Here is a 170,636-nt window from a genome sequence, read left to right on the forward strand (position 1 = left end):
GGCCACCCGTTGCCCACCTCCTCGATCCCGGGTTGATGCGGGATCGAGGGTGGAGCAGCACCGGTTCAGTCCCGGGACATCGGTCGGCGTGTCGTGAACCGGTGAACGTTCATGGCCACCGCACTAGCCGTACCGCTGGTCGGGCGCCTCAGTCGAACGGGTGCGGGTCGCGCCCGGCCAGCAGCAGGAACCGGTCGCGCCAGGACACGTGCCCGGCGGGCAGCGGCAGCCGGTCGCGGAACACCCCGCACGCGCGCCACCGGCCGGCGTCCGGTTCCATGCGCGTGAACAGGGCCTCGGCCAGGGCCTCCGGCAGCGGGCAGGCCCGCGATCCGAGGGCCATCGCCACGTCGTGGGCGAGGAAGCTCCGCAGGGCCGCGGCCTCGACGAGCTCGCCGTGCGCCGGGGCGCCGGGGCCGCGCTCCGCCAACCGGGCCAGCGGCGCGACCCCGTCCCAGCCCGGGCGCTCGGCGACCGGCCCGACGCGGATCCCGCGGTGCTGCGGTCCGACCCGGCCGAGGACCTCCGCCAGCGTCTCCTCGGCCATGCCGAACACCTCGACGTCGTCCACCGCTGGCCCTCCTCGCCGGTCGTCCCCCGATGAGATCAGGTCGGCTGGTCCGCGGAGCGCGCAATCTGAGACGTGGTGCCGGTGGGAGCCGCGCGACGACCACGTGGCGCGGCTCCGGAACGCTCCCACTACCGTGTGTGCTGTCACCCGGGCGGGTGGCGATGATCCGGAGGTGGTGCCGTGCCCGGCCTGCGCCGCGCACGCGTCGCCGCTCTGGTCGCCGCCATCGGCGCCCTGTTCGTCGCGGTGCTGGGGGTCTCGCTGGCCGCGGTGGGCGAGCGCCCGACGCCGACCGACCCGGTGCCGCCCGACGCCGCTGCACCGGCGGCCACCGCGTCCGCGCCGCCCGCAGCACCCGCACCGCCCCCGACGACCTCGTCGCCGCCCGCGCCGCCGCGCACCGGCACCGCCCAGTCGCTCTGGCTGCACCTGAACTCCACCGCCACCACTGACGACCTGCTCGCCACCGAGGCCCGGCGGCGATCGTTCGTCGTGCTGAACCAGTGGGAGAGCGGGCTGATCCCGCGGTTGAAGGCGGCCAACCCGGCGATCCGGGTCTACGTCTACAAGGACCTGTCCTCCACGCGCAGCTACGCCTGCCGCAACGGCGTCGACGACCGTGACCTCCCGACCGGGGTCGGCTACTGCGACGCCGACGCCAACCACCCCGACTGGTTCCTCACCTCGCCGCGCGGGGGGCGCTACGAGTACAGCGGCTACCCGGGGCACTGGCAGATGGACGTGGGCAACCCCGACTACCAGAACGCCTGGGCGGCGAACGTGATCGCCGCCGCGACGGCGGCCGGGTTCGACGGCGTCGAGATGGACAACGCCCTGTTCGACTGCGACACCTACCACCGCGGCTCGTGCCCGCCGAAGTACCCGGACGACCGGGCCATGCAGGCCGCCTACACCTCGATGCTGCAGAACGTGCGCGACGACTTCCGCGCGGCGGGGCTGGAGACGGTGGCCAACCTGGCCAACGCACGCCTGCACCCCGGCGTGTGGGACGCCTACACCGAGCACCTCGACGGCGGCTTCGACGAGTGGTGGCTGGTCTTCTCCGACACCAACATGCTGGCCGAGTACGGCGAGGGCTGGAGCCGGGTGGTCGGCCAGATCGAGTCGAACGAGGTCCGCGGCAAGATCACCTGGGTGCAGCCGCACTTCTCCCCGGGGGCGGTGCGCCCGTTCCGCTACGCCTTCGCCAGCTACCTGATGGCCGCCGGCCCGCGCAGCGCGTTCGTCGAGATCGCCCGCACCGACGCCTACGGCGACCCGACCCCGTGGCGCCCGGAGTACGAGTGGGACCTCGGCGACCCGGCCGGGCCGCGGACGCCGGTCGGGCCGAACCTGTGGCGGCGCGACTTCGCCTGCGGCGTCGCGGTGGTGAACGCGGGCGCGAGCCGGTCAGGGGCCCGCACGGTCGAGCTGGGCGGGCCCTTCGTCGACCAGGACGGCGCCACGGTGACCTCGGTGTCGCTGGCCGGGACGTCCGGGGCGGTGCTGCGCCGCCCCGGCTGCGCCCCGTAGGTCGGCCGGCGGCGGTCGCGGTGCACGTGAGCACGAACGAGGCTGCTGGGGGTGCGCGGCGGTGGTCACCGGAACGCCGGTGACGTCGGCGCCATCCCCATCAGCACGGCCCCGGCGCTGTCGTAGATGGTCGGGGACAGGAACGCGTGCTGCTGGGGGACCTGGGCGTCGGCCAGCAGGGCCTGCAGGGGGTGGTCGGAGTAGATCGCCGCGGTGCCCGAGATCGACACGATCGCGCTCACCACCGCCGCGGAGGTCCGGGCCAGGTGCGCGGCCGAGAGGCGCAGGTGGGCGTTCTTCCCGTCGTCGAGCTCGCCGTGCAGGACGCTCTGCCAGGCCTCCTCGGCGGCCTCGTAGAAGTAGGCGCGCGCCGAGCGCAGCGTGGCCTCGGCCTCGGCCACCTGGGCCCGGTAGTAGGGCCGGTCGGCCAGCTTGGGCGCGCCGGTGACGCTGGCCCGTCCGCCGCCCGTGCCCGTCGCGAAGTCGAGCGCCGCGCGGGCCACCCCGGCCGAGACGACCGACAGCGCCTGGGCGGCGTAGGTGATGGTCGGGTAGCGGTAGATCGGCTCGTCGATGCTGGGCTCGCCGCCGCGGATGAAGGTCCAGTCGCGGTCGACGTCGACCTCGTGCACGGCCAGGTCGAACGAGCCGGTCGCCCGCATCCCGACGACGTCCCAGTCCTGGATGATCTCGACGTCGCGGGGGCGCAGCACCGCGCCCCGCGGCTTGCCCGCGGTGCTGTCGTCGCCGGGGATGCCGACGCACAGCACGTCGGCGGCCATGCACCCGCTGGCGAACTTCCAGCGCCCGTTCACCCGGAAACCGCGCTCCGTGGGCGGCGCGGGCTGGACGGGGAACAGGGCGCCGGCGAAGACGACGTCGGGCCCGTCGGCGTAGATCTCGGCGAGCGTGTCCACCGGCAGCGGGCCGAGGTAGGACACCTGGGCGCCGAAGCTGGCGACCCAGCCGGTCGAGCCGTCGACCGCCGAGATGCGCTCGACCAGGCGCAGGAAGTCCGCGGGCGGCATCGGTTCGCCGCCGAAGCGCTGCGGGGCCGAGGCCCGGTAGAGGCCCAGCCGCACGAGCCGGTCGACGAAGTCGCGCGGGACGTAGCGCAACCGCTGGAACTCCTCGCGGCGCTCGGCCAGTTCGTCGAGCACCGCGTCGAGCGTCGCGGCTGGTTCGGCGGCTGGGGCCTGCGTCGTCTGGGTCATCCCTGCTCCTCGGCCTCGGCGGCGGGTGCCGGTGGTCGAGAGTTTCGCCACGGCGCCGGCTTGTCAAAGACCCCGGTCCGCACACCGGACCGGGCCCGGCGCCGGTTCACCGGCACGAACGCGGACCGCTGGGCGAACCGCGCCCGGATTCCGGACGCGGTCCGGTCAGCGGACCGCTGACCTTGGAGCCCGCCCGGCGCGGTGCTGGACTCGCCGTGTCGCGTCGGCGCGCTGCCGCCGCGGGGTTCGGGGAGGGTCGGCATGAGTGTGCAGAACCGGGCGGCGGGCGCGACCGCCCCGGTCCCGCGCAGGCGTCCGCGCCGGGCGGGCCGGCTGCCCGGCCGCCAGGACTGGTCGACCTGGCCGCACTACCGCGGCGCGGCCGCCGGGTTCCGCGGCTACTGGTACCCGGTGTGCTACTCCTCCCAGCTCACCGGCAGGCCCAAGCAGGTCACGCTGCTCGGCGAGAAGATCGCGCTGATCCGCGACGCCGGCACCGCCTACGCCATCGAGGACCGCTGTCCGCACCGCGGGGTCCCGCTCAGCCAGGGCGACCAGCAGTTCCCGGGCACGATCTCCTGCCCGTACCACGGGTGGACGTTCGACCTGGAGACCGGCGACCTGCTGGCCGCCATCACCGACGGCCCGCAGTCGCCGATCCGCGGCAAGGTCACCCAGCCGACCTACGAGGTCGCCGAGCGCCTGGGCATGGTGTGGGTGTTCGTCGGCGACGGCGAGGACGCCCCGCCGATCGACGAGCAGCTGCCCGAGGAACTGGTCGACAACCCGGCGGTGATCGGCTCGCGGATGCAGCCCCGGGTCGGCGACTGGCGCTTCGCCTGCGAGAACGGCTACGACGAGGGCCACGCCAAGTACCTGCACCGCACGGCGCTGTGGCGGCTGTTCAAGGCCATGCCGGTGTGGAACGAGACGCGGATCGTGCAGCGCGGGCGCTGGATCTTCCGCGTGCAGGACGCCCAGCACTGGACCGCGGACTTCCCCGGCCTCGGGCGCTGGGACAACCAGGCCTGGTTCAAGCTCAAGCCGCCGCGGCGCACCGCCAACATCGGCAACACCGGCGGGCACCGCGAGGTGCACCCGGTGATCGCCGCGCAGGAGTTCCCCGGTTTCGTGTCGGTGTCGATGCCCGGCGTGCTGCGGGTGGTCTACCCGACCTTCATCCACTACGAGTTCTACGTGCCGGTCGACGCCGGCAACCACCTCTACGTCGGCGTCATGGCCGAGTTCCACGAGGGCGCGCGGGCGCTGCCGTTCTACGCGAAGTACCTCGGGTTCGTCCGCTGGCTGTTCCACGGCCAGTTCTCCGCCCAGGACAAGTGGATGGTCGAGCTCACCGACGCCCCGCCGGAGCGGCTCTACCGGCCCGACGAGTCGCTGCTGCGCTGGCGCAGGCTCGCCGAGGACGTCACCGAGGAGCGCGTCGCGCGGTTGCGCGCCGACGGGCTGGAGCCCGCCGCGCCGACCGACGGCGGCTGAGGGCGGGAGGACGCGGCGATGGCGCGGATCGTGCTCGGGGTGGGGGCCTCCCACTCCACGCTGATGAACACGCACTGGGACCGGGTGGTGCACACCGAGGACGCCGAGCGGTTCCGCGACGCACTCGGCGAGGCGCGCGACGCGATCGCCGCGGCGCGCCCGGACGTGGCCGTGGTGGTCGGCTCCAACCACTTCCGGGGCTTCTGGCTGGACCTGATCCCGGCCTTCACCCTCGGGGTCGGGGAGGTCGTCGGCGCCGGTGAGGCCGGGACGCCCAAGGGGCCTCAGCGCACCCACCCCGCCGTCGCCCGCGCACTGGCCGAGGCGCTCATCGAGCGGGGCACCGAGGTCGCGCTCTCGGCGCGCCTGCAGATCGACCACGGGCAGACCCACGCCATCCAGTACCTGCTGCGCGACCTCGACGTCCCGGTGGTGCCGCTGGTGGTGAACGTCTTCGCCGTGCCCTTGCCGCGGCCGGACCGCTGCGTGGCACTGGGCCACAACCTCGCCGAAGCGGTGCGGGCGCTGCCCGGCGACCTGCGGGTCGTCGTCATCGCCTCCGGCGGGCTGTCGCACCAGCTGCCGTGGCCGGCGGACTGGCGCGACCCACAGAACGCCGACGAGGAGTTCCTGGTCGAGGCCTGGCTCAACGGCCGCGGCGAGTGGGAGCGCTACGACGAGCGCCGCCGCGCGATCATCACCGCGGCCCGGCCGGTGATCTTCAGCGGGTTCGACGAGCGGTTCCTGGCCGACCTGGAGTCCGGCGACCTGCGCCGCTACGCCTCCTGGACCAGCGCCGACATCGAGCGCGCCGCAGGCAACGGGGGCCAGGAGCTGCGCACGTGGCTGACCATGGCCGCGGCGCTCGGGTTCGCCCCCGGCAGGAGGCTGGCCTACGCGGCGATGCCCGAGTGGCTCACCGGCATGGGCGTCGCCATGGTCGAACCGGCCGGGACCGCCCCGTGAGCGCGCCGCCGGAGGCCGGGGCGCAGGCGGAGGCGCTGGTCGCGGACGTCCTGGCGCGGATCACCGAGGACCGGCTGCGGGCCGCGGCCCGCGCGGTGACCGCGATCCCCAGCCCCACCGGCCGCGAGGCGCCGCTGGCCCACTTCCTCGCCGACCGGCTCTCCGCGGCCGGGTTCGCCGCGACGGCCCAGCACCTCGACGCCACCCAGGCCAACGCCGTCGGGCGGCTGCGCGGGCGGGGCGGCGGCGAGGACCTGATGCTCTACGCCCCCATCGACACCCTCACCACCGGCGAGGAGGCGCTCGACGTCCCGTGGGTCGGGCCGCGGCTGCGCCCGGACATGCTGCCGGTCGCCCGGGACGAGGGGCCGTTCGTGTCCGGACTGGGCGCGAGCAATCCCAAGGGGCACACCGCGTGCCTGCTGGTGCTGGCCGAGGCGCTCGCCGAGGCCGGCCCGCGGCCGGCAGGCGACGTCGTGGTCGCGTTCGGTGCGGGCGGGATGCCCACCAACGCCGTCGAGGCGCCGGGCTACCCGCAGCGCGCCGGCACCGGCCACGGCGCGGGCTGCTCGTTCCTGCTCGAACGCGGCTGGTACACCGACCACGCGGTGATCGCCAAGCCGGGCGACTTCGTCGCGCACGAGGAGGTCGGCCTGTCCTGGTTCGAGATCACCGTCCCCGGCGTGCACACCTACGTCGGCAGCCGGCACCGCATGCCCTACCGCAACCCCATCGTCACCGCAGCCGAGGTCGTCACCCGGCTGGAGGGCTGGCTCGCCGAGCACCCGCGCCGCCACCGCACGCCCACCGCGGCGCCGCAGGGCGTGATCGGGGCGATCGCCGGGGGCTGGGAGCGGATGCTCGCGGTGACCCCCGCCCTGTGCCGGATCCGACTCGACCTGCGGATGGCGCCGGGCGCGACGCCCATGGCGACCAAGCGCGACCTCGCCCGCTTCGTCGAGGCGGTCGGCCGCGAGCTCGGGGTGGACCTCGGCGTGGAGATGGTGCTGGCCGTGCCGGCGTCGCACACCCCGCCGGACGCGCCGGTCGTGCGGCGCGCCGTCGCGGCCTGGGAACGGGTCGCCGGCCGCGCCCACGAGCCGGTGCCCGACAACAGCGGCGCCACCGACGCGAACATCCTGCGGGCGCGCGGCATCCCCACCGCGCGCGTCGGGATGCCCAAGGCGTCCTCCGACGTGCTGGACGTCGACCCGGCGCTGGACTTCTCGCGCGGGATGAACACCGTCGACGTCCGGGCCATGCGGCGCCTGTGCGCCGTGCTCGCCCGGACCACCGCCGCGCTGACCGGCACCACGACCGCTTGAGGAGCACCGACCGATGGCCCCTGCCCCACCCAGCCACTACGCCGACGGCGGTGGCGTCCGCTACCACTACCACGACCTGGGCAGCGGTCCGGACACGATCTTCCTGCACGGCGGCGGACCCGGCTGCACCGCGTGGAGCGACTTCGGGCCGGTGGCCCCGCTGTTCGCCGCCGACCGGCGCTGCCTGCTGGTCGACATCCACCAGTACGGCCGGTCCGAGAAGTCCCGGATCGAGGGGCCGATGTGGGACCACCACGCGGTCAAGACCGTCGCGCTGATGGACGCCCTCGACGCCGAGCGGGCCGACTTCGTCTGCAACTCCTGGGGCGGCACCATCGCGCTGAACCTGGCCGCGAACTACCCGGAGCGGGTGCGCTCGCTGGTGGTCACCGGCAGCATGCCGGTCTTCTACGGCCCGCTGGCCCCGCTGCCCGAGGGCGGGCGCCGCGGCCGCAACGCCCGCGACGTCTACTACGGCGGCGAGGGCCCGACCCGGGAGAAGATGCGCGCCCTGATCACCCGGCTGGAGTGGTACGACCCCGACGCGCTGCCCGAGGAGACCCTCGACCTGCGCTACGAGCAGAGCCTCGACCCGGGGGAGCGGGCGCTGGCCGCGATGTCGGACTCGCCGCGGGGGCAGTGGCAGGACCTGACCGCCGAGCTGGGCCGCATCCGGGCCCCGGTGCTGTTCCTCTGGGGCATGCAGGACGCGTTCCTCACCCCGGACTACCCGCTGATGCTGGCCCGGATGGTGCCCAGCGGGAACCTGCACGTGATGGGCCGCGCCTCGCACCACCCGCAGGAGGAGCGGCCGCAGGCCTACCACTCGGTGGTCTCCGGGTTCCTGGACGTGCAGCCCGCGGCCGTGGCGCAGGCGGGCTCGCCGGCCGCGGCGGGGTCGCGGTGAAGGGCGGGAGGGCGGCCCGGGTCGCGCTCGTACCGGCACTGGCCGCTGTCGTCGTCCTGGTGCGCAGGCTCGCCGCGCGCAGCAGCACCCAGGTCCACCGGATCAACTAGAAGTGACCGAGTCCCGGGAGCAGCCGTGAGCATCTGGACCGACCTGAGCCCGATCGCCTTCCGCGTCGAGTTCGTCGACGCCGGCGGCGTCCGCACCCGTGCGCTGCGCGCTGGCGACCCGGGCGCCGAGCCCGTGGTGTTCCTGCACGGCACGAGCGGGCACCTGGAGGCCTTCTCCCGCAACGTCGTCGCGCACGCCGGCTACGACGTGCACGCGATCGACATGCTCGGGCACGGCCGCACCGGCAAGCCCGACCGGCCCTACGAGATCGCCGACTACGTCGAGCACCTCCTCGACTACTTCGACGCGGTCGGCATCGACCGCGCGCACGTCGTCGGGGAGTCGCTGGGCGGCTGGGTCGGCGCCCGCACGGCCACGACGCACCCGGAGCGCGTGCGGAGCCTGCAACTGCTCTGCGCGGGCGGCACCGTGGCGAACCCGGCCGTGATGGAACGGATCAGGACCAGCACCCGGCAGGCGGTGACGAACGACGACGTCGAGCTGACCCGCGAGCGGCTGCGGCTGCTCATGGCCGACCCCGCCGACGCCACCGAGGAGCTGGTCGAGGTCCGGCACGCGATCTACCACGCCCCCGACTTCGTGGCCAACGTCGACAACCTGCTGTCGCTGCAGGACATGGCGCGCCGGCGGCGCAACCTGCTGACCCCCGAGGAACTGGGGCGCATCCCCCACCCCACGCTGATCGTCTGGGGCAGGCAGAACCCGTTCGGGGAGGTGCCCGAGGCCGCGGCGATGCACGAGCGCATCCCGGGCTCGCGCCTGGAGCTGTTCGACGAGTGCGGCCACTGGCCCCAGCACGAGCAGGCCGCCCGCTACAACGCGCTCAGCCTGGAGTTCCTGGGCGAGGCGGCGCGGCGCCCGCTGCCGGTCGCGGACGGGTCCGGGGTCCGCTGAGCGGTCCGGGTCCGTTGGCCGGACGGGGTCCGCTGACCGATCCTGTGACGGTGACCACCCCGCCGCACGGCGAAGCCTCGGCCCCCGGCGCCAACAGCGTGCTGGGCAAGGTGCGGCTGATCCTGGAGGCGTTCGGGCCCGACGACGAGCACCTCAGCCTGACCGAGATCACCCACCGCTCCGGAGTCGCCAAGGCCTCGGTGCACCGGCTGGCCCAGGAGCTGCTGCAGTGGGGGCTGCTGGAGCGCCGTGGTTCGGACTACCGGCTGGGCATGCGGCTGTTCGAGATCGGCCAGCGCGTCCCGCGCCAGCGGATCCTGCACGACGCCGCCCGGCCCTGGATGGAGGACCTCTACCAGGCCACCGGCGAGACGATCCACCTCGCCGTGCGCGACGGCCTGGAGGTGCTCTACCTGGAGAAGGTCTCCGGGCACGGCCAGATCACCCGGCCCTCGCGCGTCGCCGGCCGGATGCCGCTGCACTGCACCGCCACCGGCAAGGTCCTGCTGGCCTTCGGGCCCGCCGACGTGCTGGACGAGGTGCTCGGCATGCCGCTGGAGCGGGTGACGCCCTACACCGTCGTAGCGCCGGGGCTGCTGCGCCAGGAGCTGGCCCGGGCCCGCGATCTGGGGTACGCGCTGGAGCAGGAGCAGACCCGCGAGGGCTTCGTCAGCGTCGCGATCCCGCTCGTGGGCGCCTCGGGCGCGACGATGGGCGCGCTGTCGATCACCGCGCCGGCGTTCCGGGCGGACGTCGGCAAGTTCGCCGGCCTGCTGGCGATGGTCGGGCGGCGCATCGCGAAGTCGGTCTCGGCGCTGGGCCAGGGCTGACCGGCGCGCTCAGGTGAGCGGTCGAGGCCGATTCCCGTCCCACCGCTCCGCGTCACGCCGCGCCCGGTGAATTCTCGGTGTCGGCATGTGCGAAATCGTGCAATCCATTCCCGTGTCGACGCGGACGTGACACGGAGGGTGGGGCCCGGCGGCCGACCGTCGCTGGTCGGGCCGGTGGAGATCGGCGAGTGGTTACGGCGAGTAGTCGACACCCGACGCGCGTCGGTGCGCGGTGGTGCCGCCGTCGACATTTCCACGGCTCCGGGGAAATCGTCGAAGAATCGTTCCGCCGGATCGTCGGCGACCGATCCCTGGAATTGCGGGTGGAATCAGCGACCGGACTGCGAGGGGAAGTACGGGGCCGGCTGGTCGGTGATCGGGTTGGCCAGGTAGAACTGCTGCTCGATCATCTTCAGGTCGCGCCGGGCCAGGGCCAGGTTGGCCTGCGCCCGGTTGAGCACCAGGTAGAAGAACAGCTTCTCGTCCGGCAGGCCGCGGATGGGCCGGATCAGGTGGTACTGGGTGTCCAGGGTGATCAGGATGTCCTCGATCGCCTCGCGCAGGCCGAGCTTCTGCATCACGTCGAGCTTGGTGCGCATCACGTCGCTGTTGCCGGGGGCGGCGACCTCGAGGTCGAACTCGGGGCTGCCGCCGCGCGACCCCAGCATCATGCCGCTGTCGTAGTCCACGAGGGCGATGGCGAATGCGCCCTTGATGCTCGCCGCGGCGTCGAGCGACTGGTCGATGCTGCTCATTCGGGGGAAGCCTCCAGGCGGGGACGTCTCGGCGCTCGGAAGTGTTCAGGGGATTATCCGAGCGGGGAATCGGAGCGTAGCCCAGGAGTGTCCAGTCGCAACAACGTCCTCCGAAGAGCCTATGAAAGAGACGGTGAGTAGTCGGACGTCAAGCCGAACGGGTGATGTGAACGGCACTGCGGTCACGTGCCGTTCGCGGCCGGCAGCCGACTCGCGGCCGATGTGCAGGCGAGGCGCCCGACGGCTCCCGCGTAGGGTGGCCCGCGTGAGCAGGCCGCTGTACATGCTGAAGGCGGAGTTCTTCAAGACGATGGGGCATCCGGTGCGGATCCGCGTCCTGGAGCTGCTCAACCTCCGCGAGCACGCGGTGTCCGAGCTGCTGGCCGTGATCGACGTCGAGCCGGCGAACCTGTCCCAGCAGCTCGCCGTGCTGCGCAGGGCGGGCCTGGTCACGACCCGCCGGGAGGGTGCGGCGGTCTACTACTCCACGACCAGCCCGCAGATCGCGGAGCTGATGGCGGTCGCGCGCTCGATCCTCACCGGTGTGCTCTCGGGCCAGGTGGAACTGCTGGAGGACCTGCGGACCCCCTGAGGTGCACGACGCCCGGATCGAGGCCGGACCGCTCCGGGCGGGCGGAGCGCCGTGGTGGCCGGCCCGCAGCAGCGGCCAGATGGCCGAACGCGGGCCGCAGTAGGTTTGTCGCGTGAAGGTACTGCTGCTGGAGAACATCCACCCGGTCGCGGCGGAGGCGTTCCGGCGCGCGGGCTTCGAGGTCGACGCCCGGGCGGGGTCGCTGAGCGAGGACGAGCTCACCGACGCGCTGGCGGGGGTGTCGCTGCTCGGCATCCGCTCCAACACCACGGTCACCCCCGCGGTGCTGGAGGCGGGCAAGGACCTGCTGGGCGTGGGCTGCTTCTGCATCGGGACGAACCAGGTCGACCTGGCCGACGCGGCCGAGCGGGGCGTCGCGGTGTTCAACGCGCCGTTCTCCAACACCCGAAGCGTCGTCGAGCTGGTGCTGGGCGAGATCATCTCGCTGTCGCGGCGGCTGCCGGAGAAGAACCGGCGGATGCACGAGGGCGTCTGGGACAAGTCGGCGCGCGGTAGCCACGAGGTGCGCGGGCGCACCCTGGGCATCGTCGGCTACGGCAACATCGGCACCCAGCTGTCCAACGTCGCCGAGGCCGTCGGGCTGCGGGTGATCTTCTTCGACACCGCCGACCGGCTGGCCCACGGCAACGCCCGGCGGGTCGGCACGCTGGAGGAGCTGCTGGCCGCGTCGGACTTCGTGAGCCTGCACGTCGACGGCCGCCCCGGCAACGCCGGGCTCTTCGGCGCCGAGCAGTTCGCGCTGATGAAGCCGGGTGCGGTGTTCATCAACGCCTCCCGGGGGATGGTCGTCGACGACGCCGCGCTGCGCGCGAACATCCTGTCCGGGCACGTGTCCGGGGCCGCGATCGACGTCTTCCCGATCGAGCCCAAGGCGCAGGGCGACCCGTTCGAGTCGCCGCTGCGCGACCTGGACAACGTCATCCTCACCCCGCACGTCGGCGGCTCGACGCAGGAGGCGCAGGAGGAGATCGGGCACTTCGTGTCCGGCAAGCTGCTCGGGTTCGTCACCGCGGGCGCCACGGCCCTGTCGGTGAACCTGCCCCAGGTGGCCCCGCCCCGCCCGGCCGGCGCGTTCCGGCTGGGCTACCTGCACGCGAACGCCCCCGGGGTGCTGGCCGAGATCACCGGGCTGCTCGCCGACGCCGGGGTGAACGTGACCGGCCAGTCGTTGTCGACGATGGGCGAGCGCGGCTACGTCATCACCGACACCGACGCCGTGCTGAGCGAGGAGGCGCTCTCGGTGCTGCGGCGCTCGCCGCGGACGGTCTGGCTGCGCGCCTGGCGCCCCTGAGCCCAGGACCATCGGCGGGCTCGCGCAGCCCGCCCGACACCTTCCCGCCGGCTCGGCACCGCCGGTCGGTTCTGTCGCGTCCTCCGTCCGGCCCCGGCCTACGCCCGGACGGGGGACGACGTTGCGCCACGGTCGTTGCGTATCGTGCGACCCGTTGACCTATGCGGCACGTCGCGAGTAGCCTCCGGCGCGCGGTCAGAAGTCGGCGCAGTTCCTGGGAAGCGTATTCGGCACCGTGGCCGGGCCACGGCCGATTTCGATTGTCCGGAAACGTCGGGACCGCAGTCGCCACAATACCGCCCGTGGTCGTGGAACTGATCCGGAAATGGTGGAGCCGTCAATGTCGACGTTGATGTCGAATGGTGCCCGTGCTGTCCAGTCGCACCACAACCAGCCCTCGGTCGACCAGTCCGATCGGATCGTCCCGATCAATCTGCGGCAGACCGGCCCGACCCCGGTGGAACTGCTCATCTCGACCCGCATCCGCAAGTCGCCGTACTGGCACCTCTCCATGGCGGCCGGGTGCTGGCGGGCCGAGGTCTACAACCGCGTCTACCACCCTCGCGGCTACGTCCGGCCCGAGGACGGCGGCGCGATGGCCGAGTACGACTCGCTGGTCAACGACGTCACGCTCTGGAACGTCGCGGTCGAGCGGCAGATCCGGGTCAAGGGCCCGGACGCCGAGGCCTTCGTCAACCTGGTGATCACCCGGGACGCCGCGAAGATCCCCGTGATGCGCGCCCGCTACGTCATCCTGTGCAACGAGAAGGGCGGGATCCTGAACGATCCGGTGCTGCTGCGGATCGCCGAGGACGAGTTCTGGTTCAGCCTCTCCGATTCCGATCTCATGCTGTGGCTGCAAGGGGTCAAGGTCGGTCAGCCCTACGACGTCGAGATCGACGAGATCGACGTGGCGCCGGTGCAGATCCAGGGTCCGCGATCGGTCGACCTGATGACCGACCTGTTCGGCGCCGAGATCGCCGACATCCCCTCCTACGGATTGCTGGAGGGAAAGGTGGCCGGGCTGTCGGTGGTCGTCTCCCAGACCGGCTTCACCGGGGAGAAGGGCTACGAGATCTACCTGCGCGACGCCACGCTGCACGCCGAGGAGATGTGGAACGCGGTGCTGGAGGCCGGGCGCCCGCACAACCTGCGGGTCATCGCCCCGGCCCACCACCGGCGGGTGGCCGCGGGGATCCTGTCCTGGGGCCAGGACATGGACGCCGAGACGCTGCCGTTCCAGGTCAACCTCGGCTACCAGGTGCCGCGGACCAAGCAGGCCGACTACATCGGCAAGGCGGCGCTGGAGCGGGCCCGCGCGCTCATCGAGGCGGGCAGCCCGCCGTTCCGGATGGTCATGGTGGGCATGCGGGTCGCGGGCAGGCCCATCGGCGAGTACGCCCCCGACTTCTGGCTGGTCCGCGGCGACGTCGACGGCGACCCGGTCGGCTACCTGACCTCGCCGTGGTGGTCGCCCGAACTGGGCACCAACATCGCGCTGGGCTACGTGCCGGTCGAGCTCTCGGCGGTGGGCACCGCGCTCGCCGTCGACCTGCCCGACGAGTACGCGGACGAGCCGGGCCGCCCGGTGGCCGCGGAGGTCGTGGAGATCCCGTTCCGGCCCTCGGTCAACCCGAACACGCGCGAGCGGCTCAAGGAGCGCGGGGCCGACAGCGCCGTGTGAGCGCGACCCGGCCCGGGGGCGGCCGCCCCGGGCCGGGACGACGCGTGCCCGCCGTCAGTCGACCGGCATCCGCAGCACCACCTTGCCCTCCGCGTGCCCGCTCTCGACCAGCGCCAGCGCCTCGCCCGCCTCGTCCAGCGGCCGGACCTCGCTGATGTGCGGGTCCAGCTGCCCGGCGGCGACCAGCCGAGCGAGCTCGGCCAGGACGGCGGTGCTGCGGTCGCGCTCGACGACCCGCCCGCCCAGCTCGGCGATCACCGGGCGGTCGGCCACCGAGAACAACCGCGAGCGGTCCGCGACGAGCTCGGCCACCGTGCGCAGGGCGTCGCCGCCGGCGAGGTCGAAGACGGCGTCGACGCCGCCGGGCGCGGCCGCGCGCACCCGGTCGAGCACGCCGGGCCCGTAGGCCACCGGGATGGCCCCGAGACCGGCGACCAGGTCGTGCTTGGCCGGGCTCGCGACCCCGACGACGGTGAGCCCCCTGGCCCGCGCGAGTTGCACCGCCGGGATCCCGACGCCGCCACCGGCCCCGTTGACCACCAGGGTCGCCCCCGGGGGCAGGCCCAGCTGCTCCAGCGCGTCGTAGGCGGTGCCGGCGGCGACGGGCAGGGCCGCGGCGGCCTCCGGCGTCACCGACTCCGGGCGGTGGGCGGCGAAGGACGCGGTGACCAGCGCCTGCTCGGCCCAGCCGCCGACCATCCCCGGGCAGCCGCCGAACACCTCGTCGCCGACGGCGAACCCGTCGACCCCGGGCCCGAGCGCGGTGACCGTCCCGGCGACCTCGCGGCCGAGCACCGCCGGACCGGCCGTCCCGTAGGAGCCGTTGCGGACCCGCCAGTCCCCGGGGTTGACCGCCGCCGCCCTGACCCTGACCAGCACCTCGTCCGGCCCCGGTGCGGGCACCGGGACGTCGAGGAAGGTCTGCTTGTCCGGCCCGCCGATCTCGCTGAACCCGTACGCGCGCATCCCGCTCCCTTCGCCTCCGCCGAACGTAGCGATCTTCCGCGCCCGCGGGCACCTCCAGGGCCACCCGGCCGCGCGCCGGTTACCCGGTTGACGCGCGTGCTCTGCTCGACGGCGGGCGGCGAGCGGGGGTGCGTGCGGTGTCGGGATCGTTGTCCGTGGCGGTGGTCGGCGGCGGGATCGGGGGACTGGCCGCGGCGCTCGCGCTGTCGCGGGCCGGGCACGACGTGCGGGTGTTCGAGCAGGCCCGCGCGGTGTCCGAGGTGGGCGCGGGCATCCAGCTGGCGCCCAACGCCACGCGGGTGCTGCGCGACCTCGGGGTGCTGGCCGAGATCGAGCGGGTGGCGGTGCGGCCCGAGGTGTTCGAGTTCCGCCGCTGGGACGACGGGCGCCTGCTGTCCTCGACACCGCTCGGGGCGGCCATCGAGCAGACCTACGGCGCGCCGTACCTGCACGTGCACCGCGCCGACCTGGTGCGGGTGCTGGCCGGGGCGTTCCCGGCCGAGCGGGTCGCGGTGGGGCGGCGCTGCGTCGGGGCGGTGCGCCGGCCCGACGGGGCCGAGGTCCGGTTCGCCGACGGGTCCGGCACGGCCGCCGACGTCGTGGTGGGGGCCGACGGCATCCACTCGGCGGTGCGGGCGTCGCTGTTCGGCGCGCGGGCCGCCCGGTTCACCGGCTACGTCGCGTACCGGGGCCTGGTGCCCGCCCAGCGGGTGGCCGGGCTGGGGCTCGGCCGCCGGTCGACGGTCGACCTGGGTCCCGGCGCGCACCTGGTGCACTACTTCGTCGCGGCCGGGCGCCTGCTCAACGTGGTGTGCGTGCTCGAGGAGAGCTCCTGGACGCGGGAGGCGTGGACCGACCCCGGCGACCCCGCGGAGCTGCGGGCGGCCTTCACCGGCTGGCACCCCACCGTGCGCGGTGTCGTCGAGGCGCTGGACCACCCGCTCAAGTGGGCCCTGTTCGACCGCGAGCCGCTGCCCGAGTGGGGCGCGGGCGCGGTGACCCTGGTCGGTGACGCCTGCCACCCGATGCTGCCCTACGCCGCGCAGGGCGCCGGGCAGGCCGTCGAGGACGCCGCCGCGCTCGCCGCCTGCCTGACCGGGGCGAGCGCGGCCGACGTGCCGGCGGCGCTGGCCCGCTACGCCGAGCTGCGCCTGCCCCGCACCACCCGCGTGCAGGGCATGTCGCGCGACAACGGCACCCGCTTCCACCTCCCGGACGGGCCGGACCAGCTGGCCCGCGACGAGGTGATGGCCGCGGCGTTCGGGCTCTCCCCGGACATCGACTGGCTCTACGGCCACCCCGTGCCCGCGAGCTCGTCGGGTGGCCGGGAGGGCGCCCGTCGCGGATGATGGCGGGGTGGTCGATCTGCGGGTTCGAGGGGTCGGCTCGCTCACCGACCGCATCACGGCGCTGCGCGCGCGCCTGGGCGCCGACGTCTTCCAGAAGGTCGCGGGCGACGAGGGGCCGGGCCGCCGGGAGCGGATCCACAACGCGCCCGGGCCGCGGTGGTTCGCCGAGGACCGCCCCATCCGGCGCGTCCACGGCGATGCGTCGATGTTCGTGGGGGGCCTGCGGGCGCTGCTGCTGCAGTCGCTGCACCCGCTGGCCATGGCCGGGGTCGCCGGGCACTCGGGCTACCGCGGCGACCCGTGGGGCAGGCTCGCGCGCACCAGCTACTTCCTGGCCGCCACGACGTTCGGGCCCGACGCGGAGGCCCGCGCGGTCATCGAGCGCATCAGGAGCGTGCACAGCCGGGTGCGCGGGCGGGCACCCGACGGGCGGGCCTACTCCGCGGGCGACCCCCACCTGCTGGAGTGGGTGCACATCGCGGAGATCGACAGCTTCCTGCGGGCCCACCAGCGCTACGGCTCGCGCCCCCTGGACCAGGCCGGCCGCGACGGCTACGTCGCCGACACCGCCCGGGTGGCCCGGGAGCTCGGCGTCCCCGACCCGCCGCGGACCGAGGCGGCCCTCGCGGACCGGATCGCGGCCTACCGACCCGAGCTGGCCGGCACCCCGCAGGCCCGCTCGACGGCCCGCTTCCTGCTGCTGAACCCGCCGCTGGCGATCGCGGCCAGGGCGCCCTACGCGCTGCTGGCGGCCGCGGCGGTGGAGCTGCTGCCGTGGTGGGCCCGCACGCCGCTGCGGCTGCCCTACCTGCCGGTCGTGGAGCACACGCTGGTCCGGGCGGGCGGCCAGGTCGTCACGCACGGCATCCGCTGGGTGATGGCCGCGTAGGGCGGCGCCGTTCCGCCGGTGCTCAGGCCGGGTCGTCGGTGGGGTCCTGGGGTTCCTCGGGCGGTCTCGTGAGGTGCAGGTAGATCCATGATCCGACCGGACAGGATCCCGAAGAGCATGAACGGGGCGACCACCGCCACGACCTCGCCCAGGTCGAACTCCTGGACGAACTCGTCGAACAGGACGTGCACGAAGAGCAGGAGCGCGGCGCCCCAGACGCCTGCCCACACCTTCCACCGCCAGTCCCGCAACCGCTTGCCGTCCATGAACTCGACCGGGATCAGCCCGAAGACCGCGCCCTGCACGGCCAGCACGAACGTGGCGGCCGGCGCGGAGTCGAGCACGAGCAGGTCCAGGTCGGGCTCGGGCCGCCGGACCGCCCCGTCGACGGGCCACCACACCAGCCACGACACCACGCCGAGCCCCAGCAGCGCGACCGAGCCCCACAGGACCGACCGCGCGACCCGGGGGGTCCGACGCCGGGCCAGGGCGGTGCTGACGGCGAAGAACCCGAACAGCCCGTAGACGTAGCCGGGCTGGAAGCCGACGAGCCGGGAGACGAGCACGCACACGGCGACGACGACGAGGCCCACCATCATGACGCGGAACCGGCCGGTCTCCTGGTCGGAGCCCCGCTGGTCGAGCTCCGCGGTGCCGGAGTAGGCGACCGTGGTCAGCGGGACGGCGATCAGCAGCGCGATGGCCAGCACCGCGGTGTGCCCGTTGAACCAGGCACCGTTCTCGACCACGTGAAGGCGAAAGCGGTGGGTGGCGCACCGGGGGGCGGCGCCTGGGCCGCCCCGTTCGGTGGTGGCGCCGTCCCACCGGTGGGACCGCCGGTGGAGGTCGGGCCGGGTGGCGGCGTCCAGGTGCCGGCAGGGCCGCCGGTCGCCGATCCGCCGTTCGTGGGCGGGCGGTGGGTGTCGTGGTGGCGGGGCTCGGGATCGCCGGGACGTCGAACTCCGCGGTGGCCACCTGAGGGCCGCACGTGAGGCTGGCGACGTGCGCGCCGGCGGCGAGGTCGGGCACGACGAACGGCAGGGCCGGGTCACCGGTGGACGGGGATGGGGCGCGCGCTGGTGAACGTGGGGAGCGGCCGGTCCCCGACGTGGAGTTGCGGGACGCAGTCGAGGGCGAACCCGGACGCGACCGCCGCCACGGTCTGCCCGGGATCGGCCGCGGGCTCCGGGACAGCGAACACCCACTCGTCGGCTGACTTGCCGGCCGGCGAGAGTGGGAGCAGTTCGAGGGCGTCCCCGTTGCGCCACGTCGCCATCACCGAGTTGCCTCGCGGACACCGGGGTTCCGGTCGCGGGTCGACTGCCGGAAGGAAGCGCGCTGTGGGGACGCGGATACCCTCGGTGAGGACTTCGGTCGACCGGAGCAGTGCGGGGCGGTGCGTCAGGGGCGCAGGGTGGCGACCAGCGGGCGGTGGTCGGAGCTGGGCACCCAGAATGTCTGCGGATCGCCGACCCGCTCCAGCCCCTTCACGAACAAGTAGTCGATCTTGTTCCGGGCGGGTGACCCGGGTTCCTCGACGCGGTTGTCGGACGTGGGGGAGTTGCGCCCCTCGTCGACGTCGCGCAGGCCGGCGCGTTGCAGACCGTCGAGGCGCGGGTCGTCGGGGCCCATGTTGAGGTCGCCGAGGACCACGACGCGGTCGCCGGCGGCGGCCGCGGCCCGCGTCACGGCGTCGACCTGCTCGGCCTGCAGCGCCAGGCGCCGCCGGCCCTTCTCCTCGCTGTCGCCGCGTTCGGGCCCGATGGTGATGTGCGTGGTCAGCAGCCGGATCGGGGCGCCGGGGACGTCGAGGGTGACGGCCAGGAACGCGCGGGGCTCGTCGAGGCCGCCGCCGTCGGGCAGCAAGGTGTTCACCGGGTCCTTGAGCGGCACCCGCGACAGCACGGCCTGGCCGAACACGACCGGGCCGGCCGCGGTGCTGCGGCAGGTCTCGTAGAGCGCCTCCCGGGCCGGCCCCGGGACGAGCTCGTAGTCCAGGCCGTGCTCCGCGCGGAGCAGCCCGACGAGGTCCTCGGCGTCGCCCGCGCAGATCTCCTGGAAGGCGACGACGTCGGGGGCCCGCTCGGCCACGACGGGCGCCCAGTCGGGCGCGTCGAACGTGTTGGTGCGGACGTTCCAGGTCATCACCCGCAGCTCGGGCGGCGCGACCGCGGTGCTCGGTGCCGTGGTCGTTGCCGGCGCCGACGCCGTGGTCGACGCGGCCGCGGGAGACGCGGGGGGTGCCGTGGCCGTGGCGGTGGCGCATCCGGCTGCCATCGTGACCAGGGCCAGCGCGAGGACGACCGGAGAGGCCGCACGGCGGCCGGGCCCAGACACGTTCGAGGCCTCCCACGGGCTCCGGGACTACCGGTCGAGCCTAACCCCGGGTCGCGGGCCGCACGCGGCGGGAACCGGTCACGTCCCTCGCCCGTCGGATCGACCGGGCATCGATCGATCGGTTGACCGGGCGGCGTGGCACGGACGATGGAACGGCCCCGGCGGGCCAGCAGCATGGTCGGTATGGACAGCGGAACCAACGGCACGGCCCCCGCGTCGGGCGGCGGATCGCGCGGCGCGGCGATCATCGAGATCACCGACCTGCGGAAGGCCTACGGGGCGACCGTGGCCGTCGACGGGATCTCACTGCGGGTCGACCGCGGCGAGGTGTTCGGCGTGCTCGGCCCCAACGGGGCGGGCAAGACGACCACCGTGGAATGCGCGGTGGGGCTGCGCCGCCCGGACGGGGGCACCGTGCGGGTGCTGGGGATGGACCCCGCGGCCGACCCGGAGCGGGTGCGCCGCCGCGTCGGGATCCAGTTGCAGCAGGCGGTGCTGCCGCAGCGGATGACCGTGCGGGAGGCGATGGCGGTGTTCGCCTCGGCCTACCGCGGGGTGGTCGACCCCGCGGCGCTGCTGGACGAGTGGGGGCTGCGGGAGCACCGCCGCACGGCCTTCGGGAAGCTGTCGGGCGGTCAGCGCCAGCGGCTGTTCATCGCGCTGGCGCTGCTCGGCGACCCCGAGGTGGTCGTGCTCGACGAGCTGACCACCGGGCTCGACCCGGCGGCGCGCCGCGACACGTGGTCCCTGGTTCGCGGGCTGCGCACCCGCGGGGTGACGGTCGTCCTGGTCACCCACGCCATGGACGAGGCCGAGATGCTGTGCGACCGGCTTGTCGTCATCGACCGGGGCCGGATCGTGGCCGAGGGCGCACCGGACGCCGTGCGCGGCGAGCACCGCAGCCTGGAGACGGCCTACCTCGCGCTGACCGGGACGGAGGTGGCGTGATGCGACCGCTGGCCGTGCTGACCCGGGTGGAGTCCGCGCTGCTGCTGCGCGAACCGGCCGCGGTGCTGTTCACCCTGGCCCTGCCGCTGGTGCTGCTGACGCTCAACGGTGCGCAGGGCAACGCCCCGGACCCCGACCTGGGTGGGGCGGGGGTGATCGACGCCCTCGTGCCCGGCTACCTGGTCTACGTCATGGCCACCTCGGCGATCATGGGCATGGCCGAGACGCTGGCCGACTACCGCGACCGCGGCGTGCTGCGCCGGATGCGGATCAGCCCGCTGCGCCCGTGGCAGATCCTCGGCTCGCACGCCCTGACGCACCTGGCGATGAGCGCGGTCGGGGCGGTCGTGCTGGTCGCGGTCGCGGCGACCGCCTTCGACCTGCGGCTGCCGGCGTCGTGGGCGGCGACGTCGACGGCGCTGCTGCTGGCCGCGGCCTCGACGGTGGCCACCGGTTTCCTGCTCGCCGCGGTGCTGCCCACGGTGCGCACCACCCAGGCGGTGGCGGCGGTGCTGTACTTCCCGGCGATCTTCGTCTCGGGGGCGCTGTTCCCGCGGGAGGCGCTGCCGGAGTTCGCCCAGCGCATCGGCGACGTGCTGCCGATGACCTACGCGGTGCGGGCGCTGCGCGAGGCCTGGACCGACGGGGTGGTCGACTGGCCCGCGCTCGGTATCCTCGCCTCGGTCACGGTCGTCGCGACACCGGTCGCGGTGCGGGTGTTCCGGTGGGAGTCGAACTGAGCGCCAACGCGGACGAGCCGGTCGCGGGCCGGGACGCCTGGGGCCGGCTGGCCGGGCTGTGGCACCTGCTGCTCGCCGGCACCCTGGCGCTGCCGACCGCGATCACGCTGCTCTTCGGCCCGCTGGACGTGGCCGACCGGCTGGTCGTGGCCGGGCTGGTCGTGGTGTTCGGGGTGTGGCACTGGGCGCTGCTGGGCCGCGCGCCGCTCGGCGAGGAGAGCACCGGGACCGCCGTCGTGTACTGGGTCGGCACGGTGGCGCTGGTCGGCGCGCTCGCCGGCTACGGCGACAGCTACACCATCCTGCTCTACGGGCTGTTCCCGCTGGGGTTCATCACCCTGAACTGGTGGGGCATGGTCCCGCTGGTCGTGCTCACCGCTCTGATCGGCTGGCGGAGCGGGGGGTGGGCCGCGGGGCCCGCGGCGGCGATCAGCGTCGCGGCCACGGCGTTGCTGGCCGCCGTCATCGCGGTCGTGGTCGGTGCGGTGGCGCGGCAGAGCGAGGAGCGCCGCGCGGCGCTCGAGCTGCTCGCCGCGACCCGCGCGCAGCTGGCCGCGTCGGCGCGGCGCACCGGCGGGCTCGAGGAGCGCCAGCGGCTGGCCCGCGAGCTGCACGACACCGTCGCGCAGGGACTGGCCAGCATCGTCACCCACCTGGAGGCGGCGGACCAGGCCGTGTCCGACCGGCCCGACCTGGTCCGTTCCCACCTGGACATCGCCCGCCGCGCCGCCCGGGGCGGTCTCGACGAGCTGCGCCGCACGGTGCAGGCGCTGCGGCCGGACCTGCTGCACGGCGCGCCGCTGCCCGAGGCGCTGCGGCGCAGCGCCGAGCAGTGGTCGGGCGAGCACGCGGTGCCGGTCGAGGTGCGGGTGACCGGGGAGCCGACGGCCCTGCACACCGACACCGAGACCGCCCTGCTGCGCGTGGCGCAGGAGGCGCTGACCAACACCGCGCGCCACGCCGGCGCGTCCCGCGTCGTGCTGAGCCTTTCCTACCTGGGAGACACCGTGACCCTGGACGTCGACGACGACGGCATCGGCTTCGCCGGGACGCCCGCCCCGCGCCCGGACGGGGGCTTCGGCCTGATCGGGATGCGGGAGCGGGTCGCCGCGGTCGGCGGCCACCTGGCCGTGGAGAGCGCCCCCGGCGAGGGCACCACCGTCGCGGCGTCGGTGCCCGCGTGAGCGAGCTTGCGGGCTCACCGTTCAGCACGGCAGCGCTTGCGCTCGCGCAGGCGACGAGCGTCAGCGAGGAGTCGGCGTGAGCGGGGTGCGGATCGTCGTGGTCGACGACCACCCGGTGGTGCGCGACGGGGTGCGCGGCATGCTCGACGGCCAGCCCGACCTGCACGTCGTGGCCGAGGCCGCGGACGGCGACGAGGCCGTGGCCCAGGTCGCCCGGCATGCCCCCGACCTCGTGCTGATGGACCTGCGGATGCCGGGCTCGGACGGCGTGGCGGCGATCCGGACGCTGGCCCGCGACCACCCGGGCGTGCGGGTGCTGGTGCTGACCACCTACGACGAGGACCAGGACATCCTGCGCGCCGTGGAGGCGGGGGCCGTCGGCTACCTGCTCAAGGACACCCCGCGCGAGGAGCTGTTCCGGGCCGTCCGGGCGGCCGCCCGGGGCGAGTCCGTGCTCGCCCCCGCGGTCACCGCCCGCCTGCTCGGACGGTTGCGCACGCGGGTGCCCGACGCCCCGAGCGAGCGCGAGCTGGAGGTGCTCGCCCTGGTCGCCAGGGGGCTGACCAACCGGGCGGTCGCCCGCTCCCTGGCGATCTCCGAGGCGACGGTGAAGACCCACCTGGTGCACGTGTTCGGCAAGCTCGGCGTCGACGACCGCACCGCCGCGGTGACCGTGGCGCTGGAGCGCGGGCTGCTCACCCTGGACCGGCCCCGCCCCTGAGCCCGGGCCGTCCGGGTGGCCGTGGTGCGGGGCGCAGGCCGGGGCGTAGCGTCCGCGCCATGATCATCCCTCTGGCCCACGACCTACGCGGGGACGGGCCGCTGCTCGTCCTCGTGCACGGCATCACCGAGAACCGCCGCTCGTGGGACCCGCTCACCGACGACCTCGCCCGCGACCACCGCGTCCTGCGGGTCGACCTGCGCGGGCACGGCGAGTCGCCCGGCGGCGACGACTACGGGATCGCCGCGCTGGTCGACGACGTGGCGGCGGTCGTGGCCGGGGCCGACCCGGGCGGGCGGGCGCCGCTGCTGGTCGGGCACTCGCTGGGCGGGATGGTCGTGACGGCCTACGCCGCGGCGCACGAGGTGCGCGGCGCGGTGAACGTCGACCAGAGCCTCGACCTCGCCCCGCTGCAGGGCGGCATCCAGGCGCAGGCCGACAACCTGCGCGGGGAGGCGTTCCCGGCGGTCATCGCGGCCCTGTTCGACTCGATGCGCGGGCCCCTGCCCGACGCCGAGTGGGCGCGGCTGGATGCGCTGCGCCGCCCCGACCAGGCCGTCGTGCTGGGGATCTGGGGCCTACTGCTCGACACCACGCCGACCGAGCTGGAGCGCGCCGTGGACGGGATGGTCGCCGGGCTCACCGCGCCCTACCTCGCCCTGGACGGCATCGACCCCGGCCCCGGGCACGCCGAGTGGTTGGCGCGGCGGATCCCGCAGGCGCAGCTGGAGGTCTGGGACGGGCTGGGCCACTACCCGCACCTGGTCGAGCCGCGGCGGTTCCTGGAGCGGCTGCGCGCGTTCGAGGCGGACCTGGCCGAGGGCTGAGCGCCCTCCGCCGAGCGCGGCGACGGGGTGTCCGGCCGTCCCCCTCAGCCGTCGAGGAACAGCGCGGGGAGGCGACCGCCGCGGACCGCGCCGACCAGCGCCGCGTGGTCGGCCTCGACCTGGTCGGCGTAGGCGAGCGCGAACGCGGCCATGCCCCGGTCGAACCGCTCGCCGTGCTCGGAGCCCCGCGCGCCGTCGCAGTACCCGGCCAGGATCCGCGGGTCGGCCGACTGGGCGTGCGCGCGGGCCAGCACCGCGCCGACGACGCGGGCGTAGTCGTCGAGCTGGTGGGGCTCGAGCAGCACCGGGTCGATGCTGCCCTTCATGTCGCGGAACTGGCGCACCAGGTAGGGCCGGCCCTCGATGGTGGTCCAGCCCAGGAAGATGTCGCTGACGGTCTGCATCCAGCGCTGGCCGTGCACGATCCGCTCGCCGTCGTGGGCGTAGGGGGTGGCCCCGGCGAAGGGGGCCAGCGCGGACGGCCCGGCCTCCTTGACCTGCAGGACGAGCGAGTCGTCGCCGTTGCCGTGCAGCAGCATCACGTAGCTGCGCCGCCCGACGCTGCCCAACCCGACGACCCGGTGGGCGATGTCGGCGACGGCGTAGCGCGACAGCAGCTGGCGCAGCTCGTCGTCGAGGCAGCGCTGGGCGTAGTCCTCGACGCCGTCGAGCACGGCCCGCGCGGTGGCGTCGTCGATGCGGGTGAGGACGGGCGGGTCGGCGACGAACCGCCAGCCGGTGTGCTCGGTGGGCTCGGCGAACTTCTCCACGACGCGGCGGCTGGTGTTGCGCCGCGCCTTCTTCCCGACCCGCTTGAACACCTCGCCCAGGTCGTCGGTGTCGAAGTGCGAGACCGTCTTCTTGTCGGTGGTCAGGTAGTAGGCGTCCAGGACGGGCAGCGCGGCCAGCTCGCGCAGGGCGGCCCGGTAGGTGCGGGCGCAGTCCGCGGCCGCGGTGACGGCGTCCGCGTCGCGGCCACCGGTCTCCCGCGCGGCCACGACGATGCTCGTGGCCAGCCGCTTGAGGTCCCACTCCCACGGACCGATGAGGGTCTCGTCGAAGTCGTTGACGTCCATGACCAGCCGGCGCTCCGGCGAGGCGTACAGGCCGAAGTTGGAGGCGTGTGCGTCGCCGCAGATCCACGCCGTGACCCCGGAGGTGGGGGAGTCGGCGAGGTCGGCGGCCATCAGCCCGGCGCTGCCGCGCAGGAACGCGAACGGCGACGCGGCCATCCGCCCGACCCGCAGCGCGATCAGGTCGTCGACGCGCCCGGCGTTGGTCCGCTCGACGAACTCGACCGGGTCGGGCCGCCCGGCCCGGGGCGCGTAGGCGCCGAAGGCGGCGGACGGGGTGGCCACCCGCAGCTCGACGCCCTTGGCGCGCAGGGCGGCGGGGTCGGTCAGCGCGCCGAAGACGTGGCTGTCGAAGCGCCCGCGCGGGGTCTGCTCGGCGCGGGTGACCCCGGTGGGCGGGGAGCCGTCCGCGCGGCTGCCCGCGGGGTCGAGGGGCGGCCGGTCCCGGTCGCCGGGCCCGCGCTCGTCGTCGTGCGCGGGAACCGGTGCGGCGGTCACACCGGTGATCGTACGTCCCGCGCTCAGCTGAGCTGCCCGGTGAAGAAGACCGGTTCGTTGAACTCGCCGGTCGCGGCGATCTGGAGGGCGCCGGCCAGGTCCTTCGGGGCCTTGAAGTGGGCCGGGTACTCCAGTGACCGCCCGGGTGCGATGTCCTGGGAGACGAAGAGCGTGTCGTCGACGAGCCGCTGGACGGGCCGGCCGGCCACGGTGGCGTTCACGGTCACGAGTGCCGCCGCGACCGGGCGGTCGGTGCCGTTGAAGACCTTCACCGTCACCGCGAAGGCCCGCTCGGCGTCGGGGTCGACGATGAAGCGGTTGTCGACCTCGTGGGGCACCGGCACGGACACCGACAGCCCGAGCCCGGACCTGTAGCTGAACGTCTCGCCCAGCGCGACGGTCCCGCCCGCGCGCTCCTCCTGGACCCGCTCGGCGCCCGCTCCGATGAGCGCGATGCAGGACCCGACCAGCACGAGCGGCAGCCCGATGACGATCGCGAGGACCAGTGGCCACCGGCTGCGCGGGCGCCGAGCGGGGGCGATGGGGCGCGCCCGGCGCTGGGGCTGGTCCCACTGCTGGTCCCACTGCTGGTCCCAGGGCGGCGGCTGGTGCGGTTGGCGCGGGGGCGGCGGCCAGCCCTGGTGCCCGTGGGGAGCGGGACGGAACTGCTCGGGGTTCACCCCGCACGTCTCGCGCACGGCCACGAGCTCGTTAACAGCGGGTTCACTCGGACTACCCCAGGTTGACCAGACGCGGACCTCCGAGCCGTGCGGCGACCGCATCGCGGCTCGTCATCGCCGCGGTGGGTCGTCGGCCGCAGGTCCGCTGCCGCCCGTCGCCGACCGCAGCACCGGCGTCGCCCCGACGAGGCGGGAGGCCTGCTGCGCCTCCTCCTGGGTGAGGTGCTCGGCCCAGGGGGACGGCGGCGGCGCGGCGAGGTTGCGGCGCGCCTGGAACATCAGGCGCTCGCCGCTCGTCGGCGGGTCGATGCGGTGGTAGGGCCGCGGGTCGGAGTCCGGGTCGGGGCTCCAGCCGCGCAGCAGGATCACCTCGCCGGGACCGGTGGTCCACTCGTCGACGACGTCGTCGCGGTCGCGGCTGCCGTGCACGGCGAACGTGGCGCTGCCGCGCAGGGTGATGATGCCGATGCAGGCGGCGTAGTAGCGCTGGTCGCGGTGCGGCGGGATGCCGTTGCCGCCCGCCGTGTAGCGCTGGTAGCTGACCTCGTTGGGGGTGAAGCCGGCGAACCCGTGGTCGGCGGCGGCGCGCGAGAGCCACGCGGCCGCCTCCCGGGGGGCACCCGGTTCGTCCAGGGCCGCCAGCGCGAAGGCGCCGCCCTTGCCCGGGCTCCAGAGCCGGAACTCGTGGCGCTGCGCGTCGGCGACCAGCGCGTCGGTCAACGTCTGCGGGAACTCCGCCCTGAGCACCGCGTACCCGTTCTGCACCCGGCCATCATCCCCGGACGGGCGCGGGATGCCCGAGGACGGCGGCCGCACGGGTGGACGCCCTGCGGGCCGAGGCCGGGCTCCCGCCGCCGGCCGACTACCCGGCCGAACTGGCGGAGGTGTGCGCCACGTCATGAGGGCGAGCGGACGATGAGTTGACGGGTGTATGGTTACAGCCGTAAGGCCAACGCACTGGTCGTGCCCCATCCCTCGACCCCCAGGAGACCGCCATGTCCACCACCCACCCCGTCGACGCCCGCCCGCAGCGCGAGACCGGCCGCACCCCGCGATCGGTGATCATCTCCGCGGTCGCCGTCCCGCTGCTGGTCGTCGGCCAGTTCGCCATGCTGGCGATCGTCCCGGTCGCCCTGGTGCTGGTCGGCACCCTGCGCGATGCCCGCCTACGGGCGCTGCGCTGGTGGGCCGGCGCGCTCGCCGCGGCCTACGCCGTCCCGCTGGCCCTCTGGGCGATCGGGCCGGAGCGCGCCCCGAGCCTGTCCAAGGACATGCACCCGGCCTTCGCCGCGCTGATCGTGGTGGCCGCGGTCGCGGTGGTCATCGCCGCCGTCGTCGTGCGCCGGCGTCCGGTCCGCGACGGGGGATGAGCGGTCGCCCGGAACGAGAACCGGCCCGGCGTCCCGCGAGGGGATGCCGGGCCGGTGTCGTGGCGGTGGGTCAGACGTCGACGCCGTAGTCCTTCGCGAGCGCCGCGAGGCCACCGGAGTAGCCGTCGCCGACGGCGCGGAACTTCCAGTCGTCGCCGCTCTTGTAGAGCTCGCTGAAGATCATGGCCGCGGCCGTCGAGGAGTCCTCGCTCAGGTCGTAGCGGGCGATCTCGCTCTGGTCGGCCTGGTTGATCACGCGGACGAACGCGTTGCGCACCTGGCCGAAGGTCTGGCCGTTGGACTCGCCGTCGAAGATGACCACGGCGAAGACGACCTTCTCCAGCCCGGCGGGCAGGCCGGCCAGGTCGACCTTGATCTGCTCGTCGTCGCCCTCGCCCTCCCCGCTGCGGTTGTCGCCGGTGTGCTGGATCGCCCCACCCGCGCCGACCAGTTGGTTGAAGAAGATGAAGCTGCCCTGGTCGAGGACCTTGCCGTCGGCGCCGAGGCCCAGCGCCACGGCGTCGAGGTCGAACTTCGCACCGTCGGTGGTGCGCGCGTCCCAGCCGAGACCGACGGTGACGGCGGTGAGCGGGGCGGCACCGGGGGTCTTGGCGACCTCCTTGGTCAAGCTGATGTTGCCGCCCTTGGTCAGGCTGACGGGCATCCGATCCCTCGTTTCCCTCGTGTGCTTCGGCCGTTATGCCGGAACCGCGACGACTGTAGCCATCCCGGCGAACCCCGGGAGTGCTGCCCACCTGGGCCGACGTCTTGGCGCAGGACGCAACTGTCGGCGCCAGGCGCAACTGGACGTTCCCCGCAGGCGGTCCCTCGGGCTAACGTGTCGGGGATCACCCCCGAGCTTGGAGCCGTCCATGGCCTTCCCGTCCGACCTGCAGATCGCCCGCGCGGCGTCGCTGAAGCCGATCGAGGACGTGGCCGGTGAGATGGGCATCGGCGCCCACCTCGTCGAGCAGCACGGCCGCGACGTGCTCAAGATCCGGCTGGAGGCGATCGAGGAGCTCGCCGACCGCCCCAAGGCCAAGTACGTGGTGGTCTCGGCGGTGACCCCGACCCCGCTGGGCGAGGGCAAGACGACCACCACCGTCGGTCTCGGGCAGGCGATGAAGCACATCGGCCGCCGCGCCACGGTGGCGATCCGCCAGCCGTCGATGGGCCCGACCTTCGGGATCAAGGGCGGCGCCGCGGGCGGTGGCTACGCCCAGGTCGTGCCGATGGAGCTGCTCAACCTGCACCTGACCGGCGACTTCCACGCGGTGACCGCGGCGCACAACATGCTCTCGGCGCTGCTGGACAACCACCTGTTCCAGGGCAACGCCGCCGGGCTGGACCCGCACGGCATCACCTGGCGGCGCGTGCTCGACGTCAACGACCGGGTGCTGCGCAACGTGATCGTCGGCCTGGGCACCCACACCGACGGGATCCCGCGCCAGACCGGCTTCGACATCACCGCGGCCTCCGAGGTGATGGCGATCTTCGCGCTGGCCCGGTCGGTCCGGGAGATGCGCGAGCGGTTCGGGCGGGTGGTGGTCGGCTACACCGGCGACGGCAAGCCGGTGACCGCCGAGGACATCGGCGGCGCCGGCGCCATGACGGTGATCATGCGCGAGGCGCTCAAGCCGAACCTGCTGCAGACCCTGGAGAACACCCCGGTCCTGGTGCACGCCGGCCCCTTCGGCAACATCGCGCACGGCAACTCGTCGGTGGTCGCCGACCTGATCGGCATCCGCGGCGGCGACTTCCTGATCACCGAGGCCGGTTTCGGTGCGGACATGGGCGCCGAGCGCTTCTTCAACATCAAGTGCCGGGCATCGGGCCTGACCCCCGACGCCGCCGTGGTGGTGGCCACCGTGCGGGCGCTCAAGGCGCACTCCGGCCGGTTCAAGATCGTCGCGGGCAGGCCGTTGCCCGACGCCCTGCTCGCCGAGAACCCCGACGACGTGCACGCCGGGGCGGCGAACCTGCGCAAGCAGATCGAGAACATCCGGCTGCACGGCGTCTCGCCGGTGGTCGCGATCAACGCCTTCCCCGACGACCACCCCTCCGAGCACGCGGCTATCCGCGAGATCGCGGAGGCGGTCGGCGCGCGCGTCGCGGTCTGCCGGCACTTCGCCGAGGGCGGCGCGGGGGCCACCGAGCTGGCCGAGGCGGTCGCCGAGGCCGCCGACGAGCCGACGGACTTCCGGTTCCTCTACCCGGACTCGGCGTCGCTGCGGGAGAAGATCGAGGTCGTGGCGACGAAGGTCTACGGCGCCGACGGGGTCGACTACGACCTGCGCGCGGCCCGCCAGCTCGACCGCTACGAGCGCAACGGGTTCGGCGACCTGCCGGTCTGCATCGCCAAGACCCACCTGTCGATCTCGTCGGACTCCTCGCTCAAGGGCGCGCCGACCGGCTGGCGGATGCCGGTGCGCGAGGTGCGGGCCTCGATCGGCGCCGGGTTCATCTACCCGATCTGCGGCGACATGCGCACGATGCCCGGGCTGGGCGCCGACCCGGCCGCCCACCGGATCGACATCGACGAGAACGACGAGATCGTCGGGCTGTCCTGAGCGTGGACCCGTTCGGCGAGCGCACGGTCGAGGAGTTCCTGGCCGCCGTGGCGGCGCGGCAGTCGGCGCCGGGTGGGGGCGCTGTCTGCGCGGTCACGGCGGCCGGCGCGGCCGGCCTGGCCGCGATGAGCGCGCGGTACTCCTCCGACGAGGGCGCCGCCGCGCTCGCCGGGCGGGCCGACGCCGAGCGCACGGCGGTGCTCGCGCTCGCCGACGCCGACGCCGCCGCCTACGGGGAGGTCCTGGCCGCCCTGCGCACCCCGGAGGCCGAGCCCGACCGCGCGCGGCGGGTGCGGGTGGCGCTGGAGCGGGCGGCCGACGTGCCGCTGCGGATCGCGGAGTGCGGAGCCCGGGTCGGGGAGATCGCGGTCGCCGTGGCCGCCGCGGGCAACCCCAACCTGCTCGGGGACGTCCGGGCGGCGGTGGTGCTCGCCGAGGCGGCGGCCCGCGCGGCGGCGGAGCTGGTGCGGATCAACGTGGAGCTGGGCGGGCTGGACGCCGCGGTGGCCGCGGCCGCGCGCGACGCCGTCGAGCGGGCGGCCGTGGCGGCCCGGAAGGTTGCTCGAGCGGACTGAGCGGCGGGGCCGTGGCGCGTGATGCGGCCCACGTCCGGCATTTGTCGCATGGCCTTTCACCCCCGGCGCACCGGACGATTGCTTGTCGGCTACTAACTAGTGCCGGTGTTCGGTTGCCGACGCCCGGGCGCCGGCGGATCGGTGCCCGAGTGATCGACCAGACCCGTCCGGGCCCGGCCGCGCCCCCGGCCGTGCTCCCGCCCCGCCTCGTGCGCCGGGTCCTGCCGGTGGCCGTGGTGCTGGCCTGGCTCGGCCCGTTCTCGCTCGACACCTACAGCCCGGCCTTCCCGGCCATCCAGCGGGAGTTCGGGGCCTCGACGGGGGCGGTGCAGGCGACGCTGGCCACGACGCTGATCGGGCTCGCGCTCGGCCAACTGCTCGTCGGCCCGATCAGCGACCGGCTCGGCAGGCGCAGGCCGCTGCTGGTGGGGCTGGCCGGGTACGCGGTGGCCTCGGTGCTGTGCGCCGTTGCCTGGTCGATCGAGCTGCTGATCGCGGCGCGGCTGGTGCAGGGCTTCGCCGCCGCCACCGGCATCGCCATGGCCCGCGCCATCGCCCGCGACGTGCACGCGGGCGCGCAGCTCGCGCGCTTCTACTCGCTGCTCGCGGCGGCCACGGCGGTCGCGCCGATGCTGGCGCCGCTGCTGGGCGCCGCTCTGCTGGAGGCGGGCCTGTCCTGGCGGTGGATCTTCGGCGTGACGCTGGCGCTGGGCCTGCTCGGGCTGGGGCTGGTGGCGCTGGCGCTGCCCGAGACGCACCCGCGCTGGGTCGGCGGGACCACCGCGGCGCGGGGGAGCGCGCCGCGCCGCGCCGGGACGAGCCTGTGGGGACTGCTGCGTCGGCGGCAGATCCTGGTCAGCGCGCTGGTGCTGGGGCTCAGCGGGGCGGCGATGATCGCCCAGCTGGCCGGGATGTCGTTCTACCTGCAGGTCGAGCGCGGGTTCAGCCCCGCGGGCTACAGCGCCGTCTTCGCGCTCAACGCCGCCGGGATGATCATCTCGAACAACGTCAACCGGCTGCTGATGAGGCGGTTCACGCCGAACGGGGTGCTCTCGGTCGCGCTGCCGGTGATGGTCGCCTCGTCGGTGGCCTTCGCCGTCGCGCTGCAGGTGGGCGCCCCGCTGGTCGTCGCCCTCTGCGCCCTGTTCGTGCTCGTCGGCTGCTGGGGCTTCGTCATGCCGAACGCGGTCGCGGTCGGGATGTCGGTCGAGCGCACCGCGGCCGGGCGCGCCGCGGCGATCCTGGGCACGGCGCAGTTCGGGTTCGGCGCGGCCAGCGCCCCGCTCGTGGGCGCGGTGCCGGTGGTCGCGGGCGTCCCGCCGGTGGCCGCGGTGGTCGTGGTGTGCCTGGCCGGCGCGCTGCTGGCCCAGCTGCTCGGGCGGGTCCGGGCGGCCGCGGTGGCCCCTGAGCCCGCCGAGGGCGCCGCCTGCCGGGCCGCGAGCTGATCGTGCGGCCCCCGCCTGCGGCATAGTGGTGCCGGTGCTGAGCGCGAGGACGCGATGAGCCCCGTCGACACCGTCGATCTCGACGCGCTGGCCCGCTGGGTGCGCGCCGAGGGCATCGGCGACGAGATCGGGGAGGTCTCGGCGCTGGCCGGCGGCACGCAGAACGTCGTGCTGCGGATCGAGCTGGACGGCAGGCCCGTCGTGCTGCGCCGCCCGCCCGAGCACCCGCGCCCGACCAGCGACCGCACCATCGCCCGGGAGATCACCGTGCTGGGCGGGCTCGCCGGCACGGACGTGCCGCACCCCGGCCTCATCGCAGGCTGCACCGACACGTCGGTGCTCGGCGTGGTGTTCTACCTGATGGAGCTGGTCGACGGGGTCAACCCCGGCGAGGAGGTCACGGCGGCGCAGCGCGGCGACGCGGCCCTGCGCCACGGGCAGGGGCTGGCCATGGCCCGGGCGCTGGCCCGGCTGGGCGCACTGGACCCGGCCGAGCGCGGGCTCGACGTGCTGCGCAAGCCCGGCAGCTTCCTGGCCAAGCAGGTGCCGCAGTGGCTGCGCCACCTGGAGGGCTACCGGGAGTTCCCGGACTGGGAGCCCGGCGGGCTGCCCGACGTCGAGCTCGTCGCGGGCTGGCTGGAGGAGCACCGACCCCCCGACGCCCCGCCCGGGGTCATGCACGGCGACTTCCACCTCAACAACGTCATGCTCGCCCGGGCCGCCCCGCGGGTCGCCGCGATCGTGGACTGGGAGATGTGCACCGTCGGCGACCCGCTGCTCGACCTGGGCTGGCTGATGGTCACCTGGCCCGAGGAGCCCCGGTCGATGGACGTCGGCGGCCCGCTGGCCCGGCTCGGTGGGCTGCCCACCCGCGCCGAGCTGGTCGCCGCCTACGCCGGCGCCGGGGGCCGCGAGCCCGCCCACGTCGACTGGTACACCGCGCTGGCGGGGTTCAAGCTCGGCATCGTGCTGGAGGGCACCTGGGCGCGGGCCTCGGCGGGCCAGGCGCCCCCCGAGATCGGGCAGCGCCTGCACGACCACGCCGTCGGCCTGCTCGCGCTGGCGGGGCGGATCGCGCGCGGGCGGTGGTCGGTCCTGGACTGAGGTCGGGGGGCCGCGCCCGCTCCGCTTCCCGCCGCCGGGCGCCCGTGCGACGATCGGACGAATGGTCGTGGAGCTGCTCGGGGCGGGGGAGGCGCGGGTGTACGCGCGCCCGGCCGACTGGCCCGACGTCGCGCTCGTCGACACCGACGTGCACATCACGCCCCGCTCGATCGACGCACTGGCCGGGTTCCTGCCCGCCCGCTGGCGCGACTACGTTCGCGAGAGCGGCGTGCAGAGCCTGGAGTCCGACCTCTATCCGCCCCGGTCGCCGCTCAGCGCGATGCCGGGCACGCGCCCCGAGGACGGGCCGCCCGGTTCGGACCTCGACCTGCTGCGCGCGCAGCTGCTCGACCCGTGGCGCACCCGGATCGCGGTCACCCACTGCGTCTACGGCGTCGACGGCATCCACAACCCCGACTGGGCCGTGGCGATGGCACGCGCGGTCAACGACTGGCAGCACGCCGAGTGGCTCGCCGTCGAGCCGCGGCTGCGGGGCTCGGTCGTCGTGGCCGCCCAGGACCCGGCGCGGGCCGCCGATGAGATCGACCGCGTCGGCCCGCTCCCGGAGTTCGTGCAGGTCCTGATGCCCGTGCGGGCGCGGGCCCCGCTCGGGTCGCGCACGTTCTGGCCGATCTACGAGGCCGCCCAGCGCCACGGGCTGGCCCTGGCCGTCTACGCCGGCGGCGCCGCAGGCAACCCCGTCACGCCGGTCGGGGCGCCGAGCTACTACCTGGAGGAGTACGTCGGGCTGGCCCAGGCGTTCCAGGCCCAGGTCGTCAGCCTGGTGTGCGAGGGCGTGCCGGTGCGGTTCCCGCGGCTGCCGATCGTGCTCGTCGAGTCCGGGTTCACCTGGCTGCCCGCGCTGATGTGGCGGCTGGACAAGAACTGGAAGGGGCTGCGGCGCGAGGTGCCCTGGGTCGACCGGCTCCCCTCGGAGGTGATCCGCGCATCGGTGCGGCTCACGGCGCAGCCGATCGACGCCCCCGACCCGGCGCGGCTGGGCGACGTCCTCGACCGCCTCGGCAGCGACCGCATGCTCATGTTCGCCACCGACTACCCCCACCACCAGTTCGACGACCCGGCGCTGGCCGCGCCCGCCGACCTGCCCCCCGACGCGATGGCCCGCTTCCTGGGCGGCACCGCGCACGAGACCTACCGATTGGGCGAGGGGTGAGCACCGTGGCCCGCACGCGTCCGCCGCTGGTCGACTGCGACATCCACAACGAGCTCTGGCCGGGCGCGCTGCGCCCGTACCTGCCGCAGCGCTGGCGCGAGTACGACGAGACCTACGGCGGCCGCGCCGACGGCGGGACCTCCTACCCCAAGGGCTCACCGCGCGCGGCCCGCGCGGACGCGTGGCCACCGTCGGGCCGGCCCCCCGGCGGCGACCTGGACTTCATGCGCGCCCAGCACCTGGACCCCTACGACATCCGCTACGGCGTCCTCAACTGCCTGACCACCGCCTGCCGCCAGCAGAACCCCGACTACGCGGCCGCGCTGTGCCGCGCGGTCAACGAGTGGCAGGTCGCGGAATGGCTGGAGAAGGAGCCCAGGCTGCGGGCCGGCATCGTCGTCCCCTACGAGGACCCCCAGCTCGCCGCCCAGGAGATCGACCGCGCCGCCGCCCACCCCGGGTTCGTCCAGGTGCTGCTGCTGGTGCGCACCGACGAACCGCTCGGGCGCCGCCGCTACACCCCGATCTTCGAGGCCGCCGTGCGCCACGGCCTGCCGGTGGGCATCCACTTCGGCGGCGGTCGGGGCCGCAACCCGCTGACCGCCTCCGGGTGGCCCTCGTTCTACATCGAGGACCACACCGCGATGGCCCAGGCGTTCCAGGCCCAGGTCGTCAGCATGGTCGTCGAGGGCCTGTTCGAGCGGTTCCCGGCGCTGCGGGTGGTGCTGATCGAAGGCGGCTTCGGCTGGCTGCCGTCGCTGGTGTGGCGGATGGACAAGCACTGGGCCCGGCTGCGCGACGAGGTCGGGCACCTGACCCGCCCGCCGTCGGAGTACGTCCGCGAGCACCTGTGGGTGACCACCCAACCGATCGAGGAACCACCCGACCCCCGCCACCTGCTCGGCGTCCTCGACGAGATGGGCGGGGTCGACCGCGTCATGTTCTCGACCGACTACCCGCACTGGGACTTCGACGACCCCGACCGCGCGATCCGCGCCCGCCTCGACCCCGACGACCGGGCCCGGATCCTCGGCGGCAACGCCATGGCGCTCTACGGCCTGCCCTGACATGGCCGCGCACGTGGTGGCCACCGTCGACGAGATCCCGCCGGGGCAGCGCAAGATCGTCGAGGTCGACGGGCGCTCCATCGGGGTCTTCAACGTCGCCGGGCGCTACTACGCCCTGCGCAACACCTGCCCGCACGCGGGCGCCCGGCTCTGCGAGGGAACCCTCTCCGGCCTGGTCACCTCCCGCTCACCGGGTGAGTACACCTACGAGCGCGACGGGGAGATCCTGCGCTGCCCGTGGCACGGCTGGGAGTTCGACGTGACCACCGGCCGCTCGTGGTTCGACCCCGACCGCACCCGGGTGCGCTCCTACGAGACGACCGTCGAACCCGACCCGCCCCCCGGCCCCCGTCCCGGCCCCTACGTCGCCGAGCGCTACGAGGTGGAGGTGCGGCGGCGGTACGTGGTGGTGCACGTGTAGTCCGGTGGGCCCGACCTCGAGAGTGGCTCCCGTGCCGCCAGGTGGAACGGTGTCGCTCTCGCTCACTGGCTGGGCCCCGCCCGCCCACCGTCAGCGAACGGCGCGCTGGGCCAACGACGCTGGCCCACCGCGCCACTCGCTCGCCGCACCCGCCCCGCCCGACCCGAGCGAACGGCGCCCTCGCCCAACCAGGCTGGCCCGCTGCGCCACTCGCTCGCCCGGCGGGACGAGGGTCGCGTTCGCTCCGCGGGGTGGGACGAGAGTCGCGTTCGCTCCGCGGGGTGGGACGAGAGTCGCGTTCGCTCAACGAGGCTGGGCGCACGCGCCGCTCGCTCGTGCCGGGACGAGAGTCGCGCTCGTTTCACCGGGTGGGACGAGAGTCGCTCTCGCCCTGCGGGCGAGGCGGCGCGCAGCGCCGCGAGCCGGGTCGAGCCCCGGGTGGCGCGCAGCGCTCACCCCACCCCCGGAAGTGCTCCCCTGCCGTCGCCTCGGCACGCACGGCGCAGCGCCTCCGGCGCCGGCCCGCACCCCACCGCTCTCCGGAGCCGCGGAGGCGGAGCGGAGCGGAGCCGGGGAGCGGCGGCACCCGGCGCCCGCCGAAGGCGGATGGTGGGGTGTGGGTCGGTGACGGAGGTGCTTCGATGGGCGGGTCGAGGTGGCGGCAGGGGAGTACTTCGCCCCCTGCTGGAGCTGAGGTCCTCACCGGAGGTGCCGCCGGAGGCGCCCTGAACAGTGACGGTCGTGGGCGACGCGCTCAGCTCAAAGCCCGAGGCCCAGCTCCGGGACGGGGAAGAGCGCCTCCGGCGGCGCCTACGCGGCGGGCGACCTCGGATCAAGCAGGGGTCCGGCCCCTGCCCTCACGTCGACCCGCCCAGGGTTGCACGCCCGGAAAACCCCCGCACGGTTGGCATCGAGCACGCTGCGGCTGGGCGGGCAGGGTGCGGGGGCCTTCCGGGCGTGCACGCTGAGCGCGCCGACGTGACGGCAGGGGCCTCGGGTGGAGTGTGGGCGCTTCGCGCCCACCGGGGGCTCGCGCCTTCGGCGCTCGCCCCGCCCGCATGACGGCGCCGGCGCGCCACATCGGCGGCACGAGAGTGGCCTTCGTCCCGCCAGGCGGGACGAGAGCGACTTTCGTCCCGCCCATCGGCACGAGAATCACTCTCGTTCGCGGGCGCCCGGCGAAGGGGCGGTGGGTCGTGGCCGAGCGCCCCGTTCGCCCGACACGAGCCACGACCAGAGAGCCGCCACGGTGATTAGGGGGACTCACCCATCCCGGGGCGTGCCGTGACGCTGTGCAGCGCTGTCCGTGGGTAGGGTGGGCTTGTTCGAGGCCCGTCGCTTCGGACCTCAGCGAATCGCTACTGCGAGTAGTCAGCCGGAGGACGCCGATGGCTCAGCCGCCCACTCCCTTGCCGGAGGTGGACGCGAGTCGGCCGCATCCCGTGCGGGTCCACAACTACTGGTTGGGCGGCAAGGACAACTACGCCGCCGACCGCGAGCTCGGCGACGCGATGATCGCCGAGCTGCCCGGGCTGGCCATGATGGCCCGCGAGCACCGCCGGTTCATGGAGCGCGCGGTGCGCCACCTGGCGACCGAGGTGGGCCTGTCCCAGTACGTGCTGCTCGGGTCGGGGCTGCCCACCTCCTACAACCTGCACCAGGTGGCCCAGGAGGTCGAGCCGCTGGCGAGCGTGGTCTACGTCGACAGCGACCCGGTGGTGGCGGCGCACTCGCGCGCCCTGCTGGTCAGCCACCCGAAGGGGTCGGTCTCGTTCGTCCCGGGCGACGTCACCGAGCCCGCCGCGCTGCTCGACGACCCGGCCCTGACCGGGGCCGTCGACCTGCGGGCGCCGGTCGCCGTGGCGCTGTCGTCGACCCTGATGAGGCACTCCGACGAGGAGGCCCGCGCCATCCTCGACGTGCTGATCGCCCGGCTGGCGCCGGGCAGCCACCTCGTCATCACCCACCCGACCGCCGACTTCGACCCGGCGGGCGTCGAGCGCGCGATGCAGGTCGGCAACGCGGTCGGGCTCGACCGGTCGGCCCGGTCGCAGGCCCAGGTGCTGGAGCTGTTCGCCGGGTTGGAGCTGCTCGACCCCGGGGTGGTGCCGATCATGCAGTGGCGGCCCGACGGGTCCGGGCCGCGCCGCGATGCGCGCCGCGTGCACCTGCTGGGCGGTGTCGGCCGCAGGCCGTGACGCGCACCGCCGGGCGCGGCAGGCTGGTCGGGTGCTCGAACTCGACCACCTGATCGTCTTCCTGCCCGGCCCGGACCGCTGCGCGGGCCTGGACCGGGTCGCCGCGGCGGACCTGGTCCTCGACCGGGGCATCCGGCACGTCGGGCAGGGTACCCGCAACCGCCGGATCGTCTTCCCCGACTCCTACGTGGAGCTTCTCTGGGTCGATTCGCCCGCGGAGGCGAGGGCGAGCGGGTTGCGGTTCGAGGAGCGGTGCGACGGGCGGGCGCGGCCGTTCGGGGTGGTGCTGCGCGGCCGAGCACCCGAGCACCCCGGCTTCGTGACCTACGCCGTGCCCGCCGGGCCGACGCTGCGGGTGCTGGACGATCCGGCGGCGCCCTTCCTCGCGGTGCACGAGGCCGCCGACCTCGACCCGCTGCGCCCGGCGCGGCGCATGGACCCGGAGGTCGTCAACGCCGCCACGGGCATCGCGCACGCGGAGATCGTGGGCGCCGGGGCGGGGGCCGCGCTGGGGATCGCGGGAGCGCTGCGGGGTGTCTCGTTCGCGGACGGTGAGCCCGCGCTGCGGCTCGCGCTGCGGGGCCGGTCGGGGAGCCTGGTGCTGCGGCCCGGGTGATCGATCCCCCAGCCGGATCCCTTGGGTCCGTCCGGACCGTGTGCGAGGGTGGGACGGGCGCGACGAGGCGGCGGGAGGTCCACGTGGCAGAGGTGCGACCGGCGGAGGGCCCCGACGATCCCGACGACCCGGTGGTCCTGGCCGGGCGGCTGCTGGAGATCGTGAACGGCAGCTGGATGGCGCAGGCCGCGCGGGTGGCCGCCGAGCTGGGGCTGGCCGACCTGCTGGCCGCCGGCCCGCTAGGGGTGGCCGAGCTGGCCGGCGCGACCGGTGCGCACGAGCCCTCGCTGCGCAGGCTGCTGCGCGCGCTGGTCACCATCGGCGTCTGCGACGAGCTCGACGGCGACGAGTTCGCCGTGACGGCGATGGGCAGGCTGCTGGCGGCCGACGCGGACGGCTCGGTGCGCGACTGGACCCGCTACTGGGGTCGCTACCTGTGGGACGAGTGGGCCCAGCTGCCGCACAGCATCACCACCGGTCGCGCGGGCCGCGAGGTCGTGTCCGGCTCGCGGAACTTCGACGCCCTGCGCGAGGACCCCGAGCGCGCCGCGGTGTTCAACGGGGCGATGGCCGACATGACCCGGCTCAGCGCCCGCGGCATCGTCGCCGGCTACGACTTCTCCCGCTTCGCGCGGATCACCGACGTCGGCGGCGGCTACGGCGAGCTGCTGGCCGGGGTGCTGCTGGCCAGCCCGGCGGCCACCGGGGTGCTGCTCGACCTCCCGCACGCGGTCGCGCACGCCCGCGCCAACCTGGAGAAGGCAGGCGTGGCGCAGCGCTGCGAGCTGGTCGCCGGCAGCTTCTTCGCGGAGGTGCCCGGCGGGTCCGACGCCTACCTGCTCAAGAACGTGCTGCACGACTGGGACGACGAGCGCTCGGCCAGCATCCTCGCGGCCTGCCGGGCGGCGATGTCGGCGTCGTCGCGGCTGCTGGTGATCGAACGGCTGATGCCCGAGCGGATGGAGCCGGTCGACGGCCACCGCGCGATGGCCCGCAGCGACCTGAACATGCTGGTCGCGCACGCCGCCCAGGAGCGAACCGAGGCCGAGTTCCGCCGCCTGCTCGACGGCGCCGGGCTGCGCGTCGGCGCCGTGACCCCGGTCCCGACCGGGCTGCACGTCATCGAGGCGTTCGTCGTGGACTGACGCTTTGTCGGCAGTCGCCGCGGTGCCATAGTGGTCGAACGATCGTTAAGCCGCCGCCCGTTCTGCCCGCGTCGTCAGGCCAGGAGGTCCCGTGAGGCTGTCCAGTTCCGCCCGCAGCAGGTGGGCGATCGCGCTGCTCATGCTGTTCGTCGCGATCAACTTCGCGGACAAGGCGATCATCGGGCTGGCGGCCGCGCCGATGATGGCCGAGCTCGGCATCAGCACCACCCAGTACGGCCTGCTGTCGAGCTCGTTCTACCTGCTGTTCAGCATCTCCGCGATCGCCTTCGGGTTCCTCGGCAACCGCGTGCCCGGCAAGTGGCTGCTCATCGGGCTGGCCGTGACCTGGTCGGTCGCCCAGCTGCCGATCGCCGTCCCGGCCGCCGGGTTCGGGGTGCTGCTGGCGACGCGGATCCTGCTGGGGGCGGGCGAGGGCCCCGGCGTCCCGCTCGGCATGCACGTGGCCTTCACCTGGGTGGAGGAGCACAAGCGGGCCTTCACCGCCGCGCTGCTGACCGTCGGCTCCGGCCTCGGCGTGATCATCGGCGCCCCGCTGCTCAACATGCTGATCGCCTCCTCCGGCTGGCGCTCCCCGTTCCTGCTGCTGGGCGTGATCGGCCTGATCTGGGCGCTGGCCTGGTACCTCATCGGCGGCGACGGCCCGCACTCGGTGACCGCGGCGAAGGCCACCGATGGCACGGGACCCGCCGACGAGCCGCGCATCCCGTACCGGCGCCTGCTCACCACCGGCACCTGGCTGGGCACCCTGTTCTCCGGGTTCACCGTCTACTGGGGGCTCGCGCTCGGGATCTCGTTCCTGCCGCTCTACCTCGGTGAGATCGTCGGCTACGAGCGCTCGGCGATCGGGGTGATGGCGAGCCTGCCCGCCTACGTCAGCATCGTGTTCATGCTGCTGGGCGGCGCGGTGTCGCAGCGGCTGCTGCGCCGGGGCGTGTCCCGGCGGATCGGCCAGGGCGTGATCGGCGGCGCGTTCGCGCTCGTCGCCGGGCTGAGCATGATCCTGATGACCCGGGCGGGCGCCTCGGCGTGGGCGCTGCCGCTGATCGCGCTCGCCTTCGGCATCGGCAACTCGCAGACGCCGCTGTCCCAGGCCGCGGTGGCCGACACCGTGCCGGCCCGCCAGCGCGGCGCCGCCCTCGGCGTCTGGTACGCGGTCGTCTCGATCGCCAGCATCGTCTCGCCCACCCTGACCGGCGCGATCGTCGACGCCGCGGCCACCCCGGCGGCCGGTTACGGGCTCGCCTTCGACATCGCGGGCGGGCTCATGGTGCTCGGCGGGCTGACCGCGATGGTCGTCGTGCGGCCCGACCAGGACGCCGCCCGGCTGGGCCTGCGCGGCCCGACGACGATCGCCGCGCCGGACGGCACCGACGGGTCGAAGCAGCTGACCCCGAGCTGATCAGCCCCGGTGGTCGACGACCCGCAGCGCGATCGCGCAGTAGCGCTCGACGAGCTCGGGCAGGGTGATCCCCCCGCCCGGCTCGTACCACTGCGCGATCGCGTTGCAGGCCGCGATGATCGAGCGGCGGGCGTCGTCGGGGTGGGCGCAGTGGAAGTCGCCGGAGGCGACGCCGTCGGCGACGATGTCGGCCCACAGCTGGGTGGCCGCGTGGCGCAGGCCGTCGAGCCGCTCGCGGTTGGCCGGCTCCAGGTTGCGCCACTCCAGGGCCGAGATGTTGCTCTCCACCCTGCGGCTCACCCGGTACTCGACGGTCGCCCGCACGAGCGCGCGCAGCTTCTCGGCGGGGTCGTCCGCGGCCTCGCGCAGGGCCAGGTCGCAGCGCTGGAAGTAGTCGTGGGTGATGTCCTCGATCAGCGCCGCGAGCAGGTGCTGCTTGCTGGGGTGCCAGTAGTAGAGCGCCGAGAGGCTCAGCCCCGCGCGCTTGGCGATGTCGCGGATCGAGGTGCCGTGGTAGCCGCGCTCGCTGAGGATCTCGCGGGCGGCCCCGGTGATGGCGTCCCGGCCGCCGCCGCGTGGGATGGTCGGCGCGCCTCGACGCTCGGTCATCGGATCAGCATATGGGTGAGGGCCGACGTGAGCCGCGCGGCGTTGTTCGCTTAACGAGTGTTCGGTAGGTTGACCGCAGCGACCCCGCCGACGTGGAGGAAGTCCCAATGACGGACGACGTCCTGCTGACCAGCCGCGACAGCGGAGTGCTGACGCTGACGCTCAACCGCCCGCAGCGCCGCAACGCGCTCAACGGCGAGCTGTGGAACGGGTTGCGCGAGCAGCTCACCGCCGCCCGCGACGACGACGACGTCCGGGCCGTGGTGATCACCGGGGCGGGTGGCGCGTTCTGCGCGGGCGCCGACCTCACCGACCGCGGCTCCACCGGGCACCCGCTCGACCGGATGCGCCGGGTGAACGAGGTCGCGCTACTGCTGCACGAGCTGCCGGTGCCCTCGGTCGCGAAGGTCGACGGCGTCGCGGTCGGCGCAGGCTGGAACCTCGCCCTGGGCTGCGACCTCGTGGTCGCCACCCCGACCGCCCGGTTCTCCCAGATCTTCGCCAAGCGCGGGCTGTCGCTGGACTTCGGCGGGTCGTGGCTGCTGCCCAAGCTGGTCGGGATGCAGCAGGCCAAGCGCCTGGCGCTGCTCGCCGAGATGATCGACGCCGCGGAGGCGCACCGGCTCGGCCTGGTGACCTGGGTGGTCGACCCCGCCGAGATCGACGGCTTCGTCGCCGACCTCGGCAAGCGGCTGGCCGCGGCGGCGCCGGTGGCGATCGCGCAGTCCAAGGCGCTGCTGCACGAGGGCGCCGACAGCACCCTGCGCGCCGCGCTGGCCGGGGAGGCCCGGGCCCAGTCGGTCAACTTCGCCACCGCCGACACCGCGGCGGCGTTCCTGGCGTTCAACGAGAAGCGCGAGCCGGAGTTCACCGGGGAGTGGGCGGTGCGCTGAGGCCCCCCGCCCGTCCGATCCCCGATCGCCGTCCGGTCAGCTCGCCTGACGACCCCCTAGTGCGGCGGCCATGAACGTTCACCGGTTCGCGACACGCCGACCGATGTCCCGCGACTGACCTGGTGCTGCTCCACCCTCGATCCCGCTATCAACCCGGGATCGAGGAGGTGGGGAGCGGGTGGCCGAGCCCGTCAAAGCCCGTCGGCTGTCTGACTACGAAGGACAACGGCTGACCCAGATCGTGCGTCGAGGTCGGGGCAACCCGATCCGGGTCCGGCGCGCGACGATCATCATGGCCTCGTCCTCCGGCACACCGGTGTCAGCGATCGCCCGCCTGGTCGCCGCCGACGAAGACACCGTCCGCGACGTGATCCACGCCTTCAACGAGAAGGGCCTGGCCGCGCTGGACCCTCAGTGGGCGGGAGGCCGTCCCCGCCTGATCAGTGACGACGACATCGCCTTCATCGTCACGACGGCCAGCACCCGACCCACCAAACTCGGGTGCCCCTTCACCCACTGGAGCCTGCGCAAACTCGCCGCTCATCTGGGCCGCTGCCACAAGCGCCGGATCGTGATCAGCCGGGAGCGGCTGCGCCAGATCCTGCGCGAGCGCCACGTGTCGTTCCAGCGCACACGCACCTGGAAGGAGTCCACGGACCCGGACAAGGACGCCAAGCTCGACCACATCGAAGAGGTCATCGCCCGGTTCCCGGACCGCTGCTTCGCGTTCGACCAGTTCGGGCCGCTGTCGATCCGCCCGTGCCACGGCTGGAGTTGGGCACCTGAGTCCAAGCCCGACCGGTTGCCCGCCACCTACACCCGCACGCACGGCATCCGCTACTTCCACGGCTGCTACAGCCTCGGCGATGACCAACTCTGGGGCGTCACCCGGCGCCGCAAAGGCGGCGATCACTCGCTGGCGGCGTTGAAGTCGATCCGAGCGGCCCGACCCGACGGCGCCCCGATCTACGTGATCATGGACAACCTCTCGGCGAACAAGACCCCGAAGATCCGCGCCTGGGCCGCAGCCCACAACGTCGAGCTGTGTCTGACTCCGACCTACGCGTCCTGGGCGAATCCGATCGAGGCCCAGTTCGGGCCGTTGCGCAGCTTCGTGATGGGCGCCTCGAACCACCCCAACCACCCGGCGCTGGCGCGCCGGCTGCAGGACTACCTGCGCTGGCGCAACGCCAACGCACGCCACCCCGACGTCCTCGCCGCCCAACGCCGCGAACGCGCCCGGGTCCGCAGCGAACGCCAACGCCGCTGGGGCCGACCTGCGGCAGCCTGACCCGGTGAACCTATGTGGTCACCGCACTAGGCGACCGGCCGGGTCGGCCAGGACCTGCACGTTCACCCCGTGAGCCTTGTGCTTCCCCGAGTAGTACGCGCAATCGTGGCCTCCTGTCATCCCGACCCGGTCGATGCGCAGCAGGGTGCCATCGAGCACCACGAACGCCTTGCGCCCCGCGACGGCGATCGCCTGCCCCAAGCTGGGTGCTAGGGCCGCGAGCACCTCCAGTCTTTCGCGCAGGTAGCGGTAGACCGTGGTGGTGCCGACGGCGAAGCCGCGGGCCGGGTCGCCGTAGGTCTCGCCCTTGCCCAGATGGGCCACAACGAGCAGGGCTGCCGGCCGACGGGCAGCCGCCGTCACTTCGTCCCAACACCGTGCGCCGCTGCCGTAGCGCGTCGGCCAGCATGATCAGCGACCGGTTGGACAGGGTCATCCGCGCAGGGTAGGAAAACACTCGAAGCTCCTGGTTCAGACGAGTCCATCTCAGCAATCACCCGGGAGGAATATGGGAATCCAGAGCCAGGCTGGGTACGCTAGTTCGACGTTGTCGCGTTTCTTGAGCGATCGATTGCCCTACCTCGATCGTGTGGCGCAGACGTGGATTCCGAAGCTGGCGTCGATGTCTGATGGGCCCGCTCTGGCGATTCGTGGACGTGACGACTTGGGGTGGGCACTCGAGCTTCGTTTGGGCCTGGATCTGGCTGCCACACCGCCGCGCCTGCGGGAGCTTTCCTACTTGCCGATCGAGCGTTGTCGCGCACTACTGGCGGCGGCTGGGTATGAGCATCGCCAGGTCGGCGTGCTGCCCTTGAGCGGTACTACTGATCCGCTGCTCTGTCATTGGGAACGAACTCGTCATCCAATCGTCCCGTGCGAGAATCAGAGTGCTGCCTTTAGGGCATGCTTAGATTTGGCGTGGTTTCGCCAACTCATTCACAAGTGGGGAGAGGGCCGGACAGTTGACGAGCGTCGGTCGTGGTTCGTCAGCCTCGCCACCCACAACAGTGGCCTCGATGGCGACGCCGAGCTTCTCGATGCAATGGCGCATTGTTGGAGGGTATACCTCAAGCGGGGGCGACGTGCGTTGCTCAAGCAAGGTAGCGAGGCTTCGGTTGCACCTGAGCTGGCCTTAGGGTACGGCGTGGCCGACCTCGTGATTGGCCGAATGCTGATTGACGTTAAGCTCGCTGTCCGGCCCGCAGTCGACGAGGCCGTGACGTGGCTGAGGCAACTAATCGGATATGTGCTTCTGGACCGACACAACATCTTTGAACTGGACAGCGTGGCTGTGTATTGCGGCTGGCACGGGCAGCTGCTTTCATACCCGCTGCAAGCTCTGCTAGCGACCGCAGGCGGTGGTTCGACTCCCAGCTTAGAACGGTTGCGCCTGGACTTCTATGAGGTCATGCGCGACGAACTGGACACCTATGCAGCCTGGAGGGAACGTCAGCGCCACCCTTAACGCTCGTGCATCGACTGGTCGAGATGCCGCTCGCTGCGCATGCGGGTGCTTCCTTGGCTCGACAGATGACGGCGAGATTAATTTCATCCAGCCTGTGGAGGGGGTCGTCCGGCTGTCGGCGGAGTCGAAAGTAGTCGTCCGCGTAGGGCGACTGCCGCTGGCCGCGGCAAAGCAAACAACCGACGCGGTGCGCGCGGTCGGCAGGGGTAATACTGCCCGAGAAAGACTCGCGTACTCAACCCGCGCCTGGCAGTTCGTGGATAGAGCCGCCGCACCGATCCCGCGACTGGGCACCGCCGGCGGATCTGCGGGACCGCGACCGCCAGACCGGCGCCTTGGTAGCCGGTGTCGGCGACCGCTCGAACTCCGGCGCGGGTCGAGCGCGGCAAGGATGCCGTGCTCACGGGCGGCGGCGAGATCGTGCCAGGAGCCGGGCAGCGTGGGTGAGACCCAGACCAGTCAGCCGGCCGGTCGGCGAGGACCTGCACGTTCAGCCCGTGGCACTTGTGCCGTCCAGAGTAGAACGGCCGGTCGTGACCACCGGACATGCCGACCCGGTCGATCGCCAGCAGGGTGCCATCGAGGATCATGAACGCCTTGGCTTGGGCGAGCTCGATGGTCTGGGCGAGGGTGGGGGCCAGCGCGGCGAGCACGTCGAGGCCCTCCCGGATGTAGCGGCACACGGTGGTGATGCCGATGCTGAAGCCCTCGGCGAGGTCGAGGTAGGTCTCGCCTTGGCGCACGTGCGCCACCACCAGCAGGGCTTGGCGGCCGGGGTCCAGGCGTCGCACTTGGTGCGCAGTAGGCGGCGGCGGTGGCGCAGCCGGTCGGCGAGGGTGATCAGGGCGCGGTGGACACGGTCATTACCGACGGGTAGGAAGACACCCGAAGCTCCTGGTCTGGACGAGTTGATCTCAGCAATCACCCGTCTACCAGGGGCCTCACTCACGCCCATCAGCCACCACCCCGGGGCAGGCAACTCACGCAGCCAAACTGGAAAGGCTCAGCCACCAAGTCCGACACCAACTGGTGGCGTCGGAAGTTCCGCGGCATCACCCGCCGCGACCGTGACACGAACGACCAGATCGCAGCAGCGGGGTGGCTTGTGGTCAGGATCTGGGAGCACGAGGATCCTGTCGGAGCAGCCGAAGTGATCAAGGTGCTCGCCCATGATCGCGCGGCCGCCTCCAGCTTGGAGGGGCCTGTGCAAGTCGGAGAGGGTCATGAACCCCCACGGCTCTGACCAGGCGCTTTACCGATGTCCGCGAAAGCCGAGATAAATATTCGCTGGTCAGGGACTTGACCGTGTGTCCGAGGGGCGAGTTGCACGCTAGCCACACGCCTCGTTCTGGCTTGACACTAGAAGCAGTGCCCCTGATCGCGGAGGCGTTCGTCATCTGCCCAGTGTGCGTAATCGAGCGCAGTTCGATGTCGCACAGGGCGAAGTCCTATGGTGCCGCCCTACAGCGGATCGGGCCAACCTTCGGCCAGCCGACTGAGACCGTCCAGACCGATGACGCGCACCCCGCCCCGTCGTGTCTCGACGAGCCCGGCTGCTCGCAGCTTACGCAGCGCCTTGACCGTCGCTTCGCGAGATGCACCGACCGACTGCCCAAGATCCGTCTGGGTCAGGTGGAGCCAGCCCGGTGCCCGCTGGCGCCGTGTGCGTTCGACGAGATAGCTCGCGATCCGTCCAGTCGTGTCGAGCGCACCGAAGTCCAGCCGGCGCAGGTCCGCCTCGCGCAGGCGGCTGACTACGAGGCGCAGCAACTCCAGAGCGGCTTCCGGGTCGGAGGCGAGGTGGCCGACGAGCGCGTCGGCGGTGACGACTTGTCCCTGGAGGTCGGTGACGGCCTGGATGCTGGCTGACCGGGCCTGCCTGTCCAAGGCCGCGAACTCGCCCAGCAGGTCCCCCGGTCCGCGAACCGCGAGTACGACCTGTTTGCCGCTCGCGGCGGACAGAACTGCCTTCGCGCGTCCTGACTCGATGAGGAGCACACTGCTGGCCGGCTCGCCTTCGCGGAAGATGATCGAACCCTGACGCCATGCCCTGGTGTGACCAACGGACCTGATCCATGTCGTCAGCTTCGTGCAGTTAACCGTCGTCCCTCCCTGCCTCGCGCACATCCGAGTGACGCGGTCTGCGTCTTGAGACGCAGACCGGCCGGTTGCTCCCCTGTGTGATTGCACCATGCCTACCGGCGACCGGCTTGATGCCGACCGCGACTTGGACATTGCGATGGCCGTCGCAGCGGAGACCAACCGGGTCATCGCGGCGGCAGACGTGAAGGCCGGCCTCCTGCTGGCCGCACAGGGCGTAGTCATAGCGGGATCGGCTGCCGCCATCGGTGGCGGCGCGTCGTCCCTCGGTGCACTGTGGTTCGTCGCCGTCGCGGTGCTGTTGTCCGGAGCCAGCGTTGTGCTGCTGGTGATCGCTTTGTGGCCCCGCACCGCCGGTTCATCACGGTGGCTCGCGTTCCCGGTTTTGCGCCTCGATGGTGCCGTGCGAGACCGTCCGGCTCCCTCCGAGCTCGCGAACGAGGCGTGGGTGCAGGCAGGGACGCTCGCCGGTATCGCCCGTCGCAAGTACGGCTGGTTCCGCGCGGCGCTGGTTGCAGGGGTCGCCGGAGTTCTCACGTTCGCCAGCTGGCTCGTGCTGGCCGCATTCAGTTGATCACGACATCCCGGAGGCGCATGTGACTGGCAACTCGGCTCGCACTCGGCGACTACCGCTTTACCGAGCTCTCCTCGCCGTCGACGTGAAGGACTTCAGCGGGTTCGAAGCGGCCGCTCACGCCGAAGTCACGGGCCGCATCAAGCCGATCATGGCCGCGACCTTCCGCCGATGCGGACTCGGCGAGGTCTGGGACGACGAGCTCTGGCACCGAGTCATCGGAGACGCGTATGTCTCCGCCTACCCTTCGCCGGCGCTTCCGCTACTGGTGCATCCACTGCTCGACGCCCTTCAAACTCAACTGGAACACGAGAATCGGACTGCGCCCGTCGGTCACCCGCCCCGGCCGCTGCGGATGCGTGCGAGCATCCACGTCGGTCCGATTACCGATCCCGAGGACGATCCCGTGACCGACGGCAGCGGCACGTCCCGCGTCGACACCCACCGGCTACTGGATTCGACCGAGGTGAAGCAAGCCTTGGCGCGAGCAGGTGAGAAGACCTGCGTGGCAGCGATCGTGTCAGACAGGGCGTTCACCGACGCCGTCCTCGGTGGGTATTGCGAGCTGAGCAGAGAGCTTTTCACACCGGTCGACGTCGCGGTGAAGAACTACCGGGAGCGTGCATGGCTCGCGGTCCCGGTGCCGTCGGGTGATCTGCTGGCCCGCGGCATCGAGCCGCTCACTGCGGAGGATCCGTCGGGTGGCGAGGTGGGCGCTGAGGGGAATACGCGGCAGGGCGACGCCGGAAAGAAGTCGGCCCAAGACGTCGGAATGACCGGAATAGGATCCGTCGGCGGAGATGCGACGAACACGTTCGTTGGCAACAGTGGTCGAATCTCGATCTCCGGAAACCCCGCCCCGTCGCCCCGTCCCAGGAAGCGTCGAGATGACAGCTGATCCGACACCGGCCGATGAGCGCGGAGATCGTCTCGAAACGGACCGCATGCCTAAACCGGACATGACCGGGATCGAGCGGGTCGGTGGAGACGCCCGCGGTGTCTTCGTCGGCAACCGCGGTCCCATCACCTACGAGGAGGTGGTCAACTGGTACTTCACGCCGCAGCGGGTACGGCGGGGGTCAGTCCTGCTCGCTCGTGCCGACGAAGGCGAACTGCTACGACTGTTCGTCACTCCGCCAGGGTGGGACAAGGCTCAGCAAGAGCTGATGCGGGACAAGACGGTCATGATCACCGGGGTCCCGCATACCGGCCGTCGGACGGCCGGGTGGTGTCTGTTGGCCGCGAGCTCGGACAGCGAGAGCCGGGAGGTCCAGACGATCAGCCCCGAGAGCGACGAGAGCGAGCCGCCGTTCGACAGCGAGGAGATCGTCGCCGGGGACAGGTTGTTGGTCGATCTGTCCACGATCGATGACACGACCTTCGCGCGAGCAGAGGACGCGTTGGGCGCGTATCTCGCCGCTGTCGTGGATCGCCAGGCCATGGCGGTCGTTCTGATGCCCTGGGACCAGCGCGCCGTGCGGTCCGAGCTCCGGCGGCGGACACGCACGGTGGGTCGTCCGGACGGGTTCGCCGTCCTGCGCAGCCACTTCGCGTACCTCGACCTTCCTGTGCCCGATGCGGAGCATTCGGGATTGCCCGATGTCGTGCACGGCTACGGCATCGGGGAGATCGCCCGGCTCGCTGAACTCGCCGCGGTTGCACACCAGCGTGCGAGCGGCCCAGGGTGGACGTGGCTCGACAAGGCCATCGCGGCAGTGCGGAATCGTGACAGCGACGCGGAGAGGCTCGTCCGGTGCACCGCCCCTGATCTCGAGACGCGCGCACTGCTGATGGCAGTCGCGCTGTTCCACGGGTCCTTCACGGAGACCGTGACATCCGCGGCGAACCGCCTGCTCGAGGTGGTCCTGCCAGAGCGGGAGCGGACGTCCGCCTTCGCGGCTCCCGGGCTCGGTGAACGGCTCGGGCCGCTCGACGCCGAGATCGACGGCGAGGGCCGCATCCGGTTCACCGGTCTTGACACCGCTGCGTCGGTCCGGGCGTATTTCTGGACACACTTCCCGGACATCCGCGAAGAGTTCCGGGACTGGGCTCTCTCGTGCGGTCCTGTGCTCGTCGAGGACGGCATCGATTCGCCTGAAATCGTCCGGCGGCTCGTCGAACAGCTACTACGGGTTCGACGGCGGGGCGACGTCTTCTACATCACGCGCAAATGGGCAGAAGGCACCCGTGCCGTTACCGTCCTGGCCAGCGCCGCACTCGAGCACGGACTGACCGATCCGAGGCATGGCTGGGCGTTCCGGCGACAGTGCTACGAATGGGCGAGGGCCGGGGCCACCAACCGCCCTGCGATCTCCTCACGGCTGGCCGATCTGCTCGTGGCGGCTTGCCGGGAGGTTATCAGCAGCACCCACCCCGAACAGGCGACCGTCCGCCTGCGCTACCTAGCCGCCCACCGTGACGAGCGGGTTGCTTCAAACGCCCGCGAGGCGCTGGGGGCCGTGGTGGGCCAGCGGCCTGAGCGTCTGCGCCATCTTCTCGGCTGCCTCGACGGCGGCGCGACGCGGCAGCAGCGTAGGTCCGACGCCCGCAGTTTCCTCGCCGCCGTTGATCCCAGCCACCTCGTGAGGTCTTCGCCCACTTCAACGGCTGCGTTGATCGATCGTCGCGATGTGCGTTCCAGGCTGGTCGAACGCTGGCGTGATGCCTGGCTGCTCGGAACTGACGAATGGGAGGCGCCACTGCAACGGTGGCTGGCCACCGCGCAGGACGTAGCCGACGATCGGATCCTCGCCGTCGTGGCGGCGGCGAGCGACGGGCGACTCGACCAAGTCAGCAACCTGGAGGCAGCCGCCGAGCGCTGGGCCGCCACGCAAGGCGGCTCGGCTGCGTACCACCTAACTGCCCGGTTCGTCGCCGCACTGGACGACATGTTCGTCGACGTCGCTCTGCAGTCTGCCGACCTGGCGCCCTACACCCCATCACCCGGTTCGCACGTGTCGGAGGAGCCTTCATGAACGACAAGCAGACCAGAGCAGCCGTGGTCCACGGTGTCGCGGGCTTGGCCGCCATCGTCTTGCTGTGGTGGCTCAGCAGCACTTTCGGATGGCCCACGCCGGTACTCGTCGTGCTCGTCCTGGTGCTGCTGGGCGTCGTCGGCGTGTCCGCCTTCCGGACTCTGTGGAAGAGCGGTCCGCAGCCCGAACCATTTCCGATGGGGCCTCCCAGGCCAGTCGCCGCTGCGCCGATCCCGCCCGCTTCAGCTCCGATCGGACCCATCGCGATCGCGAGCGGTGACGTTGCCTATCGGTTCCACTTCACCGCCACGGTTCACTGGCAGCAGAAGGCGGGCGACTCGCCCGAGGGCCGGATCCGGCGGGGAGCCCATGCGCAGGAGGCGTTGTTGGACCGGGCGATCGATGCTGCACGGGCAATCGCGCCGGTCGATCACGCGACGGCCGCTCATCGTCTCGCAGCAGCGTTGTCCGAACCCCTCGTCGCCGCCCGGGCTGCGGTGCAGGTCTGGGCGACCGATGTGCGTGTGGATCTGGCTGAGGAAGACTCTCAACGACTGACGAAGCTGCAACGGATGCAGAAGGACGTACGCCTGTGGGAGCAGGAGCGCGCGCACGAGAAGGAGATCCGCCGGTATCTCGGCGAGGACGCCCTGGCGAGTTCCGGCACGGCGCTGGTGTGGTGGCTTGCTCGTCACGAGGACGACATCCGCGGTGCCGTCGAGCGCATTCCGGATCTCACCCGAATCAGTGCCGTCGCTCAAGGCCTGCCCGCTGAGCCGATGCTCGACGACGAGTGGACGGCGGAGCGTCAGGAACATGACGGCACGGTCCCCGACCAAGGCGCCCGCGGCACGACGGAGCCGGCGAACGACGAGCACTGGTACAACCCGGCTGAGCCGAGTACACCTGTGGATGCAGCACGGGACCTGCTCGACGGTCTCTTCCCGCAGAACGACGCCGATCGGGCCCGGGCGGCTCGCCACCTTGCACTCCTCGTCGAGCGCTGGGGGCAGCGGGACCTGGCTCACTCGCTCCGCGGGCGCGACGGCGACTCCGATGAGGCATCGTGGGCAGCGAGCCGGCCACATGATCACATCACCGAGTCCGAACCTTCGGAGGCTTCTAACACCGGCGCTCCCAGCTCAGCGGCGGACCAGGCGGGCGATGAGGACGACGACTTTGCCGGAGACCCGCAGCGGTGAGATTCGGCACGGGAGGGCGTCGACGGGGCCCGGGACTTCATGGCTCCGCTTGTAGCGGTGTCGGACCGCGTCGAGACCCTGGTGCCATGTACCAACATCTTGATCCTGGTCCGGTCCCGCCTGCCTCGTCGCCGGTCACCTCCCAGGTGATGCGCCGGACCAGGAGGTCCGGGACTCGGCCGGAATTGGCCTTACGCAGCGCGCTGCACCGGCGAGGCCTTAGGTTCGTGGTCGATCGCCCGGTCCCGGGCTGCAGCGGCCGTCGGCGCGCTGACATCCTGCTGCGCGGCGCTCGTATCGCTGTGTTCGTCGATGGCTGCTTCTGGCACTCCTGTCCTGAGCACAGCCACCTGCCCAAGACCAACACGAACTGGTGGCGTCTGAAGTTCCGCGGCATCGTCCTTCGCGATCGGGACACCAACGAACAAGTCGCAGCGGTGGGGTGGCTCGTGGTCAGGGTCTGGGAGCACGAAGATGCGATTGGAGCAGCCCGGACCATCGAAGTGCTCGTACGCCACCGGGCAGCCGGTCTGGCACGTCGTGCATCGAAGCAAGTCGGCGGGGGACATGAACCCCCACGCCGCTGACCAGGCGCTTCGCCGAGACTCAGCGGACGGGATATGAATCACCACAGGTCGTCAGCTTGATCTTGTGTCCGAGGGGGGACTTGCGCACTAGCCACACGCATGTTGCTGGATTAATGCAGGACTGCTGGCGCCCGGACCCGCCGTCGAGGAGTCGTTCCGGCTGTGTTCTCGACGCCAACCCCGCAACTCAATTTGCCCGTCGGTCGCCGCCAAAGGGCGGCCGGTAGCGGCGGTCAGGCGAACAGCGCGCGACGGCCGATCTTGCTGCGCACGCCCGACCGATGGTGGAGCCACTTACCAGGGTCCTGCGCTGCACCGACGGCGAGCGTGCGTCAGGTCGTCCGCTGGCGCACCACCATGTAGGCGACCACGAACTCGCAGCGGCGCATCCTCACCGTGGTGGGGTGGCCGGCGAGGAAGCGCAGCGCCATCGGCGCGGTTCGTGCTGGAGAGACTCGGCCCCAGGGGACCGCGCGGCGAGGTTCTGGTAAGGAAGTGCGCCGTGAAGGCGAGCGAGACCACAGTTGGTCAGTTCCTCCAGGGCGAGACCCAGTTCGTGGTGCCCCTCTATCAGCGGCGTTACAGCTGGCAGCACGGTAAGGACAAGGACCACCTCGGGCAGCTGTGGGACGACCTGATGGTCCTCGCCGGGGACGGTGGCGTGACCACGCACTTCCTCGGCTCGATCGTCCTGGCCCCGAGTCCGGCGACGACGGCCGGCGGGCTGACCCGCTGGATCGTGGTCGACGGGCAGCAGCGGCTCACCACGCTCAGCGTGCTGCTCTGCGCCCTCCGCGACCACGTGGCCGGGACCAACGGGACCCTCGCGGAGAAGATCCACGAGCACCGGCTCGTCAACAAGTACGCCACCGGCAATGACCGCTATCGGCTGCTGCCCACGCAGGAGGACCGCTCGTCCTGGATGGAGCTGGTGGAGCGGGCCCCGGCGGCCGGGGGCGAGGACCGGATCGGTAGTGCCTACCGCTACTTCCGCACCAAGCTGGCCGAGTTCGACGACCCGGACGACGACACCGATGTCGCGACCCTGGAGCAGACCGTTACCGGCCGGCTGGCCTTGGTGTCGATCTCTGCGCACGCCGACGACAACGTCCATCGGATCTTCGAGTCGCTCAACCACAAGGGGCAGCCGCTCACCCAGGCCGATCTGCTGCGCAATTACCTGTTCATGAATTTGCCGACTATGGGCGACCACGTCTACACCACTCAGTGGCTGCCTTTGCAGACAATGCTCGACGACGCGCAGCTCGACGAGCTCGTGTGGCTGGATCTCGTCGTGGCCGGGGACGAGAAGGCGACCCAGACCGCGATCTACCGACTCCAGCAGGCCCGGCTCGACCACCTCTCGGAAGAGGAGATCGCGGCGTGGGTGGTGCGGCTCCACCACCGGGCCCTGCTCCTGCGGCGGATCCTGCGGCCGGCGGAGGAGCCGGTGCCGGTGCTGCGCGCCGCGCTCGACCGACTCAGCCGCTGGGGGTCCACGGTGGTGCACCCGATCGCGCTGCACGTGCTGGAAGCGCACGAGGCCGATCTCGTGGATGCCGAGGAGGGCGCCCGCGCGTTACGGGTGGTGGAGAGCTTCCTGGTGCGCCGGATGCTCGTCGGCATTCCCACGAACAACCTCAACCGCATCCTGATGTCGCTGGTCAAGGAGTTGGGCGGCAACGCCCCAACGGCGGCGGCGATCACGAGGGTGCTGTCCGGCCCCCGCAAGCGGTTCCCGACCGACCAGCAGGTGCGCGAGTCGGTGCTGGTGGAGCCGTTCTACTTCAGCGGTCGCGGTCCGCAGCGGCGGTTCGTGCTGCGGTACCTGGAGGAGGACCTGCGCCACGGCGAGCAGATCGACTTCGACCTGGCTGCGCTGAGCATTGAGCACGTGCTGCCGCAGAAACCCTCGCAGCAGTGGTTGACCGAACTGGCGGCCGAGGCCGATCCCGACGAGACAGCGGAGGAGGTGCACGCCTCGGTTGTGAACACGCTGGGCAACCTCACGCTCACCGCCTATAACGCGCAGCTGTCGAACTCCGACTTCGACGTGAAGCGCGTCCAACTCGCTGACAGTGGGCTGAAGACCAACCGGTCGATCGCCGAGCATGATCGGTGGGGGCGTGCGGAGATCCGCGCGCGCAGCCGCGCACTCGCCGATCAGGTGGTTGCAATTTGGCCGGGCCCGGACGAGTCGGCCACCGCCTACCCGATCGAGCCGCGATGGCGGCTGATGAGCCAGGTCCTCGCGTCTGTTCCGGCCGGACGTTGGACGAGTTACTCGGACGTGGCCGAGGTGATCGGCTCGCACCAGGTCGCTGTGGGGGCGCGATTGGCTACTGTGACGACGCCGAATGCGCACCGCGTGCTCAAGCGCAGTGGACACATCTCGCCGGAGTTCCGGTGGCCTGATCCCGAGCGCACCGACGATCCGCGCCAGGTGCTACTGGCTGAGGGTGTGCGGTTCGACGAGTGGGGTCGGGCTGAGCAGGACCAACGGATGGACGCTGAGCAGCTGATGGCAATGGTGGCGGAGGATCGCGACTGACCCTCAGAATGTCGTAGGTCTGCATCCGGCTTCGGCCGCAGCACTAGCCCATCGAGAAGTCAGCGCAATCTCGAAGTTCGACAGCTAGTTGCGTTAGGAACGCGGAAGGTCTCAATGCGTCGCGGTCGGGCCACGGCAGAACGGCGTCGATCGGTCCTGCGACGCGAACTAGCGGAGGAGGGTCGGCGTTGGTCGACGAACCGAGGCGGTAGTAACCGATGATGCAGCAGACCGTTACTAGTGTGGTCGCCGGAGAGGCAGGACCGTTGCCCCCTTTGGCAGCCAAAATGTCGGCGTCCAGGCAACTCCAGGTTGTCGGTCCACCCCGAGATGCTCGTGCCGTGTACCAGCACCTCGATCCAGGCCCGACCCCTTCAGCATCATCGCCGGTTGTCTCGCAGGTCATGCGCCGGACCAGGAGGTCCGGCACTCGGCCGGAGCTGGCGCTCCGTAGTGCTCTGGCACCGGTGCGGTTTGAGGTTCGTGGTCGATCGGCCGGTACCGGGCTGTAGTCGCCGCCGCCGCGCTGACATCCTGCTGCGCGGCGCGCGGATCGCTGTCTTCGTCGCCGGGTGCCTCTGGCACTCCTGTCCAGAGCACAGCCACCTGGCCAAAATCCAACACCGGCTGGTGGCGCCTGAAGTTCCGCGGCATCACCTGCCGCGACCGTGATACTGACGCGCAGATCGCAGCGGCGGGGTGGCACGTGGTCAGGATCTGGGAGCACGAAGATCCATTCAGAACAGCCAGGGAGATCGAAGTGCTTACGCGTCGTCGCGCTGCTCGCCCGCAGCGTCTGCGTCGAAGCAAGTCGGTGGGGGTCATGAACCCTCACGGCCCTGACCAGGCCCCCTGTCGAACTTGATGATCAGGGTGATGAATTACTGCTGGTCAGGGACTTGATCGTGTGCCCGAGGGGGGAGTTGTGCACTGTCCACACGCATCGCACTCGCCTAACCGATCGAACTGCTTCCCGCTACGTTCGCGACCTCCTGTAGTCGAGGTGTCACATATTGAAGTCGGCCGCATTGCCTGTCAAGCGTGGGTGCTCAATGCGAAGCACGGACGCGTAGAGGCTGATGTGAGATCAGTCACCGATGGACCACAGTAGAGTGCCGAGCCGAACCCACCAGTTTGGCCCAAGGTACTCGTTGAGTAGTAGGAGTAGCTTCTCGCCGTCAACCAATTCAAGTCGAGGGTTATTTGCCGCCATAAGCAAAGCAGGCTTTGTAAAACGGCTGCTAGTGACTAAAACGCCAGAACTCGCGCGATCAGTGCTGACTACGCCTGCCAGTTCACGAACGCGCCGTACTCCTACGGGTTCGGTATAAAGCTTACACTCGATAAAGATCGTGTGACGCCGTCCGGATTCAAGTCGGAGGGCGAGCACGTCGCGCCCGCCGTCCTTTTGTGGTGGAGTTAGTTGAACAGAGTAGCCCATCTCGCGATATAGGCGAGCAATAAGCCTCTCGAAATCTCGTGGACTGAGATTCAGTAGATGTTCTCGCTCAACCTCCGGGGCACCCCTTATCCATCTTGCCTCGATTAGCGCGATAGCGTCGTGAAGGCCATCGCGTCGCCCGCCGGCGAGACCGATGATGTGGGCTTTCAGGTAGGCGCGAATGACATCGCGTGCCGTGAACGGACTGTCGGGTAGGAGGTCAATTACCCACCGCACTCCTGGTTGGGCGTGCTCAACGTTTGCAATAGTTCGAAGGAGGCGTTTTCCGTATTCGAGCGATGACAGTATCCGAAACTTCTCCTTGTTGTGTAGCATATAGTACAGGATGTCCGCGTCATGTTCGAATGTTGCCGGTCGGAATAGAAATGACCGTAGCACTGCCATCACCTCATCCTCGTCGCGCTCCGGCGCCAGTGCGAGGTACTCAGTCGCCAGCGTTTGCGTGGGAAAAGACCAGTAGTGCAAGGCTTCGTCGGGGCCTACTTCATGCTCCTGGTCCTGCGCCTGTCGCACGGCTTGGATCCAGTCGTCGAGTCGACCATCCCAGTAGCTTCCTACTCGAAGCTGAACGCCAGAATCTGCTAGCTCGATCGCTCGCGCATGTGACGGCAGTTCAAAGGCATCTGGCATATCTACATCCTGCCAGTTGGGGCCGACATCGTCGGGCGACATGGCTGACGGGGGCGCGGCGGCCAGATCAGAACAAGCGCCAGGGCGCGCGCGGGTGGCAGGGCGGAACGATCAAGTCCATCTACACCGACTACGCGATCTTCGGTCGGTTGGCGCGGCAGGAGGTGCTGCTCGACCCGGACGACGTGGTGGCCGGTCACGTGACCCGGCTCCGTCGGGCCGCGCAGGAGCAGATCGTGCGCTCGCGAGAGCCTGCGCCCCTGACGACCGCCTCGGCACCCGTCGCGGATCACCCGCTGACCGTCAACCTGCGCGAAGACCAGCAGGCCTCCCAACCGGGCGAGTTGGCGGTGCTGGTCGTCGCATCTCGGCCTGATGGGGCAACACACGCAGCTCTTCACCGACGAGCAGGCCCTTCAGGCCTAAGCTCTGTGCGTGACTGAGGCGGACGGTACCGAGGTCGACATCTGCCGTTGTCGTGAGGACGGCCCTATCGCTACTGTGCGATGTTCCGTCAGTCATCTAATCGCGAATATGGCAAGAGCACGTGTCGACCCAGCGAAGAGGCCGACGGCGGAGCAGCGCAAATTGATATTTATCGCCAGCCTGAACGAGAAGGGTTACTAGTGCCGCGGATCTTCGACAATTTGAGCGATGAGGGCCGACTAGGGCCAGAGCTTCAGAAAGGTTTGACGATATTCGACTCACTCGACGTGGCGACGGGATATCTTGACCTTCGCGGGTGGTCGAGCTTGGCCGATATTGTTGATACTAAGTCCGCAGCTCTCGATCAGAACGAGAGGCCGCTGGTCCGCGTATTAGTAGGCATGGTTATGCCCTCCGATTCAGCGGCAATGCTTTCGGCTCTGCAAAATGCCACGCAGCCTCCCAAGTATGGCGCCGACGTAAATAGTGTCGAGAAGGCGATCATAGCCAAAGAGAAGTTGGTGAAGCACCTTCAGACTCAACTAATGCGTGGGGTGCCGTCTAAAGCTGAGCAGCGAGCTCTTCAGCAACTTTGCGCTCACCTCAAATCTGGGGCTGTAGAAATGAAGGTCTTCACGGATTCGGCCCTGCACGGCAAGACTTACATCCTTCACGCTCCGGAGAATGACTTTCAGAAACAGAGAGCGTATGTCGGCTCTTCTAATCTGACAGCTGCAGGGTTCTATAGGAACCTCGAATTAAATATTGACGTTGTAGATCAGGATGCGACCGCCAAACTAGCTGCTTGGTTCGAGGACCGTTGGACGAACAAGTTCTCTCTCAAGATTACTGCAGAGGTCATCGAGCTGGTCGAGGAATCCTGGGCATCAAATACGCAGCCCACTCCGTACGAGCTGTATCTCAAGGTTTGTCACAGTCTGTCTGAAGACGCGCGCGAGGGTATGGGATACGTCCTGCCGCCCTCAATGCAGAGCCTTCTTCTTGACTATCAGGAGACGGCAGTTCGGACTCTTGCACGGCGCATCGTCCGGCGTGGCGGAACGATGCTGGGGGACGTTGTCGGACTTGGCAAGACATTGACCGCGGTCGCAACAGCTCTAATGCTTGAGGCAGCGGAGGACTACACGACGCTAGTGCTCTGCCCGAAGAACCTTGAGCAGATGTGGGAGAAGCATCTCGACCGCTACGGACTTGCTGGTGCGCGCGTAGTTCCGTACTCGCAAGCCGAGAAGAAACTCCCAGAGATGAAGCGCTTTCACTTGATAATCTGCGACGAGTCCCACAACTTGCGCAACAGTTCGACCAAGGCATCAGAGGCTATCGGTGAGTATATCCGCAGGAATGGGTCTAAAGTTCTTCTGTTGACCGCGACCCCGTATAATCTGGCGTTTACTGATGTCGCTAATCAAATCGGCTTGTATGTGGACGACGATCAGGACCTGGGCATCCAGCCCACAGCGGCGATGGCACTTGACTCAACCTTGGCCGACAAGGTCGATGGCAAGATAACGACATTGGCCGCTTTTCGCAGATCTGAAGAACCGGAAGACTGGAAGCGCTTGATGAGCGATCATCTCGTTCGGCGCACACGCTCATTCATCAAGCGAACCGCAAAGAAGGAGATTGTTTCTCTTCCTGACGGAAAGGCGATTGAGCGAGAGTACCTCCAGTTTGCTAACGGCGACCGATTCCACTTCCCGAATCGAATCTCAAAGCCACTGAGTCACGACTTCTCCGCGGACGATCCGGCCCGGATGATGGAGGAGGATTTGACGCTCGACGCAATTCGAGATCTGACTCTACCTCGTTACCGTCTTGCCGACTATGATAACCCGCGGGCGCTACACTCTGCCAACGACTTAAAGATACTCTCTGACATCCGGGCAGGTCGCGGTAACGTGAGTGGCTTTGTCAGGATGGGACTTTTCAAGCGCCTCTCGTCGTCTGGTCACTCGTTCATCCTGAGTCTGCAGCGGCAACGGGCCCGCAACGAGTTGTTTATCTACGCGATTGATAATGGTCTTGATGTCCCCCTTGGCAGCTTCAGTGACCAGCAGTTCGCTGTTACTGACCAAGATCTCGAAGATGAAGCAGAGTTATACGGTGGCATGCAGACCCGGTACAACGAGCTCACGCGTAGGCTGCCTGCAGCCACAAAGTGGATTAGTACCAAAGTCTTCAGGTCCACCCTGCGGAAGGATCTAGGGCACGACAACGAAGTAATTACCGGGCTGCTGGAGAGATTCGGAGCGTGGGACGCCAGTACCGACTCGAAAGTGAATGCACTAGTCGATCTTCTTCGAACAGATCATCCGACCGATAAAGTTCTAATCTTCACCGAGTACGGCGACACGGCGAGGTATGTTGCCGACGCTCTACGCGATGCCGGCATCAAGAATGTCGGTCTGGCAACCGGTGACAGCGAAGATCCGGCAGGTATGGCCCACCGCTTCTCGCCTGAGAGCAACCGACTCCCAGGAGACGAAGCAGGAATAGTGGCCGAAGATGATGCGCCAGTTGACGTCTTGATTGCAACCGACGTACTTTCGGAGGGGCAAAATTTGCAAGACTCTCATGTGGTTGTGAACTATGATCTTCCATGGGCGATCATTCGCATCATTCAACGCGCTGGCCGGGTCGATCGGGTCGGTCAAAAATCGGAAGATGTCTACATCTACATGATCACGCACGAGAAGGTAGAGCAGGCGATTCGTTTGCGTCAGCGGATCCGGCAGCGTCTCGGCGACAATGCCGCGGCGTTTGGCTCGGATGAGCGCTTCTTCGGTGGTGAAGACGAGGTCAATGTCCTTGACGACCTATACAAGGGTTCGATTCCAAATGAGAACGAGCTTGACGACTCTGAGGGCGAGGCAGATGCCGTCAGCGAAGCGTGGCTCGTATGGTCACGTTTGAGAGACGAGAAACCTGCACTCGCTAATAAGGTCCTGCGGATGCAAGACATGGTGCACAGTACGCGAGCACCGTATGATCACGAATCCAGGACGGGCGTTACTTGTTATGCTAGCACTACCTCAGGCGTAGATGCGTTCGCCACTTCCTACGTCGGCTCTGATGGTACTCTCGTAGATCGTCTCTTGACTCCACTGGAAGCGCTCCACATTTTCCGAGCGCAAGAGACTACTCCGACCGAAAAACTTCGCGAGGACCACTTCGACCGCGAGACGGAGCTGGTAAGAGGAACACTTGCAACGGAGATGGTCGCAGTAGGAAACCTCAGAGGTATCCGAAAGTGGGCAGTCGAGCGACTTGGAGGAACCATCTTCGGTCAAGACGCTGGTGAGGCGCTGGCGGCCATGAATGAGCGGCCACTTACTGAATACGCGAGTGCGCGCCTGCGTCAAGCACGCCGCAGCAAGTATGCGGAACAAGATCTCGCTGATCTAGTCAATGAACTGCATGCTGAGGACCGCTTGGTCATCGGGTCAAGCGAAAACGATCAGATCAAAATCGTTTGTTCGATTGGAGTTGTTGACCGTTGAGCGAAGAACTGGTCGCGCAGTCGGAGAAGCGTAACTACGGAGAGATGTTCAGGCTCGACCTGAATTGGGGTGCGCCCGATCTTCCGCCGATCATCCTTGAAGTCGAGCATGGTGAGACTTTGACGGCAACTAACGTATCGTCGTATCGAGGCTTGAGGGTGTGGGAAGTGCCGTCTTTGCCAGGCACGGCAGTGGAAGCCAAGCTAGACCAGCTCATCGCGAAGACAACCACGAATCGCCTCGTGATTTTTCATGAAGAGGATAAGCAGGCCTGGCGTTGGCCATCCCGAACTAACAGGGGGGCGGGAGTTGTCTCTCGACCTGCTCGCCATGTCCACAAGACTGGGACACCTGACCCCAGGTTCGCGGCCAAACTCGATGCAATTAGGCTGCCTGACGACGTTCTACTCGATGTCAATGCTGTCCTTACGAAGGTCCGAAGTGCGTTTGACGTCGAAAGCCAAAACGAGTCGAAACGCGCGTCGAAGCTGATGGCCAAAATGTACGGCGCTGTAGAGCGAGCTTACGCGTCAGATGCGGATCCGAAGCAGCGCGACCATGAGGTATCGGTCATCCTTGCAAGGATTTTGTTCTTGCTTTTTGGCGACGACACTGATATGTGGGCTGCGGATCTATTTCAGGATTTCATCAAAGACTACACTGCCCGTGATGGTCAAAACATGGCCGAGCGCTTCAACGAGTTGTTTCAGGTATTGAATACGACTCACGGCTCAGAGCGGCAAGTATACGCGGGCGAGCTGGCTCCACTCCCGTATGTCAATGGCGGAATCTTCGAAGAGCAAATTCAGATGCCCGAGGTTGGCCTTGAGTTCCGGGATGCTGTCCTTGAGGCCTCGGCGGTGGACTGGTCGACTATCAGTCCTGCGATATTTGGATCAATGTTTCAATCTGTTCGCGACTCGCAGACGCGCCGAGAACTTGGTGAACACTATACGTCAGAAGAAAACATTCTGAAGACGCTTAATCCGCTTTTTCTTGATGAGTTGCGAACGGAGTTTGATCGGGCTACGGAGCGGGATACGCCGCGCAAGCAGGCGAATGCCCTGAATGCTCTTTGGTCCAAGCTCGGTGATATTCGATACCTCGATCCTGCGTGTGGCTGTGGGAACTTCATCATTGTCGCTTACCGCGAGCTTCGTGCCATTGAACTTGACATCATGGTCGCACTGCAGACAATCGACGGAAGCTCGCAGCTATCATTTGATCCAACACTCGATCTAAAAGTCACACTTGACAGCTTTTTTGGTATCGAGATTGACGAATGGCCAGCCAAGATCGCTGAAACGGCAATGTTCTTGGTCGACCGCCAGTGTGATCTTCGTCTTAAGGAACGCTTTGGTGAGGCTCCTCAGCGCTTGCCGATCAGTCGGCAGGCATGTATCGTTGTGGGTAATGCGCTTCGCCTCAATTGGTCTGAAATCTGTAGTCCGACGGCGTCAGTTATTGTCGCTGGTAATCCCCCTTTCATTGGCGCGAGGCTGAAGAGTCAAAGCCAGGCGATGGATCTGCAGCACGCGTGGGGTGCGGACTATGACTCCGACTTCGATCTTGTGACCGGCTGGTACGCGCAGGCGATGACTTATTTTGGTAACTGCGATGGCCGCTGGGCTTTCGTTTCAACCAGTTCTGTTAGTCGCGGCGCCTCTGCGGCGAGCTTGTTCGCGCCGCTAGCTAGGCGTGGATGGAAGATTAAGTTCGCGCACCGAATCTTCGCATGGAGCTCCGAGGCAGCTGGTAAGGCGGCGGTTCATTGTGTCATAGTGGGGTTCGCGCGAGAAGTCACCCGTCCGCGCCTCTTTGATTATCGCCGCCCGACTGAGCCGCCGGTCGAACTTCGGGCTAGCTCTATAAATGCCTATCTGGTCGACGCGCCTTGGGTCTTGATTACGAAGCGGCGCAGCGTACTAAGTCGCTCCTTGAGTAAGTGCGATTTTGGATCGATGGCCAATGATGGCGGGAACTTGCTAGTTGACGATAGCGATCTTGACGAGATTAAGAGCGATTCAATTGCGGTAAGGTATCTTCGCCGGTTTGTGGGCTCCGATGAGCTCATTAATGGCAAGGCTCGATGGTGTCTTTGGCTAGTCGATGCTTCACGTGACGAGATTCAGTCATCGGCCGTGCTCCGGCGTCGAGTTGCGGCGGTACGCGATCTGCGTCTTCGCAGTAAGCGGGCGGCGACCAATAAGCTTGCCGCTACTCCCCATCTTTTCGGTGAACGCCGCCAACCGGAGACTCCCTATCTGGGCATACCGCGTCATGTATCCGAAAGTCGACGTTACTTCACGGTCGGCCGATTCGATCCGGATGTCATCTGCGGGGATGCAAACTTCGCTGCTGCTGATCCTGAAGGTTTGCTCTTTGCAATTTTGTCGTCGTCGATGTTTATGACATGGCAGCGCACAATTGGTGGGCGCATAAAGTCAGACTTGAGGTTCTCGAACACGATGGTGTGGAACAATCTGCCTTTGCCGCTACTGGCCGATGTCGATCGCGCAGAAATCATCAGTGCAGGCCGGGCGATAGTCGCTGCACGTCAATTGGCGTCGGATCTATCGCTGTCACAGCAGTACGATCCGGGAAATATGGCTGATGATCTGCAGGAGGCCCACGGCGCCCTTGATTCGTTGGTTGATCGAGCGTTCGGCTCGGTTGACTTGTGCCGCAGCGACGAGGAGCGGCAGAGTCTCTTGTTTAAGCGCTACGCGGAGCTAGCAAGAGGCGTCAGATAGGGGTGGCGTATAGATCTGCGCATCGCTACTCGGCGGACTTGGCAAAGCGTGCGAAAGGTCGATGCTTCATGGAACCGAGCAGGGCGCCGGGTCGGGGTCGCGGTGCCCTGCTCGGAGTTCAGTAGCGGCCACGCTCCCGCAGTGCCCGCCGGTACTCGGCCCGCTCTTCGGCTCCCGCCCACCAGCAGACCCACACGATCAGCGCAAGGTAGCCGAGCAGGATCACGACCAACCCGATCACCGCGACCGCCGACGGCGAGTGGCGACAGTGGCGGCGGCGTGCAGCGAGCACGGCCACGTGTGGTTCCCTCGCTGAGCGCCGATGCTGCACACCCGGCAGTTTCCACGGCCGTCGTCGACGTGGTCGGCGAGCAGTCGGGCGACCGCGGTTGGCTGGCCGGTTAGGAACACCGCCAGGGCTGCGATGGGGTCGCGCTTCGCTCCGCTCACAGTGCGGAAGATTCGTCCGACTGCGGGGACGTATGAACCGTTTGACTGAGACGTTGGAGGACGTGCGCCCGGTGCCGAAGACGTCCCGGTCCCGTCCCGGTGTCAGCTACGGCGTGACTGGCGTGGCCGGCTCCCAGACGCGCTCGAAGCTCTCGACGTAGGTCGAGAAGATGCCGTCCTCGACGCGGCGGCGCAGGTGCAGGACCGGGGCGTAGGCCGCTGCGATGCCGTGGATGTGCTGGTTGATCAGCATCTCGTCGTCGCCGAAGTAGAGCGAGTTGTAGAGCACTGTGGAGTGCAGGCGGATCGACGCTCCGGCGGCGAGCAGCGGCCGATAGAGCAGGATGGCGTTGTGGATCTTGGCGGCCATCGCGCCGTTAATGCCCTCGTCCTGGCCGCGCTGGTCGACGTGCGGGCTGTCGGGGTCGCCGACGACGATCCGCACGGTGGTGCCGGAGCGGGCCTTGCCGCTGAGGAGGCGGAGGAGTTCGGCGTCTTCGGCGATGAAGAGCCCGCTGTAGACGAGGATGCCGATCTCGCTGTCGGCGGTCTCGAACAGGCGGCGCCAGATCTGGCGGGGGACGGAGCTGCGGTGGGGGTAGGTGGAGTAGACCTCGGCGTCGATCGAGGGTAGGTCGGCGAGGTGGGGCCAGAGGTCGTACTCGTGCACGCTGAGGAGGTCGGCGACGCTCCAGCGGTGGCGGGCGTGCGGGACGCGACCGCCGAGCCACCGTTGCACGGTCTTCGGGTCGACGCCGAGGGACTTGGCGACGTCCACGTCGCGGATGCGGGCGCCGATGAGGGCGCGGCGCAGCGGTTCGCCGATGGCGCGGGTGTCAGACATTCGCGGCCTCCCCTGACGTCACGACGGTAGCAGTAGACGTACCAAGACGTCCCTCGAATGAGTGGGCGTTTGGGGACTTTCCGTGACGGTCGGGGGACGTGGCGGTGGGGTTTCGCGTCCCGTCTGCCCTACCCTCGGTCGGTGCCGGACGTGGACGCGCGGGAGCTGTGCCGATCCCTGCTGGAGGCTGAGTTGCCGCAGCGGTGGGCGCACTGCCAGGGCGTTGCCCGGCAGGCGGCCAGCATCGGGCCGGCGTTGGACGAGTTTGGAGCGCTGGTGGAATCGGCGGCGTGGCTGCACGACATCGGCTATGCCGCACCGCTGGCGCACGCCGGCTTCCACCCACTCGACGGCGCCCGCTACCTGCGTGACGCCGGCATTGGCAGTCGTCCCCTCTGGACCCTCGTTGCGCATCACACCTGCGCGGTCACCGAGGCTGAGGAACGCGGACTCGGCGGCGAGCTCGCGGCCGAATTCCCGATCGAGGACGCCCCCCGAACGGCTCTCTCAGCCCTGACCTACTGCGACATGACGACCGGGCCGGACGGCAGTCCCCTCGATGTTGAGCAGCGGATCGCGGAGATCCTCGCGCGGTATGGGCCCGGCGACGTCGTGCACCGTTCGATCTCGCGGGCGGCTCCGCTGCTGCGTGCGCAGGTGGCGGAGACCGAAGCGCGGATCGCTGCAAGCTGACCGCTACGGCGACTCGGCGTCGGCGGGAGACAGGCGGCCTTGCTCGTCTCGCTTCCAGTGCCGGCCGCTGCTGTCGAGGAACTCGATCTCGACCGGTTCGGGCGCGTAGTAGGTGGCGAGCCACTCCCGCGGCGCCGGGCGCTGGATCGTCTGCCCGGGTGGGACGAGGCCGATGAACTCGGACTCGTCCTGGTCGTCGTCGGGACTGGGTAGCGACACCTCGTAGATCGGCATGTCGCTGGCGTTGTGCACGGAGAACAGCAGCTCTCGGCCGCCTTGCGCGGTGCGTTGGGCCTCGACCCATGCGCTGACCTTCACCGCCTGCGAGCGGCGGCCGTCCTCGGCGCGGGCTTCCTCGCGACGGTGCTCGCGGCGGAACAGCACGAACCCGACGACGAAGGCGCCCATCGTTCCGATCGCGGCGGCTCCGTCGACGTAGACGGACACCCAGTCGGGAGAGAACATCGGCGCCGGTCAACCCAGGTAGGGCGTCTGACGGCCGGACAGGTAGTGCTCGACGCGCATGCGCATCGAGCGGTCCATGGGCAGCTCGCTCACCGCATCGGGGGCGATCCACTCCACGCTGCGGGACTCGCTGCTCGGGGTGGGTGTGCCGCCGACGGGGCGGGCGGTGAAGACGACGGAGAACTCCTGTCGGGCCTCGTTGTCGCTGGTGTAGAGGATCACGTGCTTGGGGTCGGTGTAGATGCCGACCAGGCCGGTGACCTCGCAGACGATCCCGGTCTCCTCCAGGGTCTCCCGCACTGCAGTGTCCACAAGGGACTCGCCGAGGTCCATCGCTCCGCCGGGCAGGGCCCAGTTGTCGTTGTCGGTGCGGTGGATGAGCAACAGTGCGCCGGCGTCGTTGACGACGATGGCGTTCGCCGAGGGCACCAGGCTGTTGGCCGGGGGCGCGTCGGGGTCGTCGTAGTAGTCGATCCGGCGCACGGTCTCGGCGTCTCCTCGTCGGTCAGTCGAGTCGGTCAGTCGAGGGGTCGGGACTCGGACCAGACCCGCTCGAAGCTGTCCAGGTACGTGCTGACCAGCGTGCCACCTGCGATCTGCCGCAGGTGTATCACCGGGGCCTGCGCGGCCGGGGTGCCGTAGATGTGGGGGTTGACCAGGAGTTCCCCGTCGGCGCGGTAAATCGAGTTGTAGAGGACCGTGGCGTGCTTGCGGATCTCCACGCCGGGCACGTCGCGCAGCGGCTGGTAGAGCACCACGACGTTGCGGATCTTCGACGCGAGGGCATCGTCGATGCCCTCGTGCGCGCCGCGGACCGCGACCTCCGTGGAGTCGGGATCGCCGAGCAGGATCCGGACACGGACGCCCTGCTCGGCCTTGCGGCGGAGCAGGCTCAGCATGCCGGGATCGTCGGCGATGAACAGGCCGCTGTAGACGAGGATGCCGATCTCCTGCTCAGCCGCGTCGAACAGAAACCCCCACCTGTCGCGCGGCACCGCCCAGCGGTGCGGGTGCACGACGATGATCTCGCTCTCCGACGCCGACGCCACCTGATCGCCGGCCAGCGCACCCGGCCACAGGTACGACTCGTCGACCCGGAGTCGGGCAGACACCTGATGCCGGTGTCGCCGGTAGGGGATGCGGCCGCTGATCCACCGCTCGATCGTCTTCGGGTCCACCCCGACGGCGTCGGCCAGAACGCTCGGCGTGACGCCTTGCTGCAGCAGTGCCGTGCGCAGTCTCTCGTTCGCCATCCCGCCCCGAGACTCCCGAGTTCGCCATCCCCTATCGGGCCGACTGCCGGAGGCAAGACGTCCCGAAAGCGTCCCGGGGACGTCCCGGGCCTGCGGGGAAGGTACCGAGGACATCCACGCGGTGTCCGGCCGTTGGGTAAAGACGTCCCTGCCTCATGGCGGAATGTCACAGCCATGACGACGGACAACATCAATCCGGACGACAACTACGACCGCATCGAGACCGACCCGCTCCGCCCCGACCGGCTCCGCTGCGCCTGCGGCGCCACCGCGGATCGCGGCGGTCGGTGCCGCAAGTGCCGGGCGCGGGCCGCATGGGCGTGCCGCACCGCCGGCCGTCGATCCCACGACGACCGGGCGCCGCGTCACCGGGTGAGCCGATCACGGCTCGCCCGCACCACGGCCAGTCCGCTCGTCGGGCGCTGCAACCGCACGCCTCGACGGGACGAGGGGATCGAGCTGTGAGGCCCGCGCGCGGCAGCGAGCACGGCAGGAACGGGGCGCCGACCGGCGCCCCGATGACGAACAGGAGGTGGTGCCCTTGACCGACAGTCGCAAGATCGGACGGGACGAGAAGGAGGACGGGCGAGAGTGGGACGGTCTGACCGCGGCCGATCTGCCGATCGTCGAGCGGTACGCCGCCGCAAGGACGGCGGCTGCGGCGGTGATGCGCGATCACAGCGCATCCCACGATGAGGACACCCGGCGGCACCTCGTGCTCGCCGCCCTGGTCGCGGCGCTGGACGCGGTCGGCGACGTGCCGGTCCTGTTGCAGGCGCTGCTTGCGGCTCGGTTGCGTGCGGCGAACCTGGCTGCTGCGGGGCGCGCGGCGGTGGCGGCGCAGCGGGACGGCGAGGCGGACCCGCTCTACTACGTGCGCGACGAGCTGATGCACGACGTGGACGCGGGTCCGGACGCGGCGGTGACGCCGTGACCGGCGAGCAGCTAATCACTGTTGGGGCGGTGCTGGCCGGGCTTGGGGTCCTGATGGTGTGGTCGTCCGGGGCGCGGGCCGGGCGGCGGTCGGAGCGAGCGGTCCGCGAGGTCACCCGGGTCTCGGGCGCGCTGACGCGCACGGTGGTCGCGGCGGGTGTGATCACGGGTGCGCAGTGGGCCGTGGTGAGTCTGACCGGGTCGCCGGTCGCGTGGGCGGTCGCGCTCGGGCTGCCGGCGCTGTTCGCGGGTGTGACCGTGGCGCGTCTGCTGGCGGTCACGCAGGTGATCCGCGCGGTCCACGACTCCAGGCGCAGGCGCCCATGACCGGCGACCCGGGATCGGACGGGTCCGCTCCGCCGCCGATGGTCACGCCGAAGGCCCGTGGTGAGAGCGGGCAGCTGGTGCGGCGCGAGACCCCGCCCGCACCGGTGCGGCGCCCGGGCGGTGCGGTTGTCCGGGCGTTGACCGGCGCGAGGATGCCGCGCAGTCGGAGCGTGGTGTGGGTCGTGGGAGTGGCGCGGCGGGCCGTGGCCCACGAGCGCACGGTAACCAGCGTCCGGTGGCTCGCTCGCAACCTCGTGCTCTACGTGCTGGCCGGTGCCCGGATCTTGGTTCGCCGGTTGTGGGAGGCCCGGACGAACTCCCGCTACGAACGGCTCATGCGCTCCGCGGAGACGGTCGGGGACTACGAGCGGCTCACCGAGTGGGAGGCCCGTGCCGAGCAGGCGCGCGAGCGGCGGCACCGGCGCCGGATGGAGTGGCTGTTGGCGCCGGTCGCGGTGGTGCACGCCGTCGTCGTCACGATCGTGACCACGGCCGGGTTGCTGCTCGGGCTCGGCGCGGTGCTGGCGATCGGCTACGCGGACTTCTCCTGGCTGCTTGCGCCGCTGCGCACCGCGGTCGATCTGATCGCGTGGGTCGTGTGGTTGCTCGGGGTGGTGTGGCTCCCGGTCGTCCTGGCTGTGCCGTGGGTCGTGCTGGCCGGTCTCTGGGAGGTCGGCCGTCGTAGCGGCGCCGTCCCGGCGTGGGCGGCGCCGGGCGGGTCCCGCGTCCACGAGACCGTGATCGTCACGCCGGGCGGGATCGCGACCGCGCTCGCGCACCTGGGCATCCCGGCGCTGAACAGGGCAGTCAAGGAGGGGTGGCAGGTCGAGTTCGCCACCCCACCGGTCCGGGTCAACCGGCGCGGCTACCAGAGCACGTTCTCCCTGCCCATGGGCGTGACGCCGGAGATGATCGCCGACAAGCGCGACGTGCTCGCCCGCAACCTCGTGCGCGCTCCGCTGGAGGTCTGGCCGACTGCGGCGGAGCGGGCCGGCTACGTGGATCTGTGGGTCGCCGACCAGGGGTCGACGGAGAAGCCGGCTCCGCCGTACCCACTGCTGCACGAGGGCACGGCCGACCTGTTCGCCGGCATCCCGCTCGGGGTGTCCCAGCGCGGGGACGTGATCGCCCCGCCGCTGCCGGGCGGTAACGTGGCGTTCGGCGGGGTCATGGGGCAGGGCAAGTCCAACGCGGCCCGGGTGGTCATGGCCGGGGCGGCGCTCGATCCGCTCGCCGAGCTGTGGGTGTTCGTGTTCGCCAACAACGGCGACTTCGACGCCTACCGACCCCGACTGGCCCGCTACCACCGCGGCGTCGACGACGCCACGGTCGTCGCCGCGCTGGAGTCGCTCCGAGCCCTCTACGAGGAGGTCGGGCGGCGCGAGGCCCGGTTGGCTGCGCTCGGGGCCAAGAAGGTGACGCGTCCACTCGCGGAGAAGCATCCGGACCTGCGGCCGGTGGTGGCGCTGTTCTCCGAGTGCCACGAGCTGTTCGGGCACGGCGAGCACGGCAAGGAGGCCGCGGACCTGGCCGTGCAGACCATGCGCCGGGCGCGGAAGACCGCGATCAGCCTGGCGTTCGACACGCAGTCGTCGCGGGCGGACGCGATCCCCCCGAAGATCGTGGAGCTGGTCAAGATCAACGCCTGCTTCGCGGTGAAGTCCTGGCGGTCCAACGACGGGTTCCTCGGCGACGGCTCGTTTCAGGCCGGCATCCGCGCGACCGAGCTGCGGATGGGCAAGGACGTCGGGACGTCGGTGCTGACCGGGGCGACCGACGAGCGGTTCGAGATCGTGAAGTGGTTCTACATCGAGGTCGACGACGACACCGGCTACGACGCGGCGGCCGACATCATCGCCCGCGCGATGAGCGCCGTGCATCCGGCCGTCAAGGCGCAGACCGGAGCCGCCGAGCAGGACGACGAATCGCGCGATCTTTTGGACGATCTCGGCTCGGTTCTCGGCAACGAGCGGGTACCGGCCGCCGATGTGCCGGCACTACTGCGGGATCTCGCGCCGAATTGGTTGCCGTACCGGCGATTGAACGGCATGCGGTTACGGCAGGTGCTCGAAAAGCAGTACGGCATCAAGGTTCCGTCGACCGGTAATCGGTACCCGATCGACCCCGCGGCTGTCCGCTCACGGCTTGCCGAGCGGGACGGTTAGGTCGGCAGCGACATCGGAAGGGGCGCGTGCGGCCTGCCTGGCAGGGTGCGCCGGGACCACCTTACCCACCTAACCTAGTCTCTTCTCCCTGGTCAGGGCGCCGCAGGCGGTCACGGGCGGCGGGTTACGAACCTAACCCGCAGCCCGCGGCCTAACCCCTGCGATCAAGGAGGTGATCACCGCGACGAGTCGAAACCCGACTCCGCCGAACGATGTACGAATTGATCTACCCGACCACCTACCACCACTGACGAAGGAGGTCTGTCACGCGTTGCTTGCTATACTCCGGGAGCTGACTGAAATCCCGGTCCTCGATCGCTCGTCGGAGGGCGATGACCATGCCGAATGAGCCCGACTCGCCAGACCCGTGGGTGATCCTCGACGAGCTGACCGGCGCCGGTAGCGGTACCGCCGACGTCGAGAGCGATATCGGACCGGTGGCGTTCTACGGGCGCTGCTCGACCGAGGACAACCAGGACCCGCGCACGTCCCGGGCGTGGCAGCGCAGCAACGCGGCCAAGTTCGTCGAGGCCCTCGGCGGGGTCATCACCGAGGACTACTTCGACATCGGGCAGTCCCGGTCGGTCCCGTGGGACCGGCGCCGCGAGGGTGCCCGGCTGCTGGCCGCGTTGAAGGACCCGGGTCGGACGTGGACCGCCGTGGTCGTCGGCGAGGGCACGCGGTGCTGGTTCGGCAACCAGTTCTCGCTGATCGCTCCGCGGTTCGCCGCCTACGGCGTTGACCTCTGGGTTCCTGAGCTGGGCGGCAAGTTCGACGCGCGCAACCCCTCGCACAAGATGCTGATGAGCGTGCTCGGCGGGATGAGCGAGTCCGAGCGGCAGCACGTCCAGGCTCGGGTGCGCGCCGCGATGGATGCCCAGGTCGTCAACGAGGGCCGGCACCAGGGCGGCCGGGCGCCGCACGGCTACAAGGTGGTCGACGGCGGGCCGCACCCGAACCCGCGCAAGGCGGCGGAAGGCTTCCGGCTGCGTGTGCTGGCGATCGACGAGGACACCGCGCCCGCGGTGCGGCGGATCTTCCGGGAGTACCTGGCCGGTGCCGGGGACCGGATGATCGCCGGTGGGCTCAACCGTGACGGGGTGCCGTGCCCGTCCTCGATGCGGCCGGAGCAGAACCGGCATCGGCTCGCCGACGGCTGGCAGGGCAGCACCGTCCGTTCGATCTTGGAGAACCCGCGCTACACCGGCTACGCCGTGTTCGGGCGCTGGACCAAGACGGAGATGCTCGCCGACCCCGACGACGTGGCGGCCGGGCACGTCACCCGGTTCCGAAGGGCGGCGCCCGAAGACGTGGTGCGCTCCCGCAAGCCTGCCCATCCGGCGATCGTGTCCGTTGAGGACTTCACCCGTGCGCAGGTCGTGCGGCGCAGCCGGGGCGCGGGCGGTATGGCCGGAATCGCGAAGTTGGAACGGTCCGGGTCGACGCCGCCGAAGCGGCTCTACCTCCTGCGCGGCCGGGTCCGGTGCGAGGTCTGCAAGCGCAAGATGCAGGGCGGCGCCGTCCGTCAGCACGCCTACTACCGCTGCAAGGCGCGCACCCTGGCACCGGGCTCGCTGGCGCTGGCGGATCACCCGACCACGGTCAACCTGCGCGAGGACATCATCACCGGCGCGATCAACGGCTGGGTCGGCGAGCTGTTCGCGCCCGAGAATCGCGACGCAACCGTGCACGCGCTGGTCGCCTCCCAGTGCGACCCGGCCGAACTCGCCGCCGACCGGGCCGTGAACAAGCGGCTGGCGGATGCCGAGACGGCGTTGAAGCGCTACCAAGCGGCCATCGCCGCAGGTGTCGAGCCGTCCGCAGTGGTTGATGCGATCAACCAGGCTCGCGCCGAGCGAGACGCGGCGCGGGCGCACTTGGCGCAGCCGCCGGACCGGCCGCCAGTCCTCGACACGGCCGAGGTCTACGCGATGATCGACGCGCTTGGCGACGTCGGCTCGGTGATCGAACGCGCGCGGCCTGAGCGGCTCGCGCGGCTGTACCAGGAACTTGACCTTGGTGTCCGCTACCTACCTGCGGATGATGGGGGTGTAGCCACACTGTCTCTGCGTGTGGCTAGCGAGTGTGTCCGAGGGGGGACTTGAACCCCCACGCCCGTTAAAGGGCACTAGCACCTCAAGCTAGCGCGTCTGCCATTCCGCCACTCGGACTGCTGCACGACCTCTCGGCCGGCAGGCTGAAGGATAGCTGATGGGCTCCAGCGGGTTCACGACGGGACCGCCTCCCCGGCTCCCCGCATCCGCGCGGCCAGGCGCTCCCATGCGTGCGGGCACTCGTCGAAGGGGAGTGAGCAGGCCGACGCTCCTCCCAGCGGCGCAGGACGTGGGTGGCCAGGCCGAAGCGGTCGGCGAGGTCGCCGATGGTCGTCGTGGCGTCGGCCGTTGACTTCATGTGCACATCAAGCTGCACCGTGCGGTCATGACCGAATCCTCCCTGTCCGTCACCCGGGTCGCCGACGCCTGCGTGCTGATCGAGTTCGGCGGGCGCTGGTACCTGCGGCGGGGCGAGCCGCTCGGGCTGCGGGTCGACGCGTTGCCGCCGCTGACCGCGATCGTGGCCACCAACCCGGTGGTCAACCACTGGGACCTGCGGGCGCTGCGGGAGTACGGGGCGAAGGGTGCGACGCGGGTCGTGGTCAGCACCGGGCGGATGGCGCGGCAGGCGCGGGCCCTTGGTTCGACGACGTCGAGCGGTTGCGGTGGGGGAGGTCGCGGGAGCTGGCCGGGGCTGCCGGTGGCGGCGGTGCCGTCGGGGCGGACGCTCGTCGCGCCCAACAACGCCTACCTCTTCAGCGCGGGGGACGTGCGGGCGGGGAGCCGGCCGACGTCGACGGGCTGGACCGCTGCGCCCCGGTCGACGCGGCGAGCTCCCGACCGACGGCCTGCGCCGGTGGTCGGGGCCGCCCTGGTGACCGGGCCGGCGGAGGCCGTCGCGGGGGCGGTGGCGCTGGGGGCGCGGGTGCTGCTCCCGGTGCACGACGCCCACGCCGCCGACCCGCGCTCGCTGGTGTTCCGCCGCCACGGCAGCGCGGCGGACGCCGTCGCCCTCGCCCCGCCCGGCCTGGAGGTCGTGGTCCTCGAGCCCGGGCGGCGCTGGGAGTTCACGCCCGGCGCAGCGCGCTGGGGGCCGCGCCACCCCCACGGCGGGCCCACCGGGTGGTAGGAAGATCCGCGTGGCGGACGACCGAGTGGAAGGCACCAGCATCGCGGCCGAGGACGAGGTCGTCCGGCTGTGCTCGGAGCTGATCCGGATCGACACGACCAACACCGCCGACCCCGAGACCTGGGTGGGGGAGGCGGAGGCGGCCGAGTGGGTCGCCGCGCAGCTCACCGAGGTGGGCTACGAGGTGGAGCGGGTCGAGTCGGGGGCCCCGAAGCGGGAGAACGTGTTCATCCGCGTCCCGGGGGCCGATCCGGGCCGCGACGCGCTGCTCGTGCACGGCCACCTCGACGTCGTCCCGGCCGACCCGAGCGAGTGGTCGGTGCACCCGTTCTCCGGGGCAGTGCAGGACGGCTACGTGTGGGGCCGCGGCGCGGTCGACATGAAGGACATGGTGGCGATGATGATCGCCATCGCCCGCCAGTACCGGCGCGAGGGCATCGTCCCGCCCCGCGACATCGTCTTCGCGTTCCTGGCCGACGAGGAGGCGGGCGGGGCGTACGGGGCGCAGTGGCTGGTGCGGAACCGGCCCGACCTGTTCACCGGGTGCACCGAGGCGGTCGGGGAGGTGGGCGGCTTCTCGCTCACCCTCGGCGAGGACAAGCGGGTCTACCTCATCGAGTCGGCGGAGAAGGGCATCGCCTGGATGCGGCTGCGGGCGCGCGGGCGGCCGGGCCACGGCTCGTTCCTGCACGACGACAACGCCGTCACCAAGGTCGCCGAGGCCGTCGCCCGGCTGGGTAACCACACCTTCCCGCTCACCCTGCACGACACCGTGCGGGAGTTCCTCGCCCGCATGAGCGAGCTGACGGGGCTGGAGTTCCCCGAAGACGACCTGGAGGGCTCGCTGGCCAAGCTGGGCCCGCTCTCGCGGATCGTGGGCGCGACCGTCCGCGACACGGCGAACCCGACGATGCTCAAGGCCGGCTACAAGGCCAACGTCATCCCGTCCTCGGCGGAGGCCGTGGTCGACTGCCGGGTGCTGCCCGGGCGGCAGGAGGCGTTCCTGCGCGAGGTCGACGAGCTGATCGGGCCGGACGTCACCCGCGAGTGGGTGACCGACCTGCCGCCGGTCGAGACCACCTTCGACGGGCCGCTGGTGGACGCGATGGTCGCGGCGCTGCAGGAGGAGGACCCGGGCTCGCACGCCGTGCCCTACATGCTCTCCGGCGGCACCGACGCCAAGGCGTTCTCCGAGCTGGGGATGCGCTGCTTCGGGTTCTCCCCGCTGCGGCTGCCGCCCGACCTGGACTTCGCCTCGCTGTTCCACGGCATCGACGAGCGGGTGCCGGTGGACGCGTTGAAGTTCGGCACCCGCGTGCTCGACCGCTTCCTGCGCTCTTCCTGACCCGACCGCAGTCCCTCGCCGAGGAGGAACCATCCGCATGGACCTGTCGAACAAGGTCGCCCTGGTCACCGGCGGAGCGTCCGGGATCGGCGCGGCGACGGCCCGGCTGCTGGCCGGCGCGGGCGCCCGGGTCGCCGTCGTCGACCTGGACGAGCCCGGCGCGAAGGCGGTGGCCGAGCAGGTCGGCGGGACGGGGATCGGCGGCGACGTCAGCGCCGTCGACGCCATGGCCACGATCGTCGGGCAGGTCGAGGAACGCTACGGGCGGCTCGACGTGGTGCACCTCAACGCCGGGATCGTCGCGGGCCAGTCGGGCATCGAGGACCTCGACGTCGAGGGCTACCGCAAGATCGTCGGCGTGAACGTCGACCACGTGGTGTTCGGGGTGAACGCCGCGGTGCCGGCGCTGCGCCGGGCGGGCGGCGGGTCGATCGTGGCCACCGCGTCGCTGGCCGGGCTGGTGCCGATCCCGGGGAACACGCTCTACACGATGACCAAGCACGCCGTGGTCGGCTACGTGCGGGCGGCCGCCGGGCCGCTGGCGGCCGAGGGCATCCGGGTCAACGCCGTGTGCCCCGGCTTCGCCGACACCCCGCTGATCGCCGCGGCCAAGGACCGGTTCGCCGGGTTCCCGCTGCTCAGCGCCGAGGACGTGGCCGACGCCGTCGGCGCGATCCTGGACCGCGGGGAGCCGGGGGAGTGCTGGTACGTCCAGCCCGGCCGCGAGCCCGGCCCGTACGGGTTCCGGGGCGTGCCCGGGCCGGGCAACCACCAGGCCCCGCCGAGCGGGGCGGGCGAGGACGTCTGACCGGCCGGAGCGCCGGTGCCGGGCGTCCCGGCGTCAGATCGTCGGCTCGGCCATCAGCGACGACGTGCGGCGGCGGCGCAGCCACACCTTGCGCACACCGCCGGGGTAGAGCCGCACCCGGGAGAGCTCCCACCCGCCGAACTCGGCCTGGATGGCCAGTCGGACCGCCGCCGTCATCCGGGACACGTCCCCGGGCAGCTGCACCGGCCGGTACTCCCAGCCGTCCGAGGGATTCCCCTCGCCGTCACCTGCGTCGACTCCGCCGGTCGTACCGCCTCGGGCCACCGGCTCACCTCCCACCAGCTCGTCCCGGAGCTGCCGCGCCGGTGCGCTGAGACACCGTCGACCCGATGAACTCCGGGTGAATGCCCCACCATATGCCCGGTTCGGGCCGTCGACCAGGTAGGCCGCGCAGGCCCGTCCCGCCCGGTTGACGATCAGCTCGGGGCCGGGTGCGGGCGGCTGACGTCGTCGAGGGCGGCGCGGATCTCGTCGGGCAGCACGAGCGGCTCGGTGGCCAGCGCCGCGGCCAGCTGGGCCCGGTCGCGCGCGCCGACGACGGTGGCCGCCACGCCGGGCCGGTCTCGCGCCCAGGCCAGCGCCACCGCCAGCGGGGAGGTGCCCAGCCCGTCGGCCGCGGTGAGCACCGCCTGCACGATCCGGACCGCGGGCCTCGTGCGGCGGGCCTCGACGTAGCGGGCCAGTGCCCCGGAGGCGCCGCGCGAGTCGGTCGGGGTGCCGTCGGCGTACTTGCCGGTCAGCACCCCGCGCCCGAGCGGGGCCCAGGCCAGCAGGCCGATGCCGTGGTGCGCGGCGGCGGCGAGCAGCTCGCCCTCCGGCGCGCGCACCAGCAGCGAGTACTCGACCTGCGCGGAGACCGGCACCGTGGCCTGCCCCATGCCGCGGGCCCGCTCCACCGCGGTGGCCAGCTGCCAGCCCCGCGGGCCGACGAGCCCGGCGTAGCGCACTCGCCCGGACAGCACCGCGACCTGCAGCGCGGTGAGCGCCTCGTCCAGCCCGGCCGGCTCGCCGGCGCCGGGGAAGGGCAGCTGCCACAGGTCGAGGTGGTCGGTGCCGAGGCGGGTGAGCGTCGCGTCGAGCGCGGCGAGCAGCGCACCGCGGGCCAGGCCGCCCGGCGGCACGTCGGTCCGGCCGGCGAGCACCAGCTGCTCGCGGCGCATCCCGCTGACGCAGAGCTTGGCCATGGCGTCGCCGAGCATCCGCTGCGACTCCCCGCCGGTGTAGCCGTCGCAGGTCTCCACGAGCGAGCCCCCGGCGTCGACGAACGTGGCGAGCTGGGCGGTCGCCGACTCGATGTCGGCACCGTTTCCCCAGGTCAAGGTACCGAGTCCGAGCCGGGAGACGGCCAGTCCACTGGTCCCGACCCGTCGTCGAAGCACGGCGGGAGCCTATGCGCAGCCGCCCGCGGGGCCCCGGTACGGTCCCCCGGTGGGTTGGCTGGAAGTGATCGTTCTCGGGATCGTGCAGGGGCTGACTGAGTTCCTGCCCATCTCCTCATCGGCGCACATGCGGATCACCTCCGCGGTGTTCTTCGGCAACGACCCCGGGGCCGCGTTCACCGCGGTCACCCAGCTGGGCACCGAGGCCGCGGTGCTCGTCTACTTCGCCAAGGACATCTGGCGCCTGCTCTCCACCTGGTTCCGCGGCTTCACCGACGCCCGGGTCCGGCGCACCGACGACTACCGCATCGCCTGGCTGGTGATCGTCGGCACGATCCCGATCGCGGTGCTCGGGGTGCTGTTCGAGGACCAGATCCAGACCGTGGCCCGCAACCTGTGGCTGATCGCCACGACGCTGATCGTGTTCGGCCTGCTGCTCGGGCTGGCCGAGTGGATCGGGCGCCAGCGCGTCGAGCTCAACCAGATCCGCCCCGTCGACGGCGTGGTGCTGGGCTTCGCGCAGGCGATGGCGCTGGTCCCGGGCGTGTCCCGGTCCGGGGGCACGATCACCGCCGGGCTCTTCCTGGGGATGACCCGCCCGGCGATCGTGCGCTACTCGTTCCTGCTGGCCATCCCGGCGGTGGTGGCCTCGGGCATCTTCCAGATCCCGGACGTGTTCGCCGGCGGCGCCGACGCCCCGACCGGCCTGCAGATGACGGTGGCCACGATCATCGCCTTCGTGCTGGGCTACGCCTCCATCGCCTGGCTGCTGCGCTACGTCGAGCGGCACAGCGTCTACCTGTTCGTCTGGTACCGGGTGGTGCTGGGCGTGGTGCTGCTGGTCGTGCTGAGCAACGGCTGGCTCGCCGCGATCTGAGGCCGCGCGGCCGGCGCACGTAGGCTCGGGCACCGTGCCCACCGTCATCCTGCTCCGCCACGGCCGCTCGTCGGCGAACGTCGCCGGCGTGCTCGCCGGCCGCAGCCCGGGCGTCGAGCTCGACGACACCGGCCGGGCCCAGGCCGAGAAGGTGGTCGGGCGGTTGGAGGGCGTGCCGCTGGCCCGGATCGTCTGCTCGCCGATGACCCGGTGCGAGCAGACGGTCGCGCCGCTGGCCGCGGCGCGCGAGCTGACCCCGGTCGTCGAGCCCGGCATCGCCGAGGTCGACTACGGCTCGTGGACGGGGGGCGAGCTGAAGACGCTGGCCAAGGAGCCGCTGTGGCGGGTCGTGCAGGCCCACCCGTCGGCCGCCGTCTTCCCCGACGGGGAGGGCCTGGCCGGGATGCAGGCCAGGGCGGTGGCCGCGATCCGCAGGCACGACGCCGAGGTCGCCGCCGAGCACGGGCCGCACGCGGTCTGGCTGGCCTGCAGCCACGGCGACCTGATCAAGGCGGTGCTGGCCGACGCGCTGGCCACCCACCTGGACAACTTCCAGCGGATCATCGTCGACACCTGCTCGATCAACGTGGTCAGCTACACCGAGACCCGCCCGTTCGTGGTCCGGGCCAACGACGTCGGCGGTGACGTGTCCGCGTTGATCCCGCCGCCGCCGAAGGACCCGGACGAGGGGGCGGAGGCCGAGCCGGCGCCGTCCTCGGACGCCGTCGTGGGCGGGACCACGTAGTTGAGCGCGCATCCGGTGTGCCAGGTTCGCCGGAGCGGTCTACTCTCGATGAGGTCATGTCTCGCGTCATTCACGTCTTCCGCCGCCCCGAGCGCTTCGTCGCCGGCACCGTCGGCGAACCCGGCGACCGCTCCTTCTACCTGCAGGCGGTCGAGCAGGCCCGCACGATCAGCGTCCTGCTGGAGAAGCAGCAGGTCTCGGTGCTCGCCGAGCGCATGGCCGCGCTGCTGGAGGAGGTCGCGCGCCGGTTCGGGCCCGACGAGGCCGCCGAGTCCGCGGGCACCGACCTCGACCCGCTGGCCGTGCCGCTGGAGGAGGAGTTCCGGGTCGGCACGATGGGCCTGGGCTGGGACGCCGACTCCCAGTCGATCGTCGTCGAGCTGCTCGCGGTGAGCGAGGAGGAGGTCGACGAGTCGGTCGTCCTCGACGACACCGAGGAGGGCCCGGACGCGCTGCGCGTGTTCCTGTCCCCGGTGCAGGCCCGCGAGTTCGCCGACCGCGCCGAGCGCGTCGTCTCCGCTGGTCGCCCGCCGTGCCCGCTCTGCGCCGAGCCGCTCGACACCGACGGCCACGTCTGCGTCCGGCTCAACGGGTACCACCAGCGCTCCCCGGTCGCCGACTGACGCCACCACGTGGAGCCTCGCGACCCCGCCGTGCCGGCCGTCCTGCGGCGCGGTCGGATGGAGATCACCGGACGGCTGGTCGACGCCTCGAACGCCACGTTGTTCGGCACCGTCGCGCTCGACGGCGTCGAGCTGCAGTGCGTCTACAAGCCGGTGCGCGGTGAGCGCCCGCTCTGGGACTTCCCGGACGGCACGCTGGCCGGGCGCGAGGTGGCCGCGTTCCTGATCTCCGAGGCGGCCGGCTTCCACGTCGTCCCGCACACGGTGCTGCGCGACGGGCCGTTCGGCCCGGGCATGGTGCAGGTCTGGGTCGACACGGGCGACGACGAGCTGGTCGACGTCTGCGCCCCGAACGAGGTGCCCCCCGGCTGGCTGGGGGTGCTGCGCGCCCGCGGCGACCGGGGCGAGCCCGCGGTGCTGGTGCACGCCGACGTCCCCGCCCTGCAGGCGATGGCCGCGTTCGACGCGGTGGCCAACAACGCCGACCGCAAGGGCGGCCACGTGCTCGCCGGGATCGACGGCCACGTCTACGGCGTCGACCACGGGCTCTGCCTGCACACCGAGCACAAGCTGCGCACGGTGCTGTGGGGCTGGGTGGGTCGCCCGCTCCCCGAGGACGTCGTGGACGCGCTCAAGCGCCTGCGCACCGACCTGGACGGCGACCTGCGCGACACCCTGGGCGAGCACATCACCCGCCGGGAGGTGCGGGCCCTGACCACCCGGCTCGACCGGCTGCTGGCCGACCCCTGCTACCCGGGCCCGTCCGGGCGCGGACCGGCGATCCCCTGGCCGGCGTTCTGACCGCTCACGGCCCCTGGCCCGCGGCGAGCAGGCCGATCCCCACCAGGGCCAGCGCCGCGCCGATGCGCTGGGTGCGCGAGGGGCGCTCGTGCAGCAGCAGGAAGGCCAGCCCCACGGTGATCACCGGGTTCAGGGTGGCGATCACCGAGACCACGCTGAGCAGCCCGACCCGGCTGGCCTCGCCGAACGCGAACGTGCCCAGGGCCAGCAGCAGGCCGGGCACCGCGGTCAGCGCGCCGTCGCGCGGGCGCGCCCGGACCGGGGCGCGCAGCACGAGGACGCCGACGGCCGTGCCGCTCAGCAGCGCGACCCGTGACCAGAGCAGGGCGCCGGGCGAGGAGTCCGCGGCCGCCTCGGCGTAGGTGGTCAGGAACGCGCCGAACAGCAGGGCGGCGAGCAGCGCCCAGCCCAGGCCGCGGGACGCGGGCGCGGTGGCGCCAGGTCCGGTGGCCATCCGCGGCCGCCGCGCGGCCAGCGCGATGCCGATCAGCACGACCGGGATGCCGGCCAGCTGGACCGCGCTCGGCCGGTCGCCGGTGGCCAGGCCGACCAGCACCGGGACGATCGCCCCGCTGGAGGTGATCGGGGAGAGCACGCTGAGGTCGCCGGTGCGCCCGGCCCGGTAGAAGCAGGCCAGGGCCCCGGCGTTGGTGGCCCCGGCGGCGATCGCGAACGCCAGCCCCGGTCCGTCCATCGTGACGTCGGCGCCCGCGGTGACCGCCAGTGAGACGACCAGCCCCGCGAGCTGGCCGCCCAGCAGCACCACGGCCAGCGGCATCCGCCTGCCCAGCACGGGGGCGAGGTAGTTGGCGACGCCGTAGCCGAGCGCCGTGCCCAGCGCGAGCAGGATCGCCAGCACGCTGCCTCCGGTGGGGCGCCATCGCCACCGGCCGTCGGCGGTCGCCCCATCCTGGCGCACCTAGTGACCGCGATCATTAGCACGTCGGAGCCCTGATTACCAGGCCTCGCAAAGGCTATGCGGAGCCGCCTCCGGTCGGCGTAGGGTCGGTTCGGGGACGTCGTCACGGCGCTCCCGGCACGGAACGCCAGCGAGGAGAGGCACTGTGAAGATCGGGCTGCACATCGCGGACTTCACCTACCCGTCCGGCCCGGCGGGCCTGGCCGACGACCTGGCCCGCATCGCGGGCACGGCCGAGGAGGTCGGGTTCGCCCGGATCAGCGTGATGGACCACGTCTGGCAGATCGAGGTGCTGGGCCCGCCCGAGCACGACATGCTCGAGGCCTACACCACGCTCGGCTACCTGGCCGCGCGCACGTCCAAGGTCGAGCTGCTGGCCTGGGTCACCGCGGTGACCTACCGCGAGCCCGGCATGCTCGCCAAGCTCGTCAGCACGCTCGACGTGCTGTCCAAGGGCCGCGCCTGGCTCGGCATCGGCGCCGCCTGGAACGCCGACGAGGCAAACGGACTGGGCCTGCACTTCCCGCCCACGAAGGAGCGCTTCGAGCGGCTGGAGGAGACGCTGCAGATCTGCCTGCAGATGTGGAGCGACGAGGACGGTCCCTACGTCGGGCAGCACTACAAGCTCGACCGCACGCTCAACGTCCCGCAGACGCTGCAGCGCCCGCACCCGCCGATCCTGATCGGCGGCGGCGGGGAGAAGAAGACGCTGCGCCTGGTCGCCCAGTACGCCCAGGCCTGCAACCTGTTCGGCGGGCCGGACCTGGAGCGCAAGCTGGACGTGCTGCGCGGGCACTGCGAGGCCGTCGGGCGCGACTACGACGAGATCGAGAAGACCGTCATGGTCCCGTTGGACCTCGGCGGGAACGGCGAGAAGACCGACGAGGTGCTCGGCCAGCTGCAGGGCATGGCCGCGCTCGGCGTGCAGGAGGCCCACGGCTGGGTGCCCCGGGTGTGGGAGCCGGGCGTGCTGGAGCGCATCGGCAAGGACGTCATCCCGGCGGCCGCCCAGATGTAGCCGAAAGCGGATCTCCCCCGGGGCGGCCGAACCGGGGGAGATGCTGCCCCGTGTTGCGGGGTAGTCGGTACCGTCGCGCGTACCGAGCCTTCTGCGAGGGAGAACGATGACAGCGTCTGCAGGGTCCAGCCGGATCGGCGTCAGCGGGCTGGCCGTGATGGGGGCCAACCTGGCCCGCAACATCGCCCGGCGGGGCACGCCGGTGGCCGTGCACAACCGCACGGCCGCCCGCACCAAGGAGTTCATGCAGGCCTACGGCGATGAGGGCGCCTTCACCCCCGCCGAGTCCCTGGAGGACTTCGTCGCCGCGCTGGAGCGCCCGCGCCGGATCATCGTGATGGTCAAGGCGGGCAAGCCGGTCGACGCGGTGATCGAGGAGCTCTCGCCGCTGCTGGACGAGGGCGACATCATCATCGACGCCGGCAACTCCCACTTCGACGACACCAAGCGGCGCACCGCCGCGTGCGCCGAGCGCGGCCTGCGGTTCATGGGCGTCGGGGTGTCCGGCGGAGAGGAGGGCGCGCTGCTCGGGCCGAGCATCATGCCCGGCGGCGACCCGGCCGCCTACGCCGAGGTCGAGGAGATCCTCACCGGCATCGCGGCCGTCGTCGACGGCACGCCCTGCTGCGTGCACGTCGGGCCGGACGGCGCCGGGCACTACGTGAAGATGGTGCACAACGGCATCGAGTACGCCGACATCCAGCTCATCGCCGAGGCCTACGACCTGCTCACCCACGTCGCCGGGCTGGACGCGCCGGCCATCGCGAAGATCTTCGAGGAGTGGAACTCCGGCGACCTGGAGTCCTTCCTGATCGAGATCACCGCGAAGGTGCTGGCCAAGACCGACGAGAAGACCGGCGGCCCGCTGGTCGACGTGATCGTCGACGAGGCCCAGCAGAAGGGCACCGGCACCTGGACCGCGGTCGACGCGCTCGGCCTCGGTGTGCCACTCACCGGGATCACCGAGGCGGTGTTCGCGCGCGGGCTCTCCGCGCTGAGCGGTGAGCGCAGGGCCGCGGCGAAGACGCTGTCGGGCCCCAACCCGAGCGCCGCGGAGAACCGCGAGGACCTGGTCGACGACATCCGCCAGGCGCTCTACGCGAGCAAGGTCGTGGCCTACGCCCAGGGCTTCGCGCAGATGCGCGCGGCGTCGGTGGCCAACGGCTGGGACCTCGACCTCGGCGCGATGGCCACCATCTGGCGCGGCGGCTGCATCATCCGCGCGCAGTTCCTCAACCGGATCACCGAGGCGTACGCCGAGCACGGCGACGTCGAGAACCTGCTGATGGTGCCCTACTTCACCGAGGCCGTGGCGAACGCGCAGGACGCCTGGCGGCGAGTGGTGATCACGGCCACCGAGCAGGGGGTGCCGGTGCCGGCGTTCGCCAGCTCGCTGAGCTACTACGACGCCTACCGCCGCGAGCGCGTGCCGGCGAACCTGATCCAGGGCCTGCGCGACTTCTTCGGCGCGCACACCTACCGGCGCATCGACGCCGAGGGCAGCTACCACACCCGGTGGAGCCAGGACGGCACCGAGGTCCGCACCGACGTCTGAGGCTCGGGTCAGCGGCCGGACCGGCGCGACTCAGACCAGCGCGGCCAGGTCGACGCGGGCCGGGAACGGGCTGTCGGTCTCGAACACCCCCTTCACCGGTTCCGCGTCGACGTAGCCGAACTCGCCGCCGAGGTGGCAGGCGGTGAGGCTGGGGCCGTCGGTGCGATCGATGATCCAGTAGTGGCCGATGCCGGCGTCTGCGTACTCCGAGTGCTTGATGATCGAGTCCGTGCGTCTGCTGCCCGGGGACAGGATCTCGACGGCGAGCACCACTTCATCCGGTCGGAGCGCCCCTCCTTCGGCGTCCAGCCGATCCACGGCCGCACTGCGCACGACGACGAGGTCGGGGACGCGGACGGTACCGGGATGGGTGTCCGGCACCAGCCTGAGATCGACTTCGACTTCGCTCGCCAGGTCGAGGTCATCCGACACCTGGTCCCGCAACTGGGTGTACAGCTCGTTGATGCACTTCTGATGGCGGAAGGTCGGCCGCGGGGACATCACGACGGAGCCCTCCTGGAGTTCGAGACGACTCGCCGGCTCTTCGGGCAGAGCCATGTAGTCGGCGACGGTCAGCGGATGGTCGAACGAACCAGCCGAGACCGGCTGCGGGAGGGCCGTCATGGCGACGAGTCTGGCACGCTCTGCGAGCGCGTCCTGGACGTTGTCCACAGGTGCACGGGTCTCACTCCAGCAGTGCGGCCAGGTCGAGCACGGCCGGGAACGGCACGTCGGTCTCGAACACGCCTCGCCGCCGTCCGGCGTCGAGGTAGCGGGATCCGCAGGCGAGGTGGCACGCGGTGAGGTTCGCGTCGTCGTCGAGATCGATGATCCAGTAGTGGCCGATGCCGGCGTCGGCGTAGTCGGCGTGCTCGATCACCGTGTCGGTGCGGCGGGAGCCGGGACCGATGACCTCGCCGACCAGCACGAGGTCATCGGCTGTGACGGGCTCGGTACCGTCGCGGACCCGCTCGTAGCGGTCCTTCGGGACGACCACGAGGTCGGGCACGCGGACGGTGCCGGGCTGGTCGGGCGGGACGAGCCGCGGGTCGACGTCCACGCCGGACACCGGGACCAGGCCCGGGGTCCGCTGGTGCAGCTGGACGAACAGCTCCAGCAGCGACGCCTGGTGGTGCGGCGTGGGCCGCGGCTTCACCACGAACGCGCCGTCCTGCAGTTCCAGGCGGATGTCGGTGTTCTCCGGCAGGGCCAGGAACTCGGCTGCGGTGAGAGGGGCCATGGAGGAGAAGGTCATCGGAGGCATGGCACCGACTCTGGCAGGGCTCACCGACAACCGTCGGAAGTTGTCCACAAGCGGAGGGTTACACCTCCACGGGCACCCGGGGCGGGAACGGGGTGGCGTCGAACCGCCGCACCCACGCCGCCACGTCGGAGAACGTGACGTTCCCGCCGCAGACCACCAGCCCCAGCCGGGCGTCGGGCCCGACCCGCTCCAGCACCCGCAGCGCCGCCGGCACCAGGCACCCCGCGGCCGGTTCGGTCCACACCTTGGCCTGCTCGGCCAGCGTCAGCACGCCACGCACGGCGTCCGTGTCCGGCACCACGAGCACGTCCTCGACCAGCTCGGAGACGTGGTCGAGGGTCAGCCGGGAGACGTGCGGGGCGCTGAGCGTGCTGGCGATCGAGGACAGCCGCACCGGGACGGGCGACTTCGCCGCGAGGGCCTGGGTCATCGCGTCGGCGCCCTCGGTCTCCACGCCCCACACCCGCACGTCGGGGCGCAGCGCGCGGAAGGCGGTGGCCACGCCGGAGACGAACGCGCCGCCGCCCACGCTGACCAGCACGTCGGTGAGGTCGGGGGCGTCGGTGGCGAACTCCAGGCCCACAGTGCCGTGCCCGGCCAGGACCATCGGGTCGTCGAAGGGGTGGACGAGGGTCTTACCCCCCGCCACCAGCTCGTCGAGCAGCGCGAACGCGCCGTCCATGTCAGGGGTGAGGCGCAGGTCGGCGCCGGCGGCACGGACGGCGGCCTTCGACCGCTCGGGAGCCGACTCGGCCATCACGACGGTGGCGGCGATGCCGAGGGAGCCGGCCACGGCGGCCAGGGCGGTGCCGTGGTTGCCGCCGCTGACCGTGGCGACACCGGCGGCCTTCTCGGCGTCGGTGAGCGAGAGCAGCTTGTGGGTCGACGCCCGCGGCTTGAACGAGCCCGTGCGCTGGAGCAGCTCAAGCTTGAGCGTCACCGGGACGCCGAGGTGCGCGGTCAGGCCGGGGCTGGCCAGGGTGGGGGTGCGCAGGACGTGCGGGGCGATGCGGTCCGCGGCCGCGCGGATGTCGTCGATGCCGATCAGAGAACTCACGGCACGACGCTAATACCCCGGCGGACGGGGTGCGGGGTCAGCGGTGGTCGAACTCGCCGGCGCGGGTGGCGGCGAGGAACGCGGTCCAGGCGCCGGCGGTGTAGCGGTGGGGGGCGCGCGTGCGGTCCTTGGTGTCGCGCACGGCCACGCCGTCCCCCGGCAGGAACGCCACCTCGACGCAGCTGCCCTCGTTGCCGCCGCTGAAGCTGCTCTTGAACCAGGTCTGGTCGGCGTCCACGGCGTCCCTTCCGTCGTCGCTCAGCCCGCCCGGTCGAGCGCTCCGCGCAGGAGGGCGAGCGAATCGGCCAGGCCCGCCGCCTCGGTCCGCAGCCGGTCGAAGCAGACCCTAGCCCGCTCGACGTCCGGTGTCTTGTCCATAGTCACCGCGCCCAACGTGTGCTCGACGTAGGCGATGTCGGGCTCACCGAGGTCACCGAAGCTGAGCAGGGTGAGCGGCGAGGCGAGGGCTGGGTGTGCCCCCACGCTGAGCGGTAGCACCTGCAGGGTCACCGTGGGCAGCCCGGCCGCGACCAGCAGGCGGGCCAGCTGGGCCCGGTGCACCGCGGGGCCGCCGATCGGCCGGTGCAGGGCGCTCTCGTCGATGATGGCGTCGAGGTGCAGTGGCTCGTCCGCGTCGACCAGCCGCTCCTGGCGGATCATCCGCACCGCCACCGCGTTCTCCAGTGAGGCTCCGGAACCCCAGACGCCGGCGGCCACGAACAGCGCCCGGGCGTAGTCGGCGGTCTGCAACAGGCCGGGAAGGTAGTTGGGAGTGAACTCGCGGACCCGGGTCGCCTCGGTCTCCAGCCCGACCAGGTGGGTCCGCTCGCCCAGCCCGAACGCCTGCCACCAGCCCCGCTGCCGGCTGGCCCGGGCCAGCCGCAGCAGCTCGTCCCAGCGGTCGTCGGCGCCGTAGACGTCGAGCATGCTCTTGACCACGTGCACGCTGATCTGCTGCTGCCCGCTCTCCGAGCGGCTCAGCGTGCTCGGCGCCACGTCCAGCGTCGCCGCGGCCTCGTCCAGCGTCAGCCCGGCCGCTTCCCGCAGCCCCCGCAGCTCGCGGGCCAGCACTCGCCGCCGCACCTGCGACCCGCTGCGCCCGCCCATGCCGTCCCCCCGCCGTGCTCGACCACCGTCACTCTCGGTGGCGGCATGATGGCAGAGGGAATGTGCGACGGGGAAAGTGCGGCGCGGAACTTCCGCGCAGCACGATCCGGCGCGGAGCGGCGCCGCAGAGGGTCTGGCGCCATGACCGACCTGACCGAAGCCGCCCGGATCGTCGCTGGCTGGCCGCGCGTTCTGACCCGCCTGCTCGACGCCCACGTGCCCGGGCCGGACGGCCGCTGCCGCGGCTGCACGAGCCAGGTGTCGCTGCCCCCGCAGTGGCCGTGCGCGCTGACCGACTTCGCCCGGCTCGCCGCCGCGACCCGGCCGCCGAGCCGCCGGGACCGCTCGTCCTGAACGGTGGTCAGGGATCGAGCCAGCTCATGTCGATCTCGACCTCACCGGTCAGGAGCGGGCCGGTCATCTGCTCCTCGGTGAGCCGGATCCCGAACGCGACCGTCAGGAGGTCGAGCGCGGCCATGTCCGGGTCGAACGCGTCGAGGTCCACCTCGACGTCCGGGTCGAACCCGACGGCGCGCATCGGTTCCAGGAACCGGTCGGCGTCCGACCCGTGGCGCCATCGCGGGAAGAGGGGTTCGCAGGCGAAGGTGGCCGCGCCGTCCTCGAAGTAGCTGAGGGCGTGCGGCCCGGCGAGGTTCCGGAACACCGAGACCGCACGCGTTCCGACGGACAGGGCGAGCAGCTGCTCGGGGACGGGATCGGTGTACTCCTCCACCGCGAAGCCCCAGCCCCCGGTCTCGCCGGCCCGGAACACGCCCGGGTCGCCCTCGAACTCCTCGAAGGCCTCCAGCGGCGTCATCATCCGGGCCGCCGCGGGGTCGACGCCGAACGCGGCGAGCATCTCGGCCGCGGTCCGGCCCTCGGCGAACGACAGCTGGTACCCGCCCGGGTAGACGCGTGCGGTCCACGCCCATCCGGAGACCCCCGACGTCACCCCGCGACGGTAGAGGTGCTGCGCGGGAGGCAGGGCCGGGCCCCGCCTCCCACGACGGTCAGCGCACCGGGACGATCTCCGGTGCGCCCATCCGGGCGGTGTCGGCGGTCTCGTCGTCGGGCATCTTCTGGCTCTCCCGCTCGGCCTCGACCCGCTTGCGGTAGTGCTCGACCTCCCGCTCGATCTGCTCGTCGCTCCACCCGAGCACCGGGGCGACCAGCCTGGCCACCTCATCCACCGCGCCCAGGCCCCGGTCGAAGGTCTCGATCGAGACCCGGGTGCGCCGGGCCAGCACGTCGTCCAGGTGCCGGGCGCCCTCGTGCGAGGCCGCGTAGACGACCTCGGCGCGCAGGTAGTCCGGCGCGCCGGCGAGCGGCTCGCCGAGCGTCGGGTCGTCCTTGACCAGGTCGAGCACCTCGGGGACCAGCGAGCCGTAGCGCCCGAGCAGGTGCTCGATGCGGGCCACGTGCAGCCCGTAGCGGTGGGCGAGCTGGTAGCGGGCGTTCTTCATGGCGTCGTAGCCCTCGGCGCCCAGCAGCGGCACCTTGTCGGTCACCGACGCCGGCACCTTGGCGTCCATCGCGTGCACGGCGGCGTCGACGGCGTCCTTGGCCATGATCCGGTAGGTCGTGTACTTGCCGCCGGCCACCACGACCAGTCCCGGCACCGTGTGCGCCACGGCGTGCTCGCGCGACAGCTTCGACGTCGACTCCGACTCGCCGGACAGCAGCGGGCGCAGCCCGGCGTAGACGCCCTCCACGTCCTCGTGGGTGAGCGGCACCTCGAGCACCGCGTTGACGTGGTCGAGCAGGTAGTCGATGTCGGCCGCGCTGGCCGCCGGGTGGGCCTTGCCCAGCTCCCAGTCGGTGTCGGTGGTGCCGATGATCCAGTGCCGGCCCCACGGGATGACGAACAGCACGGACTTCTCGGTGCGCAGGATCAGCCCGGAGTCGCTGCGGATCCGGTCGCGCGGGACGACCAGGTGGATGCCCTTGCTGGCGCGGACCTTGAACTGCCCGCGCTCGCCGACCAGGCCCTGGGTCTCGTCGGTCCACACGCCGGTCGCGTTGATGACCTGCTTGGCGTGCACGTCGATGACCCGGTCGGACTCCAGGTCGTGCACCTGGGCGCCGGTGACGCGCTCGCCTTCGCGGAGCAGCCCGACCACGCGGGCCCGGGACGCCACGTGCGCCCCGTAAGCCGCCGCCGTGCGCGCGATGAACATCGTGTGCCGGGCGTCGTCTACCTGGGCGTCGTAGTACTGCAGTGCGCCGACGAGGGCGTCCTTGCGCAGCGACGGGACGATGCGACGGGCGCCGGTGCGGGTGAGGTGCTTGTGGGCGGGCACGCCGCGGGAGCGGCCCGACAGCAGCCCGAGGGTGTCGTAGAGCGCCACGCCCGCACCCGCGTAGAGCCGCTCCCAGCCGCGGTGCTTGAGCGGGTAGATGAACGGCACCGGCCGCACCAGGTGCGGGGCGAGGGTCTGGATGAGCAGTCCGCGTTCCTGCAGGGCCTCCGCGACCAGCCGGAAGTCCAACATCTCCAGGTAGCGCAGACCGCCGTGGATGAGCTTGCTCGACCTGCTCGACGTCCCCGAGGCGAAGTCCCTCGCCTCGACGAGCCCGACGGCCAACCCGCGGGTCGCGGCGTCGAGGGCGGCTCCGCTGCCCACGACCCCGCCCCCGACGACCAGCACGTCGAGTTCGGTCGAGCCCATCGCCTCCAACGCGGCCTCTCGGGCCTGCGGGGAGAGCGCGACCGATCGCATGATCTGTTCCCTTCGTCGGTGGTCCTACCATGGGGAACGCCGCCGCGATGATCAACATGACCCGATGGTCACCGCGCCGGCGTCCCCCGTTCGGTCAGTCCACGTCGACCCAGTCGAGGGTCCGTTCGACGGCCTTCTTCCAGCGGCCGTAGCCCTCGTCACGCTGCTCCTGGCTCCACTGCGGCTCCCACCGCTTGGACTCGTTCCAGTTCGTCCGCAGCTCGTCGGTGTTCTTCCAGAACCCGACGGCCAGCCCCGCCGCGTACGCCGCCCCGAGCGCGGTGGTCTCGGCGACCACCGGCCGGCTCACCGGCACGCCCAGCACGTCGGCCTGGATCTGCATGCACAGCTCGTTGGCGGTCACGCCGCCGTCGACCTTGAGCACCTCCAGGTGCACCCCGGAGTCCTTCTCCATGGCCTCGGCGACGTCGCGGCTCTGGTAGCAGATGGCCTCGAGGGTGGCCCGGGCCAGGTGCGCGTTGGTGTTGTAGCGGGAGAGCCCGACGATCGCGCCGCGCGCGTCCGAGCGCCAGTACGGCGCGAACAGCCCGGAGAACGCCGGCACGAAGTACACGCCGCCGTTGTCCTCGACCTGGCGGGCCAGCGACTCGCTCTGCGACGCCCCGGAGATGATCCCGAGCTGGTCGCGCAGCCACTGCACGGCCGACCCGGTGACCGCGATCGAGCCCTCCAGGGCGTAGACCACGGGCTCGTCGCCGAACTTGTAGCAGACCGTGCTCAGCAGCCCGGCGTTCGAGCGGACCAGCTCGGTGCCGGTGTTGAGCAGCATGAAGTTGCCGGTGCCGTAGGTGTTCTTGGCCTCGCCGGGCGCGAAGCACACCTGCCCCACGGTGGCGGCCTGCTGGTCGCCGAGGTCGCCGGTGATCAGCACCTCGCCGCCGAGCGGGCCGTTGGTCAGCGTCGTGCCGTAGCCCTCGGGGCACGAGCTGGGCTTGATCTCGGGCAGCATCGAGCGCGGGATGTTGAAGAACCCGAGCAGCTCGTCGTCCCAGTCGAGCGTCTCGAGGTTCATCAGCATCGTGCGGCTGGCGTTGGTGGGGTCGGTGACGTGCACCCCGCCGTCCTTGCCGCCGGTGAGGTTCCACAGCAGCCAGGTGTCGGTGTTGCCGAAGATCGCGTTGCCGCTCTCGGCGGCCTCCCTGGCCCCGTCGACGTTCTCCAGGATCCACTGGATCTTGCCGCCGGAGAAGTAGGTGGCCGGGGGCAGGCCGGCCTTCTGCCGGATCGTCTGGCCGCGCTCGTCGCGGTCGAGGGCGGAGGCGATCCGGTCGGTGCGGGTGTCCTGCCAGACGATGGCGTTGTACAGCGGGCGCCCGGTGCGCTTGTCCCAGACGACCGCGGTCTCGCGCTGGTTGGTGATGCCCAGCGCGACCAGGTCGGAGGCCTGCAGGTTGCACTTGTTCAGGGCGGTCTGCAGCACCGCCGACGTGCGCTCCCAGATCTCGACGGGGTTGTGCTCAACCCAGCCGGCCTGCGGGAGGATCTGCTGGTGCTCGAGCTGGTGGCGCCCCACCTCGTTGCCCGAGTGGTCGAAGATCATGAATCGGGTGCTGGTCGTGCCCTGGTCGACGGCGCCGACGAATTCGGCCATGGTGGCTCCCCTTCGGTGCGGATCAGGCGTTCTGGCTGTTGTCGGCGCTGCGGCCGGTGTCGGTGGCCGCGTCCGGGATCGTGTCGGCCTCGACCTCGGCGGGCAGGAACGACTCGACGGCGAACTTGAACAGCGCACCGCCCAGCAACCCCCCGATGATCGGGGCCACGATGGGCAACCAGAAGTACAACGCGCCGTTCTGGTCGTAGAGCGCCGTCTCGTACCCGGTGATCAGGCTCAGCAGCCGCGGCCCGAAGTCGCGGGCGGGGTTGATGGCGTAACCGGCGTTGGCGCCCCACGCCATGCCGATGCCGACCACCAGCAGCCCGATGATCAGCGGGGCCATGTTCCCCATCGGCGGGTTGTTGGTCGCCGTGACCAGCGCGAAGACGACGAAGACGAGGATCGCGGTGCCGACGATCTGGTCGAAGAACGCGGTCGTGATGGTCACGTTGGCGCCCTCGACGCCGTTGCCGGGCAGGGTGGAGAAGATGCCCTGGGACGCGATCGTGTGCTCCGGGTCGATACGGGCGATCAGGTCGGAGTAGACCACCCGCACGATCGCGGCGGCGACGAACGCGCCGGCCGTCTGGGCCAGCGAGTACGGCAGGACCTTGCGCCAGGGGAAGCCCTTGAACGCCGCCAGGGCGATGGTGACCGCCGGGTTGATGTGGGCCCCGGACAGCCGGGCGGCCACGTAGACGCCCATCGTCACGCCGATGCCCCAGGCCCAGGCGATGGAGTCGTGGTCGCCCATGCCCCCGTCGGGGTTGGTGACGACCTGGGCGACGACGCCGACGCCGAACAGGATCAGGATCATCGTTCCGAGGAACTCGGCGAGCAGCTCACCGAGGTACGAGTTCTTCGCCATCGAAGTCCTCCTTGGTCTCCCCGCGTCCGATGGCGGGGTGAGTCGGCACGCTAGGAACGGCGGCGGTGCCGGTCAACGGGATGCGTTCGGCATTGTCGAACCACCGGGTGGGCCAGCGTCACACCGCGCGGGGCTAGTGTCGATCCGTGCCCGGGTCCATCCAGTCGATCGAGCGAGCGGCCGCGGTGCTGCGGCTGCTCGGCAGCACGGACCGCCCGCTGGGGCTGGGCGAGATCGCCGACGCCCTCGACCTGCCCCGTCCGACCGCGCACGGGATCGTGCGCACGCTGCGCGAGGCCGGGTTCGTCGACCAGGACGTGGAGAGCACCCGCTACGTGCTGGGCCGCGGGCTGCGCGAGCTCGACCGCGGCGGCTGGGACCCGCACGACCTGCGCGCGCACGCGATGAACTGGGCCGACTCGCTGGCCGGCAGCACGGGGCAGGCGGTGCAGCTGGGAGTGGTGGCCGACCGGGCGGTGCGGCTGGTGCACCACGTGTTCCGCCCGGACGGCTCGCCGCAGCGGATCCGCACGGGCGAGTGCCAGCCGCTGCACGCCACGGCACTGGGCAAGTGCCTGCTGGCGTTCGCCCCGGTGGCCTCGCCGCCGGTGCGCGACCTCGACCTGCACGCCTGGACCGGGCGCACCTGCGCCACGGTCGCCGCGCTGGAGGCGCACCTGGGGGTGGCCCGGCGCCGGGGCTGGGCCAGCGACGTGGGGGAGTACCGCAGCGGGGAGGGCAGCGCGGCGGCGCCGCTGCGCGCCGGCGGGGGGGTCGTGGTGGGGGCGTTGGCGGTGGTGGGGCCGGTGGAGGACCTGTTCGGGATCGGCGGCGAGCTGCGCGCGGGCACCGCCGGGCAGCTGCTCGCGGCGGCCCGGGAGATCTCCCAGTCGCTGGTGGTGGCCCGGTGATCGAGAGGGTGGTGGCGGCCATCGACCAGGGCACGACCTCGACGCGGTGCCTGCTGTTCAACCGGGCCGGCCGGATGCTGGCGGTGGCCCAGCGCGAGCACCGCCAGCACTACCCGCAGCCCGGTCGCGTCGAGCACGACGCCGCCGAGATCTGGCGCAACGTCATGCGGGTGGTCCCGGCCGCGCTGCGCCGGGCGGGGCTGGAGCCGCGCAACATCGTCGGGCTGGGCATCGCCAACCAGCGCGAGACCAGCGTCATCTGGAACCGGCACACCGGCACCCCCCTGGCCAGGGCGATCACCTGGCAGGACACCCGCACAGACGGCATCGTCGCGCGGCTGGTCGACGGCGGCCACAGCCCGATGATCAAGCAGATCTGCGGGCTGGCCCCGGCCACCTACTTCGCCGGACCGCGGCTGCAGTGGCTGCTCGACCACGTGCCGGGAGCGCGGGCCGGCGCCGAGGCCGGCGACGTGCTGTTCGGCACGATGGAGACCTGGCTGATCTGGTGGCTCACCGGCGGCCCCGACGGCGGTCGGCACGTCACCGACGTCACCAACGCCAGCCGCACCATGCTGATGGACGTCTCGACGCTGAGCTGGTCGCCGAAGCTGCTGGAGCTGCTCGGCGTCCCGGCCCGGATGCTCCCGGAGATCCGCTCCAACTCCGAGGTCTACGGCCAGTGCACGACGATGCTGCCGGGCGTGCCCGTGGCCGGCGCGCTCGGCGACCAGCAGGCCGCGCTGGTCGGGCAGGCCTGCTTTTCGCCGGGCGAGGTGAAGTGCACCTACGGCACCGGGGCGTTCCTGCTGATGAACACCGGCTCGCGGCTGGCCGAGTCGGCGCACGGGCTGATCCCGACGGTGGGCTACCTGTTCGGCGAGCGCCCGGTGTACGCCCTGGAGGGCGCGATCGCGATGACCGGCTCGCTGGTGCAGTGGTTCCGCGACTCGCTCGGCATGATCCGCACAGCGGCCCAGATCGAGACGCTGGCCACCAGCGTCCCCGACAACGGCGGCTGCTACATCGTGCCCGCCTTCTCCGGGCTCTACTCGCCGCGCTGGCACCCGGAGGCGCGGGGGGTGATGGTCGGGCTGACCTCGTTCATCAACCGCGGGCACCTGGCCCGCGCGGTGCTGGAGGCCACCGGCTGGCAGACCCGCGAGGTCGTCGACGCCATGAACGCCGACTCCGGGGTGACCGTGAGCAGGCTCAAGGTCGACGGCGGCATGACCGCCAACCACGTGCTCATGCAGTTCGTCGCCGACGTCCTGGACGTACCGGTGGAGCGGCCGCTCGGGTCGGAGGCGGTGTCGCTGGGCGCGGCGTACGCGGCCGGGCTGGCCGTGGGCTACTGGTCGGACGTGGAGGTGCTGCGGGCCAACTGGCACCGGGCGGCGGCCTGGGAGCCGGCGATGGACCCGGCGCTGCGCGAGCGCGAGCGCGGGAACTGGGGGCGCGCGGTCAACCGGAGCTACGGCTGGGTCCAGTCGCCCTCGCCCGACTGACCCCCCTGCTCACCGGTCCTCTCCCTCCCCCTCCTTCGCCGCCTCCTCCGCCGCGGGGTTCACGAAAGCCACGATGCTGCCCTCTCAGGGCAGCATCGTGGCTTTCCTGAACCGGACCGAGCCCGACGCGCGCCAGGAGAGCAGGGCCTCGGCGAGCGCGTCGACGTCGGCGACGACGAGTGCGGCGTCGGCGAGCTCCTCGGGGGAGGTGGCGTAGCCCCAGGACACACCGATCGTCGGCACGCCGTGCTCGGCGGCGCCCTCGACGTCGTGGTGGCGGTCGCCGACCATCACCACCGGGTCGCGGGCCGGGTCGAGGCCGAGACGTTCGAGCACCGAGCCGACGACCGGGCCCTTGCCGACCCGCCCCGCGACCGGGTCGGAGCCCCCGACCAGGGCGAAGTGCCGGGTCAGGCCGAGCCCGTCGACGATCTCGGCGGCCAGCCGTTCGGGCTTGGCGGTGGCGAGCGCGAGGCGGAACCCGGAGAGGCGGTCGAGCAGGTCGGTGATGCCGGGGTAGAGCGGCGTGTTGGTGGCGGCCACGGCGCCGTAGGACGAGCGGTAGGCGGTGACGGTCGCGGCGACCTGCTCGTCGGTGAGGCCCAGCTCCGGCAGCGCGTACTCGAACGGCGGCCCGACCAGCGGCAGCAGCTGCGCGGGGGTGAAGACCGGGCCGCCCGCCCCGGCGATCGCCGCGGCCAGGTGCTCGGTGATCAGCGCGGCCGAGTCGGTGAGGGTGCCGTCGAGGTCGAGCAGGACGGTGGGGAGGGCGTCGGTCACTGATCCGAGCCTACGTCGTGGCGCCGCCCACCACCCCCGCATTGGCGGCCGGTGGCCGCGTGCGGTAGGTCTGCGTGGTGCACGACACACGACTGAACCGGGCGGTCGTCCGGGTGGCGATGGTGGTCGAGGACGGGTTGCGACTGGTCCTGCTGGGGCTGTTGCGCCTGCGCGGCAAGCACCATCCGACGATCGTGCCGTTCATCGGGCAGGGCAGCCCGCAGCGCGTCCGCGTGCACGCCCGGGTGCTGTTCGGTCGTCGCGAGGCCGACGCCCCCGCCACCGGGGTGCCGGGAGCGGCGGCGCCGACCGCGCGGTCGCGGCGGGCGATCCTGCGGGCCAGCCTGGCGCGCTTCCTGACCGTCGAGGTGGGGGGCGCGCGGGTGCGCGTGAGCGTCGCCGGGCAGGTGATCGGGGCCAGGGCCGACCGCGAGGGCTACCTCGACGTCGCCGTCGACCTCGACGAGCCGCTGGTCCCCGGCTGGCAGGACGTCGAGCTGGCGCTGCCCGACGGCACCGCCGTCGTCGCCAAGGTCGTGGTCGTCGACCCCGAGGCCCGGATCGGGCTGGTCAGCGACGTCGACGACACCATCCTGGAGACCGGCATCGGGCGCGGGATGGCGTTCATCCGGGCCGCGCTGCTGACCGAGGTCCACAACCGCAGCCCGCTGCCCGGGGCCGCCGCGCTCTACAACGCGTTCTGCGAACGGCCGGGCGAGCCGGTCCGGCCGGTGTTCTACGTGTCCACCAGTCCGTGGAACCTGCACGAGATGCTGCTGGAGTTCATCGCCCTGCGGAAGTTCCCGCTGGGCCCCCTCCAGCTGACCGACTGGGGCCCCTCGCGGGCGGGGCTGCTGCGGATCAGCGCCACCGCCCACAAGACGAGCCTGGTGCGCCGGATGCTCGCCGAGCACCCCCTGCTGCGCCTGGTGCTCATCGGCGACAGCGGCCAGCTCGACCCGGAGATCTACGCCGCGCTGGCCCACGAGAACCCCGACCGGATCGCCGCGGTCTACATCCGGCGCACCGCGCACGACGCGCCCTCGCGCACCGCCCAGGTCGACGAGCTGGCCGCCGAGGTCACCGCGGCCGGGGTGCCGATGCTGGCCGCGAACGACAGCGTGGAGATCGCCGCGCACGCCGTGGCGCTGGGCCTGCTCGACGCGGCCGCGCTGCCCGAGGTGCGCGAGGGCGTGCGCGCGGCGGCCCGGGAGCGGATGGTGCTGCTCAAGGGCTGACCTCGCTCACGACCTCGGGAAGTCCCCGGCGCGGATCCCGGTGAGGAACGCGGTCCAGGCGGCGGGGTAGCGGTGGGCGGCGAGGGCGCGGTTCTTGGTGTCGCGCACGGCGGTGCCGCCGTCGGGCAGGAACGCCACCTCGACGCAGCTCTCGCCGTTGCCTCCGCTGAAAGTGCTGGTGCGCCAGTCGAGATCGTCGGTGTGCACGGGTTGCCTCCGGGGCTGGATCTGCCCGGCCACCCGCTCGATCAGGGCCTGCGATGCGGCCGGGTCCAGCGCGACCGCCACCACCCGTGCCTGCGGGTCTCGACGGCCAGGGCCATCAGCTCGGTCCACTCGTCGCCGCCGACCCCGTACAGGTCGAGCATGCTCTTGAAACCGTGGACGTCGACGGGCTGCTGCCCGGTCTCGATCCGGTGCAGCTTGCTCCCCGACCAGTACAGCGGCGCTGCGGCCGAATCCAGGGGCAGCCCGGCCCGCTCGCGCAGCACCCGCAGTCGCCGGGCGAGCATGCGCCGCCGCACCACCGAGCCCGTTCGAGTGCCCATGCGCCCCTCCGCGTCCAGCCGGTGGCCGATCGTGACATCGGGAAGGGCGGATCCGGGATTCCCACGCCCGGGACCCCGCCGGCGGAAATCGACGGCCCGATCCCGGCGCCCGCGGCAGGATCCGGGCATGGACGCGGGGCCGGCCGTTCAGCGCGCGCTGCGCCACGTGGCCCGGCTCTCGGCCGGTCCGCCGATCGACCCGCGGTCGCGGGTCACCGTCAACTTCCACCCCGACCGCCCCACCCGCGACGGCCTGCTCGTCGTCGAGGCGCTGGCCCGCGACGGCGTCTACCGCAGCCAGTTCGTCACCGGCACCAGCAACGGCGGCCTGACCGCCCACCCCGGCGGTGACCGCTGGGTGTGGGAGCAGCGGCTGTTCGGCGGCGCCTACGACGACGAGCCCGTCGAGCTGCGCCCGGTCTACGGAACGCTGGACTTCCGCGCCGACCCGGCGGGCGGAGCGCCGAGGTTCGGCTCGGCGCACCTGCGGCTGGGTGCCGCCGTGCTGCGCCGCACGACGTTCTGCCACCCCGACAGCGTCTTCGCCCCGACCGACTTCGGCGTCGCCGAGCGGATGGGGTTGGTCGCCCTGGCCGAGGCGCGCAGGCCGCAGGACCCCCTCGACGACTACATCGAGGCCCACGTGCACGGACCGGTGCGCCTGGACCGCGACGTCGAGGCGATCGTGCTGGACCCCGCCCACCGCGGCACGGCCGTCGAGGCGGCGGCGGCGCGGCTGGGCTGCCCGGTGCGGTGGCACCCCGGCTTCCGCCTCACCGTCGCCGAGCTGCGCCGCCACCCCGACTACCGCGGCCCGCAGCACACGGCGCTGGAGGCGGAGCTGGCGGTGGACGGCGTGCTCGACCCGCGGATCCTCGGCGCCGCGTGGCGCTCGGGGCGCCACGACGCCCAGGACCTCAAGCGCGTGTGGCACCTGCTCGCCCGCTTCGGCCGCCCCGGCCGGCGGGGAAACGGTCTACGGTGACCGCGTGGAGCCCGAGGACGCCGGTCGGATCGCACGCGGGCTCGAACCGCTGCACGGGATGACCTACTTCGCGCCGGAGACCGAGCAGCACCTGACCGGCGTCGGGCTCAAGCCCGGTCGGATGAGCTACTTCGCGGGGCGCTCGGCGCCGATGGGCGCGGTCGGGTCCGCCGTGGTCGCGGCCGCCTTCTACAACTTCAACCCCGCCCTGGTGGGGAGGTCGATCCCGGCGGCGTGGTCGCTGGCCGACCCGAGCGACGTGGTGGCCGCCCGGTTCGCCTCCGTCGACGCCGCGCTGCGGCGCATGCTCGGCGACGAGGTGCTGACCTCCCCGGAGGTGGCCGAGGCGGCGGGCCTGGCCCGGCGGGCCGCCGAGGCCGCCCGCCCGGAGGGGCGCCCGCTCGCCGCCGCGCACCTGTCCGTCGAGTGGCCCACCGAGCCGCACCTGGTGCTCTGGCACGCGCTGTCGATCCTGCGGGAGCACCGCGGCGACGGGCACATCGCGCTGCTGGTCGACGCCGGGCTGACCGGCATCGAGGCCATCGTCACCCACGTGGCCAGCGGCAAGGGGTTCCTGCTGGCGTTCGCGCAGGCCAGCCGGGGCTGGTCGGAGGACGAGTGGGGTGCGGCGGTGGCCGGGCTGACCGAGCGAGGGCTGCTCGACGACCAGGGCGCGCTGACCGCCCAGGGCGCCGACCTGCGCAACCGGATCGAAGCCGATACCAACCGGGTGGGTTTCGGGCCGTGGGCCCACCTCGGGGCCGACGGCGCCGCCCGGCTCGGTGAGCTCGGCGGGACGGTGGTGCGGGCGCTGCTCGCGGCCGGGTGCTTCCCGCCGGAGGTCTTCCCCGCCCGCCGCTGAGCGCCCGGCCGGGCTCCCCGGCCGTCAGTCCCGCCGTCGGGAGAGCCGCCGCGCACGCGATCAGGTCCGCGCTCCGCGATTGCCCCGCGCCGCCGCGGGGTGTTCGCTACCACTGCCGCGCGCGCTCGGAACCCGGTAGGAGGTGCGCCCCACTGGGTAAAGGGTCGGTAATACTCTTCCCAGGGATGTGACGGCGAGACGGAGGAACGGTGCTGGAGATCAGTGGGCTCACCTGGGGGGTGACCATCGCCCTGATCGTGGGTCTGCTGGCCCTCGATCTGGTGCTCGCCGCAGTGCGGCCCCATCGCGTCGGGTTCGGCGAGGCGACGGCGTGGTCGGTGTTCTACATCGCCGTGGCGATCGGGTTCGGCGTCTGGTTCGCCATGGCCTACGGCGGTGGCGCCGGGACCGAGTACTTCGCCGGCTACATCGTCGAGAAGAGCCTCTCGGTCGACAACCTGTTCGTCTTCGTGATCATCATGACCACGTTCGCCGTGCCCGAGGAGCACCAGCACAAGGTGCTGACCTTCGGCATCGTGCTGGCGCTGATCATGCGGGCGATCTTCATCGCGGTCGGCGCCACGCTGCTGGCGCTGTTCTCGTTCATGTTCCTGCTGTTCGGGCTGCTGCTCGTCTACACCGCGATCCAGCTGTTCCGCCACCGCGACGAGGACCCCGACGTCGAGGACAACGTCGTGGTGAAGACCGCGCGGCGCGTCCTGCCGGTCACCGAGGAGTACGACGGCGGCAAGATCTTCACCCGCGTCGACGGCCGCCGGATGGTGACCCCGTTGCTGATCGTGCTGGTCGCCATCGGCGGCATCGACCTGCTGTTCGCGCTCGACTCGATCCCCGCCGTGTTCGGGGTGACCGAGGAGCCGTTCATCGTCTTCGCCGCGAACGCCTTCGCCCTGCTCGGCCTGCGCGCACTGTTCTTCCTGGTGAAGGGCCTGCTCGACCGGCTGGTCTACCTGTCGACCGGGCTGTCGATCATCCTGGCGTTCATCGGCGTCAAGCTGATCCTGCACTGGCTGCACGTCGACATCTCCGAGTCGGTGCCGGAGATCTCCACGCCGGTCAGCCTGGGCGTGATCATGGTGGTGCTGGTCGTGGTCACGGTGGCGAGCCTGATCAAGACCCGCAACGACCCGACCGCGAAGGCGCACGCCGGTTCGCTGCGGGCCAGCAAGCCCGCCGACCAGCGCTCGGAGCGCGGCGGCTCCTGAGCCTCAGCGCAGGCCGGGCCCGCCCAGCGGGGTGAGGTCGACCAGCTCGGGCGGCCCGGCCAGCAGCTCCAGCACCTCGCCGATGCCGACCTCGCCGAGGTCGGCGGACAGCGCCCGGTCGGAGGCCTCGGCATCGGCCCAGACCTCGGTCACCCAGACCGTGTCGGGCTCGTCCGCCGAGGCGTTGATCACGTACATCTCGCAGCCCGGGGCGGCGCGCAGGCCATCGGCCACCCGCAGCAGCGTGGCGGCCAGCGCCGCGCCCTGCCCCGGGTGGGCGACCATCCGCACGTAGCGCCCGACCCGCTTGTTCGACCCGTTCACGGAGCCCTGCTGGATGTCATCGCCGCCACCGTAGTGGGCCCCGGCGGGGGCCCCGCGCCCGGTCAGATGCCGTAGGCCCAGATGGTGAGCGCGTAGCCGCCGAACCACGCCGAGCCCAGCGCCGCCGCCCCCAGCACCGCGACGGCGGTGCCGGTGCGCCGGCGCGCCAGCCCGAGCGCCACCGGCACCAGCAGCGCGAAGGCCGGCACGAGCAGGCGCAGCTTGGCGTTCATCAGGCCCTCGGTGCCCCACACGGTGAGCAGCGCGACCGCCCCGTACACCAGCAGCGGCCACGGCAGCCGCAGCCACGCCACCAGCCCGAGCAGCACCAGGCTGGCGACGAACGCGACCAGCGTGAGCACGTCGAACACCCGCTCGCCGCCGACCAGCACGGAGCCGAGGTACTCGGCGGTGGCGTCCCCGCCGTCGAAGTACCAGCCCCAGCCCTCGCGCTGGATCGCGAACCAGCCGTCGACGCGACCGGTGCGCACTGCCACGTACCCGAGGTAGCCCAGCAGGCCGGTGGCGGCCAGCAGGCCGCCCGCCCACGGGCGCCACCCGGGACGCCCGGCCCGGACGTCGGCCACGACGGCGACCAGCGCGGCCAGCCCGACCGCGGCCACCACGGCGGTGGCCGTCGGGCGGACGAGCCCGGCCGCCGCCGCGAAGGCCCCCGCCGGCAGCCACTGCCTGCGCAGCACGCCCACCAGCGCCCACGCCGCCAGCGCGCTGAACAGCGCCTCGGTGTAGCTCATCGACAGCACGACGGCCATCGGCGTGGCCGCGAACAACCCCGCGAGCAGCAGGCCGGCGCGCCGCGAGCCGCCCGGGACCAGCTCGCCGATGCGGGTCAGCGCGTAGGCCGCCGCGACCCCCGAGCCGAGCGAGACCAGCAGCCCCGCCGCCTCGAAGGAGCCGAACGTCAGCCACGAGACGATCGAGACCAGCGCGGGGTAGCCGGGGAAGAAGCCCAGCGGCGTCAGCTCGGTGCGGTTGCCGAACGCGTCCAGGTGGTCGGGCGGCAGACCCGCGTAGCCGTGCTCGGCGAGGGCGAGCAGCCAGGCGCCGTCCCAGGTGGTGAGTTCGCGCACGACGTCGGAGCCGACCCGCGCGGACATCACAGCGAGTACCGCGACGCCCACCGCGCGGACGCCCAGGTAGACCAGGGCCGGGGTGAGCGCGCGCACGATGGCGCGCCGTCGGTCGGCCGCGCTGCCTGCCGATCGCGGGTCGTCGCGCGGCTCCCGTACCTGGTCACCGGCTGTCAGGTCGCTCGCGGTCACGACCGGCGGCCGTTCGGGTCGCGGGGGGCGCCCTGATCGGGTGGCGGCACGCCGGTTACCGTAGCGCCCGGCGACGGGCCGCGGGTGATCACGGAACGTAGGCGGCTTCCCGCCGGAAAGCCCCCGACCCGTTGAACCGCAGGCTCCTCCGCGCCGTCTGGTGTGGGGAGGGAGCCCGACAGCAGGGGTGAAGGCGCACTCACCGGACGTGGCGGGGGCCTCATCGCTGAGTGGACACGAGGGGGAACGACTGTGAGCAGCGGATACAACCAGGGGGGCTTCGCCCCGCCCCAGCAGGGCGGGTACCCGGGCCAGGGCTACGGACAGCCGGGCGTACCGCCCCGGCCGCCGGCCGCGGCGGGGCCCAAGCCCGTGCCGCCGGTGGTGATCTGGATCATCCTCGGCATCACCGCGCTCAACCTCCTGCTGGTCTCCATCAGCTTCATCCAGGGCATCCAGGCCCGGGCGGCCCTGCAGGACGCCGCGGAGCAGTACCAGCAGCAGCTGAACGACATCCCCAACTTGGACGACCTCGACCTGGGCGGCCTCGGCGGCTCGGGCTCGAGTGGCCTGGGGGGCTGAGCACCGCCACGACGACGAAGGGCCCGGACCTCGACGGTCCGGGCCCTTCGCGCGTCCGGGGTCAGGAGCCGGGCCGGTGCAGCCAGGGGGTGAGCGCGACGGTGATCGCCCGCGAGAGCCGCTCGCGCACGTCGTCCGGGGCGAGGGCGGGCTCGCCGCCGTCGAGCAGGGCGTCCAGCGCGCCGCCGACCGCGCCCACGAACGCACCGACCAGCGCGGCCGCCCCGACCTCGTCGAGCTCCTCGGGGTAGGCCGCGTGCAGGTGCCGGGCGATCTCGCGCTGGGCGTCCTGCTGGAGCTGCAGCGCGCGCCCGCGCACGGCGGGCACCGTGCGGATGAGCTGCAGGCGCAGGGTCGCGAGCGGGCCCACCAGGTCGTCGCTGGCCGCGACCGCGGGGTGCCTCAGGGCCCTGGCCAGCACGTCGACCGGTCCGTCTGCGGGTCCGCGGGCGGCGATCGCCTCGATCGCCGCGCCCACGCGCTGGTCCACCTCCGGGAAGAGCACCTCCTCCTTGCTGGTGAAGTGGCTGAAGAAGGTGCGGGTGCCGATGTCGGCCGCGGCGGCGATGTCGGCGACCGTCGTGGCGTCGTAGCCGTTGCGGGTGAACAGGTCGGCGGCGGCCTCGACGAGGGCCTGGCGGGTGCGGGCGCGCTTGCGCTCGCGCAGGCTCGGGCGCTGCTCGGACGGGGTCGGTGGCACCGGGGAAGGGTACGGCACCGAGAGCATTTCAGCATTCAGTGCAAATTTGCATCGAGTGCGAGTACGGTCGACCTCGTGACGTCGAGCGACGGGGGACCGAGATGAATCGACCGAGCGTGCTGATCTCCGGGGCCGGAGTGGCCGGACCGACGCTGGCCTGGTGGCTCGTCCGGGCCGGAGTCGCGGTCACCGTCGTGGAACGGGCGCAGGACCTGCGCTCCAGCGGCAGTCCGGTGGACGTGCGCGGCCCCGCGCTGCAGGTCGCCGAGCAGATGGGGATCGTCTCGAGGCTGCGCGAGTCGGGTACGCGGGTCCGCGCTGTGCAGCTCGTCGACGATGCCGGTCGCAGACTGGCCCGCATCCCGACGGCGAGCCGCCGCGACGTCGACCGCCAGGTCGAGATCCCGCGCGGCGTCCTCGCCTCGGTGCTGTACGAGGCCGCGCGCGACGACGCCGAGTTCCTGTTCGACGAGTCGGTGGTCGCCCTCGACCAGGACGCCGGCGGCGTCGAAGCCGTCTTCGAGCACGCCGCTCCTCGACGCTTCGACTCCGTGATCGGTGCCGACGGTCTGCATTCCGCGGTCCGCCGGATGGCCTTCGGTCCGGAGGGCGACTTCCTGCGGCACATGGGGCTCTACGTCGCCACTGTCTTCCTCGCCGAGTCGACCGCGGCCACCACCGACGACGTGCTGCTGCACAACAGGCCGGGCCGGGCGCTGGCCGTGCACCCCGTGCTCGGCCGACCGGGCGCCGCGTTCATGTTCCGCAGCCCGGCCGTGCCCGGCTTCGACCACCGCGACACCGCCCAGCACCGCAGGCTGCTGGTGGCCGCCTACGCCGGGGGAGGCTGGCGCACCCCTGAACTGCTCGACCGGGCCTGCACCACCGACGACCTCTACTTCGACGCGGTGGCCGAGGTCCGGATGGCCGAGTGGTCGATCGGGCGGATCGGGTTGCTGGGCGACGCGGCCGCGGCGGCGTCGTTCCTGGGGGACGGGTCGAGCCTCGCGATGGTGGGCGCGGTGACGCTCGCCGAGGAGCTCGCCGCGAGTCCCGGCGATCCGGCCACGGCGCTGCGCCGCTACGAGGCGCGCCACCGACGGCGCACCGACCCGGTGCAGCGCGCTGCGGTGCGGGGTTCCCGGCTGCTCATCCCGGCCACTGCCGGCGGGATCCTCGCGCGCAACGCCGCCGCCCGGCTGTGGTCGGCCGTCGGTGGCGCCGCCCAGGCGCTGCTGCCCCGCCAGGCCGCTCCGGCCGGCGCCGGCTGAGCGCGGATCAGGGGTGGTCGACGACCGGGTCGACCTCGTGCTGCCGAGACGCCCGCCGGGCCCTCAGAACGCCTTGCCGAGGTCGCGGGCCAGCGCGTGCGCCGCCGCCCGGCCCGCCTCGGCGTCCGCGGTGGCCAGGTTCGGCCGGAAGTGGATCTCCTCGATGTCCGCCACTCCCGCCCAGCGCAGCCAACCGTCCAGGTAGGGGGCCTGGAAGTCGGAGCCGAAGCGCGGTCCGCGCCCGGGCCCGTAGACGGCGCTCGTGTAGATCGCGACGGCCTTCTTGCCGGTCAGCAGGCCGCTGTACCCCTCATGCGGATCGAACGAGAACACCATCCCCGGCTGGCTCACCACGTCGATGAACTGCTTGAGGACGTAGGGGATCCCGGCGTTCCACATGGGGACGCTGAACAGGTAGCGGTCGGCGGCGTCGAGGCGGCGGAACGTCTCGGTCGCGGCCCGCCAGGCGTCCGCGCCGGCGCCGGTCGGCCGCTCCCCGGCGAAGACCGCCATCTTGGCCGCCGCGGCGGCCGGACCGAACTCGGGCAGCGTGCCGTCCCAGAGGTCGAACTCGTCGATCTCGACGTCGGGATGGGTGGCGGCGAAGGCGTCGAGGAACTCGCGGGCGATCGCCAGCGACTCCGAGGCGTCGCCGCGGGGTGAGGCGGAGACGTGCAGCAGGCGGGACATGGTGGCCTCCTCGTATGAAAGTGCGTGCGCACGCACAGATTATGGAGATGCGTGCGCACGCACAAGTCATAGGATGGGTGGGGTGACGAGGGACACCGACCGCGACACCCACGGCGACACCCACAGCGACACCCACAGCGACACCCACAGCGACACCCACAGCGACACCCACAGCGACACCGACCGGGACCCGGACGACGGCGTCGCAGCGTGGGCCGCCCTCCTGCGCACGCACGCCGCCGTCGTGCGCCAGTTGGAGCGCGACCTCGACCGCACCCAGGGGCTACCGCTGACCTGGTACGACGTGCTCCTGGAGCTGAACTCGGCGCCGGGGCGCCGGCTGCGGATGCAGGAGCTGGGGGAGCGGGCGGTGCTGTCGCGCTCGCGGATCAGCCGGATCGTCGACGAGCTCGCCCGGGCGGGCCTGGTCGTCCGCGAGCCCGACCCGACCGACCGGCGCGGCAGCTGGGCGGTGCTCACCGAGGCCGGCCGGGCCCGCCTGCGCGGCGCCGCCCCCGGCTACCTCGACGGCATCGCCCGCCACTTCGCCGACCACCTCACCGCGCAGGAGCGCGCGGCCATCGTCTCCGGCCTGGGGCGGGTGCTCGCCGCCCAGCACGCGGTCGCGGCGGGAGAGTGATCAGGCCGCCCGCTCGGCTGCGCTGACCCGACCGGTCAGGTAGACCAGCTCGTCGCGGGCGACGACGCTGGACGGGTCGGCGTCGACCATCCGCTGCACGGCGGCCAGCGCCTCGCGGTACTGCTCGACGGCCGCCGCGGCGTCCCCGCCCGCGGCGGCCGCCTCACCCAGTTTCTCGTGGAAGATCGACTGGTCGCGCAGGGCCGGGGCGTCGCGCGGGTCGACCCGCACGGCGGCCCGCGTCAGATCGAGCCCGGTGCGGTAGAGCGCGCCCGCCGCGGCCAGGTCGCCCGCCGACATCGCCATGTCGCCCACCTTGCTGTAGCCGATCCACAGCGTCCGGATCGCCACCGCGTCGTCGGGATGGGTGTCGGCGGCGCGCCGGGCGATGGCCAGGCCGTCGCGGAAGTAGCGGTCGGCGTCGTCGGTGTCGCCGGTGACCAGCGCCCGCTCGCCCACCCGGAAGTGGCAGACGGCCAACTCGCACTGCACGCCCAGGTCGGCCGCCTCGACCTCGGGCAGCTGCAGCAGCGCGGCGAGCTGGTCGCGGTAGTGCAGCCCGGCCGCGGCGCTGTCGCCCAGCGCCAGCTCCAGGTCGCCCAGCTTCTCGTGGCACACGGCCAGGTCGCGGCTGGCCTGCCCGCCGTCCTGGGCCTGCGCCAGCTGCAGCGCGGCGCTCAGCGAGCGGCGCAGGAACTCGCCCGCCCGAGCCGTGTCGCCGCCGTCGAGGTACAGGGTGCCCAACCGCTGCTGGCTGATGCCGATGTCGCGGCGGGCCACCGGGCTGTCGGCGTCGGCGGCGAGCATCGTCCGGCCCAGCAGCAGCGCGGTCCAGAAGTGCTCCTCGGCCTCGGACGCCTCGCCGTCGGCCATGGCCAGGTCGCCGGCCAGCACGTGCGCGCAGGCCAGGTCGTGGCGGCGGGCCGGGTCGTCGGGGTCGGCCACCGCGAGCCTGCGCCGGATGGCCAGGGCGGTGTCGAAGAACCCGGCCGCGGCCCGGCTGTCGCCCTCGGCCATCGCCGCCTCGCCGCGCTCCACGTAGGCCACCGAGGCGAGGTGCGACATCGACCCGCGGGGCGCGGTCGGCTCGACCGTCGCGGACTCGTCGGGCGTGGACCGGGCGGAGGCGGGGTTCTCGGCCTCCGTCGGGGTCGCGTCGGTCATCGCATGCCTCCTCCGCCGGCCGCGGGTGACCGGCGCGCCCCAGACCGTATTGCGATCACCGGGCCGGGGGACGGCGGGAACCCGCCGCGATCACCCGCCCCATCCGTCGAGAACGAAGTTGTCACCCGTTGGACCGGTCCAAAACGACGGCGACCTCGTTCTCGACGGGATCGGGATCAGGCGCGGAGGGGGGCGAGCTCGTCGAGCGTGCGCAGGACGGCGTCGCCGTCGGCGTCGGGCAGCTCGAAGAGCACCCGGTCGACCCCGGCCGCGGCGTAGGACTCCAGCGCGGCCGCCTTGGGCACCGCCCCGTAGACGGTGACCGGGATGCGTCCCCGGCCCGCGTCCGCGGCCCGGCGCTGCAGCTCGGCGATCCGCGCGCCGAACTCCTCCAGCCCCGACACCGGCACCCGCAGCGGGATCCAGCCGTCGCCGTACTCCAGCACGCGGTCGAGCACGGTCTGCCCGCCGCCGCCGATCAGGATCGGGGGCACCCGCACCGGCTTGGGCCATGACCAGATCGGGTCGAAGTCGACGAACTGACCATGGAACTCGGCCTCGTCCTCGGTCCAGATCCGCTTCGCGGCCAGCACGTGCTCGCGCATCCGCGCCGTGCGCGAGCGGGGGTCGACGCCGTGGTTGGCCATCTCCTCGCGGTTCCACCCCGGCCCGACGCCCAGCTCCATGCGCCCGCCGCTGAGCCGGTCGACCGAGGCCACGGCCTTGGCCAGCACGATCGGGTCGTGCTGGGCCACCAGCGACACCGCCGTGCCGATCGCGATCCGCTCGGTGACCACGGCCATAGCGCCGAGCGCGACGAACGGGTCGTAGGTGTGCCGGTAGCGCTCGGGCAGCTCGTCGCCACCGGGCCACGGGGAGAGCCGGCTGGTCGGGATGTGGGTGTGCTCGGTGAGGAACAGCGCGTCGAAGCCGCGCTCCTCGACGCCCCGGGCCAGGGCCGTCGGGTCGATGCCGTAGTCGGTCAGGAAGGTCACGACGCCGTGCTGCACGGGCCGAGCCTGCCACGGATCAGCCCGCGTCGGGGTCCTCGCGCAGCGTGAGCACCAGCCGCAGGACGTACTCCACCGCGGCGTCGTAGGCGCTGGCCCGCAGCCGGCCCTTCACCGCCAGGTTCGCCGAGGCGAGGTCGAGCACGGCCGAGGGCCCGAGACGGCGCACCACCATCCGGGCGATCTCCTCGCGGTCGAGGCCGGAGTGTGCCCGCCAGGCCAGCACGTACTCGACGACCAGTTCGTCGTCCGTCACGGGGGCTCGCTTCCTGCGTCGGTATCGCGCACCAGTGTGGCGCAGCGTCGCGGGTGGGCCGATCCCGTGCTGTCTTCGCCGCCACGTCGCAGGGTCTGCATGGTCTTCGCAGGTGCGGTAGCCCTTGTGAGGACCACGCCGCCTCTGCGAAGACCGCCCCGGCGAAAGAGCTACGGGCCGGACGACAGCCGGGGCCGGTGGCTGCTGGACGTCGGTGGTCGCGGCCAGGGGTTCCGGGGCGGGGCCGTCGTAGCCGCCCTCGACGGCGATCCGGACGTCCGCGAGCGGCGTCCCGCCGTCGAGGTCGACGAAGGTGACCGGGAGCCCGGTGCCGTCCTGGGACGCGCCCGAGACGTCGAACAGCCGACGCTGCGGGCCGAGCACCACCAGGACGTCCGAGGACATCCGGACGACCTGCACGTCGCCTACCGGTGTGCCGCTGGTCCCCGACACGGTGACCGTGGTCGCGGTCAGCAGGCAGGCGAACGCGTCGTCGATGACCAACCGGCTCATCTCCGGGCCGGCGCCCGATGTCGTCGTCAGTCGCCACGAGCGCGGCGGTGGGTAGTCGTCGCCGCGCCCGCCGCGCACGAGGGCCGCGGCGCAGCGGGCCATCGAGTTGTCGACCTCCGCAGCGCCGACCGGGGCCGGCAGCTCGTCCGCGGGCAGGGGCGCCGCCAGGGTCGCGGTTGCGGCGCGGAGCTGGTGGTGGGGGAGTCGGCGAGCTGCTGCGCGGCTCGGGACGGGCGTCCGACAGGGTCACCGCCGCCACGGCGACGGCGACCAGCAGGACCGCGGCGACGCTGAGGTAGGGCGCCCATCGGCGGCGGAGGGCCGGGCGGGCTCGTCCAAGTCGTCCAGCACCACGCGCAGGGCGCGGTCGCGCACCTCCGGCGGCAGCGGCGGGCGGGCGGCAGGGGCAGCTCGGTCACCGGTCCTCCTCGGTGAGCCGGGCCCCGCCGCCGGGGACGGGCCTCCTCGCCCGCCACGGAGAGCAGCCACGGCAGCGCCGACCCGCCCACGAACCGCGCGTCGGAGCGGCGCCGCCAGGCCGTGACGAAGGTGGCGGTCAGCACGTCCTCGGCCGTGGACCGCGCCCCGGTGAGCCGGTGGGCGTGCTGCCACACGGCGTCGGCCCGGCGGTGGTAGAGCGCGGTGAACGCCTGCGAAGGTCCGCCGGCTCCACAGCGGTTGAGCCCCGGACGCCGTCAGGCCGACGGTCTCCCCGACGGCGGCCCGACGGCCGCGTCGACCTCCGCGCCCCGATCGGCCGGTGGCTCGCCCCAGCGGTCGGCGTCCGCGTTCGGGCGGTGCCGCCAGGCGAACACCGCGAGCGCTCCGACCGCGAGCACGGTGGAGACGATCATCGCCGTCGGCATGCCGCCCACGGTCCAGTTGTCGACGCGCAGCGTCTCCAGCGCGAACCGCACGACCGAGTACCAGACCACCCAGGCCAGGAACAGGTCGCCCGGACGCATCCGCGACCCCCACCGCCGGGCCACCCACAGCAGGACGACGGCGCCCAGCGCACCGCTGAGCGACTCGTACAGGAACAGTGGCTGGAAGCCCGTCGTCGCCTCCGGGTACGTGGTGCACGGCCACTGCGTGACGCGGTACCGGCAGCCGATGGTGATGCCCCACGCCAGGTCGGTCGGCGGGCCGTAGAGCTCCTGGTTGAAGAAGTTGCCCCACCGCGCGACCGCCTGCATCACGAACGCGGCGGGGGCCACGACGTCGGCCCAGCGCCAGAAGCTCTGCCCCCACAGCCGCATGACGACGACCATCGCGAGCGCGCCGGCGATGATGGCGCCGAAGACCCCGAGCCCGGCGTAGGGCGGCAGCACGATCGCCAGCGGGTCGTCGGAGTAGCGGTCCCACTGGTCGATCACGTGGTAGATCCGCCCGCCGACCAGGCCCGCGATCGTCACGACGGCGAGCCCCCGGTCGACGACGCCGGTGTCCAACCCACGCCGGCGCGCCTCGCGGACCAGCACCAGGTAGGTCGCCGCGAGACCGACCACGTAGCAGAGCCCGTACCAGTGCACCGGGAACCCGCCGATCCAGAACGCGACCGGGTCGGGGGCGAGGGGGATCGGCTCGGCGGGGACCAGGTGCGGAGCCGGCATGGCCGCGCAGTCTACGGGCACGCCTCACCCGAACGTGGCGCCGCGGTGACGCACCGTCCCGCGGCGCGCTCACTCACGGACGAGGACCAGCCCTCCGCCGAGCCCGGCCAGCGCCGTGCCGGTGACCCGGTCCCACCAGCGCCGCACGCGCGGGCGCCGCAGCACCCCCGCGACCCGCACGCCCAGCGCGACGACGATGCTCCAGGGCAGGACGCCGAGCAGCACGTCGAGCAGCCCCAACGCCGCGACCTGCACGGCGACCGGCGCGACGCCGGGCACGACGAACTGCGGCAGGACCGCGGCGAAGAACAGCACGGCCTTCGGGTTGAGCAGGTTCGTGAACAGGCCATGGGCGAAGGCGGACCGCGTGGACACGGGCTCCTCCGCCGCGGGGGAGCGGCCGCGGCGGCGCAGGGTGGGGATGATCAGGCGTCCGCCGAGGTAGAGCAGGTACGCGCCGCCGAGGACCCGGATCGCGGTCAGCGCGTCGGGGTGGCGGGCCAGGACCACCGAGAGGCCGACCACGGCCAGGACCATGTGCGCGCACAGACCGACCTGGGCCCCGGCGGCCGCGGCGACACCGGCGCGGGGACGCCGGGCGGCCGACCGGAGGACGACCGCGAAGTCGGGGCCGGGGACCAGGTAGGCCACCAGGACGACCCCCACGAACCCCCACCAGTTGATCCCGGTCATCCCGCGACGGTCGCACGACGGTCGGCCGCGCGCAGACCGGCGGCGCCGCAGCGGTCGGTCACCGCTCCTCGTCCGCGTGCGCGACGTGGGACAGCTGCCGCCAGATCAGCACGACGAAGACCGCGGACCCGGCGAACGCGAACCAGAACGGGGCGGTGACGCCGTAGTGCTGGGCGAGCACGCCGCCGACCCCGGAGCCGATCACCAGCCCGCCGTAGACCCCGACGACGTTGACGCTGCCCACCCGGCCCTGCAGCTCGGCGGGGACCGCCCGCTGGCGCACCGTGATCGACGTCGTGCCCCACACGAACGCGTGCGCGCCGAACACGAAGAAGATCACCATCGCCACCCACGGGACCGTGGTCAGGGCCAGCGCCGCGTGCGTGATCGTCTCGATGACCAGGCCGATCCGCATCAGGTCGCCGAGGGAGACCCGCCGGGTGATCCACCCGTAGGCCGCCGTCGCGGCGAGCCCGCCGACCGCCTGCACCAGGGTGATCGCCCCGAACCCGACCGGGCCCAGGCCCAGGCGCTCGGTCGCGTAGAGGACCAGGACCGACCACGCGGCCCCGAAGGTGATGTTGAACGTGAAGATCGTCAGGACCAGGGTGCGGACGGCGGCGTGGTGGCGGGTCCAGCGCAGGCCTTCGACGATGTCGCGGTACACCCCGCGCCGCCCGCCGCCGGCCGCGGCCGGGGGCGGCAGGGCGATGCGGCTGATCAGGACGGCCGCCGCGGCCACCAGCACCGCCTCGGTGGCGAACGGCCAGACCGCGCCCGCGGAGAACAGCGCCGCCCCGACGAACGGCCCGGCCAGCTGGTTGAGCGTGATGAACCCGGTCTGCAACCGCGCGTTGCCCACGGCCAGGTCGTCGCGGTCCACCAGGATCGGCAGCAGGTTCTGCGACGCGTTGTCGGCGAACGACTCGGCGGTGGCCAGCAGCAGCAGCGCCAGCAGGACCACCGCCACCGACACGGCCCCGACGACGATCGACGCCGTCAGGAGCACCAGCACGAGGCAGCGGACCACGTTGGCGGTGACCACGATCAGCCTGCGGTCGAGCCGGTCGGTGAGCGCCCCCGCGAACAGCCCGAACACCAGCGGCGGCAGCCACTGCAGGGTCGCCCCCAGCGCGACGAGCACTGCCGAGTCGGTCTGCGAGGCGACCAGCAGCGGACCGGCGGCCAGCGCCACGCCGTCGCCGAGGTTGGAGATCCAGGAGGAGGCCAGCAACCAGCGGAAGCCGCCGCCCAGCCGGGACGGGGCCAGGGCTTCGACGAGGCGGCTCACCGCTGGACGCTAACGCGGGAGGGCAACCGGGTTTCCCGACATCGTCGGCGCCCGGCGCGCGCGGCTGAGCGCCGTCCCCTCGGCCCCACCGGCCGTTCGCCCGCGTCGTCCTGTGCCGCGGTGGCGTGGGTCCCATCCCCGCCGCGAGCTGTCACAGGGGCCGCCGCGCCACCGTCTCGTACCCGACCCGCTCGCGGCCTCGGCCCCACCGCCGTGGTCGCGTACGACCCCTGAGGAGGACCGATGGACGTCACCCTGTGGATCGCCGCCGCGCTGCTGGCGACGGTCGCCCTGCTCGGCGGCATCAGCAAGACCTTCGTGCCGCTGCCCAAGCTGGCCGCCGCCCCGGGCGGGGAGTGGACCGGACACGCCGGCGCCGGACTCGTGCGGACCCTCGGGATCCTCGAGCTGCTGGCCGCGGTCGGCCTGGTCCTGCCAGCCGTGCTGGGGATCGCCCCGGTGATGGTCGCGGTGACCGCGATCTGCTGGATCCTGCTGATGCTCGGCGCGATCGTCACGCACCTGCGCTACGGCGACCCCCGGTTCATCGTGCTGAACCTGGTCTACCTGGGCCTGGCGGCCTACGTGGCCTGGGGACGGCTCGGACCGCAGCCCTTCCCCAGCTGACCTCGGGACCGCCGATCCCGCCCCGGTCGACGGCGTCCTCGTCGGCCGTTCAGGAGTAGTCCGCCCAGACCTCCCGGGCCCGCCCGTCGACCGTCACGCACCCGCCGAAGGGGAGGATCCACTGCGGTCGCGTGTGCCCGAAGGGGACCCCGACGCACACGACCGCGTCGGGGTTGTACCGGTCGATGATCTCCACTGCGGTGTCGCGCTGGGCCGCGCGGTGCGCGGCGCGGCCCGCGGCGTCCGGTCGGTGCTCGAAGCCGGAGGCAGGCGGCCGGGCGACGAGCACGGCGTCGACGGCGCCGATCAGCCCCCGCTCGCCGAGGGAGCGCAGGACCCAGCCGAACTCCCGGGCCGCGATGAGCTCCTCGCTGGTCTCGACCAGGAGCACACCGCCGTCCAGGACGCCGGGGTCGGCCGGGAACCGACCCGCCGTGAGGATCCACTGCACGACCTCGATGCAGCCGCCCCAGGTCGGCCCGGTCACCGTCCGGGACGGCCCGGCCCAGGTCCACGGCTCGGTCGGCTCGCGGTCGCCGTACTCGGTCAGGGCGGCGGGGTCCTGCCAGTCCCTGCCGATGTCTTCTGACGTGCCGGGATCGGTGATCCGCAGCCGCTCACCGGTGAGCAGCGCGGCGCGCAACGCGGCCCGGTGGACGGGGTCGACGCCCGGTCCGGGCCCGAGGTGGACCTGCGTGGAGCCGCCGTAGAACCCCGCGACACCGTTGGTCCACAGCCAGCTCAGGATGTTCGTGTTGTCGCTGTAGCCGAGGAACGGTTTGGGGTCGGCCCGGACGGCGTCGACGTTCAGGTGCGGGATGACGGTGATCTGGTCCTCCCCACCGACCGTCGTGAGGACCGCGCGGATCCGCGGGTCCGCGAACGCCGCGTTGAGGTCGGCGGCACGGTCCACGGCGGGCGCATCGAGCCGGCGCGTCGTCGGGTACTCCACCGGGATCAGACCGGTCACCTCGGTCAGGCGCCGCATCGCCTGCTCGTGCACGGCGGTCGCGGTGGCGGGCGCCGCGAACGACGGCGACAGCACCGCGACCTCGTCGCCAGGGGCCGCCTTGCGCGGGTGCACGGGGTCGGTCGTCACACCGCCATCCCAGCACGGGCCGGCCGCATCACGCCGCTCGATCGCCGGAGGACACGTGGCGGGGTCGCGGTCAGCGCCGGTCGTGCAGGTGGACGACGTTGGTGGGCGGGGTGGAGAAGTGCGCGTCGAGCAGGCCCTCCACCACCGCCCACGTCAGCTCCGAGCAGGGCCGGACCCCGGCCAGCCGCTCGAAGGCGCGGCGGAACCGCGCCGTGGTCGGGCTGGTGCACAGCAGGTGGATGTTGGGGCCGGTGACCGGGAACCCGGGCGTGGCCTCGATCGCCCGGACCAGCACGGCGGTCAACCGGGCCGCCTTGCGGGCGCGGGCGGTGGCCTCGTGCAGGTCGTCGCGACCGGGGCCGGTGCGCGTTCGCTCGGCGCCCATCAGGTGGGGAGCACCCGGGCTGCGCCGCAGCGCAGGTGCTCGATCGGGCAGGGGGAATTGCGGGTCATCGCAGTCGCCTCCGTCAGGCATTCCGGAACAGAGGCTCGGCGCTTCCCCTCGCCGAGAACTACACCCATGTTAGGAGCCGGGCGCCGCCGTCGCCACCGAAGCGACCGGCGCGGATCCCACCGCGCGATCTGCCTGCGGACTCGGCGTCGGGGGCCCCTATCCTGACCCGCGTGACTTGTCCCAAGTGCCACGGGCGGATGCGCACGGTCAACCGGCAGGGTCTGCAGATCGAGCAGTGCGAGAATTGCCGCGGGATCTTCCTCGACCACGGCGAGCTGGAGCACATGCTCTCGGCCGAGGACCGCTTCTACGGCGCTTCGAGCTACGTGCCGCCGGGCGGCCACCGGGGCAAGCCCGATTCACCGCGCCCCTACCGCGGCGGTCACTCCGACTCGCCGCCCCCGTACCGGGGCGATCGCCGCGGCGGCCACTACCCGGACTCCCCGCGCCCGTACGGCAACCGCAAGCACAAGAGCTTCCTCGGCGACCTGTTCGGCTGAGCGGTGAATCCGCTCGTCTGCACCCGGTGCGGAGCGCGGATCACCCCGGCGGCGCCGCTGGTGTGCCATGCCTGCGGCCACGAGCAGGAGTTCGTGCGGCAGCCCCTGTACTGCCTCATCGGGCCCAGCGGGACCGGCAAGTCGACGGTGGGCCGCGCGCTGCTGCCTTGGCTGGCCGACCGGTTCGTCGTCCTGGAGCAGGACGTCCTGTGGATCCCCGAGCTGCGGGACCCGACCGGGCACCACCGCGCGTTCCGCACGACGTGGCTGCGGCTCGCGGCGACGATCGGGCAGAGCGGCCGGCCCGTGCTGCTCTGCGGGACCGTCGTCCCGCCCGAGGTGGAACCGCTGCCCGAGCGCGCCCTCTTCGGCGAGGTCCACTACCTCGCGCTGACCTGCCGCGCGGACGTCCTCGCCGCGCGGCTGCGGGCGCGCCCGGCGTGGCGCGAGTGGGACGAGCCGCGCATCGCCGAGATGCTCGAGTACGCCGCGTGGCTGGAGCGCGACGCGGCCACCCTGGACCCACCCGTCGACCTGCTCGACACCACCGAGCGACCGATCGAGGAGACCGCCGCGGCGGTGTGCGAGTGGCTCACCGCGCGCGGGCCGACCGGCCCGGGTCCCCGAGCTTGAGGCACGTGGCGGAGCTCAGGTGCAGGGTCAGCGCGCTCAGCGCGGGGACCAGCACGAGGACGGGGGCGGCGGCGAGCAGCGGAGCCGCGGAACCGGCGAGGACCGCGATCCCCAGCGCCACGGCGCCCATGCCGCCCACGACGCCGAGCCGACGCATCGTCCGGGCGGTGGCGTCGAGCGCCGCCGAGGGCACCTGGCCGTCGTGCACCGCGTCGCGCACCTGCCGCACCGGGCGGACGAGCAGCAGGAACAGCGACATCGCGGTCGCCGCGGCGAGCACCGCGGGCAGGGCCGGCAGCGTCCCGGCACCCGGCGGCCACCAGACCACCTGCACGACCACGATCAGCGCCGCGACAGCGGACACGGCGGCCAACGTGGTCGGCGCCCGGCGCAGCCTCCCCCGCACCCGCTCGCCCTCGCCGGGCGGGAGCAGGCGGGTGCCGGGGCCGTCGAGCTGCCGGTACGTCCAGCCGGCGTGGGCGTGGTCGAGCAGCAGCGACGCGCAGGGCAGGAGGCACAGCAGCGCGAGCAGCGGCGCGGGCGGCGGGCTGAACCCGACACGCAGCAGCCCGAACACCAGCGGGTAGTGGGCCAGGGCCACCGGCCAGCCGATGCGGTGCATCGCCACGACGTGCGCGTCGTCGGGGCCGCCCCGCCCGGGGCCGCGCCCGACGAGCGCGAGGGCGCGGCGCTGGCCGAGGAGGCGGCGGACCGACAGGACCTGGGCGAGCCCGAGCGCGGCCAGCCCGATGCCGAGCAGGACGGTGGAGACCCCGCCGGCGCCCCGGGGTCGGACGATCTCCGCGGCGCCGGGGCCGCCGATCAGCAGGACCGCCAGGACGACGGTGGCCACGGCCACGGCGACGTGCCCGACGGCGAGCAGGGCGAGCACCGCCGTCGACGGGCGCGTGGCCTGCTGGGGCGCGGTCACTTGACGTGCCAATCGGTGTCGTCGCCGTCGGTGATGCTGCCGTCCCCGGAGATGGGGGTGGTGGAGCGGGGCCAGACACCGCCGGGGAACGCGGTGTCGTTGGAGAGCCGGCGCTCGATCTCGGCGCTGCGGGCCGCGGATTCGTTGGTGATGTCGGTCAGCGCGGTCCACGCGAAAGTGCCCGCGGTGGCGAAGGCGGTCAGGCCGGCGGCCACGAGCCCGATGCCGATGGGGGCGCCGACGACAGTGGGGGCGGACACGGCGGCCGAGACGATCGCGACGACGAGGCCGGCCACGGCGACGCCGATCGCGACCCAGAAGCTCGCGATGGCGTTGGCGAGCTCCTCGAACGCGGCGCCGATCTCGTCGCCGGCGGCCTTGATCGCGGTCGTCGCGTCCTTCTGGGCGGGCAGGGTGAAGCGGTAGGCGTCGGCGGCCACACCGGACCAGCGGTCGTCGGCCGCGACCCCGTTGAAGGTGGCGAAGGCCCCGGCCCGGCTCGCCGCCGCGCCGATCTCGTTGGCCCACACCGCGCCGTAGCGGCGCAGAGCGGCGGGGTCGCCCCGGTAGGCGATCCACCCCCGCAGTTCCGCGACCTTCTCGTCGAAGGTGCGCTGCATGTCGGCGAGCGCGACGCGGACGCCGTCGGCGGCCCATCCGGGCAGTTGGTCGAGGACGGTGCTGACGCCGGCGGCGACGGCCCGGACCGTGGCCTCGGCCGTGGCGATGCCGGCTTCGATCTCGGCGATGATCCCGGCCAGTTCGTCGGCGGGATCGGTGACGGGTGCGCTCATCGGGAGCGGGCCTCCTCGGTGGGGTCCATCAGTAGACGCCGGCCATGCGGTGGGCCCCGGCGGCCTCGTCGGACTCGTAGGCGTCAGCGGACTGGCGCAGTGCGATGGCGATGTCGTCGTAGTTGGCCGCACCGGCGGTGAGCAGCGCGGCGACCTTGATGCGGAGCTGCTCGTAGGAGGCGAGGACGGCCTGGCCGGCGAACGAGAACGCCGCCGGCGGCAGCGCCATCGCCCCCGCCCGGCCGGCGGCGGAGCGGAGCTCCTCCGCGCCGCCGTCCCAGAGCTCGGCGTCGTCACGCAGGGCGTCCAGGGCGACCGTGATCTGAGCGGGCGTGGGAGCCATCAGCGGCCTCCTCGAGGGTCGGCGGGTGGCGCGAACGGCGACCCGGCGGGGTTGCGGACGAGTACGGCGACGAGGTCCGGACACCCCTCGAGCGCCTGCGCGGGCATGGCGGCGCACTGCTGCAGGGCCGTGCGCAACGCCGCGGTGATCCGGTGCTCGAGATCGGAGTCGATGGCGGCCCGGCGCCAGGCGGGGTCGAGCGTCAGATCGACGATCTGCCCGCCCAGCGTCTGGACCAGCACCGCTCGTCCCGGGCCGGACACGGTCCGCGGGGTCCGCATCAGGGCGGTGAGCTGCAGGCTGAACTCCCGCAGGTCCCGGAACGCCCGGCCCAGCTCCGCAACGGCCTCGCGCGTCGGCGGCGCCGCCGGGCGAACCGGGCGGTGCGCCGACCCCGGTGCGATGCCGGTGCCCGCGGCCCGCGGGGCGTCGGGCGTCGGGTGGTCGGCCGCCCAGGCCGCCAGGCGGGCGAGCGAGGCCACCCGGAACGCCTCGAGCACGGCCGGGCCGAGCCCGTCCGGTCCGACCGCGGGCCGCCACCCGCGGAGCAGTTCGAGCCGCGCGTCGGCGCCCGAGGCGTGCAGCACCACCCGCACCGTCCCGGACCCGCCTGCCCCCGCCGACCAGGAGGACCCCGGTGCGCGGGACGGCGGGATCGCAGCGGTACCGGAACTGGACGAGTAGGTCACGACGTCCCCCGAGGTGCTCGTGGAAGAGCGACGCTAACCACCGGCGCGCTCCGCCGAGGCCGGTTGCGGGAACCGGCCGACCTGCGCGGAACGCCCGCGCCGCCCGGGGTTCTCTGGTAGGGCCGGCCTACTCGACACGACATCCCCGCCGGCGACGACGGGCTGTGGTCGGTCTGTAGACGGTGCCGGCCTACCCGTGGACGACGGAGTTCAGTAGCGCCGGGAGACCCGGCCGCGCCGGGTGGGGTTCCGCCGAGCCGCGGCCCGGGGCCGGCCGTCGCGCTCCCGGACCACGGGACGGCCTACCGGACGTTGACCCGCACCGACTGCTCGTTGTCTCCCTCGTTGCGCTCGTGGACGTGGTTGTCGACGTCGACGACGAAGGTCACCGTGTGGAAGCTGCCGGGGTCGTCGAAGGTGTGGGTGAACTGGCTGTTGCCGTTCAGCTTCGAGGATCCGCTCGGCACGTCCTGGTGGCTGCCGTAGGCTCCCACCTCCTGGCCGTCGACGAACCACTTGATGTTGAACCCGCCGCTGCCCTGACCGCCGGTGTTGCGGATGCCGGAGTCGAAGTAGACGCTCTGGCCGGCGACGACCGGTCGCTCGAACTGGATCGGTGTCGGTGAGAGCTCGGCCGGACGCGGCGCGGCGTCGGCCGTCGCCGGCACGGCGAGGAGGCCGAGCACAGCGACCGGGAGAGCGGCGAGCCGGCGGATCCGAACGGATGCCACGTGGATCTCCTTCAGTGATCGTGCCCCGACTCTGTCGCGCACCGGGTGGTGGGCAGGGGTCGGGTCGACCGTGCGGACCGCTCCGTTACCCCATCGACACGATCGGCGGCTGCAGTCACGCTTTCGCCGCCGGCGCGGGTGCCGGCAACCACCCAAGGCCGATCCGCACAGACCCGTCGTGGGCGGGCCGAGGGCGGCCCGGGATCAGCGCACGGAGCCCTGTCGGACCGCGAACGACTCGAGTGCGCCGTGCAGCGTCTCGGCGCCGGTGGCGCAGGTGCTCGACCCCGACGATCGGCACCAGCTCCGGGGCCAGCTCGGCGAACCGCTCGTCGACCAGAGCACCGTTGTTGGTCAGCACGGTCACCTGTCCCACGCGGGCGGCCGCGGTGACGGCCGGTACCACGGCCGGCCGGGCGGTCATGCTCGCCCTCCTGACGCGTACGAAGTCGTCGGCCGACACGGTCGTACCCAGCGCCGTGGACAGGGCGGCCAGGTAGTCGGCGCCGGTCGGGTACCGGCCCGCCTCGGCCTGCTCCTCACCGTCGAGGTGGTGCCACCACCGCCGGGCGAGCTCCGGCTCGGGCACGCCGGTCAGCTCGCTCATCGCGGCCATCCGGTGCGACCAGTCGTAGTCGTAGACGACGCCGTCCATGTCGAACGCGAACAGCAGCGGCGCGTACTGAGAGTATCGGCCTCCTGCCGCACAGCCGGACGTTCCCGTGCGTTGGGCGGGCGCGGGAACTCATGCCCTCGTCGGGCCTCGCGAGCGGAAGGATGACGGGATCCCGCCACGCCGGTGGCCGGTCCGGCCCCTCCCGGTGGCGCGATCCACCGGCCGGCCGGGAAAGCTGGTGCACAACGGGGGATTCGCGGCTGCGGCGGGGGAGCGGTTATCTGCTCGCAGTTCTGCGCGGACCCCGGTAGGAATGGATTCCGATCGTCGCATCCGAGGGGGAGCCGCAGTGACCACCACCGAGCCGCAGGGCACGTTCGCGGCGTCCACGGCCAAGACGCTGGCGCAGATCGTGGCCGCCGAGAAGGGCGTCAAGTCCCGGGTCATGGCGCTCATCTCGCAGATGTACAAGAACATCCAGAAGGCCGGCGAGAAGGGTCCCATGGAGGGCATCTCGCGCACCTACCAGAAGCGTTTCGACGAGGGCGCGGAACTGCCTGCCGAGTACCGCAAGGTGCAGTTCACCGCCGAGGACCAGCTCACCCAGTTCGTGCAGGCGCTGCGCGGCCTGATGGACGTCACCGCGACCAAGGACCTGGCGAACACCCGGGCGAAGGCCACCGTCCGGGTGGGCGACACGGTGATCATCGAGGACGCGCCGCCGACCCTGCTGCTGTCGCTGGAGAAGCAGCTGACCGACCTGCGCACGTTCGTCGCGGCGCTGCCGGTGCTCGACCCGGCGACCGAGTGGACGTTCAACCCGGAGGCGGGCGCCTACGCGTCGCGGCCGGTGGGCACCACGCGCACCGAGAAGGAGCGCAGGGCGACGATCGTGGCCCCGGCCACCGACAAGCACCAGGCCCAGGTCGACATCGTCAACGTCGACGTCATCGTGGGCACCTGGAACACCGTGCGGTACTCCGGCTACATGGCGGGCGACCGGGTCAAGGAGCTGCTCGACCGGGTCGACCGGCTCCTGCTCGCGGTCAAGTACGCCCGCGAGGAGGCCAACGCCTCCACCGAGGCGCAGCCGGTGCGGGTCGGCTCGACCGTGGCTACCTACCTGCTCGGGTAGTCCCCGGGTAGCCTCGCCGACAGGTCCACCACAGGTGGGCAGTGTGGTCGGTCCACTGGGTGTGGGCGCCGCCCCCGCCTCGCGCCGGGGCGGAGGGGCCGGTTCGATCCCGGCACCACACGCGACCGCCCGGATGGCTCCGGGCGGCAAACTCAGACTGAACGTCAGCGCACTCAGACTCATCCAGCCGGTGAGGTGGAGGTTCGAATCCTCCCCGGGGCACGCCATGCCCCGGTGGCCCAATCGGTAGAGGCAGCCGGTCTCAGATTCTCGCCCACACTTCAATCCGCCCGACCACGTCGAATCGAGGTCGACCCGGCAACGCTTGTCCGATGCGGGTTCAACTCCCGTCGGGGGCTCGGGATCGTCGTACCCGACGATCCACGCACCACCCACGCCCACGCCCCCGTGCGTCTCAACGGCAGAGCGGGACATCCCTCAGTATGACCGGGACGATTAAACGTCGTCGACGTGTAAAACACATCGGGTACGCCGTTGCGCCCGTGGTCCCGTGCCGGACCACCGGCCTCGGCGGTCACAGGCGGGGCGTCCCAGGGAAGTGGGCGCCCCGCCGCACCGCCTCCGCGCCGTGCCCCGTACGGCCGGGCGGTGACCACGACGCGCGTTCAGGCGGGGCGTACCGGCATCGACGACGCGCGCCGCAGGTGGTCGAGGGTGGCCCGGACCACCGACTCGCCGTCGGGCCCCAACCAGACCAGGTGGCCGCCGGCGGACGGCCGGAGGATCCGGGCGTCGGGCAGTTCGGCCCGGACCCGGTCGATGTGCTCGACCGGTACGTCGTCGTCGGCCGGGGAGTGCACGGCCAGCACCGGCGCGTCGATCCGGTGCCAGGGGACGCGCCAGTCCTGCGCGAAGGCCCTCAGCTCGTCCATCATCCCCGGGTGCAGCCGGCTCATCGGGGTGGTGGAGTCGACCATCGCGGTGAACGACGCCAGCTGCTCGGGGTGGGCGCGGACGTGCCGCACGACCTCGCCGACGGCGGCCTCGTCCAGGCTGCTCTCGGTGCGCAGGAAGGAGGTCAGTGCGAGTGCCGGCGCGCCGCGGGTGGTGCGGGCGAGCAGCCAGGACAGCAGGTCCTGGCCGCGTCGCGACAGCACCAGCCGGCCGAGCGGCGACTCGACCGCCTCGCGGTTCGGGGTGTAGGGCCCGGTGACCGCGCACCACAGCGTCAGCGACCGCGTCGAGTGGCGGGCGGCGTACAGCGCGGCGGCCGGGCCGCCGGCCGAGACCCCGAACGCGTGCAGCGGTTCCCGCACCCCCGCCACCGCGAGCACCTGCGCGTACAGGTCGGCGTGCGCCGCCGGGTCGTCGGTGCCGGAGAGCGGGACGCCGTAGGAGCCGGGGCCGGGCGACCGACAGCACCCGGAACCCGGCGCTCGCCAGCCAGGGGAAGGCGTGCACCAGGTCGGGGCCCGCGCCACCGCCGGGGCTGAGCAGGACCACCGGCCCGCCGCGCGGGCCGATGTCGAGGTAGGGGATCGACCCGCGCGGGGTGGGCGCTCGCCGGAACACCCGCTCGACCCGCCGCCGTGCGCGCCGCCAGATGAGGAAGTCGCCCGCGACGGAACCGGCCACACCGACCGCCGCCGCGAGAAACCGCGGTCCCGCCCCGCAGCGACCATCCCTCGGCCGACCGGGTCCGCGTCGGCGTCGGCCGCGTCGAACGCGATGACGACGGGGACCCGGAGGTCGGACGCTCGCCCGCCATCAGGTGCCCGGCCCTTCGTCCGCGGCCCACGGCAGCGGCCCCGGTGGGCTCCACTCGCGGGACCTCCGGCGCCTGCTGACCTGCAAGCTTGGTACGTCGCGGGGGAATCGAACTCCAATGGTCATCCGCAGGTGCACGAGTGGCATTGTCGCGCGGAGCTCGACACGACCCCCACGGTCGCCGGCGGCGATTGCGGCGCCCAGTTGACAGAACCTCTCCCAACCGATTCCAGGATGCGATATGGACTGCTGGCGGCCGGACGCCGCGAACCGATCGGCTGCGTCGTTCAGCACGGCGAGCAACCGAGCGGCCCAGCCGCGGGCGCGGGCGCGGGCCGCGACGGATCCTCGCCCCTCGGTTCCGGTGGTGGGTGCGATCTCCTGACGCGCCGCACCTCGTCGCGTCGCTGGTGCGCCCCACCTGAACCGCGGGTACGGACGGCCTGACCCGCTGTTATCGTCACCACCAGGCACGGCATCGGGGGATCATGGACGAGCGACGGGCCGGTGCGACGGCGAGCCGGCACAACGGGTGGTTCGTCGTCGGCGGGCTGCTGGCCCTCGCCGTCGTGGTGCCGCTGGCCGTGCAGTCCTCGCGCCCGGACCAGGACGACGTCTACCGGGCCGCGGCGAACGCCGCCGACGAGCTGCGCAGCACCCCGGTCGACGGGCTCGGCGCCTACGGGTACGACGTCAGCCGCGCGCTCGCGGCGGGCAACCCGCCCAGCGGCGTCGGGAAGTTCGGCTCCAGCGTCGCGTCCGAACTCGACGTTCGCCCCGCCGGGGAGGACGCTCGCGGCGAGCTCTACGAGATCACCCGGGACGACGGCGCGTACCCGGTCTGCCTGGTGGTGGTGGAGTACGACAGCGGCCTGTCCCGCCAGGAACCGCTGCCGCCGTCCGCATCGGTCGACGAGGGCCCCTGCTGAGGGGCTGCCCCGCAGCTCCACGCCGGCGGGGTTGCCGCCCTCGGGCCGTCGCCCGCGCCCGCTCCGCCCCGCACGACCGCAGCCGGTCGTCGCCGTCGCCTGCGCGCGGCGGATCTCGCTGAGCCGCCGCCAGGACGCCTCGCCCGCCGCGCCCCGGGTCGAACGCCGGCGTCGGGTCGGGGAACCGATTGAGAGATCCCAGCATCGTGGCGAGCACGCCGGGATCGAAACCCGCATCGACTTCGCTCGCCCGACGGAGCAGTAGATCCTTCGGATAGTGCTGTGTGAGGGCGAAGACGTCGACGAAGTCACGTGCTTCTGCTCGGTCGAAGAGCGCGACCACTTTGCGGCCGGCGAGTTCCTCGAGCCCGAAGGTGGGGCCGGCGAAACTGGCTGACGGAGGCATGGTCGGCGGAGAATCCAGCGCGAGATCGACGAGGAGATCGTCGTCGCCGTGGACGATGAGGCGGCAGAACGTGTCCGCGTCCCGTATCCGCTCAACGGTCCATCCGCGGTCGCGGGCTGCTGCTTCGAACGCATCGCGGGCCTCGGGAACGCTGCTCGCGCCGACGCGGGTGAACAGGTCGAGGTCGTGGGTCGGTCGTGAGGTCAACTGTTGGGCTGCCAGCGCGGCGCTCCGCCAGGAGGAGACCATCGCTGGCAGGCAGGGAGAAGAACAGTGAGGCGACCGAGACCTGCAACGTGGTCAGCGGGGCTGTGGAACGCCCGCCCCGGTCATCGCCTGATTCATCGGAGTGCCCACGCTGCGCGGACCTCCTGGGGGAGGACGAGGTCGGGCCAGAGTTCGGTCGGCAGCACTCCGTCCACATAGGTCAGGATGTCCGTCGGTCCACCCTCGCGGAGCACGATCTCGTACACACGGGCACGTTGCGTGCGGCCCCGGAGTTCGACGGAGCGTGGCGTGGTCGACCAGTGGAGGCGGAGTGGGAGCTGAACGGTCGCCAGAGCCTGTGCCGGGGGGAGGCGGGGTAGGTGTGAAGGGACTGCGATCGTGCGACCCCGTCGAGTGCTGACCTCGCTGAACCGCACGATCGGCACCGCAGCCAACTCGTGGCCCGAGGCGGCGAGTATCCGTGCTGCGGTGCTCAGGGTCGGAGAGCGGTGGCCGTGCTCGTACGCCGACAGCGTCGGTCGTGAAGTGCCTGCCCGGTGCGCGACCTCGTCCTGGCTGGGCCGTGCGCGGCGCCGGGCCTGGCGAGTAGCACGCCGGGCTCCATCATGCCTCCTACGTATCGATCGGATACGTAGGAGGCGCGAGTTGTCAGCGCAAGGGCCTGGTTCCCGCCTGGGCTCCCGGGCCAGCGGGCGCCGTGGTCGGGCAGAGAGCCCCTGTGCGCCGGCCCAGCCGCCGAGATGGGTGAGTCAACGAGTCGACAGCTGCAACTGCGGCAGCATGGAGCAGCTGTCCACCCCTGTCGGACAGAGCGCGGCTGAACGAGGTCTGGCCAGGGCATCTGCCCTGGCCAGAGGTGGTACGCCGCGAGGGAATCGAACCCCCAACCCGCTGATTAAGAGGCTCGCCCTGACCGTCGCTGGTCGTCTGTAGACGTCTCCGACCAGGCGAAACTAGGTGGGTGGCGTCGTCCCGAGGTTGAGCAGGTTGGGCGCTGCTGCTGTCAGGCTTTGCTGTCAACGGTCAGCGCTGGCCCCTCGCTCCCAAAGTCACAGCAGGCCGTATGACCGAGTGTGGGCAAGGCTGCTACCTGCACGGAGGCCGTTATGCGCTGTGCGTCAGGTGGTGGCTGTTGACGTTCGTTGCTACACCACTGCCCACTGCTACAGAAAGCCTGTCTGTCCAGCTCGGTGACCCGGGGCGCGTAACAACACCGATACGGACAGCGACAGATCGGGCATGAGGCTTTGGGGTTGCGGTCATCCGCTAACCATGGCGAACAACTCGGCACCAATGCGGCAGGAAGGTATAGGAGTTGCATGTGACTACTTCTAGCTCGGAAGAATCGCATTCATTCCACGAAAGCGTCCTGCAATTCATGGGCGCGTTCTCGTCTACTCAGTTTGCAATCGATAACGTAATCGGCTTGTATCTCTGCCGTCGAATGCCCAAATTAGGGACAGTCTTAAAGAAGGAATTTCTTGGCAGGATTCGGGACGAGCAGCGACCAGCGCTCTTTACGGCCTTCTCTGCGGAGGCGGGTTATGGCGCTGATCTTACTCATTTTGGGCGGATCTATAAGCGTGCCAAAGAAGTCCGAGACATGATCGGACACTCATTGAACGTGATAGGTCCGGTCTATTCGGCAAACAAGCCTCCAAGTGTAGTTGTCACGCGAGCGACGTCAGTTAAGAGAAGCCTTGTGCCTGACCCGCTTCTGGCAAGCACATTTATTCGTTTGACGGCTGACTGTGAGTGGCTAAGTCAACACGCATGGCGTGCCGGTTATGTGGCCGAACCGCGCATGTTCGTTGACCTCCGCGGAAACCCGTTCGAGCCACCGATTCCGGCCCAGTTGCCCGAGGGAGGTGAGCCGTTGGTATAGGTACCAATTTCGCGAGATCGTTGGCTAAGTGTCAACCGCGGCTTGACAAACGACGGCGGAGTCGACCGATCGACCCCATCCCCCGCGATCCTGGCCGGCTCTTGACGGGTCCGGGCGACGTCAACCCGGAACCCCGATCCCGCTACGTGACCCGTCACCCGCTCGCGCTCACCAGCTCGTCGTCACCATCGGCGGGATCGGGCGCGCAGCGGGGTTGACGTCGTTCGGGCACGTTAAGACGATCTGCGGCCAGCGGGGATGACCCTCGACGGCCACAAGTTCACCCTTGCCGGCGCGTGGCCGGCGGCCCATAGGCGCGCGGCCCGCGTCGTAGCGGAGCGGAGAGAGCGGGACGTGCATGCCGTCCGGCGCAGTCCGGCCCGGTCCCCGGCTGGGGACCGGCTTGAAGACGTATAGAAAGTTCTCACCGGCTCGTCAGCACGTGCCGCCACCCCCGCTGCGCTTCGTGCTCCGGCACGAACTTGCCGAAACGGCACCGCTGATCTACGCCCGCTGGTAAAATGGGGATGTGCGTGGAGCTGGCGATGGCATGCGAATTGGCGAGCGCGTTGCGTTCTATCGTGGTCGCCGTGGGATCAGCCAACGCATGCTTGGTGACCTGGTCGGTAGGTCCGAAGACTGGGTATCGAAGATCGAGCGCGGTGTCCGCGATATTCGCCGGGTCGATGTTGTAGCAGAACTGGCTAAAGCCCTTCGTGTCGAACTCGGTGACCTCCTGGGGCAGCCGGTACTCATGGAGGATGAGCGCCAGGACGACGACGTCCCTGCCATCCGTGATGCCTTGATGACGCCGAGCCGACTCTCGCGAACCCTCTTCCGACGGTCTACCTCACAACGTGCCATCTCTCCCGATCAGGGTGAGCGCCTCGCTGAGCACGCCTGGCTGAACTACCAGCAAGGACGGATCGGTCGTGTCATCGCCGAGCTTCCACGGCTGATCTCCGCCGGGCAGGAGCTGGAGGACGCGGCTACCCCACAGAATCGGCAGGGCTGGGCAGTCTCAGCGCGTGTGCATCACCTGGCCGCAACGACCCTGAGCAAGATCGGTGAAGGTGACCTCGCGTGGATCGCTGCCGAGCGGGCCATGTACGCCGCCGATCAGGCGGACCATCCGCTCGTCCTTGCCTCGGCTGCACGAGCAGGAACGCATGCGCTGCTCGCATCCGGCCGTTTCGACGACGCGGTCGAACTGGGCAACACGGCCGCGGAGTGGATGCGTCCCCAGTTGGTCAACAACGATCCGGCCGCCCTGAGCCTGCTCGGCATGCTCCGGCTTCGTACGGCCGTAGCGGCAGCTCGACGCCGTGACCGAGCCGCATCTACTGAACTGATCCGACGGGCACAACGCGCCGCCGAGCTGCTCGGTCACGACGGTGACCACTGGCAGACGCAGTTCGGCCCGACGAACGTCGAACTGCACCGGATCTCGACAGCACTCGACCTCGGCGATGTCGACTACGTCGTGAGGCACGGCCCAGACGTCACGGCCTCCAACCTGCCTGCAGAGCGTCAGGTCTCCCACATGATCGACGTGGCACGAGCGCTGAGCTTGGTAGCCCGTGACGACCAGGCCACGGAACTCCTGCTCGGGGCCGAGCAGCTTGCTCCGCACCTTGTGCGGCACAACCCGATCGTGCGTGAGATGGTCAAGGCCATGTACCGACGGTCGGCCGCCGCCCGGACCTCGTCCTCCGTGCCGCTGAGCGCGCTTGCTGAGCGCTGCCGAGCAGTCAGATGACGTCGTTCCCCACGCTGGGCCTGGTCGGCTCGGGAGCCGGCGGTGTCGAGCTGATCCGTGCTGAACTCGTGCAGCCGCTGTGCGATCGGGGATGGCAGGTGGCGGTCACGCTCACTCCCACCGCCGGGGAGTGGCTCAGGCAGTTAGGGGAGATTGAGAAGCTCGAACAAACCACGGGCTTACCTGTACGCGTCACCGCTCGTCAGCCCGGTGAGCAGAGCCCTCACCCGAGAGTTGATGGCTACGCGGTCGTCCCGGCGTCTGCCAACACGGTCGCCAAGCTCGCCACCGGGATTGCTGACAACCAGGCGTTGACAACGGTCTGCGAGGCGCTCGGGGCGGAGGACGTTCCGGTCGTCGTCTTCCCGCGAGTGAACGCTGCTCACGCGCGGCATCCGGCCTGGAAAGGTCATATCGACAACCTGCGTACAGCCGGTGTCGAACTTCTCTACGGCGAAGACGTTTGGCCGCTGCACGAGCCGCGGACTGCTCCCGGACGGGACTTGCCTTGGCAAGCCATCCGAGACATGATCGTGTCTCACATAACCTGCTGACCAGGCAAGAAACAAGGACCCGGACACTTTGTCCGGGTCCTTCTTCGTCTCTGGGCGTTTCCTTGTGTGGCACCCCGACCGGGGCGCACATCCTGCAAGTTGATCCACACAAGGAGCACAGCAGTCATGGATCTGATCATCGACACCAGCAACGCGAAGTTCCAGGTGAGCGGCGACTTCGAGCCGCGTCTGGACAAGGACCGGGTGCAGCGTCGGGACAAGAGTGGTGGCACGAACCTGCCTCTGTGGGCTGCCAAGGTCGTGGCCTGGACTGACGGGGACGCGGAGACGCTCCTGGTCACTGTGGCGGTCGAGAACCCGCCGAAGGTGAGCCAGGGCCAGTTCGTGTCCATCGAGCGTCTGCAGGCGATGCCCTGGGTGCAGAACGGAAACGCGCGGGTGGCGTTCCGTGCCAAGACCATCGTCCCGCTCTCGAACGGGGCCCCGGCCCCGAAGCCGTCGAACTGACCCGAATCCATCCGGGTACCGACATCGAGAGGAAACGAGAAGCGATCATGAGTGAGAACACCAGCACGACGAACGGGGCGACCGACAAGGTCACCACCCTGACCACCGTTCCGTCCACCGCGGACCCCGAGCGGGAGCCCTACCGGCCGAAGGCCAGCACCAAGAGCGTCTACGACACGCTCGTGGACTCGATGAGCCGGATCGTGACCGATGCCACCTACCAGGCGGGCACCTTCGTCAACCTGGCGACCCACTACGACAGGGACGCGGACCCGACGGTCCGGATGAAGCACCTGGTCGACGCGGCCGAGTGCCTCGAGCTCGCGCTGACCCACTTGGGCCAGCTCCGCACCGGGCTGGCACATCGCCTGCAGGTCCTGGAGAGGACCGGGCTCGCCCGCTCTCGTTCTGATCACCGCTGATCGAGCGGTTCTGCCTGTCGGCAGGGGTGGACACGGGACCGAGGTTCCTTGCCAGAACATGATTGTTCGGCCCCGCGTCCACCTCTGTTCAGTCTGCCAGCTCTGGCACTGGATGGAGGAAAATGTCATGGCACGTACGAGTGTGCGCACCCGAAGCGGTGCCCGATCCGGCCGGTCCGGCCGCAACCCCGGTCACGGGGTGATCGAGATCTTCACCCGACCCGAACAGCACTGGTTCTTCAGGGTTGTCGGGTTCATCATCCGCCGACGCGCGGAACTGACCGTCATCACGGTCACGGTGATCGCCTGGACGGTGTGTGTCGACCAGTTCGGCCAGACCCACACGGTCATCGGTATGACCGTCACCGTCCTGGTGGTGTTCGCGGTCCCGGCATCGCGCCGGTTCGTGATCCGCCGCATGTGGTGTGTCATCACCCGGCATCGGATGCGGGCGTGCTTCAAGCGGACCCGCGGAGCGATCCACCACGGCAAACTGCCGTATCTGTGGTGGTCACGCCCGTCACCCGTGGGGGAACGCGTCCGAGTGTGGCTCCCGGCGGGGCTCTCGGTCAAGGATGTCCAGCACATCACCGACGAACTCGCCACCGCCTGCTGGGCCCGCGAAGCGCGGATCACCCCCAGCAGATCACAGGCTGCCTCAGTGGTCATCGACATCGTCCGACGTGACCCACTGGGACGCAGCAAGCCCGTCACCCCGACCGTCGCCGACGGTCTGGACGCCTCGTGGCATCACGACCACGGCGGCCCGCAACCACTCCCGGATCGCACCACTGTGGCCGCACCCGGTCCGATCCCGGTCCCGGCACCACGACCGGCCTCCGGGTCGAGCACGAATGGCCACAACGGCCACAAGCGTCCTGAGCGGCGCACCCCGCCGGATCCCGGCGAGCACGCCCCCGAGCCGGAAGTCGCCGGCTTCGGTGGAGTGGACGTCAGCGACTACATCTGATCCGGGCCACCCGCCCCTGACCGCAGGAGTCAGCCGGACAACCCTGACCCAGACTGTCCACATCGGACGCCGCTGATCGTCCTCGCACGACGCGTCGGGCCGACGCGAACCACCCGCAACCAGGGACCACACGGGTTCGCGTCGCCCGCCGCCTTCTCCCAGCACACGCACCAGGGAGCACACCACGAGCCCAGCTCATACGGAACCGAAGGACTGATCAGCCATGTCCGACCACTACTGGAACCGCCGACGCCGTCGGCGAACCCGCACCACCCGCAACGGCGGTCCTCGTGACCTGCGGGGACTGTCGATCTATGACCCGATCGAGTTCGGGATCGACGAGAACGGCGAACCGGTCGAGGTCACCCTCGCCTACCGCAACCTGCTCATCGGCGGCGAACCCGGCTCCGGCAAGTCCAGCCTGCTCAACACCATCATCGCCCACGCCGCACTCGCCTGCGATGCGACGTTGTGGCTGTTCGACGGCAAGCTCGTCGAACTCGGCCTCTGGCGCTCGATCGCCGACATCTTCGTCGGCAACGACATGACCGACGCGCTGAACCGCCTCCGGCAACTGCAGGCGGAGATGGAACTGCGCTACCGGCTCCTGGAAGCCGTCCAACGCCGCAAGATCATGCCGACCGACGCCCTCGACGTGATCGTGTGCGTCATCGACGAACTGGCCTACTACACCGCCACCACCGGCACCAAAGAGGAACAGGAGATGTTCCGGGCCCTGGTGCGTGACCTCGTCGCCCGAGGCCGGGCCGCCGGGATCATCGTCGTCGCCGCGACCCAGCGTCCCTCGGCCGACATCATCCCCACGTCGTTGCGGGATCTGTTCGGCTACCGCGTGGCGTTCCGCTGCACCACCGACTCCTCCAGCGACATCATCCTGTCGGTCGGCTGGGCCTCGGAGGGCTACTCCGCCAAGACCATCGACCCACAAGCACTCGGCGTCGGCTGGCTGCTGGCCGAAGGCGGCATCCCGCGCCGCTTCAAGGCCGCCTACCTCACCGACGGCCTGATCCGCGCCGTCATCGCCGCCGCCCTTCACCTGCGACGCGGCCCCGCCGCATAGCGGCTTCCACCAGCCCATCACCGCGCGGCCACATCACCGCATCCCGAGGGACAGCCATGCCCGACACCGCTGCACGTCCGCACGTCCACTCGACGAAGGGAACCGCCATGAACACCCACATCGCTCGCCCGATCCTCATCGGCGCCGCCGCGCTCGTGGTCCTCGTGACCGCCGGGTGGGCCGCGAACACCTGGCCCGAGGTCAAGCACATCGCCACCGGAATCGCCATCGCCGTCCTGGCCGGGATGTGCAGCATCGGCGGCATCACCGCCGTCCTGCTCGCCCTACTCGGCAACCAGGCCTCAGAGCCCCCAGAACAGCCCCAGGCCACCGCCCACGCCTCGGACACCCGGGGCGCTCGGTGACCGCGCCGATCGTCAACCTGCTGTTGACACCCGACCGACGCAACGACTCCCGTCCGGGTCGACGCACCCACCGACGGCGCACGGTCGAGAACGACGACTACAGCGCCTTCACCCGCCGCATCATCACCGCCCACGGCCGTCGCATCGCTCGCGGCGACATCGAGGGCCTGGCCGACCTCGCCGCCCTGGCCGACGACATCGACACCGCCATCCGGCACGCCGTCACCGGCCTCCGGGCCGCCGGCTACTCCTGGACCGACATCGGCACCCGACTGGGCATGACCCGACAAGCCGCCCAGCAACGCTGGGGGCGCCACGATGACCACTGAACCACCTACCAGCAACCTGCACCACCTCCGCAGGAACCAGCACGCTTATGACGATCTGTCGATCTGCGTGGTCTGCCAGCACCTACTGGCCAACGGCGAATACAACGACGGCACCACTGCCGCCGAAACCGCCGCTACCGGAATGCTGAAGCTGTGGGGCAACAACGCCCTACTTCTCATCCCCGACGGCACAGATCTCGGCTACCGCACCACCACGTGTGAGAGCTGCGGTAACACCGACCACGGGGACCGCTACCGCGCCGCCCTCTTCACCCCAAGGCGGAAGTCATGAGCATCCGGAAGCTGACCTGCTACATCGTCGTCTGCGACGGCTGCGGCATCGCCTTCGACGAACTGGTCGGCGACTACACCGTGCACTTCGACAGCCCCGAGGCCGGTGAAGCCTACGTCACCGAGGAAAGCACCTGGCTGATCACCGTGAACGGCCAACACATGTGCGAGTGCTGCTGGGCGAAATACGCCTGCACCGAAGCCGGACACATCTACACCGCATGGCAGCCCTGTGGCTGCAAAGGGGAAATCCCCGACCACCGCACCCACGGATGCGGACTCTGGCGAGCCTGCCACCGACGCGGCTGCCTGTTCACCGAAGACGCAACCCTCGCATCCCTTCCGACTATCGACGAACCACGACGTTCCCGGTAGTTGACGGCGACCCTCACTCCCGGCCACAGCCCACCCATTCCTGGGCGATTCCGGGGGTGCTGGGTGACCGCCAACCACCTGACCCGCAAGGAGAACCCCGCCATGACTACCACCGTCGACACCGCCGCCCCGATCTCGGCCCGCGAGGTCCCGAACGCCCGGACCGAGCCGGTGTTCCTGACCGCCGAGACCTACACGCTCACCGCCCGTCAGCTCGTCTATGCGCTGGCCGCTCACCTGGCCCGCTACGGCGACACCCTCACCGTGAAGGTCGTCGACCCGCTGTGCGCGGTGGACGCGGTGATGCGCTTCGACGGAGCCGACCTCATGGGCTGGATCACCGGCCGTACCCCGATCGAGGTCGCCACCGTCCTGGCCCGCGCCGAGACCATCGCCCGCGACTACTTCGGCACCGGCTTCCCGGTCATCCGCTGGTAGCGCCCATGACCCCACCCGCCCGACACCACGACGACCCCTCGCACCACCGCCGCCGACTCCTGCGCCGCGCCGGCTCCCACGACCTCGAACGCTGGCTCACTCACACCGCCTCGACCCGGGGATGCATCCGGCCCGTCCGACTGTCCGGCCAGATCCACACCGTCGACTCGACCACCGGGCGAATCCTCGACACCAGACACACCACGACCTCGATGCCCGACGGGGTGCTCTACGTCCCCTGCGGCGACCGGCGCGCCTCCGTCTGCCCGCCGTGCGCGGAGACTTACCGCGCCGACACCTACCACCTCATCCGCGCCGGGATCGTCGGCGGCAAGGGTATCCCCGCCTCGGTGTCGGGGCACCCGGCGGTGTTCGCCACCTTCACCGCCCCCTCCTTCGGGCCTGTCCACTCGCGCAGCATCAACGCCCGCAACGGCAAGGTCCGCCCGTGTCGGATGCGCCGCACCCTCACCCGCTGCCCTCACGGCCGCCTCCTGACCTGCACCGCCCGGCATCCCGAGGACGCACCCGCGCTCGGTCGGCCGCTGTGTCTGGACTGCTACGACCACGCCCACCACGTCGTCTGGAACGGCTGGGCCGGTGAACTCTGGCGCCGCACCACCATCACCCTCACCCGCGCCCTCCGAACCCTCGCCAAGGCGCACGGGATCACGCTGCGGGTCTCCTACGGCAAGGTCGCCGAATACCAACGCCGCGGCGTCGTCCACTTCCACGCCCTGATCCGCCTCGACGCCCTCGACCCCGACCAACCGGATGCGATACTCGCCCCACCAGCAGACATCACCGCCCAGGACCTCGCCGAGCTCGTCGCCGGTTCCGCCACATCGACCGGGTTCCGCACCCCCGGCTACGCCGACACCGGCCACACCTGGCCGATCACCTGGGGCCCGCAACTCGACGTCCGCCCCGTCAACGCAGGCCCCGGGCAGATCACCTCCGAAGCCGTCGCCGCCTACCTGGCCAAGTACGCGACCAAAGCCACCGAACCCACCGGCCTCCCGATCACCGCCCGGATGAACGCCGAGACCGCCGAGCACTACGCCGACCCCGACACCCATCTCGGCCGCCTCGTGGCCTACGCCTGGCAACTCGGCACCACCCCCACCGGCCTCACCGAGGACGAAGAGCAGGACTGGAACGCCGACTACGGACGCCTGCGCCGCTGGACCCACATGCTCGGCTTCGGCGGACACTTCGCCACCAAGTCCCGGCGCTACTCCACCACCCACAAGGCCATCCGTGCTCAGCGCCGCGACCACCACCGGACCTCGCGGAGCGACTGGCGCAACCGCCACGGCCTGGCCCACGCCCATGACGACGAGACCACGCTGATCGTCTGCGACCTCACCCTGGCCGGGATCGGCTGGAACACCACCGGCGACGCCCAACTCGCCGCCGACGCCGCCGCCCGGGCTCGTGAGCACCGCCAGCTCGCCAAGCAGGAGCACGCCACCGCACGACTCGCCTGACCACGTCCCGTAGACCCATCGATCACGGAGAACCAGAACCCATGGAACGCGTACTACTGACCGCCGAGGAGGTCGCCGAAGCCCTCCACATCGGCCGCTGCACCGTCTACGACCTGCTCCGCACCGGACAACTCCGATCCTTCAAGATCGGCAAACTTCGTCGTATCCCCGTCGACGCCGTCCACGACTACACCCGGCGCATGCTCGACGAGGAAGACGACATCGCATGAGCCGCAACACGACCGGCGAGGGAAGCGTCTATCAGCGCAAGGACGGTCGTTGGGTGGCCGCTGCCTACGTCCCCGTGATCGGTGGAGCCGTTCGCCGACAGGCGGTGTACGCCAAGTCCCGAGCTGAGGCCAGCAAGAGGCTCCGGGAGCTGCTCGACCGCGCCGAGAAGAACACCCCGGTCGCCCCGGCCGGTCTCAGCGTCGCCGCCTACCTCGACGAGTGGCTGATCCATGTCAAGCCCCATGTCCGCGCCACGACGTGGCGCGCGTACGAAGGTAAGAGCCGGCTCTACCTCTCGCCCCGCATCGGCCGGAAGAGGCTGGTCCGGCTCAGCGTCCGTGACGTGCGCATGATGGTCGACGCCATGCGGGACGAGGGCATCGGCGCCCGCACCATCCAGCTCGTGCACGCCACACTCCGCGCCGCCCTGGAACACGCGGTCCGGGAGGAGCTGGTTGCCCGCAACGTGGCCAAGCTCGTTCGGGTCGAGCGCCCCAAGGCGGCGGTGAAGGAGCCGCTGACGGTGGCCGAAGCGCGCTTCCTGCTCGACGCGACCGTCGACGATCCACGTCATGCGCTCTGGGTGCTGCTGGTGATGCTCGGCGTCCGACGAAGCGAGGCATGCGGGCTGCGCTGGGAACACGTCGACTTCGCTCAAAGCACTTTGCGGATCATGCAGAGCGTCCAACGAGTGGACGGGAAGCTCCGAGAGCTGCCCACCAAGACCCGGCGATCCACGAGGACCGTCCCGCTACCGGCTCGCGCCATCTACGCCTTGGCCGAGCACCATCGACAGCTCCAAGAACGTCATGGCGATGGGCCAGGGCACCCGTGGCGACCCGTCGGCTATGTCTTCGGCTACCGGCACGGCACCGCTCTCGAACCGCGCAACCTCACCCGCATGTGGGCCGAGTTGTGCGAGCAACACGGCATCCGCAAGGTCCAGCTGCACGGCCTGCGGCACACCTGCGTCAGCCTGCTCCTGGCCCTCGGCGTGCATCCGCGGATCGTGATGGAGATCGTCGGCCACAGCGCCATCGAGATGACGATGAACGTCTACGGACATGTGAACCTCGACGCACAGCGCGCGGCTCTGGACCACCTCGATGATCAACTGGCCTGACAGCTCGTTGCTGTCACAGAAAGCTGTCAGGGGCCCGATCCGAAGACCGAGCCCCTGTCTGACCTGGTACGCCGCGAGGGAATCGAACCCCCAACCCGCTGATTAAGAGTCAGCTGCTCTGCCGATTGAGCTAGCGGCGCCTGCTGCGGCGCCCCGTCGCTCGGCGCCGTCTGGAACGGTACACGTCCCGTCCGGAGCCGGTGCGGCTGGGGTGCCGCCGCATGGGGTGAGTGACGGGACTTGAACCCGCGACTTCCTGGACCACAACCAGGTGCTCTACCAGCTGAGCTACACCCACCATGCGTCCACCGGCCGGAGCCGGTGACTCGACCATGCTACCGGCCCGCTCGCGGGCCGGTGCACCGGGTTGTCAGCGGCCCTCGGCGAGGGCGGCCGCGGCGGCCTGGGCCTGCTCGGTGGTGGGGCCGGGCGGCGGGGCGAACAGGGTGTGGCGGTAGTAGTCGAGCTCGCGGATCGACTCGACGACGTCGGCCAGGGCGCGGTGGGCCAGGCCCTTCTCCGGCTTGGCGTAGAACACCCGCGGGTACCAGCGCCTGCACAGCTCCTTGATCGAGCTGACGTCGACCATGCGGTAGTGCAGGTGGGCGTCGAGGGCGGGCATGTCGCGGCTGAGGAAGCCGCGGTCGGTGGCGATGGAGTTGCCGGCCAGGGGGGCGGTGCGGGGGTCGGGGACGTACTGGCGGACGTAGTCCAGGGCCAGCTGCTCGGCCTGGGCGACGGTCACGGTGGAGGCGCGGACGGCGTCGGTCAGACCGGACTTCGCGTGCATCTCGCGCACGATGTCGGGCATCCCGGCGAGCTTCTCCTCGTCGGCGTGGATCACGACGTCCACGCCGTCGCCGAGGATCTTCAGGTCGCCGTCGGTCACCAGCACGGCGATCTCGATGAGGGCGTCGCGGCCCAGGTCGAGGCCGGTCATCTCGCAGTCGATCCATACCAGACGGTCGTTCACCCCGTCACACTAAGCGTTGCCGCGAGTCGTGGGCAGGACAACACGGGTGCGGAGGTCCACAATGCGCGCGTGCCCGACTCCGCCGCGCCCGATACCCCCGCCCGGACCATCGCCCTCGGCTACTCGACGGAAGGTGCGGCGCTCGAGCTGGGCAGCGTCTGCATCGACGGGGTCGCCGACCCCGAGGCGCGGGTGCGCATCCCGTTCGCCACGCTCAACCGGCACGGCCTGGTGGCCGGGGCCACCGGCACCGGGAAGACCAAGACCCTGCAGGGCATCGCCGAGCAGCTCTCGGCGGCCGGGGTGCCGGTGCTGCTCGCCGACGTCAAGGGCGACCTGTCGGGGATGGCCCGGGCCGGGACGAGCAACGCGAAGATCGAGTCGCGGGCCCGGGACACCGGGGACGACTGGGCACCCACCGCGTACCCGGTGGAGTTCCTGTCGCTGGGCGGGTCGAGCTCCGCGGTGCCGATCCGGGCGACGATCACCCAGTTCGGGCCGATCCTGCTGAGCAAGGTCCTCGACCTCAACGACACCCAGGAGTCGACCCTCGGGCTGATCTTCCACTGGGCCGACCAGCGCCGGCTGCCGCTGCTGGACACCAAGGACCTGCGCGCCGTCATCACCCACCTGACCAGCGACGAGGGCAAGGCCGACCTGAAGGGGATCGGTGGGGTCTCCTCGGCGACGGCGGGGGTGATCCTGCGCGCGCTGGTCAACCTGGAGGCCCAGGGCGGCGAGGACTTCTTCGGCGAGCCCGAGTTCGCCCCGGCCGACCTCGTGCGCACGGTCGACGGCAAGGGCGTGGTGACGCTGCTGGAGCTGGCCGACCAGGCCGCGAACCCGCGGTTGTTCTCCACGTTCCTGATGTGGCTGCTGGCCGAGCTGTTCGAGGAGCTGCCCGAGGCCGGCGATCTGGACAAGCCCAAGCTGGTGTTCTTCTTCGACGAGGCGCACCTGCTGTTCTCCGACGCGTCCAAGGCGTTCCTGCAGCGCATCGAGCAGACCGTGAAGCTGATCCGGTCCAAGGGCGTCGGGGTGTTCTTCTGCACGCAGCTGCCCACCGACGTGCCGAACGCGGTGCTGTCCCAGCTGGGCGCCCGCGTGCAGCACGCGCTGCGGGCGTTCACCCCGGAGGACCAGTCCGCGCTGACCAAGACGGTGCGGACGTACCCGAAGACCGAGCACTACGACCTCGAGGAGGCGCTCACCTCCCTCGGAACCGGTGAGGCGATCGTCACGGTCCTCTCCGAGCGCGGCGCGCCGACGCCGGTGGCGTGGGCCCGGATGCGGGCGCCGCGCTCGCTGATGGCCGCCATCGGCGGCGACGAGGTGACGGCGGCGGCCAAGGCGTCGGCGCTCTACCCGAAGTACGGCCGGACGGTCGACCGGGAGTCGGCGTACGAGCTGCTCACCGCCCGCATCGCGCAGACCCCGCCGCCCGCCGCCCCGTGGGCCGAGGCCCCGCCGCCCGGGCGCGGGGAGAGGGAGGAGCCGGGGTTCCTGCAGACGGCGCTCGGCTCACCCGTGGTGAAGTCGTTCCTGCGGTCCGCGGCCGGCGCGCTGGGCCGGGAGATCACCCGGGGGATGTTCGGCACCCGACGCCGCCGGTAGCCGGAACGGGCCCAGCAGGTCGGGGACGGTGGCGTCGGCCAGGTCGACGGCGTCGAGGGCGCCGACGTCGGTGACGGCGTAGCCGCCGCGCCCGGCGGCCGTGACGGCCTCCAGCGAGACCAGCCCGGAGCGCCGCTGGAAGATCGTCTGCCGGAACGTCCAGCCGATCACGCCGCCGCGCTGCAGCGCCACCGTGCGGCGGACCAGCGAACCCGCCCTGGCGACCAGGAAGCCGCCGGTCAGCTGGTGGCCCAGGTTCCGGTAGCGGTCCCAGCCGACGAGCGCGGCCAGCGGCACGAGGGCCAGGACGACCGGGCCGAGCCAGTCGGTGCCCAGCAGTGCGCCGACGCCGAACGCCGCGGCGGCCAGCACCACCGCCGGACCGATCGCCCGGACCATGCGCCGGGTCAGCGCGGCCCGGGGGTGCCGCAGCAGGGGCGCCCGGGTGATCTCGGCCGGGTGCACGCGCAGCGCCGCCGAGGCCACGCGGTGCGCCTCCGCGCGCGGAGTGGGCGGCTGCAGGGCCCCGCCCTGGGAGTCGCCGGCGAGCCCGGTCGAGACCGCCCTGGCCTGCGCGCCGCGCCCGAGCCGCAGCAGCACCGGCTCGACCACCTCGGCGCCGCGCAGCCGCCGCTCCGACACCGACAGCGAACGCCGGGTCAGCAGCCCGCGGCGCACCCGCAGGGTGCCGTCGGGCTCGCGGGTGAGCCGGTAGGCGTACCAGCGCTCGGCGAACAGCAGCAGCGCCCCCACCACCAGCAGCACGAGCAGCGCCAGCCCGACGACGACGACGGCGACGTAGAGCGGCGCCGCGGAGAGCTGCTCGGCGGTCTCGTCGACCGCCCGCAGGTCGCGCGGGTCGAGACCGAGGTCGTCGAGCACGTTGAAGGCCGTGGCCACGATGGCGCCCATGCCGGCCAGCGAGGAGAACGTCAGCGGCGCGTAGCGCAACCACGCCCACCGCAGCCGGGCCAGCTCCTGGCTCGGCGGCGCCTGCGCCACGGGCGCTGCGGGGTCGGCGGGGTCGGTGGCGACGGGGGAGAGGTCGAGCAGTACTCGGCGCAGCCGCTCGGCCTCGGCCTTGCTCACCGCGTCCAGGCTCAGCCCGGCGCCGTTGCCCGGCGTGCCCGCCGTCGCCGCGCTGACCCGCACGACGCTCAGCCCGAACGCCCGGTGCAGCAGCTTGGCGGTGAGGTCGATGGTGCGGATGCGGTCGCGCGGGACCGACCGGCGCTGCCGGTTCAGCCACCCGCTGTGCAGCTCCACGCGCTCGGGGGTGATCCGGTAGCGGGTGGTGCGCCAGCGCAGCACGCCGGCGATCACGGCCGCGACCGCGGCCCCCGCCGCCATCCACACGCGGATCGGGTCGCCCTGGCCGGTCAGCAGCAGCACGGCGACCAGCGGCACGACCCGCACCAGCAGCGAGATCGGACCGACCACGAGCATCCGCCGGTCGAGCCGCCGCCACGGCGTCTCCACGGCGGCGGGGGCGGTGCCGGTGCTCACGTGGCGTCCCCGGGGGTGGCCTGGGTGGTCTCGGTCAGCGTCCGGGCCAGCTCGGTGGCGTCGTCGGCGGCCAGGCCGGAGATCTTCACCGGGCCGCGGGCGGACGCCGTGGTCACCGTGACCGTGGCCAGCCCGAGCAGTTGCTGCAGCGGCCCGTGCGCGGTGTCGACGGTCTGCACCCGCGAGATCGGCGCGATGCGCCACTCCCGCACCAGCCAGCCCGACAGGGTGTAGACGGCCTCGTCGGTGACCTCCCAGCGGTGGATGCGGAACAGCAGCCGCGGGACGAGCACCGCCCACGCGCCGACCAGCACCGCCGTCGCCGCGGCCGCCCCGATCAGCCAGCTCGCGGCCGGGAACCCGAACGCGATCATCGCGACGACCTGCGGGACGAGCAGCACGGCCAGCAGCAGCAGCGCGCGCAGCCGCCACCAGCGCACCGCGACCGGGCTGACCTGGTGGGCGGGCGGGCGCAGCGGCGGTGGCACTCCGGGGACCGCCGGACGGGTGGTGGGCACAGCGGTCGCACCGGAGTCCATGGGGACGAGTCTGCCCGCGCGCGGTACGGCGCGCTGCCGGCGGAGGCATCTGTTGGGCAACGGTGCCGGCGCGCCGACGGCCGGGGTCCGGGGCCGGTCAGGGGAGGGGGCGCACCGCGGTGACCCGCAGGGCCTCCCGGCGCAGCACCGCGACCCCGCACGAGGTGGAGCACGGGCCGGCGCCGCCGCCGTCGTGGGCGAGGTCGACGGCCCAGCGGCGGCCGTTGTCCAGGTGGTGGACCTCGGCGCCGTGGTCGGTCGCGACGACCCGCAGCGCGTTCGCGTCGCGCAGGCCGGTGGCCTCGCGCACGGCCAGCTCGGCCACCTGCCCGGCGTGCGACCAGGTGGACCGGCCCCGGCACAGCGCCGTCTGCACCTCGCCCGCCGCGGCGGTCTTGCGGGCCGTGGCCGCGGTCTCCGGGTCGAGCCTGCCGTAGAGGTAGCCGGTGGGCAGGACGAGCGCGGTGGGCGCGAACCGGTGCCCGCCCAGGTGGGTGCACTCCCACACGTCGGGTTCGCCGGACTCCACGAGCGCCCCGGCCAGCGCGCGGCCGTCGATCGCGCAGCAGCGGTCGCGCCTGCCGTGCGTGCAGACCAGCAGCGGGGTGTCGTCCACCGGGGTGCCCGGCAGCGGCGCACCGGCCTCCGGGAGGGGGACGTCGGCCAGCGCGCCCGGGCCGTCGATGCGCAGCGTGGTGGCCAGCGCCGTCGTCGTGTCGGCGAGGATCAGCCGGGGCCGGCCGGTGGCGGTGCGCCGCCCGGGCCTGCGGATCAGCACGACGCGCCAGCCGCGGGCGGCGGCCCGCCGGACGAACCCCGCGACCGCCGGGTCGGGGTGCGAGTCGACGCTGTCGGGCCAGGCCGCGCGGTGCTCCAGGCCGGCCCACCGCGTCGCGACCGGGGCCGTACCGGCCAGCGGCTCGTCGGCGGCGCGGGCGAGCACCGCGCACCTTTCGATCATCGCCCGAGGATAGCGAAGGATTCCCTAAGTCCTGTGTCATGGTGAGACGCGCCGCGCTCATCCGATCGGCTGCTTCAGGTCGTAGACGAGCTGGCCGCCGATGGACACCGGAGCGAAGTTCTGCTCCACCCAGGCCGAGATCGCCGAACCGGGTCCGCCCCGGCCGCCCGGCCCCGACCTGCCGTCCTGTGCGCCGGACGATCCCGCCGCACCCTCCTGCGCGGTGGTGCCCGGCGCGGCCGCGGTGCCCCCGGGGAGGTCGACGCGCCCCCCGCCGCCGAAGCCGCCACCGGCCAGGAAGTAACGAACCTCACCCGCGGCCACGTGGGCCTGGAACTGCTCCAGCGTGGGTGCGGGATCCGAACCGGTGAACCCGCCGATGCTCATCACGGTGGTCCCGCTGGCCAGGGCGAGCCCGCCGCCCTGCTGGGCGCCGACGGTCGCGGCCGCCCAGCGGGTGCCCGCGCCCCGCAGCGCGGCGACCAGCTCGGCGTCGGCCGTCACCGCGCCGCCGGGACCGCCACCGGCGCCCGGGAAGCCCGGCCCGCCGTCCGGCCCGGCCCCGCGTGCGTCCTGGCCGTCCGCGGTCGGTGCGCCGGCCGGCATGGCGCCGCCGTCGCCCCCCGCACCCCCGCGGCCCCCGCTGACCGCGGGCCCGGCGCTGGGCGTCGAGCCGGTGTGCGCGGTCCCGGCGGTGTCCAGCGCGTACGCCACGGGGGCGGCGATCCCGCTCAGGACCGCGACCAGGGCGGCCAGCGCGGCGATCCGGCGGGTGGCCGCCCCCGGCACCAGCACCGCGACGACGGCGACCACGGCCAGTGCCACCACCGCCCAGCGCAGCCAGGGCAGGAAGTCCGGGGAGCGCCCGAGCAGCACCCAGGCCCACGCGGCGGTCCCGGCCACGACCACGGCCAGCGCGGCCCGTGCCGCCCACGACGCGCGGTGGCGCCACAGCTCGCGCCCGCCGATCGCGACCAGCGCCGCGATCGGCGGGGCCAGCGCCACGGTGTAGTACTCGTGGAAGGTCCCCTGCGCGAAGCTGAACACCAGTGCGGTCACCACCGTCCAGCCGCCCCACAGCAGCAGCGACGCCCTGGTCGGGTCGGTGCGCGGGGCCCGCCGGGTGAGCCACAGCCCGGCCACCAGCAGCGCCAGCGCCGCGGGCAGCAGCCAGGAGACCTGGCCGCCCGCGGTGTCGTTGAACATCCGGCCGATCCCGGGCGTGCCGCCGAAGCCGCCGCCCCCGCCGGGCCCGCCGATCGCGGTCAGCTCGCCCGCGGGGGCGCCGGTCGGGGTCGGGAGGTCGGTCGGGTGAGCGCCGCCGCCGTTGCCGTCGCCGCCGAAGATGCGGCCCAGGCCGTTGTAGCCCAGCGCCAGCTCCAGCAGGCTGTTGTCCTCCGACCCGCCGATGTAGGGCCGGCTCTGCGCAGGCCACAGCTCGACGAGCGCGACGTACCAGCCCGCCGACACCACGACCGCCACGGCCGCCCCGAGCAACTGGCGGACCCGCCGCCACAGCCCGGTCGGCGCGCACACGAGGTAGGCCGACACGAACGCGGGCAGCACCAGGAACGCCTGGGCCATCTTGGTCAGGAAGGCGAACCCGATCAGCACCCCGGCCAGCAGCAGCCAGCGCGTGCCGGCCCGCTCGATCGCGCGCACCGTCGCGTAGGCGGCCGCGACCATCAGCAGCACGAGCAGCGCGTCGGGGTTGTTGAACCGGAACATCAGCACCGCGACCGGGGTCAGCGCGAGCACCGCGCCGGCCAGCAGCCCGGCGACCGGCCCGGAGACCCGGCGCACGGCGGCGTGGATCAGCGCGACCGAGCCGAGGCCCATCAGCGCCTGGGGCACCAGCATGCTCCACGGGGAGAAGCCGAAGATCCGCGCGGAGAGCGCCATGACCCACAGCGAGGCGGGCGGCTTGTCCACGGTGATGGCGTTGCCGGCGTCCAGCGACCCGAAGAGGAACGCCTTCCAGCTCTGCGTCATCGACTGCACGGCGGCCGCGTAGTAGCTGTTCGCGAAGCCGGAGGCGCCCAGGTCCCACAGGTAGAGCACGGCGGTGCCGACGAGCAGTGCCGCCAGCGCGACCAGCTCGCCGCGCGACCGCGTCGGCGCGGGTGGGACCGGTGCGGCGGTGCCGGCGGACGGGGCGAGGGTGGCGGTCATGCCGCGGTCTCCTGGGGGCTCGGGGTGGGGGTGGTCGCCGCGCGGCGAGCGCGGAAGATCCAGGAGCGGAAGGCGACGAACCGCAGCACGGTGGCCAGCGCGTTCGCCGCGACCAGCACGAGCAGCTCGACGCCCTGGCCCGCGACGGGCAGCCACGCGCCCAGCAGGGCGAGCGCGCCGCTGGTCAGGGCCAGGCCCAGGGCGAACACGAGCAGCCCCTGGAACTGGTGGGTGGTGGCGCGGTCGCGCCCGCGCACGCCGAAGGTGAGCCGCCGGTTGGCCGCGGTGTTGGCCACCGCCGTCACCACGAGCGCCGCCAGGTTCGCCGCGAACGGGCCGAGGCCCCCGCGCAGCAGGACGTAGAGCAGCAGATGGGCCAGCGTGCTCAGGACGCCGATTGCGGCGAAGCGCAGCAGCTGGCCCGGCAGCCCGCGGGGCACGCCCGCGACCTCGGCGTCCGGGCGGCTGAGCGCGCCGCGCCCGAGCTGGCCGCGCAGCTCCTGCAGCGGCAGGTCGCCGCGGCCCAGCGCGCGGCCCAGCCGGACGATGCCCTTGAGGTCGGCCACCGCGGTGGCGAGGATGTCGACCCGGCTGTCCGGGTCGTCCACCCAGTCCACCGGGACCTCGTGGATGCGCAGGCCACCGCGCTCGGCCAGCACCAGCAGCTCGGTGTCGAAGAACCAGCCGGTGTCCCGCACCAGCGGCAGCAGCCGGTGGGCGACGTCGGCGCGGATCGCCTTGAACCCGCACTGGGCATCGGTGAAGCGGGCCGCGAGCGTGCCGCGCAGCAGCAGGTTGTAGGCCCGGGAGATGACCTCCCGCTTGGCCCCCCGCACGACCCGCGACCCGCGCCCGAGCCGGGTGCCGACGGCCAGGTCGGAGTGCCCGGACACGAGCGGCGCGACCAGCGGCAGCAGGGCCGCCAGGTCGGTGGACAGGTCGACGTCGCAGTAGGCCAGCACGGCGGCGTCCGACGCCGACCAGGCGGCGCGCAGCGCCCGTCCGCGGCCCTTCTCCTCCAGCCGCAGCACGGTGACCGCGGGCAGCTCCGCGGCCAGCCGCGCGGCGATCCGCGGCGTGGCGTCGGTGCTGGCGTTGTCGGCCACGGTGATGCGGAACGGGTAGGGGAAGCGCTCGGCGAGGTGGGCGTGCAGCCGGCGCACCGACGGCTCGAGGTCGTTCTCCTCGTCGTGGACGGGGACGACGATGTCGAGCACCGGTGCCGGTCGGTCGGGGGCCCGGCGCGGGGGCGCCGCAGCGCGGTCGACGGTCATGGCGCCCACGTTCGCGGGGCGCGCTGTCGGCGCCTTGTGGTCCACCTGTGGGCGAGCTGTGGGTTCGGCCGTGCCGGCAGCAGCACGCCGCCCGCGGCGCGCACGCTGTGGACCGCCGGTGCCCTACCTGTGCGCGGGCTGTGCGCCCGCCTCGACGGGGAGGGCGTGCGGGAGGCCGACGGCGAACGTGGTGCGGCCGGGCCGGCTGGTGACCTCGACCGTCCCGCCGTGGGCGGTCACCACGGCCTGCACGATCGCCAGGCCCAGCCCGGTGCTGCCGTGCTCGCGGGAGCGCGAGCTCGACCCCCGGGCGAACCGCTCGAAGACGCGCGGCAGCAGGTCGGGCGGGATGCCGGGGCCGTCGTCGTCGACGGTCAGGACGACGCCTGCGGGGTCGGCCTCCAGCGAGGCGGTGACGGTGGTGCCCGCCGGGGTGTGGGTGCGGGCGTTGGCCAGCAGGTTGGTGAGCACCTGGGTGAGGCGGGAGGCGTCGCCGGTGACCGTGACCGGTCGCTCGGGCAGGCGCAGCCGCCAGCGGTGGTCGGGTCCGACGGCGTGCGCGTCGCTGACCGCGTCGACCACCAGCCGGGTCAGGTCGACCTCGGCGCGCTCCAGCGGGCGCCCGGCGTCCAGCCGGGCCAGCAGCAGCATGTCCTCGACCAGCGCGGTCATCCGCTCGGCCTGCGAGGAGATCCGCACCAGCGAGTGCTCGGTCCGCGGGGCCAGCTCGTCGCGGCGGGTCAGCTCGGCGTAGCCGCGGATGGCGGCCAGCGGGGTGCGCAGCTCGTGGCTGGCGTCGGCGAGGAAGCGGCGCAGCCGGGTCTCGCTGTCCTGGCGGGCCGCCAGCGCCGAGCCGACGTGGTCGAGCATCCCGTTCAGCGCGGTGCCGACCTGGCCGACCTCGGTACGCGGGTCGGCGTCGGGCACCCGCTCGGCCAGCTCGACCTCGCCGCGGTCCAGGCGCAGGGCGCTGACCCGCGCCGCGGTGGTGGCCACCCGCTCCAGCGGGCGCAGCTCGCGGCGGACGAGGAAGACCCCGGCCACGCCCGCCCCGAGCAGCGCCACCGCGGCCACCACCAGCTCGATGACCACGACCTGGTCGACCGTCTCCTGCAGCCGCTGCTGCGACAGCCCGCTCACCCGGACCGCGCCGGCCGGGTCCCGCACGGCCATCAGCCGGTAGCCGCCCAGCGACCCGAGATCGGCGCTGACCGGCGGTCCGCCGACCGGGACGGCGACCAGGTCGGGCAGCTCCTCGACCGGGACCGCGCGCTCCTGCCCACCTCGCGCGTACACGCTCGCGGCGACGACGCGACCGTCGACGATCGTGGCGTCCAGGGTGTCCTGCGGCGTCGGGCCGCGGCCCGGGGCGTCGTCGAGCAGCGGTGGGGGCAGCCCGGGCAGCGGCGGCGCGCCCGGGGGCGCCGTGGTGACCTGGGTGAAGAACCGGTTCGCCGCGCGCAGATCGTCGTCGAGGCGGGAGACCAGGAACTGGCGCAGCGCCAGCGTGGTCGCCACGGCCATCAGCGCGGACGCCACGGCGAGCAGCAGCAGCATCGTGGCCACCAGTCGCGTGCGCAGCGTCCGGGTGCGCACTAGCCGGCCGCGGGCTTGAGCACGTACCCCGCGCCGCGCACGGTGTGGATCATCGGGGAGTGGCCGGCGTCGATCTTCTTGCGCAGGTAGGAGACGTAGAGCTCGACGACGTTGGACTGGCCGCCGAAGTCGTAGTTCCACACCTGGTCGAGGATCTTCGCCTTGGACAGCACGATCCGCGGGTTGCGCATCAGGTAGCGCAGCAGCTCGAACTCGGTGGCGGTGAGCTCGACGAGCCGGTCGGCGCGACGCACCTCGCGGCTGTCCTCGTCGAGCACCAGGTCGCCCACGACCAGCTCGGAGCCCTGCCGGGCGGCGGTCATCCCGGAGCGGCGCAGCAGCCCGCGCAGCCGGGCGACCAGCTCCTCCAGGCTGAACGGCTTGGTCACGTAATCGTCGCCGCCGACGGTCAGCCCCGCGACGCGGTCCTCGACCGAGTCGCGCGCGGTGAGGAACAGCACGGGCACGTCCGGGGCCTGCGCGCGCATCCGGCGCAGCACCTCCAGGCCGTCGAAGTCGGGGAGCATGACGTCGAGCACGACGGCGTCGGGCCGGAACGCGCGGAACTCCCGCACCGCCGACGACCCGTCGGCGGCGGTGCGCACGTCCCAACCCTCGTACCGCAGGGCCATCGAGAGCAGGTCCGACAGCGGGGCCTCGTCGTCGACCACCAGCACCCGCACCGGGCTGCCGTCGACGCGACGCAGCGGCGCCGCCTGCTCCCTCATCGTGGCCATGGTACGGATCATCGGACCAGCGCCTGTGCTCCCGATGGGCCGAACCTGTGCATCCGCTGTGCGTGCCCGCCGGCCGGACGCGGCAGCTCAGCGGGCGCGCCAGTAGCCGGTGGCGTAGACGCGGCGGCGGTCGAGGCCGCGCTCGTCGAGCAGGTGCTTGCGCAGGTCCTTCACGCACGCCGCCTCCCCGGAGAGCCAGGCCTGACCGGCGCCGGCGGGGAACTCCGCGGCGCGCACCGCGTCGGCCAGCGGCACACCGGCCGGGCGGTCGCCGCGGTGCACCCAGACCAGCGTGGCCGAACCGGGCAGCTCCTGCTCCTCGCCGGCGTCGGCCACCTCCAGCAACGCCAGCGCGGGCACCCCGGAGGGCAGCGCCTCCAGCACCGTGGCCACCGCGGGCAGGGCGGTCTCGTCGCCGATCACGACGTGGAAGTCGGCGGCCGGGTCGGGCTCGTAGCGCCCGCCCGGCTCGGACACCGCCACCCAGCTGCCGGGCCGGGCGTCCCGGGCCCACGCCGCGGCCGGCCCGTGGCCCTCGTGCAGCACGAAGTCGACGTCCAGCTCGCCGGCGCCGGGGTCGTAGCGGCGCACGGTGTAGGTGCGGATCGCCGGCCGGGCCTCGCCCGCCGGCCAGACCGGCCCGCCGGACGCGGCCCGCGGCACGGCCGGGCGCTCCTGGCCGGGCGCCGGGAAGAACATCTTGATGCGGCGGTCGGGGCCCTCGCCGCCGAAGCCGGCCAGCTCCTCGCCGCCGAGGGTCACCCGGATCATCCGCGGGGTGACCCGCTCGCTGCGCTGCACCTGCAGCAGCCGTGGTGCGGTGGTACTCATCGCCGGCCATTGTGCGGGGTCGGCGATCGCCCCGGGACGCCGCCGTCGCCGCAGGCGGCCAGCCCGGTCCACACCATGTCCATCAGGCAGTCGGTGGCCTGGGCGGCGCTGACCGTGCGCACGCTCGCCCGCCAGAGCGCCAACCGCTCGCACCCGCCCGCTATGACCTGCGCCCACCCGGCGAGCCGGTAGGGGTCGGCGCGCGGGGCGCGCTCGGCGAGCAGCGCGGCCACGAAGTCGGTCTGCTGGGCGCGGACGGCGTCGAGCGCGCCCGGGTCGGAGCGCAGCAGCCGCCAGGTGGCCTCGTTGCGCTCGACGTGGTTGAAGAAGGCCAGCACGCTGAGCCGCAGCATGCCCTCCGGGGAGCCGGCCAGCCCGGCGGCCGACGAGGTGGCCTCCAGCAGCTCGGTCTTCGCCCGCTCCACGCAGGCCCGGAACAGCCCGTCCGTGGAGCCGAAGTGCTCGTCGAGCAGCCGCTCGGCCAGGCCCGCGCGCTCGGCCACCGCTCCCATCGTCGACGCCGAGAGGCCCCGCTCGGTGAACACCGCGACGGCGGCGTCCAGGACGTGCCGCTCCCGCGCCTCCCGACCGGCGCGACGCCGGCCCCCGGCTTGCACACCCGGACCGTACCTGATCACCGACCGCCGCCCGGCGGCCCTCTCGACCAGGTCAGACGGCGGTACCGGGCGTCGATAGGGTGGCCCGGTGCCGGATGTGTACTCGATCGCGCTGACCACCCGATTCCGGGGGATCGCCGTCCGGGAGGGCCTACTGCTGGAGGGCGCGGCGGGCTGGGGCGAGTTCTGCCCGTTCACCGAGTACGACGACGCCGTCAGCGAGCCGTGGCTGGCCGCCGCGCTGGAGGCGGCCGAGCAGGGCTGGCCGGAGCCGGTGCGCGACCGGGTCCCCGTCAACTGCATCGTCCCGGCGGTCGACCCGGAGCGGGCCAAGCGGCTGACCGTCGAGTCGGGGTGCAGCACGGCGAAGGTCAAGGTGGCCGACGAGCCCGGCTCGCTGCCGGCCGACGTCGAGCGGGTGGCCGCGGTCCGCGACGCGCTGGGCCCGCGCGGGGCCGTGCGGGTCGACGCCAACGGCGCATGGGACGTCGAGCAGGCGGTGACGGCGATCCGCGCGCTGGACGCTGCGGCGGGCGGCCTGCAGTACGTCGAACAGCCCTGCGCCTCGCTCGAGGAGATGGCCGCGGTGCGCAAGCGGGTGAACGTGCTGATCGCGGCGGACGAGTCGATCCGCCGCGCCGAGGACCCGATGCGCGTGGCGGTGGCCGGGGCCGCCGACATCGCCGTGCTCAAGTGCGCCCCACTGGGCGGGGTGCGCCGGGCGCTGGCCGTCGCCGAGGCCTGCGGCCTGCCGTGCGTGGTGTCCTCCGCCCTGCAGACCAGCGTCGGCCTGGCCGGGGAGCTGGCGCTGGCCGGAGCGCTGCCGGAGCTGCCCTACGCCTGCGGGCTGGGCACCGGGGCCCTGCTCTCGGCCGACGTCGTCGAGCTGCCGCTGGTGCCGACGGTGGGCTGGCTGCCGGTGCCGCGGCGGGCGCCCGAGCCGCTCCTGCGCGGTGAGGTGGCCGCCGACGCGGAGCGCACGCGGTGGTGGCTCGACCGCCTCGACCGGGTCCGCGCCCGGCTCTGACCTCCCCGTTCGGTCCGCCCGCACCCCGTCGCGACCCGCGGGCGTCCCCGGGGCCCGATAGGTTGCGGGCGTGGCGGTGGTGGTGGTCGGCGCGGGGATCGCGGGCGTGGCCTGCGCGCGCGTGCTCGTCGAGGCAGGCGTCGCGGTGCGGGTGCTCGACCGGGCCCGAGCGGTCGGCGGCCGGATGGCCAGCACGCGCCTGCACGGGCGGCCGGTCGACCTGGGCGCGGCGTACTTCACCGTCCGCGACCCCGAGTTCGCGCAGGTCGTGGCCGCGTGGCGGACCGCGGGGCTGGCCCGGCCGTGGTCGGACGAGCTCACCGTGCTGGGCGGTCCCGGCCGGCGCCCGGCGCCCGGGCCGATGCGCTGGGCCGCGCCCGGCGGGCTGCGCAGCCTGGTCGCCGACCTCGCCGAGGGCCTCGACGTCGAGCTCGACCACCCGGTCGCCGCGGTCGGGCCCGGCCCCACCGTCGACGGCGAGCCCGCCGACGCCGTCGTGCTGGCCATGCCCGACCCGCAGGCCCTGCGCCTGGTCGCGGCCGACTCCCCGGCCGGGCACGAGCTCGTCGGGCGGCGGTGGCGGCCGGTGATCGCGGTGGCCGCCGGGTGGGAGCGCAGGCAGTGGGCGCCGCTGCGGGCCGGGTTCGTCAACGACCACCCCGTGCTCACCATCGTCGCCGACGACGGCGACCGCCGCGGCGACGGCGCCCCGGTGCTCGTGGTCCACACCACGGCCGCGGTCGCCCGGGCCTACGACGCCCAGCCCGAGCGGGCCGTCGGGCCGGCCGTCGCGGCCGTCCGCGAGCTGCTGGACCTGCCCGAGCCGCCGGCGTGGACGCACGCCCACCGCTGGCGGCTGGCCTCCCCGGCCGCCGACCGCGACCGCATGTTCCACCTGGGCGCGGACGGCGTCGGGCTGGCCGGGGACGGCTGGGGCAGCGCGCGCGTCGAGACGGCGTGGTGCTCGGGCACGGGCCTGGGTCGGGCGGTGGTCGCGGGGCTGCGCTCCGGTTAGCGTCTGCGACCATGACCGCCGCCGCTCACGGCAGCCCCACGGCCGACCTGCTGGCCGCGTTCGCCGCCGACCTCCCGCCCGACCGCGTCCTCACCGACCCCGCCGTGATGGCCTCCTACGCGCACGACGAGGCCGAGTGGGCGGAGCACGGCGCGCCGGCGGTCGTCGTGCGGCCGCAGAGCACGGCCGAGGTCGCCGCGGTGGTGACGGCGTGCGCCCGACTCGGCGTCCCGGTCGTCACCCGCGGCGCCGGCACCGGGCTGTCGGGCGGGGCCAACGCCGTCGAGGACTGCGTGGTGCTGTCCACCGAGCGCATGCGGGAGATCGTCGAGATCAACTCCGCGGAGCGGCTGGCCGTCGTGCAGCCCGGGGTGGTCAACGACGAGCTGCGCGCGGCCGTCGCCGAGCACGGCCTGTGGTACCCGCCCGACCCGGCCAGCGCCCCCTGGTCGACGATCGGCGGCAACGTGGCCACCAACGCCGGCGGGCTGTGCTGCGTCAAGTACGGCGTCACCCGTGACTACGTGCTCGCCCTCGAGGTCGTCACGGCGAGCGGCGAGGTGGTGCGGGTCGGGCGGCGCACCGCCAAGGGCGTGGCCGGTTACGACGTGGTCGGGCTGATGGTCGGCTCGGAGGGCACGCTCGGGGTGGTCACCGAGGTCACCGTGCGGCTGCGCCCGCTGCGCACCACGGCCCCGCGCACCGTCGTCGGGTTCTTCGACACGCTGGCCGCCGCGGGCGACGCCGTCTCCCGGGTCACCGCGCGCGGGCTGCAGCCCGCGGCGTTCGAGCTGATCGACCGCGTCTGCCTGCAGGCGGTCAACGCCTGGAAGCACGCCGGGCTGCCCGAGGACGCCGCCGCGCTGCTGCTGGCCCAGACCGACCTGCCCGAGCCGGCGGCGCTGGCGGAGGCCGAGGCGATCCTGGAGGAGTTCGACGCGGCGGGCGCGCGCGACGCCGTGCTGTCCACCGACCCGGTCGAGGCCGAGGCGCTGTTCGACGCCCGCCGGCTGGCCTACCCGGCGCTGGAGCAGCGCGGCGAGGCGATGCTCACCGAGGACGTCTGCCTCCCGCGCGGGCTGCTGGCCGAGATGCTCACCCGGATCGAGCGGATCGCCGCCGAGCACGACGTCGTCATCGCCACGGTCGCGCACGCGGGCGACGGCAACCTGCACCCGCTGATGCTGACCCCGCACGGCGACGAGGCCGCCAAGGCGCGCACCCGGGCCGCCTTCGACGCGATCATCGACGCCGCGCTCGACCTCGGCGGCACGGTGACCGGGGAGCACGGCGTCGGCCTGCTCAAGCGCGACGGGATGCGCCGCGAGCTGGGACCGGGCGTGCTGGCGATGCAGCGCGCGATCAAGGCCGCGCTCGACCCGCAGGACATCCTCAACCCCGGCAAGGTGCTGGGATGACCCCCACCGACCCGACCACCCCGCTGCTGCCCGCCCTGCTCGACCCGCCGGCGCGCGTGGCCCTGCGGTTCGGGGCCACCGACCCCGTCGAGCTCGACTACCGCGCGCTGGCCGGCGCCGCGGGCGCCGTCGCCGCCGCGGTGGCCGGGCGCACCCGGGTGGCGGTGCAGGCCACCCCCGGCATCCACACCGCGGTCGCGGTCGTCGGGGCGCTGCTGGCCGGGGTGCCGGTCGTGCCGGTGAACCCGAAGCTGGGCACCCGCGAGCTCGGGCACGTGGTGGCCGACTCGGCGCCCGAGCTGGTGCTCGCCGCACCCGGCACCGCGCTGCCCGACGCGCTCGCCGCGGTGCCGCGCGTCGACGTCGACCTGGCCGCCCGAGGTCCCGTGCCCGACACCGAGCCGCCGCTGAGGGCGCCCGCGCTGGTCGTCTACACCTCGGGCACGACCGGGCCGCCGAAGGGCGCGCAGCTGTCCCGGCTGGCCGTGGCCTCCAACCTGGACGCGCTGGCCGAGGCCTGGCAGTGGACCGCGGACGACCTGCTCGCGCACGCCCTGCCGCTGTTCCACGTGCACGGGCTGGTGCTGGGGGTGCTCGGGCCGCTGCGCCGCGGCGGCACCCTGCACCACATCGGCGCACTCGACGCCGCCGTGCTGGCCGCCGCCGCCCCGACGATGGTCTTCGGGGTCCCCACGCAGTACCACCGCCTCGCCGGGCAGCTGGAGGCCGACGCCGGGTCGGCGACCGCGCTCGGGCGGGCCCGGCTGCTGGTGTCCGGCTCGGCCGCGCTGACCGCGGTCGACCACGCCCGGCTGCGCGAGGCGACCGGGCTGACCGTGCGCGAGCGCTACGGGCTCACCGAGACCCTGATCCTGACCGCCGCCACCGCGGCCGACGAGCCCGAGCCCGGCGCGGTGGGCCGCCCGGTCACCGGCACCGAGGTCCGGCTGGTGCCGCTGCCCGGGGACCAGACCGACGGCCTGGGCGCCGTGCAGGTGCGCGGCCCCTCGCTGTTCGACGGCTACCTCAACCGCCCCGACGCCACCGCCGCCGCGCACACCGACGACGGCTGGTTCGACACCGGCGACATCGGCCGCTGGACCGAGCACGGCTCGCTCGCCCTGGTCGGGCGCAGCGCCACCGACCTGATCAAGTCGGGTGGCTACAAGATCGGCGCGGGGGAGATCGAGAACGCGCTGCTGGAGCACCCCGGGGTGGCCGAGGCGGCCGTGGTCGGCGTGGCCGACGACGACCTGGGCGAGCGGGTGGTGGCCTTCGTGGTCGCCGCCGGGGAGCCGCCGTCCGAGCGCGAGCTGGCCGACCACGTCGCCGGCCTGCTCGCCCCGCACAAGCGGCCCCGCGAGGTGCGGTTCACCGACGCGCTGCCGCGCAACGACATGGGCAAGGTCGTCAAGGGGCGCCTTCCGGTGAACTGAGCCACCGGCGCGTTTGGGTTGCGCCGAACAGAGGGCATTCGATCGGGGTGACGATGACGGGGTCGGAGACGGACGAACGCGAGGACACCAGGACCTACCGCGGACCGGGGGGCGTGGGCCGCCCGAACCTGGCCGGGCTGCCCGGGGTGCACCGCCACGACGACGGCGAGGCTCGTGTGCTCGAGGTCGAGCGCCACGACACTGACGACCGCGGGCTGGCCGCGGCCGGTCTCGCCCTGACCGTCCGCCGGGACGGCGACACCCCGCACTGGCGGCTGGAGGGGGCGGGCGAGCCGCGGCGGGTGCCGCTGGCCGCCGACGCGCCCCCGGTGCCCGACGTGCCCGACGAGCTGGCCGAGCTCGTCCGCGGCGCCACCCGCGGCCGGACCGTCGGCCCGGTCGGGCGTCTGCGCACCGTCCGCACTCGCACGGTGCTGTCCGCCGACGACGTCGACGTCGCCGAGGTCGTGCACGACGACATCACGTTGGCGCTGCTGGGCGACACCGCCGAGGTGCGCGGGTGGAGCGAGGTCGCCGTGCGCTCCCGCGGCGCCTCCGCCGAGGTCCTCGACGGGATCGAGCAGCGGTTGGCCGAGATCGGCCTGCGCCCCGCCCCACCCGCAGGCGAGGCCGAGCTCGACCGGCTGCTGCGCCCGGCGAGCCGCTCGCGGTCCACGGGCCGCAAGGGTTCGGCCGGGGAGGCCGTCATGCGCTACATCGCCGCCCAGGCCGACCGCCTCGCCGCCGAGGAGCTGCGGGTGCGCGCCGCCGAGCCCGACTCGATCCACCAGATGCGGGTGGCGTCCCGCCGGCTGCGCAGCGCGCTGCAGGCCTACCGCCCGCTGCTCGACCGCGGGCGCACCGAGCCGGTCGTCGACGCGCTGCGCGACCTGGGCCGGGCCCTGGCCCCCGCGCGCGACGCCGAGGTGCTGCGCCAGGGGATCTCCGAGCAGCTGGCTGACCTGGAGCCCGAGCTGCGCCTGGGCGCCGTCGAGGCGATGGTCACCCGGCACTTCGCCCGCGAGGAGGCCGAGACCGCGGCCGCCGCGCTGTCCGCGCTGGACGGCGAGCGCTACGCCTGGCTGCGCTCCGCCCTCGACGACCTGCTGGAGCGCCCGCCCCTGCGGAAGCGGGCCGGGCGCAAGGCCGGTCGGGAGCTGCCCGCCGTGCTCGCGCGCACGGGCCGGAAGCTGCAGAAGGCCGTGCACCGGGCGACCGACGCCCAGGCGCCCGCCGCCGACCGCGACACGGCCACCCACGCCGCGCGCAAGGCGGGCAAGCGCCTGCGCTACGCCACCGAGGTCGCCCGGCCCGCCCTGGGCCGCCCGGCCAAGCGCTTCGCCACGTCGCTCAAGCCCCTGCAGAAGGCGCTGGGCCACCACCAGGACGCCGTCGTCGCCGGCGACGCCCTGCGCAGGCTGGGTGGACAGGCCCACACCGAGGGCGAGAACGGCTTCAGCCTCGGCCTGCTCTACGCCCGCGGCGAGGCCCGCAAGCAGCGGATCGAGCGCGAGCTGCCCGACCTCTGGCGCCGCACGTGGACGAAGAAGACCACCGCCTTCCTCCGCTGACCCCTCGCTGACCCCTCGCTGACCCCCCGCTGACCCCCCCGCTGACCCCTCCCTGACCCCTCCCCCCACCCGTCTCCCGTGTCAGGAAAGCCACCATCAGGACGCCAGGTGCCCTGATGGTGGCTTTCCTGACGTCCGGGCGCGGCGGGGCGGGAGACTGGCGCGGTGAGCGACGACGAGCGCCCGGGGCCGCCGACGACCAGCCGGTCGGTGCTGCTGCTGACGCTGAGCAGGCGGATCGAGGCCGAGCTGGGGGCCGCGCTGGCCCCGCTCGGGCTCACGGTCGGTCGGCTCGGCCTGCTCGGGCACATCTCCGGGGTGCCGGGCGCGTCGTTCAGCGAGCTGGCCCGGATGTCGGGGGTGAGCGTGCAGAGCGTGCACGCCGCGGTGAAGGCGCTGGTCGCGGCCTCGCTGGTGCGCGACGGGTCGGCGCGGGCCGGGGCGGCGTCGCGGATCGAGCTCACCGAGGAGGGCGCGCGGCTGCTGCGCGCCGCGATGACCGCGGTGGCCGGCGTCGACCGGGCGCTGTTCGGGCCGGACGCCGATCCCGTCCTGCGCAGGGTCGGCGACGCGGCGGCGGCCGCGTTCGAGGAGGACGTCCGCGGCTGACCCACCTTCAACCGCTCTGAAGCTTCTGCTAGCTTCAGTGCAACTGAAGGTGAGGGGGAGCCGTGGAAGGTGTCCTGCTGTCCGTGCACGTGCTGGCGGCCATCGTGTTCGTCGGCGGCTCGGCCGTCGCGGCGAGCCTGTTCCCGCGCTACGCGCCGGTCGCCGTGAGCGTCCCGGCCGGCGACGCGGCGGCGCCGGAGCAGCCGGCCGGGGAGCGCAACCGCGCGGTCGCCGTCGCGCTGCACCGCGTCACCCGCGTCTACGGGGTGCTGGGCCTGGTCGTGCCGGTCGTCGGGATCGTGCTCGCGATGGTCCAGGGCCGGATGGGCGAGATCTGGATCAACATCTCGATGGTGCTGACGGTGCTCGCCGGCGCCCTGCTCGCGCTGGCCGTCGCCCCGATGCAGCGCGACGCGCTGGCCGCCCCGGACGACGGCGGGCAGCTGCGCAGGCTGGGCATGCTGGCCGGGATCTACAACCTGCTGTGGGCGGCCGTCGTGGTGCTGATGATCGTCCGTCCGGGCGGGCACTCCTGAGCCCGCGCCCGGCGCACGTGCGACGATCGCGGGCGTGACCACACCGGATGTGGAGCCGCGGGACGCGGTGGCCGACCTGCGGCGGATCGCCTTCCTGCTGGAGCGCGCGCACGAGTCCACCTACCGGGTCCGGGCGTTCCGCACCGCGGCCGCGGCGCTCGTCCGCCGCACCCCCGACGAGATCGCCGCCATGGTCCGCTCCGGCGAGCTGAAGCGGCTCAAGGGGGTCGGCGAGGTCACCGCGCGCTGCGTCGCGGAGTCGGTGGCCGGTGAGGAGCCGGTCTACCTGCGCCGGCTCGAGGCCATCGGGAGCACCCCGCTCGACGAGGCGACCGCGGCGCTGCGGGCCGCGCTCAAGGGCGACTGCCACAGCCACACCGACGCCTCCGACGGCGGTTCGCCGCTGCGCGAGATGGTGGAGACGGCGCAGGGCCTCGGCCACGACTACCTCGTGATCACCGACCACTCGCCCCGGCTGACCGTGGCCAACGGGCTGTCCGCCCAGCGGCTGCGCGCGCAGCTGGAGCAGATCGCCGAGCTCAACGCCGAGCTGGGCACGGGCTTCCGGGTGCTCACCGGCATCGAGGTCGACATCAACGAGGACGGCTCCCTCGACCAGGACCCCGACCTGCTCTCCGAGCTCGACCTGGTGGTCGCCTCGGTGCACTCCAAGCTGCGCAGCCCGCGCGAGGAGATGACCGAGCGCATGCTGACCGCGATCGAGAACCCGCACGTCGACGTCCTCGGCCACTGCACCGGCCGGATGGTCACCGGCAACCGCAAGCGCCCGGAGTCGCAGTTCGACGCCGACGCCGTGTTCGCCGCGTGCGCCGCGAACGGCGTGGCCGTCGAGGTGAACTCGCGCCCCGAGCGGCTCGACCCGCCCAAGCGGCTGCTGCGGCTGGCCGTCGAGGCGGGGTGCCTGTTCACCATCGACACCGACGCGCACGCCCCCGGCCAGCTCGACTGGCTCGACAACGGCTGCGGGCGCGCCGCGGCCTGCGGCGTCCCCACCGATCGCATCCTCAACACCTGGCCGGTCGACCAGCTCCTCACCCGCGCCCGCTGACGGGTCGGGGCGGGGTCAGGGGCGGGGGGAGAGGAGCTCGTCGGCGGTGGGCGGGTCGGCGCCGCGGCGCGAGCAGGTGATCGCGGCGGCCACCGCGGCCTCGTCGAGCAGGGCGTCCAGGGTGGGCTCGTCGATCGCGCGCAGCGCCGGACGGGCGTCGGCGCCGAGCAGGCCGCGGCGGTGCAGCCCGGCCAGCAGCGCCGCGGAGTACGTGTCGCCCGCGCCCACCGTGTCGACCACCTGCACCGGCACGCCCGGCCGGCGGGACCGCAGGCCGGCCGCGGTGCCGGCGATGACGCCGTCGCCGCCGAGGGTGACCGCGACGAGCGCCGGGCCGCGGCCGAGCCAGTCCTCCAGGACCGACTCCGGCGTCCTGCCCGGGTGCAGCCACTCCAGGTCCTCGGCGCTGACCTTGACCACGTCGGCCACCGCCAGCAGCTCGTGCACCCCGCCCAGCACGTCGGCGGGCTCGCCCATCAGCATCGGCCGGCAGTTGGGGTCGTAGCTGACGGTGGCGGTGGCCGCCGCGCGCGAGAGCAGCTCGCGCAGCGCCGCGGCCCCGGGCGGCGTGGTCAGCGCCAGCGACCCGGAGTGCACCGCGACGACCGGGCCGTCCAGCGCCCCGTCCAGCTCGGCGGGCGTCCACTGCCAGTCGGCCGTGCCGTCGACCCGGAAGTCGTAGGTGGCGCCGCCGTCGGGCCCCACGGCCACCAGCGCGAGGCTGGTCTGCTCGGTGGCGGTGACGGCGTGGTCGAGCTCCACGCCGTTGGCCGCCAGGTGCTCGCGGATGCGCACGCCGAGCATGTCCTCGGCGATCCGGGCGAGCAGCCGGGCCCGCACGCCGAGCCGGGACAGCCCGACCGCCACGTTCGCCGGGCTGCCCCCCGGTGCCATCTCGAAGTACCCGTCGACCGGCGCGGGCACCACGTCGACCAGTGCCTCGCCCGCGACCACCACGATGCCGCGCTCGTTCGCTGCGATGACGCCTCCCCTCGCCGGTGCGACTGCGGTGCCGCCCGTCGGGACATGCTGGCAACCCGGCACCCGCCCGCGCCAGGTCCTGGGCGGCCCGGCCGGGGGAGATCAAGTCGGGCGGGGGGTCACCCGGTGACGACGCCGTCGAGCTTCGCCAGCACGCCGTCGTGGATCCGCGCCAGGCCCCGCGGCGCGAACGTGCGCTCGAAGAACCCGCCGATGCCCCCGGCGCCCTTCCAGGTCGTCTCCACGGCGACCTCGCTGCGGTCGGCGCCCTTGGGCGTGACCGTCCACGTGGTGACCATGCTGGAGTTCGTGTCGGACTCCACGATCCGGTCCGCGGCGGGCACGCTCACCTCGACGAGCTGGTCGCGCCGGCGCGACTTGGTGGCCTGCAGGACCCAGTGCACCCGGCTGCCCGCGCCCTGCCCGCCGGCCTCCACGCGGTAGTCGCGGTACTGCTCGGTGAGGATGCTCGGGCGCACCGTCTCGTAGTCCGCGAGCGCCGCGCGCACCTTCTCCGCCGGTGCCTCGATCGTGCGTGCCGTCCGGGCCGTCACCTGTGCCATGGGCCCATCCTGCCCCGGCTCCCACGACCGGGGCAGGACGGGCCTCTCGCTCCCGGCTCGGGGACCGGGTTGCCTGTGGGGTGCGGCTAGACCGGGGTGGCCTTCCTGCCGTCGGGCGTGATCGCGTACCAGGCGCCGCCCACGCCCTGGCCCTCGGTGGCGCCGGGGGCGGTGTCGCCGCTGAAGCGGTAGACCGCCCAGCCGTTGACCGTCAGCTGGGTGCTGCCGTCCGGGCGCTCGAGCAGCCCGATCGCGGAATCCTCCACGCCGTCGACGCCGAGCTTGCCGTTGCGGTCGACGACGAACGGCGGCCACTTCTCGGCGCAGTCGCCGACGCAGGTGGTGGTGGGCGGCTCCGCGGAGTCCTCGTCGAACCGGTAGAGGGTGTAGCCCTCCTGGTCGACGAGCACCGTGCCGAGGTCGGCCACCTCCTGCGCGGTCAGCGCCGGGCGCTCGCCCGCCGCCGGGGCGCCCGGCGCCTGCGCGGCGGCCGACGCGCCGGCGGGGGCCGCGGGCGCGGCCGGCGCCGCGTCCCCGGCGCTGCACGCCCCGAGCGCGAGCACGGCGGTCGCGGCCGCGGTCAGGCGGGCCAGACGGCTGACGGACATGGGACACCTTCCGGGTGGGAACCGGCTTCGAACGGGACACGGCCCGGGTGGGCGGCGGGTTCACGCCATCGCCGAAGAACCGGAAAGAATCTTGGTCCGGCGTTGACCCAGTCGAGCGCGGCGTCCGTGTGAGGGGTTGTGGCACGGACCCCGAGGGACGAGGCGCTGATCACGGCGGTATACGCCGAGCACGGTCGCGCCCTGCTCGCCTACGCCACCCGGCTCACCGGTGATCGGGCGACGGCGGAAGACGTGGTGCAGGAGACCTTGGTGCGCGTGTGGAAGCACCCCGACGTTCTGGTGAACGGTCGGGGATCGGTGCGGGGCTGGTTGCTCACGGTGGTGCGCAACATAGTCATCGACCGGGCGCGCGCCAGGTCGTCACGGCCCTCGGAGGTCACCGACGACGAGATCGTGGCGCCCATCGCGCCCGACCACGCCGGCGGTGTCGTCGACTCGCTCACCGTGCTGGCCGCGCTCGAACAGCTCTCCCCCGAGCACCGCGGCGTGCTCGCGCACCTGTACTTCGCCGGTCGCACGCTCGACGAGACGGCTCAGGTGCTGGGGGTCCCACCCGGAACGGTGCGGTCCCGGAGTCACTACGCCTTGAAGGCGCTGCGGCGCCTCGTGGAAACGCCTGCGGAGGTACCGGCATGACCGATCGTCACGTTGCGGGCGACCTCGGCGTCTACCTCGCCGGTGCCCTGGAGGCGCGCGAAGGCTGGGCCGTCGAGTCGCATCTCGCAGCATGCGGATGGTGTTCCAACGAGCTGAGGGAGTTGCGCGAGGTGACCGCCCTGCTGGACGGGATGCCGCCGGAAGTGCTGCTCGACGGGCCACCGGACGGCAGCGACCTGCTGCTGCGGCGCACCGTCCGGCAGATACGGCGGGAGAGCAGACGCGGTAGACGGGTCCTCGGTGCGGCGGCGGCCGTGCTGGTGGGCGCGGCCGGGGTGGCCGGCGGGTTCGCCTACGGCCAGCAGACCAACCCGTCCGTCGTGGCCGTCCAGCAGCAACCCCCCGCGTCGACCGCTCCGGTCGAGGCGCCGGTCGACGCGCTCGTCGCGAAGGCGGCCGACGCCAGGACCGGGGCCGAGGCAGAGGTGACCGTGACGCCGAGCGCGGGCTACGTCCGGGTCTCGGCCACGGTCGAGGGCGTGCCGCCCGGCGAGCGCTGCCGGATGATGGTGGTGACCAAGGACGGCGACCGCCAGATGGCCTTCGCCTGGATCACCGGCGAGGGCAACGGCGAGCCGCTGACCGGCTCGGCGCTCGTGGCCCCCGACGACGTCGCCTCGATCGACGTGGAGTCCGAGGACGGCCGGACGTTCGTGTCGGTGCCGCTCTGATCCCGCCCGACGACGACCGTCCCGCCGGGAACGGGGTCGTGGTGGGCGAGACGGTCCCTCGGCCCGCCACGACCCCGTCCCCGGCGGGACGGCCGCTCACCCGGTCCAGCAGCTGATCTCCACGCCGTCCTCCACCGGGAAGCTCACGCCGACGTAGCCGCTGCCCCGGGGCGCGGACGTGTTCGAGGTGGGGCTGCACGCTCGCCATCCGGTGTCGTCGGCCGGGTCTGCGGCGCGTCGCCGGCGAGCACGGTGGCGTGCGCGGCCAGGCCGGCCTCGGCGAGGTGGAGGGTGGAGATCCCGAACGAGGTGCCGAACTCGACGACGGTGTCCAGCCGCGTCACCGCACAAGGGCGTAGAGCAGCGCGTCCGCTTCCGCCGAGATCGGCCTGTGCACCCCCGCCAGCGCGTCGGCGCGGTCCTCATCGCGGGCGGCGCGGCGTGCAGGCGGTCGAGCGCGGCGAGCTCGACCCGGCGCCGACCTCGACGATCTCGTGGACCGCCTGGTCGGGCCCGTGCACTACCGGGTGCTGGTGACCGGCGACCCGGTGCCGGGGGAGTTCACCGACGCGCTGGTGGCCGCGGTGCTGGCCGGGCTGCCCGCTGGCCCGCGGTCATGAGGCGGGGGGCGGGCCCGCGAGCTCCGCGGTGGTGGACTGCTTGCCGAGCTCGACGACGCTCGCGACCTCCCGGCCTTCGACGAGCGCGTCGACCGGCACCGCACCGGCGCGCACCGCGCCCGCGGTCTCACCGGTCCACCGGGCCGCCTGCAGTACCCCGGCGGCCAGCCCGCCGGCCGCGTGACCGGCTTCGGCCATCGTCTCCAGCAGCCGCGCGATCCGCTCGGCGATCCGCCCGGCCAGCAGGGTCGCGTCCACGATGACCCACCCGATGCTCGCGGCCAGGGACACCCCGCTGGTGAGCAGGGAGAGCAGCGAGCCGAGCAGGATCCACTCGACCACGTCGGCGATGAACTCGGCGATCAGGTCGCGCACGATCGACCGCACGGTGCCGACGCCCGCGGCCGAGGTGATCAGCAGGGTGGCGAACCGGTCGACCTGCTCGGCCGTCTCCGACATCCGGGCGGCCCGCTGCTCGACCGCCTGCCGGTAGGCCTCGGCGGCCTCGCCGGTCCACGGCACCGGCCCGGTGACGGCCAGGCCGCGTTGCGCCGCGGCGATGGCGGACAGCTCGACCGAGACCCGGTGCCAGGACTGCGCCTGGGCCTTGACCTCGTTCGGATCGCCGGCCAGCACGCCCATCGGCTCGCTGAGGAACCAGACGTGCTCCATGAGCCAGCCCGCGCCGGCCTCGAGCAGCGCGCCGAACGGGTCGACCACGAAGCCCAGGCCGTCCAGCGCGACCCCGAGGCCGGCGAAGGCGATCTCGAAGCCGTCGCCGCTGTGGACCGCGGTGCCCAGGTCGTCGACGCTGGAGAAGACGCCCGCGCCCTCGAGCGCCTTCGGGGGCTCCGGCTCGGTCGAGACGGGGGCGGTCATCGCGCGAGCCCGTCGAACGCGGAGACGGCGGCCCGCTCGGTGTCGAGGTAGCCGTCCCGGGTGCCGCGCAGCCCGTCGGCGCCGCGGTCGGTGTCGAGCGCGAGGTCGTCGAGGGCGTCGGAGATCAGGCCCGCGGCCACGAGCGCGGGCCCGGCGAAGGGCTGCCCCGCGACGCCGTAGGCCCGCGGGTCGATCGGGCGGGCGCCCGCGGCGGCGGCCCGGACGCGCGAGGAGAGCTCGTCGGTCCGCGCGGAGGTGTCGGCGAGGTCGCCGGGGTCGACGCGGAAGCCCCCGACCATCACGACCGCCCTCCGTCCGGACGCGGCGACCCGGTGGGCGGCGGGGTCGGCACGTCGCCCCGCAGCAGGCGCATCGCCCGGCTGTCGTCGCCGAGCAGCGGGGACATCGCGGCGATCGCCTCGGCCGCGGCGTCGCGGCGGGCGGTACCCGCGGTGGCCACGATCGTGGCGGCCAGCTGCGTGCGGCCCATCTGCGTGGCCCGGTCGGAGAGCACCAGCGCGCGCAGCCCGCCCGCCGGGTCGACCGTGACCGTGACCGCCCCGTCGGGGCTGGTCGCCGTGGCCTCCGCGCGGGCCAGTGCGTCCTGCGCGCGTCCTGCGCGCGCTTCGAGCTCGGCGAGTCGGGCGCGGTAGCCGACCAGCCATTCCTCTGCGTCCACGAGCGGGGACGGTACGTGCGCGCCTCCCGTCCCCGTGGGCGTTTCGCACAACTCGGCCAGGGTCCGAGCGGCGGGGCCGGTGTCGCCGTTACCGTCCCGTGACCGGTAGCGGTGGTGCGTCGACCGACCGCGACGGGCCGACCGCTCGCCCGGTCACGGCGTGCGGTCGACGTCCGGCGGTGGGCGTCGACGGCACCGGCCGGTCGGCTGCGCCGAGCGGCCGACGTGGGATTCCTGAAACCGTGACGTGGCATACGGCTGTGCCGCTACCCCTGACCGGGCGAATGCGCTGCCGCTCGGCGCGGTGGACCGGACGCGTGGCGTCGTCGTCCCTCAGGAGAGCAACTCACCGGTGCCGGCCCTCCCTACTGTCCGGCCCGAGCGACGAGAACTCCCCGACGCCGCTCACCGAACTTCCCCTCCAGGAGATCCGATGCGAACCATGGAAACCCGTCCGGCCTTCGGCATCGTGCGCACCGAGCTGGCGGTCGTCGGCATGAACTGCACCAGCTGCGCCCGGCACGTGGAGACCGCCCTGGTGACCCTCGGCGACGTCACCGCCGAGGTGGACATCGTCTCGGCCACCGCCGTCGTGGCCCACCCGGCCACCCTCCCGGTCGCCGACCTCGTCACCGCGATCGAGGACGCCGGCTACGTCGTCGTCGGCCGGGGCGCCGACGGCCTCGGCGTCGCGCTGCCCGAGGCCGGCTGAGCCGCCCCGCCCCCGGAGTCCGTCAGAGCTCGAGCGCCCGGGCGATCGGCACCCCCGGCCGGTAGGCCAGATGTAGGTGGCTGGGGGCGTCGAGCACCGCGAGGTCGGCCGCGCCGCCCACCCCGACGACCCCGACGTCGGACCGGCGCAGCGCGGCCGCCCCGCCCGCGGTGGCCGCCCACAGGGCCTCGCCCGGCGTCAGCCCCATCTCCCGCACCGCCAGCGCGATCATCAGCGGCATCGACGAGGAGAAGCAGGTGCCGGGGTTGCAGTCGGTGGCCAGCGCCACGACCGCACCGGCGTCGAGCAGCCGGCGGGCGTCCGGGTAGGGCGAGCGGGTGCTGAACTCCACGCCGGGCAGCAGCGTCGCCACGGTGTCGCCGCCGGCCAGCGCGTCGACGTCGGCGCCGTCCAGGTGCGTGCAGTGGTCCACGCTCGCCGCGCCCAGCTCCACCGCCAGGCGCACGCCCGGCCCCGGGCCCAGCTGGTTGCCGTGCACCCGCAACCCCAACCCGGCGGCCCGCCCGGCCGCCAGCACCGCCCTGGCCTCGTCGCCGTCGAAGGCGTGCCGGCTGGCCGGCTCGCAGAACACGTCGACCCACCGGGCGTGCGGCGCGCAGGCCGCCAGCATCGGCCCGGTCACCAGGTCGAGGTAGTCGGCGCGGTCGGCACCCGCGGGCACGACGTGGGCACCCAGGAACGTGGTCTCGGCGGTCACCTCCCCGGCCAGCCGCAGCGCCCGGACCTCGTCGTCGACGGTCAGCCCGTAGCCGCTCTTGACCTCCACGGTGGTCGTGCCCTGCCGGCGCATCTCCGCGACCCGCTCGCCCAGCAGGGCGCGCAGGCGGTCGTCGTCGGCGGCGCGGGTGGCCGCGACCGTGGTGGCGATGCCGCCGCCGTCGTAGGGCCGCCCGGTCATCCGGGCCGCGAACTCCGCGCCCCGGTCGCCGTCGAACACCAGGTGCGAGTGCGAGTCGACGAACCCCGGCACGACCGCGCGCCCGCCCAGGTCGCACCGGTCGTCGGCGGCCGGGGCGTCGGTGGCCGGCCCCACCCAGGCCACCCGCCCACCCTCGACGACGACGGCCGCGTCGCGCAGCACGCCCAGCGGCGAGCCGTCCCCGATCGCGGGGTCGTTCGTCACCAGCTCACAGATCCCCGTCACCAGCGTCGCGATCCCCGGCCGTTGTTCAGGAACCGGGGGGAGAGGGGGCGGCGGGGTGGTCACGGGTCCTCCCAGAGGGGGGCGATGGCGGCGGTGAGGAGCGTGCCGACGTCGCCGAGGCGGTGGCGGCCCTCGCGCACCACGACCTCGCCGCCGACCAGCACCGTGTCGACGTCGGCCGCGGTGGCGGCCAGCAGGACCTGGGCCGGGTCGGCGCCGGCGGTGCGGACGGTGTCGGTGCGCAGGGCGACCAGGTCGGCGGGGGCGCCGACGGCGAGTCCGGCGTCGGAGCCGCCGATCGCGGAGTGCCGGGTCAGCGCGGCGAGCAGGTCGTCCGGCCGGAACCGGCCGCGCTCGCCGGAGGCCAGCCGGGCGTGCATCTCCAGCGCCCGCGCCTCCTCGACCAGGTCGACCACGGCGTGCTGGTCGCTGCCCAGCGACAGCGGTGCCCCGGCCACGGCCAGCTCGACGGCCGGGCCGATGCCGTCGGCGAGGTCGCGCTCGGTGGTCGGGCACAGGCACGCGCCGGTGCCGCTCGCGCCGAGCGCCGCGATGTCGGCGCCGGTCAGGTGGGTGGCGTGCACGGCGGTGGTGGTCGGGCCGAGCAACCCCTCGGACTCCAGCAGCGCGGTCGGGGTGAGCCCGTGCGCGGCCAGGCAGGCCGCGTTCTCCGCGGGCTGCTCGGAGAGGTGCACGTGCAGCGGGCGGCCCGCGGCCACCTCGGCCACGGTGACCAGGGCCGCGCGCGGCACCGCGCGCACCGAGTGCACGGCCACGCCGTGGGCCGGTCCGGCGGCGGCGCGCGCCGCCCAGGAGTGCGCGTCGCCATCGCCGAAGCGGCGCTGCACGCCCTCCAGCGGGCGGTGGCCGTCGGCGTCGAGGCCACCGGCGAGGTAGCAGGTGTCCAGCAGGGTCAGCCGGACCCCGGCCGCGGCGGCCGCGTCCACCAGCGCGCGCGACATGACGTGGGGGTCGTCGTAGGGCCGCCCGCCGGGGCCGTGGTGCAGGTAGTGGAACTCGCCGACGGCGCTGACCCCGGCCAGCGCCATCTCGGCGTAGGCGGCCGTGGCCAGCGCCCGGTACGAGTCGGGGTCGAGCCTCCCGGCCACGGCGTACATGCGTTCGCGCCAGGTCCAGAACGTGCCGCCGCGGTCGTGGGTGCGCCCGCGCAGCGCGCGGTGGAAGGCGTGGCTGTGGACGTTGGCGAAGCCGGGCAGGGCGACGCCGGGCAACCGGTGCGCTGCGCCGGGCGCCGAGCCCGGCCGCACGGCGCTGAACCGCCCGTCGGCCACCTCGAACAGCACGCTGCGGGCCGGTCCGGTGGGCAGCAGGGCGTGCGCGGACCACCAGGTGGCGCTCACCCGACCAGGCTCGCCAGCACCGTGCTCAGCGCCCGCACGCCGGCCTCGCAGTCGTCGGGCTCGGCGTGCTCCAGCGGGGAGTGCGAGACGCCGGTCGGGTTGCGCACGAACAGCATCGCCGTGCGCACGCCCGCCGCGGACAGGATGCCGGCGTCGTGGCCCGCGCCGGTGTCGAGGACCGGGACCCCGCCGAGCAGGCCGGCCAGCTCCGCGGCCAGGTCCGCGTCGAAGCGGGTGACCCCGGTCCAGGACTCCTGCTCGACCCGGCCGCCGTGCTCCTCGACCGCGGCGGTGACGTCGGCGACCGTCGCGAGGACGCCCTCGGGGACCGGGCCGCGCGCGTCCAGCCAGCCGGTGACCCGCGACGGGATCGCGTTCACCCCGTTCGGCTCCACCCGCAGCTTGCCGCAGGTGGCGACGGTGTCGTGGCGCACCGCGGCGGCGCGGGCCGCGAGGACCACCGCGGCCATCGCCAGCATCGGGTCGCGCCGGTCGGCGAGCAGGGTGGTGCCGGCGTGGTTGGCCTCGCCGGGCAGCTCGTAGCGCCAGCGCCCGTGCGGGCGGATCGCGGAGCCGACGGCGACCGGCGCGTCCATGTCGACCATGGCCCGGCCCTGCTCGACGTGCAGCTCGACGAACGAGTCGATCCGGCGCAGGGTCTCGTCGTCGCGCCCGACGTGGGAGACGTCGAGCCCGGCGGCGGCCATCGCCTCGGCCATCCGCACGCCGTCGCCGTCGGTCAGCCCGCGCGCGCGGTCGGCGTCCAGGGCCCCGGTGAGCAGCCGCGACCCGGCGCAGGCGATGCCGAACCGGGCGCCCTCCTCGTCGCCGAAGTGGACGACCGCGAGCGGCTTGGTCGGCCGCACCCCCGACTCGCGCAGCGCGTCGACCGCGGCCAGCGCCGAGACGACGCCCAGCGGCCCGTCGAAGGCGCCGCCGTCGGGCACCGAGTCGAGGTGGGAGCCGACCGCGACGCCGGGGCCGTCGGCGTCCGGGTCGCCCCACCACGCCCACTGGTTGCCCGCCCGGTCCTGGACGAGGTCGAGCCCGCGGGCGGCGGACTGCCCGGCGAACCACTCGCGCAGCCGGGCGTCCTCCGGGGTCCAGGCGTAGCGCCGGTACCCGCCGGTGCCGGCCCGCCCGAGCTGCTCCAGCTCGCCCCACATGCCCCAGAACGACCCCGTCACGGGGTCTCCCGCATCGGGATGCGGATGTCGTGCTCGGCGGCCGTCGTGGCGGCCTGGTCGTAGCCGGCGTCGACGTGGCGCAGCACGCCGGTGGCCGGGTCGTTGCTCAGCACCCGTTCGAGCTTGGCCGCGGCCAGCTCGGTGCCGTCGGCCACGCTGACCTGCCCGGCGTGGATCGAGCGGCCGATGCCCACCCCGCCGCCGTGGTGGATGGACACCCAGCTCGCCCCCGACGACGTGCTCACCATCGCGTTGAGCAGCGGCCAGTCGGCGATGGCGTCGGAGCCGTCGGCCATGGCCTCGGTCTCGCGGTAGGGCGAGGCCACCGAGCCGGTGTCGAGGTGGTCGCGGCCGATCACGATCGGCGCCGAGACCTCCCCGGAGGCGACCAGCTCGTTGAACCGCAGCCCGGCCTTGTCGCGCTCGCCCTGGCCCAGCCAGCAGATGCGAGCGGGCAGGCCCTGGAACGCCACCCGCTCGCCCGCCGCGCGGATCCACCGGTGCAGCTGGTCGTTGTCCGAGAACAGGTCGAGCACCGCGCGGTCGGTGGCGTGGATGTCGGCCGGGTCGCCGGACAGCGCCACCCACCGGAACGGGCCCCTGCCCTCGCAGAACAGCGGCCGGATGTAGGCGGGCACGAAGCCGGGGAAGGCGAAGGCGCGGTCGAAGCCGCCCTGGCGGGCCTCGTCGCGCAGGGAGTTGCCGTAGTCGAAGACCTCGGCGCCGGCGTCGAGGAAACCGACCATGGCCTCCACGTGCTTGGCCATGGAGGCCCGGGCGCGGTCGGTGAACTCCTCGGGCTTCTTGGCCGCGTAGTCCTCCCAGTCGTCGAGGTCGACGCCCTCGGGCAGGTAGGACAGCGGGTCGTGGGCCGAGGTCTGGTCGGTGACGATGTCGACCTCGACGCCGCGGCGCAGCAGCTCGGGCAGCACGCTCGCGCAGTTGCCGACCACGCCCACCGACAGGGCGCGGCGGCCCGCGCGGGCCTCGGTGCAGAGCCGGACGGCCTCGTCGAGGGAGTCGGCCAGCTCGTCGAGGTAGCGGTGCTCGACCCGGCGGCGCAGCCGGGCCGCGTCCACGTCGACGACCAGGCACACCCCACCGTTGAGGGTGACCGCGAGCGGCTGCGCGCCGCCCATGCCGCCGCAGCCGCCGGTCACCGTCAGGGTGCCGGCGAGGGTGCCGTCGAAGCGCTTGGCGGCGACCGCGGCGAAGGTCTCGTAGGTGCCCTGCAGGATGCCCTGGGTGCCGATGTAGATCCACGAGCCGGCCGTCATCTGGCCGTACATCGTCAGCCCGAGCCGCTCCAGCCTGCGGAACTCCGGCCAGGTGGCCCAGTCGCCGACGAGGTTGGAGTTGGCGATCAGCACGCGCGGGGCCCACTCGTGGGTGCGCAGCACGCCGACCGGGCGGCCCGACTGCACCAGCATCGTCTCGTCGTCGGCGAGCGTGGTCAGGGTGCGGACCATGGCGTCGAACGAGCGCCAGTCGCGCGCGGCCCGCCCGGTTCCGCCGTAGACGACCAGGTCGTCGGGGCGTTCGGCGACCTCGGGGTCGAGGTTGTTCTGCAGCATCCGCAGCGGGGCCTCGGTCTGCCACGACCGGGCGGTGAGCGCGGTGCCGCGGGGGGCACGCACGGGTCGTGCGCCGTCCATGGGGTCCTCCGGGGGTCGTGAGCGGGTTTCCCGGTTATAGCCGGGAAACCCGCTCACGACG

Annotated in this window: 174 protein-coding genes, 3 tRNA genes and 1 pseudogene; 97 read left to right on the forward strand and 81 right to left on the reverse strand. The window is 72.4% G+C overall.

Features of this window, described 5'->3' with window-relative positions; translation table 11 throughout:
• Window positions 1-148: 148 nt before the first annotated feature.
• The gene (locus tag KDL28_RS19955; protein WP_252440872.1) at window positions 149-571 is read right to left on the reverse strand and encodes a hypothetical protein; all 423 of its coding nucleotides are present in this window, start codon (window positions 569-571) and stop codon (window positions 149-151) included.
• Between the two features lie 180 nt (window positions 572-751).
• Between KDL28_RS19955 and KDL28_RS19960 the strand changes: the two genes are divergently transcribed.
• A complete protein-coding gene (locus tag KDL28_RS19960; RefSeq protein ID WP_252440874.1) occupies window positions 752-2,104 on the forward strand; it encodes a putative glycoside hydrolase in 1,353 nt (450 codons plus the stop codon).
• A 65-nt stretch (window positions 2,105-2,169) separates the two neighbouring features.
• Here KDL28_RS19960 and KDL28_RS19965 read toward each other — a convergent pair whose 3' ends face one another.
• Entirely contained in the window at window positions 2,170-3,318 is a 1,149-nt protein-coding gene (locus tag KDL28_RS19965) for an acyl-CoA dehydrogenase family protein (protein ID WP_252440876.1), read from the reverse strand.
• Between the two features lie 261 nt (window positions 3,319-3,579).
• On the opposite strand from KDL28_RS19965, the gene KDL28_RS19970 reads away from it, so the two are divergent.
• The 6 genes from KDL28_RS19970 to KDL28_RS19995 all read left to right on the forward strand — a co-directional run bounded on the left by KDL28_RS19970 (window position 3,580) and on the right by KDL28_RS19995 (window position 9,869).
• Entirely contained in the window at window positions 3,580-4,815 is a 1,236-nt protein-coding gene (locus KDL28_RS19970) for a Rieske 2Fe-2S domain-containing protein (protein WP_252440878.1), read from the forward strand.
• Window positions 4,816-4,833: 18 nt separating this feature from the next.
• Window positions 4,834-5,781: a DODA-type extradiol aromatic ring-opening family dioxygenase gene (locus KDL28_RS19975; protein WP_252440880.1), complete on the forward strand. Its 948-nt coding sequence runs from the start codon at window positions 4,834-4,836 to the stop codon at window positions 5,779-5,781.
• Entirely contained in the window at window positions 5,778-7,106 is a 1,329-nt protein-coding gene (locus KDL28_RS19980) for a M20 family metallopeptidase (protein ID WP_252440882.1), read from the forward strand. The genes KDL28_RS19975 and KDL28_RS19980 overlap by 4 nt, the downstream gene beginning before the upstream one ends.
• A 13-nt stretch (window positions 7,107-7,119) precedes the next feature.
• Window positions 7,120-8,013: an alpha/beta fold hydrolase gene (locus KDL28_RS19985; protein WP_252440884.1), complete on the forward strand. Its 894-nt coding sequence runs from the start codon at window positions 7,120-7,122 to the stop codon at window positions 8,011-8,013.
• A gap of 135 nt (window positions 8,014-8,148) precedes the next feature.
• On the forward strand, window positions 8,149-9,039 hold the full coding sequence (locus KDL28_RS19990; protein ID WP_252440886.1) for an alpha/beta fold hydrolase: 891 nt from the start codon (window positions 8,149-8,151) through the stop codon (window positions 9,037-9,039).
• Window positions 9,040-9,089: 50 nt separating this feature from the next.
• Window positions 9,090-9,869 carry an IclR family transcriptional regulator gene (locus KDL28_RS19995; RefSeq protein ID WP_252440888.1) on the forward strand — a complete coding sequence of 260 codons (780 nt, stop codon included), beginning with the start codon at window positions 9,090-9,092 and terminating at the stop codon, window positions 9,867-9,869.
• 329 nt (window positions 9,870-10,198) lie between these two features.
• On the opposite strand, the gene KDL28_RS20000 is transcribed toward KDL28_RS19995, so the two are convergent.
• On the reverse strand, window positions 10,199-10,624 hold the full coding sequence (locus tag KDL28_RS20000; RefSeq protein ID WP_252440889.1) for a hypothetical protein: 426 nt from the start codon (window positions 10,622-10,624) through the stop codon (window positions 10,199-10,201).
• 265 nt (window positions 10,625-10,889) lie between these two features.
• On the opposite strand from KDL28_RS20000, the gene KDL28_RS20005 reads away from it, so the two are divergent.
• From KDL28_RS20005 to KDL28_RS20015, 3 genes are all read left to right on the forward strand, one after another.
• Window positions 10,890-11,216 carry an ArsR/SmtB family transcription factor gene (locus KDL28_RS20005; RefSeq protein WP_252440890.1) on the forward strand — a complete coding sequence of 109 codons (327 nt, stop codon included), beginning with the start codon at window positions 10,890-10,892 and terminating at the stop codon, window positions 11,214-11,216.
• A gap of 112 nt (window positions 11,217-11,328) precedes the next feature.
• Window positions 11,329-12,528: a phosphoglycerate dehydrogenase gene (gene serA / locus KDL28_RS20010; protein ID WP_252440892.1), complete on the forward strand. Its 1,200-nt coding sequence runs from the start codon at window positions 11,329-11,331 to the stop codon at window positions 12,526-12,528.
• Between the two features lie 352 nt (window positions 12,529-12,880).
• Window positions 12,881-14,212 (forward strand): glycine cleavage T C-terminal barrel domain-containing protein, encoded by a 1,332-nt coding sequence (locus KDL28_RS20015; RefSeq protein WP_252440894.1) that lies wholly within the window; start codon window positions 12,881-12,883, stop codon window positions 14,210-14,212.
• A gap of 54 nt (window positions 14,213-14,266) precedes the next feature.
• Here the strand turns inward: KDL28_RS20015 and KDL28_RS20020 are convergent, their stop codons facing one another.
• Entirely contained in the window at window positions 14,267-15,178 is a 912-nt protein-coding gene (locus tag KDL28_RS20020) for an NADP-dependent oxidoreductase (RefSeq protein WP_252440896.1), read from the reverse strand.
• Window positions 15,179-15,315: 137 nt separating this feature from the next.
• Here KDL28_RS20020 and KDL28_RS20025 point away from each other — a divergent pair, with 137 nt between their 5' ends.
• Both KDL28_RS20025 and KDL28_RS20030 read left to right on the forward strand, forming a co-directional pair.
• Entirely contained in the window at window positions 15,316-16,527 is a 1,212-nt protein-coding gene (locus KDL28_RS20025) for an FAD-dependent monooxygenase (RefSeq protein ID WP_252440898.1), read from the forward strand.
• Window positions 16,528-16,534: 7 nt separating this feature from the next.
• The gene (locus KDL28_RS20030) at window positions 16,535-17,416 is read left to right on the forward strand and encodes an oxygenase MpaB family protein (protein WP_252440900.1); all 882 of its coding nucleotides are present in this window, start codon (window positions 16,535-16,537) and stop codon (window positions 17,414-17,416) included.
• Here KDL28_RS20030 and KDL28_RS20035 read toward each other — a convergent pair.
• Together KDL28_RS20035 and KDL28_RS20040 are read right to left on the reverse strand one after the other, a co-directional pair.
• Window positions 17,332-18,165, reverse strand: a complete 834-nt coding sequence (locus KDL28_RS20035) for an FGLLP motif-containing membrane protein (RefSeq protein WP_252440902.1) — start codon at window positions 18,163-18,165, stop codon at window positions 17,332-17,334. The two genes, KDL28_RS20030 and KDL28_RS20035, sit on opposite strands and share 85 nt — an antisense overlap.
• 652 nt (window positions 18,166-18,817) lie before the next feature.
• Entirely contained in the window at window positions 18,818-19,561 is a 744-nt protein-coding gene (locus KDL28_RS20040; protein WP_252440904.1) for an endonuclease/exonuclease/phosphatase family protein, read from the reverse strand.
• 375 nt (window positions 19,562-19,936) lie between these two features.
• Between KDL28_RS20040 and KDL28_RS20045 the strand changes: the two genes are divergently transcribed.
• The 5 genes from KDL28_RS20045 to KDL28_RS20065 all read left to right on the forward strand — a co-directional run bounded on the left by KDL28_RS20045 (window position 19,937) and on the right by KDL28_RS20065 (window position 24,173).
• Entirely contained in the window at window positions 19,937-20,701 is a 765-nt protein-coding gene (locus KDL28_RS20045; RefSeq protein WP_252440906.1) for an ABC transporter ATP-binding protein, read from the forward strand.
• Entirely contained in the window at window positions 20,701-21,441 is a 741-nt protein-coding gene (locus tag KDL28_RS20050) for an ABC transporter permease (RefSeq protein ID WP_252440908.1), read from the forward strand. Before KDL28_RS20045 ends, KDL28_RS20050 begins: the two co-directional genes overlap by 1 nt.
• Window positions 21,426-22,625, forward strand: a complete 1,200-nt coding sequence (locus tag KDL28_RS20055) for a sensor histidine kinase (RefSeq protein WP_252440910.1) — start codon at window positions 21,426-21,428, stop codon at window positions 22,623-22,625. Before KDL28_RS20050 ends, KDL28_RS20055 begins: the two co-directional genes overlap by 16 nt.
• 76 nt (window positions 22,626-22,701) lie before the next feature.
• Window positions 22,702-23,346, forward strand: coding sequence for a response regulator transcription factor (locus KDL28_RS20060; protein ID WP_308216032.1), 645 nt, complete (start codon window positions 22,702-22,704; stop codon window positions 23,344-23,346).
• Window positions 23,347-23,405: 59 nt separating this feature from the next.
• Complete coding sequence (locus KDL28_RS20065) at window positions 23,406-24,173, forward strand: alpha/beta fold hydrolase (RefSeq protein WP_252440912.1); 768 nt, start codon at window positions 23,406-23,408, stop codon at window positions 24,171-24,173.
• A gap of 44 nt (window positions 24,174-24,217) precedes the next feature.
• Here KDL28_RS20065 and KDL28_RS20070 read toward each other — a convergent pair whose 3' ends face one another.
• From KDL28_RS20070 to KDL28_RS20080, 3 genes are all read right to left on the reverse strand, one after another.
• Window positions 24,218-25,744 (reverse strand): DUF2252 domain-containing protein, encoded by a 1,527-nt coding sequence (locus KDL28_RS20070; protein WP_252440914.1) that lies wholly within the window; start codon window positions 25,742-25,744, stop codon window positions 24,218-24,220.
• Between the two features lie 23 nt (window positions 25,745-25,767).
• The gene (locus tag KDL28_RS20075) at window positions 25,768-26,442 is read right to left on the reverse strand and encodes a hypothetical protein (protein WP_252440916.1); all 675 of its coding nucleotides are present in this window, start codon (window positions 26,440-26,442) and stop codon (window positions 25,768-25,770) included.
• Between the two features lie 93 nt (window positions 26,443-26,535).
• Window positions 26,536-27,189 carry a hypothetical protein gene (locus tag KDL28_RS20080; protein ID WP_252440918.1) on the reverse strand — a complete coding sequence of 218 codons (654 nt, stop codon included), beginning with the start codon at window positions 27,187-27,189 and terminating at the stop codon, window positions 26,536-26,538.
• A gap of 230 nt (window positions 27,190-27,419) precedes the next feature.
• Between KDL28_RS20080 and KDL28_RS20085 the strand changes: the two genes are divergently transcribed.
• Window positions 27,420-27,794 (forward strand): hypothetical protein, encoded by a 375-nt coding sequence (locus KDL28_RS20085; RefSeq protein WP_252440920.1) that lies wholly within the window; start codon window positions 27,420-27,422, stop codon window positions 27,792-27,794.
• A 70-nt stretch (window positions 27,795-27,864) separates the two neighbouring features.
• On the opposite strand, the gene KDL28_RS20090 is transcribed toward KDL28_RS20085, so the two are convergent.
• Window positions 27,865-28,458, reverse strand: coding sequence for a TerD family protein (locus tag KDL28_RS20090; RefSeq protein ID WP_252440922.1), 594 nt, complete (start codon window positions 28,456-28,458; stop codon window positions 27,865-27,867).
• Window positions 28,459-28,666: 208 nt separating this feature from the next.
• Here KDL28_RS20090 and KDL28_RS20095 point away from each other — a divergent pair, with 208 nt between their 5' ends.
• From KDL28_RS20095 to KDL28_RS20145, 11 genes are all read left to right on the forward strand, one after another.
• Window positions 28,667-30,364 (forward strand): formate--tetrahydrofolate ligase, encoded by a 1,698-nt coding sequence (locus KDL28_RS20095; protein ID WP_252440925.1) that lies wholly within the window; start codon window positions 28,667-28,669, stop codon window positions 30,362-30,364.
• A gap of 2 nt (window positions 30,365-30,366) precedes the next feature.
• Complete coding sequence (locus KDL28_RS20100; protein ID WP_252440927.1) at window positions 30,367-30,939, forward strand: cyclodeaminase/cyclohydrolase family protein; 573 nt, start codon at window positions 30,367-30,369, stop codon at window positions 30,937-30,939.
• Between the two features lie 149 nt (window positions 30,940-31,088).
• Window positions 31,089-32,384, forward strand: coding sequence for a Bcr/CflA family efflux MFS transporter (locus KDL28_RS20105; RefSeq protein WP_252440930.1), 1,296 nt, complete (start codon window positions 31,089-31,091; stop codon window positions 32,382-32,384).
• Between the two features lie 54 nt (window positions 32,385-32,438).
• Entirely contained in the window at window positions 32,439-33,488 is a 1,050-nt protein-coding gene (locus KDL28_RS20110) for a phosphotransferase family protein (RefSeq protein ID WP_252440932.1), read from the forward strand.
• Window positions 33,489-33,549: 61 nt separating this feature from the next.
• Window positions 33,550-34,662 (forward strand): amidohydrolase family protein, encoded by a 1,113-nt coding sequence (locus KDL28_RS20115; RefSeq protein ID WP_252440934.1) that lies wholly within the window; start codon window positions 33,550-33,552, stop codon window positions 34,660-34,662.
• A gap of 5 nt (window positions 34,663-34,667) precedes the next feature.
• Window positions 34,668-35,729, forward strand: coding sequence for an amidohydrolase family protein (locus KDL28_RS20120; RefSeq protein ID WP_252440936.1), 1,062 nt, complete (start codon window positions 34,668-34,670; stop codon window positions 35,727-35,729).
• A gap of 1 nt (window position 35,730) precedes the next feature.
• The gene (locus KDL28_RS20125) at window positions 35,731-36,150 is read left to right on the forward strand and encodes a Rieske (2Fe-2S) protein (RefSeq protein WP_252440938.1); all 420 of its coding nucleotides are present in this window, start codon (window positions 35,731-35,733) and stop codon (window positions 36,148-36,150) included.
• Between the two features lie 1,418 nt (window positions 36,151-37,568).
• A complete protein-coding gene (locus KDL28_RS20130; protein WP_252440940.1) occupies window positions 37,569-38,348 on the forward strand; it encodes an SAM-dependent methyltransferase in 780 nt (259 codons plus the stop codon).
• Window positions 38,349-38,379: 31 nt separating this feature from the next.
• Window positions 38,380-38,964 (forward strand): VOC family protein, encoded by a 585-nt coding sequence (locus KDL28_RS20135; RefSeq protein WP_252440942.1) that lies wholly within the window; start codon window positions 38,380-38,382, stop codon window positions 38,962-38,964.
• Window positions 38,965-39,047: 83 nt separating this feature from the next.
• Window positions 39,048-40,109, forward strand: coding sequence for a methyltransferase (locus tag KDL28_RS20140; protein ID WP_252440944.1), 1,062 nt, complete (start codon window positions 39,048-39,050; stop codon window positions 40,107-40,109).
• Window positions 40,110-40,200: 91 nt separating this feature from the next.
• Window positions 40,201-41,529: an MFS transporter gene (locus KDL28_RS20145; RefSeq protein WP_252440946.1), complete on the forward strand. Its 1,329-nt coding sequence runs from the start codon at window positions 40,201-40,203 to the stop codon at window positions 41,527-41,529.
• Here the strand turns inward: KDL28_RS20145 and KDL28_RS20150 are convergent, their stop codons facing one another.
• Window positions 41,530-42,138: a TetR/AcrR family transcriptional regulator gene (locus KDL28_RS20150; RefSeq protein ID WP_252440948.1), complete on the reverse strand. Its 609-nt coding sequence runs from the start codon at window positions 42,136-42,138 to the stop codon at window positions 41,530-41,532.
• A 107-nt stretch (window positions 42,139-42,245) separates the two neighbouring features.
• Between KDL28_RS20150 and KDL28_RS20155 the strand changes: the two genes are divergently transcribed.
• Complete coding sequence (locus tag KDL28_RS20155) at window positions 42,246-43,031, forward strand: enoyl-CoA hydratase/isomerase family protein (RefSeq protein WP_252440950.1); 786 nt, start codon at window positions 42,246-42,248, stop codon at window positions 43,029-43,031.
• Between the two features lie 178 nt (window positions 43,032-43,209).
• Window positions 43,210-44,322, forward strand: coding sequence for an IS630 family transposase (locus tag KDL28_RS20160; protein WP_252440952.1), 1,113 nt, complete (start codon window positions 43,210-43,212; stop codon window positions 44,320-44,322).
• 18 nt (window positions 44,323-44,340) lie between these two features.
• Here the strand turns inward: KDL28_RS20160 and KDL28_RS20165 are convergent, their stop codons facing one another.
• Complete coding sequence (locus KDL28_RS20165) at window positions 44,341-44,685, reverse strand: transposase family protein (protein WP_252440954.1); 345 nt, start codon at window positions 44,683-44,685, stop codon at window positions 44,341-44,343.
• Window positions 44,686-44,830: 145 nt separating this feature from the next.
• Here KDL28_RS20165 and KDL28_RS20170 point away from each other — a divergent pair, with 145 nt between their 5' ends.
• Window positions 44,831-45,787 carry a hypothetical protein gene (locus KDL28_RS20170; RefSeq protein ID WP_252440956.1) on the forward strand — a complete coding sequence of 319 codons (957 nt, stop codon included), beginning with the start codon at window positions 44,831-44,833 and terminating at the stop codon, window positions 45,785-45,787.
• Window positions 45,788-45,870: 83 nt separating this feature from the next.
• On the opposite strand, the gene KDL28_RS20175 is transcribed toward KDL28_RS20170, so the two are convergent.
• Both KDL28_RS20175 and KDL28_RS20180 read right to left on the reverse strand, forming a co-directional pair.
• On the reverse strand, window positions 45,871-46,578 hold the full coding sequence (locus KDL28_RS20175) for a transposase family protein (protein ID WP_372497023.1): 708 nt from the start codon (window positions 46,576-46,578) through the stop codon (window positions 45,871-45,873).
• Between the two features lie 670 nt (window positions 46,579-47,248).
• Window positions 47,249-47,914: a Crp/Fnr family transcriptional regulator gene (locus tag KDL28_RS20180; RefSeq protein ID WP_252440958.1), complete on the reverse strand. Its 666-nt coding sequence runs from the start codon at window positions 47,912-47,914 to the stop codon at window positions 47,249-47,251.
• Window positions 47,915-47,978: 64 nt separating this feature from the next.
• Here KDL28_RS20180 and KDL28_RS20185 point away from each other — a divergent pair, with 64 nt between their 5' ends.
• The 6 genes from KDL28_RS20185 (at window position 47,979) to KDL28_RS20210 (ending at window position 55,776) form a co-directional block, all read left to right on the forward strand.
• Window positions 47,979-48,461, forward strand: coding sequence for a Pycsar system effector family protein (locus KDL28_RS20185; RefSeq protein ID WP_252440960.1), 483 nt, complete (start codon window positions 47,979-47,981; stop codon window positions 48,459-48,461).
• A gap of 85 nt (window positions 48,462-48,546) precedes the next feature.
• On the forward strand, window positions 48,547-49,359 hold the full coding sequence (locus KDL28_RS20190) for a hypothetical protein (protein ID WP_252440962.1): 813 nt from the start codon (window positions 48,547-48,549) through the stop codon (window positions 49,357-49,359).
• Window positions 49,349-51,436 carry a hypothetical protein gene (locus KDL28_RS20195; RefSeq protein ID WP_252440964.1) on the forward strand — a complete coding sequence of 696 codons (2,088 nt, stop codon included), beginning with the start codon at window positions 49,349-49,351 and terminating at the stop codon, window positions 51,434-51,436. The genes KDL28_RS20190 and KDL28_RS20195 overlap by 11 nt, the downstream gene beginning before the upstream one ends.
• Window positions 51,433-52,638, forward strand: coding sequence for a hypothetical protein (locus KDL28_RS20200; protein WP_252440966.1), 1,206 nt, complete (start codon window positions 51,433-51,435; stop codon window positions 52,636-52,638). The genes KDL28_RS20195 and KDL28_RS20200 overlap by 4 nt, the downstream gene beginning before the upstream one ends.
• Window positions 52,639-52,787: 149 nt before the next feature.
• A complete protein-coding gene (locus KDL28_RS20205; protein WP_252441120.1) occupies window positions 52,788-53,225 on the forward strand; it encodes a very short patch repair endonuclease in 438 nt (145 codons plus the stop codon).
• Window positions 53,226-53,727: 502 nt separating this feature from the next.
• The gene (locus tag KDL28_RS20210; protein WP_252440968.1) at window positions 53,728-55,776 is read left to right on the forward strand and encodes a GmrSD restriction endonuclease domain-containing protein; all 2,049 of its coding nucleotides are present in this window, start codon (window positions 53,728-53,730) and stop codon (window positions 55,774-55,776) included.
• A gap of 1,087 nt (window positions 55,777-56,863) precedes the next feature.
• Here KDL28_RS20210 and KDL28_RS20215 read toward each other — a convergent pair.
• Window positions 56,864-57,910 (reverse strand): restriction endonuclease, encoded by a 1,047-nt coding sequence (locus tag KDL28_RS20215; protein WP_252440970.1) that lies wholly within the window; start codon window positions 57,908-57,910, stop codon window positions 56,864-56,866.
• Window positions 57,911-58,374: 464 nt separating this feature from the next.
• Between KDL28_RS20215 and KDL28_RS20220 the strand changes: the two genes are divergently transcribed.
• Both KDL28_RS20220 and KDL28_RS20225 read left to right on the forward strand, forming a co-directional pair.
• Window positions 58,375-61,815, forward strand: a complete 3,441-nt coding sequence (locus KDL28_RS20220) for a helicase-related protein (protein WP_252440972.1) — start codon at window positions 58,375-58,377, stop codon at window positions 61,813-61,815.
• Entirely contained in the window at window positions 61,812-64,568 is a 2,757-nt protein-coding gene (locus KDL28_RS20225) for a class I SAM-dependent DNA methyltransferase (protein WP_252440974.1), read from the forward strand. Before KDL28_RS20220 ends, KDL28_RS20225 begins: the two co-directional genes overlap by 4 nt.
• 118 nt (window positions 64,569-64,686) lie before the next feature.
• On the opposite strand, the gene KDL28_RS20230 is transcribed toward KDL28_RS20225, so the two are convergent.
• Complete coding sequence (locus KDL28_RS20230; protein WP_252440976.1) at window positions 64,687-64,866, reverse strand: hypothetical protein; 180 nt, start codon at window positions 64,864-64,866, stop codon at window positions 64,687-64,689.
• Window positions 64,867-65,124: 258 nt separating this feature from the next.
• Complete coding sequence (locus tag KDL28_RS20235; RefSeq protein ID WP_252440977.1) at window positions 65,125-65,862, reverse strand: XRE family transcriptional regulator; 738 nt, start codon at window positions 65,860-65,862, stop codon at window positions 65,125-65,127.
• Window positions 65,863-66,003: 141 nt separating this feature from the next.
• Between KDL28_RS20235 and KDL28_RS20240 the strand changes: the two genes are divergently transcribed.
• On the forward strand, window positions 66,004-66,555 hold the full coding sequence (locus KDL28_RS20240) for an HD domain-containing protein (RefSeq protein WP_252440979.1): 552 nt from the start codon (window positions 66,004-66,006) through the stop codon (window positions 66,553-66,555).
• Window positions 66,556-66,558: 3 nt separating this feature from the next.
• Here the strand turns inward: KDL28_RS20240 and KDL28_RS20245 are convergent, their stop codons facing one another.
• The 3 genes from KDL28_RS20245 to KDL28_RS20255 all read right to left on the reverse strand — a co-directional run bounded on the left by KDL28_RS20245 (window position 66,559) and on the right by KDL28_RS20255 (window position 68,132).
• Window positions 66,559-66,963 carry a hypothetical protein gene (locus tag KDL28_RS20245; protein ID WP_252440981.1) on the reverse strand — a complete coding sequence of 135 codons (405 nt, stop codon included), beginning with the start codon at window positions 66,961-66,963 and terminating at the stop codon, window positions 66,559-66,561.
• A gap of 66 nt (window positions 66,964-67,029) precedes the next feature.
• Window positions 67,030-67,503, reverse strand: coding sequence for an NUDIX domain-containing protein (locus tag KDL28_RS20250; protein ID WP_252440983.1), 474 nt, complete (start codon window positions 67,501-67,503; stop codon window positions 67,030-67,032).
• Window positions 67,504-67,538: 35 nt separating this feature from the next.
• The gene (locus KDL28_RS20255) at window positions 67,539-68,132 is read right to left on the reverse strand and encodes an XRE family transcriptional regulator (RefSeq protein ID WP_252440985.1); all 594 of its coding nucleotides are present in this window, start codon (window positions 68,130-68,132) and stop codon (window positions 67,539-67,541) included.
• A 682-nt stretch (window positions 68,133-68,814) separates the two neighbouring features.
• Between KDL28_RS20255 and KDL28_RS20260 the strand changes: the two genes are divergently transcribed.
• The 4 genes from KDL28_RS20260 to KDL28_RS20275 all read left to right on the forward strand — a co-directional run bounded on the left by KDL28_RS20260 (window position 68,815) and on the right by KDL28_RS20275 (window position 73,803).
• The gene (locus KDL28_RS20260; protein ID WP_252440987.1) at window positions 68,815-69,207 is read left to right on the forward strand and encodes a hypothetical protein; all 393 of its coding nucleotides are present in this window, start codon (window positions 68,815-68,817) and stop codon (window positions 69,205-69,207) included.
• The gene (locus tag KDL28_RS20265) at window positions 69,204-69,533 is read left to right on the forward strand and encodes a hypothetical protein (protein ID WP_252440989.1); all 330 of its coding nucleotides are present in this window, start codon (window positions 69,204-69,206) and stop codon (window positions 69,531-69,533) included. The genes KDL28_RS20260 and KDL28_RS20265 overlap by 4 nt, the downstream gene beginning before the upstream one ends.
• A gap of 182 nt (window positions 69,534-69,715) precedes the next feature.
• Window positions 69,716-71,698, forward strand: a complete 1,983-nt coding sequence (locus KDL28_RS20270; protein WP_252440991.1) for a cell division protein FtsK — start codon at window positions 69,716-69,718, stop codon at window positions 71,696-71,698.
• Between the two features lie 332 nt (window positions 71,699-72,030).
• Window positions 72,031-73,803, forward strand: a complete 1,773-nt coding sequence (locus KDL28_RS20275; protein WP_252440993.1) for a recombinase family protein — start codon at window positions 72,031-72,033, stop codon at window positions 73,801-73,803.
• On the opposite strand, the gene KDL28_RS20280 is transcribed toward KDL28_RS20275, so the two are convergent.
• Window positions 73,785-73,869: transfer RNA gene (locus tag KDL28_RS20280), tRNA-Leu, on the reverse strand. The genes KDL28_RS20275 and KDL28_RS20280 overlap by 19 nt on opposite strands.
• Before the next feature lie 268 nt (window positions 73,870-74,137).
• On the opposite strand from KDL28_RS20280, the gene KDL28_RS20285 reads away from it, so the two are divergent.
• From KDL28_RS20285 to KDL28_RS20295, 3 genes are read left to right on the forward strand one after another with little or no spacing between them, the layout of a single operon-like run.
• On the forward strand, window positions 74,138-74,881 hold the full coding sequence (locus KDL28_RS20285) for a hypothetical protein (protein WP_252440995.1): 744 nt from the start codon (window positions 74,138-74,140) through the stop codon (window positions 74,879-74,881).
• A gap of 10 nt (window positions 74,882-74,891) precedes the next feature.
• Entirely contained in the window at window positions 74,892-76,226 is a 1,335-nt protein-coding gene (locus tag KDL28_RS20290) for a M20/M25/M40 family metallo-hydrolase (RefSeq protein ID WP_252440997.1), read from the forward strand.
• Window positions 76,227-76,263: 37 nt separating this feature from the next.
• Window positions 76,264-77,034: an SDR family NAD(P)-dependent oxidoreductase gene (locus KDL28_RS20295; RefSeq protein WP_252440999.1), complete on the forward strand. Its 771-nt coding sequence runs from the start codon at window positions 76,264-76,266 to the stop codon at window positions 77,032-77,034.
• A 33-nt stretch (window positions 77,035-77,067) separates the two neighbouring features.
• On the opposite strand, the gene KDL28_RS40535 is transcribed toward KDL28_RS20295, so the two are convergent.
• Window positions 77,068-77,319, reverse strand: a complete 252-nt coding sequence (locus KDL28_RS40535) for a DUF5703 family protein (RefSeq protein ID WP_308216033.1) — start codon at window positions 77,317-77,319, stop codon at window positions 77,068-77,070.
• Between the two features lie 152 nt (window positions 77,320-77,471).
• Complete coding sequence (locus KDL28_RS20305) at window positions 77,472-78,434, reverse strand: aldo/keto reductase (RefSeq protein ID WP_252441002.1); 963 nt, start codon at window positions 78,432-78,434, stop codon at window positions 77,472-77,474.
• A 49-nt stretch (window positions 78,435-78,483) separates the two neighbouring features.
• Here KDL28_RS20305 and KDL28_RS20310 point away from each other — a divergent pair, with 49 nt between their 5' ends.
• From KDL28_RS20310 to KDL28_RS20325, 4 genes are read left to right on the forward strand one after another with little or no spacing between them, the layout of a single operon-like run.
• Window positions 78,484-79,311, forward strand: a complete 828-nt coding sequence (locus tag KDL28_RS20310) for an undecaprenyl-diphosphate phosphatase (RefSeq protein ID WP_252441004.1) — start codon at window positions 78,484-78,486, stop codon at window positions 79,309-79,311.
• Between the two features lie 34 nt (window positions 79,312-79,345).
• Window positions 79,346-80,056, forward strand: a complete 711-nt coding sequence (locus KDL28_RS20315) for a histidine phosphatase family protein (protein WP_252441006.1) — start codon at window positions 79,346-79,348, stop codon at window positions 80,054-80,056.
• A 56-nt stretch (window positions 80,057-80,112) separates the two neighbouring features.
• A complete protein-coding gene (locus KDL28_RS20320) occupies window positions 80,113-80,679 on the forward strand; it encodes a DUF3090 domain-containing protein (protein ID WP_252441008.1) in 567 nt (188 codons plus the stop codon).
• A gap of 9 nt (window positions 80,680-80,688) precedes the next feature.
• A complete protein-coding gene (locus KDL28_RS20325) occupies window positions 80,689-81,480 on the forward strand; it encodes an SCO1664 family protein (RefSeq protein WP_252441010.1) in 792 nt (263 codons plus the stop codon).
• Window positions 81,481-81,484: 4 nt separating this feature from the next.
• Here KDL28_RS20325 and KDL28_RS20330 read toward each other — a convergent pair whose 3' ends face one another.
• Entirely contained in the window at window positions 81,485-82,339 is an 855-nt protein-coding gene (locus KDL28_RS20330) for an EamA family transporter (RefSeq protein ID WP_252441012.1), read from the reverse strand.
• A 205-nt stretch (window positions 82,340-82,544) separates the two neighbouring features.
• On the opposite strand from KDL28_RS20330, the gene KDL28_RS20335 reads away from it, so the two are divergent.
• Together KDL28_RS20335 and gnd are read left to right on the forward strand one after the other, a co-directional pair.
• Window positions 82,545-83,417: an LLM class F420-dependent oxidoreductase gene (locus KDL28_RS20335; protein WP_252441014.1), complete on the forward strand. Its 873-nt coding sequence runs from the start codon at window positions 82,545-82,547 to the stop codon at window positions 83,415-83,417.
• 106 nt (window positions 83,418-83,523) lie between these two features.
• Complete coding sequence (gene gnd, locus KDL28_RS20340; protein WP_252441016.1) at window positions 83,524-84,972, forward strand: NADP-dependent phosphogluconate dehydrogenase; 1,449 nt, start codon at window positions 83,524-83,526, stop codon at window positions 84,970-84,972.
• Window positions 84,973-85,002: 30 nt separating this feature from the next.
• Here gnd and KDL28_RS20345 read toward each other — a convergent pair whose 3' ends face one another.
• From KDL28_RS20345 to KDL28_RS20365, 5 genes are all read right to left on the reverse strand, one after another.
• Window positions 85,003-85,596: a Uma2 family endonuclease gene (locus KDL28_RS20345; protein WP_252441018.1), complete on the reverse strand. Its 594-nt coding sequence runs from the start codon at window positions 85,594-85,596 to the stop codon at window positions 85,003-85,005.
• Window positions 85,597-85,657: 61 nt separating this feature from the next.
• Window positions 85,658-86,236, reverse strand: a complete 579-nt coding sequence (locus tag KDL28_RS20350; protein ID WP_252441020.1) for a Uma2 family endonuclease — start codon at window positions 86,234-86,236, stop codon at window positions 85,658-85,660.
• 58 nt (window positions 86,237-86,294) lie between these two features.
• Window positions 86,295-87,293, reverse strand: coding sequence for a threonine ammonia-lyase (locus KDL28_RS20355; RefSeq protein WP_252441022.1), 999 nt, complete (start codon window positions 87,291-87,293; stop codon window positions 86,295-86,297).
• A 37-nt stretch (window positions 87,294-87,330) separates the two neighbouring features.
• Complete coding sequence (locus KDL28_RS20360) at window positions 87,331-87,531, reverse strand: DUF397 domain-containing protein (protein WP_252441024.1); 201 nt, start codon at window positions 87,529-87,531, stop codon at window positions 87,331-87,333.
• A 20-nt stretch (window positions 87,532-87,551) separates the two neighbouring features.
• Window positions 87,552-88,400, reverse strand: coding sequence for a helix-turn-helix domain-containing protein (locus KDL28_RS20365; RefSeq protein ID WP_252441026.1), 849 nt, complete (start codon window positions 88,398-88,400; stop codon window positions 87,552-87,554).
• Between the two features lie 141 nt (window positions 88,401-88,541).
• On the opposite strand from KDL28_RS20365, the gene KDL28_RS20370 reads away from it, so the two are divergent.
• Window positions 88,542-88,754, forward strand: coding sequence for a hypothetical protein (locus tag KDL28_RS20370; RefSeq protein WP_252441028.1), 213 nt, complete (start codon window positions 88,542-88,544; stop codon window positions 88,752-88,754).
• A 7-nt stretch (window positions 88,755-88,761) separates the two neighbouring features.
• Here KDL28_RS20370 and KDL28_RS20375 read toward each other — a convergent pair whose 3' ends face one another.
• The 4 genes from KDL28_RS20375 to KDL28_RS20390 form a co-directional block, all read right to left on the reverse strand.
• Window positions 88,762-89,352 (reverse strand): DUF6461 domain-containing protein, encoded by a 591-nt coding sequence (locus KDL28_RS20375; protein ID WP_252441030.1) that lies wholly within the window; start codon window positions 89,350-89,352, stop codon window positions 88,762-88,764.
• A gap of 58 nt (window positions 89,353-89,410) precedes the next feature.
• Complete coding sequence (locus tag KDL28_RS20380) at window positions 89,411-91,120, reverse strand: glycerol-3-phosphate dehydrogenase/oxidase (RefSeq protein WP_372497025.1); 1,710 nt, start codon at window positions 91,118-91,120, stop codon at window positions 89,411-89,413.
• 94 nt (window positions 91,121-91,214) lie between these two features.
• Window positions 91,215-92,732 (reverse strand): glycerol kinase GlpK, encoded by a 1,518-nt coding sequence (gene glpK / locus KDL28_RS20385; RefSeq protein ID WP_252441032.1) that lies wholly within the window; start codon window positions 92,730-92,732, stop codon window positions 91,215-91,217.
• A 22-nt stretch (window positions 92,733-92,754) separates the two neighbouring features.
• Window positions 92,755-93,603, reverse strand: coding sequence for an MIP/aquaporin family protein (locus tag KDL28_RS20390; RefSeq protein ID WP_252441034.1), 849 nt, complete (start codon window positions 93,601-93,603; stop codon window positions 92,755-92,757).
• 146 nt (window positions 93,604-93,749) lie between these two features.
• Between KDL28_RS20390 and KDL28_RS20395 the strand changes: the two genes are divergently transcribed.
• Both KDL28_RS20395 and glpK (KDL28_RS20400) read left to right on the forward strand, forming a co-directional pair.
• Window positions 93,750-94,514: an IclR family transcriptional regulator gene (locus tag KDL28_RS20395; protein WP_252441036.1), complete on the forward strand. Its 765-nt coding sequence runs from the start codon at window positions 93,750-93,752 to the stop codon at window positions 94,512-94,514.
• Entirely contained in the window at window positions 94,511-96,022 is a 1,512-nt protein-coding gene (gene glpK / locus KDL28_RS20400) for a glycerol kinase GlpK (RefSeq protein WP_252441038.1), read from the forward strand. Before KDL28_RS20395 ends, glpK (KDL28_RS20400) begins: the two co-directional genes overlap by 4 nt.
• Before the next feature lie 84 nt (window positions 96,023-96,106).
• Here glpK (KDL28_RS20400) and KDL28_RS20405 read toward each other — a convergent pair whose 3' ends face one another.
• Window positions 96,107-96,802 (reverse strand): HAD-IA family hydrolase, encoded by a 696-nt coding sequence (locus tag KDL28_RS20405; protein ID WP_252441040.1) that lies wholly within the window; start codon window positions 96,800-96,802, stop codon window positions 96,107-96,109.
• A 77-nt stretch (window positions 96,803-96,879) separates the two neighbouring features.
• On the opposite strand from KDL28_RS20405, the gene KDL28_RS41590 reads away from it, so the two are divergent.
• A complete protein-coding gene (locus KDL28_RS41590) occupies window positions 96,880-98,040 on the forward strand; it encodes an App1 family protein phosphatidate phosphatase (protein ID WP_252441041.1) in 1,161 nt (386 codons plus the stop codon).
• A 6-nt stretch (window positions 98,041-98,046) separates the two neighbouring features.
• Here KDL28_RS41590 and KDL28_RS20415 read toward each other — a convergent pair whose 3' ends face one another.
• Window positions 98,047-98,328: a DUF397 domain-containing protein gene (locus KDL28_RS20415; protein WP_372497026.1), complete on the reverse strand. Its 282-nt coding sequence runs from the start codon at window positions 98,326-98,328 to the stop codon at window positions 98,047-98,049.
• Window positions 98,289-98,588 carry a helix-turn-helix domain-containing protein gene (locus KDL28_RS20420; protein ID WP_252441043.1) on the reverse strand — a complete coding sequence of 100 codons (300 nt, stop codon included), beginning with the start codon at window positions 98,586-98,588 and terminating at the stop codon, window positions 98,289-98,291. The genes KDL28_RS20415 and KDL28_RS20420 overlap by 40 nt, the downstream gene beginning before the upstream one ends.
• A gap of 127 nt (window positions 98,589-98,715) precedes the next feature.
• On the opposite strand from KDL28_RS20420, the gene KDL28_RS20425 reads away from it, so the two are divergent.
• The 3 genes from KDL28_RS20425 (at window position 98,716) to KDL28_RS20435 (ending at window position 101,661) form a co-directional block, all read left to right on the forward strand.
• Window positions 98,716-99,573, forward strand: coding sequence for a DUF3626 domain-containing protein (locus tag KDL28_RS20425; RefSeq protein ID WP_252441045.1), 858 nt, complete (start codon window positions 98,716-98,718; stop codon window positions 99,571-99,573).
• Between the two features lie 4 nt (window positions 99,574-99,577).
• Complete coding sequence (locus KDL28_RS20430) at window positions 99,578-100,435, forward strand: SCO6745 family protein (protein ID WP_372497027.1); 858 nt, start codon at window positions 99,578-99,580, stop codon at window positions 100,433-100,435.
• 209 nt (window positions 100,436-100,644) lie between these two features.
• On the forward strand, window positions 100,645-101,661 hold the full coding sequence (locus KDL28_RS20435) for a TerC/Alx family metal homeostasis membrane protein (protein WP_252441047.1): 1,017 nt from the start codon (window positions 100,645-100,647) through the stop codon (window positions 101,659-101,661).
• A gap of 3 nt (window positions 101,662-101,664) precedes the next feature.
• Here KDL28_RS20435 and KDL28_RS20440 read toward each other — a convergent pair whose 3' ends face one another.
• Entirely contained in the window at window positions 101,665-101,985 is a 321-nt protein-coding gene (locus KDL28_RS20440; protein ID WP_252441048.1) for a putative quinol monooxygenase, read from the reverse strand.
• Window positions 101,986-102,047: 62 nt separating this feature from the next.
• The gene (locus KDL28_RS20445) at window positions 102,048-103,268 is read right to left on the reverse strand and encodes a hypothetical protein (protein ID WP_252441049.1); all 1,221 of its coding nucleotides are present in this window, start codon (window positions 103,266-103,268) and stop codon (window positions 102,048-102,050) included.
• A 252-nt stretch (window positions 103,269-103,520) separates the two neighbouring features.
• Here KDL28_RS20445 and KDL28_RS20450 point away from each other — a divergent pair, with 252 nt between their 5' ends.
• Window positions 103,521-103,850, forward strand: a complete 330-nt coding sequence (locus tag KDL28_RS20450; protein WP_252441050.1) for a hypothetical protein — start codon at window positions 103,521-103,523, stop codon at window positions 103,848-103,850.
• Between the two features lie 61 nt (window positions 103,851-103,911).
• On the opposite strand, the gene KDL28_RS20455 is transcribed toward KDL28_RS20450, so the two are convergent.
• Window positions 103,912-104,550, reverse strand: a complete 639-nt coding sequence (locus tag KDL28_RS20455; protein ID WP_252441051.1) for a TetR/AcrR family transcriptional regulator — start codon at window positions 104,548-104,550, stop codon at window positions 103,912-103,914.
• A 101-nt stretch (window positions 104,551-104,651) separates the two neighbouring features.
• Here KDL28_RS20455 and KDL28_RS20460 point away from each other — a divergent pair, with 101 nt between their 5' ends.
• Window positions 104,652-105,821, forward strand: coding sequence for an FAD-dependent monooxygenase (locus KDL28_RS20460; protein ID WP_252441052.1), 1,170 nt, complete (start codon window positions 104,652-104,654; stop codon window positions 105,819-105,821).
• A 63-nt stretch (window positions 105,822-105,884) separates the two neighbouring features.
• Here the strand turns inward: KDL28_RS20460 and KDL28_RS20465 are convergent, their stop codons facing one another.
• On the reverse strand, window positions 105,885-106,511 hold the full coding sequence (locus KDL28_RS20465; RefSeq protein ID WP_252441053.1) for an FMN-dependent NADH-azoreductase: 627 nt from the start codon (window positions 106,509-106,511) through the stop codon (window positions 105,885-105,887).
• Between the two features lie 82 nt (window positions 106,512-106,593).
• Between KDL28_RS20465 and KDL28_RS20470 the strand changes: the two genes are divergently transcribed.
• The gene (locus KDL28_RS20470; RefSeq protein ID WP_252441054.1) at window positions 106,594-107,151 is read left to right on the forward strand and encodes a MarR family winged helix-turn-helix transcriptional regulator; all 558 of its coding nucleotides are present in this window, start codon (window positions 106,594-106,596) and stop codon (window positions 107,149-107,151) included.
• On the opposite strand, the gene KDL28_RS20475 is transcribed toward KDL28_RS20470, so the two are convergent.
• The 3 genes from KDL28_RS20475 to KDL28_RS20485 form a co-directional block, all read right to left on the reverse strand.
• Complete coding sequence (locus KDL28_RS20475; RefSeq protein ID WP_252441055.1) at window positions 107,152-108,315, reverse strand: tetratricopeptide repeat protein; 1,164 nt, start codon at window positions 108,313-108,315, stop codon at window positions 107,152-107,154.
• Window positions 108,316-108,491: 176 nt separating this feature from the next.
• Window positions 108,492-109,325, reverse strand: coding sequence for an LLM class F420-dependent oxidoreductase (locus tag KDL28_RS20480; RefSeq protein ID WP_252441056.1), 834 nt, complete (start codon window positions 109,323-109,325; stop codon window positions 108,492-108,494).
• Window positions 109,326-109,344: 19 nt separating this feature from the next.
• Window positions 109,345-109,581, reverse strand: coding sequence for a hypothetical protein (locus tag KDL28_RS20485; protein WP_252441057.1), 237 nt, complete (start codon window positions 109,579-109,581; stop codon window positions 109,345-109,347).
• Between the two features lie 313 nt (window positions 109,582-109,894).
• Between KDL28_RS20485 and KDL28_RS20490 the strand changes: the two genes are divergently transcribed.
• Entirely contained in the window at window positions 109,895-110,149 is a 255-nt protein-coding gene (locus KDL28_RS20490; protein WP_252441058.1) for a hypothetical protein, read from the forward strand.
• On the opposite strand, the pseudogene KDL28_RS20495 reads toward KDL28_RS20490, so the two are convergent.
• The 4 genes and pseudogenes from KDL28_RS20495 to KDL28_RS20510 form a co-directional block, all read right to left on the reverse strand.
• Window positions 110,121-110,720 (reverse strand): annotated as a pseudogene (locus KDL28_RS20495) (sigma-70 family RNA polymerase sigma factor); the annotation flags it as partial. The gene KDL28_RS20490 and the pseudogene KDL28_RS20495 overlap by 29 nt on opposite strands.
• Window positions 110,721-110,789: 69 nt before the next feature.
• Window positions 110,790-111,707 carry a prolipoprotein diacylglyceryl transferase gene (gene lgt / locus KDL28_RS20500; RefSeq protein WP_252441060.1) on the reverse strand — a complete coding sequence of 306 codons (918 nt, stop codon included), beginning with the start codon at window positions 111,705-111,707 and terminating at the stop codon, window positions 110,790-110,792.
• A gap of 69 nt (window positions 111,708-111,776) precedes the next feature.
• Entirely contained in the window at window positions 111,777-112,400 is a 624-nt protein-coding gene (locus KDL28_RS20505; RefSeq protein WP_252441061.1) for a LysE family translocator, read from the reverse strand.
• A 58-nt stretch (window positions 112,401-112,458) separates the two neighbouring features.
• Window positions 112,459-113,691: an MFS transporter gene (locus KDL28_RS20510; RefSeq protein WP_252441062.1), complete on the reverse strand. Its 1,233-nt coding sequence runs from the start codon at window positions 113,689-113,691 to the stop codon at window positions 112,459-112,461.
• Window positions 113,692-113,934: 243 nt separating this feature from the next.
• Here KDL28_RS20510 and KDL28_RS20515 point away from each other — a divergent pair, with 243 nt between their 5' ends.
• The gene (locus tag KDL28_RS20515; RefSeq protein WP_252441063.1) at window positions 113,935-114,318 is read left to right on the forward strand and encodes a DoxX family protein; all 384 of its coding nucleotides are present in this window, start codon (window positions 113,935-113,937) and stop codon (window positions 114,316-114,318) included.
• A gap of 49 nt (window positions 114,319-114,367) precedes the next feature.
• Here KDL28_RS20515 and KDL28_RS20520 read toward each other — a convergent pair whose 3' ends face one another.
• Complete coding sequence (locus KDL28_RS20520) at window positions 114,368-115,417, reverse strand: S66 family peptidase (protein WP_252441064.1); 1,050 nt, start codon at window positions 115,415-115,417, stop codon at window positions 114,368-114,370.
• Between the two features lie 70 nt (window positions 115,418-115,487).
• A complete protein-coding gene (locus KDL28_RS20525; RefSeq protein ID WP_252441065.1) occupies window positions 115,488-115,802 on the reverse strand; it encodes a hypothetical protein in 315 nt (104 codons plus the stop codon).
• A gap of 239 nt (window positions 115,803-116,041) precedes the next feature.
• Between KDL28_RS20525 and KDL28_RS20530 the strand changes: the two genes are divergently transcribed.
• Both KDL28_RS20530 and KDL28_RS20535 read left to right on the forward strand, forming a co-directional pair.
• Window positions 116,042-116,371: a TFIIB-type zinc ribbon-containing protein gene (locus KDL28_RS20530; RefSeq protein ID WP_308216034.1), complete on the forward strand. Its 330-nt coding sequence runs from the start codon at window positions 116,042-116,044 to the stop codon at window positions 116,369-116,371.
• A 93-nt stretch (window positions 116,372-116,464) separates the two neighbouring features.
• Window positions 116,465-117,004 carry a P-loop nucleotide/nucleoside kinase family protein gene (locus tag KDL28_RS20535; RefSeq protein ID WP_372497029.1) on the forward strand — a complete coding sequence of 180 codons (540 nt, stop codon included), beginning with the start codon at window positions 116,465-116,467 and terminating at the stop codon, window positions 117,002-117,004.
• Here the strand turns inward: KDL28_RS20535 and KDL28_RS20540 are convergent.
• The 6 genes from KDL28_RS20540 to KDL28_RS20565 all read right to left on the reverse strand — a co-directional run bounded on the left by KDL28_RS20540 (window position 116,964) and on the right by KDL28_RS20565 (window position 121,147).
• Window positions 116,964-117,935, reverse strand: a complete 972-nt coding sequence (locus KDL28_RS20540) for a hypothetical protein (RefSeq protein ID WP_252441066.1) — start codon at window positions 117,933-117,935, stop codon at window positions 116,964-116,966. The two genes, KDL28_RS20535 and KDL28_RS20540, sit on opposite strands and share 41 nt — an antisense overlap.
• On the reverse strand, window positions 117,932-118,729 hold the full coding sequence (locus tag KDL28_RS20545; RefSeq protein WP_252441067.1) for a hypothetical protein: 798 nt from the start codon (window positions 118,727-118,729) through the stop codon (window positions 117,932-117,934). The genes KDL28_RS20540 and KDL28_RS20545 overlap by 4 nt, the downstream gene beginning before the upstream one ends.
• A 28-nt stretch (window positions 118,730-118,757) precedes the next feature.
• Window positions 118,758-119,072 carry a hypothetical protein gene (locus KDL28_RS20550; RefSeq protein WP_252441068.1) on the reverse strand — a complete coding sequence of 105 codons (315 nt, stop codon included), beginning with the start codon at window positions 119,070-119,072 and terminating at the stop codon, window positions 118,758-118,760.
• On the reverse strand, window positions 119,072-119,659 hold the full coding sequence (locus KDL28_RS20555; RefSeq protein ID WP_252441069.1) for a hypothetical protein: 588 nt from the start codon (window positions 119,657-119,659) through the stop codon (window positions 119,072-119,074). Before KDL28_RS20555 ends, KDL28_RS20550 begins: the two co-directional genes overlap by 1 nt.
• A 404-nt stretch (window positions 119,660-120,063) precedes the next feature.
• Window positions 120,064-120,492, reverse strand: coding sequence for a CARDB domain-containing protein (locus KDL28_RS20560; protein ID WP_252441070.1), 429 nt, complete (start codon window positions 120,490-120,492; stop codon window positions 120,064-120,066).
• A 115-nt stretch (window positions 120,493-120,607) separates the two neighbouring features.
• Entirely contained in the window at window positions 120,608-121,147 is a 540-nt protein-coding gene (locus KDL28_RS20565) for an HAD family hydrolase (RefSeq protein ID WP_252441071.1), read from the reverse strand.
• Between the two features lie 310 nt (window positions 121,148-121,457).
• Between KDL28_RS20565 and KDL28_RS20570 the strand changes: the two genes are divergently transcribed.
• Window positions 121,458-122,243, forward strand: a complete 786-nt coding sequence (locus KDL28_RS20570; RefSeq protein WP_252441072.1) for a DUF7873 family protein — start codon at window positions 121,458-121,460, stop codon at window positions 122,241-122,243.
• A 626-nt stretch (window positions 122,244-122,869) separates the two neighbouring features.
• On the opposite strand, the gene KDL28_RS20575 is transcribed toward KDL28_RS20570, so the two are convergent.
• Window positions 122,870-123,529, reverse strand: a complete 660-nt coding sequence (locus KDL28_RS20575; protein WP_252441073.1) for an alpha/beta fold hydrolase — start codon at window positions 123,527-123,529, stop codon at window positions 122,870-122,872.
• Window positions 123,530-124,459: 930 nt separating this feature from the next.
• On the opposite strand from KDL28_RS20575, the gene KDL28_RS20580 reads away from it, so the two are divergent.
• The gene (locus KDL28_RS20580; protein WP_252441074.1) at window positions 124,460-124,900 is read left to right on the forward strand and encodes a hypothetical protein; all 441 of its coding nucleotides are present in this window, start codon (window positions 124,460-124,462) and stop codon (window positions 124,898-124,900) included.
• On the opposite strand, the gene KDL28_RS42150 is transcribed toward KDL28_RS20580, so the two are convergent.
• Both KDL28_RS42150 and KDL28_RS20585 read right to left on the reverse strand, forming a co-directional pair.
• Entirely contained in the window at window positions 124,785-125,555 is a 771-nt protein-coding gene (locus tag KDL28_RS42150; protein WP_372497030.1) for a nucleotidyl transferase AbiEii/AbiGii toxin family protein, read from the reverse strand. The genes KDL28_RS20580 and KDL28_RS42150 overlap by 116 nt on opposite strands.
• Window positions 125,556-125,647: 92 nt before the next feature.
• On the reverse strand, window positions 125,648-126,223 hold the full coding sequence (locus KDL28_RS20585) for a helix-turn-helix domain-containing protein (protein WP_256502267.1): 576 nt from the start codon (window positions 126,221-126,223) through the stop codon (window positions 125,648-125,650).
• Between the two features lie 1,725 nt (window positions 126,224-127,948).
• On the opposite strand from KDL28_RS20585, the gene KDL28_RS20590 reads away from it, so the two are divergent.
• From KDL28_RS20590 to KDL28_RS20655, 14 genes are all read left to right on the forward strand, one after another.
• Window positions 127,949-129,178, forward strand: a complete 1,230-nt coding sequence (locus tag KDL28_RS20590) for a helix-turn-helix domain-containing protein (RefSeq protein ID WP_252441075.1) — start codon at window positions 127,949-127,951, stop codon at window positions 129,176-129,178.
• Complete coding sequence (locus tag KDL28_RS20595) at window positions 129,175-129,732, forward strand: flavoprotein (RefSeq protein ID WP_252441076.1); 558 nt, start codon at window positions 129,175-129,177, stop codon at window positions 129,730-129,732. The genes KDL28_RS20590 and KDL28_RS20595 overlap by 4 nt, the downstream gene beginning before the upstream one ends.
• Window positions 129,733-129,858: 126 nt before the next feature.
• Entirely contained in the window at window positions 129,859-130,200 is a 342-nt protein-coding gene (locus KDL28_RS20600) for a hypothetical protein (protein ID WP_252441077.1), read from the forward strand.
• Between the two features lie 47 nt (window positions 130,201-130,247).
• On the forward strand, window positions 130,248-130,622 hold the full coding sequence (locus KDL28_RS20605; protein WP_252441078.1) for a hypothetical protein: 375 nt from the start codon (window positions 130,248-130,250) through the stop codon (window positions 130,620-130,622).
• Between the two features lie 199 nt (window positions 130,623-130,821).
• A complete protein-coding gene (locus KDL28_RS20610; RefSeq protein ID WP_252441079.1) occupies window positions 130,822-131,592 on the forward strand; it encodes a hypothetical protein in 771 nt (256 codons plus the stop codon).
• Window positions 131,593-131,815: 223 nt separating this feature from the next.
• Window positions 131,816-132,673 carry an FtsK/SpoIIIE domain-containing protein gene (locus KDL28_RS20615; protein WP_252441080.1) on the forward strand — a complete coding sequence of 286 codons (858 nt, stop codon included), beginning with the start codon at window positions 131,816-131,818 and terminating at the stop codon, window positions 132,671-132,673.
• A gap of 107 nt (window positions 132,674-132,780) precedes the next feature.
• Window positions 132,781-133,038 carry a hypothetical protein gene (locus KDL28_RS20620; protein ID WP_252441081.1) on the forward strand — a complete coding sequence of 86 codons (258 nt, stop codon included), beginning with the start codon at window positions 132,781-132,783 and terminating at the stop codon, window positions 133,036-133,038.
• Window positions 133,035-133,367, forward strand: a complete 333-nt coding sequence (locus KDL28_RS20625; RefSeq protein WP_252441082.1) for a hypothetical protein — start codon at window positions 133,035-133,037, stop codon at window positions 133,365-133,367. The genes KDL28_RS20620 and KDL28_RS20625 overlap by 4 nt, the downstream gene beginning before the upstream one ends.
• On the forward strand, window positions 133,357-133,659 hold the full coding sequence (locus tag KDL28_RS20630; RefSeq protein WP_252441083.1) for a hypothetical protein: 303 nt from the start codon (window positions 133,357-133,359) through the stop codon (window positions 133,657-133,659). The genes KDL28_RS20625 and KDL28_RS20630 overlap by 11 nt, the downstream gene beginning before the upstream one ends.
• On the forward strand, window positions 133,656-134,033 hold the full coding sequence (locus tag KDL28_RS20635; RefSeq protein WP_252441084.1) for a hypothetical protein: 378 nt from the start codon (window positions 133,656-133,658) through the stop codon (window positions 134,031-134,033). The genes KDL28_RS20630 and KDL28_RS20635 overlap by 4 nt, the downstream gene beginning before the upstream one ends.
• Window positions 134,034-134,135: 102 nt before the next feature.
• Window positions 134,136-134,471: a hypothetical protein gene (locus KDL28_RS20640; RefSeq protein WP_252441085.1), complete on the forward strand. Its 336-nt coding sequence runs from the start codon at window positions 134,136-134,138 to the stop codon at window positions 134,469-134,471.
• A 5-nt stretch (window positions 134,472-134,476) separates the two neighbouring features.
• Entirely contained in the window at window positions 134,477-135,961 is a 1,485-nt protein-coding gene (locus KDL28_RS20645) for a replication initiator (RefSeq protein WP_308216035.1), read from the forward strand.
• 41 nt (window positions 135,962-136,002) lie between these two features.
• Window positions 136,003-136,191, forward strand: coding sequence for a helix-turn-helix domain-containing protein (locus KDL28_RS20650; RefSeq protein ID WP_252441087.1), 189 nt, complete (start codon window positions 136,003-136,005; stop codon window positions 136,189-136,191).
• Entirely contained in the window at window positions 136,188-137,315 is a 1,128-nt protein-coding gene (locus KDL28_RS20655) for a site-specific integrase (RefSeq protein WP_252441088.1), read from the forward strand. The genes KDL28_RS20650 and KDL28_RS20655 overlap by 4 nt, the downstream gene beginning before the upstream one ends.
• Window positions 137,316-137,379: 64 nt before the next feature.
• On the opposite strand, the gene KDL28_RS20660 is transcribed toward KDL28_RS20655, so the two are convergent.
• From KDL28_RS20660 to orn, 3 genes are all read right to left on the reverse strand, one after another.
• Window positions 137,380-137,455 (reverse strand) — tRNA-Lys (locus KDL28_RS20660).
• An 82-nt stretch (window positions 137,456-137,537) separates the two neighbouring features.
• Window positions 137,538-137,613 (reverse strand) — tRNA-His (locus KDL28_RS20665).
• A 72-nt stretch (window positions 137,614-137,685) separates the two neighbouring features.
• On the reverse strand, window positions 137,686-138,288 hold the full coding sequence (gene orn, locus KDL28_RS20670) for an oligoribonuclease (RefSeq protein ID WP_252441089.1): 603 nt from the start codon (window positions 138,286-138,288) through the stop codon (window positions 137,686-137,688).
• A gap of 69 nt (window positions 138,289-138,357) precedes the next feature.
• Between orn and KDL28_RS20675 the strand changes: the two genes are divergently transcribed.
• Window positions 138,358-139,902 (forward strand): helicase HerA-like domain-containing protein, encoded by a 1,545-nt coding sequence (locus KDL28_RS20675; protein WP_252441090.1) that lies wholly within the window; start codon window positions 138,358-138,360, stop codon window positions 139,900-139,902.
• Here the strand turns inward: KDL28_RS20675 and KDL28_RS20680 are convergent.
• The 9 genes from KDL28_RS20680 to KDL28_RS20720 all read right to left on the reverse strand — a co-directional run bounded on the left by KDL28_RS20680 (window position 139,810) and on the right by KDL28_RS20720 (window position 150,135).
• Window positions 139,810-141,408, reverse strand: a complete 1,599-nt coding sequence (locus KDL28_RS20680) for a PH domain-containing protein (protein WP_252441091.1) — start codon at window positions 141,406-141,408, stop codon at window positions 139,810-139,812. The genes KDL28_RS20675 and KDL28_RS20680 overlap by 93 nt on opposite strands.
• Window positions 141,405-141,947, reverse strand: a complete 543-nt coding sequence (locus KDL28_RS20685) for a PH domain-containing protein (protein WP_252441092.1) — start codon at window positions 141,945-141,947, stop codon at window positions 141,405-141,407. Before KDL28_RS20685 ends, KDL28_RS20680 begins: the two co-directional genes overlap by 4 nt.
• A 97-nt stretch (window positions 141,948-142,044) precedes the next feature.
• Window positions 142,045-142,908 (reverse strand): ferredoxin family protein, encoded by an 864-nt coding sequence (locus tag KDL28_RS20690; protein ID WP_252441093.1) that lies wholly within the window; start codon window positions 142,906-142,908, stop codon window positions 142,045-142,047.
• Window positions 142,909-142,965: 57 nt separating this feature from the next.
• Entirely contained in the window at window positions 142,966-145,080 is a 2,115-nt protein-coding gene (locus KDL28_RS20695) for an ArnT family glycosyltransferase (RefSeq protein ID WP_252441094.1), read from the reverse strand.
• The gene (locus KDL28_RS20700; protein WP_252441095.1) at window positions 145,077-146,354 is read right to left on the reverse strand and encodes a bifunctional glycosyltransferase family 2/GtrA family protein; all 1,278 of its coding nucleotides are present in this window, start codon (window positions 146,352-146,354) and stop codon (window positions 145,077-145,079) included. The genes KDL28_RS20695 and KDL28_RS20700 overlap by 4 nt, the downstream gene beginning before the upstream one ends.
• 123 nt (window positions 146,355-146,477) lie before the next feature.
• Window positions 146,478-147,911, reverse strand: a complete 1,434-nt coding sequence (locus KDL28_RS20705; RefSeq protein ID WP_252441127.1) for a sensor histidine kinase — start codon at window positions 147,909-147,911, stop codon at window positions 146,478-146,480.
• Between the two features lie 38 nt (window positions 147,912-147,949).
• Window positions 147,950-148,678, reverse strand: a complete 729-nt coding sequence (locus KDL28_RS20710) for a response regulator transcription factor (RefSeq protein WP_372497031.1) — start codon at window positions 148,676-148,678, stop codon at window positions 147,950-147,952.
• Window positions 148,679-148,774: 96 nt separating this feature from the next.
• On the reverse strand, window positions 148,775-149,518 hold the full coding sequence (locus KDL28_RS20715; protein WP_252441097.1) for a siderophore-interacting protein: 744 nt from the start codon (window positions 149,516-149,518) through the stop codon (window positions 148,775-148,777).
• Entirely contained in the window at window positions 149,515-150,135 is a 621-nt protein-coding gene (locus KDL28_RS20720) for a TetR/AcrR family transcriptional regulator (RefSeq protein WP_252441098.1), read from the reverse strand. The genes KDL28_RS20715 and KDL28_RS20720 overlap by 4 nt, the downstream gene beginning before the upstream one ends.
• Window positions 150,136-150,223: 88 nt before the next feature.
• Between KDL28_RS20720 and KDL28_RS20725 the strand changes: the two genes are divergently transcribed.
• The 8 genes from KDL28_RS20725 to KDL28_RS20760 all read left to right on the forward strand — a co-directional run bounded on the left by KDL28_RS20725 (window position 150,224) and on the right by KDL28_RS20760 (window position 158,816).
• A complete protein-coding gene (locus tag KDL28_RS20725) occupies window positions 150,224-151,162 on the forward strand; it encodes an o-succinylbenzoate synthase (protein WP_252441099.1) in 939 nt (312 codons plus the stop codon).
• A 70-nt stretch (window positions 151,163-151,232) separates the two neighbouring features.
• On the forward strand, window positions 151,233-152,177 hold the full coding sequence (locus KDL28_RS20730; RefSeq protein WP_252441100.1) for an NAD(P)/FAD-dependent oxidoreductase: 945 nt from the start codon (window positions 151,233-151,235) through the stop codon (window positions 152,175-152,177).
• An 11-nt stretch (window positions 152,178-152,188) separates the two neighbouring features.
• Entirely contained in the window at window positions 152,189-153,595 is a 1,407-nt protein-coding gene (locus tag KDL28_RS20735; RefSeq protein WP_252441101.1) for an FAD-binding oxidoreductase, read from the forward strand.
• The gene (locus KDL28_RS20740; protein WP_252441102.1) at window positions 153,592-155,031 is read left to right on the forward strand and encodes an AMP-binding protein; all 1,440 of its coding nucleotides are present in this window, start codon (window positions 153,592-153,594) and stop codon (window positions 155,029-155,031) included. The genes KDL28_RS20735 and KDL28_RS20740 overlap by 4 nt, the downstream gene beginning before the upstream one ends.
• 113 nt (window positions 155,032-155,144) lie before the next feature.
• The gene (locus KDL28_RS41595) at window positions 155,145-156,602 is read left to right on the forward strand and encodes a CYTH and CHAD domain-containing protein (RefSeq protein WP_252441103.1); all 1,458 of its coding nucleotides are present in this window, start codon (window positions 155,145-155,147) and stop codon (window positions 156,600-156,602) included.
• Window positions 156,603-156,767: 165 nt separating this feature from the next.
• The gene (locus KDL28_RS20750; RefSeq protein ID WP_252441104.1) at window positions 156,768-157,211 is read left to right on the forward strand and encodes a MarR family winged helix-turn-helix transcriptional regulator; all 444 of its coding nucleotides are present in this window, start codon (window positions 156,768-156,770) and stop codon (window positions 157,209-157,211) included.
• Between the two features lie 62 nt (window positions 157,212-157,273).
• Window positions 157,274-157,747, forward strand: a complete 474-nt coding sequence (locus tag KDL28_RS20755) for a hypothetical protein (protein WP_252441105.1) — start codon at window positions 157,274-157,276, stop codon at window positions 157,745-157,747.
• 34 nt (window positions 157,748-157,781) lie between these two features.
• Window positions 157,782-158,816: a PHP domain-containing protein gene (locus tag KDL28_RS20760; protein ID WP_252441106.1), complete on the forward strand. Its 1,035-nt coding sequence runs from the start codon at window positions 157,782-157,784 to the stop codon at window positions 158,814-158,816.
• 15 nt (window positions 158,817-158,831) lie between these two features.
• Here KDL28_RS20760 and KDL28_RS20765 read toward each other — a convergent pair whose 3' ends face one another.
• The 3 genes from KDL28_RS20765 to KDL28_RS20775 form a co-directional block, all read right to left on the reverse strand.
• The gene (locus KDL28_RS20765) at window positions 158,832-159,773 is read right to left on the reverse strand and encodes a carbohydrate kinase family protein (RefSeq protein ID WP_252441107.1); all 942 of its coding nucleotides are present in this window, start codon (window positions 159,771-159,773) and stop codon (window positions 158,832-158,834) included.
• Window positions 159,774-159,916: 143 nt separating this feature from the next.
• A complete protein-coding gene (locus KDL28_RS20770) occupies window positions 159,917-160,360 on the reverse strand; it encodes an SRPBCC family protein (RefSeq protein ID WP_252441108.1) in 444 nt (147 codons plus the stop codon).
• An 86-nt stretch (window positions 160,361-160,446) separates the two neighbouring features.
• Entirely contained in the window at window positions 160,447-160,968 is a 522-nt protein-coding gene (locus KDL28_RS20775; protein ID WP_252441109.1) for a hypothetical protein, read from the reverse strand.
• Window positions 160,969-161,106: 138 nt separating this feature from the next.
• Here KDL28_RS20775 and KDL28_RS20780 point away from each other — a divergent pair, with 138 nt between their 5' ends.
• Complete coding sequence (locus KDL28_RS20780) at window positions 161,107-161,625, forward strand: sigma-70 family RNA polymerase sigma factor (protein WP_214405987.1); 519 nt, start codon at window positions 161,107-161,109, stop codon at window positions 161,623-161,625.
• On the forward strand, window positions 161,622-162,317 hold the full coding sequence (locus KDL28_RS20785) for a zf-HC2 domain-containing protein (protein ID WP_252441110.1): 696 nt from the start codon (window positions 161,622-161,624) through the stop codon (window positions 162,315-162,317). The genes KDL28_RS20780 and KDL28_RS20785 overlap by 4 nt, the downstream gene beginning before the upstream one ends.
• A gap of 143 nt (window positions 162,318-162,460) precedes the next feature.
• Here the strand turns inward: KDL28_RS20785 and KDL28_RS20790 are convergent, their stop codons facing one another.
• Window positions 162,461-162,661: an O-methyltransferase gene (locus KDL28_RS20790; RefSeq protein ID WP_252441111.1), complete on the reverse strand. Its 201-nt coding sequence runs from the start codon at window positions 162,659-162,661 to the stop codon at window positions 162,461-162,463.
• Between the two features lie 45 nt (window positions 162,662-162,706).
• Here KDL28_RS20790 and KDL28_RS42155 point away from each other — a divergent pair, with 45 nt between their 5' ends.
• Window positions 162,707-162,937: a TetR-like C-terminal domain-containing protein gene (locus KDL28_RS42155; RefSeq protein ID WP_256502278.1), complete on the forward strand. Its 231-nt coding sequence runs from the start codon at window positions 162,707-162,709 to the stop codon at window positions 162,935-162,937.
• Here KDL28_RS42155 and KDL28_RS20800 read toward each other — a convergent pair.
• From KDL28_RS20800 to KDL28_RS20810, 3 genes are read right to left on the reverse strand one after another with little or no spacing between them, the layout of a single operon-like run.
• On the reverse strand, window positions 162,932-163,816 hold the full coding sequence (locus KDL28_RS20800; RefSeq protein WP_252441113.1) for a WXG100 family type VII secretion target: 885 nt from the start codon (window positions 163,814-163,816) through the stop codon (window positions 162,932-162,934). The two genes, KDL28_RS42155 and KDL28_RS20800, sit on opposite strands and share 6 nt — an antisense overlap.
• Window positions 163,813-164,118: a hypothetical protein gene (locus tag KDL28_RS20805; RefSeq protein ID WP_252441114.1), complete on the reverse strand. Its 306-nt coding sequence runs from the start codon at window positions 164,116-164,118 to the stop codon at window positions 163,813-163,815. The genes KDL28_RS20800 and KDL28_RS20805 overlap by 4 nt, the downstream gene beginning before the upstream one ends.
• Window positions 164,115-164,495, reverse strand: coding sequence for a YbaB/EbfC family nucleoid-associated protein (locus tag KDL28_RS20810; RefSeq protein WP_252441115.1), 381 nt, complete (start codon window positions 164,493-164,495; stop codon window positions 164,115-164,117). Before KDL28_RS20810 ends, KDL28_RS20805 begins: the two co-directional genes overlap by 4 nt.
• A gap of 433 nt (window positions 164,496-164,928) precedes the next feature.
• Between KDL28_RS20810 and KDL28_RS20815 the strand changes: the two genes are divergently transcribed.
• The gene (locus KDL28_RS20815; RefSeq protein WP_252441116.1) at window positions 164,929-165,207 is read left to right on the forward strand and encodes a heavy-metal-associated domain-containing protein; all 279 of its coding nucleotides are present in this window, start codon (window positions 164,929-164,931) and stop codon (window positions 165,205-165,207) included.
• A gap of 22 nt (window positions 165,208-165,229) precedes the next feature.
• Here KDL28_RS20815 and hutI read toward each other — a convergent pair whose 3' ends face one another.
• The 4 genes from hutI to hutU are packed head-to-tail and all read right to left on the reverse strand — an operon-like array spanning window position 165,230 to window position 170,575.
• Complete coding sequence (gene hutI / locus KDL28_RS20820; RefSeq protein ID WP_252441128.1) at window positions 165,230-166,384, reverse strand: imidazolonepropionase; 1,155 nt, start codon at window positions 166,382-166,384, stop codon at window positions 165,230-165,232.
• Between the two features lie 47 nt (window positions 166,385-166,431).
• Window positions 166,432-167,733 (reverse strand): formimidoylglutamate deiminase, encoded by a 1,302-nt coding sequence (locus tag KDL28_RS20825; RefSeq protein ID WP_252441117.1) that lies wholly within the window; start codon window positions 167,731-167,733, stop codon window positions 166,432-166,434.
• The gene (locus tag KDL28_RS20830) at window positions 167,730-168,899 is read right to left on the reverse strand and encodes an allantoate amidohydrolase (protein WP_252441129.1); all 1,170 of its coding nucleotides are present in this window, start codon (window positions 168,897-168,899) and stop codon (window positions 167,730-167,732) included. Before KDL28_RS20830 ends, KDL28_RS20825 begins: the two co-directional genes overlap by 4 nt.
• 17 nt (window positions 168,900-168,916) lie before the next feature.
• The gene (gene hutU / locus KDL28_RS20835; RefSeq protein WP_252441118.1) at window positions 168,917-170,575 is read right to left on the reverse strand and encodes a urocanate hydratase; all 1,659 of its coding nucleotides are present in this window, start codon (window positions 170,573-170,575) and stop codon (window positions 168,917-168,919) included.
• Window positions 170,576-170,636: the final 61 nt, after the last annotated feature.

It is taken from the genome of Pseudonocardia humida (genome assembly GCF_023898865.1).
In the GTDB taxonomy this organism is placed as follows: domain Bacteria; phylum Actinomycetota; class Actinomycetes; order Mycobacteriales; family Pseudonocardiaceae; genus Pseudonocardia; species Pseudonocardia humida.

Bases quoted from the DNA above. Each gene is read 5' to 3' on its own strand.
- KDL28_RS19965 (WP_252440876.1), bottom strand. From the start codon at position 3,318: ATGACCCAGACGACGCAGGCCCCAGCCGCCGAACCAGCCGCGACGCTC.
- KDL28_RS19970 (WP_252440878.1), top strand. From the start codon at position 3,580: ATGAGTGTGCAGAACCGGGCGGCGGGCGCGACCGCCCCGGTCCCGCGC.
- KDL28_RS19975 (WP_252440880.1), top strand. From the start codon at position 4,834: ATGGCGCGGATCGTGCTCGGGGTGGGGGCCTCCCACTCCACGCTGATG.
- KDL28_RS19985 (WP_252440884.1), top strand. From the start codon at position 7,120: ATGGCCCCTGCCCCACCCAGCCACTACGCCGACGGCGGTGGCGTCCGC.
- KDL28_RS20000 (WP_252440889.1), bottom strand. From the start codon at position 10,624: ATGAGCAGCATCGACCAGTCGCTCGACGCCGCGGCGAGCATCAAGGGC.
- KDL28_RS20015 (WP_252440894.1), top strand. From the start codon at position 12,881: ATGTCGAATGGTGCCCGTGCTGTCCAGTCGCACCACAACCAGCCCTCG.
- KDL28_RS20020 (WP_252440896.1), bottom strand. From the start codon at position 15,178: ATGCGCGCGTACGGGTTCAGCGAGATCGGCGGGCCGGACAAGCAGACC.
- KDL28_RS20040 (WP_252440904.1), bottom strand. From the start codon at position 19,561: ATGACCTGGAACGTCCGCACCAACACGTTCGACGCGCCCGACTGGGCG.
- KDL28_RS20045 (WP_252440906.1), top strand. From the start codon at position 19,937: ATGGACAGCGGAACCAACGGCACGGCCCCCGCGTCGGGCGGCGGATCG.
- KDL28_RS20050 (WP_252440908.1), top strand. From the start codon at position 20,701: ATGCGACCGCTGGCCGTGCTGACCCGGGTGGAGTCCGCGCTGCTGCTG.
- KDL28_RS20065 (WP_252440912.1), top strand. From the start codon at position 23,406: ATGATCATCCCTCTGGCCCACGACCTACGCGGGGACGGGCCGCTGCTC.
- KDL28_RS20085 (WP_252440920.1), top strand. From the start codon at position 27,420: ATGTCCACCACCCACCCCGTCGACGCCCGCCCGCAGCGCGAGACCGGC.
- KDL28_RS20090 (WP_252440922.1), bottom strand. From the start codon at position 28,458: ATGCCCGTCAGCCTGACCAAGGGCGGCAACATCAGCTTGACCAAGGAG.
- KDL28_RS20095 (WP_252440925.1), top strand. From the start codon at position 28,667: ATGGCCTTCCCGTCCGACCTGCAGATCGCCCGCGCGGCGTCGCTGAAG.
- KDL28_RS20110 (WP_252440932.1), top strand. From the start codon at position 32,439: ATGAGCCCCGTCGACACCGTCGATCTCGACGCGCTGGCCCGCTGGGTG.
- KDL28_RS20115 (WP_252440934.1), top strand. From the start codon at position 33,550: ATGGTCGTGGAGCTGCTCGGGGCGGGGGAGGCGCGGGTGTACGCGCGC.
- KDL28_RS20125 (WP_252440938.1), top strand. From the start codon at position 35,731: ATGGCCGCGCACGTGGTGGCCACCGTCGACGAGATCCCGCCGGGGCAG.
- KDL28_RS20150 (WP_252440948.1), bottom strand. From the start codon at position 42,138: ATGACCGAGCGTCGAGGCGCGCCGACCATCCCACGCGGCGGCGGCCGG.
- KDL28_RS20155 (WP_252440950.1), top strand. From the start codon at position 42,246: ATGACGGACGACGTCCTGCTGACCAGCCGCGACAGCGGAGTGCTGACG.
- KDL28_RS20170 (WP_252440956.1), top strand. From the start codon at position 44,831: ATGGGAATCCAGAGCCAGGCTGGGTACGCTAGTTCGACGTTGTCGCGT.
- KDL28_RS20180 (WP_252440958.1), bottom strand. From the start codon at position 47,914: ATGTGCGCGAGGCAGGGAGGGACGACGGTTAACTGCACGAAGCTGACG.
- KDL28_RS20185 (WP_252440960.1), top strand. From the start codon at position 47,979: ATGCCTACCGGCGACCGGCTTGATGCCGACCGCGACTTGGACATTGCG.
- KDL28_RS20195 (WP_252440964.1), top strand. From the start codon at position 49,349: ATGACAGCTGATCCGACACCGGCCGATGAGCGCGGAGATCGTCTCGAA.
- KDL28_RS20200 (WP_252440966.1), top strand. From the start codon at position 51,433: ATGAACGACAAGCAGACCAGAGCAGCCGTGGTCCACGGTGTCGCGGGC.
- KDL28_RS20205 (WP_252441120.1), top strand. From the start codon at position 52,788: ATGCGCCGGACCAGGAGGTCCGGGACTCGGCCGGAATTGGCCTTACGC.
- KDL28_RS20215 (WP_252440970.1), bottom strand. From the start codon at position 57,910: ATGTCGCCCGACGATGTCGGCCCCAACTGGCAGGATGTAGATATGCCA.
- KDL28_RS20220 (WP_252440972.1), top strand. From the start codon at position 58,375: ATGTTCCGTCAGTCATCTAATCGCGAATATGGCAAGAGCACGTGTCGA.
- KDL28_RS20235 (WP_252440977.1), bottom strand. From the start codon at position 65,862: ATGTCTGACACCCGCGCCATCGGCGAACCGCTGCGCCGCGCCCTCATC.
- KDL28_RS20245 (WP_252440981.1), bottom strand. From the start codon at position 66,963: ATGGGCGCCTTCGTCGTCGGGTTCGTGCTGTTCCGCCGCGAGCACCGT.
- KDL28_RS20275 (WP_252440993.1), top strand. From the start codon at position 72,031: ATGACCATGCCGAATGAGCCCGACTCGCCAGACCCGTGGGTGATCCTC.
- KDL28_RS20285 (WP_252440995.1), top strand. From the start codon at position 74,138: ATGACCGAATCCTCCCTGTCCGTCACCCGGGTCGCCGACGCCTGCGTG.
- KDL28_RS20295 (WP_252440999.1), top strand. From the start codon at position 76,264: ATGGACCTGTCGAACAAGGTCGCCCTGGTCACCGGCGGAGCGTCCGGG.
- KDL28_RS20320 (WP_252441008.1), top strand. From the start codon at position 80,113: ATGTCTCGCGTCATTCACGTCTTCCGCCGCCCCGAGCGCTTCGTCGCC.
- gnd (WP_252441016.1), top strand. From the start codon at position 83,524: ATGACAGCGTCTGCAGGGTCCAGCCGGATCGGCGTCAGCGGGCTGGCC.
- KDL28_RS20345 (WP_252441018.1), bottom strand. From the start codon at position 85,596: ATGACGGCCCTCCCGCAGCCGGTCTCGGCTGGTTCGTTCGACCATCCG.
- KDL28_RS20350 (WP_252441020.1), bottom strand. From the start codon at position 86,236: ATGCCTCCGATGACCTTCTCCTCCATGGCCCCTCTCACCGCAGCCGAG.
- KDL28_RS20365 (WP_252441026.1), bottom strand. From the start codon at position 88,400: ATGGGCGGGCGCAGCGGGTCGCAGGTGCGGCGGCGAGTGCTGGCCCGC.
- KDL28_RS20370 (WP_252441028.1), top strand. From the start codon at position 88,542: ATGACCGACCTGACCGAAGCCGCCCGGATCGTCGCTGGCTGGCCGCGC.
- KDL28_RS20380 (WP_372497025.1), bottom strand. From the start codon at position 91,120: ATGCGATCGGTCGCGCTCTCCCCGCAGGCCCGAGAGGCCGCGTTGGAG.
- glpK (WP_252441032.1), bottom strand. From the start codon at position 92,732: ATGGCCGAATTCGTCGGCGCCGTCGACCAGGGCACGACCAGCACCCGA.
- KDL28_RS20390 (WP_252441034.1), bottom strand. From the start codon at position 93,603: ATGGCGAAGAACTCGTACCTCGGTGAGCTGCTCGCCGAGTTCCTCGGA.
- KDL28_RS20420 (WP_252441043.1), bottom strand. From the start codon at position 98,588: ATGGGCACTCGAACGGGCTCGGTGGTGCGGCGGCGCATGCTCGCCCGG.
- KDL28_RS20425 (WP_252441045.1), top strand. From the start codon at position 98,716: ATGGACGCGGGGCCGGCCGTTCAGCGCGCGCTGCGCCACGTGGCCCGG.
- KDL28_RS20460 (WP_252441052.1), top strand. From the start codon at position 104,652: ATGAATCGACCGAGCGTGCTGATCTCCGGGGCCGGAGTGGCCGGACCG.
- KDL28_RS20465 (WP_252441053.1), bottom strand. From the start codon at position 106,511: ATGTCCCGCCTGCTGCACGTCTCCGCCTCACCCCGCGGCGACGCCTCG.
- KDL28_RS20475 (WP_252441055.1), bottom strand. From the start codon at position 108,315: ATGACCGACGCGACCCCGACGGAGGCCGAGAACCCCGCCTCCGCCCGG.
- lgt (WP_252441060.1), bottom strand. From the start codon at position 111,707: ATGCCGGCTCCGCACCTGGTCCCCGCCGAGCCGATCCCCCTCGCCCCC.
- KDL28_RS20505 (WP_252441061.1), bottom strand. From the start codon at position 112,400: ATGACCGGGATCAACTGGTGGGGGTTCGTGGGGGTCGTCCTGGTGGCC.
- KDL28_RS20515 (WP_252441063.1), top strand. From the start codon at position 113,935: ATGGACGTCACCCTGTGGATCGCCGCCGCGCTGCTGGCGACGGTCGCC.
- KDL28_RS20525 (WP_252441065.1), bottom strand. From the start codon at position 115,802: ATGGGCGCCGAGCGAACGCGCACCGGCCCCGGTCGCGACGACCTGCAC.
- KDL28_RS20545 (WP_252441067.1), bottom strand. From the start codon at position 118,729: ATGAGCGCACCCGTCACCGATCCCGCCGACGAACTGGCCGGGATCATC.
- KDL28_RS20550 (WP_252441068.1), bottom strand. From the start codon at position 119,072: ATGGCTCCCACGCCCGCTCAGATCACGGTCGCCCTGGACGCCCTGCGT.
- KDL28_RS20565 (WP_252441071.1), bottom strand. From the start codon at position 121,147: ATGGACGGCGTCGTCTACGACTACGACTGGTCGCACCGGATGGCCGCG.
- KDL28_RS20580 (WP_252441074.1), top strand. From the start codon at position 124,460: ATGGACGAGCGACGGGCCGGTGCGACGGCGAGCCGGCACAACGGGTGG.
- KDL28_RS42150 (WP_372497030.1), bottom strand. From the start codon at position 125,555: ATGGTCTCCTCCTGGCGGAGCGCCGCGCTGGCAGCCCAACAGTTGACC.
- KDL28_RS20595 (WP_252441076.1), top strand. From the start codon at position 129,175: ATGACGTCGTTCCCCACGCTGGGCCTGGTCGGCTCGGGAGCCGGCGGT.
- KDL28_RS20600 (WP_252441077.1), top strand. From the start codon at position 129,859: ATGGATCTGATCATCGACACCAGCAACGCGAAGTTCCAGGTGAGCGGC.
- KDL28_RS20605 (WP_252441078.1), top strand. From the start codon at position 130,248: ATGAGTGAGAACACCAGCACGACGAACGGGGCGACCGACAAGGTCACC.
- KDL28_RS20615 (WP_252441080.1), top strand. From the start codon at position 131,816: ATGTCCGACCACTACTGGAACCGCCGACGCCGTCGGCGAACCCGCACC.
- KDL28_RS20620 (WP_252441081.1), top strand. From the start codon at position 132,781: ATGAACACCCACATCGCTCGCCCGATCCTCATCGGCGCCGCCGCGCTC.
- KDL28_RS20630 (WP_252441083.1), top strand. From the start codon at position 133,357: ATGACCACTGAACCACCTACCAGCAACCTGCACCACCTCCGCAGGAAC.
- KDL28_RS20635 (WP_252441084.1), top strand. From the start codon at position 133,656: ATGAGCATCCGGAAGCTGACCTGCTACATCGTCGTCTGCGACGGCTGC.
- KDL28_RS20640 (WP_252441085.1), top strand. From the start codon at position 134,136: ATGACTACCACCGTCGACACCGCCGCCCCGATCTCGGCCCGCGAGGTC.
- KDL28_RS20645 (WP_308216035.1), top strand. From the start codon at position 134,477: ATGACCCCACCCGCCCGACACCACGACGACCCCTCGCACCACCGCCGC.
- KDL28_RS20650 (WP_252441087.1), top strand. From the start codon at position 136,003: ATGGAACGCGTACTACTGACCGCCGAGGAGGTCGCCGAAGCCCTCCAC.
- KDL28_RS20655 (WP_252441088.1), top strand. From the start codon at position 136,188: ATGAGCCGCAACACGACCGGCGAGGGAAGCGTCTATCAGCGCAAGGAC.
- KDL28_RS20685 (WP_252441092.1), bottom strand. From the start codon at position 141,947: ATGGACTCCGGTGCGACCGCTGTGCCCACCACCCGTCCGGCGGTCCCC.
- KDL28_RS20690 (WP_252441093.1), bottom strand. From the start codon at position 142,908: ATGATCGAAAGGTGCGCGGTGCTCGCCCGCGCCGCCGACGAGCCGCTG.
- KDL28_RS20695 (WP_252441094.1), bottom strand. From the start codon at position 145,080: ATGACCGCCACCCTCGCCCCGTCCGCCGGCACCGCCGCACCGGTCCCA.
- KDL28_RS20700 (WP_252441095.1), bottom strand. From the start codon at position 146,354: ATGACCGTCGACCGCGCTGCGGCGCCCCCGCGCCGGGCCCCCGACCGA.
- KDL28_RS20705 (WP_252441127.1), bottom strand. From the start codon at position 147,911: ATGCTGCTGCTGCTCGCCGTGGCGTCCGCGCTGATGGCCGTGGCGACC.
- KDL28_RS20710 (WP_372497031.1), bottom strand. From the start codon at position 148,678: ATGAGGGAGCAGGCGGCGCCGCTGCGTCGCGTCGACGGCAGCCCGGTG.
- KDL28_RS20715 (WP_252441097.1), bottom strand. From the start codon at position 149,518: ATGAGTACCACCGCACCACGGCTGCTGCAGGTGCAGCGCAGCGAGCGG.
- KDL28_RS20735 (WP_252441101.1), top strand. From the start codon at position 152,189: ATGACCGCCGCCGCTCACGGCAGCCCCACGGCCGACCTGCTGGCCGCG.
- KDL28_RS20740 (WP_252441102.1), top strand. From the start codon at position 153,592: ATGACCCCCACCGACCCGACCACCCCGCTGCTGCCCGCCCTGCTCGAC.
- KDL28_RS20770 (WP_252441108.1), bottom strand. From the start codon at position 160,360: ATGGCACAGGTGACGGCCCGGACGGCACGCACGATCGAGGCACCGGCG.
- KDL28_RS20775 (WP_252441109.1), bottom strand. From the start codon at position 160,968: ATGTCCGTCAGCCGTCTGGCCCGCCTGACCGCGGCCGCGACCGCCGTG.
- KDL28_RS20785 (WP_252441110.1), top strand. From the start codon at position 161,622: ATGACCGATCGTCACGTTGCGGGCGACCTCGGCGTCTACCTCGCCGGT.
- KDL28_RS20800 (WP_252441113.1), bottom strand. From the start codon at position 163,816: ATGACCGCCCCCGTCTCGACCGAGCCGGAGCCCCCGAAGGCGCTCGAG.
- KDL28_RS20815 (WP_252441116.1), top strand. From the start codon at position 164,929: ATGCGAACCATGGAAACCCGTCCGGCCTTCGGCATCGTGCGCACCGAG.
- KDL28_RS20830 (WP_252441129.1), bottom strand. From the start codon at position 168,899: ATGTGGGGCGAGCTGGAGCAGCTCGGGCGGGCCGGCACCGGCGGGTAC.
- hutU (WP_252441118.1), bottom strand. From the start codon at position 170,575: ATGGACGGCGCACGACCCGTGCGTGCCCCCCGCGGCACCGCGCTCACC.